The following is a 230,686-nucleotide window of genomic DNA, read 5'->3' as shown; positions in this document are numbered from 1 at the left end:
GAGACCGATGCCGACGGCAGGCTGACCTACGTCGAGCACCACCGCACCATCGGTGACCGTGTCCGTGAAATCCGTACGGCCGGATTCGTCCTCGACGACATCATCGAACCCGAATGGCCGGACGGTTTCGACCGGACATGGGGCCAGTGGAGTCCGTTGCGGGGCAGCTACTTTCCGGGAACAGCGATCTTCTGCAGCCACAAGGCCGGCTGACGGCTGTCACAGCAGTTTCGACAGGAACTCCCGGGTACGCTGTTCTTTCGGGTCGGAGAGGACCTCGCGGGGATCGCCCCGTTCCACGACGACGCCGCCGTCCATGAACACGAGTTGATCCGCGACCTCCCGGGCAAAGCCCATCTCGTGGGTGACGACCATCATCGTCATCCCCGAAGCGGCGAGCTCGCGCATCACCTTCAGCACGTCCCCGACGAGTTCGGGGTCGAGTGCCGAGGTGGGCTCGTCGAAGAGCATGAGCTTGGGGTCCATGGCAAGTGCGCGCGCGATCGCGACGCGTTGCTGCTGGCCGCCCGACAGCTGCGCCGGGTAGGCGTCGGCCCGTGTGGACAGCCCGACCCGATCCAGCAGATAGCGGGCCTTGTCGACCGCTTCCGAACGCGACTGCCGCTTCACCTGCATCGGCGCCTCGATCACGTTCTCGAGGGCCGTGCGGTGCGGGAACAGATTGAAATGCTGGAACACCATGCCGATGTCGCGGCGCTGGGTGGCCGCGTCCTTGGCGCTCATCTCGTAGAGCTTGCCGCTGCGTTCGCGATACCCGATCAGATCACCGTCGACGTAGAGCCGGCCGGCGTTGACGACCTCCAGGTGGTTCACACACCGCAAGAACGTGGACTTCCCCGAGCCCGACGGTCCGATGAGGCACAGCACCTCGCCGCGTGCGACCTCCAGCGAGATCCCCTTGAGGACCTGCACCGAGCCGAAACTCTTGCAGACACGGTCGGCCACCACCATCGGCGTCGGTGACCCGCCGGGGTTGGCCGGACCGGCCGTGTGCTCTCCCGGGCTCATGCCTTCTCTCCCCCTGCCGGGCCGGCGGCGCCGCCGGGGGCCGTGGCCGCCCCCTCGGCCATCGTCTTGAGCTGTCGCGCGGTCAGCGCCCGGGTCGCGCCCTTGGCGTAGTAGCGCTCGACGTAGTACTGACCCACCATCAGGACACTGGTGATGACGAGGTACCAGGTCGATGCGACCAGCAGCAACGGGATCGGCTCGAAGATCACACCGGAGATGTCGCGCTGGCGGCCGTAGAGGTCGAGTGTCAGCGGCACCGCTGCCACCAGGCTGGTGGTCTTGAGCATGCTGATCAGTTCGTTGCCGGTGGGTGGGATGATGACCCGCATGGCCTGCGGCAGGACCGTGCGTCGCATCGTCTGCGACCACGACATGCCCAACGCCACCGAGGCCTCCGTCTGCCCCTCACCGACCGATGACACACCGGCGCGGACTATCTCGGCCATGTACGCGGCCTCGTTGAGACCCAGACCGATCACCGCGAAGAGGAACGCGGCGTTGAGGGTCTGGATGTCGAGGGTCACGAACTGGTGCACGAATGGGATGCCGAGGTCGATCTGCTTGTAGATCGCCGGGAACAGGCCCCAGAACACCAGCTGGACGTACACGGGTGTGCCGCGGAAGATCCACAGGTAGACCCACGACGTCCCGCGCAACACCGGGTTCGGGCTCAGCCGCATGATCGCCAGGAGGACACCGAGCACGATGGCGATCGCCATCGACAGCAGGGTCAGGGCCAGGGTGTACCCGACACCCGACAGGATGCGCGAATCGAAGAGGTAGTTGCCGTACGTGCCCCAGCTGTAGGCCTCGTTGGTGGCGGCACCATAGATGAACAGTGCGGCCAGCACGACGATGATCACCGCGGCGATCCACTGCCCGGGTCGGCGCAGCGGAACCGCCTTGATCGGTTCCGGTTCGGTCGATGTGGCGGGGTCGGCGTGTGGTGACGTCACCTCAGTTCACCGCCCCGTTGATGACGGAGACATCGATCATCCCCTCCTCGAGGCCCCAGTTGGCCGCGATCTGTTCGTACTGTCCGTTGTCGATGAGGTACTGCACGGCGCGCTGCATCGCGACCGCGAGCGGCGAACCCTTCCGGATGGCCCAGCCGTAAGGCGCGGAGTCGAAGATGCCGCCGGCCGGCGTCAATCGGCCGTCCGTCCGCTTGATGGCGTAGGCGGTGACCGGCGAGTCGGCCGACATCGCGTCCACGCGCCCGAGGATCAGCGCATTGACCGCCTCGTCCTGGCTGTCGAACCTGACCTTGTCGATTGCCGGTTTCCCCGCAGCCACGCAGGCCGCGCTCTTGGCCGGGACCTCGTCGGTGTCCTCGTAGGTGGTCGTCTGGACTGCGACCCGGAGACCACAGGCGTTGTCCGGATCGATGTCGTCGTCGTTGTCGGTGGCCTGCGCCCACTGCACACCCGCGCTGTAGTAGGTCACGAAGTCGACCTGCTTCTCGCGTTCGAGTGTGTCGGTGAACGAGGACATGCCGACCTGGTAGGTGCCGGCCTGGATCGACGGGATGATCGTGTCGAACTGGGACTCCTTGTAGTCGGGTACGAGTCCGAGAACCTTGCCGACGGCGTTCATCAGGTCGACGTCGTAACCGACGATCTTTCCCGACGCGTCCTTGTACTCGTTCGGCTGGTACGGGATGTTGACCCCGACGATGAGGCGTCCGGTGCGGGCGATCTCGGGTGGGACGAGAGCCGAGATCTCCGGCACCTTCGCCACGTCGATGTCGATCGGGGTGACCTGGTTCGCACGCTCCCGCGCTTCGTTGTCCACGCATCCGGTCACCACGACCAGGACGGCGAGCACGACGCCGAGCCAACGAGCCACCCGCGTCACACCACTTCCCTCCGTCCGGCCGAGCGCATCAACTCACTGTAGTTTGCCTGCTGCACCCCGGCTCGATACCCGCGATTCACGCGTGTTCGTTCCCGGACTCCTGGTTCACGCGGGTGCGAGTGCGCGCGACTGCCGTCCAGGGAGCCGTAGGCGGTCGCTCGCGCTCCCGTCAGCCCTCCGCGATGCGCTGACCCACCGCGGCCGCGAACTCCGCGGTGGTGGCGTCGCCACCGAGGTCGCCCGTCGCGGTGTGCGCGAGTGTGTCGGCGACCGCGGCGTCGATCCGGGCCCCGGCCGCGACCAGCGCCGCGTCCTCGGTCATCTGGCCGAAGCGTCTGAATCCCATTGCCACCGAGGCGATCATGGCGACCGGGTTCGCGATGCCGCGCCCGGCGATATCGGGCGCCGCACCGTGCGATGCCTGCGCCATCACGCGGGTCTCCGAGCTGTTGACGGAACCGGCGATGCCCAGCGATCCGGCGAGCTCTCCAGCGAGGTCGGACAAGACGTCACCGAAGAGGTTCTCGGTCACGAGGACGTCGAAATCGGCGGGGCGCCGAACCAGCAGGGCCGCCATGGCATCGACGTGTTGCTCGGACACCTCGACCTCGGGGAAGTCGGCGGCGACGGCGCGGCACGCATCTCGGAACAGTCCGGTGGTCATCCGCAAGACATTGGCTTTGTGCACGATCGTCAGTCGCGGTTGCCGGTCGGAACCCGCACGCTCGATCGCGGCTGCGCATGCGACCCGCGCGATGCGCTCCGACGCCGCACGGGTGACGAGCCCGACCGCGAGGGCCACATCCGGAGTCGGCATGAACTCGCCGCTTCCGACCGCCATGTTGCGGTCGGCGTAGAAACCCTCGGAGTTCTCCCGCACGATCAGCACATCGATGTCCGGCCGCAGCGCCGGGACACCGGCAAAGGCCCGAGCGGGACGGAGATTCGCGAACAGTTCGTACCGGGTTCGGAGCGTTGCTCCCGGAGTGCGATCGCCGTGACCGGGCGGGTAGGCCGCCGAGTCGTGGGGTCCGACGATCCAGAATCCGAGGCCGTCGAGAGCCGTCAGCGTCTGCTCGGGCACCGGATCACCGTGCGAGGCGATGGCAGACAACCCGAAAGGCAATTCCTGCCAGTCGATCTCGATCGACTCCGCGGCGGCGGCCGCGTCCGCGACCGACACCGCGGCGGGGACGATCTCCGGCCCGATCCCGTCGCCGGTGAGGACGCCGAAAGTTCTCTCGCCCACGCCCATCAGTGCGCTGCGTCGTCCCAGGACCGCCCGAAACCGACCGACACCTCCAGGGGCACCGACAAGGTGATGGCGTTGCCCATCTCCTCGCGCACCACCGCTTCGACGGCGTCCCGCTCACCGGCGGCGACCTCGATCACGAGTTCGTCGTGGACCTGGAGAAGGGTCCGCGATGTGAGACCTTCGGCCGCAAGGCGCTTGTGGACGTTGATCATCGCGACCTTGATGATGTCCGCGGCGGTGCCCTGGATGGGCGCGTTGAGCGCCATGCGCTCGGCGGACTGCCGCCGCTGCCAGTTGTCGCTGTTCAGATCCGGCAGGTAGCGGCGCCTGCCGAACAGGGTCGCGGTGTACTCGTTGCGGCGGGCCTCGGCGACGACGTCGTGCAGGTAGTCGCGCACTCCGCCGAAGCGCGCGAAGTATGCCTCCATCTGCTCCTTGGCCTCGTCGCGGCTGATCTTCAGCTGCGCCGCGAGCCCGAACGCACTGAGGCCGTAAGCAAGTCCGTACGACATCGCCTTCACCCGGTGACGCATCTCGGTGGTGACCTCGTCGATCGGCACCCCGAAGGCGCGCGACCCGACGAAGTTGTGCAGGTCCTCGCCGGTGTTGAACGCCTCGATCAGACCCGCATCCTCCGACAGATGCGCCATGATCCGCATCTCGATCTGGCTGTAGTCGGCGGTCATGAGGCAGTCGTAGGGAACACCGGTCGCGGTGTCGGCGCCGACGACGAAGCCGCGCCGGATCTCCCGCCCGGCCTCGGTGCGTACCGGGATGTTCTGCAGGTTCGGCTCGGTGGACGAGAGGCGCCCGGTCGCGGCGATCGTCTGATTGAACGTCGTGTGGATGCGCCCGTCGTCGGCGACCGACTTCAGGAGTCCGTCGACGGTGACCTTCAGTCGTGTCGCATCGCGGTGCTCGAGAAGATGGGCCAGGAAGGGGTGTTCGGTCTTCTCGTAGAGCGACTGCAGCGCGTCGGCGTCGGTGGTGTAACCGGTCTTGGTCTTCTTCGTCTTCGGCATGTCCAGCTTGTCGAAGAGGACGGTCTGCAACTGCTTGGGTGAGCCGAGATTGATCTGCTCCCCGATGACCTCGTACGCCGCCTCGGCAGCGGCACGGATGCGGTCGGCGAACATCCGCTCGAGGGCGCCGAAGTGATCGACGTCGACCGCGATGCCCGCCGACTCGGCGTCGGCCAGCACGAACGACAGCGGCAACTCCATCTCGGTCAGCAGCGGCTTGGAGTCGATCCGGTCCAGCTCCGTGTCGAGCGTGTCGGCCAGTTCCTGGACAGCACGTGCCTCGAGCATGTGTTGTTCGGCGACGCGGCCGTCGGAATCGTCGTCGAGCAGCGACATCTGGCCATCGCCGGGCCCGCCGTCGGCACGGAGTTCGCGACGCAGGTAGCGCAGCGCGAGGTCGTCGAGATTGAAGGTGCGCTGCCCGGGCCGGACGAGGTAGGCCGCGAGCGAGGTGTCACTGGTGACACCGTCGAGCGTCCAACCGCGCGACCGGAGTGCGTGCACAGCCCACTTCGCCTCGTGGACCGCTTTGAGTGCCGACGGGTCGGCGAACCACTCCCCCAGTGCCGCTTCGTCTTCGGGGGTCAGTGCGGTCACGTCGACATAGGCCGACGACCCGTCGGCCGCTGCGATCGCCACACCCGACGGGTCCGACCCGACGACGACGTGCGGCGCGGTCACTGCAAGACCGACCCGGCCGGTCCGGGCGTGCGCGGTGAGCCACTCGCCGACCTCGCCGGCACCCAGGACCGCGCCGTCGAGATCGAAGCCCGCTTCCGCTTCGGGCTCAACGGAACTCAGCGTCGAGAAGAGCCGGTCCCGCAACACCCGGAACTCCAGGTCGTCGAACAGTTGGTGGATGCGATCGCGGTCCCACCCGACCATGGCCAGGTCGTCGGGGGACGCCGGCAGCTGCATGTCCCGGACGAGCTCGGTGAGCTGCCGATTGGTCTGCACCGACGCCAGATGCGCCCGCAACGCGTCGCCCACCTTGCCCTTGACCTCGTCGACGTGATCGACGAGCGCGGCGAGCGATCCGTACTCGCGGATCCACTTGGACGCGGTCTTCTCGCCGACTCCGGGTATGCCCGGGAGGTTGTCGCTGGGGTCGCCGCGCAGCGCCGCGTAGTCCGGGTACTGGGTGGGGGTGAGACCGTACTTCTTCTCGACCTCCTCGGGCGTGAAGCGGGTGAGGTCGGACACTCCCTTGCGCGGGTAGAGCACGGTTGTCGACGCGTCGACGAGCTGCAGTGAGTCGCGGTCACCGGTGACGATCAGGACCTTGTATCCGTCCTCACGGGCCCGGGTCGCCAGGGTCGCGATGATGTCGTCGGCCTCGTAGCCCTCGATGGCCAGCACCGAGACGCCCAGCGCATCGAGGACCTCCTTGGTGAGGTCGACCTGGCCGTTGAACTCGTCGGGCGACTTCGACCGCTGCGCCTTGTACTCGGGGTACATCTCCGACCGGAAGGTCTTCCGTGAGACGTCGAAGGCGGCGGCGATGTGCGTGGGCTCCTCGTCGCGCAACAGGTTGATCAGCATCGAGGTGAAGCCGTAGACGGCGTTGGTCGTCTGGCCGGAATGCGTCTTGAAGTTCTCCGCGGGAAGCGCGAAGAACGCCCGGTAGGCCAGGGAGTGTCCGTCGAGCAGCATCAACACCGGCTGCTTGGTCTTGCCCTTGGCGCGGGGTGCCGCTGTGCCCGTCGATCCGGGTGCCTTGGCGGGGGTCGTTGCCGGGGAACTCTGCGCTGGACTCACAGTCGCCGAGTCTAGTGACCCTGTCCGACACGCCTGGGGCGACTCCTCACAGTCGGCCTCTCATCGGAGGGGCCGGTACATGGCCCACACCGTGGGACCGTCGAGCGGGAGCGCGAACTCCTCGGTCACCGTGAATCCGAAACGCTCGTAGAGCGGCACGTTGCGGACGTTCGAGCATTCGAGGTACGCGGGGCCGTCGATCTGGTCGAGCCGATGTCCCAGGAGCGAGGTGCCCACCCCGACTCCGTGCACCGGCGCCCCGATCTGGCCCAGGTACCAATGCGGCTCCTTGGGTCGACGCTTGCCGAATTCTTCCTCGAGTTTCATCCCGCGACTCATCCGCGACCCCATCGCACGGAAGAACCCGACCATCGACACGACCTGTGCCGTCGCCGACACCTTGTGTCCCGGGGGATCCCACGCGGCCGCACCGACCGGTTGGCCGTCGCGCATCGCGAGGTCGAGCGTCGACTTCGGGCCGTGGCTGTACTTCAACAGTGTGCGGAACATGACGAGGTGACGCGAGGTGTCCGGTTGCATCCACACCGTCACCGGGTCGTCGGCGAAGGCCTGCGCCAGGAGCGCTGCGGCGAGTTCGACGTCTGTGGTTGTGGACACGCTGACCGGGACCATCGGACCAGCGTACGACCCGGATCGGGTCTCCGACAGCACATCGCGACTTCTCGGTGCGGTCGGTCGGCGCGAGAAGTTACCTCTGGGAAACGTCGTTGTCGCCACGTGGTGACGACGCTGGCGCTAATGTCCCGCAGGATGACATCGCAACGCGCCGGCACCTCGCCGCAGACGCCGCCACGATGTGCTCTCGGCGAGGATTCCGATCTCGAGAGCCATCCCCCTGCTCCCCCGCCATCGGTACGACGCCCGGCGATCGCGATGCTGCTCCTGCTCGCCGCGTCGATCCTGTGTGGACTGTTCGTCGCCTCGCCCGCGGTGGCCGCACCGGAGGACTCGGTACGCGTCTTCGGGGTGTTGCGCAACGGTGCGGACAAGGTCGAGGGCGTCGAGCTCGAGGCGAAGGACGCGTCGGGGACCGTCGTCGGCACGGCGACGTCGTCGGCGACCGGGGCCTGGTCGATCAACGTGCCCCCGGGCCAGTACACGATCGTCGTCGACACCGAATCGCTCCCCGACGGCGTCGAGGTCCAGAAGTCGGAGTTGCCCGTCGACGTCAGCGGCGGAACGGCACGTCCGGTCATCTTCTCCTTCGGGGACGTCCGGACCGGCACCGAGGTGTCCGCGGTCGCCGAGCTGACGAGGCTGGCCATCGACGGGATCCGGTTCGGTCTGATCATCGCCATCACCGGGGTCGGTCTGAGCCTCATCTTCGGCACCACCGGACTGACGAACTTCGCCCATGGCGAGCTGGTGACACTCGGCGCGGTGATCGCGTGGGTGATCAACGTCAAACTCGGTGTGCAACTCATCCCGGCGACGATCCTGGCGGTCATCGTCGGCGTCGGCATCGGGATCCTGAACGAACTCGGTCTGTGGAGACCGTTGCGAAGACGACGAACCGGGCTGATCGCCATGCTCGTCGTGTCGATCGGCCTGTCGCTGGTGCTCCGCTACCTGATCCTGATCTTCTTCTCCGACCGGGCCGAACCGTTCGACGACTATCAGGCGCAGACCCAGATCGGCTCCGGTCCGTTCGCGATCACACCGGTGAACCTGGCCTGCATCGTCATCAGCATCGTGGTGTTGCTCGGCGTCGCGGTGTTGTTGCAGCGCACCAGGATCGGCAAGGCGATGCGCGCGGTCGCCGACAACAAGGATCTCGCCGAGTCGTCGGGTATCGACGTCGACCGCGTCATCCTGTTCGTGTGGGCACTGGCCGGCGGCCTGGCCACACTCGGCGGCGTGATGTTCGCGCTCTCCGAACTCGGCGGCCGGGTCCAATGGGAGATGGGCTTCAAGCTCCTGCTGCTCATGTTCGCGGGCATCACACTCGGCGGACTCGGCACGGCCTACGGCGCACTGCTGGGCTGTCTCATCGTCGGTCTGCTCGTCCAGTTGTCCACCTACATCCTCAGCCCCGACCTGAAGTACATCGGCGGCCTGCTGATCCTCATCATCATCCTGACCATCCGGCCCCAGGGCATTCTCGGATCTCGAGCGAGGATCGGCTGACCCATGGACATCATCTCAGCGCTTCAGATAGCCATCGCGCAGCTCATCGGTCCATCGGCGATCTTCTACGCCCTGCTGGCCATCGGCCTGAACCTGCACTTCGGCTACGCCGGACTGCTCAACTTCGGCCAGATCGCCTTCGCCCTGCTCGGCGGTTACGGCGTGGGCATCATGGCCGTCAACTACGACCAGCCGCTCTGGCTGGGCGGGATCATCGGCATCGCCGCCGCCGGGATGCTGGCGGTCGTTCTCGGTCTTCCCACCCTGCGCCTGCGGGCGGACTACCTGGCGATCGTCACCATCGCGGCGTCGGAGATCCTGCGCCTGGTCTTCCGGTCGACCTCCGCCGACGACTTCACCCGCTCCACCAACGGCATCTACGGCTACGCCGGCAGTTTCTTCTCCATCAGCCCGTTCGACAACGGCAAGCAGTACTCGTTTTTCGGCGTCAAGTTCCTCGGTGGCGACCTGTGGTCGATGGTGGTCGGCTGGATCGTCGTCGCGCTCTTGTGTCTGATGGTCTATCTCCTCGTCCGCAGTCCGTGGGGACGCGTGCTCAAGGCGGTCCGGGAGGACGAGGACGCCGCGCGGTCGCTCGGCAAGAACGCCTACTTCTACAAGATGCAGGCCCTGGTGCTCGGCGGCTGTATCGGTGGGCTGGCGGGAGTGTTCAACGCATTCGCCACCCAATCGATCAATCCCGACTTCTACTCGACGGCACAGACGTTCTTCGCCTACGGCGCACTGATCCTGGGTGGGGCCGCGACGGTGTTCGGCCCGGTTCTCGGCGCCATGCTGTTCTGGTTCCTGCTCGCGATTCCCGACGCGCTGTTGCGTCAGGCCACATCCGGCGACGACCCACTGCTGAATCTGTCGGCGCAGCAGGTCGGCGCATTCCGCTACGTGCTGCTCGGTCTGGCGATCATCCTGATGATGGTGTTCAGACCCCAGGGACTGCTCGGCAACAAGAGGGAGGTGCAGCTCGATGCCTGACGACCCCACACCGCGCCGAGACCACGAAGCCGCTCCTGTCCGGGCGACCCGCCGGGACCTCTCCGCGCTCTCGGCCGCCGAGCGCTCACGGTTGTTCGCCGGGGTCACCGCCGAGCCGGGATCGCCCAAACCCGATCCGATCATCGTGGTGGACAACATTTCTCGAACCTTCGGCGGCATCAAGGCCGTGCAGGTCGATCATCTGGAGGTGCAGCGCGGCGCCATCACCGGTCTCATCGGCCCCAACGGCGCGGGCAAGACCACCTTCTTCAACCTGATCACCGGATTCGACAAGCCCGACTCGGGCACATGGTCGCTGAACGGCGACTCCCTGGGCCGGATGGTTCCCCACCAGGTGGCCCGTCGCGGCATGGTGCGCACCTTCCAGCTCACCAAGGCGCTCGCGAAACTCACCGTGCTCGACAACGTCCGGCTCGGGGCCGCCGGGCAGCGGGGCGAGCACTTCCTCGCCGCGCTCGCGCCCTGGGTGTGGCGCAAGCAGGAAGCCGAGATCACCGACCGCGCACACGAACTGCTCCGGCGCTTCAAGCTCGACGCCAAGGCCGGCGACTTCGCCGGCTCGCTGTCGGGCGGACAGCGCAAGCTGCTGGAGATGGCACGCGCGTTGATGACCGACCCCGAGATCGTGATGCTCGACGAGCCGATGGCCGGCGTCAACCCGGCGCTGACCCAGAGCCTGCTCGAACACATCAAATCGCTGCGGGACGAAGGGGTCACGGTCGTCTTCGTCGAACACGACATGGACGTCATCCGCGACATCAGCGACTGGGTTGTCGTGATGGCCCAGGGCCAGGTCATCGCCGAATCCCTCCCCGACCGACTGGGCGACAACGAGGCCGTCGTCGACGCGTACCTCGGGGGTCATCACGATCAGGCACTGGAGTTCGACGACCAGGGTCGTCCGGTCGGGGCCACCGCGGTGCTCGCGGAGAAGGTCGAGGCAGCCATCGAGGCGACGCTGGAGGAGGGCGGGGACCTCTCGGAGGTCACCGAACTGCCGCCGTCGGCGCCGGAGACGAAGGAGGGCGGACGATGAGCACCGAGCCCGAACCCGGGCAGTTGACGCCGGCGCAGCTCGCGGCCACTGCCGAGGAGCATCGCAAACTCGCGGGAAACGCACTGATGCGAGCCGACGACATCACCGCCGGTTATCTCCCCGGCATCAACATCCTCGAGGAGTGCAACTTCTACCTCGGTGACGGTGAGATCGTCGGTATCATCGGCCCCAACGGCGCCGGCAAGTCGACTCTGCTGAAGACGCTGTTCGGACTGATTCCCGTGCGCGAGGGTTCGGTCACGCTCCGTGGCGACGACATCACCTCGGCGAAGGCGCACGTCCTCGTCGACAAGGGTGTCGGCTACGTTCCGCAGACACAGAACGTCTTCCCCGCCTTGACGATCGAAGAAAATCTGGAGATGGGCGTCTATCTGCGGCCCAAGACCTTCGCCACGAGGTTCGAGTTCGTCTCGCAGCTCTTCCCGCTGCTCTCCGAGAGGCGAAAGGTGAAGGCGGGCGCACTCTCCGGTGGTGAGCGGCAGATGGTCGCCATGGGACGCGCGCTGATGATGGACCCCGCGGTGCTACTACTCGACGAGCCGTCGGCGGGCCTGTCCCCGATGTTCCAGGACGAGGTGTTCATCCGCTGCAAGGCGATCAACGCCACCGGTGTCTCGATCATCATGGTCGAGCAGAACGCCCGCCGCTGCCTGCAGATCTGCGACCGCGGCTATGTGCTCGATCAGGGCCGCAACGCCTACACCGACACGGGCCGCAACCTCGCCAACGACCCCAAGATCATCGAGCTCTACCTCGGCACGCTCGCGGGCAGTTCGGAGAAGAAGCCGTGAGCCGTCCGCCTGTGCCGCGACCGCTGCCGCCGACGCGTTGGGCGACAACGGGATACGAGATCAGAACCGCTGACACGACGAGACCCCCGGCCGGAACCGGGGGTCTCAGCGTGTGCGGGGGTTCTACTGCGCTGCGACCGAGACGTATTTGCGCGTCGGGGTGAGCAGGGCGTTGTTGTCGTCGAACTCGAGTACACCGTAGGAGCCGACGCTCGGCTCTCCGGCGGCGTTGAAGGCCAGGTTGCCGGTCTTGCCGACGTAGGCGATCGTCTTGCCGCCGTTCAGCAGTTCCAGGCAGGCCTGGTACGAGTCGCAGTTCTCGTCACCGTTCGTCACGCCGATGATGTTGGCTGCGATCGTCCGACCGTCGGTCGACTTGGCTGCGGTAGCCGCGAGTGCGCTCACCACGGCGGCGTCGTAGCTCTCGCCCGAGTAGTTGAAGTCGATGAGTTCGCTGTCGAGCTCCTTCAGGGCCGCCTGGAACTCCCCGCTGGTCTGGGTCAGCGGGGTGGTTCCCTTCATGCCCTTGAGCAGACCCGGTCCCACCGATTCACCCAACGCGTTGCCCATGTTGCCGTCGACGCCGTAGACGAGCTTGCCGTCGCTCGGACCGATTCCGACCTCGTGCATGCGCGTGATGATCTTGGCGCTCTCCTCGAATCCGATGACCGCTATGCCGTCCGGGTCGAAGTTCTTCACCTGATCGACCTCGGCGTTGAACGACTGCGCGTTCGGGTCGTAGATGATCTTCTGGATCTGGTCGGCCGGGACGCCGGCCGCCTCGAGATCCCGAACGGTGTTGTCGGCCAGTCCCGTTCCGTACGGATCGTTGAGCGCGAGGATCGACACGCGCTGCACGCCGTCCTCGGCCATGGTCTGCGAGAGCGCCTGCGCCTGGAGGACATCCGCGGGTGCGGTGCGGAAGTATTGACCCTTGTCCTGGTAACAGGTGAACTCGTCGGAGGTGTTCGCCGGCGAGAACATGACCGCGCCCGCGTTGGCGACCTTGTCGATGACCTTCAGCGACACCGAGGACGACGCGGCGCCGATGATGACCTGGGTGCCGGCACTGAGTTCGCGGTCCACGGTGGCGTTGGCGGTGTCGGTGGTGGTGTCCCCCGAGTCACCGGTGACGAGCTCGACCGGCTGGTCGAGGACTCCGCCGGCGGCGTTGATGTCCTTGACCGCGAGGTTCACACCCGCTTCCATGGGCGGCCCCAGGAAGGCCAGCGATCCGGTCGCCGGGAGCAGGGTGCCGATCTTCAGCGCGGCGGTGCTGGCCGGGCCTGGGGTGGCCTTCGGCGGGTTGCACGCCAGCTTCTGCGCGAGGCCAAGACCCGGGGGTGCGGGCGTGGACTCCACTGCGGCGCTCGACGACGCCTCGGAACCTCCGTCAGAACCCGAATCAGAGCTGCTGCAGCCGGCGACCACCAGCGCTGCCGCCGCGGTCACGACCACTGCCCCGCTCCTCAAAAAGCGTAAGGACATCGATGCTCTCCTTGCGTCTGGCCTGCGCGTTCGGCGTTCGGCCTGTGCGTTCGGCATTTGTGACGAGGACGGCACGTCTGAGTGCAGCGGACCGCGCCTCGCTGGAGAAAAGCTAGCGCGATCTTGTTGCGGCTGCGTAAAGACAGTGAAACTGGCTTGCGCACAGACGAATTGCGTCGGCGAGGCGCTCGTGGTCAGTCGCTCCCGAGGGTCTCCACGACAACCTGCGCAACGGCTTTCATCGTGGTCCTGCGGTCCATCGCCGCGCGCTGGATCCATTTGAACGCGTCGGGCTCGGAGAGGGCCTGCTTCTCCATTAGCAACCCCTTCGCCCGCTCCACGAGCTTGCGGGTCTCCAGCCGCTCGTTCATGGTCGCGACCTCGCGCTCGAGCTGTTTGAGCTCCTGGTAACGGCTCACCGCCACCTCGATGGCCGGGACCAGGTCGGCCTTCGTGAACGGTTTGACCAGGTAGGCCATCGCGCCTGCGTCACGCGCCTTGTCGATGAAGTCCCGCTGACTGAACGCGGTCAGCATGACAACCGGCGCGAGACGCTTCTCGGCGATCTCGGTTGCCGCATCGATGCCGTCACGAACGGGCATCTTGATGTCCATGATGACGAGGTCGGGCGACAGTGACTCGGTCAGCTCCACCGCGACCTGCCCGTTCGGCGCCTCCCCGACGACGTCGTACCCCTCTTCGCGGAGCATCTCGATCAGGTCCATCCGGATCAAGGAATCGTCCTCGGCCACCAGAACCCGATGAGTTGTCGTGGTCTCACCGGCTGCTGTCGTCGCACTGTCGGTCACCGTCAACATTCCCTCCTCCACGTCGCTCACGCCGCGTCCGTGTGCACGCAGAGTACCGGTTGGCAGGCCGCTCGGCCGATCATCTAGAGTTGGTCTCCGGCGCGGGGCGACCCGTGTACTGGCCCCCGTAGCCCAATTGGCAGAGGCAACGGATTCAAAACCCGTCCAGTGTCAGTTCGAGTCTGACCGGGGGCACCAGAAACCACCTGCCTGACGGTGACCACGGGATCACCAACTGCCGGGGGCGCGATCACTCACCACGACAACGACGGCTCACCATCGGCGACGCTGATCCCGACACGGTCGCCATGCACCGTCCGAACGCCGAACAACCGGTCGAGGAGCTCATCCATATTCAGGTCGGTGTGCGACGACCACCGTCGAGCCCGATGCCGTGCTCGCGACGACGCGACCGTCACCGACGCCGCCGGCGCCCCGTCGAAGTCCACCGTCACCTGGCCACACTCCCCCGGCGCGACCTCGCCGGTGAGCCGCGCGAGCGAGTCGCCCGAGAAGATCACGGGCCCGGTGACCTCGAGGACGAATCTGCACCGCGACAGCGTCGACGCGTCCGGGCTGCCGGTCCGGATTCGCGAATCGTGCACGCCCAGTTGGGCGAGCAGAGTGTCGGCACGTGCGCCGACGAGCCAGATGGCCGCATCCACGCTGCGACCGTCCGCCCCACGCAGCACGCTGCCGACCGTTCGCATCAGCGATGCCGCGGTGTGTCCCTCGACCGACAGCGCCACGACGATGTCGGGGATGCAATACAAGAGCCCGGCGGTCCGGGCCGCCGGATCGGTGACGAGTGGCGCGAGCGCCAGGGCTTCGGCGTTCTTCTCCGAGATCCGTTCTGACACCGGACGCTCGGCCCAGTCGGGACCGTCGTGCCACGCCACCGCTTCGGGTTCGTGCGCGAACACCGCGCCCATCATGAAGGCCCGGTTCGCGAACTCCCAGTCCTCTCCCCCGTATTGGACGAACGACGGATCGAATCCCCCCACGTCGTCGAACAGCTCACGGCTGCAACTCATCACGGCGCTGATGAGGTACTTGTAGCCGTCCCAGCCAGGGTCCAGGAGATCGGCCGTGCGGTCGTATGCGTCGACCAGCCACTCGGGTTCACACTCGTGCGAACGCTCGAGATGCTGCCGGTCGGCGAGCCATCGGACCACCGAATCCGGAGCGACCTCACTCAGGTCCGCATGCTTACGCCGTCCGACCACGAGGGTGTCGGGCGCTGAAGCGGGCAACCTCGTCGCGCGCCGGATGTAGTCCTGCGTCGGAACCGTGTCCGCGTCGAGGAAACACAGGACCGAGCCGCTCGACGCCGCGACGCCCAGATTGCGGGCGGCCGCCGCCCGAAAGCCCTTGTCCTCCTGCGACACCACCGTGATCGTCAACCGGGACGTCCACGCGCTGACGTCCGGCGAACAGGACGAACCGTCGTCGGCCACGACCACCTCCAGGCGATCAGCCGGGTAGGTCTGGGCCGTCAACGCCTCCAGGACCAGCGCCAGTTGACGACGTTGGTTGTAGTACGGGATGACGACACTCACCAGCGGCGTCGGCGCGGCATCACCGATCAGGTCCCACCGGTTGTCGGGCACGACGGTCCGACCATCACCGAGCCCGACGACCATCACGCGCTCCACCGCCGCAGCAGCCGCTCGTGCTCCAGCCCGACATCGACAGCCGTGGGCGACGGAACCACCGATGGATCGATCCAGGTGTCCGCAGGATGCGCGAACGCATGCTCGATGGCGGCCTGCAGCGCATCGTCGTCGTTCGCGTGCATCGTCAGCACGCCCGGGGACCGCGCGGCGAGTTCCTCGGTGTAGGTGGTGCGCGGGACCAGTGGCCTGCGCCCGGCGGAGATCCAGGAGTTGATCGAGCCGGATGCCGACATGTGCCGGTGATAGGCGACGGGGACCGTGACCTCGGCCGACGCCCGCCGGAGTTCGTCGTCGGTCAGGTAGCCGGTGATCTCACACCGCCTACCCATGTCCGCCGCCAGCTTGGCCAGGTCGTCGGCCAGATCCTCGTGTCCGGGCGACGGGGTGCCGAGTGCGACGAAGCCGATTGACGGATCGAGACCGGACATCGCCCGGAGGGTCTCGAGATGTCCCTTCCCGGGATACAGGTAGCCGAGCACGCCGACCGTCGATTCCGCTGTCGCCGAGGGCTTGTCGACGCGTCGGGAGTCGATCATCAGCGGAACGACCTCGACATCGATCGTCGGGTCGACGAATTCGGAGAACAACGACGCCTCGTGACGGCTCGACACGATCACGCCGGTCGCCGATCGGGCCACCGACCGGAAGAACTCGATGCGTGCCTGCATCGACCGCCCGTCCGATGGCTGGGGCAGGTCGTGCAGCGTCACCGAGACCGGTCGGCGCAGACCCGCGATCATCGCGAGTAGATTGTCGCGCGCTTGCAGGGGCGTGCGCCCGAACAGACGATCTGTCACATGCAGGTGCACGAGCGCGCAGTCGGCCAGTCCCGCCGGCAGGCCGGCGCAGAGTGTGCGCATGTGCGCCAACCGATGATGGCCGCCCTCGGCGGTCACCGCGTCGTATACCGACTGCGCATACCGCACCACACCGTGCGACCGGGGCCCGACGAGGAGGTGTCCCAGGGGTCTCGTCATGCCAACCCCAGGATGTCGATGAGCTCGACGTAGCGGTCCAGCACGGCATCGATGAACTCGGGATGGTCTGCGTACCAATGTATCTGACTGCGGTGGACGACCTCCTCGGTCATCACCGCACCGTCGACATCCCAGGCGATCCGCGCGGATGCGTCGATACCGAGCGCATCGATCACGCGTTGTTCCAGCGGCGCGCGAATGTTGCCGAGCAGCTCCCGCGTCGGTGGGATCGGCGCCGACGCCCCGAGTGCATCGAGGATTCGACGACCGAGCGTCAGCAGCACCCGGTTGCCGGGATGGTTGATCGTGTGGGCGGCGTCCGCCCCGGCGTCGAGCAGGATGTCGGAAATCGCGATGTCGCACTGGCGGCGTTCGCGCATCGCGAGCTGTTCCACACTCCAGCGCGCTGCTTCTCGGAGGTGTTCGCCCGGGACGCGGACATCCCACTCGTCGAACGATCGACGGCCGTCCCGCGCGGCCAGGACCGTTCGGAGGTCGTGGTACGGCACAGCAGCGGGTACCGCGGACGGCTGCGCGGGATGTCGCGCGATGACCTGGAACGGATACAACCCGCCATAGCGGATGACCGGCCACACGATGACCCTCGCCGACGGCGCCAGGTCGACCAGGTCCGGTCCACCGATCGGGAGTCCCCGGTAACCGGCGCGCACCGGTTGGGAGACGATCACCGCGGCTCGACGGACGAGGCGTTCGACGTGGTCGACGTCGGAGGACTCGAGTTCGTGGACCGGTGGGACGCGGACGGTACGAAACGAGAGGTCGGGCGAACCGGACAGGACGATCCGCAACGCCTCGGCCTGGCAGTTTCCCCAGACCAGCAGTAGCTGCCTGTCGTCGGCCAGCGGGGTCTCGGTGACGCCGTAGAAGTCGCCGTAGTGCCTGGTTCGACCGTCGACCGGCACGTCGTCATGCGGAGTCACGGTTGCTCTGCAGTGGTCGAGAGACGCGATGGTCGCTGTGACATCGTCAGTTCTGGCTCCCCTCTGGAAACGCTTCGGCCGTACCCCCGACTCCCCGTATAACCGTTCAGCCCGCTAATGAATCATCGACTTGATCACTCCGGGGACAACCGGACGGCGACGGCCCCGGTGAGCGGGTCACCGGGGCCGTCGCCGAGTCGGGAGTCGTCACATCGTCACAGTGTCCGCGCGATGATCTCCTTCATGATCTCGTTGGTGCCGGCGTAGATCTTCTGCACACGATTGTCGGCCCACAGGCGAGCGATCGGGTATTCGTTCATGTAGCCGTAGCCGCCGAACAACTGGAGGCATTCGTCGGCGACCACCATGGCGCGGTCGCTGGTCCACCACTTGGCCATCGCGACGGTCGGGATGTCGAGCTCGCCCTTGATGTGCTTGGTGATGCAGTCGTCGACGAAGACCCGGCCGATCCGGGTCTCGGTGGCTGCCTCCGCGAGTTTGAACTTGGTGTTCTGGAAGCTGAAGATCGGCCGGCCGAAGGCCGTGCGGTCCTTGGTGTAGGCGATGGTCTCCGAAACTGCCTTCTCCATTCCCGCCACCGACGCCACGGCGATGATCAGACGTTCCTGCGGGAGCTGCTGCATCAGCTGGATGAAGCCCTGCCCCTCCTCGGTGCCGAGCAGATTCGAGGTGGGAACGCGCACACCGTCGAAGAACAGCTCCGAGGTGTCCTGCCCGCGCTGGCCGACCTTGTCGAGCACCCGGCCACGACGGAAGCCCTCGCGGTCCGCCTCGACGAGGATGAGCGAGATGCCCTTGGCGCCCTCGGACACGTCGGTCTTGGCGACGACGATGATGATGTCGGCCTGACTTCCGTTGGTGATGAACGTCTTCGAGCCGTCGATGACGTACTCGTCACCCTGCTTGATGGCCTTGGTCTTGACGCTCTGCAGGTCCGATCCCGTACCGGGCTCGGTCATCGCGATGGCGCCGACGGCCTCGCCGCTGGCCATCTTGGGCAGCCACGTGGTCTTCTGCTCCTCGGAGCCGTACTCCAGGATGTAATGCGCAACGATGCCGTTGTGCAGGCTGACGCCCCACGAGCTGTCGGCGACGCGCGCCTGCTCCTCGATCAAGACGGCCTCGTGCGCAAAGTTGCCGCCCCCGCCCCCGTACTCCTCCGGGATCGACATGCAGAGAAGACCCAGCTCGCCGGCCTTGTTCCACAGGTCGCGGTCGACGTGGTGCTGCTCGATGAACTTATCGGCGTTCGGCTTGATCTCCTTCTCGCAGAAGCTGCGAGCCAGATCGCGCAGGGCGCTGAGATCGTCGTTTTCCCAAGAGGACCGTTCGGCCATGGTGCGAGTACCTATCCACGATTGACAGTGTCAATGGCGAGCGTAACAGTGCTTGTTGGCAACGTTACGTTGGGATGACCGGAACGCTTTGTGTCAGCTGGACGCCCCACCACCGCGGAGCACGTTTTTCTGGATCTTGCCCGTCGACGTCTTCGGCAGTTCCGCGAACACGATTTCTTTCGGCACCTTGAACCGGGCGAGCGTCTTGCGCGCGAACTCGACGAGACCCTCAGCGGTCAGGCTCGCTCCGGCGCGCACGCTGACATAGGCGATCGGCACCTCGCCCCATCGTTCATCCGGACGGCCGACGACCGCCGATTCGACGACGTCGGGATGGCTGTCGAGCACCCGCTCCACCTCGACCGACGCGATGTTCTCGCCACCGGAGATGATGACGTCCTTGCTGCGGTCCCGGATCTCGACGTACCCGTCCGGATGCATCACCGCGAGATCACCGGTCCGCAGCCAACCGTCCAGGGTTGCCGCGGCAGTGGCCTCGGGATCGCGGTAGTAGCCGAGCATGACGTTGTTGCCGCGCACCACCAACTCGCCGATGGTCTCGCCATCGGCCGCGACATCGCCTCCTTCGTCGGACACGACTCGGACACGCCCTGCCACGATGTTTCCGATCCCCTGTCGCGCCTTGCGTACGGCGCGCACCTCGTCCGTGGCGTCATCCCACTCCGGCTGCCACTGGTTCACGACGATCGGGCCGAAGGTCTCGGTCATCCCGTAGAGGTGGGTGATCTCGATGCCCAACCCGGCCATCCGGGCGAGGAGAGCAGGCGATGGCGGTGCACCTCCCGTCGCGGCCTGGACGACTCGATCGAGCCGAGCCGCCGACGGGTCTTCGGCGATCATGGTGAGGACCGTGGGTGCCGCGCTGAAATGAGTCACGTCGTCGTCGACGAGGTGACGCCAGATGAGTCCGGTGTCGATGCTGCGCAGGCAGACACTCGTGCCACCGGCGGCGACGACGGCCCAGGTGAAACACCAACCGTCGCAGTGGAACATCGGCAGCGTCCAGAGATACTTCGACCCCGGACCGAGCCCGGAGTGGTGGGCCATCGCCACGGACTGCAGATACGCGCCCCGATGGTGGTACATCACGCCTTTCGGGCGTCCCGTCGTCCCGGAGGTGTAGTTGATCGCGAGCAGACCCCGTTCGTCGGTGTCCCGACGAACCGGCGCGCCCGCGTCTGCGAGCAGACGCTCGTACTCGTCCGAGCCGTCGGCCGACCCACCGATCACCACCCGGATCCCGACTGCTTCGCCGACTGCTTGTGCGCGATCGGCGAACTCGACCGTCGAGACGAGAACCGACGCGCCACTGTGTTCCAGGATGTAGGTCAGCTCCGGTTCGGAGAGCCGGACGTTCAACGGCACCAGGACAGATCCGTGAGCGGGCGCAGCACTGTGCAGTTCGAGCATCACGTGCGAGTTCGCACACAACGCGGCGACACGGTCACCGGGACCTACACCGAGCTGTTCGATCACCGCGGTCAACCGCTGCACCCGATCGTGGAACTCGGTGTAGGTGAAGGAACGTGACCCGTCGATCACCGCGATTCGTCCGGCGAATACCGCAGCGGCTCGATCCAGGAACGTGGCCGGACTGAGTGCGGAGAAGGTGAACTCGGCCGCGGGCGGCACCGGACTCCGGGCGCTGTCGATGTCCGGGTCCGGGCCGTGGTCAGTCACCATCGATCGCCGCCTCTTTCTCCACCTGTTCGATGGCCGCGATGATACTGGGGACCGATGCGTCGACCCAGGTGTTCGCGACGTGCGGCGCCGACGCCGCGGCGACGGCCAGAGCCTCGATCTCGGCGTTCGACGGTTCGCCCATGTCCAGATCGGCCAGCGAGGTCGGGAGACCGAGGGCACGGAGGAAGCGGCGGATCTCGTCGCGGTCGACCTCGGGATCGTCCTCGAGCGCCAGATGAACGAGCAACCCGTAGGCGACGTGGTAGCCGTGCAGGTGCGCCGACGACCCACGACCGACCTGCAGTCCTCGCGTCATACAGTGCGCGATCGACAGGCCGCCGTTCTCGTAACCGATGCCCGACAACAGGATCACCGCCTCGACGACCGCCTCGAGTTCGGGGGTGACCTGGTGCGCGAGTGCATCGCGCACCGCGACCTCGCCATCGCGCAACAGGACTCGTGAACATCCGTCGGCGACCACCTCGCCGATGATCAGCGGACGGGTGCCCTGCGTGGTGACACCGCGCCCCCGCGCACACGAGCGGGCCTCGTACTTCTTGGCCAGCGCGTCCCCGATGCCCGATACCAGAAATCGGATCGGGGCCTTCGCGATCACCTCTGTGTCGACGACGACCGCGGCCGGATTCGCGGGTAGGCGACCGAGTTCCGACAGCCGTCCGAACTCGTCGTAGAGCGCGAACACACTGGCGGTGGGGCCGTCATTCGACGCGACCGTGGGGACCGAGACCATCGGCCGTCCGACGGTCTCGGCCACGCCCTTGGCGATGTCGAGCGCCTTGCCTCCCCCGATGCCGACCACCACGTCGCCCTGCCCGGCTGACACACGCGTCAGGGTGTCGGCGATGACGCCGCGCGTCACCGGTCCGGCCACCGGGATCACCTGGGCCCGTAGTTCGGCAGCGGCGAGCGACGCCTCGATACGCGCCCCGAACAGTCCCGAGATGTCGGCGTCGATGACGACGATCGGCGCTCCCCCGATCTCGGCCACCACCCCACCGACGTCGTCGAGAACCCCTGGGCCCTGCAGATACTGTTGCGGTGCCGCGAACCGACGGGCGGCGCGGGCGACACCGATCCCGTCCAGCAGAGCGCTCATGCGTGCGGCCAGTTCCCGGTGATCACCGCGTGCGTGATCGCCGTCTCGTCGAGACCGAACAGGGCCTCGTTGTAACCCTGGGAACCGCAGGGGTGGAAGCGATCTCCCAGCCCGATCCTGGTCACCGGAACCGCGATCCCCCGGTCGGCCAGTGTCTCGACGACCGCGCTGCCCAGACCGCCCGAGCGCAAGCCGTTCTCGACTGTCACGATCCGGCCGACGTCCGCGGCCACCGCGGCGATTGCGTCGGTGTCGAGGGGCTTGATGGTCGGCACGTGCAGAACGGCCGTCGACACCCCGGCCGCTTCCGCCGACACCGCGGCTTTCAGCGCACGCGCGGTCATGAATCCGGTTCCGATGACCGCGACATCACGGCCCGGCCGCAGCATCCGTGCGCGGCCGATCTCGAACTCGAAGTCGTCCTCGTCGAACACGACGGGGACCTTGCCGCGCAAGTTGCGGATGTAGAAGGTACCCGGCGTGGCCGCGGCAGCGCGGATGACGTGACGGAGTTCCACCGCGTCGCACGGATCGATCACCGTCAGATCGGGGATGGACCGCATCACGACCAGGTCCTCGAGGGACTGGTGTGTTGCGCCATAGGGATTTACGAGCCCCGGCGAACCGGCGACGATCTTCACGTCGGCCTTGCTGTGGGCGCATGACACGGCGATGAAGTCGAGGGCCCGGCGGGTGAGGAATGCCGCGTAGGTCGCGCAGAAAGCGATCTTGCCGACCTTCGCCAATCCCGCGGCCATCATCACCGCGTTCTGCTCGGCCATGCCGGCGTTGAAGTAGCGCTCCGGGAAGCGATCCCGGAACGGGATGATGTCGGAATACTTCGACATGTCGGCACTCAGTCCGACGATTCGCTCGTCGCGGGCACCGAGTTCGGCGAGTTCGGTACCGAAAGGCGCCCGCTCGTAGGGTCCCTCGACGTCGGCGATCTCACCCATGCCGCCGGCACGGTTTTTGAGCTCAGCCACGATTCTCCTCCAGTTCGGCGATGAGTCCGGTCCACTCGGTGTCGTGGACGCGGACGAAATGTGCCCGTTCCCGGGCGACCAGCGTGGGCACGCCGGTCCCGGGAGTCGTCCGGGCGATCAGCACGCGCGGGACGTCTGCCGGCGCGGCTGCCAGCGCATCGAACGCCCGGACGAGAGCCTCGATGTCGTTGCCGTCGACCTCCTCGACCGCCCACCCGAAGGCGGCCCATTTGGCCGCGATCGGTTCCATGTCGAGCACGATCGGACCGTCGGCCTGGATTCCGTTGCAGTCCACCACGGCGGTGAGAGAGCCGAGACCGAAGCTGGCGGCCGACATCGCCGACTCCCAGGTCGACCCCTCCTGCAGCTCACCGTCAGAGAGTTCCACGATGATCTTCTGATCCCCACCGTCGAGGCGGAGCCCGAGCGCCATCCCGACACCCTGCCCGAGACCGTGTCCCAGTGAGCCACCGGTGATCTCGACTCCGGGCGTCTCGTCGAAAGTACTCATCGGCAGTTCGCTGCCGTTGAGTCCGTAGTCCGCGATCTGCTCCTCGGTCAGGATGCCCAGTTCGGCGAGCACCGCATAGAGCGCGATCGAGTAGTGCCCGGTGGACATCAGGAACCGGTCCCGGGAGGGCGAGTCCGGATCAGTGGCGTCGAAACGCAACTGCCGGAAGTAGATGACCGCGAGCAGGTCGGCGATCCCGAGCCCCTGAGCGATGTATCCCTCGCCTTTGTCCGCTGCCATTCGCATCATCGCCGACCTCAGCCGGAACGCGGTGTCGGCCAGTTGCGCGGTCGACGAGCGATCGATGTCGTTGTCTACGAGCATGTGTCAGGTGCCCTCTCTGGTCATCTCGGCGTCGGCCGAGTGGAATGTGCCGTCGATGGTGATCCCGCCGTCGACCCGGAGCACGGTGCCGGTGACGAACGACGCGTCCGTCGACGCGAGGAAGGAGGTGGCTGCAGCCACCTCGTCGGGAGAACCGAACCGGCGCATCGGTGTTCGATCTATCAGTCGCTTCTCATCGAGGGTTCCGGTGTCGAGACCCGTCCGCATCATCCCGGTGTCGATGTATCCGGGGGCCACCGCGTTGACCCGGATCCCGTGCGGTCCCCATTCGGCCGCGAGTGTGCGTGTGACACCCAGGACGCCGGACTTCGCGGCGGTGTACGCCAATCGTCCGGGTAGACCGAATGTCGAACCCACCGAGGCGAGATTGATGATCGACGCGTTGGGCGCCTCGCGGAGGAGGACGAAGGCCTCCCGGCTGCACCGCATGGTGCCGCCGAGGTGGACGTCGAGTTCGGCCTGCCACCGGCCGGAATCGATTGCCTCGGCCTGGGTCCGCGAAATGATACCCGCATTGTTGATCAGGACGTCGAGCCGTCCGAACCGCTGTCGCACGGCCTCGACCGCGCGGCGGACGGACTCGTCGTCGGTGACGTCGACGACCAGCGCGGACCCGCTGACGTCGGCGGCCGCCTGATCAGCACGTCCGGCGTCGATGTCGGCGATCACCACCTGGTGTCCGTCGGCCCGCAACCGTCGCGCCATGGCGAGGCCCAGACCCTGTCCGCCACCGGTGATCAGCGCCACCGAGCCGGGGATCGTCACACGTGCCCCGGTCATCGTCCGTACACCTCCCGTACCGTCATGTCGCCCTCGGCGGCGGCGATCTCGTTGGCGTCGTGAGTCGTGTCGAACGGCTCCCAGCGGATCAGCATGCAGATGGCCGCACCGATCAACGGCACCGCGACGAAGATCGTGATGGTGGTCGAGAGCCCGAGCGCCTCCGACATCCGCGGGAACGCATACAGACCGACGATGCCGCCGATGCTCTGCGAAATGGTGGCCAGCTGTCCGCCGCGACCGCGCAGATCCGACGGGTACGCCATCGCCGCCATGGTCAGACCGGATGCGCCGGGTCCGGCGGAGTGGAAGAAGATGAACATGGCCGGGACGATGAACGCCAGGAGGATCGGGAGCGAGTCGAAGAAGACGCCGAGGACCAGGATCATCGCGGCGACCGCCAGGAATCCGTACTTCGCAGCGCCGTTCGCACCGAGTTTGGATGCCACCCAGATCGAGGCGACACCGCCGACGATGCCGAAGACGTTGAACACGATGGAGCCGAAGGTCGCCTCGCCGAAGTTCTCACCGAACAGGCTCAGCGCGATGACCGGCAGGTAGTAGGCCACGGCGTAGTACTGCAGGGCCTGCATCATGGTGACGACGTTGGCCAGGATGGTCCGCGCACGGAAGCGGACGCTGAAGAGTTCGGTGAAACGGCGCTCTTTCCGTGGTTCCTCGATGGCCGCGTCGAGATGCCCGGTGGGATATGTGGCGTCGATTCCGTACATGGCCTTCAGCGACTTGGTCAGCTCGGGGAGCCTGTCCTTCTTGGCGAGCCAGCGCGGGCTGTCGGGCATCAGGGCCCACTGTGCGACGGCGACGACGAAGGCGAAGATCGCGGCGGTGACGAGGCCCCAGCGCCAGATGCTCAGTCCCACGTCGAGGTGGTAGAGACCCAGGACGATCGCCAGGGCGACGACCGTGGAGATGTACCACTGTGCCTGCCAGAAGTTGAGCAGGTACTGGCGCTTCTTCGGCAGGTTCTCCGACAGGTATGCCATCGCAACGCCGAGGTCGACGCCGTAGGCCGCGCCCGCGATGCACCGGGCCAAGACGAGCATCGCGAAACTCGGTGCGGCGGCCATCATCAGGGCGGCGATCACCGCCACGATCTTGGCGACGACCATGATCTTCACCCGACCGTATCGGTCGGCGAGCAGGCCGCAGGTCGCCGCGGCTATCAGGGTGGCGACGTAGCCGTATGCGCTGACCAGCCCGACGCCGTTCGCGTCGAGGTTGAGCTGTTCGCTCATCGGGGCCGTGCCCGAACTCAAGACCGCCAGGAAGTACGCCTCGAAGGCGATGCCGGCGAGACCGAGAACAAGCATGAGCTTGTGCCTGCGGGTCCTTATGTCCTCGGAGTCGACGAGGTCATCGACCTCGGCGACAGTGGTCAGCGCCCGATTTCGGGCAGGGAGTAGTTGGGTCATGACGACATCCGTTCGTGAGAGTGCCCACTCTCCGGGGGTGGGCGGATCGATGAAGGGTTCTGCGCCGGAGGGATTTCGGGGCAGCGAGCGGTACCGCGCCACCGGGTGTGGTGCGGGACCGTATGTGTGGTCGGTTCGCTAGATGTGGTGCAGGAGTTCGCTCAGCGTGTCGAGGAGATGGTCGGGTCGGTGACCGGCGAGGGTGTCGGTTCCGTAGTAGCCGTAGGCGGCGCCCATCGTGCGGGTGCCGGCGGCGGCGCCGGAGCGGATGTCCTGCGGGCCGTCCCCGACGTACCAGGTGTGCGCCGGGTCGAGTCCGGCCCGCTCGAGTCCGAGCAGCACCGGGGCGGGGTGCGGTTTGCGTTCGGTGGTGTCGTCGGCGGTCACGATGGTCGCGAACGACTTCTCGTCGATGCCGAGATGGTGGAAGTCCCTGTGCACGCGGCTCATTCGCTTGTTGGTGACGATGCCCACGGTGATGCCGCGCTCGGCGAGAGCGGCGAGGGTCTCACGCAGCTCCGGGTAGGCCGCCACGCGCCGGAAGGCGCCCGAGGTGTAATGCGTGCCGTACGCGCGTTCGAGTTCCAGCGGATCGCGGTCAGAGAATCGCGCGAAGATCTCGGGGGGCCGGGGGGCCATGATGGCGCTCGGATCCTCGAGTTCGTCGGGCAGCGGTTGTCCGAGTTCGTTCTCGAATGTTGCGCGGTAGGCCTCGATGATCGCGTACCGGGAGTCGATGAGGGTCCCGTCCAGGTCGAAGAGCACGCCGTGTGTCGTCACCGGGGCTCCGACGCCGCCCGCGGAAGCCGGTGCGGTGGAGATCATGCCACCCCCTCGCGCGGTGTGAACGCGAAGAACGTCCGCGGGTTCTGCACGAAGACACGCTCGGCGATGTCGGCGGGAAGCCGGTCGCGAATCTGCTTGAGCAGTCCCGCGAAGCCCGGCGTGCCGCCATGGTGGGGTTGATACGACGGCCGGCCCAGATCACCGGACACCATGATCTTGGTGAAGCCCTCGTCGGCCAGACGCCGGATGTGGTCGACCCGGAGGTCGTCGGACGGGTATTTGGGTTTGGTCCAATGGTCGAATCCGAGCCACACCCCGGTCTTCGCGACCTTGCGGAGGTAGTCGTAGTCGAGGTTGCGGTCGAGGTGACCGATCAGGACGTGATCGGGATCGACGCCGAGGTCGGCGAAACCGTTCGCCTGCAGGTCACCCAGCGTTCCGGCCTGACAGTGGGTGGAAATCGGCGCGCCTGTCTCGAGGTGTGCTCGCGCAACGGCCTTCTGGACCTTGCGCTCGTCCGCGCGGATCTCATCGGTGCGACAGGTCCCGAACTTGATCACGCCGGCCCGCGCCGATGTGCCGTCGACACCGGCCGTCACGTCGGCCGCGAACCGGGCGGCGATCTCCTCCACCGACTCGGTGGCGACCGACTCGGGATAGTAGATGCCCTTCTGATAGCCGCTGGCGCTGATGATGTGGACGGGCGTGGCCCGGGCGACGGCCAGCAGGCCGTCGCCGCGTCGTCCGTAGTCTGCGGTGGTCATCTCGACGAGTGCGCCCCCGCCCAGGCTGTCGAAGTCGGTCACCTCACCGATCGCCGCGTCGACACGGTCGAGCACCATGTCGGGGTCCTTGTCCTGCGCCCACTTCGGCGGGTTGGTGAAGAGGTGCTCATGACACAGGGTCACTCCCAGGCTTTCGGGGGCGATGTCGCCGAGCACGGTTCTGATGACGGGCACGAGTTCTCCGTTTCGCGTGTGTCGTGCGGTGGGTCGGCCGGTCAGGCCGGGATGAGGCGGTCGGTCGCGGCCGTCGCGGCCCAGACGTCACGCAGCGGTGCGAGGACGGCCCGGTAGATGGCGAAGGCCTCGTCGTAGGTACTCGCTGTCTCGGGGTCGGGTTCGTGGACGCGCCCCGGCCGTACCAGTTGCGCGGTTGCGGCGTCGAGGTCGGCGTACTGCCCGGTGGCAACCGCGGCGAGCATCGCCGCCCCCAGCGCCCCCGACTCGGGGACATCGGGTGCCACGATGGTCTTCTGCAGCACATCGGCGATGATCTGGCTCCACTCGACACTGCGGGCCCCACCGCCGGTCAGGCGGATCTCGTCGATGCGTACGGGCATGGCGTCGTAACAGTCCCGCACCGAGAGAGCCGTGCCCTCCATGACGGCCCGGACGAGTTCTGCCGACGACGTGTCCGGGCGGAAGTCGACAAAGCTGCCGCGCGCGTTGACATCGAGGAACGGAGCTGTCGCGCCCGCGGTGTTGAGATACGGATGAAACACGAGCCCACGACTTCCCGGCTCGGTCTGGCGGGCGAAGTCGCGCACCACATCGCCGAGCGTGGTGGCGCCGCGCGCCATGCGCTCCACCTCTGCCGGGCAGAAGGTGTTGATCACCCAGTCGAGGCACAGGGTGCCGCCTCCGGAATTGGTGATCTGGCGTTGCCATCGATTCTCCGGCATGAGGAAGCCGAAACCGATTCCGGCGGGTTCGAGCAGCGGATGATCCGTGGAGGTGCCGTTCATGAGGCTCGTACCGATGGTGGTGACAGCCTGGCCGTCGTCGGCGGCGCCGATCCCGATCATGTTGGCCGTGGCATCTCCGGTGCCCGCAGACACCGGGGTCCCCACCGGGAGCCCGGTCTCGGCCGACGCCGCGGCGGTCACGGTCCCCAGGAGGTCGGTGCTGACGCCGACCTCGGGCAGTCGCGGAGACATCTCCTCGATGCCGAAGGCGGTGAAGAACTCCTCCGCCTTGCGGCGATTGCGGAAGTCGCAGGGTGCGAACGACAGGTCGGACTCCTCGGTCGCCACGACTCCGGTGAGCCGGTAGTTCACGTAGTCCTTGGCCATGAAGAAGTGCCGGATCCTCGCGTACCGCTCCGGCTCGGCGCGCTTCATCCACGCCAGCAAGGGATACGGGGTTCCCGGAATGAGAGCGTTCCCGCTGATCTCGAACAAGGCGTCGAGGTGGCCGCGGTCGCGTACTGCGTCGAGAACGCCGGTCGCGCGGGCGTCGGGCCAGCAGATCGCGTGGCCGACGGGCGCGCCGTCAGGGCCGACGGTCCACAGTCCACCCATGTGACCGGTCACCCCGACGCCTGCGATGGACGTCCCCGCGCCGAGCGCGTCGACGACCGCCCGGATCGTGCCGGCGACTGTCGCCCAGGTCCGTTCGGGGTCCTCCTCGTGCCGGCCCGCGGTCGGGTAGACACTCGGGGTCCGAGCACCGCATTCGGCGACGAGCTCTCCGGTGGCGAGATCGACGGCGATCGTCTTGAGCGAACTGGTGCCTTTGTCGATACCGATCACGACCGAACGGGTCACCGGGACACCTCCTGTGCGGTATCGGCAACCGCGCGGACGAGCGCGTCGATGCCCAACCGGTGTTCCGCGTCGACGGGTGTGTGGACGCCCTGGACACGGATACCCAAGCGACTCAATCGATCGGCCAGTGCGTCGGCGCCCGGATGACCCGACTCGAGCCGGACCGGTCCGTCGACACCGTTGTCCCGCAGCGCACGGGCAAGCGACACACACAATCCGCGCCAGACAGCGGCGAGCACTTCTTCCGGCGAGGTCTGATAGGACAGCCCCACCAAGACGTCTCGGTCCCCGACGACGCCGTAGGTGACCCTGGTGGGGTTGGCTTCCCACTCGGCAATTGTCGCGGCGAACCGGGTGGACAGGTCGACCGCGACATCAGGGGCGAATCGATCGACAAAAGTCCGTAGGACGTCCCACCCCGGGATCTCGTACGTCGACTCAGAGCCGCCTTCTCCACACAGGACTCGGGCGGGGCCGTCGATCGGCATGACCACCCGTGTGACCGAGGAAGCGGAGCCGATGCTCGCGGGTTTCGGGGCTTGACCCGGTGTCCGGAATCCGGATAACGTGTGCGCCATACGGAACAATTTCATGTCCGGTGGTCTGTGTCAACCATCACACCATGGCCTCGGTGTGTTCGGCCACGCAGATCGAAGACATGCACCGGGTCGGCGTGAACCGTTCGGCGGACATGTCGTCCTGGAGTGAGATCCCAAGGCCCGCTTCGCATCACAGAAGGAGACAGCAGCCATGACACCCGCGCGATCGATAGAACTCGACCCGAAGAACCACATCGCGTCGATCGTGAAGGCGATCGATGTCCTCGAAGCCTTCAAAGGCGATCGCGCCGAGCTGTCCCTGGCGGAGCTGATGACGAAGTGCGGGCACAGTCGCACGACGATGTACCGGATTCTCAACACCCTCGAGGTCGCCGGCTGGGTCGAGCGCACCCGCTCCGCCGACTACCGACTCACGTTGCGCGTCTTCGAGCTCGCTTCCGCCGTGCTGGGCAGCTTCGACCTGCGCACCGAGGCCAGTCACGTGATGTCCGAACTCGCAGCCAGATTCGATGAGCACGTGTACCTACTGGTCCCCGACGGCGCGCGGGCGGTGTGCCTCGACATGATCGAGAGCAGCCAGCCCATCCGGGTGATGGTTCTCTCGGTCGGGCGGTCGTTACCGCTCTACCTCGGCGGAGCACCGGTGGCCCTGTTGGCCGAACTCGAGGAGACCGCCCTCCCCCAGGTTCTCGAGTCGCGACCGATGCTCACCCCGGCCGGCGACGAGATCACCGAAGAGGAGTTGCGGGCGACGCTCGCCGAAACACGCAGACGCGGCTACTCCATCAGTGTCGGCGACGTGACACCCGGTGTCGCCGCACTGGGCGCGTGCATCCGAGACCGCAAGGGAACCGTGGTGGCGGCGTTGAGCATCGGCGGGTTGTCTGCGGATCTGTCCGATGAACGCCAGGACGAGATGGCCGCCGCGCTGGTGGATGGCGCGCTCACCGTATCCCGTCGCCTGGGGTACGCCGGCTGAGGCGCACAACGTCCCGACGCACAGTCAGTGCCGTCGAAACAGCTTGTTACCCAACCACACCAGCGGATCATAGTGCCGGTCGGCGACGCGTTCCTTCATCGGGATCAGCGCGTTGTCGGTGATCTTGATCTGCTCGGGACAGACATCGGTGCAGCATTTGGTGATGTTGCAGAGGCCCAGTCCGTGCTCGGTTCGGGCCGTGTCGCGGCGCTCGGCGACGTCGAGGGGATGCATGTCGAGTTCGGCGACGCGCATGAGGAAGCGCGGACCGGCGAAGTTCTGCTTGTTCTCCTCGTGATCGCGCACGACGTGGCAGGTGTCCTGACACAGGAAGCACTCGATGCACTTGCGGAACTCCTGCGAGCGCTGCACGTCAACCTGCTTCATCCGATACTCCCCCGGCCCGAGACCCTCAGGGGGCGTGAACGACTGGATCTCCCGCGCTTTCGCGTAGTTGAACGAGACATCGGTGACCAGGTCGCGGATGACGGGGAAGGTACGCATCGGGGTCACCGTGACGACCTCGTCTTCGGTGAAGGTGGACATCCGGGTCATACACAGCAACTTCGGGCGACCGTTGACCTCGGCCGAGCACGAACCGCATTTGCCCGCTTTGCAGTTCCACCGCACCGCCAGGTCGGGTGCCTGCGTCGCCTGCAGTCGATGGATGATGTCGAGCACCACCTCACCCTCGTTGACAGCCACCGTGTAGTCCTCGAGGCCGCCGGCGTCGGTGTCCCCGCGCCAGATCCGGAACTTCGCGTCGTATCCCATGTCAGTCCTCCGAGTGCCCTTCGGCTCGCTCGCCCCCGGCGCCGGGGTGCCCGGCGATCTCGGCTGCGGTGTAGTATTTCTCTATCTCCGGGAATTCGAACAGCTCCAACAGGTCCGGACGCATGGGGGTCTGTTCCGTCCGCACGACGCTGACCTCCGGAACCGGGCCGTCCCCGTCGAGCTCGGCGGTGCAGACCAACAGAGCGTTCCGCCAGTTCGAGTCCATCGACGGGTGATCGTCGCGGGTGTGCCCGCCACGGCTCTCCGTGCGCATGAGCGCGGCCTTAGCGACGCATTCACAGACCAGCAGCATGTTGCGCAGGTCGATGGCGAGATGCCAGCCCGGATTGAACTGCCGGTGCCCTTCGACCTGCATGCCGCCCAATCGGTTTCGCAGATCTGCCAGGACGTCGAGCGCCTCCTGCATCTCGGCCTCCTTCCGGATGATCCCGACCAGATCGTTCATGGCCTGTTGGAGGTCGGTGTGCAGGGTGTACGGGTTCTCCGGTTTGCCCTCGGCCGGCGGATCGAACGGCGCCAGAGCCGATGCCGCCGCCCGCTCGATGTCGGCAGCGGAGACGGTGGGCCGCGTCGTCAGTGATTCGACGTACGCCGCCGCACCGAGTCCGGCCCGTCGCCCGAAGACCAGCAGGTCGGACAGCGAGTTGCCACCCAATCGGTTGGAGCCGTGCATACCTCCCGAGCACTCACCCGCCGCGAACAGCCCCGGGACCCGCGAGGCGGCCGTGTCCGGGTCGACCTCGATTCCGCCCATCACGTAGTGACACGTGGGCCCGACCTCCATCGGTTCGGCCGTGATGTCGACGTCGGCGAGTTCTTTGAACTGATGATGCATCGACGGCAGCCGGCGCATGATCTCCTCGGCGGGCATCCGCGACGCGATGTCGAGGTAGACACCGCCGTGTTCGGTGCCGCGTCCGGCCTTGACCTCCTCGTTGATCGCCCGGGCGACCTCGTCGCGGGGCAACAGGTCCGGGGTCCGACGCGCACTGTCGTTGTCGGCCAGCCACTCGTCGGCCTCCTCCTCGGTCTCGGCGTACTGACCTTTGAAAACCGGTGGGATGTAGTCGAACATGAACCGCTTGCCGTCGGTGTTCTTGAGCACACCGCCGTCGCCGCGGACACCCTCGGTCACCAGGATGCCCTTGACGCTGGGCGGCCAGACCATCCCGGTCGGATGGAACTGGACGAACTCCATGTTGATCAGGCTCGCTCCGGCCCGGAGGGCGAGCGCGTGGCCGTCGCCGGTGTACTCCCACGAATTGGAGGTCACCTTGAACGATTTGCCGATACCTCCCGTCGCCACGACCACCGCAGGCGCCTCGAACAGGATGAAGCGACCGGACTCACGCCAGTACCCGAACGCGCCGGCGATGGCGTCGCCGTCCTTCAGGAGATCGGTGATGGTGCATTCGGCGAATACCTTGATGCGCGATTCGTAGTCGCCGGTGGCCGCGAAGTCCTCCTGCTGAAGCGAGACGATCTTCTGTTGCATCGTCCGGATCAGTTCCAACCCGGTGCGGTCGCCGACATGCGCGAGCCGCGGATAGGTGTGACCGCCGAAGTTTCGCTGCGATATCCGGCCGTCCTCGGTGCGATCGAACAGGGCGCCGTAGGTTTCGAGTTCCCAGACCCGATCCGGAGCCTCCTTCGCGTGCAACTCGGCCATACGCCAGTTGTTCAGGAACTTGCCGCCACGCATGGTGTCCTGAAAATGCGTCTGCCAGTTGTCCTTCGAGTTGGCGTTGCCCATCGACGCGGCGCACCCACCCTCCGCCATGACCGTGTGGGCCTTGCCGAAGAGTGACTTGCACACCACGGCGACCGAGTAACCCCGTTCGCGGGCCTCGATGACCGCACGCAACCCGGCACCGCCCGCACCGATGACAACGACGTCGTACTCGTAGCGTTCCGGCTCGGTCATCTAGCGCGACTCCCAACGTTGAAAACGGCTGCACAACAGACGTTGTGCCGTCAAACGGTCAACCCACGAATCTCAGGTCCGAGATGGTGTTGCTGGCAACGAGCATGATGTAGAAGTCGGTGAGCACCAACGTACCGAGCGTGATCCAGGCGAACTGCATGTGCCGGGTGTTCAGCTTCGAGACCCGGGTCCAGATCCAGTACCGCACCGGGTGTTTCGAAAAGTGCTTGAGACGGCCGCCGGTCACGTGGCGACACGAGTGGCACGACACCGTGTACGTCCAGAGCAGCAGCACGTTCACGACGAGGATGACATTGCCCAGGCCGAAGCCGAAACCACCGTCGGCGCCGTGGAACGCGATGACGGCGTCGTAGGTGTTGATCACCGAGATGATCACGGCTGCATAGAAGAAGTACCGGTGCGAATTCTGGATGATCAGCGGCAGCCGCGTCTCGCCGGTGTACCTGCTGTGCGGTTCGGCGACAGCGCACGCCGGCGGCGACAACCACACCGACCGGTAGTAGGCCTTGCGGTAGTAGTAGCAGGTCAACCGGAACCCGAGCAGAAACGGTAGCGACAAGAACGCCAGCGGAATCCACATCGGGAGTTCGGGGAAGGGCGTACCGAAGTGACTCGCACCGGGCACACACGACTCACTGAGACACGGCGAATAGAACGGCGACAGGTAGTGATACTCGGTCGAGTAATAGGCGGTCCGTACAAAGGACCGCACGGTCGCATAGATGACGAAGGCCGCGAGACCGATGACGGTCAGCAGGGGCGACAGCCACCACCTGTCCCGACGGAGTGTGCGCGCCAGGATCCGCGCGCGACCGGGAGAGAAGACCCCGACTGCGTCCCGCTCAGTCGCGGGGGCGCTCACTTCGTGCGCTCACGCGAATGAAAGCCCAGCCCTTCGTCTTGCGCGCCCAGCCAGGCAGATTCGTCTGACTTGCTGTCGGGCACATAGATCACCTGGTCTCGTCCGAGCTTCGCCTGCAGAAGCGGCGGCGGCGCGTGCTCGAAGTCATGGAGGTCGATCTCCAGACGGTCCAGGTCGTTGGACATCCGCCGAACGGCGTCGACATCGCCGTACTGTGTCTGCAGCGTCGTCATGTGATGGCGTAAGGCCCCGATGCTGCGATGCAGATCCCTGATCTCGGTCGGTATCATGGCACATCCCTTCCTGCCTATGTGATGAAGAACACAGTACCGGCCGGGCACGCCGAGTCAACGGTCTTGACCGAACGTGTCGGGGCCCCGGACCGGAGGAGGCCGCCGGATGAACGACGACGACCACCGCCGGGGAGAGAACCTGCCCCGCGCCGAGCAGCGATGGACCGCATCGGCGTTCGTGCTGGTCGCGATGGCGATCCCGTTCCTACTCCCGGCGCGTTACGCCGCCGGGACCGCATGGTTGCTGCCCGCGATCGAGGGGATGGTGCTGCTGACGCTCGTCGTCGTGGATCCCGGCCGGATCGACCGCCCCGGCCGGTGGGTCCGCGCCCTCTCCGTGTGTCTCGTCGTCGCCATCGCGGCCGGAGCAGCATGGGGTGCGGGACGACTCGTATGGGATCTTCTCCATGGCAATCCGCAGACCGAGGCGGCGAACCAGTTGCTGGTCGCCGGCGCCCTCGTCTGGCTACAGACCGTCATCGCCTTCGCGTTTCTCTACTGGGAACTCGACGGCGGCGGGCCGGTGAACCGGCACCTGCACCCCGCCGAGCACCCGGATCTCGCGTTTCCCCAGCAACTCGAGCCGCGGTTGGCAGCCTCCGGTTGGCGACCGGTGTTCTTCGACTACCTCTACCTGGCCCTGACCAATGCGACGGCCTTCAGTCCGACCGATGTGATGCCGCTGGCGCGGCGCGCGAAACTCGCGATGGCCTCGCAGTCATTGCTGTCGATCGTCATCCTGAGCCTGGTGGTGGCCAACGCGGTGAACCTGCTGGACTAGCGAGGCGCCGCCACGGACCGGAATAGCGCCTGTGCGGCGACGGTTGAGTCGGCCGAGTTCCCGGACCAGATCGGAGTCGACGATGAGCGAAGCACGAGCCGCGGCCGTCACCACACGGCAGGTCATCCGAGCCGCCGGCCGACATGGCTTCCGGAGCGAGTGGCTCGATTCCCGCCAGTCCTTCCCGGTCACCGGCAACTTCGATCTGACCGCGAACGCCCACGGGGTCCTGCTCGTGCACAACGATGATCGCGTCGACGCGGGCGAAGGCTTCGACGCACATTTTCACCGCGACGCCGAGATCATCACGTGGGTGCTCGAAGGCGCTGTCGCTCATCGTGATTCGTTCGGCAACACGGGCGTGATCACCCCCGGCGTCGCGCAGCGGATGAGCGCGGGCCGCGGTATCACCCATACCGAGGCGAATGCTTCTCGACGGAGCGAGGACCGGGACCTTCGCGTCATCCAGATGTGGGTTGCGCCCGAACACGCCGGAGGTGAACCCGGCTATGCCGAGCGCGATTTCACCACCGACCTCGCAGCCGGCGGCCTGGTCACCGTCGCCTCCGGAATGCCCGAGCACACCGACACCACGGCGATCTCGATCAAGAATCCCCATGCGGCACTGCATGTCGCGCGTCTCGGGTCCGGGCAGTCGGTCATTCTCCCCCCGGCGCCCTTCGGACACCTGTACGTGGCGCGGGGCGGTGTCGAGTTGGACGACGGCATACAGCTCGCCGAGGGTGATGCCCTGCGCACCACCGATCACGGCGACGTCACCGTATCCGCGACGATGGACACCGAGATTCTGTTCTGGGAGATGCACTCGACGTTTCGCCGTTGATCCCAAGGGACAACTCTCGTCCACCCCATCTTCACTGACGTGTACAGGATTTGCCGTAACGCTGCCGATTCACGGTGGCACCGCTACTGTGTGAGCCATTCGAAGGATGAGGCACTTCGCGCGCCTCGACGGTCAGGTCACCGAGCGAAAGGACGTCCATGCCTTCCCCGTCACCCGCAGCACGACTCGCCGCTGAGTTCTTCGGCACATTCTGGTTGGTCTTCGGCGGATGCGGCAGCGCGATCTACGCCGCCAAGCAGATAGCGCAATCCGACGACGGTCAGGACACCTTCCAGGTGGGGATCGGATTCCTCGGCGTCTCGCTGGCTTTCGGCCTCACCGTGGTGACCATGGCCTACGCGGTCGGACACGTCTCGGGAGCACACTTCAATCCCGCGATCACGTTGGGCGCCGCCATCAGCGGACGGATGTCCTGGAAGGAGCTGCCCACCTACTGGATCGCACAGGTCGTGGGTGGCCTGCTGGCCGGCCTGATGCTCTTCCTCATCGCGAAGGGTCGACCCGGGTTCGTGGCGGAGGGCAACATGGCTGCCAACGGATACGGCGAACACTCCCCCGGCAACTACTCCCTCACCGCGGTTCTCATCGCAGAGGTCCTGTTGACGGCGTTCTTCCTCATCGTGGTCCTGGGTGCGACCGACGGGCGCGCCCCCGTGGGCTTCGGGCCGCTGGCGATCGGTTTGTGCCTCACCCTCATCCATCTGATCTCGATCCCGATCAGCAACACCTCGGTCAACCCGGCCCGCTCGACCGCGGTCGCCTTCTTCAACGGCAACGGCGCGCCCGGTCAGCTGTGGGTCTTCTGGCTCGCCCCGTTGATCGGCGGTCTCATCGGCGGTCTCCTCTACCCGTTGCTGTTCCAGAACGGGAAGCGTGCAGCGCCCGAGCCGGCCCGAACCGAGACCGCCGACGCCTGAGCGGGTCCGCTTCAAGCGTGTGCCGAATCCTCTGGTCCCTAATCCGAAAGGAGCGCCCCCATTGCTCCCTGAGGAGCGCCCGGAGCTTGCGGAGGGTGCGTCACGAAGGGTCCGCCACGCATCTCACCAGGACCCTTCGTGACGCTCGCAAGCTCGCTCCTCAGGGAGCAGAGGGGACGCTCGCAAGCTCGCTCCTCAGGGAGCAGCGGGGGGCGCCTGTTTCGGATCACGGAGCAGTGGGGGTTGTTTCTTTCGAGGTGAGGAGCGGGACGTTGGTCGCGCATCGAGATCAGGTCGGTGTGACGACGCGCAGTATGTCTTCTCCGGCGAGGAGCCGGGAGATGTTGTCGGTGATGTCGCGCACCCGGCCGACGAAGGTGTCGCGGGTGACCCCCGAGATGTGCGGGGTCATCAGGACATTGGGCAGCTCGGCGAACGGCAGATCCGACGGAGCCGCCTCGTCACCGGCCGTCGGATAGCGATACCAGACATCGACCGCGGCCCCGCCGATCACCCCGTCCTGCAACGCCTCGAACAGATCCTGCTCGACCACGAGCGGACCGCGGCCCACGTTCACCAGCACACCCGAGGGCCCGAGCCGGCGGAGATGCGCGGCATCGATCATCCCGGTGGTACTCGAGGTCAGCGGTGCGGAGACGACCACGACGTCGGACTCCGTCATCAGCCGGCCGAGATCGGTGGTGTCGCCGTGCCATTCGAGTCCGGAATCGTCGGCGACCCGGCCGGACCCCGTCACCGCGCAGGCCCGCGCGCCGAAAGCACCCAGCAGATCCGCGGTTCTCCGCCCGATGTGGCCGAAGCCGACGTAACCGACCATGGCCCCGCGGAGGGTCTGCGGTTGCGGCACACCGTCTCGATAGACCGCCGACGCCCAGACACCCCGCCGGAGGGCCGCATCCTGGACGAGCAGGTCTCGGCGCACGGTCACCGCCGCGGCGGCGATGTATTCGGCGATCGAGTCCTCGTGGTGAAACGTGTTGGCCACCAGAGTGTGCGCGGGGAGGTCGTCGAAACTCACCTTGTCGGTGCCGGCACCGCCGGTGAGCACCAGCCGCAGCCGCGAACCCGCGCGAGCCATCGACGGAGTCACCCGACCGCCGATGTAGACATCGGCATCGGCCAGATCCGTCACGAGCGCCGCCTCGTCGAAGACCGCGTGCCAGGAGGTGTCCACCCCGACGGGCAGCAAACTCTCGAACAGGTCGCGGTGTGGCGCGAAGTTCCGTTCGCCCACCACGACTTTCAGACCACCACCACCACTGTGCGATTCCGCCACGACGTCAGCTCCGCACGAGAGCGGGCCGTTTGCTGTCGAAGGTCCAGTCCGGGATCAGGAACTGCATCCCGATCGAGTCGTCCCGGGCGCCGAGCCCTTCGGTGAGATACAGCTGGTGGGCGGCGTCCACCTGTTCCATGTCGAGTTCGACACCGAGTCCCGGGCGGTCGGGAACCGTGAGGTGACCGTCGACGATCTCGTACGGCTCGGTGGTGAGGCGCTGTCCGTCCTGCCAGATCCAATGCGTGTCGATCGCGGTGATCTCACCGGGTGCGGCGGCGGCCACATGCGTGAACATGGCCAGCGACACGTCGAAGTGATTGTTGGAGTGCGAACCCCAGGTCAGCCCCCACGCATCACACAGTTGCGCGACGCGGACCGAGCCGGCCATGGTCCAGAAATGCGGGTCCGCCAGCGGGATGTCGACCGCATTCGTCCGGATCGTGTGCCCCAACTCGCGCCAGTCGGTGGCGATCATGTTGGTCGCCGTCGGCAGGCCGGTCGCGCGTTTGAACTCGGCCATCACCTCACGGCCGGAGAACCGGCCCTCCGGCCCCACCGGGTCCTCGGCGTAGGCGACCACGTCGCGCAGACGACCACCGATACGGATCGCCTCCTCGAGCAGCCAGCCACCGTTGGGATCGAGGGTCACCCGCGCCGCCGGGAAGCGTTCGGCGAGTGCGGTGACGACATCGGCCTCCTCCTCGGGCGACAGGACCCCGCCCTTCAACTTGAAATCGGCGAAGCCGTAGCGCTTCTGGGCTGCCTCGGCGAGGGCGACCACACCGTCGGCGTCGAGAGCCTCCTGATGGCGCAGGCGCATCCACTCGTCGGTCTCGTCGGCACCGTCGGCATAGTCCAGCGTTGTCTTGGTGCGGTCCCCCACGAAGAACAGGTAGCCGAGCGCCGCGACCCGATCGCGTTGCTGTCCCTCGCCGAGCAGCGCCGCCACCGGAACACGGAGGTGCTGGCCGAGGAGATCCAACAGAGCTGATTCGACGGCGGTCACCGCGTGGATCGTGATGCGCTGGTCGAAGGTCTGATCTCCCCGGCCGCCCCGGTCGCGGTCGGCGAAAGTTCGCCGGATGTCCTGCAGGACGGCGTTGTACTCCCCGATCCCGCGCCCTTCGACGATCGGCCGGGCGTCGTCGAGCGTGGTGCGGATCGGTTCGCCACCCGGGACCTCGCCGACACCTTGGTTGCCCTCGGAGTCGGTGAGGACCACCAGATTGCGCGTGAAGAACGGAGCGTGCGCGCCGGAGAGGTTGAGCAGCATGCTGTCCCGGCCGGCGACGGGGATCACCCGCATCTCGGTGACGACCGGGGTCGTCGTGGCGGCCGGCGTCGGAGTCGCTGTCGTCATGGTTGGTCCTTTCGAGAATTCAGAAGAAGAGCTGCTGGCCGATGAGCAGGGCCGCGCCGATGCCCGACACCGTGATCGACACCATGCGCAACCGGTTCCGGTCGAGCAGCCGGTTGACGAGACGGGACGCGACGAAGCCGAGGACGACGACCGGTGTCAGTGCGACGAATGCCCAGAGGATCTCTGCGCGCAGGCTGCCGGTCGCGGCCAGGGCGGCCAGCGACATCAGACTGCCGACGAGGAAGAACGCACTCATGTTGCTGCGAACATGTGCGCTCTCCTTGCCGGAGTACACCAGTGCCATGGGTGGGCCGCCGATCGACGTTGCCGTGCCCAGCAGTCCGGAGGCGGCTCCCGCGGTCGCCAGGTTGCGGCGCCCGGGGGCGGGCCGCCACCCGACCGATGCGACCGCCACCCCGCCGAGGACGACCGCGGCCAGCAGCAGCGACAGCCCGCGGGTCGGTAACCACACCAGCAGCAGGGCGCCGGCGATGGTTCCGGGCACTCGACCGATCAGCGCCCACCCGGTACCGCGCAGGTCCAGGCTCCCCCGCTCGCGGATCACGACCAGCAACGTCACGGTCGTCGCGGACGCGATCAGCATGCCGGGGAGCAGCGTCGGCGCCACCAGGGCGACCACCGGAGCGGCGAGCATGCCCATCCCGAACCCGATCGACGCCTGCATGCAGGACGCCAGGAACACGGCGACGGCGATGATCACGCATGCCACGACACTCACGTGGGCTGGACATTCGTGCTGTCCGGCGCGGTCATGCTGCCGGAGCGGGCATACCCAGTCCGACCCGCCCGCGGGGGTGGTAGCACTCGGCGACGTGCCCGATCTCGCCGTGATCGGTGACGGCCGGCGGGAGCGCGGTCGCACAGATGTCGGTGGCATGGGCACAGCGCGTGCGGAACCGGCACCCCGACGGCGGGTTGAGCGGCGAGGGCACCTCACCGCTGAGAAGGATTCGCTCACGACGGTTCTCGGCGTCGAGCGTGGGTGCCGCAGACATCAGCGCCTCGGTGTATGGATGCGCGGGATGGTCGAACACGGCCTCGGTGCTGCCCGTCTCGACGATCCGACCGAGGTACATCACCGCGACCCGGTCGGCCACGTGGCGGACCACGGACAGATCGTGCGAGATGAAGATGTAGGAGATGTCGAGTTCCTGCTGGAGTTCGTTGAGCAGATTCAACACCTGCGCCTGGACCGAGAGATCCAACGCGGAGACCGGTTCATCACAGATGATCACCTCGGGATCGAGAGCGAGCGCCCGGGCGATCCCCAGCCGCTGGCGCTGGCCGCCGGAGAACTCCTGCGGACTGCGGTGTTCGTCGCTCGGTCGCAGCCCGACGAGGTGCAGCAACTCGCGCACCCGAGCGGCCCGATCTCGCTTGCGCGGGTACAGATCCCGGTGGGTGCGCCACGGTTCGCCGATGATCTCGGCCGCCGTCATGCGGTTGTTCAGCGAGGCGTAGGGATCCTGGAACACCATCTGCACCTTACGACGCAGAGCGAGCAGGTCCTTCCCCTTGAGCCGGTAGGGATCGGTACCGTCCCAGCGCACGGTGCCGGTGTCCGGGCGCTCGAGCATCATCAGCGTGCGCGCGAGAGTGGATTTGCCACAACCGGATTCGCCGACGAGTCCGAGCGTCTCACCGCGACGGAGCTCGAGGTCGATACCGTCGAGCGCCCGCAGTTGCTTGCGGCCGCCCTTCCCGGACACGGCGAACGTCTTGCCGACGTCGCGCACCTCGAGGACCCGGCTGGTGCCGTGTGACGTCTCGCCGCGCGGTGCACCGCCGTCCGCGGTCGAGGCCTTGGCGAACCTCGTCGTCGTCTCAGACATTGTCGATCTCCTCCGAGAAGTGGCAGGCGGCGGCACGGTTGATGCCGGTTGCGGTCAGCGTCGGACGTTCCTGGACGCACTGCGCCCGAGCCAGCGGGCACCGCGCCTGGTACACGCACCCCGTCGGGATGGAGTGCAGGTCGGGCGGGGTTCCACCGATCGACTTGAGGTCGGCGCCGCGTTCGGCACTGACGGGTACCGAATCGAGAAGTCCCTTGGTGTACGGGTGTTTCGGACTTCCGAAGACCTCGGCCACCGGTCCGGTCTCGACGACGTTGCCGGCGTACATGATCGCGACACGGTCGGCTTGTTCGGCGACGAGCGCGAGATCGTGGGTGATCAGGACGACCGCCATGTCGTGCTCGGCACGAAGCCGGCCCAGCAGGGCCATGATCTGGGCCTGCACGGTCACGTCGAGCGCGGTGGTCGGCTCATCGGCGAGCAGCACCTTGGGGCTCAGCGCGACCGCCATCGCGATCAGCAGACGCTGGCGCATGCCGCCCGAGAACTGGTGGGGGTAGGAGTCGACCCGGGACTCCGGTTCCGGGATGCCCACGTGACGCATCAGCTCGATCGCCTCGAGACGGGCCTTCTTCTTCGACATCCGACGATGGATCCGGAACGGTTCGGCGAGTTGGGTGCCGACCGGATACACGGGGTTGAGGGCGGTCAGCGCGTCCTGGAACACGATGGCGAGCTCGGTGCCGGCCACGTCACGCCGCTTCGACGGCGACGCGGAGACGAGATCGACGGAATCGAGCGTGATCGACCCGTCGGAGACCGAGGCGATCGGGTCGAGCAGGCCGACGAGCGCCTGAGCGGTCATCGACTTGCCGCACCCCGATTCGCCGAGAAGCGCCAGGGTCTCGCCGCGACGGGCACGGAAGGAGACGTGATCGACGGCGCGGACAGTGCCGGTGGGGGTCCGCAGATCGACGGTCAGGTCGACGACGTCGAGTGCGACCCGGTCGTCGGTGCCGGCATCGGGCCGGTCGAGGGCGGGAGCACTCATCGCAGCGCCTTTCGTGAGGAGAAGAACCGCTTGCGCGCGTTCGGGGTGGTCAGTCGCCACCGCTGGCCGGGGTCGGTCGCGATGCGCGCCCATGCGGCCAGCATCGTGGCCGACACGGTCGTGATGACGATCGCCAGACCCGGGAAGAACGACAGCCACCACGCCGTCTGCAGATAGGTCCGGCCCTGCGACACCATCAATCCCCAGCTGATGTCGGGCGGCTGGATGCCGATGCCGAGGAACGACAGCGACGACTCGGCGAGCATCACGTAACAGAAGTCGAGCGTGGCGACGGTGAGCAGCGTCGGCAGCAGGATCGGCAACACGTGACCGCGGAGGATCGCACCGCTGCTCGCACCGAAAGTCCGTGCCGCGTCGACGAACACACGGCTCTGCAGTTCGGCGGATTCGGCGCGTGCCGTACGCAGGTAGATCGGGATGCGGGTGATCGCGAGCACCGCGATGATGTTGGCGGCGCTCGGCGAGAACACATACAGGATCACGACGGCGAGCAGCAGGGACGGGAAGCTCATGATGACATCGGCGATGCGCATCGCGGTGGTCTCCCGCCAGCCGCGGTGGTAACCCGCCCACATGCCGATCGCCGATCCGACGACGCACGAGATGATCACGGCAGGCAGGGAGACCATCAGTGTGGTCTGACACGCGACGATGAGCCGGGCGAGCATGCTGCGGCCGAGCGGGTCGGTGCCCAGGATGTTCATCCAGCCCGTGTCCAGGTTGAACGGCGGGAGATTCGACTCGTCGAGGTTCTGGTCGGTGGCGGCGTCGCCGACGAGCCACGGACCGAAGATCGCGGTGAGCAGGACGAGGGTCAGGATGCCTGCCGCCACGGTCGCGAACTTGTCGCGGAACAGCAACCGCCACAACGGCAACTGCCCGGCGGGCACCTTCTTGGTGGCGACGGAGTCGCCGGTGATGTCGGTCGAGGCGACGGGACTCGTCGAGTCGACGGGATCGGTGACGATGGACATGGTGTCAGTACTCCTCGATGGTCGCCGGCGACTAGACCGTGGCCTTGTCACGAACGCGTGGGTCCAGCAGCGCGAGGCCCGCGTCGATGACGATGTTCAGGATGAAGATGCTGATGGCGGTGAGGAGCACCGCTGCCTGCAGGACCGCGAAGTCACGCTGCAGGATCGAGTCGATCATCAGCTTGCCGATGCCGGGCCATCCGAAGATGGCCTCGACGATGACCGCACCGTTGATGAGGCCGACCGCGAGATCGCCTGCCACGGTGAGGGCGGGGGCAGCCGCATTGCGGAGGGCATGGTGGGTGACGATCCGCAGATCCCCGGCCCCCTTGCTCCGCGCCACCTTGACGTAGGGAGCCGACAGCGCGGAGACCATGGCGCCGCGCACGACCTGGGTGAGCACGCCGAGTGGCCGGATCATCAGGGTCGCGATGGGTAGGACCCAGGCCAGCATCCCGCCGGTGCCCGACGTCGGCAGCCAGCCGGCGACGACCGCGAAGATCCAGATCCCGGTGATCGCGAACCAGAAGTCGGGGACGCTGGCCGCGGTCATCGACAGCAGGCTGGAGAACCGGTCGGCCAGCGAGTTCGGGCGGTAGGCCGCCCAGCAGCCGATGATGATCGAGCCGAGGATCGACAGCACCAATGTGACGAAGGCGAGCTGCAGCGTGGCCGGGAAAGCCCGCAGGGCCATGCCTGCCGCCTCCTGGCCCGTCTTGAGTGATTCACCGAAATCGAGGTGGACGACACCGGCGAGGTAGTCGGTCATCTGTTGCCAGACCGGCTTGTCGAGACCGTTCGCCGCCGCGAACTCGGCACGCTGGTCGGGGGTCGCGGAGACGGGCAGGTAGAGATTGGTGGGGTCGCCGGTCAGCCGAGCCATGAAGAACACGCCGAACAAGACGATGATCAGCGGGATCAGGCTGGTGAACATCCGGCGCCGGAGGAAGGTGAGCATCGGTCATCGCCTCTGTTTCAGTCGTTCTGGGCTGGCGCGTGGGTCATCTCGGCGAGACGCATTTCGTCGCCGGTGGCCGAATTGGGCTGGTAGGCAACACGGCTCGACTTCGCGAGGACAGCCTGCATGTGTGCGATGTAGGCGTATTGGCGGATCTCGCGTGGCTCGGCGGCCAGGACGTCGGCGAGCGCGTTCTGGCGTGCGGCTCCGGTCAGCGCCTCGGCCGCGCGGATCTGCTCGTCGTAGGCCGGAGTGCCGTATGTGCTCTGGTAACCGTCGGACAGCATGTACTGGTCCAGGGTGAACTGGGTGTCACCAGCCTGATTGCCGTGCATGATCATCAGCAGCACCGGACCGGAACCGGGAACGAAAGGCCTTGTCTGATACTGCATCTGACCGGAGGTGTCCATCATCTCGATCTTGACGTCCAGGCCGATCTCGCTGAGCGTGAACTGGAGGTTCTCGATGGTCTCGTTGATCTTGGGGAACTGGCCGGTGCGTCCGATGAGCCGGATGGTCCGGTCCACCGGCACCCCGTCCGCACGAGCTTCGTCGACCAGTTCTCGCGCCCGGTCGAGGTCGTAGGGCGTCGGGGTGAGCCGATCGTTGTATCCGACGATGCCCTTGCCGACCAGCTGGGCCGCGGGGATGCCCAGGCCCTGGAACAGCGCGTCGACGATGCCGTCGCGATTGATGGAGAGGTCGATGGCCTCGCGCACCCGGTAGTCGTTCAGCGGCGCGTCGGTGGCTTGCACACGCAGGGCCGTCGTCTCGTTGTTGGTGTAGGCGATACCGAGATCACCGGCTCCGTCTTCGGGGCCGAGCGATGTGGCGACATCGGCCTCGTCGTTGGTGACCATCGCGGCACGGACGCTGCCCTCGCTGCGCCACTGATACACCGCGCGGGTGAACTCGGGCGCCTCGCCGTGGTAGTTCGGGTTCGCCTTGAGCGCGACCCGCTGACCGGAGTCCCAGAAGTCGACCATGTAGGGACCGGTCCCGATCGGGACCCGCACCTTGTCATCGGCGACGGTGGTGCGCGGGACGATCTCGATGAAGGACAGGCGCAACGGGAGGATCGGGTCGGGGGTCGCCGTGCGGACCTCGACGGTGTTCGGGTCGACCACGGTCACCTCACGGGTGCTGTCGTCGAAGACGTAGCCGTTGACGTCGCAGCCGATCGCCCCGTTGAACGTGCGGCGGATGGAGAATGCGGCATCCTCGGCGTCGAACGGTTGCCCGTTGCTGAATCGGATGCCCGACGCTGTGGTGAAGCGCCAGACATTCGGTTCCACCTGGGTCCACTCGGTCGCGAGACTCGGCTCGAGCGCACCGCTGTTCGGGTCTCGTTCGATCAGCGGCTCGGTGATGTTGGATCGGACGACGACGCCGGTCGCCGTGAGCGAGGCGTCGCAGGGCTCCAGGGTGGGCGGCTCCTGGGGCAGGACGATGCGCAGGGTGTCCGGGGAAGCGCTCTCGCCGGCGGTCGTGTTGGCGACGCTGCAGCCGGTGGCCGCGAGCACGGCCACCGCGGACAGGGCCAGCAGACACCCGGCGGGGCGCTTCCGGGATCGCAGGACTGCGATCTGCATGGGGACCTCCATTGAAAGAAAGACTGCGAGTGATCTCGCGGTGGGCTCGACCGCGTTTGTGACGGTAGACACACGCTATGAGCGTCGGATTGACGGCGTCAACAGCACAAAAGCCCAGGAAACGGCCGTTTCAGTGGGTTTTGGCCGCCCCCGGAAAGCGCCCGAGCCGACGTCCGGATCGCCAGAAAAGGCCGCTGACCTGACAGTTCTCCGCTCCGGCGTTCCGCCTTCCGAATCGACGGCGTCACATCTATACAGTTTCAGTATCGATCCATGTTATTTGCGTGTTGGACAGGTATCCGTGAGCGCTTCTAGCGTGGAACGCATCCACCGAAGGACCGGTCTGTGTCCTGCACTCCTGGAGGTCGATCATGACGAGCAGTTCAGCCGGCACCGCGACAGCACCGGAACCCGTTGCATCAGAGGAGTTTTCGCCTCAGATCGGTTCCGTGCTGCGTGTCGGACCCCTCAAGCCGTCGCTCGAGGAGCGCCTGGCCGACACGTACGGCGCCGAGCGATTGCCTGACGACGAGAGCCGGGCCTCTTTCCTCGACCGCAATGCCGACGCGGTGACCGCGGTAGTGACCTCAGGCCGGACCGGGGTCGACGCCGACCTGATGGCCGCACTGCCCAACCTCGGCGCCATCGTCCACTTCGGCGTCGGCTACGACACCACCGACGTCGCGCGGGCCACCGAACTCGGTATCGGCGTCAGCAACACCCCGGACGTCCTCACCGACTGCGTCGCCGACACCGCGGTCGGGCTGCTACTTGACACGATGCGCGGACTCTCGGCCGCCGATCGTTTCGTCCGCGCCGGGCGCTGGCCCCTGGAGGGCAACGTTCCGCTCACCCGGAAGGTCTCCGGCACCGACGTCGGCATCCTCGGACTCGGCCGCATCGGCTCCGCCATCGCTCACCGTCTCGATGCCTTCGGCTGCCGCATCGCCTATCACAATCGCCACCGCATGGCCGACTCCCCGTACCGCTACGCGGCCTCACCGGCCGAGCTCGCCGCGCAGGTAGACGTGCTGATCGTGGCCGCCGCCGGTGGCGCGAACACACGTCATCTCGTCGACCGGGACGTCCTCGAGGCGCTGGGCCCCGACGGTTTCCTGATCAACGTGGCCCGCGGCAGCGTCGTCGACGAGACCGCGCTCGTCGACCTGCTGCAGCACGGACGACTGGCGGGCGCCGGCCTGGACGTGTTCGCGCACGAGCCGGAGGTGCCCGAAGCGTTGCTCTCCATGGACAACGTCGTGCTGCTCCCCCATCTCGCGAGCGGCACCGTCGAGACACGCGCCGCCATGGAAGAACTCACCCTTGCCAACCTCGACTCGTTCCTGCGGACCGGCGACCTGTCGACCCCGGTTGTCGCACCGAATCCCGCACTGCGAAAGGACATCTGATGTCTGTCGTGCTCAGCTATCTTCCGACACCCGAAGGTCGCGGCGCCCTTCCGTTCGGCTTCGCCGAGGCTCGCATGCGCGGTACCGACGTCGTGGTCGTGGCGGATGGCGACAACGCCTCGTCGCCGGAGTTCCTGGTCGACCTCGAGAACGCGCGTGACCTGGCCCAGGCCGGCGAGGTGGATTACCGTGTCGCCGAGAACGATCCCGGTCTGTCGCATGCCGATCAGCTCATCGACGCGTCGTACGACGACGCGGCCGAACTCCTGGTGATCGGCCAGCGCAGGCGTTCGCCGGTCGGCAAACTGCTGACCGGCAGTGTGGTCCAGCGCGTCCTGCTCGACGCGCAGTGTCCGGTGGTCGCGGTCAAGCCACCCGTACGCGCCGCAGTCTGACCGGGTTCTCCCCCGCGCCTACTGCTGGTCGAGCAGCGTCGAACGAGGGAAGCGAATCCGCCGCGTCCGTCGAGGCCGCCGTCAGATCCACTCTCGTTCGGGGAGAACGTCTCTCATCAACCGGGCGAGAGCCGGGTTGGAGTTGTCGGCCCGCCACGCGATGTTCATCTGTACCGGACGATCGCGGATCGCGGTCACCTCTTTGAACACCACCCCATCGGGGTGCATGGTCATCGCCGATTCGGGCACCAGGGCCATCCCCAGCCCGGAATGCACCAATACGAGCATCGTGTGCACCTGGGTGACGTATTGGACATAGCGGGGTGAGGCCCCCACCGCCGTGAAGGTGCTGATCAACAGCTCGTTGAAGTACCGCGCGTCCGTGGGCGAGTACATGATGACCGCCTGACCGTCGAAGTCCTCGATCGCCAGGTGCTCGACATCGGCGAACTCGTGGTCGGCGGGGAGCGCGGCGACCAGCCGTTCATGGTGCAGCGGACGAGAATTCACACCCGGTCGAGAGATCGGCGGACGGACGATGCCGAGGTCGAGATCCCCGCGGACCAGGGCCTCGACCTGCGCGACGGTCACCATCTCGCGCAGCACCAACCGCACATCCGGCAGCTTCTCGCGCGCGGTCTGCATGAGCCGGGGCAACACCGCCCGTGCCGAGGCCCCGGTGAACCCGATGTTCACGGTCCCCAGATCGCCGGCCGGCACCCGTCGGACGGTCAGGGCCGCACCCTCGGCGAGCGCGACGATCCGCCGCGCGTCGGGCAGGAAGGCCGCGCCGGCCGCGGTGAGCGACACGGCCCGGCTGCTGCGTTCGATCAACTGGACGCCGAGTTCGTGCTCCAGCTGTTGGATCTGCCTGCTGAGCGGGGGCTGCGTCATGTGCAACCGCTCGGCCGCCCGGCCGAAATGCAGCTCCTCGGCGACCGCGATGAAGCAGGACAGGCGCGACAGAGAGAACATCGATCCACTTTCGGCATCGTCAGCCCGCAATCTGCGGGCCGGTGTGGATGACGCTAGCCTACCGCGGCGACGCTCGTGGGCGCGTTCACCACCGCGGGCTGGAGTTCACGCAACCACCGCGGCGACGCTCGTGGGCGCGTTCACCACCGCGGGCTGGAGTTCACGCAACCACCGCGGCGACGCTCGTGGGCGCGTTCACCACCGCGGGCTCGAGTTGACGAAGCCCGGATCGATGGACTGCATGTAACCGGTGTCGTCCCGATCCCGGATCCCGCAGTCGAGGTACTGCTGGTGCAGCGCCTCCAGCGACTCCTCGTCGAGTTCGACACCCAGCCCCGGACCGGTCGGGACGGGCACCGCGCCGTCGACGATGCGGAGGGCACCCGGTTTGACCACGTCCTCGGTCTTCCACGGCCAGTGGGTGTCACAGGCGTAGGTGAGGTTGGGCGTCGCAGACGCGAGATGCACCATCGCGGCCAGGCTGATGCCCAGGTGCGAGTTCGAGTGCATCGACAGACCGAGTCCGAAGGTCTCGCAGATACCGCCGAGGAGGCGTGACCGCTGTAGACCGCCCCAGTAGTGATGGTCGGACAGCACGACGGACACCGACCTCTTGCGCACCGCGGGTTCGAGGTGATCGAAGGCGGCGACGCACATGTTGGTCGCGAGCGGCATGGTCGCCTGCTCGGCGACCCGGGCCATCCCCTCGAGTCCGGGAGTCGGATCCTCCAGATACTCGACGATGCCGGCCAGCTCGGCCGCGACGCGCAACGAGGTCTCCACGGTCCACGCCGCATTGGGGTCCAGGCGCAGGGGCACACCGGGGAACTCGGCGTGCAGCGCCTTGATCGCGGCGATCTCCTCGTCGGGGTCGAACACCCCGCCCTTGAGTTTGATCGCGGTGAACCCGTAGCGGTCGATCATCCGGTGCGCCTGCCGGATCAGGCCGCTCGGGTCGATCGCCTCGCCCCATTCGTCCGGGAGACCGTTGGTCCCGGCGGCACCGGGATGCGCCGCCCACTTGTAGAACAGATACGCGCTGAACGGCACCTGGTCCCGGACACGCCCACCCAGCAAGTCGCTCACCGGACGTCCGAGGGTCTTGCCCTGGATGTCCAGACAGGCGACCTCGAACGGCGAGAAGACACGGTCGGTGGTGCTGGCCGTGGTGATCATCCCGGCCACCCCGTCGCCACCGGTGACCGCCAGCGTCGAGATCCGGGCGTCGATCGCGTCCCGGAGACGGTGCAGCGCGAAGGCGTCGAGGCCGGTGATCGCGTCGGCAGCGGCCTCCATCCGGGTGAGATGTGCGGTGTCCGCGTATGTCTCGCCGAGTCCGCGCACGCCGCCCGCCGTCTCGATCACGATGATCGCCCGGAGTGCGTAGGGCTGGTGGACACCCACCGTGTTGAGCAACGGCGGGTCGACGAAGGCGACCGGGGTGACGGTCACCTTCGTGATCGTGGTGTCGGTCCGCGGACCGGTGAGGGGGCTCAGCGCGACCGCCGCCGCGTCGATCGTGTTCGTCGACATGGCTTCCTAGACCGCGGCCGGGGTGGCGAGAGCGGTCGCCAGCACCGCCCGGCCGGCGGCGGTGATCCGCTCGAGCTCGGCCTTGTGCTCGGGAGTCGGCTGGACCAGCGGCGCACGGACGGGACCCGCCTCGATACCTTCCATCGTCACGCCGTGCTTCACGAGTGCGACGGCGTACCCGGGGACGGTGTTGCGCAGCCGGACCAGGGGGTGGAAGAACTCGCGCAGCAACGCCTCGGTCAACTCGACGTCGCCGGTCTCCAGCGAGTTGTAGAAGGCCAGGGCGAGCTCCGGCGCGAAGGCAAACGTCGCCGACGAGTACAGGGTGACCCCGATCGCGCGGTAGGCCTGCTGCGTGATCTCGGCGGTGGGCAAGCCGTTGAAGAACAGGAACTCCTTCGTGTCGCCCAACGCCTCCTTGACCGCGATCACGATGCGCGACACATTGTCGAGATCACCCGTGCCGTCCTTGAACCCGATGACCGTGGGCAGCTGGGCGACCTCGATCGCCGACGCCTCGTCGAACACGGCGTTGCCGCGGTTGTAGACGATCAGCGGCAGATCGGTGGCCGCGGCGACAGCTCGCGTGTACTCCGCGAGGCCGGCGGGCGGCATCGTCACCAGGTACGGCGGAAGCAGCAGGATGCCGTCGGCGCCATTGACTTTCGCACTCACCGCGAACTCCTTGGCCTGGACGAGCGAGCCGCCGGCGCCGGCGAACACCGGGACGCGCCCGGCGACGGTCTCGACCGCGCACCGGACGATCCGGCCGAACTCCTCGAGACCGAGCGCGTGGAACTCGCCGGTGCCGCAGGCGACGAACACGCCCCCGGGGCCGGCCGCCACTCCGCGGTCGATGTGTTCGGCGAGGCGGCGGTAGTCCACCTCACCACTGCTGTCGAAGGGTGTGACGGGAAAGAACAGGACGCCGTTGAGCATTGGGACTCCTTGGATGGGTGTGGTTCAGTCGCGGATGAGTTCGCCGTCGACACGGCGCCAGATGTGTTCGGGGTTGCCGTCGGCGATCGGCCGCGGCAGCAGTGACGCCGGCACGTCCTGATAGGCCACCGGTCGCAGGAATCGCTCGATGGCGAGCGATCCGACGCTGGTGGTTCGGCTGTCGGAGGTGGATGGATACGGTCCGCCGTGCACCATCGCGTGTCCGACCTCGACACCGGTCGGCCATCCGTTGAACAGGATCCGGCCGGCCTTGAGTTCCAGCGCCTCGAGCAGGTCGCGGGCATCCTCGTGGTCGGAGTCCGCGGCGTGGACGGTCGCGGTGAGCTGACCTTCGAGCTCCGCGGCCACCTCCCGCACCTGCTGCAGGTCTCGACAGCGCACGACGAGGCTCGACGACCCGAAGATCTCCTGCTGCAACGTCGTCGACGCGAGGAAGGTCTCGGCGTCGGTGCCGAAGAGCGCGGCCCGACAGGTGTTCGGCCCGGTCGACTCCTCGGACCGGGCGAGAACGTCTGCGGCGGAGACGAACTCGTCAACTCCGGACGCATAGCTCGCGGCGATGCCCGGGGTCAGCATCGGCGTCGGCGTCGACGACGAGATCGCTTCGGCGGCCCCGGCGACGAAGGCGTCGAGGCCGGGGCCGTCCACGGCGATCACGAGACCGGGGTTGGTGCAGAACTGTCCCGATCCCATCGTCAGCGAGGCCACGAACGCACGGCCCAGGCCCGCCGCGTCGTCGCGCAATGCACCGTCGAGCGGGAAGACGGGGTTGATCGAACTCATCTCCGCATACACCGGGATTGGTTCGGGACGCGAGGCGGCAGCGGCGACGAGAGCTGTTCCGCCCGAACGTGACCCGGTGAATCCCACCGCCTTGATGTGCGGGTCGGTGACGAGTGCGATACCGAGTTCACGGCCGGTGCCGTACAGCAGCGAGAACGTGCCCGCGGGCATACCGGTGGCGGCAACCGCATCGGCGATCAACCGTCCGACCAGTTCCGAGGTACCGGGGTGGGCATCGTGCGCCTTGACCACGACCGGACATCCGGCCGCGAGCGCCGACGCGGTGTCGCCGCCGGCGACCGAGAACGCCAGCGGGAAGTTGCTGGCGCCGAACACCGCCACGGGACCGAGCGGGATCTTGCGCTGCCGGATGTCCGCACGCGGCAGCGGCGTCCGGTCCGGTCGCGCGGGATCGATGCGCGCTCCGTGCCAGCTGCCCTCGCGCAGCACCGAGGCGAAGAGGCGAAGCTGACCGGACGTGCGGCCGACCTCACCGGTGATCCGGGCGGCCGGGAGCCCGGTCTCGGCGACAGCACGCTCCACGAGGACGTCCGTTGCGGCGTCCAGATTGTCGGCGATCGTCGAGAGGAACTGCGCACGATGCTCGGAGGCGGTCGCGCGATAGGGACCGAAGGCGGCCGCGGCGGCGGCGGTGGCACGAGCGACGTCTGCTTCGTCGCCGTGTGCGTACGCGGGCAACAGGCGCCCACCGGTGGTCGGGTCGATGCCGTGTACGGCACTCCCCGAACCGGTCACCCGCTCACCGGCGATGATGAGCTGACCGGTCAGGTCGTGCGTGGTCAGCGGTGCGGGTCGGTGCGCAATGGTCATCGTGGTCCCATCCCTTGTGAGTTGGCGTCTGCCGAGATCGCCGCGCCGTGGTCACGCCCCGAGCGATGTCGTCTGCTCTCGATCGGCGGCCGCGGTCGGCGTCGGCCTCGCCCTGAGTTCGGCCTTGTCACGACCGTAGGTCCGGCCATTCATTCATGTCCAAGTCAATTACTGACGCCATCAATGCGGGTGGTGCATCGATCCAGGTGAGTGATTCACGAGGGGACGAGACGATGCGCATCTTCGGTGTCATCCGGCCGGCCCACGCCGGGGCTCAAGCCCGCCCTGCGACGACGGGCAATGAGACAATCACAGCGCCGAACCCGACATAACGCACATGCGCCGAGCCACGGCGGATGTGCCGATCGTCGGACCGGGCACACCACCCACTCGACGAAAGCGGAATCCAGAACCGATGAAGCGCATTCGCCTCCTCGCCATCATGGCCCTGGCCATCTCGGCACTGACCATCTCCTTCGGCACCGCCAACGGCGCCCCCGCGCCTGCCGCGCCGTCCCACCACTCGAGCGCCTCCGCCGACGGAACCTCCATCATTTCCCAGCTGCGCAACGCGACGTTCGTCGCGGGCGAGCAGGAACTCCGGGTCGTCGACGCCCGCGGACAGACCATCGAACGGATCGGACTCGTGCTGCCGTTCGACGGGGCCGCGGTCCCGATGCGCGCGCAGGTCTCCGCCGATCGCACCCAGGCGACGTTCACGCCGATCCTCTCCCCCGAGGCGCGTGCGGCCATCGCGGCCGGCGTCCACCCGGCATCCGCCAAGAAGGACCGGGCCTACCAGCAGATGATCTGGCACATCACCAACGGCTGGAATCGCGGCGGCAACGTCACCACCGCGATCGGCGCGCTCGCCGGACTCGTCATCGGCTGCATCGTCATCGTCGGCTGCGTCTGGGGCGCGGGCGTCGGCGCTGCCATCGGCGCGGTCATCGGCATCAACAACGGCGACCCGCGTGCGGGACAGTCGATCCTGAACTGGATCAACACCCCGTAGCAGCACCGAAGCCCGACACGCGTGGGCATCGACACGAATCCCCGACCCTGATCTCCAGGGTCGGGGATTTCTGTTGTGACCCGGCCCCGCCGGCAGCGATCCGCGCACAGTCAACGCATATCAACGCACAGTCGACGGAAGCCGCGAAAGCCGCGACTCCGGAACCCTCCCGGCGCTCGCTTTACAAATTGCCCCGATTGTCTAGACAACGGACATTGCCTCGGTTAATGTCCAGTGCTGTACATCACAGCCCCGTCCAGACAGGAGTGCGCATGAGTACCGCACCGACCCCGCCCGCCGCGGACGACTCGCCCGTCGAGTGGAAAGACCGGAAGCGCCATCTGTGGCTTCTCGGCCTGATCCCACCAACATCGGTCTTTCTCGCGATGCTTCTCGTCGCCGGGTTCAATGCCATCGGCCACGGCCTCGATGTCGTGTCACCGGTGTGGTGGTGGATCGGGCCGATACTGGTCTACGTCCTGCTCCCCATCCTCGACGTGTTCTTCGGGCCCGACGGTTCGAACCCGCCCGAGGAGCTGATGGAGCAGCTGGAGAACGACAAGTACTACCGCTACTGCACCTACATCTACATCCCGTTCCAGATCGCGAGCCTCGTGATGGCCTGCTACCTGTGGACGGCCGACGACCTCGGCTGGCTCGGCATCGACGGCGGATTGGGCCTGGCGTCGAAGATCGGGTTGGCCCTGTCGATCGGCGCGATGGGCGGGATCGGGATCAACACCGCCCACGAACTGGGCCACAAGAAGGACGACCTCGAGCGCTGGCTGTCGAAGATCACGCTCGCCCAGACCTTTTACGGTCACTTCTTCATCGAGCACAACCGCGGCCACCACGTGCGGGTCGCGACGCCCGAGGACCCGGCCAGCTCGCGGTTCGGAGAATCGTTCTGGCGCTTCCTTCCCCGCAGCGTCTGGGGAAGTCTGAAGTCCTCGGTCGAACTCGAACGCAAGCGACTCGAGCGTGCGGACAAGCCGTTCTGGCACCCGAGCAACGACGTCCTCAACGCCTGGGCGATGTCGATCGTGTTGTGGGGTGCGCTCACGGCGATCTTCGGCTGGGAGATCCTGCCGTTCCTGGTGATCCAGTCCGTGTACGGCTTCTCGCTGCTGGAGACCGTGAACTATCTCGAGCACTACGGTCTGCTCCGCCAGAAGACCACGACCGGTCGCTACGAACGATGCACTCCGGAGCACAGCTGGAATTCCGATCACATCTGCACGAACATCTTCCTGTACCACCTCCAGCGGCACAGCGATCATCACGCGAATCCCACCCGGCGGTACCAGACCCTGCGCAGCTTCGACGGTGCCCCGAACCTGCCGAGCGGGTACGCGAGCATGATCACGCTCGCCTACTTCCCCCCGGTCTGGCGGCGCGTGATGGATCGGCGGGTGCTCGACCATTACGACGGTGACGTCGAACGCGTCAACATCGCACCGCACCGCCGCGAACGCGTCCTCGCCGAGCACGGGGTGTCGCCGCGATGAGCACATTCCGTTGTCCGGTCTGCGATTACGTCTACGACGAGGCCGCCGGCGCGCCCCGTGAGGGCTTCCCGCCCGGCACCGCGTGGGCCACCATCCCCGACGACTGGCCCTGCCCCGACTGCGGGGTTCGCGAGAAGATCGACTTCGAAGGAGTGGCAGTACGATGAATTTCAAGCTTTTCCGTTGCGAGGTATGCGGTTTCGAGTACGACGAGGAACTCGGCTGGCCGGAGGACGGCATCGAACCCGGCACACGCTGGGCCGACATCCCCGACGACTGGAGCTGCCCGGACTGCGGGGCGGCGAAGACCGACTTCGAGATGGTCGAAGTGGCGCGTCCATGAGCGCCGTTCGCGTCGGTGACTCCGGGAGAGACGTGTCGGTGGTGATCGTCGGCACCGGTGTCGCCGGCATCACCGCCGCGGAGACACTGCGTGGCAACGGTTTCGACGGGACGATCACCGTCTTCGGGGAGGAGCCACATCTCCCCTATCGTCGAACGGCGTTGAGCAAGAACCTCGTCGTCGGCGACCTGTCGGACGCCAAGATCACGCTTCGTCCGCCCGGGTACTGGTCGGAGCGGGGCATCGACATCGTGACCTCGACGCGAGTCGTCGACGTCGACACCTCGTCCCGCCTGGTCCGCCTCGCCGACGCCACCGAGGCCGGTTATGACGCGCTGGTCCTGGCCACCGGCGGACGTGCCCGGCAATTGCCCGGCGGGTCGTCGTCCCCATCCTCGTTGCGCACCCGGCGCGACGCGGAGGGACTGCGGGAGGCGATCGCGGACGGACCGGTGGTCATCGTCGGCGGCGGACTGATCGGTCTGGAGATCGCCGCGGCCGTGGCGACCGCGGGTGAGGGATCGCAGGTGACCGTGGTCGAGCGCGGATCGTCGTTGCTGTCCCGGGTCGTCCCGGCGTCGGTGGCCGAGGCGGTGGCGACCCTGCACCGTGAACGCGGTGTCCGGATCCTCACCGGCGCGGAGCCCATCGCACTCGGCGCGCAGACGGTGACACTCGCCGACGGGCAGACGATGACGGGGACGGTGATCAGTGCCGTCGGAATGGAACCCGAGCTCGACTTGGCGCGCAGTGCCGGACTCTTCGTCGATTCGGCCGGTGTCGTCGTCGACGATGCGCTCCGCACGGGGGTGCCCGGTGTCTATGCGGCCGGAGATGTCGCGGCGCGTCCGCATCCGTTGACGGGGGCACCCATGCGTGCCGAGCAGTGGCTCACGGCGACCGAGCACGGCAGACTGGTCGCCATGACGATCGCCGCCGACCTCGGATCGGACGCCGACACCTCGGTTCCGGTGCCGCGAGTGCCACTGGCCTGGACGATGCAGTACTCCACGAACATCCAGGTCGTCGGGTGGCCGACCTCCGGGGACCGAGTCGACGTCGAACTCGTCGACTCCAGCTCGGTCGTCCGGACCTTCGCGGGTGATCGACTGGTCGGGGCGGTCTGTATCGGACGGGGTGCGTCCGGGCGCGCCCTGCGCGCCGAGATCGAGTCCTCGCTCCAGCCGGCCGGCGTCGGATGACGACACGCAACTTCGCCCAGGACAGCAGGGCCCTCCTCCGCAACTCCCTGCTCGACGGGCTACACGACCTGCTGCTGGACCGGGATTGGGCGGCGGTGCGCATGTCCGACGTCGCCGCCGCCACCGGAGTCAGTCGTCAGACCGTCTACAACGAGTTCGGGTCACGCTATGGCCTCGCCCAGGGCTACGCGGTCCGGTTGGCCGGTCGTTTCGCCGGCCACGTCGCGGACTCGCTGGCCGGTTCCGTCGACGACGTCACCGAAGCCCTGCACAAGGGTTTCGGTGAGTTCTTCGCCGGGGTCGCCACCGATCCGCTGATCGCGTCGCTGCTGTCCGGCGAGGCCAAACCCGATCTGATGAAGCTGATCACCACCGATGCCGCACCGATCATCACCACCGCGGCCGACCGGCTGGCCGATGCCTTCCGCCAGTCCACCTGGCTGACGATGGCGGAGTCCGACGTCGTGCGTATCTCACGCGCGATCACCAGGATGGCCCTGAGCTACATCGCCATGCCGCCGGAGGGCGATCGGGATGTCGCCGCCGACCTCGCCGCCATCATCGCCCCGGCCATCGAGGTGGCCCGCGAACGGGTCTGACGGTCAGCCGCGCAGGAGGCTCCGCGTGCCGCGCCGGATGACCGCGCGATAGATCCGGTCGATGGTGCCGACCCGTGCGTCCTCGGGGTCCACGAGTTCGTTTTCCGCGATGACCGATTCTTCGCCGTCGATCGTCTCGCGATCGAAGGCCTCGAGTGTCCGGCCGGGGCCGGTCAGCCCGTCGATCGCCCTCACGAGCGAATCCGCCTGAGCCACGGCCTCGTCGAATACCCGGTGCTCGACGCCCAGATGCTCGGATAGCAAGCGCGTACGCATGGACAGGATCGTCGACCGCAGGGTCCGGTCCGCCGGATCACGCGGATCGGCTTCGATCGCGACGTCACATTCACTGTCGAATCCCAACGACCGGTTGTTGAGGTTCGACGACCCGATGCGCAGGAGGACGTCGTCGACGATCAGCACCTTGGCGTGCACGTAGATCGGGTCGCCGTCGGCGGTGACCGGATAGTAGGCGCGGAATCGGTCGTACTTGTCGGCGCGCCACAGCAGTTGCAGGAGTTTGTGCCGCGCACCATCCATCGCGAGTCGCTCGACCGGGCTGTCCGCATGCCGAGGCAGCACCACGACGATCTCGGGACCGTCGGGCTCGGCGAGGCGTTCGGCCAGCGCATCCGCGACCTCCCGGGCCGCCAGGTACTGACTCTCCACGTAGATGGTCCGTTGCGCCGCAGCGAAGGCCGCGCGATAGAGGCGACGGATCTCCTCGACCTGGGGCCGGGCGTCGTACTGCGGAATCGTCCGCGCCACCGCAACGTCGCAGTCGGTGAACGTGACGTCGAGATCCGCCGGCCAGATGTCGGGGCCGTCCGTGTCGACCAGGGGCTTGAGACACTCGCCGGTGGCTGCTTCCCAGCGGTCGAGGGCGACGGACGCGACCACACGCGCGGCGTCGCCGTCGAGCGCAACGGTGACGTCGTGCCACGGCCCATGCGGCCGGCCGTCGGGATCTCGACGAAAGTCGTTCTGCGACAGATGCTCCGAGGTATCCCAGCGGTCCACGGTCATGTCGATGCCGCCACAGAAGGCGAACTGGTCGTCGATCACCGCGATCTTCTGGTGGTGGGCGGCCGAGACCGGGTGCGCGGCGTCGATCCGATAGTGCAGACGGCGACCGGTGAGCAGATCCTGGACGAACGGCGGTGCGACCCCGCGCAGGATGCCGGTGAATGCTCCGGTGCTCCAGCGCAGGACGTGGATCTCCAGCTCCGGACGGGTGTCGATCAGCCACCGTAGGAAGTCGCCGAGCACATCGGGGACCTCATCGTCGGTGGTCGTCGGGTCGAGTCTGATGCGGGTGTCCACATCCCACCCGATGAGCACGATTCGTCGCCGTGCCTGCAACAACGACGACTTCGCATGCAGAAAGTAGTCCGCCGCATCGACGATGCAGGCCACGCGGTCCGCGGTCGCGATCTCGCGGCACGTGTCCCCGGCACGCAGGATCGGCTCGTGAGCTGACTCGTCCACCGCGTTCACTCCTCGCATCGCCTCGGGCCCCGACCGGCGTCCATTGTGCCAAGGCACCGTGGCGCCCGCGCGGGCGAGGCGGGTCGCCGCCGGGCTGCGCGCCGGATGCCTACACTCGTCGAGGTGACCGCCGACCCGACTGCCGATCGACCAGAGGACGCTGCCGAGCACGCGCGCCCGACGCGTCGGGGCGGCCGGCGCATGGCGATCGCGGCGGCGCTGGTCGTGGTCGTTCTCGCCGGCGTCGGCCTCGTCGCCTGGCGGACCGTGCCCGAGCGGTGGTTGCCCTGGGACACCGCCGAGTTCCCCGAGGTCGACGCATCCGAGCTCACGCCGGGGCAGGTGCGGGTCGTCGAAGCGGTGCGGCGCGAACACGCCGCGCAGCGCCCGGGGACGTTCTTCTCCGAGGGCGCCGACGAGCCGTGGTGCGCGAACTTCGTCAGCTGGATCATGCGGGCGGCGGGCAGTCCGCTGGCCAACCCGCATTCCGGCCACTGGCGCATCCCCGGCGTGTACACGCTCCAGGAGTACTACGAGGCCGAGAACCGGTTCGAGGCCGTCGGCGACCACGCACCCCGGGTCGGGGACGTCGTGCTCTACGACCGGTCGTCGGGATTCGGTCAGCACACCAACATCGTCGTGGCGGTCGACGGTGAGACCGCCGTCACGGTGGGCGGCAACGAGATGGGGCGCATCCGGATTCACTCGCTGGACTGGCGGTCCGACGGTGGTGTCGTCGGTTTCGGTCGTGGCCTCCCCGGATGACGGCGATGGACTTCACCGGTTTCCCCGAGGCCGCACTCGACTTCTACGACGACCTGGAGATCGACAACTCCAAGGTGTTCTGGGAGGACCACAAGGACGTCTACCGCTCGGCGGTCGCCGAGCCCATGAGGGCCCTGACCGACGCGTTGGCCGACGAGTTCGGTCCGGCCAAGATCTTCCGGCCACATCGCGATGTCCGGTTTTCGAAGGACAAGACGCCGTTCAAGACCCATCAGGGCGCGTTCGTCGCCGTGGCCCCGGCCACCGGGTACTACGTCCAGATCGGCGCTCCGGGTGTCCGGGTCGGCGCCGGCTTCTACGAGGCGTCGCCGGCCCGGCTCGCCGAGCTGCGGAAGTCCATCGACCACGACCGCAGCGGACCGGAGCTCGAGAGAATTCTCCGGCGGCTCACGAAGGACGGCTGGGAGATCGCCGGGGACCGGCTCAAGACCGCGCCACGTGGATACGACGTCTCCCATCCGCGGATCGAACTGCTCCGCCACCGGTCGTTGTCGGTCGGCCGGGACTACGGATTCGACGAGATCATCCACTCGCCGGAACTCGTGGATCGCATACGCCATGACTGGCGGGTGACGGTCCCCTTCGTCGAGTGGACAGCGGTCCGCATGAACAGCTGACGCCGGACCGCTCGGGCGGTTCGTGCTGGTCCACCCGGACCAATTCACGACGAGTTCTCCGGTTTGGCGCGCGCATGCGGATGCGGCGGGGTGATACTTGCGCCGACCGCGTCCGAGATCACACCCAGCGTCTCGGACGATCACGAGTACCGGGGCGGACGGCCGATGACGACCCTTTCCGACGGCATCGCCGCCGAGCTCGACGCCGCGCTGGCGGGGCGCGTGCATCGACCCGGGTCCGCCGGATATCGAGAGTCACTGTCGCGCATCTTCTTTCCCGACGCGTCCCGACGCACTCCGCCATGTGTGGTGCACCCCCGGGACACCTCGGACGTGGCCACGGCCATGCGGATCGTCTCGGCCGGCGGTGGTCGCGTCACCGCCCGTGGGGGCGGACTCAGCTCCACCTGCGTCGACGACTCCGCCGTGCTGATGGACCTGTCGGTTCATCTCACCCGGATCGACGCCCACGACGACCGCGTCCGGGTCCAGGGCGGCGCCACCGTCGGCGCGGTGCTCGAGGCACTGACCGGGTCCGGGCGGGTCATCCCGGTGGGCATCGTCGGTCTGGCCGGGTTCGGCCTCGCCACGCGCGGCGGCGTCGGATACCTCACGCGGAGCGCCGGACTCACCGTCGACCATCTCGTCGAGGTCGAACTCGTCCGGCCCGACGGCGAGGTGGTCCGGCTCGACGCGGACAGCACGGGCACCGAGGCCGACCTGTGGCGGGCGGTGCGCGGATGTGCCCCGAGCTTCGGCGTGGTCACCGCGGCGGAACTGCGCACGGTGGCGCAGGGCCTGGTGCACATCGACCGTGCGGTGGTCGAACTCGATGCGCTGGCCGACTACTTCGCGGTCGCGCCCACACTCCCCCGACACTCGACGATGGGCGCGGTCCTCGGGTACGGCACCGATGACGACGAGCCCGCGCTTCTGGTCTACACCGCGTGCCGTGGTTCCCGGGCGACCGACCTCGCCGAGGCACGCGAAGCCACCGACGCCGTCGTGGCCGGTTCCGCCCGTCCGCCCCGCTTCCGGTCGCAGACCACGGGTCGCTATCTGAGCGGGTTGCCCGAATTCGCGCACCCCGGTCCGGGCGGCACCGACCCGCCGCCCATCCGGGCAGCCGACCCTGACACGTCGTCGGAACGCGGGCATTTCTTCGGGAAGTCGGTGTTCGTCGGTCCGACGCTCGGGGACGACGTCGCCGACGGATTGCGGAACGCGATCACCGCCGCCCCGACCCGGGCGTGCCGTATCGATTTCCAGCACACCGGCGGCGCCCTCGCCGACGTCGACGACGCGAGCACCGCCTTCTGGGGCCGTGGCGCGGAGTGGAACGTCCCGCTGAACGCCATCTGGTCCGACGACGCCGCCACCGATCGGTGTGAGGCCTGGGCCCGCGCCGCCCTCGACGTGCTGGCCGCGGACACCATCGGCGTCTACAGCGTCGAACTCCGTCCCGGATTCGCCGAGACCGAGCGGGAGACCGAAGCGGCATTCGGCGGCAATCTCGCGCGACTTCGACGACTGCGGGACCACATCGACCCCGGTCGGGCACTGGGGGTTCTGCCGCTCCGATCGCCCACCCGCCCGAGACCACGCCGGAGGACCCATGACCAACGAGATCTCCCGCCCCGAGACGGGGCGGAAGTCCGGAGCCCCCGAGGGCGCCGCGACCCTCATCATCGGCCAACGCGTCCATCCGGGTATGGACGATCGCTACCGGGAGTGGTTCGGGAAGATCGAGACCGCGGCGGCCCGGTTTCCCGGCTTCGTCGGCTCGAAGCTGCGGGCGCCGGATCCCAGCCAACCGGACTGGACGGCGATCTACGGATTCGACTCGGTCGGCCACCTCCAGGACTGGCTCAACAGCGCCGCCCGGCTCGACCTCGTCGACGAGGGCAAACCGCTCTTCGACGGTCCGGCCACCGCCCAGGTCCTGGCGCCGGGCACCGCCGAGCCGGAGACCCTCGTCACCGTCGTGGTGTCGCACCGGGTCGCCGAGTCCAAGGTCGACGACTTCCTGGCGTGGCAGCGACAGGTCGACGCCGCCGAGCACCGTTTCCCCGGCTTCCGCGGCACGGAATTGTTCCGGCCGGTCCCCGGCGTCCAGGAGGACTGGACGATCTCGTACCGCTTCGACACCGCCGAGCACCTCGACGCCTGGCTGACATCCGGTGAGCGTGCCCAACTCCTCGCCGAGGCCGAGGACTTCGGCGACTTCACCCTTCGCCGGATCGACCACTCCTTCGGCAACTGGTTCTCCCACGGCGGGGATGACGCGCCACCTCCGTCGAATGTCAAGACCTCCGTGGCGGTCTGGGTCGGCCTCTACCCCACGGTGGTGTTCCTCACCCTGATGACGGCGCCGCTGGGAATGCCGTTATGGCTGGGCATGCTGATCGGAAACCTGTTGTCCAGCTTCGCGATGAGTTATCTCACGATGCCGTACTACGTGAACCGGGTGCTCGGCTGGTGGCTGCAACCGAAGTCGACAGCGCCTCAACCCCGGACCAACCTCCGGGGCGCGCTGCTCATCATCGCGCTGAACGCGGCCTGGGTCGCGATCTTCTACCTGATCACGGTCCAGTTCTGGACACTCCCGTGAGTGCGTCGCCGTGACAACCGGTGTCGCCGGGCCTCGCCCCGGTCGGATCGTGGGCATCCTCCTGTGCGTTGTCCCGCTCAGCCAGATCCCCCTCGACATCTACACGCCGGCGATGCCCGACATGATGACCGACCTGTCCTCCACCTCGACGGCCGTCCAGGCCACCGTCACCGCCTACATGGTCGGTCTCGCAGTGGGTTTCGTACCCGTCGGGGTGCTGGCCGACGCGTGGGGGCGGAAGCGGGTTCTGACAGCCTGCATGGGCGTGACGATTGTCGCCAGCCTCGCCTGTGCGGCGGCGACGACAGTGCCGATGCTGCTCGGTGCCCGCTTCGTCCAAGGACTGGGCGCATGCGCGTGCATGGTCCTGAGTTACGCCGTTGCCGCCGACTGTTTCCGCGGCAGGAAACTGACCTCGGTCGCCGGATTGCTGGGTGCCGCCTGGGGTCTCGCACCGGTCATCGCGCCGGCCGTCGGCGGTGTGCTGGCCCAGTTCCTGATCTGGCGGCTCATCTTCGTCCTGATCGCGGCGATGACCCTCCTGGTCGGCATCGTGGTCGTGATGGCCCTGCCCGAGACGCTCGCCCCGGGCGACCGTGTCCCCGTCGATGTGCGCGCCACGTCCCGGACCTCCGTCTCGATCATCACCCACCCCGTCTTCGCCTGCTTCGTCGTCGTTTTCGGGTTGATGGCGGCGGCTCAACTCGCCTTCGGCGTCGCGGGCCCGTTCCTCTATCAGTCCGAGCTCGGATTCACGCCGGCCGCATACGGTCTGATCGCCCTGTGTGTGGGCGCGGCGAATCTCGTCGGCGAACTGGCGTGCAGCTACTTCGCCACCAAGACGTCGACGCGTCGGCTCGCGTACGGCGCCTTCGTCCTGTTCGGCGCCGGCACCGCGGTGATCCTGACATCGGCACTCACCGTCGGTTCCGATGCGTGGGCCCTGACGATCGGTGCCGCGCTCGCCCTGGCCGGATGCGGCATACTGTGCCCGCAGATGTACGGCCTCGCTCTGGGACTGTTCACCAGGAACCTGGGGCTGGTCGGCGGGATCGCCACCGCCGCCTCGTATCTGATCGTCTCGGCGGCGTTGACCCTCGTGGGCGTCCTCCCCGAGACCTCTCCCGCTCCGCTGGGCTGGTTGTACGCCGGCTGCGGACTGGCCGGGGTCCTCCTCCTCGGGTGGGCGACGTCGGCCCGACACCGAACCGAACACCCGACCATCCCTCAGACGCCGAGACTCACCGACCCACAACGCCTCTGACCTCCCGAACGCAACGACCGCACCACATCAACCGAGGAGCACCGATGACCGACACCGTCCACTACGGGCACATCTTCCATCTGGCCGGCAGTCCGGCCGTCACCGAGGCGGTCGACGCACTCGTCTCGATACCCGACGGGGCGCTGGTCGTCGGCGACGACGGCACGGTCAAGTTCGCCGGCGAGAAAGCCGATGTCCCGGACGAATTCGCATCGGCGGAGTCCCACGACCACCCCGGCGGGTACCTCATCCCGGGTTTCGTCGACACCCACATCCACTTCCCGCAGACCTACGCCGGCGACTCCTACGGCGGCGGGCAGCTGCTCGAATGGCTCAATCTCTGCATCTTCCCGTCCGAATCCAAGTTCGCCGACCCCGAATTCGCCCAGGCCGCCGCGGTCGAGTTCACCAGGCGTCGGGTCGCCGCGGGGACGACCGCCATGATGGTGTTCGGTTCCGCCTTCCCCCACGCCCAGGACTCCCTGTTCACCGAGACCCAGAAGGCCGGACTGCGTATCGTGGCCGGCCGCGGAATCCAGACCGTCGGTGGTGACACCGCCAAGCCGCTGCTGACCTCGGAGGAAGAGGCGATCCGCCTCACCAGGGCCGAGATCGACAAGTGGCACGCCGCCGACACCGGCGACCACCGCACCGCGTTGCTGCACGTCGCGATCGTGCCGCGGTTCTCCCTGTCGGTGACCACCGAGACGCTGAAGAACCTCGGCGACCTGTACGACGAATACCGGGACCGAGGCGTCTACGTCCACAGCCACCTCAACGAGAACAACCGACCCGGAACCGGGGAGGTCGACACCACCAAGGAGGTCTACCAGGTCGACTCCTACCTCGACACCTACGACGGCAAGTTCCTGCCCGGCTCGCAGGTCGGCGGCAAGAGCCTGCTCGGTCCACGGACCATCCTCGCGCACTGCGTGCACTGCCAGGATGCGGAGCTGGCGCGCATGGCCGAGACCGGCACCTCGATCTCGCACTGTCCGGTGTCCCAGTTGTTCCTCGGGTCGGGCACGATGCCGTGGAAGCGCACGGTTGCGGCGGGTGTGAACATCTCCGCCGGAACCGATTTCGGCGGCGGCGACGAATGGCTGATCCCGCGCGTCCTCGGCGACGCGTTCAAGCAGCACATCACCGAACCCGGAGACGCCGGGGTGTCGATGCACCCGGCCGAGATGCTGTTCATCGGAACCGTCGGGGGCGCCCGCGCGCTCGACATGGAGGACCGCTTCGGCAACTTCGATCAGGGCAAGGAGGCCGATTTCCTCGTCATCGAACCCGTGGACGCCCTGAAGTCGACGCTGGACAACGCCGTCCGTTCCGACGACGCCGATCTCGCTCGCGACCAGACTCTGTTCGGCCTGTTGATGGGCCTCCGCGAATCATCCATCGCCGAGGTCTACGTCCAGGGGCGTCGGGTCACCGTCTGACCGGCCACCGGAACTCTCCCCGGCAGGAGACGACGATCGTCACCACACACGACGCCACCGACACCGCAGGCACCACCGCGATCATCGCGGTGTCGGTCTTCCACGCCGGCACCAGCGGCGATTTCGCGGAGTGGGCCGCGACGCTGGCCGCCTCGGCCACCGATTCCGCCGGCTGCCTGGGCGTCGCGATATCGGCGGTGACCGACGGACATTTCGATCCGGCGGTCGCGACCACGTTCGTCGACGAGGACGCCCTGGACCGGTGGCTCGCCGGTCCGGGACACCGGTCTGCGCTCGAGGCCGGACGAGCGCGCGGTTGGCTACCGGCGACGCCCGTCCTCGAGCTCGTCGACGGACAGTCGCCGCCGCCCGGAGTCGGCGCGTTCCGGCACGACATCGTCGCCGGCGCGGTCGGCGACTTCGTCGCGGCGCAACACGTGTTGACCGATGCGGCAAGCGGCTTCGGCGGCTACGAGGGCACCGCCCTGTTCGTCGACGACGAGCGCGAGACGTCGCTGTCGGTGTTGCGGTTTCGCACGGACCGTCAGCTGGCGGCCTGGGTGTCGTCGAGCCGACGCAGCGAAGCCCTCGCCGGGCTGCGTTCGAGTCTCACCCACGATTTCGAGACGATGGCCAGCACGACGGCCTTCGGCACCACCGTGCGCACCGACCGCGGCCGGATACTGCAGACGCCGAACTGGAAGTCGGCGATGATGGTGCTGCTGGTGCTGTACCCGACGGTGATGACACTGTCGAGGTTCCTCGGCCCGACCCTCGATCGCCTCGGCGCGGAACCGTGGCTGGCGCTGTGGCTGAGTCAGGTGGTCAGCGTCTCGCTCATGCAGTGGTGGCTGATGCCGTGGGCGTCCCGCCCCTTCCGGCGGTTCCTCGATCCGGTCGACGGGAACAACTGGCGCAGCAACATCGCCGGAGCGGGCACGATCCTGGTGCTCTACCTGATATGCCTGACGGTCTTCGCCAGCGTGACGTGGCTGCAGTTCTGGGATTTCGCCGACGCCTGAGTGTTTGTCAGTCGACGATCCCGTCCAGGTAGACCCATCGACCATCGAGTCGCGTGAAACGACTGCGCTCGTGCAGCGATCCCGGTTCCGGTCCTCGTCGGTAGTACGCGGTGAAGGTCACCTCGCCCTCGACGTCGAAGGGTGATCCGGCAGCTGTCGACTCGATGTCGAGGCGATACCAGCGCATCGACTCGTCCAGATCCAGCGTGTCGGGGCGGGTGTCGGGATGCCAGCTGACCAGCAGATGGTTCCGATCTCCGAGCGCGAAAGCGGTGAAACGCGAACGCATCAAGGCCTCGGCGGTCGGTGCGGGGCGCTCACCGGCGAGAACGGGTCCGCAACAGTCGCCGAGGACGAGACCCGACAGACACGGGCACCTCGCGGAGACGTTCCGGTTTACCGATTCACTGGTCACCTCTCGATCTTAGGGGTAGACAGGAGGAGCGGCCGTCCGCGCTGCGGACCCAGCACCCCACGCCCGAAGGTTCTCATGATTGGAGCGGTTCCCTTGTCGGACAACGTGTATCGAGTCATCGAAGTCGTCGGGTCCTCGGCCTCCGGCACCGATGACGCCATCCGGAATGCGATCACCCGCGCCTCGTCGACCGTCAACCATCTCGATTGGTTCGAGGTCACCGAGACCCGCGGCCACATCGAAGACGGTCAGATCGCCCACTTCCAGGTGACGCTGAAGGTCGGCTTCAAGATCGAAGGCTCCGGCGACGCGACACCGTGATCGCCACGGCGCGTTCCACACGGCGGATCTCACCGCGTGAGGAACGCGCCGGGCCCGGAGGCCCACCGGTCCGTCACCGCCGTCCCCGACCCGCTGCGGCGGTCGAGGCGCGCCGACGGCCCCGTCCGCGTTCGGCGTGCGCCTCTTCGACACCGAACCTAGACTTCGGGGACCATGATGCGCGACCACGTCCCTGGGGGCCGGAGTATTCGATGAGGTACCACCAGACCATCGCCGGCACCACCCATGAGTTCGACGGCCTCGTCGAGCTGATGGCGAAGGCGACGCCGCGCCGGTCGGGAGACGAGCTCGCCGGTTGCGCCGCGGAGTCCGATGCCGAACGAGCAGCTGCCGCATGGCAACTCGCTGACGTACCGCTGAGCCGGTTCCTTGACGAACCCCTGGTGCCGTATGAATCCGACGAGGTGACCCGACTCATCGTGGACACCCATGACCGGGCCGCGTTCGCCGAGATCGCCCACCTGACTGTCGGCGGGTTCCGGGACTGGCTGTTGGAGATCGCCCCACGCGCCGACGCCGCCGATCGGCTCTCCCGGATCGCCCCCGGACTGACGCCGGAGATGGTCGCAGCAGCGTCGAAGATCATGCGGAACCAGGACCTGATCCTGGTGGCCGCCGCGGCGAGGGTGACGTCGGCCTTCCGCACCACCATCGGGCTGCCCGGCCGGATCGCCACGCGCCTGCAACCCAACCACCCCACCGACGATCCCCGGGGTATCGCCGCGGCCACCCTCGACGGGCTCTTGATGGGATGTGGCGACGCGGTCATCGGGATCAACCCGGCGTCGGACTCACCGCGAGCGACCGCGGACCTGCTCCACATGCTCGACGACATCCGGCAGCGTTTCGAGATCCCGATGCAATCGTGCGTGTTGTCGCACGTCACGACCACCGTCGACCTCATCGAGCAGGGTGTACCCGTCGACCTCGTGTTCCAGTCGATCGCGGGTACCGAGGGCGCCAACAAGGGATTCGGGGTGACGCTGGACATCCTGCGCGACGCCGACGAGGCGGCACGGTCACTGCGTCGCGGAACCGTGGGCGACAACGTGATGTACCTGGAAACCGGTCAGGGATCGGCACTCTCGGCCGGCGCGCACCTCGGCGTCGGCGGCAAACCGGTCGACCAGCAGACCCTGGAGAGCCGCGCGTACGCGGTGGCGCGCGTGCTGAAACCACTGCTGATCAACACCGTCGTCGGGTTCATCGGTCCCGAATACCTCTACGACGGCAAACAGATCATCCGTGCCGGACTCGAAGATCACTTCTGCGGCAAGCTGCTCGGGCTCCCGATGGGCGTCGACGTCTGCTACACCAACCATGCCGAAGCCGACCAGGACGACATGGACACGCTCCTCACGTTGCTCGGCGTCGCCGGGGCCGCGTTCGTCATCGCCGTGCCCGGGGCGGATGATGTGATGCTCGGCTATCAGAGCCTGTCGTTTCACGACGCGCTCTACGTGCGTGAGGCACTGCACCTTCGGCCCGCTCCCGAGTTCGAGTCGTGGCTGGCCCGACTCGGCATGACCGATGGCGACGGTCGGGTTCTACCGGTGGAACCCGGCGAGTCTCCCCTGCTACCGCTGACGGCCGGGCGATGACCGCGGACCGGCCCGCATCCGCCGACAAGGCGCAGCACCCCGACCCGTGGGCCGAGCTGCGCCGGACGACCCAAGCTCGTATCGGACTCGGCCGCGCGGGCAATTCGCTTCCGTCGCGGCGGGTCCTCGAATTCCAGGCCGCCCATGCACTTGCGCGCGACGCCGTGCACGAACCGCTCGACGTCGACGAGTTCGCCCGTGGCATCGGCGAACTCGATCTCGATGCCCCGATCGTGGTCACCAGTCGGGCGGCGACACGCAGCGAGTACCTGCGCCGGCCGGATCTGGGCCGGTTACCCGACGACCTCTCGCAGGTGCCGCGCGCCGACACCGAGATCGGGATCGTGCTGGCCGACGGACTGTCGCCGCGGGCTCTCGCCGACCACGGCCACGGCCTCGTCGCGGCCCTGCTGCGACAGTTCGACGGCCGCTACTCCATCGCGCCGCCGGTCATCGCGACCGAGGCACGCGTCGCCCTCGGCGACCACATCGGCGAGGCCCTCGGCGTCACCACCCTCATCGTGATCATCGGCGAACGTCCCGGCCTGTCGGTCGCCGACAGCCTGGGGATCTACCTCACCCATCTCCCCCGGCCGGGGCGGGCCGACTCGGATCGCAACTGCATCTCCAACATCCACCCACCCGACGGCCTGCAGTACGACGTCGCGGCGCGGACGACTGCTGCACTCATCGACGGCGCCCGCCGACTCGGACGATCCGGGGTCGCACTGAAAGACATGTCGCGCACGGACGCCCTCGAGCAGATCGACGACGCGGAGGCACTCACGCACGAGTCGTGAGTGCCCCTGGGGTGGCCGCGAACCTGCTTCCCACTGGGCAGCGGCGAACTTCAGGTCCCCAGGATCTTCGCCTTCTGCGCGGCGAACTCGGCCTCGGTGAGGATGCCCTTCTGGTAGAGCGCGCCGAGCTCCTTGAGCGCCGAGATCGTGTCCGTCGGGCTCGGCGTGGGCTCTTGCTGGGGCGGTTGTTGCGGCGGCTGGGAGTACTGGGGCTGGGCATACTGCTGCTGCGGGTCCTGTGCGGCACCTTGTTGTGCCCACCGGCTGGCCTGGCGACGGGACACCCGGTTGCTCACCGCTGTCGCGGTGCCGGAAATGACCGCGGTGCGGGCGACACCGCGAAGAAGTCCTGGCATGTTCTGTCCTCTCGAGATTCAGGTCGGTTGTCGAGGTGGCGGTTACGCGGTCGGCGCGGCCGGGGTCGCCGCGTCGGCGGCATCGAGTTGGGCGAGCAAGGCGTTCACCGGTATCCGTCCCGAAGCGACGAGCTGTCCACCCCCTTTTCGGACGGCCGTGGCGAACGGAGCAGCCCATGCGTTCTCCCACACGAGGACCGCCGCGCTCGACCCCGGATCGATCACCGTGGCCGCCTCCGCGAGGTCGGAATCGTCGAGCAAGGAGGTCGCCGCGCCGTCGAAGATCGCGAAATCCGCGCCGAGGGAGTTGATCTCGAGCCGGGCAACCGTTCCGTCGGCGTCCTTGGTGATGAAGACGATGTCGATCAGCCGCACGATCCCGCGGTCGATCAGATCGATCAGATGTGGAAGTGCCTCACCAGTCGGCTGCTTGCCCGTCCACTCGACCACGATGTAGTCGATGGGTCCGAGTTCGCGATCGGCCGTCTGGTCGACACCTGCTTGGTCGTCCAATTCCTTCTCCCTGTCTCATGCCGGCGATGTGACCTCATCGAGGCCCCGATCACGACCGCAGGTCGACCACCGACCGTCCGGGTTGCGCCTGATACAGCTCACCGATCTCATTCGCGTACTTTGTCGCAATCGGCTTGCGGCGCAACTTCATCGTCGGGGTGAGCTCGTCGCCGCCGGGGTCCCAGGCGGTCGGCACGATGGTAAATCGCTTGACCTGCTCCACGCGGGACAGTGACTGATTTCCGGCACGAATTGCCACCGCAACCTCGTCCACCACCTCCGGATGTGAGGACAACTCGGTCAGATCGGCGCCGGAGAGATCGAGCTTCTTGGCACGCGCGGCGGCGGCATCCGGATCGAGCACCACGAGCGCCGACACATAGGGCCGGGCGTCGCCGATCGCGGCCACCTGACCGATGAGCGACGACGCCGCCTTCATCGCGTTCTCGATGTTCGTGGGCGACATGTTCTTTCCCGACTCATTGATCATGAGTTCTTTCTTGCGGTCCACGATGGTGACATTCCCGTCGTCGTCGATCGTCGCGATGTCACCCGTCGACAGCCATCCGTCGGCATCGATGGTCTCGGCGGTCTTGTCGGGCTGTTTGCGATAACCGCGCATCACCACCGGCCCCCGGACGAGGAGTTCACCGTCGTCGGCGAGTTTCACCTCCATGCCGCGTACCGGAGTGCCGACGGTACCTATCCGGAGATTGTCGCTGGTCGTCATCGTCGAGACGCCGGTTGTCTCCGACATCCCCCAGACCTCGAGCACCGGGATACCGAGTCCCAGGAAGAATGTCAGGACCTCGGGCGGAATCGCGGCGGCACCCGAGCCGGCGAAGGAGACCTGATCCAGCCCCAGTGCGGTGCGGACCTTGTGCAACACCAGACGGTCCGCGAGGCCGTGCGCGAGGCCACCCGATCTCTTGCCCTCGACCCGAGCCTGCGCCGTCGACGCCCCGACCCCGAACGCCCAGCCCGCGAGCGCCTTCTTCACCGGACTGGACTCCTCGGCCAGCTTGGCCTCGATGCCCGCGCGGATCTTCTGCCACACCCTCGGCACGCCGAAGAAGAAGGTCGGGTGCACGTCGGGAAGTGCGGCGGCGATCTCGCGGGGATCGGGCACAGTGGTGATCTGGATACCGCGCATCATGTTGGCCGCGTGCGACGACACCCGGTCGGCGATGTGCGCCGCGGGCAGGTACGAGATGGCACGGTCGTCGAAACCCGCCTGCACGATCTCGGCGAGCGCAGCCATCTCGGCGACGATGTTGCGATGGGTGATCTCGACACCCTTGGGCGGACCTGTGGTTCCCGAGGTGTAGATCAGGGTGGCCAGGTCGTCGGGCTGCACCGCCTGCCACGACGCGGTGAAGTCGAAACCCTCCGGTGCCGGCGTCTGTTCGACGTCGGCGAGTGAGACGGCACCCGTGGCCACTCCGTCGACGACGACCGTCGTGGACACCGCGGTGTTCGCTGCGGTGAGCACCGGGAGGAACACCTGCTCGGTGACGACGACGGAGTTCTCCGCGTTCCCGAAGAGATACTCGATCTGTTCCGGCGAACTCGTGTTGTAGATCGAGAACGGAATCGCGCCGAGGTGGAGCGCGGCGGCGTCCACCAGATGGAACTCCGGACGGTTGGTCAGCATGATCCCGACGGTGTCGCCGCGCTTGACGCCCAACGCCGCGAGACCCCCGGCGATGGCCTCCACCCGGCGCGCGTACTCGGCCCAGGTGATCTCCTGCAACCCGCCGACGGTGCGGAGCGCGATGGCGTCGGGGCGCACGGTGATCGTCTGCTGGAACGCGGCGGGAAGCGTCGCGACGGCGACGCCGGTCTGGTGGGGAAACGTGATGGTCTCTGCAGCGGTCATGACAGTCCTCGACTTGCCGGAGTGATGTGTCGTACGTCACAGTAGCGAGTGAGGACGGGTGTCACGACCGGTTCCGCCGAACGGTAACCGGTTGGCAAAAAACCCAGATCAGGACTGTTTGTCGAGCGAAGGACCGTCTGTCAGCGACTCCAGGTTCCAGCCTCCGCCGCCGGTCAGTTCGAGCAGGTCGGTGTGATGCTGATCGGTCGTGCTCCGGTGACTGACCGAGACCAGGATCGTCTCCGGCAACTCCGTGCGGATCAGCGAGTACAGCGAGAACTCCAGACCCTCGTCGACCGCCGAGGTCGCCTCGTCCATGAACACGGCCTGCGGACGGGTGAGCAGGATACGAGCGAACGCGACGCGCTGCTGCTCGCCCGGCGAGAGCACCTTGACCCAGTCCTCCTCGTCGTGGAGCCGGCCGACGAGGTGCGGGAGGAACACCTTCTCCAGCGCCGCCTTGATGGCCTCGTCCCCGACGTCGTCGGGTAGCGCCGGGTAGGCGACCGCGGTCCGCAGGTCCCCCAGCGGGATGTAGGGCATCTGCGACAGGAACAGAGTGTGTTCGCCTGGCGGGCGGGCGAACTCGCCATCGATGAACGGCCACAATCCGGCCAGGCCGCGAAGCAACGTGGTCTTGCCCGACCCCGACCGTCCCTTGACGACGAGGGCTGCGCCGGGGGCCAGCGAGAGGCTGAGCGCGCTGATGAGTTCGTCGCCGCTCGGGGTCTTGATGTCGATGTCCGACAGCGCAACGGCGCGTTCCCGATCCACGGTCGTCACCTCGGGCAGGTCACGCGAGCGCGAATCGGCGTCGGCGAGACCGTCGAGACGGATGATCGATGCACGCAGCGCCGTGAAGTCGTCGTAGGCGTTCCGGAAGAACGAGAGGGCATCGTGCATCTCTCCGAAAGCGGATGCGGTCTGCGTCATGTCGCCGAGTTTGATCTGACCGTCGAAGAAGCGAGGCGCCTGGACCAGATAGGGGAACACCGCTGCCAGTTGCGACGCGCTGAAGTTCCAGCCGACGAAGGCCAACTGCACATGGATGATCTGCCAGAAGTTCTTGACGACCGCACGGAATCTGGTCATCAGATTGTTGTGTTCGACGCGCTCGCCGCTGTAGAAGGCGACGTTCTCGGCACCGTCACGGATGCGGACCAGGGCGTAGCGGAAGTTCGCGGTGAGGCGCTCGCGCCAGAAGTTCAGGCGGATCAGCGGACGTCCGATGGCGAACGCGACAACGCTGGCGACGAGGACGTAGACCAGCACCAGCCACATCATCATCCGCGGGATCTCGACACCGAGCAGGGTGACCGGACCGGACAGGTCCCACAGGACGATCGAGAACGACACGATCGAGGCGCACGCGGGCAGCACACCGTTGGTCGACACACCACCACCGCCCCAGAACAGCGACGAGCCGACGGATGCCAGATTCGTGATGTCCGCCTCGATACGTTGATCGGGGTTGTCGACGCCGGGGTGGATGTCGGCGGCCCGGCGCCGCGGTTCGGCTTTGCCGCGTCCGAAACGTCTGCGCCGCAACAACCCTGCGCTGAGGTCCACGAAACGGTTGCGGTAGAAGGCGCGGCCGGCCATCCAGTCGGCGGTGGCGCCCTCGGTCAGCCAGTAGCGCAGGCGGATGTCGAACGCCGCGCCCACGTAGATCTCGACCATCGTGCGGACGACGTGGACCGCGGCGAGGATGCCGAAGATCGCCATCGAATGCCAGAACGCATCCTCGCCGATCCGGAGCATCTCGGCACCCTGCGGCCCGCCCGCGGCGATCCCCTCCGCCGCGGTCTGCAGGGACGTGTACAGATCGTTGCTCCAGTAGCTGAACAGCACGCTGAGGCGCACCCCCAGCAGCGACAAGAGCGTGAGCGCGACGACGAGCCCCCACGCCTTCAACCGGGTCGCCCGGCCGGTGAAGAACCCGCCGATCACCCGCCACAGGGGCGCACCCCACCGGCTGAACCGGGAGAGCAGATATCCGATCACGAGGACCGCCACGGCGGAGATCGCGAACGCGATGGCCAACCATTTCAGACTGGCCCACACCTCGTTGCCCCAGTCGATGCTGTACTCCACGCACTCTCCTCGCTACGGACGCCACGACGGGCATCCCGGTTCACCATCGCCGATCGGTGTCATCGAGGTTCCGGCCGCCGCAACGGGTTCGGGAACTCCGATGATGATCCGGCGCAGTTTAACCCGCCGTTCACCCGGTGTCCGGACAACCGCACGGGCGTCTCGCGGAGCGGTGTCGGCGGACGCGCGGATTGTCGGGTTTCGTCCGCGATCCGGTGTCTCAGCCGAGTGGCCGGAGGACCGCGCCCTGCTGGAGGGCGGCGGTCGAGATCGATTCCGAGAAACGATCGTCGGCGTCCCCGACGGTCACCACATAACCGGCGTCGGTGTACTCGACACCGCTCACCTCGAAGGTGAGCCGGCAACCGTCGTCGGCCCGGAGGAACACCGACAGCGTGGTCGTGGCCACCTGGCCGCCGGCGGCGTCGTAGAGGAGGACCGGCGCGCCGCGGGCCAGCGTGCCCCCACCCGGCACCGCGGCGACCTCGGTCGAACAGTCCGCGACCACCCCGCCCTTGGCCGTGAACACCGGCGTCGTCAGGAGGCCGGCGATGACTGCGACTCCCACGATGACCGCGAAGACGATCATCGCGATCGAGGTCGTGACGATGACCGGAACCCGCGTGCGCCGCTGCCACGTCCGCCGCGGCAGCGCCGGACCGGGGTCGAGCCACATCTCGTGGGCGGCTCGGTGTGGCGGTTCGGCGGTGGTTCTCCCCTGGTCCATCAGCTCCCCCTCAGACCTGCAGGGTCACTTCTTGGGCGGGAAGTACTTGATGAGCGCCTCCTGCACGACCGATGTCGCGAGAGTGCCGTCGCGCATCCAGAATCGACCCGAGCCCATTCCGCGTGACCCGGTGGCGACCGGCGACCGGGTCGCGTAGAGCAGCCAGTCGTCGAACCGGAACTCGCGGTGGAACCACATCGAGTGATTGACGGTCGCGGCGAACAACCGATCCATGCCCCAGGAGAGGCCGTGAGTGGTGATGATCGAGTCGAGCACCGTGGTGTCCGAGGCGTAACACATTGCGGCGACGTGCATCACGGAGTCGTCGGGCATCGTGCCGTCGGCCTTCATCCACACCCGGTTGTCGGTCAGCTTCTCCCCCGCGTCCTTCGCCTTCCAGCTCGGATCGTTGGCGAAGCGGATGTCGATGGGGTGCAACGCATTCACAAAGGTGGCGATGCGGTCTTCGTAACCCTTGAAATGCTCACCGAGAGTGGGCAATTCCTCCGGATACGGCACGTTCGGGATCTCCACCGCGTGTTCGAGCCCGGACGTGTTGTCCTGGAACGCGACCAGCATCGTGAAGATCTCTTCGCCGTCCTGCTTCGCCGTCACCTGGCGATTGGCGAACGACCTCCCGTCGCGGAACCGATCGACGTGATACTCCATCGGTTTGGTGACGTCACCGCCGCGGATGAAGTGCGCGTGCAGGGCGTGGATGGGCGGGTTGCCGCGGCTCAGGCTGCGCGCCGCCGCGACAACCCCCTGTCCGAGCAACTGCCCGCCGAACGTCCTGGCGGTGACCTGTTCGGGATGGTGCCCGATGAACAGGTCGTCGCCCTGACGTTCGACGTCGAGCAACGCGAGCAGTTTGCCGAGATCGCCAGCCTGTTCCACGGTCATGCCTCACACCCTAATGGTGTGTCTCGAACTCGGCCGCGACGGCGTCGTGCACCGCCCCGAGCCGGAGCGGACGACCTCAGTGGTCCTGCTCGCCGATCCGGTGCACGTGGATGAGGTTGGTCGAACCGACCGTCCCGGGCGGTGCGCCGGCGACGATCACCACGACATCGCCCTCGCTGAGGCGGCCGATCCGGAGCAACTGATGGTCGACCTGGTCGATCATGTGATCGGTCGTGTCGACGTGGTCGACGATGAACGTCTCGGTGCCCCAGCTCAGCGCGAGCTGACTGCGTACCGCCTGCGTGGGGGTGAATGCCAGCAACGGCAGACGCGAGTGCAGACGTGCCAGCCGACGCACTGTGTCACCGGACTGGGTGAACGCCACCAGCGCCTTGACCTCGAGGCGCTCGCCGATGTCGCGCGCCGCGTAGGAGATGACGCCGCGCTTGGTGCGCGGCACATGGGACAGCGGCGGAACGTCGCGGGGGCCGGACTCGACCGCGCGGCAGATGCGGTCCATGGTGCGGACCGTTTCCAGCGGGTACTTGCCCACCGACGTCTCCCCCGACAGCATGACCGCGTCGGCGCCGTCGAGGACCGCGTTGGCCACGTCGGATGCCTCGGCGCGGGTCGGACGCGAGTTCTCGATCATCGAGTCGAGCATCTGCGTTGCGACGATGACCGGCTTGGCGTTCTCGCGAGCCATCTGGATGGCCCGCTTCTGCACCAGTGGTACCTGCTCGAGCGGCAGCTCGACGCCCAGGTCGCCACGGGCGACCATGATCGCGTCGAAGGCGAGGACGATCGCCTCGAGGTTCTCGATGGCCTCGGGCTTCTCGAGTTTCGCGATGACCGGGACCCGGCGGCCCACGCGATCCATCACCTCGTGGACCAGTTCGATGTCGGACGGACTGCGCACGAAGGACAGCGCGACCATGTCCACGCCGAGCCCCAGCGCGAATTCGAGATCGGCGATGTCCTTCTCCGACATCGCGGGCACCGAGACACTCATCCCGGGAAGCGAGAGTCCCTTGTTGTTGCTGACCGGTCCACCCTCGGTCACGGTGCACACGACATCGTTGCCCTCGACCGCGGACACCGCGAGACCGACCTTGCCGTCGTCGACGAGCAGCCGATCTCCGGGGCTCGCGTCCTCGGCGAGCTGCTTGTAGGTGGTCGAGACCCGATCATGGTCGCCCACCACGTCCTCGACGGTGATGCGCACCTGTTCGCCGGTCTCCCAGACGGTCGAGCCGTCGCAGCCGTCGAAACGGCCGAGCCGGATCTTGGGTCCCTGGAGATCGGCCAGGACGCCGACGGCCTTCTCGGTCGTGTCCGACGCCTTGCGGACGCGCGCATAGACGGCCGCATGGTCCTCATGCGTACCGTGGCTGAAATTCATCCGGGCCACGTCCATGCCGCTTTCGACGAGCTCTTTCAGACGCTCGTCGCTCGCGGTGGCCGGGCCCAGGGTGCAAACGATCTTGGTTCGGCGTGTCACAAGAACACCTTAGTCCTCCTCGAGGGTGCATCTCCATGTCGCCGTCGACTCGTCATCGGCCCGCCACCAACTGTTACCGCTGGTGGCGGGCCGCTACCGCCGAGTATGAAATTTACTTAACTTGTTGCGGCCGCGCGTGTTCGGCGGAGACCGCGGGGCGCCAGGGCGATCAGCGGACGGACAGCGGCAGGGATGCCGGCCGGACCGGTGAGGGCAGATCCGATTCGCCGACGAGGAACTCGTCCACCGCACGCGCGGTCGACCGGCCCTCCGCGATCGCCCACACCACCAGCGAGGCGCCGCGGTGGGCGTCACCGCAGACGAAGACGCCCGGTGCGTCGGTCTGCCAGTCACTCCCGCACGAGATGACGCCGCGCCGGTTCGGTTCGATCTCCAGTCCGGTCAGCAGCGGGCCGCCGCGCACGCCGGCGAAGCCGATCGCGAACAACGCCAGCTCACAAGGGATCTCGAATTCCTCACTCACCGGCGTGATCTCCCGGCGACCGTCGGCGTCCCGGATCACCTCCACCTCGGCGAGCACCATGGTCGTGACGTTGCCTGCGTCGTCACCCTCGAACCGTTGCACCGCGACCTGGTGCAACCGATCTCCGCCCTCGTCGTGCGCGCTGGAGGTCCGCATGATGAGCGGCCAGGTCGGCCACGGCGACCGTTCGTCGTCGCGCTCCCCGGGCAGTTCTGGGTTGTAATCGAGTTGCACGACCGAGGCCGCACCCTGGCGGTGCGCCGTACCCAGACAGTCGGCTCCGGTGTCGCCGCCGCCGATGATCACGACGTGCTTGCCCGCCGCGGTGATGGCCGCCGGGCCGTCGCCCTCGCACTCCTTGTTGGCGGGCACGAGATGCTCCATGGCGAGGTGGATGCCGTTCAGTTCCCGACCCGGCACCGGGTTGTCGCGCGCCTCCATCGCACCGATGGCCAGGACCACCGCGTCGTGGGTCGCGCGCAGGTCGGCGACCGACAGGTCCGTCCCCACGTCGCAGTTGGTCACGAACGTCGTTCCCTCCGCGCGCATCTGGGCGATGCGCCGGTCGATGTCGGACTTCTGCAGCTTGTACTCCGGGATGCCGTACCGCAGCAACCCACCGAGACGGTCGTCGCGCTCGTAGACGGTGACATCGTGGCCGGCCCGGGTGAGCTGTTGTGCCGCAGCGAGTCCCGCCGGGCCGGACCCGACGACCCCCACCGACTTGCCGGTGGTGGACTCGGGACGCTCGGGCCCGATGATGCCCTCGGCCCACGATTCGTAGGCGATCGTCTTCTCGATGCGCTTGATGGTCACGCTGCCGCCGGTGGCCGGTTCGGAGATCGACAGCACGCATGCGGCCTCGCACGGCGCGGGGCACACCATCCCGGTGAACTCCGGGAAGTTGTTGGTCGCGTGGAGCCTGCTGCTCGCCGCATCCCACCGGCCGCGACGGACCAGGTCATTCCACTCCGGGATGAGGTTGCCGAGCGGGCACCCGGCGGTTCCGGAGTGGCAGAACGGGATACCGCAGTCCATACAGCGGCGGGCCTGCCCGCTGACCTCCTCGAGAACCTTGATCGGGTTGTCGGCGTGCTCGTAGACGTCGTCCCAGTCGTGGACCCGTTCGGCGACGGGCCGGTACTTCGCTTCTTTCTTCGGGACTTCCAGGAATCCGCGCGGATCAGCCACGTGCCGCCTCCATGATCGCTGAATCGACGTCGCGTCCTTCGGCTTCGGCCATCCGGGCCGCGTCGAGGACACGCTTGTAATCGGTGGGCATCACCTTGGTGAACGCGAGGCAGCGTCGGGGCCAGTCGGCCAGGATCGACGCGCCGATCGCGGAACCGGTCAGTTCGGTGTGCGTCGCGACGGTGCGCTTGAGCCAGGCCAGGTCCTCCGGGTCGGGACGCAGGAGTTCGACCATGGCCATGTTCACCTTCGCCTGATCGAGATCGTGCACGAACGCGATACCACCGGACATGCCCGCCGCGAGGTTCCGTCCGGTCGGCCCGAGGACCACCACCCGGCCGCCGGTCATGTACTCGCAGGCGTGATCGCCCACCCCTTCGACGACGGCCGTCGCACCGGAGTTGCGTACCGAGAACCGTTCACCCACACGGCCTCTGAGGTACACCTCACCCGATGTCGCACCGTAGAGGATCGTGTTGCCGGCGATGACCTGGTCTTCGGCGACGAACAGCGCATCGGGGTTCGGGGCGACGATGATCTTGCCGCCGCACAGCCCCTTCCCGACGTAGTCGTTGGTGTCACCGGTCAACCGGATCGTGACGCCGGGCGGCAGGAATGCACCCAGCGACTGTCCGGCCGAGCCCTGGAGCCGAACCGTGATCGTGTCATCGGCGAGGCCGTCGGCCCCGTACCGACGCGTGACCTCCGAACCGAGAAGCGTGCCGACCGTCCGGTTCACGTTGCGCACCGGTAGTTCCAGGGTCACCGGGTGCGCGTCCTCGAGTGCGCCCTCGGCGAGCTGGATCAGGGTCTGGTCGAGCGCACGGTCGAGGCCGTGTTCCTGGCCCCGCACCCGACGGCTCGGACCCTTGTCCGCCACCTTGCGGAAGATCGGGCTCAAGTCGAGGCCCGCGGACTTCCAATGCGCCACCGCGGTGTCGGTATGCAGTCGCTGTGACTGCCCGATCGCATCGTCGAGAGTGCGATAGCCCAACCGCGCCAGGTACTCCCGGACGTCTTCGGCGATGAACCGGAAAAAGTTCACCAGGTGGTCCACCTGTCCGGTGAACCGCGACCGGAGCTGCGGATTCTGTGTCGCGACGCCGACGGGGCACGTGTCCAGGTGGCACACACGCATCATGATGCACCCCGCGACGATCAGGGGCGCGGTGGAGAAGCCGTACTCCTCGGCTCCGAGCAGGGCCGCGGTGATGACGTCGCGGCCGGTGCGCAGCGCACCGTCGCACTGCACCGTGATGCGGTCGCGCAGGCCGTTGAGCATCAACGTCTGCTGGGCGTCGGCGAGGCCGATCTCCCACGGCGTACCGGCGTGCTTCAGGGAGGTGAGGGGCGATGCGCCGGTCCCGCCGTCGTGCCCGGAGATCAGGACCACATCGGCGTGCGCCTTCGACACCCCGGTCGCGACCGTCCCCACACCGACCGCGCTGACGAGCTTCACGTGGATGCGCGCCTGCGAGTTCGCGTTCTTCAGGTCGTGGATCAGTTGTGCGAGATCCTCGATCGAGTAGATGTCGTGGTGCGGCGGTGGCGAGATCAACGCCACACCCGGCGTCGAGTGCCGGGTCTTGGCGATCCACGGATACACCTTGTAGGCCGGGAGTTGTCCGCCTTCACCGGGTTTGGCTCCCTGCGCCATCTTGATCTGGATGTCGGTGGCGTTGATCAGATAGTCACTCGTCACGCCGAACCGGCCGGATGCGACCTGTTTGACCGCACTGCGTCGTTCGGGATCGTAGAGACGATCCACGTCCTCGCCGCCCTCCCCCGAGTTCGAGCGGCCGCCGATCCTGTTCATCGCCATCGCGATGGTCTCGTGCGCCTCCGCGGAAATCGACCCGTAGCTCATCGCGCCGGTGTTGAAGCGCTTCATGATCTCCTCGACCGGTTCCACCTCGTCGAGCGGGATCGGTTCGCGCGCATCGAGATCGAACTCGAACAGTCCGCGGAGGGTGCCACCCTCGCGCGAAAGCCGATCGACCTCGTCGGAGTACTTCCGGAAGATCTCGGCCCGGCCGGTCTTGGTGGCGTGCTGCAGCAGGAAGATGGTCTCGGGCGAGAAGAGGTGGAGCTCGCCCTCACGGCGGTACTGGTATTCGCCGCCGACCTCCAGCCGACGGTAGACCTGCTCGGTGGGATTCTCCGGGAAGGCCCGGTGGTGGCGGATACGCACCTCCTCGGCCAGTTCGTCGAGTCCGACGCCCTCGATGCGCGAGACCGTCCGGGTGAAGTACTCCCGCACCACCTCCGACGACAATCCCACGGCCTCGAAAGCCTGTGCGGCGGTGTAGGAGCTGATGGTCGAGATGCCCATCTTGCTCATCACCTTCAGCACTCCCTTGCCGAGCGCCTCGAGATAGTTGCCGATCGCCTTGGCGCGTGTCACGCCGGTCAGCTCGCCCTCGGCGATCAGGTCCTCGATCGTCTCCAGCGCGAGGTAGGGGTTGACCGCGGCCGCACCGAACCCGATGAGGGTGGCGATGTGGTGGACCTCGCGGGCGTCGCCCGACTCCACCACCAGCGCGACCCTGGTGCGCTCCTTGGTACGCACCAGGTGGTGGTGCACGGCCGAGGTGGCCAGCAGCGACGGGATGGGGGCGTGCTCGGAGTCGGTCAGCCGATCCGAGATCACCAGGGTCGTGTGTCCCTCGGCGATCGCCTGACTGGCCCGCCGGCGCAGATCCTCGAGGGCCGCCGCGAGACCCGCGCCTCCTTCGGACACCTCGTACAGTGCACGGAGCACCTTCGCCGACAGACCGGGATTGTCGCCGTCGTCGTCGATGTGCACGAGCTTGGCCAGTTCGGCGTTGTCCAGCACCGGCCAGTGCACCATGATCTGGCGGCACGACGCCGCGGTCGGCCGGAGCAGGTTCTGCTCCGGACCCATCACGCGACTCATCGACGTGACGATCTCCTCGCGGATCGCATCCAGCGGCGGGTTGGTGACCTGGGCGAACAGCTCGACGAAGTAGTCGTAGAGCAGCCGGGACCGCTGCGACAGGACCGCGACCGGGGTGTCGGTGCCCATCGACCCGAGCGGTTCGTAACCCGACGCCGCCATCGGGGTCAGGAGCACGCGCAGGTCTTCCTCGGTGTAGCCGAAGGAGATCTGACGGCGGACGACGGTGTCGTGGTTGGGCTGGAAGACGGGCCGATCGGGCAGCGTCGCGATGTCGAGGAGCCCGGCGTGCAACCACTCGTCGTAGGCCTCGGCGTTCATCAGCTCACTCTTGAGCTCCTCATCGGGGATGATCCGACCCTGTGCGGTGTCGACGAGGAACATGCGACCGGGTTCGAGGCGGCCCTTGCTGATCACCTCGTCCACCGGGACGTCCAGGACACCGGATTCGGACGCGAGGATGACGCGGCCGTCGCGTGTCTGCCACCACCGGCCGGGGCGCAGGCCGTTGCGGTCGAGCACCGCGCCGACGACCGTGCCGTCGGTGAAGGTGACGCACGCCGGTCCGTCCCACGCCTCCATCAGCGATGCGTTGAACTGCAGGAACGCCCGACGACGGGGGTCCATGTCCGGCACGTTCTCCCACGCTTCGGGAACCATCATCATCACCGCGTGGTGGACGTCGCGGCCACCGAGGTGCAGCAGTTCCAGGACCTCGTCCAACGATGCCGAGTCGGAGGCCTCGGGGGTGCAGATCGGGAACGCGCGCTTGAGATCTCCCGGGATCAGGTCGGTCTCGAGGAGGGCCTCGCGGGCCCGCATCCGATTCCGGTTGCCGCGCACGGTGTTGATCTCGCCGTTGTGCGCCACGAACCGGAAGGGATGCGCGAGCGGCCACGACGGGAAGGTGTTGGTGGAGAAACGCGAGTGGACGATGGCGATCGCGCTGAGGCAGCGGTCATCTCGCAGATCCTCGTAATACAGCGGCAGCTGCATCGTGGTGAGCATGCCCTTGTAGACCATCGTGCGACTCGACAGCGACGGGAAGTACAGGCCGGTACCCGCCTCCTCGATGTCCGCGGTCACCCGTTCGGCCTGCTTGCGGAACGGGTAGATGTATCGATCGAGGGCCAGCCCGGCGATCCGTTCGGCACCGGGGGCCGGGTCGACGGTGACGAACAGCTGCATCATGTACGGCATGCATGCGACGGCGGTCCCGCCGACGTCGGCGTGTTCGTGGTCCACGGGGAGATCACGCCAGCCCAGGACGGTGATGCCCTCGTCGGCGGCGAGGGTCTCGACCCGATCGATCGCGGCCCGGCGGAGGTCGGGGTCCATCGGCAGGAAACACGTGCCCGCGGCGTAGCTGTTCGAGCCGTCCGCGGCGGCGTCCGGAAGGTCGAAGTCGACGGTGTCACGCAGCAACTCGTCGGGCAGCTGGATCAGGATCCCCGCGCCGTCGCCGCTGTTGGTCTCCGCGCCGGCCGCACCGCGGTGCTCGAGGTTCTCCAGGGCGAGCAGACCATCGGCCACGATCGAATGCGAACGGCGGCCGTGGATGTCGGTGACCATGGCCACGCCGCAGGAGTCGATCTCGGTCTCCGGGTCGTACAGACCCTGCTTGACCGGGAGCGCAGAAAACAGCATCACTACCTCCACTCGAACCGGCGACCGGTTCGCTGCTGAGTGTCCATTGGGACAGCACTGGCCCGTGGAGCATTGCGCGGTGGACGAGTGACCGTGCCGAGATCGGTACCGGGCTGAGTCAGAACCGTTGAGCTGATCGCGTGCTCTGGGACGGTCGGTACCGGGCGGAGGGATCGCGCACCGTGAGATTCCGATCCTAGCCGAACACCCCGGGAAGAGTCGTCGGCCGAGACCTGTGACGAAGGCGACCACGGCCACGAGGTCCCCGGATCGGACCGTGGCAGGGTCGAGGGTTCAGGACCTGGCCCCGCCGGAGGTGCCGGGATCCGCGTCGTTCGGGGTGTCCACCGGGTCGACGGAATCCGTCTTGTCCGGCGCGTTCGTCGCCGAGTCGGCGCCGGCCTCGTCGACGATGCCGGGCTCCGCGGCCGGCTCGTCATCGCCGACCGGGTCGTCATCGCCGGCCGGGTCATCGTCGCTTGCCGGCTCGTCATCGCTTGACGGGTCGTCGGCCACGGCGGCGTCGGTGGCGTCGTCGTCGGTGGCGGTGTTGTCGGGTGCGTCGGCGTTGTCGGTGGCGGCATCGTCGGGGGTGGTGGCCTCGGCAGCGTCGGATCCATCGGTATCCGATTCGTCCACCGCGGTATCCGGCGAGGCCGCTGCCTCCGACACCTCGGTCTCCGGCTCCGCTGCGTCCGACACCTCGGACTCCGGCTCCGCGGTGTCCGCAGCCGGTGCGGATTCCTCGGGCTCCGACTCGGTCGCGTCCGGCCCTGCCGCATCGGACGCGGCTTCAGCGGACACCGTGTCATCGCTGTCGTCGGCGGTGCCGCCCGCGACGACCTCGTCGTCGGCCACCGGGGTTCCGGCGGATCGGTCCGGACCGTCGGCCTCGAACAGCGACGACCCCGACGCACTCGCTGCGGCCCCGCCGGCAACGACGGCCGGCGTGGTCTCCGGTTCGGCGTCCTCGTCGTACCAGTCGTCGACGTACCCGGCCACGCCCTGCTCCGCGAGTTCGGCGGCACGGTCGTCGTGGTACATCTCCAGTCCCTGTTCGCGTCCCTTGGGCGCGACCACGAAGTAGATGACGGCGGCGAGGAACACCAGCGCCGCGGTGAACAGGTTCGGCCGGATGCCCGCGATGTCGTTGGCGACAGCGGCTCGGTCGTCGCGGAGCAGTTCCACGAAGAACCGGCCGAGGCAGTAGCCCGCGACGTACAGCGCGAACAGCCGGCCGTGTCCGATGCGGAAGTACCGGTCGACGACCACGAGGAGGACGACGATGAGAACGTTCCACAGCAGCTCGTAGAGGAAGGTCGGGTGGACGACGGCGACCACGACCCCGTTGGAGACGCCGTCGATCAGCCCGGGGTCGGAGTACCCGGCGGCGTTCTGACGTTCGTAGATCTCGAGACCCCACGGCAGGGTGGTCTCGCGACCGTAGAGCTCCTGGTTGAAGTAGTTGCCGACTCGACCGATGGCCTGCGCCAACAGGATCGGCGGTGCGATGGCGTCGCCGAAGGCGGGCAGGCGGATTCCGCGGCGACGAGCGCCGATCCACGCACCGACCGCACCGAGCGCGACCGCACCCCAGATACCGAGACCGCCGTCCCAGATCTTCAGGGCGTCGATCGGTTCCTTGAGGGCGTCGGCGCCGAAATACGTCTTCCAGTCGGTGATGAGGTGATAGAGCCGGCCACCGACGAGACCGAACGGCACGGCCCAGATCGCGACGTCGAGAACCTCGCCGTCCTGGCCACCGCGCGCCATCCACCGGCGGTTGCCCCACCAGACCGCGACGATGATGCCGACGATGATGCAGAGCGCATACGCGCGGAGCGGAAAGGGGCCGATGTCCCACACGCCCTGGGGCGGACTGGGGAGGTAGGCCAGCATCGTCGAGGTCGGCGCGATCACGCTGCCACCCTAACCGACCGGCCGCACCGCTCCCCTCGTCGACCGCACCCGCCGGGCCGATCAGGAGCGAGAGCTCGGATCAGACCGTCGCGCGACGCGAGCGGACGCCCTCGGCCAGTTCGGCGACCAGGGAGGCCAGCCGGTCCTGGCCGGCGTTCGCCGCGGTCACCAACGCCGACCCGACGATCACACCGTCGGCGTAGGAAGCGATCTGCGCCGCCTGCTCACGGTTGCGCACGCCGAGTCCGACACCGATCGGGATGTCGGAGTACTCGCGAACCCGGCCACACAGCTCGGGGGCCATGTCCGACACCGCATCCCGCGCGCCGGTCACGCCCATCGTGGACGCCGCGTAGACGAAACCGCGAGATGCGTCGACGGTGAGGGCGATGCGCTCGGTCGTCGACGACGGCGCGACCAGATAGATGCGATCGAGACCGTGCCGATCGGCGGCCTCGTGCCACTGCGCACCCTCTTCGGGGATCAGGTTCGGGGTGATCAGCCCCGCGCCGCCGGCCGCTGCCAGATCGCGGGCGAAGTTCTCGACGCCGTACTTGAGGACCGGGTTCCAGTAGCTCATCACCACTGCGTTGCCACCGGCGGAGGTGATGGCCTCGACCGCGGTGAACACGTCGCGGACGCGCACGCCGTTGGTCAGCGCCTGGTCGGCGGCATCCTGGATGGTCGGGCCGTCCATCACCGGGTCGGAGTAGGGCACCCCGACCTCGATGATGTCGCAACCGGCGTCGACCATGGTCCGGAACGAGGTCAGCGACTCCTCGACCGTCGGGAAACCGACGGGGAGATAGCCGATCAGCGCACTGCGACCCTCCTCGCGGCATCGGTCGAACACGGGGCCGAGCTTCGACGGGATCGACTGGGTGCTCATGCCTGCTCTCCGGGTTTCTGGACGTCCGACGACTCCGACAGGGTGGCCTCGTCCTGCGACGGCGGGGCGTCGAACAATCCGAACCAGCGTGCGGCGGTGTCCACGTCCTTGTCGCCGCGGCCGGAGAGGCTGACGACGATGATCGCGCCCTCCCCCAGCTCCTGCCCGAGTTTCAGTGCGCCGGCGACCGCATGGGCCGATTCCACCGCGGGGATGATGCCCTCGCGGCGGCTGAGCAGCGCGAGCGCGTCCATCGCCTCGGTGTCGGTGATCGGCCGGTACTCCGCGCGTCCGGTGTCCTTGAGGTAGGCGTGCTCCGGACCGACGCCCGGATAGTCCAGACCCGCCGAGATCGAATGGGATTCGATGGTCTGTCCGTCCTCGTCCTGCAACAGATACGAGTAGGCGCCCTGGAAAGCGCCGGGAGTTCCGCCGGTGAATGTCGCAGCGTGACGGCCGGTCTCGACGCCGTCGCCGGCCGCCTCGAAACCGACGAGCCGGACACTCTCGTCGTCGATGAACGGATGGAAGATGCCGATCGCGTTGGAACCGCCACCGACACAAGCGGTCACCGCGTCGGGCAGGCGTCCGGCCTTCTCCAGGATCTGAACACGGGCCTCGAGCCCGACGATGCGCTGCAGATCGCGCACCATGACCGGGAACGGGTGCGGCCCGGCTGCGGTGCCGAAGCAGTAATACGTGTTGTGCGCGTTGGTGACCCAGTCACGCATGGCCTCGTTGATCGCGTCCTTCAGGGTCGCCGAGCCGTTGTCGACGGCGATCACCTCGGCGCCGAGGAGACGCATGCGGGCGACGTTGAGCGCCTGCCGGTCCGTGTCGACCCGGCCCATGTAGATCACGCACTCGAGGCCGAGGAGCGCGCACGCGGTGGCGGTGGCGACCCCGTGCTGGCCCGCACCGGTCTCGGCGATGATGCGGTGTTTGCCCATCCGCTGGGCCAGGAGTGCTTGTCCGAGAACGTTGTTGATCTTGTGTGAACCGGTGTGGTTCAGGTCCTCGCGCTTGAGGAAGATGCGCGCCCCGCCCGCGAACTCGGACAACCGCTGCGCCTCGTACAGCGGAGACGGACGTCCGGCGTAATCGCGCTGCAAACGGTCGAGTTCGGCGAGGAAATCGTCGTCGGCACGGACCTTCTGGAACGTGGTGGTGACCTCGTCGATGACGGCCATCAACGCCTCGGGGACATGGCGACCGCCGTACACGCCGAAGTGCCCGTGCTCGTCGGGTTCGATGGACGTCCGGGTCGTCAGTCCCACGCTCGCGGTGGGCAGCGGCGCGGCCCCGGCGGCATCGGTACGGGCGGAATCAGGATGAGCGGTCACTTCAACTCACAGACGATCGGGCCGACAGATCACGCGGACCGACTTCGGCCCGGACGCATTGTCAGCGAACAGGTTTCGGGCACGAGGGGTGAGTGCCCGCGGTGACGAGCTCACGGACCGCGGCACGCGGGTCACCACTCGTGACGAGACCTTCACCGACGAGTACCGCATCCGCCCCGGCACCGGCGTACGCCAGCAGATCGGCGGTGCCGCGCACACCCGACTCGGCGATGCGGATGGTCTCGGTCGGCAGACCGGGCGCGATGCGCGAGAACGTGTCGCGCTCGACCTGCAGGGTCTTGAGATTGCGGGCATTGACGCCGACGACCGAGGCCCCGGCTTCGAGAGCACGGCTGGCCTCTTCCTCGGTGTGCACCTCGACGAGTGCGGTCATACCCAGGCTCTCGGTGCGGTCGAGGAGCGAGGCGAGCACGTTCTGCTCGAGGGCGGCGACGATCAGCAGGATGACATCGGCTCCGTGGGCGCGGGCCTCGTGGATCTGATAGGTGCCGACGATGAAGTCCTTGCGCAGGACCGGGATGTCCACGGCCGCGCGAACAGCGTCGAGGTCGGCGAGCGAACCGCGGAACCGGCGCTCCTCGGTGAGCACGCTGATGATGCGTGCACCACCCTCTTCGTATGCGCGGGCGAGTTCGGCTGGGTCGCCGATGCTGGCGAGCTCGCCCTTCGACGGGCTCGCGCGCTTGACCTCGGCGATGACGCCGATACCGGGCTGGCGCAGCGCCGCCAGCGCATCCTTGGGTGCGGGAGCCTTGGCCGAGGCCGCCTTGACCGACGCGAAGTCGACCACGGCCTCACGAGCCGCGACGTCGGCTTTCACTCCCTCGATGATCGATTCGAGAACGTTGGGCACGCTCACAGCGACTTGCTCCCTTCTCTCTCGACGTGTGATCTCAGGGTAGACGGGCGGTCCGGGCCGGGTGCGGCCGGGTTGGCCGATCTGTGACCTCGCCCCGCCGGTGGGTACTCCGCCGGCCCCGGTGTCGGAGGAGTGATCTCGCGCACCCGGTCTCCGGGCACGGGTCAGCGACGGTCGGGATCGGTGGGGTCGGTCGGATCGATTCCGGTGTCGAGCGCGTCCCACATCATGCGTTCGTTGGCGCCCGGCGGAGTCGGATCCGTCGTCGGTTCCGCCGGGTCGGCGTCGTCCCCGGACCCCGGTTTCCCGGACCCGGCGGCTCCGGTTCCGGCCGTCCCGGTCGGCGTCGTCCCGGAGTGTGCCTCGGTGGCCTTGCGACGCTCGTAGTCGGCGAAGATCTCGGTCTCGATCTCCTCGCGCCGCGCGGCCGGGGTGGTGTACTTCGACGATCGGGTGGCGCCCTTCGCGACACGCATCAGGGCCACGGCCGCGCCGACGGCACAGAGGGTGCCGGCGAGGACGAGGAGGGCCGCCAGGGTGTTGGTGTCGACGTAGAGCACCACGTAGCGATCGGGAATGCTGCCCGCGTCCGCCGCATAGTCCGAGTCGGCGCCGCCGGTGATTAGCGAGATCGCCGGGAAGGCGGCCAGGACGCCGCCCACCGCGACCAGGATCGCGACGACTCGAAGGGCCCACCCGCGCACCGACAGCGCCGCGAGGATGCCCGCCAGGTAGACCAGTGCCAGCGGGGTGAGCCAGGGACTCCAGTCCCCGCCGTTGACCTCGAACGCGCGCTGCGGGGACAACCCGTCCTCGGCCGAGACGGTGGCCCAGGTCATCCGGCTCGCCCCCCAGAAGGCGGCCGCGGCGGCCGCCATCAGCAGCGCCGCGATGACCTGCAGGCGGCGGACGGACCTGCGGCGCGTCGTCTCGGCGTCGGGCCCGGTTCCTGGTTCGGCAGAGGTCATGAGGTCTCACCCACCCGTCGCATCGTCGAGGCGGCGGCGACGGCGTTGAGCACCGCGGTCGCCTTGTTACGCGCCTCGTTGTATTCGTACTCGGGCTCACTGTCGGCGACCACGCCGCCGCCGGCCTGCACGAACGCCTTGCCGCGTGCGAGCAGCGCGGTGCGGATCGCGATGGCGGTGTCGGCGTTGCCGGCGAAGTCGATATAGCCCACGATCCCGCCGTACAGACCCCGGCGGGTCATCTCGTGTTCGTCGATGAGTTCCATCGCCCGCACCTTCGGGGCCCCGGTGAGCGTTCCGGCCGGGAAACAGGCCGTCACGGCGTCGAGGGCGTGCTTGTCGTCGCGGAGGGTCCCCGACACGGTCGAGACGAGATGCATGACGTGGCTGTAGCGCTCGATGTGCCGGTAGTCGCTGACCTTGACCGTGCCGGGCACGCACACGCGGCCGAGGTCGTTGCGGCCGAGGTCGACCAGCATCAGGTGTTCGGCGTTCTCCTTCTCGTCCTCGATCAGCCCCTTGCCGAGCAGCTGGTCTTCTTCCTCGGTCGCGCCGCGCCAGCGTGTACCCGCGATCGGATGTGTGGTCGCGACCCCGTCGGCCACGGTGACGAGTGCCTCGGGGCTGCTGCCGACGATGGTGAACGGCTTGCGCGCGATCGCGTCGGGCGAGCCGGTGTCGCTGTGCTCCTCGGTGCCGGGCATCCGCAGCAGATACATGTACGGACTCGGGTTCGAGGCGCGCAGTACCCGGTACACGTCGAGGGGGTCGGCGTCGGAGTCCATCTCGAAGCGCATCGACGGCACGACCTGGAAGGCCTCGCCCGCCTCGATCTCACCGACCAGATCGGTGACGATCTCGCTGTACTCCGCGAGAGAGCGTTGCGCGGTGAACTCGGGCCGCGGGCGGTCGAAGGTCGACACCGTCGACGGCGCTGGTGCGGCGAGCGCCTCGGTCATCCGATCGAGCCGGGCGAGGGCGTCGGCGTAGGCGTGCTCCACCCGGTCGTCGGAGCCGTCCCAGTTCACCGCGTTCGCGATGAGCGTGATCGTGCCCTCGTGATGGTCGACCGCGGCGAGGTCGGTGGCCAGGACCATCATCATATCGGGGAGGCCGAGGTCGTCGACCGTGGTCTCGGGCAGACGTTCCAGCCTGCGGACCATGTCGTAGGCCATGAAGCCGACGAATCCTCCGGTCAGCGGCGGCATCCCGGGCAGCGGGTCGGTCTGCAGGACGCGCAGCGACTCCGCCAGCACCTCGAGCGCGTCACCGCCCTCGGGTGCGCCGACCGGCACCGACCCCCACCAGTGCGCCTGCCCGTCGACGACGGTCAGGGCCGACGGCGCACCGGCGCCGATGAACGACCACCGGGACCAGGATCGCCCGTTCTCGGCGGATTCCAGCAGGAAGGTCCCCGGACGGTCACCCGCGAGCTTCCGGTACGCCGACAGCGGCGTCTCGGAGTCGGCGAGGACCTTGCGCGTCACCGGCACCACGCGGTGATCGCGCGCGAGATCGAGGAACTCCGCGAGAGTCGTCGTGGCGGCCGCTGCGCCGGTACCGGACGTCATCCGAGCGGCTCGCCGCCGACGCCCCACTGATTACGCGGAACCTCCGTGATCGTCACCCAGACCGAATCGGGGTTCTTGCCGGTCGCCTTGGCGTAGGCCTCGGTGACCGCGGCGATCGTCTCGCGTTTCACGCGATCGGACAGTCCCGGCGTCTGCGAGATCTGGATGAGGGGCATGGACGCACCGCCTTTCGAAGGTCTCGAGTTGTGACGAGTTCCCGGGCGGTCTGTCCCGGGACTCGTGTCTGGGGCTCTATTCTGCTGGGTCCGGCGAGTCCGGCCCGGCGTCGGCCCCGGAATCGGGTCCCGCGTCGATCCCGAACGTCAGCGACTCGGTGTCGAAGCAACTGTGATTGCCGGTGTGGCAGGCCGCGCCGACCTGGTCGACCACCAGCAGCACGGTGTCCCCGTCGCAGTCGATCCGGGCGTCGTGCACGTACTGCGTGTGCCCGCTGGTCTCCCCCTTGACCCAGTACTCCTGGCGCGACCGCGAGTAGTAGGTGCCCTTCCGCGTGGCCAGCGTGCGCTCGAGCGCGACGTCGTCCATCCAGGCGACCATCAGCACCGTCCCGGTGCTGCGTTCCTGGGCCACCGCGGTGAACAGGCCGTCGGAGTTTCGTTTCAGGCGTGCGGCGAGATCGGGATCGAGGGCCATCAGCGTCCTTCCTGGTCAGTCCGGGAGCACGAGGGACTCCTCATCGGACGGTGATCCCGGCGTCGCGCATGGCCGTCTTCACCTCGGCCACGGTGAGTTCACCGAAGTGGAAGACCGAGGCCGCGAGAACGGCGTCGGCGCCCGCCTCCACGGCCGGTGCGAAGTCCTCGATGCGGCCGGCGCCGCCGCTGGCGATGACCGGTACCGACACCGCGGCGCGCACGGCCGTCAGCATGCGGAGATCGAAGCCCTGCTTGGTGCCGTCGGCGTCCATCGAGTTCAGCAGGATCTCCCCCACGCCGAGATCTTGGCCGCGGCGTGCCCATTCGACGGCGTCGATTCCGGTGCCCTTGCGGCCGCCGTGGGTCGTGACCTCCCAGCCCGACGGCGTGGGCTCCGACCCCGTCGGCACGGTCCGCGCATCCACCGACAACACGATGCACTGCGAGCCGAAACGACGGCTCATCTCGGCGAGCACGTCGGGCCGGGCGATGGCCGCGGTGTTGACGCTGACCTTGTCGGCCCCGGCGCGCAGCATGGTGTCGACGTCGTCGACGGTCCGGATGCCGCCGCCGACGGTGAGCGGGATGAAGACCTGATCGGCGGTGCGCTTGACGACGTCGATCATCGTCGACCGTCCCGAGCTCGACGCGGTGACGTCGAGGAAGGTCAGTTCGTCCGCGCCCTCGCGGTCGTAGCGCTCGGCCAGTTCGACCGGGTCGCCTGCGTCGCGCAGGTTGGCGAAGTTGACGCCCTTGACCACACGGCCGTCGTCGACGTCGAGGCACGGGATGACCCGGGTCGCCAGCGTCATCGTCGGGTCTCCTTCGGGGTGGTGGATTCTGGGGTGATGGATTCTGGGGTGATGGAGTCTGGGGTGATGGAGTCTGGGGCCCATTCCGGGACCGTCTCGGCGATGACACCCATCAGCTCGGCGTGCACGGTCGGTGTGCCCGCGACCAGGGACGGCGAGGCCACCGTCCACGGCCGGCCGGCGATGTCGGTCGCCACGCCGCCTGCGGCACGGACCAGTGCCGCGCCCGCGGCGTTGTCCCAGGGGTGCCGGCCGAAGGCGATCGCCCCGCCGAACACGCCGGCTGCGGTGAAGGCCATGTCGACACCCGTCGACCCGGTCATGCGGATCCGGGCGGCACGCGTACTCAGTTCGCGCAGGAGGTCGGCGCGGCGCGAGCCGGGGTACCTGCCGCCACCGCGGGCATCGAAGGGTCCGAAGGCGATGGCCGCCTCGGCGAGGACGGGGTCGGGGGCCGGCGGAGCGGGCTCGCCGTCGATGAGCAGCGGGCCGTCGACGTGTGCGGCATACCGGCGCCCCACGAGCGGGAGCCAGGTCATCCCGAGGGTGGCCTCACCGTCGACCACGAGGCCGAGCAGGATTCCGGTGAGCGGCAGCCCCGCCGAGTAGTTGAACGTGCCGTCGATCGGGTCGAGCACCCACACCGGCCCGTCGACGACGTCGGCACCGCCGAACTCCTCACCGTGGACCGGGATCTGCGTGCGATCGGCGAGCTCGGCCCCGATGTGCCGTTCGAGGTCCAGGTCGATCTGCGTGGCGAAGTCGGTGCCGCCCTTGTTGATCGCGCTCGGTGCACCCTGCCCGTCGACGAATCGGTCGACCGCGGCGTCGAGGATCGACCCGGCGGTGTCGAGCAACCGGGGCAGGTCGAGAGAGGTGTCGGAAGAGCTCATCAGACCCCGGCGACCGCGGTCAGCGCCTCCGGCAACGTGAAGCGGCCCGCGTAGAGCGCCTTGCCGACGATGGCGCCCTCGACACCCTGTCCGGTGAGGCCGGCGATCGCGACCAGATCCTCGATGGCCGAGACTCCGCCCGAGGCCACGATCGGGGCGTCGGTGGCCGCCGCGACCTCGGCGAGCAGGTCGAGGTTCGGACCCTGCAGGGTGCCGTCCTTCGACACGTCGGTGACCACGTAGCGGGCGCATCCGTCGCGGTTGAGCCGCTCGAGGACCTCCCACAGATCGCCGCCGTCGGTCACCCAGCCACGACCGCGAAGGCGGTAGGAGTCACCGTCACGGATCACGTCGAGACCGACCGCGATGCGGTCGCCGTGTTCGGCGATCGCGCGGGCACACCATTCCGGGTTCTCCAGCGCGGCGGTGCCGAGGTTCACGCGGGTGCAGCCGGTCGCGAGGGCGGCCGCCAGCGAATCGTCGTCGCGTATTCCGCCGGACAACTCGACCTTCACGTCGAGTTCGCCGACGACGCCGGCCAGCAGGTCGCGGTTGTCGCCTCGGCCGAAGGCCGCGTCGAGGTCGACGAGGTGGATCCACTCCGCGCCGTCCCGCTGCCACGCCAGCGCGGCATCGCGCGGCGAGCCGTAGGAGGTCTCGGTGCCGGCCGCGCCCTGGACGAGGCGGACCGCCTGCCCGTCGGCGACGTCGACGGCGGGAAGGAGTTCGAGGGTGCTACCCATGGGTGAATCTGTCCTGTCTGTTCTGGATCGAGCGATTCGGCTGTCGGGACGTGCTCGGGTGTCGGGTCAGGCCGGGTGGTGACCGTCGCGCGCCGCGATCAGGTCCGCCCGGGCGCGGTCGACCATGCGGTTGGCAACGGTACCGATCGCGGCGATCATCGCCGCCACCGCCACCAGCGCGGCGACGAGTCCGGCGACCGGCGACCAGCGCGCACAGAGCGCGATGATCGGGATGGAGACGATCAGGACCAGCACACCCGCACCGAGAGCGTAGAAGGCGAGTTTCGCGATCGAGAAACCGGCGGGCGCCGATGCGGCGTCGGCCTGCCCGGACTCGACCGGTGAGCCGCGGTGTCCGTCGCCGTGCCCGGGGTCGTCGTCCGGGCGCGGCGTGCCGCCGGTCACGAGAGTCCCCGAACCCAGTTCTCCAGCAGGTGGGCGCCGGCGTCACCGGATTTCTCGGGGTGGAACTGGGTGGCCGACAGCGGCCCGTTCTCGACCGCGGCGAGGAAGCGCCCGCCGTGTTCGGCCCAGGTCAGTCTGGGTGCGCGCAGCCGAGAGCCGTCGCTGTCCATCTCCCACACCTGTGCGGCGTAGGAGTGCACGAAGTAGAAGCGGGTGTCGGCGTCGAGCCCGTCGAACAAGACCGACCCCTCGGGCGCGTCGACCGTGTTCCACCCCATGTGCGGCAACACCGGCGCGGGCAGCTGCGTCACGCTGCCCGGCCACTCCCCGCACCCGTCCGCCTCGACGCCGAACTCGACGCCGCGTTCGAAGAGGATCTGCATGCCGACGCAGATGCCCAGGACCGGCCGGCCCCCGGCGAGCCGGCGACCGACGATCCGGTCGCCCTTCACGGCACGCAGACCTTCCATGCAGGCGGCGAAGGCGCCGACGCCGGGCACGACGAGGCCGGTGGCGTTCAGGGCGGTGTCGAAGTCGGAGGTGACGGTCACCTGTGCCCCGGTGCGTTCCAGCGCGCGCTGCGCCGACCGCAGGTTGCCCGACCCGTAGTCGAGGATGGTGACATCGACGGCGCTCACAGCGCACCCTTCGTCGAGGGCACACCCGTGACGCGCGCGTCGTATTCGGTGGCGGCGCGCAGCGCACGGGCCACGGCCTTGAACTCGGCTTCGGTGATGTGGTGCTGGTCGCGGCCGTAGAGCACACGGACGTGCAGGGCGATCCGAGCGTTGAGAGCGATCGATTCGAAGACGTGCCGGTTGATGACCGTCGAATACGGCACGCCGGGGTAGCCGCCGATCACCGCGGTCAGCATGTGCTCGGGCTCCCCGGTGTGCACGCAGTACGGACGGCCGGAGACGTCGACCACCGCCTGGGCGAGGGTCTCGTCCATCGGAATCCACGAGTCGCCGAAGCGGCGGATGCCCTTCTTGTCGCCCAGCGCCTGACCCAGCGCCTGGCCCAGCACGATTGCGGTGTCCTCGATGGTGTGGTGGCCTTCGACCTCGACGTCGCCCTTCGCCTCGACGGTCAGGTCGAAGCTGCCGTGCTGACCGAACGCGGTCAGCATGTGGTCGAAGAACGCGATGCCCGTCGAGATGTTCGTCACGCCGGTGCCGTCGAGGTTCAGTTCGACGGCGATCGACGACTCCCGGGTGGTCCGTTCGACCTTCGCGATGCGGGGTGCCCGGCTCTCGGATGCGGGGTTGGTCACTGGGTGTTCTCCAGATCTGTGGTGGCAAGGGTGCGGCTGACGTCGAGGAAGGCGTCGTTCTCGTGGGCGAGTCCGACAGTCACCCGCAGGTGGCCGGCGATCCCGACGTCGCGGATGAGGACGCCCTGGTCGAGGTAACGCTGCCACGACGCCGCTGCATCCCGGAAACCGCCGAACAGCACGAAGTTCGAGTCGGAGTCGACGACGCGGTACCCGGCCTCGGTGAGCGCCGCGACCACACGGTCGCGTTCGGCGATGATCGCCGCGACACCGGCGAGGGTGTCGTCGCTGTGCCGAAGGGCCGCGCGCGCCGCAGCCTGGGTCAGCACGGACAGGTGGTACGGCAGCCGGACGAGCTGGATCGCGTCGACGACGGCCGGTGCCGCCGCGAGATACCCGAGGCGCCCGCCGGCGAAGGCGAACGCCTTGCTCATGGTGCGGCTGACGACGACCTTCGCCGGGAACTCGTCGATGAGCTCGACAGCGCTCGGCGCCGCGGAGAACTCCGCGTACGCCTCGTCGACGATCACGATGCCCGGTGCGGCCTCGACGATCCGGCGGAGATCGGCAAGCGGGATGGAACCGCCGGTCGGGTTGTTGGGCGAGGTCACGAAGACGACGTCGGGTTCGCGGTTGGCGACTTCGGCGACCGCGTACTCGGTGTCGAGGGAGAAGTCGCCTGCGCGCGCGGCGACCAGCCAGGTGGTGTCCGTGCCGTCGGCGATGATCGGGTGCATCGAGTACGACGGGACGAAGCCCAGCGCGCTGCGGCCCGGTCCGCCGAAGGCCTGCAGCAGCTGCTGCAGGACCTCGTTCGAACCGTTTGCCGCCCAGAGGTTCTCGACGCCCAGCCGGACACCGGTGGCCCGGGTCAGGTAAGCGGCGAGGTCGGTACGAAGGGCGACGGCATCGCGGTCGGGATAGCGGTGCAGCTCGGCGGCCGCCTCGCGCACCGACGCGGTGACGTCGTCGATCAGGGCCGCTGACGGCGCGTGCGGGTTCTCGTTGGTGTTCAGGATCACCGGCACTCTGAGTTGCGGTGCGCCGTAGGCACTCTTGCCGCGGAGGTTGGCGCGCAGCGGCAGGTCGTCGACGCTGATCGAGCCACCCGGCACGACTGCACCCACCACCGCATCCGACGCGGTCACCGGGCGGCACTCTTCACGAAGCGCTGCTTGACCGCGTCGCCGTGACCGGGCAGGTCCTCGGCATCGGCCAGGGTCACCACCTTGTCGGCGACCTCACGCAGCGCGGCTTCGTCGTAGTCGATGACGTGGACGCCCTTGAGGAACGTCTGCACCGAGAGACCCGAGGCGAAGCGCGCCGAACCCGACGTCGGCAGAACATGATTGGAGCCGGCGCAGTAGTCACCGAGACTCACCGGGGCATACGGGCCGACGAAGATCGCGCCCGCGTTGTGCACGCGGTCGGCGACCGCGGCGGCATCGCGCGTCTGGATCTCGAGGTGTTCGGCCGCGTAGGCGTCCACGACCGCGAGTCCGGCGTCGAGATCATCGACGAGAACGACGCCCGACTGCTCCCCCGACAACGCGGTGAGCACACGCTCGCGGTGCTTGGTGGCCGCGACCTGGGTGTCGAGCGCGGCGTCGACGGCGTCAGCGAGTTCGGCGCTGTCGGTGACGAGCACCGAGGCCGCCAGCACGTCGTGTTCGGCCTGGCTGATGAGGTCCGAGGCCAGGATGCCGGGATCGGCCGAGTCGTCGGCGAGGATCGCGATCTCGGTCGGTCCGGCTTCGGAGTCGATGCCCACCACGCTGCGGCACACTCGCTTGGCCGCGGTGACGTAGATGTTGCCCGGGCCGGTGATGAGGTCGACCGGGTCGAGGACGGAGTTCGGCGCGTCGGCGGCGTGCGTGTCGTGACCGCCGTAGGCGAGCAGGGCCACCCCCTGGGCACCACCGACGGCCCACACCTCGTCGACGTCGAGGAGCGCGCAGGCGGCGAGGATCGTCGGGTGCGGCCAGCCGCCGAAGTCCTTCTGCGGCGGCGAGGCGACGACCAGCGAGCCGACCCCGGCCTCCTGGGCGGGCACGACGTTCATGATGACCGACGACGGGTACACGGCGTTGCCGCCGGGAACGTACAGACCGACGCGACGGACCGGGATCCACTTCTCGCTCACGACGCCGCCGTCGACGACCTGCGTGCGCGTGGTCTCGCGGCGCTGGTCGGCGTGGACCGTGCGTGCCCGTCGGATGGATTCGCGCAACGCGTCGGCGATCTGCGGGTCGAGTTCGGCGAGGGCGTCGGCGATGACCTGGGCGGGCACCCGGACGGATGCGGGGCGGACGCCGTCGAACTTCTCGCCGAAGTCGAGTGCGGACTCGGTGCCGTTCTCGGCCACCGCATGCACCACCGGCGTCACCGTGTCGAGGACGGCATTGACATCGGTACCCCCGCGGGGCAGCGCACGACGCAACTCGGCGAGTGTCGGCGTGCTACCGCGCAGGTCAATTCGGGCGAGCATGATCTCTCCTGGTGGCTGCGGATTTACCCGACAAGGATACGTGTCGGATGCCAGTGGGTTTCTGGTGCGGGTGGTGCGACGGTTCTTCTACGGTGGACAACGGAATCGCCCACGACCGTGAGGACGCGAAAGTGTGCCAATACTGCGGGTGCCGGGACATGCCGTTGCTCCGCGACTACACCGCCGAACACGAACGGGCCGTGAACCTCGGCGGCGACGCGGTGCGGGCGCTCGATGCCGACGACCGCGACACCGCCCGCCGGCTCGCGGACCGGCTCGTGATCGAACTGCGGTCACACTGGCGCGGCGAGGAAGACGGATTGTTCGCCCAGTTGCTCGACACCGACCGGGACCTCTTCGCCGGGTACATCGACCCGCTCATCGCCGAGCACCGGGAACTCGATGCGTTCCTGACGTCGATGGACCTGTCCGATCCCGCCGACCGCGACCGGTTCCGACGCGAGGTCGACGGGCTGCACCGGCACATCGCGAAAGAGGAGGACGCACTGTTCCCCGCGTCGGTGACGACTCTCGACGGCGATCAGTGGGATGCCGCGATCGCCGCCTGGGAGCACGCGCATCCCGGGGAGAAGCTGCTCGACCACGGCGTGTAGGCGTCGGGAGCCCACACGCCTGCCTGAGCTGGGTCGCCGGGCTGACCAGATGGCGCCTACCACACGACACCGACAGTTCCCACCGCCCGCAGATTGCATCAATAGGATTGCGCGACAACATATCTCGAATCCTTCGCTGCCCGATTCTCGTGTACACTCGAACATACATTCGCAGCAACGGTTCTCGGGGGGAGGTGGCCGTCATGGCCGACACCACGCACGTCGACGACGATTCGGCTGCGCCCCAACCGCGTGCCGTCGAGCTGGTGGCCGAGCTGCATGCGATCCTCGACGAACTGCAGACCGTCAATCTGTCTCCGTGCACCGACGAAGAATTGATCGAGGTCGCCGCCGCGACCGAACGCGCCATCGCCCGAACCACGTACGCCGGTGACCGGCAAGTCGCCGAAGTCGAGGGTCGTGACCTGCCACGCAAGACCGGGTACCGCACCCTCATCCAGTTCATGAACCACCGACTCCGGGTCACCAACCCGGTTCGGCGACGCAAGCACCTCAACGCCACCGCCACGCTCACGTGCCTCAGCGGCGACCGCCTCGAACCGGAACACCCCACCCTGGCCGCAGCATTCGCCGCAGGAACGGTCGGGACCGCCCACGTCCAGGCCGCCCTCGATGTCCTCGACCAGATCCCCCACGCCGTCGAGCATGATGTGAAAGTCGCTGCGGAACGGCAGATGGCCGAAATCGCCGCCGATCACACACCCGCCGACATCATCCAACTCGGCGCGCGGCTTCTCGCTCACCTCGACCCCGACGGCACACCGTCCGACGGCACCGACCAGAAACGACGCCGCAACCTGTGGATCGGACGCCAACGAGCCGACGGCACCGCCACCATCTCCGGCACCCTGACCCCCGAACTCGCCGCCCGGCTCACGATGATGTTCGCCGTCTGGGGCAAACCCGGACTCAACAACCCCGACGACCCCGCCTCACCCCTGGGTCCGGCCGGCACCGCCGACCCCGACGCGCTGGCCACCGCAGCCGACCGTGACCAACGCACCCCCGCCCAGACAAATCACGACGCCCTCGACGCCGCACTGGCCGCTGGCTTGTCAGACGGGATTATCGGAACGTCGCATCGCGGGCTGCCCGTGCAACTGATCATCAAAGCCGATCTGGGCGACCTGATCCGTGAAGCCGGGCTCGCGACCACCGCCACCGGCACCCTGCTGCCCATCCCCGACCTGGTCGCGATGGCCGGCGACGTGCAGCCGTGGTTGGCAGTATTCAAGGACGCCACCGCGGTGCCGCTGTACTTCGGTAGGGGGAAGCGTCTGGCCACCCGCGAACAACGCCTCGTCTCCTTCGCGCGCCCCGACGGCGAGGTGTGCTCGACTCCCGGCTGCGATCAACCCGCCACCCAGGTCGAACTCCATCACGCCCACAAGGATTGGGCCAAGGGCGGTCTCACCAATATCGACGACCTCGCACCCGCCTGCCCCCGCCACAACCGCATGGTCGGCGACCAGCCCGGCCAGTACACCACCCGCATCGAACGGTCCGGACCCGACGAAGGCCGCTGCCTCTGGCGGTTGAACGCCGAACCCGGAGCACCACCCAACCCCGAACACATCAACCGCCGACCCGACATACCCCGGCGGTTCACCGCACACCTGAAAACAGTGCGCAACGAGATCCTCGGACCACCAACCCGGCCCGGCGATCAAGCACGCCCCGAGGCGCCACACTTCCACGACGTGCGCCGGTCATGGTTGAACATCAGCCACGTCATCGACGTCCGACCACCCCGACCCGGACCGCTCCCACCCCGGCCCTCCCTCGTCGAAGCACACCTCGTGGAGCTCCTCGCCACCCACTGACCGCGCCCGAGAGGTCGCAAACCTGCTGGCAGAGGATTCCCGACGCTCTCGGGTTCGTCGACCACAGGGTCCGGGACCGGTCAGGTGGCACGATCAACAGCGCCATGGGAACAGTTCCTGACGTTGCCGCCGACTTCTTCTCGGGCTCGCCGACGGGCCTGGCGATCTTCCTCGCCACCGAGCGGGCGGCCCGGACCCTTGGTGATGACGTGACCATTCGAGTCACGAAGAGCCAGATCACTTTCCGGCGAAGGTCCGGATTCGCGTATGTCTGGCGTCCAGGCCGCTACGTGCGATCCGAGCCCGCCTCGATATCCTCCGGTCGTGCCCAACCCGCGATCGCCGCTACACCTCTGCTGCCTGCTCTGGGCGCACGACGACGCGGCCGGTGACCTCACCCGATACGAGGACACCGTCCTCGATCTGCTCCCCGAGCACGGCGGTGCGGTGCTCACCCGGGTGATCGGCGACGGACAGGGCGGTACGCCGCATGAGGTGCAGATCCTGCGGCTCGCCGACCGCAGTGCACTCGACGCCTATCTCGCCGATCCGCGCCGCACGGCGCTCGCCGACGAACGGGACCGGGTCATCGCCCGTACCGAGGTGTTCGAGGTCGATGTCCGGACCGGCGATCCGGGCAGCTGATCTCTCAGGGCGCGGGGATGTCCAACCCGAGGTCGAGCACGGTGACCGAATGGGTCAGCGCACCGACGGCGAGATAGTCGACGCCGGTGCGGGCGTAGTCGATGGCGACGTCGAGCGACAGACCACCGGAGCTCTCCAGTTTCGTCTCCGGCGAGCGCGTGTTGCGTCGCTGGACGGCCATCTGCGTTTCCCACGGCTCGAAATTGTCCAGCAGGACGAGCTGCGGCCTCAGTTCGAGGACCTCGTCGAGCTGCGCCAGCGAGTCCACCTCCACCTCGACCGGCAGCCCGGGAGCCGCGTCCCGCACCGCTCGCAGTGCGGCCGCGACCGAACCGGCTGCGGCGACGTGGTTGTCCTTGATGAGTGCCGCATCGCCGAGACCCATGCGATGGTTGACTCCCCCGCCGGCCCGCACCGCGTACTTCTGCAGGTGGCGCATTCCGGGCAGAGTCTTGCGGGAATCCCGGATCTTCGCGCCCGTCTCCTCGACGGCCGAGACCCAGGCCGCGGTGGCCGTCGCGATCCCCGACATGTGCGAGATCAGGTTCAGCGCAGTGCGTTCCGCGGTCAGCAGCGCGCGCGTCGGGGCGTGCACCGACAATACGACGGTGCCCGGTTCGACGCGGCTGCCGTCCTCGACCCGGGTTCCTATCGTGTACTCGCCCGCGCCGATCACCTCGTCGAAGACCACCTCGACCACGGGCACACCGGCGATGACGCCGTGCGCGCGACTGACGATCGCCGCGTCGACGACCGCGTCGGCGGGCACGGTGGACGCGGTCGTGACGTCGGGTCCGTACCGCAGATCCTCGTCGAGGGCGGTCCGGATCAACGCGCGGACCTCGTCGGTGACCGCGACGCCGAGTTCGCCGCCCGCGGCCTGACCGACGAAATCGTCGCTCACGCCAGCGCTCATTCGCCCGATCCGGGGTTGCCGATCGCGATCATCCGCTCGACACTCTTGCGCGCCTTCTCGGCGACATCGGCGTCGACGAACACCTCGTCGCGACCCTCCCGCAGGCACCGGAGCATGGCGGCGGGCGTGATCATCTTCATGTAGGGGCACGAGGCGCGGTCGTTGACGGCCTGGAAGTCGACACCCGGCGCGGCCTTGCGCAGCTGGTGCAGCATCCCGACCTCGGTGGCGACCAGGACCTGCTTCGCACCCGTCTCGCGGGCCGCGTCGAGCATCCCTCCGGTCGAGAGGATTTTCACCTTCTCCTCGGGCACGAAGCCCTCGCCCGCCAGGTACAGCGCCGACGTCGCGCACCCGCATTCGGGGTGGATGAACAGGTCGGCATCGGGGTGCGCGTTCGCCTGCGCGGTCAGCTCGTCACCGTTGATGCCGGCGTGGACGTGGCATTCGCCCGCCCAGATGTGGATGTTGTCGCGGCCGGTCTCACGCTTGACGTGTGCGCCGAGGAACTGGTCGGGCAGGAACAGCACGTCCCGGTCGGGATCGATCGAGGCCACCACGTCGACGGCGTTCGACGACGTGCAGCAGATGTCGGTCAGACCCTTCACCTCGGCGGTCGTGTTGACGTAGGACACCACGAGCGCGTCGGGGAACTCGGCCTTCCAGGCGCGCAGTTCGTCGGCGGTGATCGAGTCGGCCAGCGAACATCCGGCGCGCTCGTCGGGGATCAGGACCCGCTTCTCCGGACTCAGGATCTTGGCCGTCTCGGCCATGAAGTGGACGCCGCAGAAGATGATCTCGTCGGAGTCGACCTCGGCGGCGATCCGCGACAGGGCCAGCGAGTCGCCGACGTGGTCGGCGACGTCCTGGATGGCCGGGAGCTGGTAATTGTGTGCGAGCAGGGTCGCGTTGCGCGCCTTGGCGAGACGGCGGACCTCGTCTGCCCATTCCTGGGTCGGCTCGATACCGGTGTATCCGCCGGGCGCGTCGTACCACTGCGCATCGATGAGCGCCGACACTGCAGGCGCGGTCACGGCCGCGGGGCGATCGCTGGTGATGCTCATTGCCACTCCTCTGGCTGCCCGGCGACGAGTTCCGTCTCCGGGACGCTGGTTCCCCAGATCACGGGCCGTGTGTCCGAGGCAGGTTTTCGACTCATGGTCGAAAACGCTATGCATCGTAACATTCGCCACACCCGGAGCATTCCCGCGACCTGGCCGGGCCGTGGCGCCGGCCCCGGCCCCGGCCCCGGCCCCGGCCACGATCCGGTTCAGCTCATCGGCACATCAGAGCATCGAGATAGCGCTCGCTGATTCGCGACTGGGCGAGGCGCCCGACCGGCCCGCCCAGCCGGGTGAACCACCGCCCCGGGCGCGAGAAGGCGACGACATGCCCGACCACCGTGTCGTCGGCGAGCCATTCCACCCAGAAGCGTTCCTCGCCGACCTCTGGATGCCCGGGGAGCGTTCCATAGGCGAAACCCTGTTCACGAGGGGCGTCGAGCACCTCGACGACCCGGCACCGCGCGACGATCCCGAGTGGACCGACCCCGACCCGCAGGTCGACGTCAGCGCCGACCGTCGCCGCGGGGGTGGACGCGTCGACGCCGAAGCCGGCATGACGATGCATGTCCCAGTTCAGAATTCGCTGACCCGCCGTGGCGAAGCACGCAGCCCCCGAACCGATGACCCGCGACCGGCGCAAGTGGTGATAACCGGGCGGCAGCGTGCCCGATGTCGCGCCGACCTCCGGATAGGTGAGTGCCGATCGGTCGCCGCTCACCCCGCCCGCGCCACCTCGGCGTCGAGGACGAGAGCCAGATCGTCGAGCGAGGCGCCGAGCGCGCGGGCGAGCGCCGCGATGGTCGCGAAGGCGGGCGTCGGCATGCGTCCGGTCTCGATCTTGCGCAGGGTCTCCGGCGAGATGCCCGCGCCGAGCGCGACGTCGCCGAGCGGGCGGTCGCCGCGCAGCTCGCGGATACGAGCACCGAGACGACGACCTGCCGCGATCTGTTCCGGGGTCAGCGGGTTACGCACCATGAGGCGATAGTAGCGGCTCCGGTATACAAATACCGACGATGGTGGTATTTCTATACCGCACATCGAATTCGAAAGGACGAGAATGGTCGAGCTGAAGTCACCCGCCGAGGTGGCCGCCATGGGGGTGACGGGCGCCTTCATCGCAGATCTGCTGGACGACGTCGCCGGCCGCGCCGACGTCGGGGTCAACCTCCTCGACCTCGAGGAGCGTGCGCGGGAACTCATCGCCGCGCGCGGCGCCCAGTCGTGCTACTGGGACTACTCGCCGTCGTTCGGCCGCGGGCCCTTCCGCAACGTGATCTGCCTGTCGGTGAACGATGCTGTGCTGCACGGCCTCCCGCATGACTACGTCCTCGCCGACGGCGACCTGCTGTCGATGGACATCGCCGTCGCGATCGACGGCTGGGTGGCCGACTCCGCGCGCAGTGTCATCGTCGGAACCCCGCGGGCCGAGGACCAGCGCCTCGTCGCGGCCACCGAAGAGGCACTGACAGCGGCCATCGACGCGGCACGCCCGGGCGGACGGATCGGTGACATCTCGGCGGCGATCGGCGCGGTCGCCGCCGCGCACGGATATCGGGTCAACACCGAGTTCGGCGGACACGGCCTCGGTCGAACCATGCACGAGGACCCGCACGTCGCGAACGTGGGCCGGGCCGGTCGGGGCATGAAGCTGCGCCCGGGACTCACCCTCGCGCTAGAGCCCTGGTTCACCCTCGGTTCCGAACGCATCAAGTTCGACGCCGACGGCTGGACCATCAGGTCTTTCGACGGTTCCCGCGGCGCCCACAGCGAGCACACCATCGCCGTCACCGAGGGCGAGGCGCTGATCCTGACCACGAACCGGGGCGGGTAGTCGAGGTCACCCAGTGGCTCGACACCGCGCCTCGCTCGCGCTCGGAGCCGGCTCAACCAGCAGCGGTCACCGGCGGAGGGTACGCACCCTACAATCGTGCGCATGCCAGCCGCCGGGTCCGAGCCACCCATCGCCGACGGTACGACCCTCCGGGTGGAAGTCCTGACCGTGGTGTTCCAGATCCGGGTCGCGCCGGATTCCGGATCCGGTTCGGACATCGACAGCCCGTCGCTGTGCGTCCTGCTATCGCGGTCGGTCGACGACGTCTGGACCCTCCCGGGCGGCGGGGTCGGTGCCGCGGAGACACTGTCGGCGAGCGCACGTCGACTCGTCGCGGATTCTCTCGACGTCCGGGAGATCGCACACCTGGAACAGCTGTCGGTCTTCTCCGATCCGCGCCGGGTGCCCGCGGTCCGCACCATCGCGTCGACCTACATGGGCCTCGTGCCCTCCGACGCGGCCGCGACGCCGCCCGAGGCCGCGGGTTGGTTCGCCGTCGACGCGCTCCCCCCGCTGGCGTTCGACCACACCGAGATCATCGACGCCGCCCGGCATCGGCTCGCCGCGAAACTCTCGTACACCAACATCGCCTTCGCGCTGGCGCCGGCGCGGTTCCCGATGTCGGCGTTGTCGGAGATCTACTGCGCCGCACTGGGTTATCCAGTGGACACGACCAACCTGCTCCGCATCCTGAGCCGGCGCGCCGTGGTGGTCGCCACCGGCACCGTCGGCAAGACCGGCCGGAGCGGCGGACGCCCGCCCGCCCTCTACGCCTTCGCCGAGAAGGCGTTACGCGTCACGGATGAGTTCGCGACGCTGCGCCCGCCCATGTGAGCACCTCCGCTGACGAGGCGTCGTCCGCGAGGTCGCCGACGCCGAGATCAGCGGTCCGCGAGGACAACACGCACACCAGGTAGACGACGGCGAACGCGAACGGAGCGCAGATGAGGAGTGTCCACGGCTCGCTCGACCCCGACCGTGTGGCGCCGTCGAGCCAGAGCTCCGGCGCGATCCGGTAGGTCGCGTCGACCGGCAGCGCGGTCGGATCGTCGTCGAATCGCAGTCCCGCGACCCACATCCCGACCGTCGCCGCGAGCGCCGAGCCGGCCGTGGCCGCCAGTGCCGGCCACACGAAACCGCTGACACCCCGCCACGAACGGGCCGCGAACCACACCACGAGGGCGGCGACGGCGCCGTAGCCGAACATCGTCACGGCGAAGGCCCCCACCCCGCCGAAATCGGCGGGGATGTCGTCGCGGCGGAGTCCGTCGAACACGACCCCGGTGGTGGGCGGGGTGAGAAGGGCCCAGATCACCCCGGCGACCGCACCCAGCAGCGCCACACCGACGGAGACGACGGCCAACCGGGGGACGGTGCGGACCGGCGGGTTCACCGGCGCCCCAGCTCCGTCGAGTCGACGGTGCCGTGCCGCGAGCAGCGCGCATCCCACCCGTCGGGTCGCACCTGGACCACCATCCGGCGTCCGCACTGCCCACAGAAGCGAGGGGGTTCGAGACCCAACCGAGCGGCGGGCGGAACGGCGTCGGGGGCCTGCAGTTCCACTTCGAGTCCGGTGAAGACGCCGAACCGGCACGGTTCGGCGAGTGGACCCGGGACGGTGTCGATCATGAGAACACGCTACCCATCGCTGCGGACTTACCCGTCAGATCGTGTCGTTCAGCGACTTGATCGGCATCGACAGGTCGCTGAGGAGGTCGAGGTCGTCCTCGGCGGGCCGACCGAGGGTCGTCAGGTAGTTACCGACGATGACGGCGTTGATGCCGCCGAGGATGCCCTGCTTGGCGCCGAGATCGCCGAGGGTGATCTCGCGCCCACCCGCGAAGCGCAGGATGGTGCGCGGCAGCGCGAGGCGGAAAGCGGCCACCGACTTCAGGGCCTCTGCGGCGGGCAGCACGTCGAGGTCGCCGAACGGGGTGCCGGGCCGCGGGTTCAGGAAGTTCAGCGGCACCTCGTCGGGCTCGAGGGTGGCCAGCTCGGCGGCGAACTCGGCCCGCTGTTCCAGGGACTCGCCCATGCCGAGGATGCCACCGCAGCAGACCTCCATACCCGCCTCGCGGACCATGCGCAGGGTGTCCCACCGCTCCTCCCAGGTGTGCGTCGTCACCACGTTCGGGAAGTGGCTCCGCGCGGTCTCGAGGTTGTGGTTGTAGCGGTGCACGCCCATGTCGCACAGCTGGTCGACCTGGTCCTGGGTGAGCATGCCCAGGCTGCAAGCGATCTGGATGTCGACCTCGTTGCGGATCGCCTCGATACCCGCCGCGACCTGACTGAGCAGGCGTTTGTCGGGACCGCGGACCGCGGCGACGATGCAGAACTCGGTCGCGCCGGTCTTGGCGGTCTGCTTGGCCGCCTCGACCAGCGAGGGGATGTCGATCCAGGCGCTGCGCACCGGCGAGGCGAAAAGGCCGGACTGCGAACAGAAGTGGCAATCCTCCGGACACCCGCCGGTCTTCAGCGAGATGATCCCCTCGACCTCGACCTCCGGTCCGCACCAGCGCATCCGCACGTCGTGGGCGAGCTGCAGCAGTTCGGTGAGCCGATCGTCCGGCAGTCGCAGAACCTGCAGGACCTGCTCCTGATCGAGGGGCTCGCCGCGGTCGAGCACCTGCGTGCGGGCGATGGCGAGGATGTCGTCCGACGCCGGGGCCGAGGTGGCGGCGTCGACTGTTGCCTGGGTCACTGGTGATACTCCTTGGATGGATGTTCCGCTGCGGGAACGGTTCAGGGCGTCCGGACGAGCTGTTCCGGGCACGTGGGTGACAGAGTCGTGAGCCACTCGTCGTCGAACCAGGACGATGCGCGGCTCCGGAAGTCGGCGGGTGCGAGACTCGCCGCGCCCGCGGGCAGTACGCCGACCACCGGTACCCCGGTCACCCGCGGGAGATCGGTGCGGTTGCAGCGCATCGCGAGGTCGGGATCGTCCGGCCACCAACCGATCACGAGACCGGCCGGGCGCAGGCCGCGCGCCCGCACCGCGCCCACGGTGAGCTCGGCGTGATTGAGCGCGCCGAGTCCGGGCGCCACGACGATCAGAAGACCGTCGGCGGTGTCGGGAGCGAGTGTGGCCGCGGCGATGTCGAGGATCGTGGCCGACTCCCCCAGTCGCACGAGCACACCGCCCGCCCCTTCGACGAGGGTGAGGTCGTGTGACACCGCCAGATCGTCCACCCCCCGGACGATGACCGTCGGATCGGCCATTGGCATCCCGGCGCGTCGCGCGGCGGTGTCGGGGGCGAGGGGCTCGGGATAGCGGAACAACTCGACGGCCGTGACGTCGCCCGCGAGGCGTCGTACCTCGGCGAGGTCGCCGGGCTCGTCGTGGCCGATCCCGGTCTGGACCGGTTTGCAGACGGCCGTCGAACCGCGTGCAGCCGCGGCGAGTGCCGCTGTCGCGACGGTCTTCCCGACGTCGGTCGACGTCCCGGTGACGGCGAGGACGGTGCCTCGTGTTCTGGTGCTCACCGTGCACCGACTTCGCGCAGGGCCGCGTCGACGACGGCGGCCACCCGGTCGAGGGTGTCGGTGTCGAGATCCGCGCGCACGGTGATCCGTAGCCTCGAGGTCCCGACCGGAACCGAGGGCGGGCGAAAGCATCCGACGAGCACGCCGCGGTCGCGGCAGGCGGTCGCGGCCGCCACCGCACGCTGCGGATCCCCGACGACGATCGAGATCACGGCGGCGGCCGGTTCGTCGACGCCGCAGGCGGACGCCAGCCGACGGGCGTTGGCGCGCAACCGGTCCGGCAGACCGGGTTCGGCGCGCAGGATCGTCAGGGCGGCATGCGCGGCACCCACCGCGGCCGGATTGAGGCCGGTGTCGAAGATGAAGGTGCGTGCGCAGTCGATCAGGTGCGACCGCAGCACCGCCGATCCGAGGACCACACCGCCCTGCGCGCCGAGCGACTTCGACAGCACGGTCGTGACGACGAGGTCGGGCGCCCCCGAAAGGCCCTGCTCGGCAACGAGTCCCCGTCCGCCCGGACCGCGCACACCGAGGGCGTGGGCCTCGTCGACGAGCAGGGCTGCGCCGTGCGCGCGGGCCGCGGCATACAGATCCGCGACCGGCGCCGGCTGACCGTCGATGCTGTACACCGAATCGGTGACCACCAGCGCGCGGCTCTCGGTACGCTCGGCCAGCACCCGCCGCACGGCCTCGTGGTCGCCGCGATCGACGACCACGACTCGGGCGCGCGACAACCGGCAACCGTCGATCAGTGATGCATGGGTACCGGTGTCACTGACGATGAGGTCGCCGCGCGTCGCGAGCGCGGTGACGGCGCCGACATTGGCGAGGTAGCCCGACGAGAAGGTCAGCGCGGCCGAAAAGCCGAGGAAGTCGGCGAGATCGTCTTCGAGGTCGATGTGCGCCTGGGTGGTGCCGACCACCAGACGGGAGGCCGTCGATCCCCCGCCCCACCGATCCGCGGCGGCACGGGCCCCGGCGACGACCGCGGGGTGCGTCGACAACCCGAGGTAGTCGTTGGAGCCGAGGTTGATCTCCCCGGCACCGGCACGCCGGACATGCGGACGGCGATGCAATCCGGCGGCGGCGCGCCGCCGCGCGGCGCCGGCGAGCCACGCCAGCCCGACCTCCGCGCCGGTGACGACCGGGGAGTCCCGTTGTGCCTGAGCCGAGGTCATGACCGGACCCCGACCAGAGCGCGATCGCCCACCGTCGCGTGGACGGCCGCGGAGATCCCGCGGACGATCACCGCGATGTCCTCGGACGTGCTGATGAACGGTGGCATCGCGTAGACGAGGGTGCGGAACGGCCGCAGCCAGGCGCCCGCGTCGACCGCGGCGTCGGTCGCCGCGACCATGTCGACCGGTCGATCGAGTTCGACGACGCCGATCGCGCCGAGGACCCGCACATCGACGACGCCGTCGAGTTCCCGGAGCGGTTCCAACCCCTCGGCGAGTCCGCGCTCGATCGCCGACACCCGCTCGGCCCACGGCGTTTCCAGCAGGAGCTCGATCGCCGCGACCGCCACCGCACACGCCAGCGGGTTGGCCATGAAGGTCGGACCGTGTGCGAGGCCGCCCGCCTCCCCTGCGCTGATCACCTCGGCGATCTCCGTCGTACACAGGGTCGCGGCGAGGGTCAGGTAGCCGCCCGTCAGCGCCTTGCCGACACACATGATGTCCGGCGACACACCAATCCCGCCGTCGGCAGCGGGAGCGGCATCGGCCGCGAACAGCGTTCCGGTACGGCCGAATCCGGTGGCGATCTCGTCGAACACGAGCAGGACGTCGTGGCGGTCGCAGATCTCGCGGAGTGCACGTAGATACGCCGCGTCGTGGAATCGCATTCCGCCTGCGCCCTGGACGACGGGTTCGACGATGATCGCGGCGAGCTCGTCGCGGTGCGTGAGCACGGTCCGCTCCAGTTCGGCGACATAGTCGGCCCGGAAGTCGGCCGGCGGCGCGTCGACGAAGATCTGCCGCGCGAGCACGCCCGACCACATCGCGTGCATGCCGCCGTCGGGATCACACACGCTCATCGGGGCGAAGGTGTCGCCGTGGTAGCCGCCGCGCCAGGTGAGCAGACGGGTACGCCCCGTCTGCCCGCGGCTGCGCCAGTACTGCAGCGCCATCTTGACCGCCACCTCCACCGACACCGATCCCGAGTCACAGAAGAACACCTTCTGCAGCCCGGCGGGAGTGATGTCGACGAGAAGCTGCGCCAGCCGCGCGGCCGGCTCATGGGTGAGCCCGCCGAACATGACATGCGACATCCGCCCCAGCTGAGCGGCTGCGGCCGCGTCGAGCCGCGGGTGGCGATACCCGTGGATCGCGGCCCACCACGAGCTCATGCCGTCGACGACCGTCCGCCCGTCGGCGAGTTCGAGGCGGACACCGGAGGCCGAGGTCACGACCCGCGGCCGCGTCGTCGCGGGCAGCGCACCGTATGGATGCCAGATGTGGCGTGCGTCGATGCGGCTGACGTCCTCGTGATCCACCTCTGCACCTCCTGGTCGCCAACGGTCGCCCTGGACACCGTCCAGGATTCCTGAACACCGTACAGGCAGTCCTGAACGGTGTACAGGGGCGGGTCGGATGCCCGATTCGGGAGATCACTACGCTGACGCGGGTGAGCAACAGTCGCACCGACGTCCTGCGCGCCGCCCGCGACATCCTGGGCGAGCACAGCCTGGCCGACCTGTCGATGCGACGGCTCGCCACCGAGCTCGGCGTGCGCCCCAACGCGCTCTACTGGCATTTCCCCAACAAACAGACTCTGCTGGCCGCGCTCGCCGACGACATCCTGGACGCGGTAGAGATCCCCGACACCGGGCTGGCATGGGACGAACGCCTCGATCGGCTCGCGTCCGGGATGCGCGGCGCACTGCTCGCGGTGCCCGACAGCGCGGAGGTGGTGTCGTCGAGCTGGGCCAGCGGGCTGTCGTCGAAAGCGATCACCGCCGACATCATCGCCGCCGGGTCGGCCGGCGGATTGTCGCTGCGCGACGCCGAGGCGGTCAGCACGGCTCTGTGCCAGCTCGTGATCGGCCTCACCATCGAAGAACAGACGCGCGCACAGATGGAGCGCCTCGGCGTCACCGGACCATCGGGACGGGACTTCGCCGGCGAGTTCCGCGACGGGCTGGCCATCATCCTCGACGGGGCCCGGACACGCGGCTCCCGGTGATCCCACCGCGTCGGCCGATGCCCGGTTCCGCGCGAGTGTCACAGTTGCCGGAATCGGTATTTCACAGCTTCGGCGAGTACATTGCTAGCCGGTCATCGCGGCCCGGCCCTCGAGACCGATCTGTCCCCCACCGGAAAGAACACGCCCTGTGGCATCGACGACGCGAGTAGTGGCGCCGGAGTCGTCCCCCTCGACGCCGACGACGCCCGCATACCGCACCGACCTCGACGGCCTGCGCGGCATCGCGATCGCCCTCGTCGCCTGTTTCCACGTGTGGTTCGGCAAGGTCTCCGGCGGCGTCGACGTCTTCCTCACGCTCTCGGGGTACTTCTTCGTCGGGTCGCTGCTGCGCCACGCGATCTCCAGTCAGGCACCGCATGTCACCTTCCGCGACACGCTGAACCCGTGGCCACGGCTCAAGCGGCTCCTCAAACGCCTGCTGCCGGCACTGTTCACGGTGCTCATCGCGGTCACCGTGCTGACGCTGCTGATCCTGCCGCAGACCCGCTGGGCCAACGTCGGGCGTGAGGTCATCGCGAGCGCGCTGTATCACCAGAACTGGTATCTGGCACAGAACTCGCAGGACTATCTCGCCGCCAGCTCGGCGAACAGCCCGCTGCAGCACATCTGGTCGATGTCCGTGCAGGGCCAGTTCTTCGTCGTGACACTGCTCGTCGCCCTCGCGTTCGCGGCGCTTCTCAAACTCGGCGCCCGGGTCGCGCGGCCGTTCGCCGATCCCCGGGTCATCAGGTTCCTGGTCGGCGGCGCGGTCTTCGCCGTCGCCCTCGTCTCCTTCTACTGGGCCCACCGCGGCCTGGCGATCAACCAGCCGTACAACTACTACGACACGCTGTCGCGGCTGTGGGAGCCGCTCGCCGGCGGCCTGCTGGCGATCTGGTTGCCGTCGCTGCGAGTCCCCAACTGGCTTCGCAACGTCGCGACCGTCGCCGCGTTGGCACTGATCGTCAGCTGCGGATTCTGGATCGACGGCGTGAACGCCTACCCCGGTCCGATGGCGCTCGTGCCGGTCGGTGCGACGCTGCTGATCATCTGGGCGGGCGCGACCGCCCTGCAGAAGCCGCCGCGCGGCACCCATGCCGCCGCCACCGAGATGCCTGTCACCAACCGATGGCTGGCGAGCCGGTGGCCGGTGTGGCTCGGGACCATCGCGTACTCGCTCTATCTGTGGCACTGGCCGCTGCTGATCTTCTACCTGACCTGGCGGGACAAGAACCACGCGAACTTCTTCGAGGGTGTGGTCATCCTCGGGGTGTCGGTCGGCCTCGCATGGCTCACCAAGCGCTACATCGAGGACCCACTGCGCGGAGGCGACCGGTCGGCACTGACCCGCGGCACCCGCGACGGACGTTCGCGGTGGCTGTCGTACACGTCGGTCGTGACGTCGATCCTGGTGGTGGGCACCCTCGTCACCGGCGTCGGCATCACCGTGTGGGAACGGCACGTCGCCAACATCGTCGTCGACACGAAGAATCTCGATCCGAGGTCGTATCCGGGCGCCCGCGCGCTGCTCGACGGCTGGCCGGTTCCCGCACTCGACCCGCAGCCGTCGGCCCTGGAGGTCATCAAGGACTTCCCCGAGACCTCGACCGACGGGTACATGAGCGACTTCAGCGACAACGAGATCCACGTCGGCGTCTACGGTGACCCCACCGCGACGCGCACCATCGCGCTCGCGGGCGGTTCACACGCCGAGATGTGGATCTCGGCACTCGACACCCTCGGCAAGCGCGGCGGCTTCAAGGTGAAGACCTACCTCAAGATGGGGTGCCCGCTGTCGACGAACAAGATCCCCAAGCAGCGCGGCGTGCCCTACCCGGAGTGCTACGACTGGGGGCAGCGCGTCATCGACCGCGTCATCGCGGACAAACCGGATGCCGTCCTGACGAATTCGACCCGACCGCGGGACTACGAACCCGGCGACTGGGTCCCGCCGGATTACGTGCCCATCTTCGATCGCTTCCTCGACGCGGGGGTACCGGTGCTCGGCATGCGCGACACCCCGTGGCCGAAGAACGCGAAGGGGACCATCGACACGCCGATCTGCCTCGCCGACGGCGGCGACGCGGAGAGCTGCGGATCGAATCGCGCCGCCGTGCTCGAGCCCGAGGATCCCGCCGCAGCGTTGGCCTCGACGCGACCGGACTTCCACCCGCTCGACATGTCCGACGGCATCTGCACCCCCGACCGCTGCCCGGCCATCGTCGGCAACATCACGGTCTACAAGGATCCCCATCACCTGAGTGCGACCTACGTCCGCAGCCTGACCGACGAACTCGGCCGACAGATGGCGGAACAGCTGCCGTGGACCGGCCCCGGGGTCCCGTGACGACGCCGGCCGGCGCCGTCTGATCGCCCGCTGCCCGGGGTCGGCGACCGCCCACCGGTGGGACATCCCACATCCGGGCCGACCGACCGCGTCCGGAGATGACCACCCGCGACAACGCGACTAGGGTCGACCCATGACGTCGCCGAAGGCGGGTAAGACCGAACCGCCAGCCCCCGGTGCCCAGCCGGGCGATCCCGGCTCCACCGCCGATCCTCACTCTTCTGCCGATCCCAGCTCTTCCGGTGAGCCCCGCGAACCAGGTCTCGACACCACCTCGACGACAGCAGCGCCACCGAGCGGCGACATCACCTCCGAGCCGGTTCCGATGCCGTCCGACCCTATCCAGGCCGAGGCGCTCGTCCACCCCGAGCCGGCGCCGATCCCGGTGTGGCCCGGTACCCCGTACCCCCTCGGCGCCACGTACGACGGTGTGGGAACGAACTTCTCGCTGTTCTCGGAGGTCGCCGAAGCCGTCGAGCTGTGCCTGATCGACCGCGAGGGCCACGAACGCCGCATCCGGCTCGAAGAGGTCGACGGATACTGCTGGCACTGCTATCTGCCCAACGTCGGCCCGGGACAGTTCTACGGCTTCCGCGTCTACGGACCCTATGACCCGTCGCAGGGACTGCGTTGCGACCCGAGCAAGTTGCTGCTCGACCCGTACGGCAAGGCGTTCCACGGCGACTTCGACGGCGACGCATCGCTGTTCTCCTACCCGCTCCCGTCGCCTCCCGAGGCCGACGACGAACCCGCGGCCGACGGCAGCGGCGACGAGGCTTCCGCCACCGTGACCGACGCGGCCGGTGACACCGGGCCCGAGGCGGACGGCGCCGGCGACGCGGACACATCCGCGCCCGACGATGCGGCCGACCCCGACGCCGACAACACCGACGAGGTCCCACCCGCCGAGACCGGGCAGGACGACAACGGAGCCACACCGAGCGCGGAGGACAACGCCCGGACCGCCGGCGACGAACCGGTCAACGAGATGCCGCAACTGGACTCGCTCGGGCACACCATGGTCTCGGTGGTGATCAACCCCTACTTCGACTGGCAGAACGATCGGTCGCCCAATCGCCCGTATCACCAGACGGTGATCTACGAGGCGCACGTCAAGGGTATGACGGCGACCCACCCCGACATCCCGGAATACCTTCGCGGCACCTATGCGGGGCTGTGCCATCCGGTGATCATCGATCATCTCAAGGAACTGGGGATCACGGCCATCGAGCTGATGCCCGTCCACCAGTTCATGCAGGACTTCGTGCTGCGCGATCAGGGTCTCCGGAACTACTGGGGCTACAACACCTTCGGCTTCCTGGCGCCGCACATCGAGTACTCGTCGAACCCCGACCAACCGGCCAGCGCGGTGACCGAGTTCAAGGCGATGGTCCGCGAATTCCACAACGCGGGCATCGAGGTCATCCTCGACGTCGTCTACAACCACACCGCCGAGGGCAATCATCTCGGTCCGACCGTGTCGTTCCGCGGCATCGACAACGCCGCCTACTACCGGCTCGTCGACGGCGAGCCCGAGATGTACATGGACTACACCGGAACCGGCAACAGTCTCAACGGCCGTCATCCGCACACGCTGCAGCTCATCATGGACTCGCTGCGCTACTGGATCCTCGAGATGCACGTCGACGGTTTCCGTTTCGACCTCGCGTCCACGCTGGCCCGCGAACTCCACGACGTGGACCGCCTGTCGGCGTTCTTCGACCTCGTACAGCAGGACCCGGTCGTCAGCCAGGTGAAGCTCATCGCCGAACCCTGGGACATCGGCGAGGGCGGCTACCAGGTGGGCAACTTCCCACCGCTGTGGACCGAATGGAACGGCAAGTACCGCGACACCGTGCGCGACTACTGGCGCGGCGAGCCATCCACCCTGGGCGAGTTCGCCTCCCGGTTGACCGGGTCCTCGGATCTGTACGAGGCGACCGGCCGACGCCCGCTGGCGAGCATCAACTTCGTCATCGCCCACGACGGTTTCACGCTGCGGGACCTGGTGTCCTACAACGAGAAACACAACATGGCCAACGGTGAGGACAACCGCGACGGCGAGAGCCACAACCGATCGTGGAACTGCGGCGTCGAAGGTCCGACCGACGATCCCGAGATCAACGCACTGCGCGCACGGCAGCAGCGGAACATCCTGGCCACGCTGTTCCTGTCGCAGGGCACGCCGATGCTCGCGCACGGCGACGAGATCGGACGCACCCAGCAGGGCAACAACAACGTCTACTGCCAGGACTCCGAATTGTCCTGGATGGACTGGACACTCGCCGAGGAGAACGCCGACCTGCTGGAGTTCACCCGCAAGGCCATCGCCTTGCGCACCCGACATCCGGTGTTCCGGCGTCGGAAGTTCTTCGGCGGGAAGCCGATCCGATGGGGTGACCAGGCGCTCGACATCGCCTGGCTCACACCCGCCGGCCAGGAGATGACCGCCGAGGACTGGGACAGCGGGTTCGGCAAGAGCCTTGCCGTGTTCCTCAACGGAAACGGCCTGGGCGAGAAGGACGAACGCGGCGAGCTGGTGGTCGACGACTCGTTCTTCATCTGCTTCAACGCACACTACGAGGACCTGGACTTCACTCTTCCGCCGAACTGGTACGGCAACGAGTGGGTCGGCGAGCTGGACACCACCCACCCCGTCGGGGAGACCGAACTGACGGCCGCCTCCGGCGAGTCGGTGACGGTCGGCGCCCGCTCGGTCCTGGTCCTGCGAAAGACCGCCTGAATCCATGAGCAATCGTCCGACGCCGCACGCGACGTATCGGCTCCAGCTGCACGGCGACTTCGGGTTCGCCGACGCCGCAGGCATCCTCGACCACCTCGTCGGGTTGGGGATCAGTCACGTCTACCTCTCCCCGATCGGCACGGCGTCGGCCGGCTCGACGCACGGCTACGACTGGCTACCGCCACCGGCGGTGGCGGATGTGCTCGGCGGTCTCGATGGTCTGCGCGAATTACGTTCGACGGCAGCCGAACGCGGGCTGGGTCTGATCATCGACATCGTCCCGAACCACACCGGGGTGGCCGACGCGCTCGCCAATCCATGGTTCGCCGACCTGCTCCGCCACGGGTCGGGGTCGGCGTACGCGAGCTATTTCGATGCCGACTTCGGAGTCGACAACGGGGCCGACGGGAAGCTGGCGCTGCCGATCGTCGCCGCCGACGGCGACCTGAGTCCACTCGAGATCGACGAGCACGGGCATCTGCGGTACTACGACCATGCGTTCCCGATCGCCCCCGGCACCGGCGACGGAACACCGGGTGAGGTCCACGACCGCCAGCATTATCGGCTCGTCCCCTGGAACAGCGGGCTCATCGGGTACCGGCGGTTCTTCACCGTCAACGAGCTCGCCGGTCTCCGCCAGGAGGAGCCAGAGGTCTACGACGCCACGCACCAGTGGCTGCGTGAGTTGCTGGACGCCGACCTCATCGACGGTGTGCGCGTGGATCATCCCGACGGCCTGTGGGATCCGCAGGACTACCTGCGTCGCCTCCGCGCCGACGTGGGCGACGATCGGTTGCTCTACATCGAGAAGATCCTGGCTCCCGACGAGCCGCTCGAGCCGACCCTGCCGGTCGAGGGCACCACCGGGTACGACCACATGCGCGTCATCGACGCGGTGTTCGTGGCACCGGCCGGGGTCGCCCAGCTCACCGAAGTGCACGAACGGATCACCGGCGAGACGGGAGACGCACGGTGGGTGGAGACCGCCGAGCACGATCGGAAGCTCCGCACGTTGCGCGAGTCCTTCCCGGCCGAGCTGCGACGCCTCGTGCGCGCGATCAACGCCGTCGGCGGCGGTGCGCCCGCCGCCGACACGGACCTCATCGCCGCGGCCTGTGCCGAACTCATCGCCGCTCTCGGGGTCTATCGGGCCGACTACCCGTCGCTGCGTCCACGCCTCCTCGCGGTGGCCGCCGGCATCGGCGACGCGAAGCCGGAACTGCGTCCGGCACTCGAGGTCATCGTGCGCGAGACGGCGGAGCCCGGCGAGGTGACGTCGCGGCTGGCCCAGACCTGCGGCGCGGTGACCGCGAAGAGTGTCGAGGACAGCCTGTTCTACCGCACGGCCAGGCTCGTGTCCGCCCAGGAGGTCGGCGGTGACCCCGCGAATCCGGTGTTGTCGCTCACCGAGTTCCACCGGCACAACGCCGAGCGTGCGGCGACCTGGCCGCTGGCGATGACGGCGACATCGACGCACGACACCAAACGCGGCGAGGACGTGCGCGCACGCATCGCGGTGCTCGCCCAGGTCCCCGCCCGATGGTCCCAGCTGGTCGACAGAGTCTGGCGTGACACCGACGTGCCGGATGACCTGACCGGATACTTCCTGCTGCAGAACATCTTCGGAGTCTGGCCGATCGACGGCCGGGTCACCGACGAGCTACGCGAGCGACTGATCGAGTACGCCCGGAAGGCGACTCGGGAGGCTGGACTCCGCACCACGTGGACGGAGATCGACGAGGAGTTCGAGGCGGCAGTCGAGGCCTGGATCGGCCAGGTCACCTCCGGTGACATCGCGGCCGCGATCACCGAACTCGTCGCCCGGATCGCATCGGCGTGGAAGCAGGAAGCGCTGGCTCGCAAGGCGATTGCGATCCTCGGCCCCGGAGTGCCCGACATCTATCAGGGCACCGAATGGTGGGAGGACTCGCTAGTCGACCCCGACAACCGGCGACCTGTCGACTTCAGGCGCTCGACCGAGCATCCCAAGACCGAACTCGTACGGGATGCCCTGCGGGCCCGGGCCCGTCACGCCGATGCGTTCGGTGCGTCCGGTACCTACCAGCGGTTGACCGCCGACGGGCCGGCCGCCGATCACACCATCGCGTTCGCGCGCGGTACCGACGACGGCCCCTCGGTCGTCGTAGTCACCGCGCGGTTCACCCACAGCCTCGACGACGAGGCGGCGGCCGCCACGTCGATCACATTGCCCCCGGGGTCGCGATGGCGTGACGAGCGGACGGGCACCGTGCACGACGGGGCGGTCGATCTCCGCACCGCGCGCAGCCGGCACCCGGTGGCGATTCTCGTGCGGGACTGACCGCTTCGGGTCAGCCTGCGGGCGCGGGAGCCGGGGCCGCCGGTTGCGGGGATGGCTGCGGTGCCGGTGCTCCGCCCGCGCCCGGCAGCGACTGCGACGGGTCGATCTGGCCGCTCGGGCTGCCCGGCGGGCCGTCGACCTTCGACACCAGCCACTTACCGTCTTCCTTGCTCAGATCGAGACGGAAGACCATCAGGCTGGTGCCGCCGTTGGGCAGCTTCACGCTTCGGCCGGTCACCTCCGCCATCACCACCGTCTGCGCGGAGTCGGCGTCGACGGTCTCGACGGCCACCACGTTGATCGTGGAGGACACCTCGATGTTCAGCGACTCCACGTTCGCCTCGGTGTCGGCGCGCTCCTGCTCGAGGCGGGTGCGCAGCTCACCGGTCGACAGCGGACCGAGCAGTTCCTTCGAATTGCCGGCATTGGCCGCGTTGAGGGTGGTGACGAGCTTGGTCACGAAGTCCGCCGAGGCCGTCTTGGAGTCGGCGAACGCGTCGGCCTCCCGCTGGAGGTCGTAGGCACGCCAGCCCAGGAACGCGACGAGTGCGACGAGGGCGACCGCCACGACGGCGGCGAGGACCTTCTTGATCCCACCGCCCGTCACCGTGAAGGAGATCTCCCGCCGGTCCGACGAGCCCTTCGCGGACTCGGCCGGTTCGGTCGTCGGGGTCGCTGCCGTGCCCGGCTTCGGCGGGGTCGCCGACGAGCCGCCGCGGCGGGCGGACTTCCCTCGCGGCGCCGACGCCGTGGCGGGCGTCGTCGTCTCGGTCGTCGTCTCGGTCGTCGTCTCGGTCGCCGACTCCTCGTCGTGCGTCACCGCATCGGTGCCGGCGGGTTCGACCGCGTCGACCTCTGGTGAGGCGGCGCCCGCCTCGTTCTCGGTCTCCGGGGTCACGTCGGGGTCATTCCGGTCAGTCATCTACAGGTCACGCAACTTGTCTGTCGTCGTCGAGTGGCCGTCAGTCGTCGAGCGGCCCATCACTTGTCGAGCGGAACGGTACGGGCGTTCGGGTCGTAACCCGGCGGCGGTCCCGCGGTGTCATCGCCCGGCGGCCGCGGCGCGTTGGCCGAGCCTCGGATCTGCTGACGCGGATCCTCGGTCACACAGTACAGATTGGTCGGGATGGTCAGCTCGAGGATCTGCGTCGGCCGACGTGGGGTCACCGGGTAGTTGCAACTCGGGCGCGGATAGACCGAGCCGAAGGCCCACCAGGCTCCGTCGTGGAACATGGTGAGGCTCTTGACACTGGCGTCCCGGATGGCGGGGAACAGCGTCGCCAGAGCCGGCGCACGCAGCGCACCCTGTTCGGCGATGTCGACGAACTGCTTCGTCACGTCCGTGATCGGATCGGTCAGCTGATTGATCGAACCGGCCAGACTCGTGAACTGCGATGGACCCCGATCGAGGAGCTCACGGAGTTCCTTGTCGGACGACGCCGCCGCGTTCACCAGCGAACTGAGTCCGGCCACCGTCGTGCCGAAGTCGGGCTGGATCTGCGCGGTCGTCTTGAAGATGGTGCCCGCGTTCTGGATGAACTTGGTCGTCTCCGGCAACGCCGTGTACAGCTTCGCGAAGATGGTGCCGCCCGAGTCGAAGATCACCGACAGGTCGTTCGGGCCGTCCTCGTCGTACAGCGCGATCTTCAGATTGTCCACGGCGGAACGGAGTTTCGCGGGGTCGATCTGGTTGATCAGTTCCAGCGAGGACTCGAGCAGCTGCGAGAACGGAACGGTGACCTCGGTCTGGTCTGCCCGGATGACGTCGCCGTCCTCGAGATAGGGACCGTCGGAGGTGGCCGGCTGGAAGTCGACGTACTGCTCACCCGCCGCCGACAGTCCCAGCGCCGCGACCTTGGAATCGCGGTTGATCTTGTACCGGTCGTCCACCGTGACCACGACCTCGACCGAATCCGGTTGCACCCGAACGGTGTCCACATCACCGATGCTGGCACCTCGCAGCGTGACCCCCGACGTCTCCTGCAGACCGCCGGAGATGGGGAACTCGATCGTGAGCGAGTACTTGTCGGCGAGGGGTTGCCACCGCAGGACCCCCAGGGTGAGGTAGCCGAGTCCGACGACCATCACGAGCACCAGGGCGATGTTGCCCACGAGTACCGAATTCCTGCGCAGGACTCCGAACACGCCGCTCATCCGCAACACCCCTTGGTCCCGGTGATCCGCGCCAGCAGGCGGGTCAGTGTCTGCTGCAGCGCAGCCGAACCCTCGTCGACGTCCTCGATCTCGGGCAGCCTGCTCGCCGAGTCGAATCCGACACCGGGGCTGAGCCAGTAGACCTTCGACGACACCGCGGCCGCGCTGCCCGGCGTGGACTTGACCCACTTCGGAGTCAGCGTGTGCAGGTTGTCGGCCAGCGATCCGAGCGGGCCGGCGGCCTGCCGGAGGCCGGCCAGCACCGTCGACAGATGGCCGAGCATCTCGACGAGGTTGTCCTGGTCGGTGTCGAGGAAGTCGTTGGTCGCCGCGGTGACCTGCTGGGTCTTGTCCAGCGTGGTCAGGATCGTGGCGATCTGCCCGTTCAGCGACTCGAGCGCCGGACCCAGCTTGTTGATCGACGCCATGATCTGTGCGCGCCCGTCCGCGAGTTGCCCGGTCAGGACGCGTGTGGTGGCCAGCGACCGGTCGACCGCCGCGGAACTCTGGTTCAGCTTCCGGATACCGGTCGTCAGGCCGCGGATGGCGCCGTTGAGGTCCGTCGGGTTCGTCGCGACGGCGCTGCTCAGTTCGGTGAGGATGACGGTCAGCGAGTTGAGGGACCCGCTGTCCACGACCCCGCTCATGCCGATCAGGAGATCCTCGACCGTCGCCGCGGCCGACGTCGGACCGGTGAGGGTGTCCCCGTCGACCATCAGGCCGTCACGCGCCTCGATCGGCGGCAGCAGCGCGACGAACACGTCGCCCAGCGGCGTGGCCTGGCGCAGCTCGGCGCCGGTGCCCACCGGGAGTTTGGTCTTCTTGCTGACCTCCATGGTCACCAGGGCGGTGTAGTCCTTGGCGACGAGGTCGGTGACTTGCCCGACGTCGGTTCCGTTGAGCTTCACCTTCGCCCGCGTCGGCAGGTTCAGCGCGTTGTCGAACTTCGCGTTCAGCGTGATCGAGTCCCCGATACCACCCGGTGCCGGCAGCGGGATCTGCTCGACCGTGAGACTCGGGAGCAGACCGCACCCGGTCAGTCCCATCAGCGCGGCGAGCAACACCGCGAGCACGCCACCTCGGCGAAGCCCGTTCCGGCGATCGGGCCCGCGGCGTGACCGCGCCGGTGACGGACGTCCGCCCGGCCCCGGACGGTCCAGCGAGTCCATTGTCGCCGTTCTCATTTCGTCAGCTCCAGCATCGCCGAGTAGATACCGAGATCGGGACCGAAGTCCTTGAGCTTGCCCGTCCGGCAACCGTCCTTCTGCAGGTTGATCGCCTCACAGAACTTGGCGAGCAGTTCGTTGTCGACGAGGGACTTGTCGAGGAGCACCTGTGTGCGCCACGCGCCCTGTTCGGCCGAGATGGAGTTGCTCAGATTCTGGAAGAGCAGCGGTCCGACGTCGATGGTCTCCACCACCTGCCGCGAGTAGTCGCTGAGGTTGGCGGTCAACGCGGCGAGCCGGTCGAACGACACCGACATCGTGTTGGTGTTGTTCTGCAGGAACACGGTCGTGTTCTGCAAGGTCTGGTTCAGGTTCCCGAGCGTCGCGAGCAGACCCGGCGCCTGGTCGCCCAACAGCTCCGACACTTCGTTGACCGACTTCGAGAAGGCCGTCATCTTCGGATAGTTCTGTACCAGGGTGGTGGTCAGTCCCTCGATGGTCTCGATGATGTCGACGAGGGCATCGCTGTTGCCCGCCACCACATCTGACGCCCCGCCGAGTTCGTCGAGTGCCGCGCGGATCTCCTCGCCGTTGCCGGTCGCGATGCCGGAGGTGATGTCGATCATCTCCGCGAGCGGCCCGGGGCCTCGACCTTCGCCCTTGAGTGCGACGACCAGACCGTCGATGGCGTCGAACAATTCGCCGACCGAGACCGGCGCCTTCGTCTCCTTCAGGGCCGATCCGTCCTGGAGCTTCGGTCCGCCGTCGTAGGCCGGTGAGAGCTCGACGTGCCGGGTGGTGACGATCGAGGTGTTGACGATCGCCGCGGTCGCGTCGGCGGGGACCGGGACGTCGTTGTCGATCGTCATGGTCACCTTCACCCGGTCACCCTGTGGCTCGACCGCGGTGACCTGACCGACCGGCATGCCGAGGACGGCGACGTCGTTGCTGACGTACAGCCCGGCGACGTTGTCGAAGTAGGCGGTGACCTCGATGGCCTGTCCGACCGCCGCTTTCCAGCTCCCGGGGATCATCGAGCAGCCCGAGAGCCCGAGGATGCCCAGCAGCGCGATCCCGATCAGCAGGATCGGGCGGCGGGATCGGTTGGCGTGCATCGTCGTACCTGTCGTCCTGTCCGTGGTCAGCATCCGTCCACCACCCGCGCCAGGCACAGCCAGTTGTCCGGGAAGATGCCCCACGGCAGGTAGCCGTTGGCGTATGGCCCGTCACCGATGACGTTGTTGGTCAGGCGCGCGGTGACCGGCAGGATCTCCAGCAGCTTGCGGAGGTTGTTGCGGTTCTTCTCCAGCCCCTGCGTGATCGTGTTCAGGTTCGCCATGATCGGCGCGAACTGGTTGGCGTTCTCGCCGGCCACCGCGGTCGCCTGCTCGGTGAGTTCGGCGATGCCGTCGAGCATGCGGGTGACCAGTTCTTCACGCGCGACGATCTTCTGGGTGAGATCGCGTCCCTGCCCGACGATCACGGCGAGCTGGGCCTGATTGTCGTTGACGATGGTCGTGATCGTCTTGGTGTCGGCGATCAGCTGATTGATCTGGTCCTTGCGGTTGGTGATGACCTTCGACATCTGGGTGAGCGCCTCGAAGGTCGGCTCGGTGATCGCCGGCACGCCGGCGAGCTGCCGGTTGAGGGTCCGGATGCTCTCGGAGAGCGTCTTGTCGTCGATACCGGTCAGGATCGGCGCCCCCGCCTCGATGGTGCGCTGCAGGTCGTAGGGCACCGCGGTCTTCGCGATGTGTCCATCGGGCGCGTCCTCGGGCGAATCCCCCAGCGACACATCGATGTAGCGCTGTCCGAGCAGCGTCGACATCTTGATCTCCGCCGAGCCGTTGGACGTCACCCGGACGTCGTTGTCGACCTTCATGGTGATCGCCACGTGCTGCCCGGCGAGTTCGGTCTCGGTGACCTCGCCGACGTCGATGCCTGCGACGCGGACCTTGTCCCCCGGCCGGATACCGCCGGCCTGGGCGAAGTCGCCGGTGAGCGTCTGCTTGCCCAGATGCGCGGTGGCGAGGGCCGTCACGCCCAGCAGGAGGGCGACGATGACCACGGCACCGATCACACCGGCCCACACCCGCCGGTTGTTGCGGAAACTCTTACGGAACCAGCTCATCGGCACACCACCGAGTGATTCGTGCCGCCGATCTTGTTGAAGATGCCGGGCGGCAGCAGGACGTCACCGATCGCGACGTCGAGATCGCACGCATAGATGTTCAAGTAGGCGCCCTCACCGAGCACGAGCGGGAAATGACCGAGGAAGACCGGGGCGTCGACCGCCATCCGATCGAGTTTGGCGCCGTTGCTGATCAGCGTGTTGGTCGCGATTCGACCGTCCGTCGCGGCGTTCGCCAGACTCTGCCGGCTCTCGCTCAGCACGTCGGCGAAACCGCTTGCGGTACGGCCGATGTCGGTGACCGCGCTGCCGAAGGCCGCCGAGTTGGAGTTGAGATTGGCGATCAGCGCCGACATCGACTCGATGACGGTGCCCAGCTGGCCGCCCTGCCGCGACAGGTCACGCATCACCACGCTCAGGTTGTTGATGATCGCCCCGAGCACGACGTCGCGGTTGGCGGTGTCCTCCGCGAGCCGACCGACCTCGGCGACCGTGTAGCTCAGCGACACCGAATTGCCCTGGAACGCTTGGATCAACCCTTCGGACAGGGCATTGACCTGCTCCGGGGTGAGGGTTTCGAAGACCGGCTGGAACCCGGCCAGCAGCGTGGTGACGTCGAACGAGTCCTCGGAGGGCAGCTCGAGCGTCGACCCCGGGTCGAGTGGCCGGCTGTCCCGATCGGGGACGAGGGTCAGGTTCAGATACCGCTGGCCGATGAGGTTCTGGTAGCGGATCGCCGCACGGGTGTTGGTGTACACCTGCTGGTTGTTCTGCACCTCGAAGGTGACCCGCGCGCGGCCGTCGGCGAGTTCGATCTGGTCCACCCGGCCGACGCGGACGCCGGCCATGCGGACGTCGTCGCCCGTGGCGAGACCCGACGCGTCCTTGAAGTAGGTGGTGTAACTGTTGGTCGTGCCCGGCACCGAACGTTCCAGCGTCGAGAAGATCACGTAGGTGACCAGCAACGCGGCGATGCCGAAGATCGTGAACCCGATCAGCGGTTTGCGGATCGACTCCGAGGCCGCGCTCATCGTCCTCCTCCTTGGCCGTCGCCGCCCGCGGGACCGGTGGCGTTCCGCACGTCGAGCGACTGGACCAGTGGTCCGAGCATGATCGTGTCGGCCGCCGACGGGGTGCGGCGCAACACGGTGCCGAGGGTCTTGTTGTCGGCGTCGGTGGTCACGTTGCCCACCGGCTTGTTCCGGCGCATGCCGTCGGAGGGGTAGATCGACAGCGGACCGGACATGGTCGGCCCCGTCCCCGTTCCGGGCCCGACACAACCCGGGCCGCGCAGGGTGCCGTACGGACCGCCGTCGTAGACCGGACAGTTCTGCCGGGTGTAGCGCTGGAAGGCACCGAAGCTGACGCCGATGTTGAGCTGGACGTGCCCGTTCGTGCCGGTGAACACCGTCAACACCCGGGCGGCGAGATTGTTCAGTGCGATCACGCCCTGGGGCAACGAGTTCGGTTCCAGGACCAGCGCCCCCAGCATCCGGTTCAGATCGGTCACGAGGCGCTGACCGCCGTCGCCGTTGCGCGCGAACAGCAACTGGGTCTGATCGAGCAGCCCCTGGCTGGCCGTCAGCACCGCGGTCAGATCGCGCTGCTTCTCCGCGATCGTCACCGCCGGGATCACGCTGCGTCCCAGGGTGTCGAGAAGCTGCGGCGCCGACTGCGACAGTCCGGTGAGCGCGGCGTCGAAGTTGTCGAAACCGGGCGGGGCTCCCGGCGGGAACTGGGCGTTGATCGAGTCGAAGTAGGTCCGCAGCACGCCGACGAACGACCCGAACACCGATCCGCCGCCCTTGAGGGCGTCGGCGATGGTGCCGAGCACCTGCGCGAGTTCCTCGGGCGGCACGGCGTCGAGGATCTGCTTCAGCTCGTTCTGGGCGTCCTGCAGTTTGATCGTCTCGAGTGACTTGTCGGCCGGGATCACGGCACCGGCGGCCAGCCGGTCGCCGCCCACCTCGGCGGGCGGGACCAACTCGACGGAGTTGACGCCGAAGAGGTTCGACGGAACCGTCCGCGCGGTCACCGACGCCGGGATCCCCTCGGCCTGGGCCGGCTCGATGTCGATGCCGACGTTCTTGATCAGCCGGGCGGCATCGGTCTGCGAGTCGTCGACGACGGCGATGGACTTGACCGTGCCGACGATCAGCCCGTTGTACCGGACGTCGGCGCCGTTGGAGAGGCCGTCACCGACATCGACGAGGTCGGCGGTCACGGCCACCGTCTTGCTGAACGTCCCCTGGTAGCGCATGAAGAGCAGCACGAAGATGACCAGCAGGACGAGCAGGAAGGCGACGCCGCGCAGTACGTACTGCAGCAGGGAGGGATTGCGCCCGTCGGTCGCGATGTTCACGGTCTCCCCCTCAACCCGAGATCTTGATTCCGGGCGAGGTGCCCCAGAACACGAGTGTCATGACCAGGTTCGCGAACACGATGACGATGATCGCGAGGCGGATGGCATGTCCGGCAGCAACTCCCACTCCTTCGGGTCCCCCTGAGGCGAAGTAGCCGTAGTAGCACTGGATGAAGGTCGTCAGCAGGACGAAGACGATCACCTTGATGAACGAGAACAACATGTCCCACGAGACGAGGAACTGGTTGAAGTAGTACAGGTAGGTGCCCCCGCCCTGACCGCTCTGCACCATGAACATGAACTGGCAGGCGAGGTAGTTCGCGGCCAGCGACACCGAGTAGAGCGGGACGATCGCGAGGACCGCCGCACACATCCGGGTGGTGACGAGGTACGGCAGCGGCCGGATCGCGATCGCCTCGAGGGCGTCGATCTCCTCCGCGATGCGCATCGAACCCAGCTGTGCGGTGAACCGGCAGCCCGACTGGGCGGTGAACGCGGTCGCGGCGAGCAGGGGCGCGATCTCACGGGTGGTCGCGAAGGCGGACAGACCGCCGGTCACCGGCGACATGCCGAGCAGATTGAGGGCGGTGTAGCCCTCGATCCCGACCGTCGCACCGCCCATGACCCCGAGGATCACCATGACGCCCACGGTTCCACCGCCGACCACGATGGCACCGTTGCCCCACGCCACATCGGCCAGGAGGCGCCACACCTCTTTGCTGTAGTGGCGGAACGCCAGTGGGACCGCACCGATGGACCGGACCAGGAACGTGATCAGGTGGCCCATGGCGGCGAGCGCATCGCGCGGACCGCGATACACCGCCTTGGCGGCCTCGAGCGGCCGCAGGGCCGGTGGCACGTACCGTGACGCGGTCATCTCACACCACCTTCGCCGGGAACAGGATCGTGAACAGCTGCGTCAGGATCACGTTCACCGTGAACAGCAGCAGGACCGAGTTGACGACGGCGGCGTTGACCGAGTTGGCCACGCCGGCGGGTCCGCCCTTCGTCGAGAGGCCGCGATCGCAGGCGACGATCGCCACGATCGCGCCGAATATGACGGCTTTGGCCAGGGCGAACATCAGGTCCGCGGTGGTCGCGAAGGACGCGAAGGTCCCGGTGTAGCTGCCCGGTGTGCCGCCCTGGAAGTAGACATTGAAGACGTAACCCGTGATGAACCCGACGAAGCAGACGAACCCGCAGAGCAGGAAGCTGACCACCATGGTCGCGAGGAGTCGCGGTGAGATGAGCCGTTCGATCGGGTTGACACCCATGACGCGCATGGCGTCGATCTCGTCGCGGATCGTGCGCGAGCCGAGGTCGGCGGCGATGGCCGAGCCGACCGCGCCGGCCAGGAGCAACGACGTGACCAGCGGGGCGCCCTGCCGGATCACGCCCAGGCCCGTCGCGGCACCGGAGAACGAGGTCGCACCGACCTGACCGGCGATGTTGGACACCTGGATCGACACGATGACGCCGATCGGGATCGCGACCAGGAGCGTCGGGAAGACCGAGGTGCTGGCCATGAAGGCGCACTGTCGGACGAACTCGCCGAACGGGAACCGCCGCTTGAAGAGGTCGACGAAGAGGGTACGGAACACCTCGACGAACATGCCGAGCTGACGTCCGAAGGTGTCGAACGAGGCGACGATGTGGCCGTCGTACCACGACCGAACCGCCCCCGGCCTCTTGCGGCCCACCTCCTCGTCATCCGAGGTGACTGCGTTAGTGCTCAATCCCTACCCTTGCGTCTCGGCTTACCCGTTCACCGGCCGTCAGGTCGCGATCGCGCGTGTCGTCGCCGACGCGCGTCCTCGTTTCCGCAGAACCCCTCCGCGTGCCCCCCGTGGGCAGAAGCGCCGCGGGTAACATACCCCATTCTCGTGGTCCAAATGTGTCCGGCCTCACAGTAGCCCGCGACTGCACCTGTCCGGGGTCCGACATACCTTGCATGATGTGACGAATCCCCCGACCGTTCCTGCTGTTGCCCAGAGCACAATAACTTGGTCGGCCGACCAACGGGAACAAAACCTACCACTTCGTTCCATTGGGGGCCCGTTCCGATCACCGAGGTCGCTGGACGAGATCCGTGTCTGGGCGCCGAACGCGCAGGTCGTCGACCTCGTGACGACGAGCGCGACCGGTTCGACGCAGGTGCGCACGCCCATGTCGACCGCGGCGGACGGTTGGTGGCAGGTCGACGCCGTCCCGGCCGGCGGCACCGATGGCGATCTCCGCTACGGATTCTCGATCGACGGCGGACCACCGCGTCCGGACCCGCGCGCCGTCCGTCTGCCGGGCGGGGTGCACGAACTCTCCGCGCTGTTCACCGTCGACCCCGACGCCTGGACCGACGACGCGTGGGCCGGCCGGGACATCCGGGGTGCGGTGGTCTACGAGCTACATCTGGGGACGTTCACAGCCGAGGGCACGCTCGACTCGGCGATCGACCGACTCGATCATCTCGTCGAGTTGGGAGTCGACTTCGTCGAGCTGATGCCGGTCAACGCGTTCAACGGTGAGCACAACTGGGGTTACGACGGCGTCGGCTGGTACGCGGTCCAGGAGAGTTATGGCGGGCCCGCGGCGCTGGCCCGGTTCGTGGACGCCTGTCACGCGGCGGGACTGGGCGTCGTCCTCGACGTCGTGTACAACCACCTCGGCCCCTCCGGCAACTACCTACCCGACTTCGGGCCCTACCTCAGCGCGGGGACCACATCGTGGGGGTCGTCGGTCAATCTGTCCGATCCGGACTCCGACGAGGTGCGGGCGTTCATCCTCGGCACCGCGCTGCGGTGGTTCAGCGAGTTCCACGTGGACGCACTGCGCCTCGACGCCGTGCACGCGCTGACCGATCACCGCGCCGTTCACCTCCTGGAGGAGCTCGCCGCCGCCACCGACGACCTCGCCGCCCGACTCGGGCGCCCCCTGTCGCTGATCGCCGAGAGCGATCTCAACGATCCCCGGATGATCCTGCCGCGCACGGTCAACGGACTCGGGCTCGCGGCACAGTGGGACGACGACATCCACCACGCGATCCACACGCTGGTGTCCGGCGAACGGCAGGGCTACTACGGCGACTTCGGCAGCTACGAGTGCCTGGCGAAGGTCCTCACCGGCGGCTTCTTCCACGACGGCACCTATTCGTCGTTCCGCAGGCGGCACCACGGACGGCCGATCCCGACCGATACCGTGCCCGCGTCGGCGCTGCTCGCCTACACCTGCAACCACGACCAGATCGGCAACCGGGCGATCGGCGACCGTCCGAGCGCCTATCTCGACGGCGGTCAACTCGCGATCAAGGCGGCGTTGGTCCTGCTGTCCCCTTTCACCCCGATGCTGTTCATGGGTGAGGAATGGGCTGCCGCGACGCCATTCCAGTTCTTCACCTCCCACCCGGAACCGGAACTGGGCCGAGCCACCGCCAAGGGGCGTAAGGCGGAGTTCGCCGAACACGGCTGGGACAGCGACGATGTGCCGGACCCGCAGGATCCGGCGACGTTCGAGCGGTCGAAGCTGGATTGGACCGAACTCGACGATCCCGACCACGCCCGCATGCTCGACTTCTACCGAACGCTGATCGCGTTACGGAAAGCCGAAGCGGCGCTGCACGATCCGTCCTTCGCGTCGGTGTCCGTCGACTTCGACGAGGCGTCCGGATGGTTCGCGATGCACCGCGGGAACTGGTCCGTGGTGTGCGTGCCCGGGGACGAACCGGTCACCGTGCCCCTCGTACTCGACGTCGAGATGGCGTGGGAGCCGGCCCGTTCCGACGGCGCCGGGTTCACCTCGCCGGGCCACAACGTGATCATCGGCCGCCGCGGCAACGTCTCCTAGCCCGAAGCCGCGTGTACCGCGGCTTCGGGCCATGGATCGGAAGGTGGGGTCAGACGGCGTCGCCGCCGTCGATGCTGCCGAAGTCGCCGACCTCGACGTTGCCCTCGTCGTCGACGGCGGTGTCGAAGGTGCCGTCACCGTCGGTGTCGGCCACCGCGATGTCGGTGAGACCGTCGGCGTCGGTGTCGGCTTCGATGACGTCGATCTCGCCGTCGGCGTCGGTGTCGTAGGCGATGGAGTCGGCCTGGCCGTCGCCGTCGGTGTCGAGGATGGCGTCGGTGGTGCCGTCACCGTCGACATCGGTGAGTGCGGCGTCGACGGCCCCATCGCCGTCGGTGTCGATCAGAACGGCGTCGGCGGGGATCTCGGTGCTCATGGTGGGTCCTTCCAAGTGGTGGAGCGCTGGTGTGCAGTGCTTCTGGGCGGTTCATGTACTTGGAGGCGACCCAGGTCGGGAATGTTCCCGGATTGTCGGGAGTCGTTCGCGTGTCGGACATCGGGGCTCCGGGAATGCGCATCGGCCCACGAAGCACCCGACGTCCTAGGTGAGATAGGCGTACGCCGGGGAACCCGGTTCGAGCCGCTCACAGTGCAACCGCGAGCGGTCCATCCGGTCCATGAGGCCGCCGAGTCCGTCGCGGTGTCCGAGCTCGATGCCCACGAGCGCGGCACCGGTCTCGCGGTTGTTGCGCTTGACGTATTCGAACATCGTGACGTCGTCGTCGGGTCCGAGGACCTCGTCGAGAAAGCGGCGCAACGCACCGGGCTCCTGCGGGAAGTCGACCAAAAAGTAGTGCTTGAGCCCCCGGTGGACCAGCGAGCGTTCGATGATCTCGCCGTATCGGGACACGTCGTTGTTGCCGCCGGACACGAGGCACACCACGGCGGCGTCCGCCGGCAGCTGCAATTTGTCGAGGATCGCGACCGCGAGCGCCCCCGCGGGTTCGGCGATGATGCCCTCGTTCTGGTAGAGCTCGAGCATCGCCGAACAGATGGCACCCTCATCGACATGAGTGATGTGCGCGGTTCCCGGCGCAGGCGCGAAACGCTGGTCGGGCATCACCCGCACGGCCGGCGTCGCGGTGATCTGGGCGAGCACCGGATGATCGGTGACCGTCGCGCCGAGCTCCGACAGCACCCGGTGCCCGATGGCGCCGATGCGTTTGACCGCCGCGCCGTCGACGAACGGATCGATCTCGGCGAGCGTCACCGGTCCCCCGTTGACGAGGGCGGCACTCAACGACACCGCACCGGTCGGCTCGACGCCGACGATCGTCACGTCATCGGACAGACCCCGGAAGTACGTCGCCATCCCGGCCAGACATCCCCCGCCGCCGACCGGTGCGATGACGACGTCGGGTACACGACCGAGCTGCTCGACGATCTCGTGGGCGATGGTCCCCTGCCCCGCGGCGGTCCGCGGGTCGTCGAACGCGTGGATCCACGCCGACCCGGTGCGCATCACATCGTCCTGGGCGGCCGCCGCAGCGGCGTCGTAGGTTTCCCCGACGGCTCGGAGTTCGACGAAGTCACCACCGTGCCAACGGATTCGGTCCCGCTTCTGTTTGGGCGTGGTGGTCGGGACGTAGATCCGACCGGGCACCCCCATGCTGCGGCACGCGAACGCCACACCCTGGGCGTGGTTGCCGGCACTGGCCGCGACGACACCGCGTGACAGCTCGTCGGCCGACAACTGCGCCATCACGTTGTAGGCGCCGCGCAACTTGTAGGAGCGAACGGCCTGTAGGTCCTCCCGCTTGAGGTAGATCTCGGCCCCGGCGTCGGCCGACAGGCGCGGACAGGTCTCGAGCGGGGTACGCGCCACCGCGTCGGCGATGCGAATCGACGCGGCTTCGATCGCGTCTACCGACAAAGCCTGCTGATGGACCGGGACGTGGTGCGTACTCACGACAGCCATGTTCTCACTGTCGGCCGGTGATCCGGTCCTGCGGGTTCGAGTCTTGCCGGTGGCGACATCTCGCCGCGAGGCCCGCCCGAATCGCGATCACGGCACATTCACCCGCACGGTGGCGTAACACTGGACGGTGGGTTTGAGAGCCGGCCGGGCGGGAACCTCCCCCACGACCGCCTCATTCGCGACCACCGACGGCGACCCAGCCCCACCCATCAGGGAGCAGCCATGACCTCTCGTCGAACCTTTCCATCCCGCGCGCGCCGACTGTCGCGGCTGGCCGCGCTCGGTGCTGCTGCCGCGCTGGCCGTCGGACTCGGCGCAGCGGTCGAACCGGCGCAAGCTGTCGCCGCGCCGGTGTGCGCCGGAGCCGGCCAGCCTGCTCGACTCGTCGGCTCGGTACCGGGCGCGGCGCTCGAGGGCCTGACCGTCGACGCCGGCGGTCGCCTCTACACCACCGACCTGATCACGGGTCGCGTGTATCGCCTCGCCGGACCGGGCGCACCGGCTGTTCCGATCGCACGCGTGCCGGGCGGGAGCGGCGCGGGCGCACTGGCCTGGACCCCCGATGGCACCTTGCTGGTCGGATACGGCGCCGATCCTCGTGTGTTCGTCGGCGACGCGCTGCGACATGCGTCCATCGCGCGCCTCGATGTCACCACCCGCGCGCTGCGCCCCTGGGTGTCGGGACTCTCGGCGGCCAACGGGATGGACGTGTCCGCGCGCGGAAATGTGTACGCCACCAACGATTTCGGCAATCTCATCGGCCGGGTGGGTCCCACCGGTGCCGTGCAGGCGGCCTGGGGGGCGCTGCCGAGCGCCAACGGGGCGGTACTCGGACGCGGCGACGGGTGGCTCTACGTGTCGCGGACGTTCGTCAACCCGGGCGTCAGCCGGATCTCCACCGCGAATCCGCGAGTTGTACAGAATCTGCTCAACGTGGGCGCGCCGTCGACTCCCGACGGATTGACGCTGGATTCGCGCGACCGACCGATCGTGCCGTTCAACGCCACCGGTGAGATCGTGCGGGTCACCTCGCCGGGCAGCTACTGCGTGCTGGCGACCGGACTCCCGACCTCGAGTGTCCTCTCGTACGGACGCGGAAACCGCGGATTCTCGGCCGGACGTCTGTTCCGCGCCGGCTTCGACGGTCGGATCTACGAGATCCCGGGCGGGTTCGACGCGGGAGCGACAGCTGCCGTACCGGGCAGGTAGCGCTCGCCCCACCACACGGCGAGCAGGACGAGCCCGCTCGCCCACGCGGTGATCTCGAGCGACCCGACGAGCAGGAGGCTCACCAGCGCGACCGCCGCGGCTGCCACGACTGCATGGATCTTGTGCGCAGGCCACTGCACACCGAAGACGTCGACGGTGCGGGCCGCCCGCGGCTCTCGATGGCTCGGGTCGACATCGATCAGGGTCGTCATCTCGAATCACTCCCTCGCAAGCCGCGTGTGCCGGACGTGACGACGAGTGTAGCGGATGACGAAGGAAAATGTTCGGGGGCCCGAAACCTCGGTCACGGCTCGCCTGTGAGGGGTGCGTCGGGTGGTTTCGACACGGCTCGTCGCTGATATGTAGTGTTGCTCTGTCAAGTCCCATGGCGAAGTTGGCCTCCTTCTCAGGGGCTGTAGTGGGGGTTGGCCGCCCGCCGCGGTGTGTGGTGGTCGTTACTCGCGACGGTGTTGTCGGACTGATATACGCGGGTTGGTTACCGCTCAACGGTGTTCGACAGGAGATGAAAACGCTGACCGACGGGTCTATGTAAACGTGCGTACCGTGCACTCAAAAGTGCTGGCGCACATAGCGACGCCGTGGATTCGTTCCCTGTTCACCACAGCGGGAGTCCCGCGACGGGCGGCCAAGATTGTGTCAGTGCTGGCTACTCGTCGAGCACCGCCAGCGACCAGCACCAGCCGGCAAGCTCACGAGCGATCGCGGTGTTGGCGACGCAGGGATGTTTGCTGCGGCGGTCGAACTGTTGCCAACGCTTGTGCAACCGACGATTGCCGGCATGGCCACGGGCGCGGGCAGCCGGCGAGGCAGCCTCCCACCGACGGCGCATGGTCTGCCCGGGTGTGGCGTAAGGGCGCCGGTGTTGCCAGGCCGCCTCGACCAGCAACCGACGCACGTGGGCGTTACCGGCCTTGGTGATCGAGCCCTGACTGCGGGTCCCGCCGGTCGAGTACTCCGAGGGCACCAACCCGGCGTAGGAGCCGATCGTGGCGCCACTGAACCTCGACCAGTCGCCGATCTCGACCGCGAGAGCGAACGCGGTCAGCGTCGACACACCCCGCAGACACGACAGACGGGTGACCACCGCCCGCCACGGATCGGTCGTCGCGGTCTGTTCGATCAGCTCATCGAGGCGGTCACGGCGTGCGGTCACGCTCAACACCGCGTCCAGGTCGTTGTCGAAGGCGGCCTGCAGCAGCGGCAGCTCGAAACGTTGACGCTGCAGCCACCGCTGATGAACACCGGTCCAGGGTTTGCCGCCGGAGTAGACGATTCCCTGGCGCAGAAGCAGTTTGGACAGTCGATGCCGAGCGCGCATCAGGTCGCTGCGGGCGTCCTCGCGGGCGCGGACCAGATCACGGGCGGCTTCGGTGCCCACCTCAGGCACACTGACCGCTACCACCTCGCCCAGGCGCAGCAACTTCGCCAGATGTGCAGCGTCTCGGGCATCGGTCTTGACGCGGTCCCCGGCTGGTCGTTGCAGTTTTGAGGGAGCGGCAACCACACACTCCATCCCGGCCGCAGCGATCGCCCGAGCCAAACCGAAGCCCGTCGGACCGGCCTCATAGGCCAACCGCACGGGCGGTGCCAAGCCCTGTAGCCAGCTCACGATGGTCGCCGCATCGGGGACCAACGTCTCCCGAATCACCATCCCGGAGTCTTCATCGATGGCATGAGCGACCACCGAGCATGCGTGAACATCCAATCCGACACTTGTACCCTGAACAATCACCGGAGGCCTCCTGATCTGCAATGTGGTGCTACCGCCGAGTGTGAACTCAGCAGCAGCAACCCACGATGTGTTTGCAGCTTGAGGCCTTCGGCCCCAAGGCCCTCATACCGTCTATCGCTCCTCGCCTGCTCAACCAGCGGGAATGCCGCAGGAGGTCAGCTCAGACAGCTGGGCCCGAGTAGTGCCTTGAGGTCCCCCATCAACGCCGAACTGGGTGCCACCCGGAGCGACTCGGTCAGCTTCAGTTGGGTCTGGCGCTTGTCGCTGACCAGGGTGACGTGCACGTCGGCCATTCCCGGATGCCGGGTGAGCACCTGCTTGAGCGCGGCGACGCGGTCGGGGGTGCACAACCGGGCCGAGAGCGTCAACGCAACGGGTTTCGTCGCGCCGGCTGTCTCCAGGTCCGGTACTGCGAGGTCGTTCGCGCTGATCATCATGCTGTCGTCGCGCAGGTTCACCCGCGCCTTGATCAGGACGATGTTGTCGGCGACGATGTCCATCCCGTACGCGACATAGGCCCGCGGGAAGAAGTAGACCTCGACGCCACCGACCATGTCCTCGAGCGTGACCGCGGCCCAGGGCTCACCCTTCTTGTTCACGCGCCGGGTCACCGAGGAGATGATGCCGCCGATCGTGATCTGGGCGCCGTCGGCGACGTTCCCCTCGAGCAGCGTCGTGATGGAGGTGTCGGTGTGCGCGGCGATCGCGTGTTCGACACCGCTCAGCGGGTGGCCGGACACATAGAGCCCCAGCATCTCTCGTTCGATGGCGAGCTTGTGCTTGGTGTCCCACTCTTCTTCGGGCACCTTGACCGCGAACACCTCGGCCATCGAGTCGTCGGCACCGCCGGCGTCGCCGAAGAGGTCGAACTGGCCGATCGCCTCGGCCTTCTTGGTACCGATGACCGATTCGACGGCCTCCCCGTGCACGAGGAACAGGCCCTTGCGCGGGTGACCCAGTGAGTCGAACGCCCCGGCCTTGATCAGTGACTCGGTCACCTTCTTGCTACATGCGGTGACGTCGATCTTGCCGAGATAGTCGGAGAAGTTGGTGAACTTCCCCTTCTCCTCACGCGCCGAGATGATCGACCCGACGACCCCGGATCCGACGTTGCGGATCGCGGCCAGGCCGAACCGGATGTCCTTGCCGACCGCGGCGAAGTTCCGCTGGGATTCGTTGACATCGGGCGGCAGCACGGTGATGCCGAGCTTGCGACAGTCGGCCAGGTAGATCGCGGCCTTGTCCTTGTCGTCGCCGACCGAGGTCAGCAGACCGGCCATGTACTCGGCGGGATAGTTCGCTTTGAGGTAGGCGGTCCAGAACGACACCAGTCCGTAGCCCGCGGCGTGCGATTTGTTGAACGCGTACCCGGCGAACGGCAGGACGGTGTCCCACAGTGCGGTGATCGCGGCCTGGGAGAAACCGTTGTTGCGCATGCCCTCCGCGAAGCCGTCATAGGCCTCGTCGAGGATCTCCTTCTTCTTCTTGCCCATCGCGCGTCGGAGCAGGTCGGCCTGTCCGAGCGAATACCCGGCGACCTTCTGCGCGATCTGCATGATCTGCTCTTGGTAGACGATCAGGCCGTAGGTCTCCGACAGGATCTCCTTGAGCGGCTCCTCCAGCTCCGGATGGATCGGCCGGATGTCCTGCAGACCGTTCTTTCGCTTGGCGTAGTCGGTGTGCGCATTCACACCCATGGGACCCGGCCGGTACAGCGCGAGGACGGCGACGATGTCCTCGAACCCGGTGGGCTGCATCATCTTCAGGAGTTCGCGCATCGCCGCGCCGTCGAGCTGGAACACGCCGAGGGTGTCGCCGCGGGCGAGGAGCTCGTAGGTCTTGGGGTCTTCGAGGGGCAGCGCGTCGAGGTCGAGGTCGATGCCCCGGTTCAGCTTGATGTTCTCGAGGGCGTCACCGATGACGGTGAGGTTGCGCAGCCCGAGGAAGTCCATCTTCAGCAGGCCGATGGCCTCACATGACGGATAGTCCCATCCGGTGATGATCGCGCCGTCCTGTGCGCGCTTCCACACCGGGATGGCATCGGTCAGCGGCTCCGACGACATGATGACCGCGCAGGCGTGCACGCCCGCGTTGCGGATCAGGCCTTCCAGACCGATGGCGGTGTCGTAGATCTTCTTGACGTCCGGATCGGTCTCGATGAGCGTGCGGACCTCGGTGGCCTCGTTGTACCGCTCGTGCTCGGGGTTGGTGATGCCCCAGACCGGGATGTCCTTGGCCATGATGGGCGGCGGCAGCGCCTTGGTGATGCGGTCGGCGATGGCGAAACCCGGCTGACCGAACTGGACGCGCGCCGAGTCCTTGATCGCGGCCTTCGTCTTGATGGTGCCGAAGGTGATGACCTGGGCCACCTTGTCGCTGCCCCACCGGTCGGTCGCGTACCGCACCATCTCGCCTCGACGACGGTCGTCGAAGTCGATGTCGATATCGGGCATCGACACACGCTCGGGGTTGAGGAATCGCTCGAAGAGCAGTCCGTGCGGGATGGGGTCGATGTTGGTGATGCCCAGGGCCCAGGCCACCAGGGAGCCGGCCGCCGAGCCACGACCCGGACCCACCCGGATGCCGACCTCGAGAGCGTGCCGGATGAGGTCGCCGACGACCAGGAAGTACGCCGGGAACCCCATCTGGATGATGACGTCGAGTTCGTAGTTGGCGCGCTGCAGGTACTCCTCGGGCACCTCGGTGCCGGCGAACCGACGCTCGGCGAGTCCCTTGGCGACCTCCTTGCGGAGGAAGGTCTGCTGCGTCTCGCCGTCGGGCACCGGGAAGACCGGCATGCGGTCGCGGTGGGTGAAGACCTCTTTGTAGGACTCGACGCGTTCGCCGATCTCGAGGGTGTTGTCGCAGGCGCCCGGGACGATCGAATCCCATTGCTCGCGCATCTCGGCCGCGGACTTCAGGTAGTACCCGTCGCCGTCGAACTTGAACCGGGTCGGATCGGAGAGGGTCTTGCCGGTCTGCACACAGAGCAGCGCCTCGTGCGCCGCGGCGTGCTCCTTGGTGACGTAGTGGCAGTCGTTGGTGACGATGGGCTTGATGCCGAGCTTGCGACCGATCTCGAGCAGACCGTCGCGCACGCGCCGCTCGATCTCGAGGCCGTGCTCCATCAACTCGAGGTAGAAGTTGTCCTTGCCGAAGATCTCCTGCCACTTCGCCGCGGCCTCGAGAGCCTCGCGATCGTGACCGAGCCGGAGCCGCGTCTGCACCTCACCGGACGGGCAGCCCGTGGTGGCGATGATCCCCTCGGCGTGCGCGGCGATCAGATCCTCGTCCATCCGCGACCACTTGCCGAGCTGTCCCTCGATGGATGCCAGCGACGACAGCTTGAACAGGTTGCGCAGGCCGGCCGCGTTCTCGGCGACCATGGTCATGTGCGTGTACGCACCCGAGCCGGAGACGTCGTCGCTCTTCTGCTCGCGGGTGCCCCACTGGATGCGTTTGGTGTCGAACCGCGATCCGGGGGCGATGTAGGCCTCGATGCCGATGATCGGCTTGATGTCGTTCTTGACCGCGGTGTTGTAGAACTCGCTGGCGCCGAACATGTTTCCGTGGTCGGTCATACCGATCGCGGTCATCCCCAGCCGTTTGGCCTCGGCGAACAACGGGGACACCTTCGCCGCACCGTCGAGCATGGAGTACTCGGTGTGGTTGTGCAGGTGTACAAACGAGTCCGTCACGGCGCCTCTTCTGTCCAGATCGGTCGGTAGATGTCGGTTCAGTCGTCAGATGTCGGTTCGATCGGCGTGTGTCGGCGCCCGAGAGTGCCCCCGATGGCGCTCGGTGTGCCGGGTCCGATTCCGGGTCCACTCTAGGCGCGTGTACCGACACCTCCGGGGTGCCACTCCGGGTCGTGACGCATGGGACAACTGTGGTACCACGGCGGCGCCGGCCACCGGGTAGACGACGCTCCTGCCCCTCACAGGGCCAGGAACACCACGACGATCGCGATCAGCAGCAGACCGGCGACGATCGCGAGGACGACGGGCAGCCGGTTGGGCCCGGCGGGCCGTACCGATCCGGACGGCACGGCAGGATTCCGCGGCGCCGGGCCACGTCCGACACCCGGCGGGCCGGCACGGAGCGGATCATGCGGCGGACCGGCGTGGTCGGGCCGCGAGCCGTCGGGTCGTAGGTGGTCGTTGCTCTGGCGGAAGGGGTTCGACGGCGGGTGCTGCCACACCGCCGGATCGGCGCCGGTCGTCGGCCTCGAACCCTCTCCCGGACGGGCCACCGGGCGCGGCCCGTCAACCGGTCGAGGCCCCGCATCCCGTCGCGGTCCCGCATCCGGGCGATGCGTACGGGCCGGCCCCCGCTCGGGCGGCCGGTTGGCTTCGCGTGCCGCGCCCGCCCGCTGCGTCGCCTCCAGGGCCGGGTCCGGAGGCGCGGGGTGTCCGGGCCGGGGCGGGCGACGATCCGTGGGCATCCGGTCGGTGGCCGGGGGACGCCCGGCAGGCGGCGGTGTCGGTCGCCCGGGGCGTACCGGCATCTCCGGCGGCGGGGCGGCCGCGGCGCGGCCGACCGGGTGAACGCCGGGGACCCCGCGGATCGTTTCCGCATCGAGGTCGGCGACAGATCTCGGCCGGACATTCCGCAGGCTCGTGGCCAGGGCGTCGGCGAACTCCCGGCAACTGGCGAATCGGTCGCCGGGCGTCTTCGCCATCGCCCGGGCGAGGACGGTGTCTGCCTCGGGCGTGAGGCCGGGTACGAGTTCGGACACCCGCGGCACCGGCTCTTTCAGATGCGCTCCGATGACCGCGCCGTTGTCGCGATCGTCGAAGGGCACGCGTCCGGTGAGCAGGTGGAAGGTGGTGGCCGCCAGCGAGTACTGATCGGTCCGGCCGTCGAGTCGGCCGCCCGTCAACTGTTCGGGTGAGGCATAGGACAGGGTGGCCAGGACCGTGCCGACCGAGGTGAGCGCCTCGGTCTCGTCGGACAGTTTGGCGACCCCGAAGTCCGTCAGCAGGACCCGCTGCTCGTCGAACGACGAGTCCTCGTCGACCTCGGCGAGCAGGATGTTGGCGGGTTTCACGTCGCGATGGAGCAGCCCGCGCCGGTTGGCGTGATCGATCCCCCGGGCCACCTCCGAGACGATGTGCACCACGCGCCGCGGGGCGAACCGGCCGCGGGCGGCGAGTTCCCGCGCACAGTCGGTTCCGGGAACGTACTGCATGGCGATCCACAGCAAGTCGGCCTCGGCCGATCTGTCCGGTCTCGACGCCACCGGCACACTCGCGCGTCCGCGGTTGAAGACGGTGACGATGTTGGGGTGGTCGAGCGTGGCCGCGACCTCGGCCTCGCGTAGGAACCGGCGTCGGAAATTGCTGTCGGTGAGTCCGGCCGAGTCCTTGAGTACCTTCAGGGCGTCGTATCGCGGCAGTTCAGGATGCCGGGCGAGGAAGACCGCACCCATGCCTCCGCTCCCGAGTACCCGGTCGACGCGGTACCCGGCGACGAGGGTTCCCGGCTCGAGCACCCCCTCAATCTAGCCGTGCCAGGCGGGGATGTCGCCCACAAGCCGTCGATCGAACGCCCCCGGTCAGGTCGCCCGCAGGACGTCGAGCGCGTGCTGCAGGTCGTTCGGATACGACGAGGTGAACTCCACCTGCCGACCGTCGGCGGGATGGGCGAATCCCAACGACCGCGCGTGCAGCCATTGGCGTTCGAGACCCAGCTTCTTTGCCAGGACCGGGTCGGCGCCGTAGGTCGGATCACCGCAACACGGATGATGCAGGGCCGAGAAGTGAACGCGGATCTGATGTGTACGACCGGTTTCGAGGTGCACGTCGAGCAGCGACGCCGCTGCGAACATCTCCAGGGTGTCGTAGTGGGTGACGCTCGGTTTGCCGTTCGCGGTGACCGCGAATTTCCAGTCGTTGCCCCGATGACGACCGATGGGAGCATCGATGGTCCCCGAGGGCGGATCCAGGTGGCCCTGGACGAGGGCGTGGTACCCCTTGTGCACGGTCCGCTGCTTGAAGGCCCGTTTCAGCAGCGTGTACGCGCGCTCGGAGACGGCGACCACCATGACCCCGGAAGTGCCGACGTCGAGACGGTGGACGATTCCCTGACGCTCGTGCGCGCCCGAGGTCGAGATCCGGAAACCAGCGGCGGCCAGCGCCCCGATGACCGTCGGACCGCTCCAGCCGACGGACGGATGCGCGGCCACCCCCACCGGCTTGTCGACGACCACGATGTCGGAATCGTGATAGATGACCTCGAGGTCCTCGACCGGCGTCGGTTCGACGCGCAGCGGTTCCTCGGGTTCGGGCAGGGTCACGTGCAGCATGGTGCCGGCAGCGAGTTTGTGGGACTTCCCCACCGCCACCCCGTCGACGACCACGTCGCCGTCTTCGGCGAGGGTGGCGACAACGGTGCGCGAGAGCCCGAGCATCCGCGAGACGCCGGCGTCCACGCGCATCCCGTCCAGGCCGTCGGGCACCGGCAGGAATCGCGACTCACGCATGGGCGCCGCCCTTGGTACCCGCGGTGTCCTGCTCCTCGCGCCGGTCTCGCCGCGCCGCCCAGCCTGTGCGGGTGCCGTCGTAGTCGAAGCCGAGAGCCGAGAGGATGACCAGCAGGATCGCGCCGCACACGACGGCGGAGTCGGCGACGTTGAACACCGGCCACCATCCCACCGACACGAAGTCGACCACGTGACCCTGAAGTGGTTGCGGTGAGCGGAAGATCCGGTCCATCAGGTTCCCGATGGCCCCACCGAGCACGAGCGCCAGACCGGCCACCCACCACCACGACCGCAGACGGCTGCTGTAGCGGATGATCACCAGGACGACCACCAGGGCGATGATCGAGAGCACCCAGGTGTATCCGGTCGCGAGCGAGAAGGCCGCCCCGCTGTTGCGGATGAGACGAAGGGTCACGAAGTCGCCGATGATCTCCACCGGGCGTGCCGGATCCAAGGTGGCGACCGCGATCGTCTTCGTCAGCTGGTCGAGGCCGAGGATGACCAGTGCGACACCGAGCACCGCGAGGGTGACCTTCGGGAGCCGGCGGCCGCGCTCGGTCACGGACGTGTCGGTGTCGTCGGGTCCGCGGTCGGCCCCGGGTTCGACACTTCCGTGCGGGTCCACGTGCTCTCGATCCGTCAGGGGTTGGTCATCCACAGCATCATTGTCCACGACCCGTCGAATACCCTGGCTACCCGTGTCCCCGCATCCCCGTCGCCTCCGGTCCGTCGTCTCGTCGATCGCAGCGGCGACCGCGCTGTCGGTCCTGGTCGCGGGATGCTCGTCGGATGCCGACGAGACGTCCGGCGATGCGCGGCCGAGCACGTCGGCGGGCTGCAGCGCGGACTCACCGTCCCGTGCCGCCGGTGCGGCACCGGTGCCGATCGCACCGGCGACGGTGACGATCGTCGACCCGGGCAACGGCGAGCGCCGCGTGCCCACCACCGCACCGGATGTCGCGACCGCCCAGTCGGTGACCCTCGTGACGACGTCGGAGGTCGCGTCGCCGGGCAGCGCGGACGCCCAGACCGTCGAGATGCCCCTCACGGCACGCTTCGGCTGTGCCGATCTCGCCGACCTCGAACTCGACCTCGGCTCGGTCACGTCCCCCGACACCACGTTGAACGACGCGATGGCGGCGATGGCCGGTGCGACGGCCGGGCTCACCCTCGGTCCGGGATACGCGCCGGTGTCGCTGCGTATCGCGCCGCCGGAGCAGGCGGGCGGCGAGGCACGGCTCGCGGTCGAGCAGGCGCTGGTCTCGGCGTTCAACACCGCCGTGGTACTGCCGACCGAACCCGTCGCGGTCGGCGCGACGTGGCGCAGCGAACGGGTGATCGCGGCGGCCGCGACCGTCACCCAGACCATCGAGGCGCGACTCACCTCCTGGGACGGCAACCGGCTGACCATCGACTACACGGCCGACGAGACCCCGGTGAACTCGGTGTTCGCGATCCCCGGCGGTGGTGACAGCCTCACCATCAGCCGCTACAGCTACGCCGGCGAGGGCACGGTCACCGTCGATCTGACACGCGGGCTCCCGGTCTCCGGTGAGGCCACCTATCGCGGGGCCCGAGAGCTGGTCGGCGCGGACCCGGGCCGCCCGCTGCTCCAGCAGACCGGCCTGTCCGTCACCTGGCGCTGAATGCCGACGGCCCCGGCTCGCCGACATCGGTCGGCGATCCGGGGCCGCGGATCATTATCGGCGAGAGACGCGCCGGAAGGCACCGTCGGGGACGCCACCCCACTCGGTGGCGAGGCGGACGGAAGTCAGCTCGCGGGGGCGCACATAGCGCTCTCGACCTGATAGAGGCCGAGGAGGTTGCACACGGTCTCGTTCGAGAGCTTCCAGCGTCCGTCGTCGAAGACGATGGTCGACTCGGCGTTGGTCGGCGGGTTGCCTGCGGTCTCGATCCGAACCTTGACGCGGGCCTTGTTGGGGCCGGCGCTGATCACGGGGTTGACGAGCACCCAGTCGACGTCGGAGTTCTCGGCACGCGCCTTGACCAGCTCGTCGAAGATCGCCGGGTCCTTCTCCGATCCCTCGACGAGCTCGACCTTCTCGGCGCGCGGGACGTCCGGGTCGACCGCCTTGTCGACCAGCTCGTTGAGGGCCGCGATCGACGGCGGGTTGCTGCCGTCGGTGATCTCGGAGCCATCGCCGCCGGCGGCTGCGGTGTCGGTGCTGGTGAGCGTCGGTGCTGGTGGTGCGTCGGCGTCGTCACTCCCGCAGGCCGCGACGGTGGTCATCAACGCTGCCGCGATCATGGTCGCGCCCAGAAATTTCCGATACTTCAACGATCTCCCTCACTGTTCTCGGGCATGGGGTGCGCCGGTGGGCGCTACTCGTACCGCGATGCCGGACGTGTCTGCCGGGTACGACCCGGCGACGGCCCACACCACTATGCCAAACGACGAGCACTGTGGGTCCCCGGTACCGACGACACCCCCGACGGTCCGGCAGTCCGGGGCGGCGCCGAGCAGGCAACGCTTGACGGGCCGGTCGGGTTCCGGTGACCCTTGGGCACCATGACAGGCACCCCTCCCACCGGCACCCCCGCGATCGTGCTGATCAGCACCGGAGGCACCATCGCCGCCCACCGCACCGCCGACGGCGCGGTCCCCGCACTCGGTTCCGCCGAACTCCTGTCCGTCACCGGCACAACCGACACGGGACCCGCGATCCGCACCGTCGATCTGATGTCGGTGGACAGCTCGGCGATGACGGTCGCCGACCAGTTCGCGGTGGTCCGCGCGATCGCCGACGCGCTCACCGACCCGGCGGTCCGCGGTGTGGTGGTCACACACGGAACCGACACGATGGAGGAGACGGCGTTCCTCGCCGACCTGTATGCCGCCGACGACCGGCCGGTCGTGTTCACCGGCGCGATGCTGCCGTCCGACTCCCCGGAGGCCGACGGTCCGGCGAACCTCGGCGCCGCGCTGGCCGCGGTCGTCGATCCGGCCGCGCGCGGTCGGGGCGTCCTCGTGGCCCTGGGCGGTCGGCTGCTACCCGCACGCGGTCTGTTCAAGGTGTCCACCACCGCCCTCGCTGCCTTCGACACCGTGCAGGCCGCCGGTCCAGCGAACGACCCGCCGCTCCCGCGACGGGTCCTGACGGGACCGGTGCCGGTCGGGCGGACGGCACGGGTCGACGCCTTCACCCTCTACCCGGGCGTGTCGCCGGGTCTGATCGCCGCGTCCGTCGCCCAGAACGCCGCGGGGCTGGTCCTGGCGGCCACCGGGGCGGGCAACACCCACCCGGACATCACCGCGGAGGTGGCCCTCGCCGTGCAGCGCGGCGTGATCGTCGTCGTGACGAGCCGGGTCCCCTACGGCGAGGTGTCGGCGACCTACGGCGGGGGCGGCGGTGCCGTCGATCTGTGTCGGGCCGGCGCGATCGTGTCGCCATGGTTGCGCGCCCCGCAGGCTCGCATGGCCCTGATCGCCCTGGTGACCGCGGGCCACGATCGCGATGCGATCACGGATTTCTTCGTCGGCCGACACCCCTGAGGAGCGCCGCCGGCATCGGTTGACAGCGGGTGCCACCCGTCGCCCGTACGCGCGGGTCAGTCGTCGTGCGGGAGATCCCACTCGAGGCTGTCGAGTGGGTTCGCCGGACGGAGCTCGGGGTCGTCGACGCCGAAGGTGCGGGTGCGTCCCGGCCCGCTCGTCCGCGTCTCGAACCGCACGGTGACGACTCCGTGTCCGCTGCCCTGGACCCAGCCGTGTCCATGATCGGGATGGGTCACATCGGCGCCCGGCCCGAATCGTCCGACCGGCATCGAATTGCCACCCGGCGCGAATCGTGGGGGTGCGGACAGCGAGTCCGTCACCGGTGCGGCGAGCGCCGCGCCGACACCGTCGACCACCGGGTCGGCCGTCTCGGCGCCGACCTCCGGCAGAGGCACTGCAATCCGGTCCGCATCCGCGGCGTCGCCCTCGGCCGTGTCGTGGTGGGTGGTCTCGACACCGCCCGCCCCCTCCGCGAACACATCGTCGAACAAGGCGTACTGCTGGACCGCGGTGAGGCCCGAGAAGCTCACGCCGACAAGACGAATGGCGCCGACCGACCGGGGGTCGAGGGCGAGTCGCTGCGCCGTGCGCTCGAGATCGTCGAAGTCGGTGGTGGCCGTGGCTGTGGTCGCCGAGCGCGTCAGTATCGACATGTCGGATCTCTTGAGCTTCAGCACCACGGTGCGCGCGCCCCGTCCGTCGGCGCGCAATCGGCGGTGTGCGTCGACGGCGGCCTTGCGGATGGCGGGACGGAGCGCATCCAGTTCGACGATGTCCTCGGCGAAGGTCGACTCGGCGCTGATCTGTTTCGCGGACGCACGTTCGGCGACGGGCCGGTCGTCGATGCCGTGCGCGAGACGATGCAGGGCGGGCCCGACGGTACCGCCGAGGACGGAGGCGACCTCGACCGGCGACATCGCCGCGAGGTCCCCGATGGTCACGATGCCCAGACGCGCCAGGCGATCACCCGACACCGGCCCGATGCCCCACAACTTGCGCACCGGGAGCGAATGCAGGAAGTCGAGCTGCCCCGACGGCGGGATCACCATCACCCCATCGGGTTTGGCCATACCCGAGGCGATCTTCGCCAGCTGCTTGCCACTTCCGAGTCCGACCGACGCGGCGAGTCCCACCTCGGACCGGATCCGGGCCCGGAGCAACTCGGCGAAATCGCGGGCCTCGTCGACCGTCGCCCCCACGAGCTCGGCCGGCTCGCCGAACGCCTCGTCGAACGACAGTGTCTCGATGATCGGAACCGCTTCGCGCACAATGCCGAAGACCCGTTTGCTGACCGTGCTGTACACCGAGCCGCGTGGCGGGATGACCACACCGGTCGGACCGATGAGCCGACGCGCCTGGTGCATCGGCATCGCCGACCCGGCACCGAACACGCGGGCCTCGTAGCTGGCCCCGGCGACCACCCCGCGTCCGCCGGACCCGCCGACGAGGACCGGCCGGCCGCGCAGAGTCGGCCGGGTGAGCTGTTCGACGGAGGCGAAGAACGCGTCCATGTCGAGGTGCATCACCCAGCGCGAGCTGCGTTCGGGCCCCTGTCCGCCCGCCGAGGTCCCGGGGTGCTCCGACACCACACCGCGACGTTGCGGCGGTTCGGACTCGGGACGTGACACCTCACCGAGTCTAGTGAGCAGCGGTGACGGTGAAGACGGGGATCAGTTCGGCGTGCGCAGCCAGTTCGTCGTCCGACGACGAGACCTCGAGACCCGCGGGCAGGAAGCGCGCGACCTCCCACCCCCAGCGCCGCAGATAGTCACGGATGACCGGCGGACGGAGCGCGGGGTCGACTTCGGTGAGGGCCACGACGGTCCGCTGCCGGCCGCGGCGCAGTTCGGCCGTCCCGGCCGCCCGCGCATTCCGCACCCACTGCGTGTCGCCGCGGACGGCGACGAGGTAGTCCGCTCCCTCGAGCCGCAGCACGTTGACGGGCACGCGCTGTGGCTTGCCCGTCCGCCGACCGGCGACGGTGAGCGTTTGCGCCCCGGCGAGATCGACACCGCGGTCTGCGAGCCAGCGGACGGCGCGATTGACGACGGCGTCGAATCCACTCGGGGCCTTGTAGTGGGCAGTCGCGGTCATGATCAGCCTTTCGTCGAGGTGTCCAGCATTCGAGAGCGGTGCTCTCGTTTCAAGTATGCAGACTCGCCTCCGGAAGATCAAGAGCACCGCTCTCGATTTGTGGCAGGATCGTCGCCATGGCCACCGGACGCAGCCGCGCGGAGAACCGCGCGATGATGACCGACGAGATCCGTCGGCTGGGACGCGAACACCTGACCACCTACGGGGCCGCCGGGCTCTCGCTGCGCGCCATCGCCCGCGACATGGGCGTCGTCTCCTCCGCGGTGTACCGGTACGTACCGAGCCGCGACGAGTTGCTGACCATGCTCCTGGTGGAGGCCTACACCGACGTCGCCGACGCGGTCGATGCCGCGGCCGACTCCATCGACGCCGCCGACCGGCGCGAACGACTCGCGGCCGCGGCCGGGGCGGCGAGAAGGTGGGCGCTCGCCGACCCCGCCCGATGGGCACTGATCTACGGAAGTCCGGTGCCCGGTTACTCCGCACCGGGCGAACGGACCATCGGTCCCGGCACACGCATCCCCGTCCGGCTTCTCCGCGAGTGCGTCGCCGCCCATCACGAAGGCCGGTTACGCCCCGATCTCCCCTCTCCGACAACAGATGTCGCCGCGGACATGGACGCGATCCGCGATGAGTTCGACCTCGACACCCCGGCCGCGGTCCTGGCCGCGGCCACCACGCTGTGGGCGGTGCTCGTGGGCGCGATCAGCCTGGAGACCTTCGGCCAGTACGGGGCCGACACCTTCGCACACCCCCAGCAGTTGTTCCGGCTCCAGATCGAACAGACGCTGTCGGGACTGTTCGCCTGAGGTCCCACAGGTGCGGCACCGGGTCGGCGGGAAGCCGCGATCAGTACCGCCCGGACCTCGCGACCGAGACCGCATCGTGGCACCCCGCGACCGCGCTCGATATCACCGGTATGCCGAAGCGATCCTCGAGCACGTCTGTCATCTCCAGCGTCCGGAGCCCGCCGCATGACACCAGGACCGCGTCACACCGGGGCGCGGACTCGATCAGCCGCGTACCGAAATCCACCAGCGTGCCGGTGTCAGTGCTCAGCACTCGGTCGACCTCACTGAGGTCGAGGCCGCCGCTACCGACCACCTCGAAGCCCGCCTCGGCGAGGAACACCACGAGCCGGTCCAGCAGGTCGTCGGTGTAGGCAGCACCTACGACGACGCGCTGTGCATCGACCGACCGCAGTCCGTCGATCACGGCCGTGGCCATCGTCGTGATGGGAATGTCGCCGGCGAGCTCGCGCAGACGATCTCGCAGGTGGCGGTGGCCCTCGTGCCCCTTGTAGAAGCTGATCGACGTCCCCATGAGGCTGATCACGTCCACGCCCTCCGAACGCAGCGAATGCACTGCACCCGGAAGCCGGTTCAAGGCCTCGTCGAATCCGTCGACACTCACACCACTGATGCCGAGTCCACGGGCGATGAACTCCACGTCCTGTGGGTACAGCGTCTCGGCCTCGGGAGGGACCTGGTCAGCCGCTGGTGGAACGATCATCCCGACGCGGAGTGGCGATGGTTGTGTCATGTGACTCTCACTCTGAACCTGTTGTGTCACAGGGATGTAGGCAGCAGGAGGAAGATCGTGAACAGCACCGGCCCGACCACCACCATCGCCGCTCCCCAGGCGAACAATCGCGTGTGGATCGCCTTGCCGGGCCACGGCGGAGCCGTGGACACCATTGTGGCGCCGACCGTCGAGAACGGAGCGACGTCTGCCAGCGCCGAACACAAGGCGAGTGAGGCGATCACAGCCCACCCGGCGAGTTCACCGGTTGCTGCAAGTGGAACCGCCAACGGGACGATGGCGGCCAGCGTGCCGGTGGTCGAAGCGAACGCCGAGACCAGTCCACCGACCACACACAGGATGAACGCCGACAGCAACGGCCAACCGACCTCCGCTGCCGCATCACTCAACAGGTCGGTTGCTCCGATGGTTTGCAAGACACTGACGAAGGTGATGATTCCGCCGACCAGCAAGATGGTGGACCAGTCGATCTTCGCGAGTGCCTCACGATTCGGCGTCGGATCGATCGTTAGCAGCAATACGGCGAATGCGAAGCACGTCAAGCCGATGTCGACCGTCATGTCGAGCGCCTCGATGACGATGACGGATACCGCGAACACACAGATCGCGCCGAGGGTCAGCTTCTGCATCGCGGTGAACGGGGCCCGCTCCTCGCGTACGCCGGACGCTCCGGTGCGCACTTCGCGGACCGGTTGCTCGTTGCCGACAGCGGTTGTGCGTGCCGCCGCACCCACCAGGCTCGGTTCACCGTCGTCGTCAGAGACGCTCGCGCGCTCACGGTACAGCGCGCGGCCGCCGAAGAGGATGTAAGCAGCTACGACCAGAACACTGTTTACCGCTACCGCGATCGCGAACAGCACGAGTCCGTTCAACCCGATTCCGGCCTCCTCCGCCACGCCGGCCGTGATCAAGCCGAAGAGCCCGAACGGCGCGAACATTCCCACCGTCAGACCTGCTCCGACCGACACGCTCATCAGCATCGGATCGATTCGGTATCGGCGCGCAATCTGCATGGCAATGGGAATGATCGCGATGGCGGCTGTCGCCGCCATCGCGGAGATCATCGCCGACAGCGCGACGAAAACCAGGGGCATCAGATATGCCTTGCCGTGGTATCGGGAGACCGACCGATCGATGATGGCGTCGATCGTTCCATTGACCTGAGCCAATCCGAACAGGAACGTGACCCCCGCCAGCAGGATCAACAGGTTCACCGGAAATCCCTGCAGGACCTCCTTCGCCGACATGCCCGCGACGAAGATGCCCGCTATGGATGCGCCCACCAACGCAACCGCCCCGGCATGGATCTTCCGCCACCCGGCCAGTATGAACACCGCCACGAAAAGCAGCAGCGCAGTGAGTTGCACAGTCATCGAAAACCCATTTCCAATCGTTCCGTCGGTGAAAAAGCCGCCATTCGCGAAGATTCCGAACAACGCCCCGCTGATACGTCGTCGCCGTACCCGCGGAATGTGGAACGGTTCAGAGAATGCCGCCTTCGGAAAATGCCGTCTTCGAAGAGTGTCGCCCCACTCTCACAACGCCTCGATGCGTTCGACCACGGGTACGGCGATCACGACATTTCCGACAATAAGGCAGTTGCCGACGTATATGCCATCGGTAGATCGCCTAGCCGCACTAGGGATTTCTTTACCCGGTTGCCCGCTGCCTCAGATCGAGCGGGTGACGAGCCTGGAGCACTCCACCCCACCGAGCTTGTCGGGGTTGCGCATCACGTAGATGTCGGCGATCAGACCGTCGACGACGCGGAGGGTCAGGACGGTCTGCAACCGGCCGTCGAAGTGCAGGATCATTCCCGGCTGACTGTTGAACATCGCGAACTCGGCGCGATAGTCGTCGAGCACCGCACCGATCCGGGCGAATCCGGACAGGACCTGCATGACCGCGGGCGCACCACACATGGGCCGGCGGACCGCCGTGGTCTTGCCGTCGCTGTCCGAGGTGAGCACCACGTCGGGTGTCATGAGGGTCAACAGGGTTCCGGCGTCACCAGATTCGGCCGCCGACAGGAATGCATCGACGATCTCCGCGGCGCGGGCACGGTCCACCGGATCGAACCGGGGGCGCCGACGTTCGACGAGGGATCGGGCCCGTTCCGCGATCCGCTCCACGTCCCCCGACGTCGGCGACAGGATCGTGGCGATCGCGTCGGCGCCGAATCCGAACACCTCGCCCAGGACGTACACCGCGCGGGCCTCGGGCTCGAGTTCTTCGAGGACCACGAGCAGCGCGGTCGACACCGCCTCGGCGAGGACCCCATCGGCCATGGCGTCATCGTCCAACCGGATGGGCTCGGGCAGCCACGGCCCGACGTAACCGTCCGCGGCGCGTCGACGGACAGCCAGCGCATCCACCGCTCGCGGCACGACCAGCGCGGTGACATGCGTCCGGGCGTCCCCGGGCCCGACCTCCCCCGGGCCGGGCGGGCTCTGACACAAGCATTGCCGCACAACGTGTTCCGCATCGACGGCCGAGCCGAGGATCTCGTAGGCCACGGTGAACAGCAGCGGTCCGAGCGCAGCGTGGTGTGTCGTGCGGGGATCCACATCTGTGCCGGTCATCGAGTCGGCCCTCCTGCATGGGTCGGGCGGTGACGTCGGAAGGAGGTTCCGATGCCGCCGGGTCCGCGCCTTCCCCGGTCGCGGAAGTGACCACACGGTACGTGACGTTGCACCCCCTCGAAGGAAGTGCAGCAATCCCGTCCCGGATCACTCCGGCCGCCGGACCGAATCCAGCGGGCGCGGTTCACCCGGCTCGCATCAACCCGCCTTCGCCACGTCGGCGGTCACGCCGTCACCGAGCTCGAGGCTGCCGGCGTCGCCGTCGCCCGTGACGTCGAACCGCACCGCGAGCACTTCGCCCGCGATCAGATCGGCATGCGTCCGCGCCCAGTCCAGTCGCTCGGCGGGCACGACGAGCCGCACGGTGATCCGGTCGGAGACGTCGAGACCCAGGGTGCGCCGGGCATCCTGCAACTCGCGGACGCGGTCCTTCGCCCATCCCTCGGCCTCGAGTTCGGGCGTGACGGCGGTGTCCAGGACGACCAGACCGTTCCCGCCCGGCAGCTCCGCGGTCGAATCGGGCTCGACGGCCACGAGCCGGCGGCTGAACTCGCCCTCGCGCAGTTCGATGCCGTCGGCGACGACCACCTCGGAGCCGTCGGCACCCTCACTCACCGTCCAGTTGCCCGACTTCACCGCTTTGATCGCACGTTGGACGTCCTTGCCCAGACGCGGACCCGCGGCCCGGGCGTTCACCGCGATCTCGTACCGGCCGTATGCGCTGGCATCGGTGGCGAGCGTGACCGCCTTGACGTTCATCTCGTCCTTGATCAGGTCGACGAACGGTTCGAGTGCTTCCGCGGTGGACGAGGCCACCGTGAGTCCCGACAGCGGCAGGCGGACGCGCAGTTTGTTGGCCTTGCGCACACTCGACGCCGTCGAACACACCGCCTGGACCTGATCCATCGCCGTCACCAGGTCGGCGTCGGCCGGGAGTTCGTCGCCCGTCGGCCAGTCCGTCAGGTGTACCGACCGCTCGCCGGTGAGACCCCGCCAGATCGCCTCGGTGGCCAGCGGGAGCAGCGGTGAGGCGAGCCGGCAGGCCACCTCGAGCACGGTGTAGAGCGTGTCGAAGGCGTCGGTGTCCTCGTCCTGGCCCGCCCAGAAGCGCGCGCGGGACCGCCGCACGTACCAGTTGGTGAGCGACTCGACGAACTCGCGGAACGCATCACACGCCCCCGCGATGTCGTAGATGTCGAGGGCCTCGGTCATCGAGTCGCGGGTCGTCGCCAGCTTCGCGAGGATGTAGCGGTCCAGAACATGCTGTGAGTCCGTGCGCCACACCGCGGGTCGCTCGGCATAGAGCTGCAGGAAGCTGTAGGCGTTCCACAGTGGCAGCAGAGCCTGCCGGACGCCCTCGCGGATTCCCCGCTCCGTGACGACGAGGTTGCCGCCGCGCAGGATGGGTGAGGCCATCAGGAACCACCGCATCGCATCCGAGCCGTCGCGGTCGAAGACCTCGTTCACGTCGGGATAGTTGCGCTTCGACTTCGACATCTTCTGGCCGTCGTCCCCGAGCACGATCCCGTGCGCGGCAACCGTCTTGAACGCTGGGCGATCGAACAGCGCGGTGGCCAGCACGTGCAGCGTGTAGAACCAGCCGCGTGTCTGCCCGTTGTACTCGACGATGAAGTCGCCCGGGTTGTGTGCCGGCGCATTCGCGGAGTCACCACCGTCGAACCAGTCCCGGTTCTCGAACGGGTAGTGCACCTGCGCGAAGGGCATCGAGCCCGACTCGAACCAGCAGTCGAGGACCTCGGGCACCCGCCGCATCGTCGACTTCCCGCTCGGGTCATCGGGATTCGGGCGCGTGAGGTCGTCGATGAACGGACGGTGCAGATTGTCCGGCCGCACCCCGAAGTCGCGTTCGAGGTCGTCGAGCGAACCGTAGACGTCGATCCGCGGGAACTCGGCGTCGTCGGACACCCAGACCGGTAGTGGCGCACCCCAATACCGGTTGCGGCTGATGTTCCAGTCGCGAGCACCCTCGAGCCACTTGCCGAACTGGCCGTCTCGGATGTGTTCGGGCACCCAGGTGATCTGCTTGTTCAGCTCCACCATTCGGTCGCGGAACTGCGTGACCGCCACGAACCACGAGGGCACCGCCATGTAGATGAGCGGCTGCCCCGACCGCCACGAGTGCGGGTAGGAGTGCTCGATGGTCTCGTGCCGCAGGATCCGCCCGGTGGACTTGAGGTCCTTGATGATCACCGGGTTGGCGTCGAACACCATGAGGCCCTCGTACGGCGGGACCTGCGAGGTGAAACGCCCACCTGGGTCGAGAGGCTGGACCACCTCGATGCCGTTGGCCGTCGCGAGGTCCATGTCCTCCTCACCGAAAGCCGGGGCGAGATGCACGACGCCGGTACCGCTCTCGGTGGTGACGTAGTCGCCGAGCAACACCCGATGCGCATTCGGATGCCCGGCGAAGAAGTCGAACGGCGGTGTGTACGACAGGTTCTCGAGTTCGGCCCCCCGATGCGTACCGACCACCTCGGGATCGGCCAGCTCTTTCCCGTACGCACCGAGCAACGCCTCGGCGAGCAGGTACTCCTGACCATCCGCGGCCCGGACGTGCACATAGGTGACATCGGGATTGACCGCGATCGCCAGGTTCGACGGCAGCGTCCACGGCGTCGTCGTCCAGATCAGCGCATTGACACCGTCGAGCGACGCGAGCGGACCGTCGGGTACCGAGAGCGGCATCGTGACGGTGACCGCCGGGTCCTGCCGCATCCGGTAGGCGTCGTCGAGCTTGGACTCCTGGTTCGACAGCGGCGTCTGCTCGTACCAGCTGTACGGCAGCACGCGGTAGCCCTGGTAGATGAGCCCCTTGTCGTAGAGGGCCTTGAATGCCCACATCACCGACTCCATGAAGTCGAGATCGAGGGTCTTGTAGTCGTTGTCGAAGTCGACCCAGCGCGCCTGGCGGGTCACGTAGTCCCGCCACTCCCCCGTGTAGCGCAGCACCGAGTCGCGGCAGTACTCGTTGAACTTGGCCATGCCCATCTTCTCGATCTCCGACTTGTCGGTGATCCCGAGCTGGCGTTCGGCTTCGAGTTCGGCGGGCAGACCGTGTGTGTCCCAGCCGAATCGGCGGTCCACCTTCTTGCCGCGCATGGTCTGGTACCGCGGTACCAGATCCTTGACGTAACCCGTCAACAGGTGGCCGTAGTGAGGCAGCCCGTTGGCGAAGGGCGGACCGTCGTAGAAGACGAACTCCTCGGCGTCGGCTCGATTGTCGATCGACGCGGCGAAGGTGGAATCGGTGTCCCAGTACTGCAGCACCCGCTCTTCCACGAACGGGAAGTCCGGGGCGCTGCGCCCGGTGCCCCCGGTCATGTCGACCTTCGGGTACACCCGAGCGTTCTGGGCGGGGTCGGTCGCGTCGCTCACGGCTGGTCTCCTCGTGCCTGGTGATGTCTCATCGGCACGGGGACGCATTCCGGAGGTCTGCGCGGTACCACCCCGCTTGCACCGGGGACCCGGCGCCACTCGTCGAACCGCCACGGCGAGTAGCCGGGGTGATCCTGCGGCTGTGACGGGCCACACCCGCCCGGTTCTACTGAGGACCCGAGGGTCCTGTTCTTCCGGGTGCTCCCCGGTGATGGCCGGATCGACGCGTGACCCAGTGTAGCGACGACCTGTCCGGTCGGGCCAACGGGTTCGACGGCACCCGCCACGCGCCCGCCAGCGGGTCAGTCAGCAGGCGGATGCCAGTTCGGATCGAGCGGGTCGAAATCCGGGCGCCGACGGCGAGACCCGGAATCGTCGGGGCGTTCGGGAGGCGTCGACCAGTCGTCCGGTCCGGCGGTGTCGCCGCCCGGCACGTCCTGGGGGACCCACCCCGACTGCGCCGGCTCGAACGGGCGCCGGCCCGATGGAGGTGACGTCGGGGGGCGCCCCCATCCCTGCGGCTGCCCGGGCTGAGGAGGCGATTGCGGTGGCGCGGACGGCGGCGGTCCGAACCGACCGGACTGCTGGGCAGGCGGGACCGTGCCCGGAGGCGGCGATGCGTAGCGCGGCGGAGTCGGCGGCGGCTGGAGGCCAGGAGATCCCCCCGGGGCGCGCACGTCGTCGGGTGCTGCGCTCGGTACGGGATCGTCCGCGCTCGGCGCGTCGGCGCCGACCGACCGCAGGTAATCCGCCAGATTTCCCTCGCGACGTTCCGGCGCGGGGCGACCGGGGGGCACGGAACCCTCCGGAGCGGCCATCCCGGGTTCGAACGACCCCGGCCGGTAGGCGTCCGGACCGTCATCGACCGAATCCACGGCACCGGGCCCGGGATACCGACGGGTGGGCGCATCCGCGGCCACATCGTCTGTCGGCTCGCGCTCGGCATCGGAGTCGGCCGGGTCGCGACCAGCACCCGGGACCATGTCCTCGAGCGACCGACCCGCCTCGCCCTTGCTGCCGGCGAACACATCCACCAGCAGGAATCCGAGGCCGACGAGACAGACCACGATGCAGGCCACGGCCAGCCACACGGTCCCGGTGATGAGGCCGAGGATGAGCAGCACGAACCCGAGAAGGGTCGCGGCCAGGGCCAAGGTCAGCACATCACCAGCCTAGTGCGCACCGAATGGTCCAGATCAGCTGGGCGAGTAGCTGCTGAATCCACCGTTACCCGGATCGTTCGAGAACGACTGATCGGGCCGGCCACCCTCGACGGGAGCCGCACTGCCACGCTGCTGGAGTTCCTCGAGCTGCGATTCCAGGTAGGTCTTGAGACGCGTCCGGTACTCGCGCTCGAAGGTCTTGAGCTGTTCGATCCGACCCTCGAGAACACCGCGTTGCTGGTTGATCGTGCCCATGATCTCGCTGTGCTTGCGCTCGGCATCGCTCTGCAGCGCGTCCGCACGCTCCTGCGCCTGGCGCAGCTGCGCCTCCGATCGCGTCTGCGCGTCGGCCAGGATGGCCTCCGACCGCTGGCGGGCGTCGGCGAGCATGGCGTCGGACTTCGTCTGCGCCTCGGACACCATTGTGTCGGCCCGTGTCTGAGCGTCGGACAGCATCGCATCGGCATCCGCGCGAGCGCTTCCGGTCAGACGGTCCGCGGTGTCCTGGGCCAGTGCGAGCACGCGGGCGGCGCGCACGTTGGCGTCGTCGTTGGTCGCCTGCGGGGCCGGCGTCGGCGCCGGGGCGGGAGGTTCGGGAGCCGCAGCGGGCTTGGCGAACATCTGGGTCCGGTCGTCTGCCGAGGAGCCGGCACCGGAGCGGGCATCGGCGAGCTCTCCCTCGAGCTCCTCGACGCGCTGCTTCAGGTCGGTGTTCTCCTCGATCAGCCGGGCGAGCTCGGCTTCGACGAAGTCGAGAAACTGATCGACCTCATCCTCGTTGTAACCGCGCTTACCGATGGGCGGTTTGCTGAACGCGACGTTGTGCACATCAGCTGGAGTCAGCCGCATGTCGGTTCCCCTCGTGTCTGGTGGTGAACTTGTGTTCAGTTGGCGGGCCGTCCAACCCGGGTCGCGCGACGATGGGTCGTTCGACCAATCCAGGTTGTCACTAACTATTCATACCAGTCAAAAATCGTAACTGGCGTCCAATCCTGTCACACGCGAACCGTTGGTCGCATCTCTTCGATGCACTGTCGAAATGAAACAGTCATCCGAAGATGACTTACAACGGTAGACCATTCCCCTATCGCGGGGTACCCGCGCGTCGCGGCGCGCGTGTCGACGAATGACGCTCCGCCGGGTGCGCGCCCGTTCGCGGGCGGGGCGGAGATCACGGACGGACGAGATGAGCGGCGATCGCCAGCGAGTCGGCCAGGGCGTCGGCACGCAGACCGTTCACGATGTTCATTCCGATGATCACGACGAGCATGACGATCATGAGCGACAGGTCGAGCCGGATGGGGCCGAGCGGGATCGGCGGGAGGACACGTCGCAGGGCCTTGATCGGGGGGTCGGTCACGGTGAAGACCATCTCGATCACGACCACCGCGACGCCGGTCGGACGCCACTCGCGGGCGAAGGTTCGGACCAGTTCGACGACCAGGCGGCCCAAGAGGAGCAACCAGAAGATCAGCAGGATGTAATACAAGACGCTCAACAGAATCGCAGCCACGCGTCAAGAGTGCCTGAACATGGCGCGCGGCGACGAACCGAGGTCCCCGACGCCGGTCAGGAGTGGTTGTAGAAACCCGTCTCGGCGATCTTGCGGCGGTCCTCCGGCGACACGTCGACGTCGGCGGGCGACAGCAGGAACACCTTCGTCGCGACCTTGTCGAACGACCCGCGGAGGGCGAACGCGAGGCCCGCGGCGAAATCGACGAGTCGCTTGGCGTCGTCGTTGCTCATGTCGACGAGATCCATGATGACCGGGTTGCCGTCACGGAACCGCTCACCGATGGTGCGCGCCTCGCTGTAGTCCGACGGCCGCAGGGTGGTGATCTTCTGCAGCGGGCTGTCGGCGAAGACGCGTTCCAGTTCGACGCGCGGGTCCGCGCCCCTCGACCGCGGTGCGGCGGCGGCGCGCAGCGCGGCGCTCGACGAGCGCTGGAGGGGTTCGAGGCGCGCCGGCGCCCGCATCGGGCCGTCGCCGGATGCGCGGGGCGCGGCGTAGGCGAACTCCGCCGCATATTCCGGGGCGAGTTCGTAGCCGGCGTCGTAGTGGCGGTCGGCCAGTTCATCCCGGTAGGCCATCTCCTCGCGGTAACCCGCATCGCGGAACGAGGGCTCGTATCCGGGGTCGAAGGACGAGTCGCCGTAGTAGTCGTCACGGTAGGCACGCTCACGCGACCGCTCACGCAGCGGCGGGGCCGACTCCTCGAGGTAGTCGTCCTCGTACTCGCTGGGCGGCACCATGCCGAAGTAAGCCTTGAACTTCTGCATCGTGGTCATTGACGGCCTCTCTGGTAGTGCGACGCCGGTTGCTGCCGTGCCGGGTGGTGCATCTGTTGTCAGTGAGTTCTTTGCGCTTCTTGTGTCACTTGGTTCTGGTGTTACCAATGTGATTACTGAGAGACTAGCGGCCGCTCGCCCATGATCGCGGTTCCGACACGCACGCATGTCGAGCCCGCGGCAACCGCCGCTTCCATGTCTCCGGACATGCCTGCCGACAGTTCCGCGGCGTCGTCGAACCGCACCCGGAACGCCTCGTGGACACGTGCCGTCTCGGCCATCCAGTGCGCGGGGTCGCCATGCAGCGGAGCGATGACCATCAGCCCGCGCAAGCGCAGCGAGTGCGCGGCGACGACCTGCTCGGCCAGACTCGTCAGGTCGGCTTCGACGACACCGCCGCGCTGCGGATCGCCGTCGAGGCTGACCTGGAGCAGGATGCCGAGTCGGTCGGCGCGTTCGCCGTCGTCGAGCGCCGCGGCAGCGGCACGTTCGAGTGCGTCGACGACCTTCGGACGGTCGACGGAGTGCACCGCGCGCGCCCACCGTGCGACCGAGCGCGCCTTCTTGGACTGCACCGAGCCGATCATGTCGAACACCGGGACGTCGTCGAGGTCGGGCGACTCCCAGTCGCCCAGCTCCCAGTCCCGGAGCACACTGGCGACCTTCCGTCCGGCTTCGGGTTCGCGCGACTCCCCGAACGCACGCTCGCCCAGCTGCAACAACCTGCGGACGTCGTCCGCCGGAAAGAACTTCGTCACCACGAGCAGTTCGCACGAGCCCGCCGGGCGACCGGCGGACTCCACCGCCGCGTCGAGGCGACGACGCACTGCCGCCAGCCGGTCCCCCAGTTCGACGGTGCGCGCATCAGATGACCCGGTCATGTCCCCATCCTTCTCGCCACCGGGGTCATTCCCCGAGCGGCCCGCCGGCTCCGCTCCCGGGAGTCTCGGGGGTCTCGTGGGTCTCGTCGGTGTCCGGGTCCATCCAGATGACCGAGGCGAGCCGTCCTGTGGGCGCCCCGCGTCGGTGGCTGAACAGGCTCGGATCGGAGATCGTGCATCGCGGATCGACCGCGACACCGGCCACTCCCGCGTCCAACAACTGCCGCCGGAGACCGGCGCGCAGATCGAGGCCCGCGGTGCCCTTCTTGGTGCGCACGGCGCTGCCCGGCAGGTGCTTCTCGACATCGGCCTGCATCGCGGCGGGCACCTCGTAGTGGTCGCCGCTCGCGGCCGGACCGAGAAAAGCACCGATCGACCCGATCCGGGCCCCGAGGTCGACCATGGCACGCAGCGTGGCCGGCACGATGCCGATCCGGGCGCCGACACGTCCCGCATGGACCCCCGCGATCACACCGGCCTCGTCGTCGCTCAGGAGTACCGGGACGCAGTCGGCGGACAGCACCGCGAGGGCGAGCCCGGGTGTGGTGGTGACCAGCGCGTCGGTGACCGGCACCGGCTCGGTGACCGGTCCGTCGACCACGGTGACGTTGCGGCTGTGGATCTGCTCCATCCACACCACCGACCCGGCCGGGACGCCGATCTGCTCGGCCAGCCGGATCCTGTTGGCCGCCACCGCTTCCGAATCGTCCCCTACGTGATCACCGAGATTGAACGAATCGTACGGAGACACCGAGACCCCGCCGGCACGGGTGGTGATGACACGACGCACCCGCATCCGGGGGCTCAGCGCTTCATGAACGACGGCACATCGACGTCGTCGTCATCGAGCCGCACGGTGTTCCGACGAGGCGGTTCCTGCTCCTGCTCGAACGGATCACCCGCACCCTTCGGCATGTCGCCGAACAGCGGATCGTTCTTCGGCGGCGAGTTCACGGCACCGGCCTGGCCCTGACCGACCGCGGAGCGTCCCGCGGCGGCGGGCACGTCGGCCCGCTTCTTCGGCGAACCGCCGTCGAAGCCGGCCGCGATGACCGTGACCCGCACCTCGTCGCCGAGGTTGTCGTCGATCACCGTGCCGAAGATGATGTTGGCGTCCTCGTGCGCAGCCTCCTGCACCTGGGTCGCGGCGTTGTGGATCTCGAACAGACCCAGGTCGCTGCCACCGGCGATCGAGATCAGCACACCACGGGCGCCCTCCATCGAGGCCTCGAGCAGCGGTGAGTTGATCGCGGACTCCGCGGCCTTGCGCGCCCGCTCCTCGCCACGAGCCGAACCGATGCCCATCAGTGCACTGCCGGCATCGCTCATGACGCCCTTGACGTCGGCGAAGTCGACGTTGATCAGGCCCGGCGTCGTGATGAGGTCGGTGATGCCCTGCACACCGTTGAGGAGCACCTCGTCGGCGCTGCGGAACGCGTCCATCAGGCTGACCTGCGCGTCGCCGAGCTGCAGCAGACGGTCGTTCGGGATGACGATGAGGGTGTCGCAGGACTCGCGCAGGGCGGTGATACCCGCCTCGGCCTGTCCGCCGCGACGCTTGCCCTCGAAGGCGAACGGACGGGTGACCACACCGACGGTGAGCGCGCCGAGCTTGCGCGCGATCGATGCGACCACGGGTGCGCCACCGGTACCGGTACCGCCTCCCTCGCCCGCGGTCACGAAGACCATGTCGGCGCCCTTGAGGAGTTCCTCGATCTCGTCGCGTGCATCCTCGGCGGCGCGGCGACCGACCTCGGGGTCGGCGCCCGCGCCGAGACCCCGGGTCGAGTCACGCCCGACGTCGAGCTTGACGTCGGCGTCGCTCATCAACAGCGCCTGGGCGTCGGTGTTGATCGCGATGAACTCGACTCCCTTGAGTCCCTGCTCGATCATCCGGTTGACGGCATTCACGCCGCCACCGCCGATGCCGACGACCTTGATGACGGCCAGGTAGTTGTGCGGTGGCGTCATGCGCTCGCCTTCCTTGTGTGGATCGACCTCGTGGTGAGTCGCGATCTCGTCGTGATGTGTCTGTGTGGACCGGCCGGTCCGCGTCCCGCTGGCGACAAACCCTAAACCTGAACCATAGATTTAGAGTTATGTCAAGTAACTCGTTGTGGTCATGACGCTAGGCATCGAGGGCGCCGGTATCCAGATCCGCCCTCGGCGTGTCGGGAAGTCGCACCCGAATTGCCCCGGAATCCGCGGCTTTTCACTCGTACTCGGGGGTGACCGCGCCGTCAGCGGCGGGTTCGCACGGCCACGCCGGCGAACCCGGGAACGCCCGGACCCGCCGGGCGGTCACCGATAGGCCGGGAATTCGGGGCTCGACACGTTGTACATCGTCGCCTTGCGGGTGAGCAGGTGCGTGAGCGTGCGGGCCTTCTCGGCGCCCCGGTCGCTGTCACCCCACACGACGGTGCGCTTCTCGGACAGGGTGAACTCGATGTCGACGGGCGAGGTCGCGGTCACCCGGATGACCTGCCGCGCCAGCGATTCGGGCAGTCCCGCCACCGCCGCGATGGTCTCCCGGGTGGTCGGGTCCGCCGGTCCCGGATTGGGGGTGACGAGTACCGGGAGCTTGAGCACCTCGGGCGGGACCCCCTGCGTGCGGTCGTAGTCGAGGAACGCGACACCGGATTTGTCGAGGACGTGGACGTCGTCGCCGTTGTTCACGATCACGACCGGCACCCGCTCGACGACGGTGATGGTCAGCGACGACGGATAGCTCCGTTGCACCCGCGCCGACTCGACCGACGGGATCGTGGCAACGCGCTGCGCCACCGCCCGGGTGTCGACCTGCAGCAGCGGGGTGCCCGACGGCACCGCGGCGACGCGCAGGATCTCGTCCGCGGGAATCGATCCGTTGTCCCGGACATCGGTGCCGCGCACCGACATCAGCGGGGTGAGATAGGCGATCAAGACCAGGCCGACCCCCATCGCGACGACCATGAGCGTGCCGAGCAGCACGCGGGACCGGCGGCGCTCCGGCCACCGGATCACGACACCCGCCCCGTCCGGTCGCCGGACTCCCCCGGTGCGTCGGCCGGAGATCTGGCCGGATCCGCGCCGTCGGCGGCGTCGCCGGTCGTCGACGCCGAGGCGAGCGCGGCGAGGATCTCCGGCCCCTGCATGGTGATGTCGCCCGCTCCCAGGGTGAGGACGACGTCGCCGGACCGCGCCAGCCGGGCGACCTGCGCGGCCAGCCGAGAGAGGTCCGGGGCGAAGATGCCCGGCACCGTCAGCTTGTCCGAGATCGTGCGCCCGCTGACCCCGGGGATCGGGGCCTCGCGGGCCCCGTACACGTCGGCGACCACGACCGTGTCGGCGAGGTCCAGGGCGGCGGCGAAGTCGTCGGCGAATTCGACGGTGCGCGAATAGAGATGCGGCTGGAACACGGCGATGACCCGACCGCGCTCCGCGCCCGGCCCGCCGCGTGCGGAGACCATGTCCTGCGCCGCCGACAGCACGGCACGCACCTCGGTCGGATGATGGGCGTAGTCGTCGATGACCTCGACGCCGCCGCGCTGTCCCCGGAACTCGAAGCGCCGGTGGACGCCACCGAACGAACCGATCCCGGCCACGATGCCGTCGAACCGGTCCGAGATGTCGGTGGCCACCGCGCCGGCCGGCGTGCCGGTCCGAGCCGCACCGATGACCGCGGCGATCGCGTTGAGCGCCATGTGCTCTCCGGGGAGCGGAAGGGTCAGCTGACGGTCCTCCACGTCCGGGCACAACGGTGCGGTGAACCGGACCGTGGCCGCTCCGCCGACGCCGCGCGGCTCCCACGACAGCATGGTGGCGACGTTCGGGACGGTCGGCGCCAGCGCGGCGTGCGTCCCGCGTCCGTAACCGAGGACCTCGACCCCCCGCGCGGTGAGCGGCTCGGCGACGCGGCCGGCCAGCGCTGCCGACCCCGGGTCGTCGAGACACACGACGAGTGACCCGCCGGTCGTGATCCGCGCGGCGAACCGGTCGAACACCTCGACATAGGCCTCGATAGAACCGAAGAAGTCGAGATGGTCGGCGTCGATGTTGGTGACCACGACGACGTCGGGTGTGTACTCCAGCAACGAGCCGTCACTCTCGTCGGCCTCGGCGACGAAGATGGGGTCGCCGCCGTGGTGGGCGTTCGTCCCCGACTCGTTCAGCTCGCCGCCGATCGCGAACGACGGGTCGGTTCCGGCATGTTGCAGTGCGACGACGGCCATCGAGGTCGTCGACGTCTTGCCGTGGGTCCCCGCGATCAGCAGGCTGCGATAGCCCGCCATCAGCTGGGCCAGCACACGAGGGCGCAGGAGCACGGGGATGCCGCGTGAGCGTGCCGCGACGAGTTCGGGGTTGGTCTTGGGAATGGCGGCGTGGGTGGTCACCACGACCGACGGGCCGCCGGGGATCTGGTCGAGTGCCGACGGATCATGCCCGACCTGGACGCGGGCGCCACGGGTGCGGAGTTCGAGGATGCCACGGCTGTTCTTGGCGTCCGACCCGGAGACCTGACCACCGCGGGCCAGCAGGATCCGGGCGAGTCCCGACATCCCGGCGCCGCCGATTCCGACCATGTGCACGCGACTCAACTGGTCGGGCAGCGCCCCCTGGGCCGACGCCGACACGTCGCTCTCCGTCGTGTGGTCCACCGTCTCGTCGCTCACCGTCTCGTGGCTCACCGTCTCATCGCTCACGCCGTGACCTCCCGCTCCGGCGCCCGGCACGGAAATCCTGCGCGAGTTCGATTGCCGCGGTGGCCACCGCCGAGGCGGCGTCCCGGTGTCCGGTGCCCGCTGCGGCGACCGACATCTCGTTCAGCCGCACCGAATCCGTCAGCAATGCCGGCACTTCGCGGGCAACCCACTCGGCGTCGACCGTCGAATCATCGACGAGCAGTCCCCCGCCCGCCTCCACGACGGGCAAGGCGTTCAACCGCTGCTCGCCGTTTCCGTGCGGCAACGGGACGTAGATCGCGGGTAGTCCGGTCGCCGACACCTCGGCGACGGTCATCGCACCCGAGCGGCACATCACCAGATCGGCGGCCGCGTATGCGAGATCCATCCGCTTGAGGTATCCGACCGCACGGTACGGCGGCGCGCCGTCGACGACGGCGGGATCGATCGAGTTCTTGGGGCCGTAGGCATGCAACACGCCGATACCGGACCTGCCCAACGTCTCCGCCGCGCCCGACACCGCGTCGTTGAGTCGCTGCGCACCCTGCGAGCCGCCGAAGACGAGCAGCGTCGGCGCGTCGTCGTCGAGTCCGAAGTAGTGTCGCGCCTTGGCTCGCAGGGCCGGACGGTCGAGTTCGGCGAGCACACCGCGGACGGGGATGCCGACGACCGTCGCGTCGAGCCCGGAGCCGTCGACGGCCGCCAGGACGCGGTCGGCGAACCGGGCACCGACCTTGTTGGCGATGCCCGCCGAGGCATTGGCCTCGTGGATGACGATCGGGATCCTGTTGCGCCGCCGCAGGTGCATCTGTGCCGCCAGGTATGCGGGCACCGACACGTACCCACCGAAGCCGATGACCACGTCGGCATCCACGTCGTCGAGCACCCTGCGGGTGGCGGCCACCGAACCGAGCAGACGACCGGGGGTACGCGCCAGATCGAGGCCGGGTTTTCGCGGCAACGGCACCGGCGGGATCAGCTGCAGGTCGTATCCACGTTCCGGGACCAGATCGACCTCGAGGCCCCGCCTGGTGCCCAGGGCGGTGATGCGGGCGGTCGGATCGATGCGGCTGACCGCGTCGGCGACGGCGAGGGCGGGCTCGATGTGACCGGCCGTACCGCCACCGGCGACGACCACCGACAACGGACGGCCCGTCGGCCGCCCGGTCGAATCAGCGTGTACTGCACCCGAACTCACCGGCGTCGTCACTCCATTTCAGCCTCTGGTCATGTCAGCCGGGCACCCATGCCCGACGGGTCGGGGCGGTCGCACTCCGGCACCCGCGGGGACCCCACCGGTCACCGGCGACCCGCGCCACGGGCATTCGCTCCGCTCCCGGCGCCGCGCACATACGGCCCGCTCGCTCCGCTCCCGGCGCCGCGCGGATGTGGCCCGCTCGCTCCGCTCCCGGCGCCGCGGACATACGGCCCGCTCGCTCCGCTCCCGGCGCCGCGCGCACTCCGCCCGCTCCCCCGATACCCGACACCGTAGTCGACGCCGCCGCGCGGAGTCGGCCCAGGTCGGGCCCGCCCCGTCGGACCGCCGGCACGGCCGGTGGCCGTCGATCGGGCGCCCCAGGTCGTCGTGCCGCCTCGAGGAGCCGACCGGCGCGCTCGCCCATCGTCATGCGGGGCCTGCTGCGTCGTCGCGGCGCGCTTCCACGGCAGCGGGAACCGCCGGCGGGCGCGACCCGCGTCGGCCGACGGCGCGCGTCCACTCGGTGGCCGGCGACGCGACGCCGGTCCTCGACCACCGTGGGCCGCGGCGGCCACGCGCGGCCCCCCGGCGCGACGCTGGTCCAGTCGGTCGCGCAGCGACTCCGCCCGCGTCTGCCGGTAGGCCACCGGCGTCGGGAGACGCAACCACCGCGCGACGCGGCTCGGCGATCCGCCGGTGAGCGTCGCCACCGCTTCGGGTTCGTGTCTGGCCGCGTTGGCGAGCAACCCCAGCATCGCGAGCACGGTCAGTGTCGACGTGCCGCCCGCCGAGACCAGCGGCAACTGGATTCCGGTCACCGGCAGCAGTCCGATGACGTAGCCGATGTTGATGAAGGCCTGCGCGATGATCAGCACCGTGATGGTCGCCGACATCAGGCGCAGGAACGGATCGGTCGAACGGTGCGCGATCCGGAACCCGATGTAGGCGAGGACGACGAAGAGGAACACGACCATGAGGCCGCCGAGAAGCCCGAGCTCTTCGCCGATGATCGCGAAGATGAAGTCGTTGTGCGCGTTCGGCAGATAGTTCCACTTGGCGCTCGACTGGCCGAGACCCACGCCGAAGACCCCGCCGTTAGCCAGTGCGTAGGTCGCCTGGCGGGCCTGATAGCCGGCGCCCTGCGGGTCGTCGACGTTGCCGAGGAAGCTCATCACACGCTGGGACCGGTACCCCTCGGCGAGGGCGAGGATCACGGCCAGAACGATGCCGGACACCGCGAACGAGGCGAAGACCTTGATCGGCAGACCCGCGAACCACAGCAGCGCACCGACGATGATCGCGATGGTGATGGTCGTCGAGAGGTTCGGTTCGAGGATGATCAGCAGGCAGACGAGCATGGCCACCGGGACGAGTGGCACCAGCAACTCGCGCAGCGAGGCGTTGTCGCGCCGGCGCGAGGCGAGCAGATGCGCACCCCAGATACACAGCGCGACCTTCACCAGCTCGGACGGCTGCACCGACAGGCCGTAGATGACGAACCAGCGGCGTGCGCCCTGACTGAGCGTGCCGACGCCGGGAATGAGGACCAGCGCCAGCAGCACGACCGCGACGAACATCGCGGGGGCGGCGAACCGGCGGAGCAGCCGTACCGGCACGCGCAGCATCAGATAGAACACCACGAGGCCGAGCAGGGCAAAGATCACCTGGGTGGTGAACAGTCCATACGCCGATCCCTCTTTGGAGTAGCCCTCGACCGACGATGCCGAGAGAACCATCACCAGTCCGAATGCGGTGAGCAGGAACGACATCGTGAGGATGAGCTGATACGACGCAAGAGGCCGGGCCAGCAGGTTGCGGATCGCGTCGAGGACGATCGCCGGGACCGACGCGGCGGTCGCGGCCGCCGCACCCGTGGACCGGCCCAGCGCCCCGCTCGTCGGCGAACTGCTGCCCGCCGCGCGCCCGGTACCCGGTCGATCGGCCTTGTCACCCGTGCCGGCGTCGACGTCCTCGACGCCGGCGGCACCGGATGTGTCGTCGGCGGGTTCGTCGTCCGGGGCCGGGGTCCGGCTGCCCATCGGACTCACCGTCCGGCGCGGGGCGAGCCGGCGATCCGGCGTGCGGCAGCGGCGAAGGCGTCCCCGCGCGCACCGTAACCGGCGAACATGTCCAACGAGGCCGCCGCGGGGGCGAGCAGCACGGCGTCGGGGGCGGGTGAGCTCGCGACGGCGAACGCCCAGGCCTCCTCGACGGCCCGGTCCATGACCGCGACCGACGCCGAGGAGCCCGAACCCGGGCGATCGGATGCTGAGGCTTGGGGACCAGCCTGTCCCGGACGATGCACGTTCACCGTGTCATCGTCTCCTGTGAATACTGTGACTGTTGGGACTTCTGGGGCGTGTCGCGCGATCGCCTCGATCACAAGGTCGCGGTCGCGCCCGATCGCGACCACGCCGACGAGCCGAGCTCGGACCGCGGTCAGCATCTCGTCCATCGACGCGCCCTTGAGCAGACCGCCCGCGATCAGCACGACCCGCTCGAAGGCAGCCACCGCGGCCTGCGCGGCATGCGGATTGGTGGCCTTCGAGTCGTCGACGAAGACCACCCCGTCCCGGGACGCGACGACCTCACCACGATGACCGGCCGGACGGAACGCCGCCAGCCCGGCCCGGATCGCGTCGGCTCCGATGCCGGCCGCGAGCGCCAGGGCCGAGGCGGCCAGGGCGTCGGCAACACCCGACGGCCCGGCCGGTCGCACCGCGTCGGCGTCGAACAGCCGGCCGGCGTCGAAGGCGCGATCGGTCAACCGGCCGTTCTCGACACCGAGCTGCCCGGGCTGCGGCTCGGACAGGGTGAAGCCGATGCGCCGGCCCGCGGCGGGCAGCCCGGACGCGACCGGATCGTCGAGGCCGACGACACCCACCGCACCGCGCAGGGCTCCCGCCTTCGCGAGCGCGTACGCGTCGAATGTTCCGTGCCAGTCGAGGTGGTCATCGGCGACGTTGAGCACCACCCCGGCATCCGGACGGACCGAGGGCGCCCAGTGCAGCTGGAACGACGACAACTCGGCGCAGAGCACATCCACTCGCGGATCGGCCTGCATCGCATCGAGCACCGGGAGACCGATGTTGCCGCAGGCAGCGCCTGCGCGACCCGCGGCCTCGACGATCCCGGCGAGCATCGAGGTGGTCGTCGTCTTGCCGTTGGTGCCGGTCACCACGAGCCAGGTGCGAGGTTCGCCGAGGAGTCCTGCTGCGTCGACGCGCCAGGCGAGTTCGACCTCGCCCCAGACCGGTACGCCGCTGTCGGTCGCCGCCCGCACCAGATGGTGTGTGGGCGCGAAGCCGGGCGAGACGATGACCACCGCGGCGGTCGCCATCCGTGCGGGGTCGGCGAGCAGATCCGCGACGGCAATCGGCTCGACCCCCCGCGAGGCCAGTTCCGCGACCCCGGGGACCGCACCGGCCGCGGTCTCTCGATCGGCCGGGGACGCATCGCGGCCGGCGAAGCGATCGTCGGCCAGAAGCACATCGGCGCCGAGCGTGACGAGGAATCGGGTGGCGGACAGACCGGCGGTCCCGGCGCCGCCGACCACCACGATCCGGCCGGCCAGCTCGCGCGGGTCGGGCCCCGAAGGCTCCGACCTCATCGGTTCCGGATCCCGCACCGGGCGATCAGCCATTGGTGGTGAGGAACTCGCCGTAGAACAGCGACAGACCGAGGGCGCACGCGATCGCGGTGAGCAACCAGAACCTGATGATCACGGTGGTCTCGGCCCAGCCGCCGAGTTCGAAGTGATGGTGGAAGGGCGCCATCCGGAACACGCGTCGTCCGGTCGTCCGGAAGAAGGCGATCTGGATCACCACCGACATGATCTCGGCGACGAACAGTGCGCCGATGACGACCGCGAGCAGCTCGGTCCGCGTGGTGATGGACAGGCCGGCGAGCATTCCGCCGAGGGCCAGCGAGCCGGTGTCCCCCATGAAGATCTTGGCCGGAGCCGCGTTCCACCAGAGGAAGCCCAGGCATGCGCCGCCGCCGGCCACCGCGATCAGCGCGAGGTCCAGCGGGTCGCGCACCTGGTAGCACCCCGTGGGGATCTCGCTGGGCGGCTTGGCGCCACCCGCACAGGCATTGACGAACTGGAAAAACGTGACCAGGACGTAGGAGCCCAGGACCATCGCCATCGAGCCGGCCGCCAGGCCGTCGAGTCCGTCGGTGAAGTTCACCGCGTTCGACCACGCTGCGACGACGAGCCAGCAGAAGACCACGAACACCACCGAACCGAGCGTGATCGCGTCGATGTCGCGGACGTAGGACAGGTTCGTGCTCGCCGGCGTGTACCCGTAGTCGTTGCGGAACTGCAGCACCAGGATGCCGAAGAGGATGGCGGCGATGAACTGGCCGATCGACTTCGCGGTCTTGTTCAGACCGAGGTTGCGATGCTTGCGGATCTTGATGATGTCGTCGAGGAACCCGACGACGCCCAGCGCGGTCGCCAGGCCGAGGACGAGCAGGCCGGACGCGGTGGGCCCGTTCCCGGCGTCGGTGAACACCCCGATGAGATGGGCACCGAAGTAACCCGCCCACAGCGCGGCGAGGATCGCGACTCCACCCATCGACGGGGTACCGCGTTTGGTCTGGTGACTCTGCGGACCCTCGACCCGGATCTCCTGCCCGAATCCCTGCCGGGAGAAGACCTTGATCAGGATCGGCGTCAACAGGATCGACACCGCGATCGCGATCGCGCCCGCGAGGAGTATCTGTGTCACCGCGTTGCCCCCGCATCCTCTCCGTACCCGACCGGAATTCTGTCCTCGACCACGATCGTTCCCCCGAACCCGTCCTGTGCCCCGCGCCGGTACGGCATCGCCGTCCCGATGGTTGTCCCGCCGTTCATGGCGCCGACTCCTCGCCGGTCGCCGCAACGACGACCTGCCATCCCCCGTGCTCCGACCACGCGGAGACCACCGCGTCGAGATCGGCGGTGGCCGTCGCCAGCAGGATCACGTCGCCGGCGGCGGGACGCCAGTCCGGGTCGGTGTCGGCAAGACCGGCGGCCTCGTCGGCCGATGCGACGATGCGGGCCTCGTCGCCCCAGGAACCCTCCATGACAGCGCCCTGATGCAGTGCGTGCACGGACCGCGAGTCGCCTACGCAGAGAGTCTTGTCGACGGCCAGCCGGACCGCCAGACGACCCAGCAGATCGTGTTCGACGACGCGCTGGTTCTCGGTCAGCCCCGCCGGCGAGGCGAGTTCGGCGATCACCGCCCAGGTGCGGCCCGCCCCGGCGGATTCGGCGAGGCGCCGGAGCAGCAGACGGGCGTCGTCGACCGACACCGGCGGGTTCCCACGGATCACCGTGACCGACGGCGTCGTCATGACCGGTCCCCGGTTGCCGAATCCGGGGTCCCGGGGGTCGACTCCTGTGCCCGGGACTCCTGCACACGGGACTCCAACGCACGGGCGACGACCTCGCGGTCGTCGAAGGGATGCTTCACGCCGTCGATCTCCTGACCTGCCTCGTGTCCCTTGCCCGCGACCAGCACGATGTCACCGGGCTTCGCCCAGCCGATCGCCGCCTCGATCGCCGCGGCCCGGTCGCCGATCTCCCGGATCGGTTCGGCACCCCGGGGGCGTTGCGTCTCCGGCACCGCGCGGGCCCCGGCGAGCACCTCGGCGCGGATCGCACCGGGGTCCTCGGTACGCGGGTTGTCGTCGGTGACGACGACGAGCTCGGCGCCGCGCGCGGCGGCCTCCCCCATCAGCGGACGCTTCCCGGTGTCGCGGTCGCCGCCGGCGCCGATGACGATGGCGACCCGTCCGGGCGACTGGCCGCGCAGGGTCGTCAGCACGGCATCGACCGCGCCCGGTTTGTGGGCATAGTCGACGAGCGCCAGGAAGGGCTGCCCGCGGTCGATGCGCTGCAGGCGTCCCGGCACGCTCACCGACGCGACCGCCTCGAGCGCGGTCGGCACCGGCACCCCCGCGGCGTGCGCGACGGCGACGGCGAGGAGCCCGTTGGCCACGTTGTACCGGCCGGGCAGCGGGATGCGGAGCTCGTGGTCGCCGTCCGGCTCGGCGAACGGTGTACGCGACGAACCGTCGGCCTCGAGCGACGACTCACCCGCGTGCCAGTGGGCCGGCGTCGGCCCGGTGGACACCAGGACCGGCTGCAGATGGGCGGCCTCGCCCGGCCGCCGGGCGAGCTCGGCCATCCGCCGACCCCACTCGTCGTCGACGCACACGACCGCCCGGACCGCATGGGTCGGGGCGGACGGGACGAACAGCTGCGCCTTCGCATCGAAGTAGGCGCGCATCGTCTGGTGGAAATCGAGGTGGTCCTGCGAGAGGTTGGTGAAGGCGCCGATCGCGAAATGCGCACCGTCGACGCGACCGAGGGCCAGCGCGTGACTCGACACCTCCATCACCACGATGTCGACGCCGTCCTCGAGCATCGCCGCGAGCAGGGCCTGGAGGGTCGGTGCCTCCGGCGTGGTCAGCGAACTCGGTTGTGCGATGCCGTTCACCCGCGTCTCGACGGTGCCGATCAGGCCGACGGAGTGGCCGGCGGCCAGCAGGGCGGCTTCGATCAGGTAGGACGTCGTGGTCTTGCCCGACGTGCCGGTGATGCCGATCAGCTTGAGCCGTTGTGACGGGTTGCCGTAGACGCGCGCACTGACATTGCCGAGGACCGTGCGCGGAGTGGGATGGATGAGGACCGCCACGGCGGTCTCCGGCGGCAGCACGCGGGCGAGTTCGGCCCGGCCGGCCGGATCGGTGAGGATCGCCGACGCACCGGCCGCCACGGCCTGGTCGGCGAACCGGGCGCCGTGGGTGCTCGACCCGGGCAGCGCGGCGAACAGATCACCGGGCCGCACCTCCTGTGCACGCAGGGTGACGCCGGTGACGTCCGTCTCGGCGTCTGCGCCACCGACGAGGTCGAGTCTGGCGCCGGTGGCGGTGGACAGCACCGACACGGGTGTCGGTGTGACCTGCCGGGGACGGATCGGTCCACCACTGCGGTCCGGTGATCGTCGACGAGACGCCATCGGTGCTCCTCGCCTCCTCGGTTTTCTCTCGGGTTGCTGGTCTCGGGGTTTCTGGTCTCGGGCGGGCGGTCCGCCTGCGCGGGCAAGTACTGGTCGTGCGGGGCGGATCCGTGCGGGGTCGGATCGGACGTCGGATCGGGGCGGGCCGCTGGGCGCGTCGACCCCTCTCCGGGCGGCGCAGAATCGCACTCACGATACCGGCCCGCCCGGACAGGTCCGGCACACGGTGCGCCACGGCGACACCTGCCGGATCGAGCGACCGGCCGGCGGGCGACGCCGTACGGCCTACCGCGCGGTCAGGGTCAGTCGCGGCGTCGGAGCCGACAGCGGCACCTGGGCGCGCTGGAGCATCCACGAGGTGATGGTCGAGAACAGCGGTGCCGCCGACTGACCGCCCGATCCGTCAGAACTGCGACGCGGGTTGTCGAGCATGATCCCGACGACGTAGCGCGGGTTGTCGGCGGGCGCGATCCCCGCGAAGGTGATGTTGTACCGCGAGTTCGAGTAGCACCCACACGCCGGATCGACCTGCTGGGCGGTGCCGGTCTTCCCGCTCACCTGATAGCCGTCGACCGCCGCCTTGGTCCCGGTGCCCTGCTGTTCACCCGTCGGATCGTCCTGGACCACCGACCGGAACATGTCCCGGACGGTGCGGGCGGTCGACTCGCTCACGACGCGGACCGGCTGGGGTCGCGCCCGGTCGTCGGGTGCCGACCCGTCGCGCTGTTCGGAGGACAGAATCCGTGGCGGGATGCGCAGTCCGTCGTTGGCGATCGCCTGGTACATCGCGGTCATCTGCAACAAGGACATCGAAAGCCCCTGTCCGATGGGCAGGTTGGCGAACGAGCCACCCGACCACTGGCTCAGCGCGGGCACCTCGCCCGCGCTCTCCGCGGGCAGGCCCACCCCGGTTCGCTGACCGAGACCGAACTTCTTCACCATGTCGGCGAAGCGCTCCTCGCCGATGCGCTGCGCGAGCATCAGGGTGCCGACGTTCGAGGACTTACCGAAGATGCCGGTCGTGGTGTACGGCTCGACACCGTGTGGCCACGCATCACGCACGGTCACGCCGGCCATCCGGATGCTCCCGGGAACCTGGTGGACGGTGTCGGGCTTGGTGATCCCATACTCGACGGCGGCCGCGGCCGCGATGAGCTTGTTGACCGAACCCGGCTCGAACGGCGAGGTGACGGCCGGGTTGCCCAGGTCGGCGTCCGGCTGCTCGGACAGCGGGACCGACGCGTTGAAGGTCCCGTCGTTCGCCATCGCCAGCACCTCGCCGGTCCGCGCGTCCAGCACGACCGCGGAGGCCCCCTGCGCGCCGGAAGCCTGCTTGGCCTTCATGATCTGGCTCTGGACGAACCACTGGATGTCGGAGTCGAGGGTGAGGCGCACCGTGGCGCCGTTGAGCGCCGGGTGCACGTTGCGCATGCTGCCGGGGATGACCGCGCCGTCCGACCCGCGGTCATAGGTCCGCGAACCGTCGGTTCCGGACAGGATCGAGTCCAGCGACGCCTCCAGTCCGATGAGGCCGTTGCCGTCGTAGTTGACGTCGCCGACCACGTTCGCGGCCAGCGACCCGCCCGGGTAGAGGCGGATGCTCTGCGGGTCGGCGCCGACCTCGGGGAACTCCTCGGTGATCCGCGACGCGACGTCGGGGCTCACCGACCGGGCGAGGTACACGAAGGTGTCCTCGCCGGTGACCTTGGCGAGCAGATCCTCTTCGCTGATCGAACCGCCGAGGGCCACCGACACGCCCTTGGCGATCTCCTTCAGCCTCGTGTCGACGTCTGGCAGGGCCGGATTCTTGCGATGCTCCTCGTCGATCGTCTTGCGAACGGCCTTGGGCAAGAACGTCAACGACCTGGCTTCGTCGGTGTAGGCGAGCGGGCGCCCGTTGCGATCGAGGATCGCTCCGCGCTTGGCGGTCAGGACCTGGGTGTACTCGCGCTGCTGCGCGGCCTCGGCGGAGATCGACCCCGCCTGCACCGTGTGCACGACGATCATCTTGACCGCGACGGCGAGAACGACGAGCAGCACCAGCACGCCGGCCGCGCGCGCACGGAAGACGAAGCTCTGCGGGCCCCGGCCGTTCCGCTTGCCGGTCCCCGGCCGCTTCGGCCCTCCCGACCCCGCGGCCGGCCCTCCACCGGGGCGACGTCCCGGTCGTGACGGCCCGGCGCCGAGCCGCTCGAAGGTCGCACGTGTCATGGTCGTCAATTGTTCACCGCTTCAACGTCGTTACACCGGATTTGATCCCGGCGGGTTGGAGATGACGCCGGAGACCCAGCCCACGTTGCGGGCCGGGACACCGATGACTCACGGGCTCGGCACCACATTCGGCGCCGGGGTCGGTGTCGACGGTGCGGCCGGCGGAACCGCACTCGTTCCGGACGGCACCGGATTCGTCCCGGACGGCAGCGGATTCGCACCGGGCGGGGCGGTCTGCGACGGGGCGGATTGCGAGGGTGCGGATTGCGAGGGTGTGGTCGGTTGACCGGCAGCCGATGGCGACGGAGTGGGCTGGGGGGTGGTCGTGCGGCCCGCCTCGGAACCCGCCGACCCCGACCGCCCACCCAGCCCGATCGAGTCGTCGACCTGGCTCGGGTCGACCGAGTCCGCGGGATCCGGTGCGGTGTCCGGATTCAGACTCCCCATCGGACGGCCGGAGGCAGGCTCCGGCTTGCCCACCACTCGGGGACGACGCGGGTCGTCGACGATCATGCGAGCCGGGTTGTCGGCCGGGATCATCCCGAGACGTGCTGCCTTGTCGGACAATTCGGGCGCCGAGTTCCCCGATTCGTAGGTGCGCTTGAGTGCGTCCCGCTGATCGATGAGGGACTGGTTCTGTGTCCGCTCGATGCCCAGCTTGTAGGAGTCCTGTGCCGCTTTGGTCGACAGCCACAGGCTGAGCCCCAGCCCGAGTACCAGCAGCGCGATGACCGGCACGACGAACGGGGTGTGCTGCAGTCGTTCTCGCAGGGACACCCCGGTCATCGACAGTCCACCGCCGGTGCGACGCGTCGGCGCGGCACGACCTGCTGCGGTCCGGCGATGGCGCCGGTCGAGTGCGCGCTGGGCGGCGCGCGACCGTGTCGCCCGTTCGGACTCGATGCGGGTCCGGCGGGACCGTCGAGAGTCGCGGTCGTCGTCGGCGGCACGCGACGGGGCCTCGTGCAGGATGGTCATGCTCAGCCCTTCTTCTCGACTCGTTCGATCGCGCGGACACGAACCGGTGCCGAGCGCGGATTGGTGGCCAGTTCGGTGTCGTCCGGACGCTCGGCCCCGCGGGTGATGAGACGGAAATCCGGTGCAGTGCCGGGCAATTCGACGGGAAGCCCGGGAGGCGAGGTCGACGTCGTGCGCGTGGCGAACTCGCGCTTGACGATCCGGTCCTCCAACGATTGATAACTCATCACCGCGACCCGGCCACCGACCACGAGTGAGTCCAGCGCCGCGGGCAATGCCTCACGCAGGACGTCCAATTCGTGATTGACCTCGATGCGCAGTGCCTGAAAGGTCCGCTTGGCCGGGTGCCCGCCGGTCCGCCTGGTGGCCGCGGGGATCGCGTCGTAGAGCAGTTCGACGAGACGTGCGCTGGTAGTGAACGGCTGCTTGTCCCGCTCGCGGAGAACCGCCGACGCGATCCGCCCGGCGAATCGTTCCTCGCCGTAATCGGAGAGCACGCGGGCCAATTCACCGTGCGAATACGTGTTGAGCACGTCAGCGGCGGTGAGCGGGTCGTCGGCATTCATCCGCATGTCCAGCGGTGCGTCCACCGCGTAGGCGAACCCGCGCCCCGCTTGATCCAGCTGCATCGAGGACACACCGAGATCGAACAGCGCGGCGTCGAGCGCCGATTCGCCCGCCGCGTCCATCACCTCACGGATCTGGTGAAACGTGGCCTGGTGCAGGGAGATCCGGTCGGCGTACGAAGCCAGGCGTGCGCGGGCGATCTCGAGGGCGGACGCATCTCGATCGATGCCGACCACCCTGGCGTTCGGGAACGACTCGAGGATGAGTTGGCTGTGCCCGCCGGCGCCGAGCGTGGCGTCGAGGAAGACCCGTGGTTCATCGGAATCCAGTGCGGGGGCGAGTAGTTCGACGATCCGAGCACCCATCACCGGTACGTGTCCGTACTCGCCGGAACGGCGAGGTTCGTCACCTGCATCGACCATGATGAAGACCCCCCATCGGCATGTGTGCGGTATCGGCGGTGGGCGGTTGCTTCGGGTCGGCGAGAGCAGGCGGTCGGATGGAGCGGGGTCCCGACCCGATCACGCACCTGGCGTTGGGGAAGTACGCCAGGGTCGCGACCGGGCCGAGGCCTCGTGCCACCCGAAGCCTCTGGGCACCGAACTCGCCCATCGGTTGCTGTCTCTTCGGTCTGTCTCTTGGTCGGTCGCCGGGCCTGGGTGGCCCGGCTACAGCACCGCGTTCAGGGCCGCGGAGTTGGCGGCCGAGAAGTTCTCCTCGTGGCTGGTCTGGTACTCGTTCCACGCGGCCGAGTCCCAGATCTCGAGGTGGTCGAAACTGCCGAACACCACGCACTCCTTCGTCAGCCCCGCGTAGACACGATGGTCGGCGGACAGGCTGATCCTGCCCTGACCATCTGGTCGTTGTTCTTCCGAACCGGCGAAGAAGGTTCGCTGGAAGGCACGCAGATCGGGATCGTTTCGAGATGCCTCGACGATCCGAGCGGCGATCGCATCGAACTCCTCGGTCCGGTACACCGACAAGCTGTGATCTTGGCCTTTGGTGACCACTACCCCTCCTGCCAGTGCGTCGCGGAACTTGGCGGGCAGCGTGAGCCGCCCCTTGTCGTCCAACTTGGGCGTGTAGGTACCGACGAATCGCACGGACACGTCGACACCTCCTGCCCACCGGATTCTGCGCCGTCCTGCGCCTCACCCGGTGATGCCACAGTACCCCACTTTCCACCACTTTCCACCCCACACGGCCCCCTGATTCACCCCACCTCAGCAAATATGCAGTTCAGAGACATTGATTCGAGTGTGGCGAAGCCTGCCTCGGCGCGTCGCGAGAAGGAATCTCGACGCGAGCGGCGTGACAAGAGGTGTTTGTGATGCGAGAGAGGCTTGAATGACGAGGCGAAACCGATGGGTGGGGCATAGTGGGGCGCCCCGGTGGGGGGAAGTGGGGATCGCCGGTGGGGTGAAGTGGGGACACCGTCGACTGGGCGTCCGATCCCGTCGACCGTGCGTCCGATCCCTTCGACCGTGCGTCGCGCAGTGTTTCGGAACTCACAGGAGGCGAACGGCAGCACGAAAAGAGCCGCGTGCCCGAAGGCACGCGGCTCTCTCTATGCAGTTGTGTCGCGGGGTCGGTCAGCCGATCGACGAACGCGGAGTCGCGATCAGCGGATCACTCTTGCTCGAACCGGCGATTGAATCGCTCCTCCATACGTTCGGACAGCTTGCGCTTGCCGCCGGACGACCCGGATTGCTTCTTGCCGGCCCTGGGCGCCGACGAACCGGACTCGGCGGTGCCGCTGCTGTCTCCCCAGAGAGCGAAGAGACCGGCCCCGAACATCACCAGGAAGCCCAGCAGGCTCACTATCGGGAATCCGCCGATGCTGATGTCGACGATGAGTCCGCCGACCAGCATCACCAGGCCGACGACGAAGATCGCCGCCGCCTGCAAGCGACGACGACCGCTCGACCTCCCCAGACGTCGACGCTTGACACTGGACGCAAACTTGGGGTCTTCCGCGTACAGCGCGCTCTCGATTTGTTCGAGCATGCGTTGCTCGTGCTCCGAAAGTGGCACCGACCCTCCTTCTCACTGATCCGCGACGCCGACGAAGGTCACCCGCGACCGGAAAGGCGTCTGCGCCTATATCGTCCCATGATACGAGGTGAAACCGACCGCGACCACCATTACTCGCCGTTGCGGATGACCGGCCGGTGCGAGATACGGCAAAGTGTGGCCCGATTCACGCTGTCGCGCCGATCTGCGGGGCCTCGAAACCGAGTTTTCCTTGCTCGTAGGCGATGACCATCGTCTCGACCTGGCGCAGGAAGTCGAGGACGAGCAGACGCATTCCGGCCACGCTGTCGGGGTCGACCGTGCGGATGATGCCGGACTCGATCTTCATCCGCACCGGCGAGAGCGCCGCGAACCGGGCTGCGATCGGCGCCAGCTCAGGTGCGACCATGCCGATGCGCGTCCACGCGTTCGAGGTCGACGTCCTGCGCCGGACCGTGCCGATCGGCTCGTGGACGGCCAGGGCCGCACCCGACGCGCGGAGGGCGACCAGATACAGCTGTCGAAAACGTTCGGCACCGTCGTCGACACCGTCAGCATTGTCGAGGAGCAGGTGTGCGCGCTCGAGGAGATCGCGGGCGCGGCCGACCATCACCGGATCGACGGGTGCCCCGTGGGTGAGAGCTGTGGCGCTGCGACTCCTGGCCATGCCGTCCTCCTCCTCGTGCGTGTGGTCGTTGTGTCCGGCGGCAGACGCTTCCCTCGTCCGCCGCCGGACCGTGTCGTGGATGAACGCGAACAGCTTGCGGAGGCACATTCATCGAACATCCGTTCGACACGTTCAATATAGCTAGCCCGGCGTCGGTGTTCAAGACATCTGTGACCCGAAACCACCGCCGGCCTGTACAACGCCACCACCCGCGACCCGATTCCTGCCGAGTGTGCATCATCGATAGGACAATTCCCGGAAGTGTCCGGCGCCGGTATCCACCCCAGAGGGCGGTGCGCCGGCGGTGATGCCGGGCGACTCATACGCGGTGACGACAACACAGAGCCGACGACATAAAGAACGACGACGAGGAGAACGGGAGTCCGTTGACGATCCGCCTGGTGAGCCTGACCGGCCAGGACGCCCGGGCCTGGCTCGAGCCCGCACTGGAGATCTACGTGACCGCGATGAACTATCCGCGCGGTACCGAGATCCACCGCGCCGGGCTCTGGCGTGAGCACATCGGTCGGCCCGGATGGCGCGCGGTGGGAGCGGTCGAGACCGTGAGTCCCCACGAGGCGCGGACCATGCCTGCCGCGCGCCGTCGGGTGGGTCCGCCGGTCGGCATCGGGCCCGACGACCTGCTGGTCGGCATCGCCTATGGATACACGGGCGCGACCGGCCAATGGTGGAACCAGCAGCTGCGACTCGGACTCCGTCAGACCGGCCGGCCGCCCGAGACGATCGAGGCGATCGCTCGCGACTACTTCGAACTCACCGAATTGCACGTGCACCCCACCGCCCAGGGACGAGGAATCGGCCAGTGGCTGCTCGCGCGGCTTCTCGCCGACCGGCCCGAACGTCACGTACTCCTCTCGACCCCGGAGATCCCTGCCGAGGACAACCGGGCGTGGTCGCTGTACCGGCGGATGGGCTTCACCGACGTCCTGCGTCATTTCACCTTCACCGGCGACCCCCGTCCGTTCGCCTTCCTCGGACGGCCGCTCCCCCTCGAACTACAACCGCCGACCGCGGCCCGCCGCGCCGAAGCCGGGAGCTGACATGCACGGAACCCGGCGCGACGCCGTCATCATCGGCGGGGGCCACAACGGGCTGATCGCCGCGGCCTATCTGGCTCAGGCCGGACGGGAGGTGGAGGTCCTCGAGCGGGACGAGATCCCCGGCGGCGCCGTCTCGACCGTCGAACGGTTCCCCGGGCACCGGGTCGACCGCGGGTCGTCGTCGCACCTGATGATCCGTCACTCCCCCGTCCTCGACGACCTCGAGCTGGCCGCACACGGTCTGCGGTACGTCGACTGCGATCCGTGGGCGTTCGTCCCGGCGACCGAGACGGCCCCGCCGATCGTCTTCCGCACCGACCTCGCCGCGACCTGCACGTCGATCGAAAATGCCTGTGGTGCAGCCGATGCCGCCGCCTACCGCCGATTCGTCGCCACGTGGACACCACGTGCCCGCGCGGTCATGGACGCGTTCTACCAACCCGCGACGATGGGTCGGTTCGGTCGGGCCTTCGGCGGGCTCGGCGACACCGCGACCACGGCGCGCACCGGATTCCTCGGCCGGCGGGGCGGCCGGGTGCTGAACCTCACCGCCGAGTTGATGGCCTCGGGCGACTCGCTTCTCGACGAGTACTTCGACTCCGAACAGCTCAAGGCCGGACTCGCGTGGTTCGGCGCGCAGTCCGGGCCGCCGATGAGTGCACCGGGGACCGCACCGATGATCGGCTTCGCCGCACTCATGCACCGGATTCCACCCGGCCGCGCGATCGGGGGCAGCGGTGCCCTCACCGACGCACTCGTACACCGGATCGACCACGACGGCGGCATCGTCTCGTGCGGCGACCCCGCGGTCTCCATCGCGCGCTGCGGCGACCACTGGCAAGTACTCACCCGCAGCGGCGAAACCCGCTGTGCCGGCACCATCATCAGCGCCTGCCACGTGCTGACGACGCTGGATCTCCTCGCCGCCGGCGGCTACGACGCCGGCACCATCGACCGGTGGCGACGCGCCATCGTCGTCGGCAGCGGGATCGGTATGGCGGTACGGCTGGGGACGACGAGTCTGCCCGCCTACCGGGATCTGCCGGACGACCTGCCCGAGCACGGTGTCCATTCGGCTCTGGGACTGCTCGTCACCGACCGCGCCCACCTCACCCGGGCCCACGCCGCGGCGTCGGTGGGCGAGCTCCCGCCGCGTCCCGCCGTGGTCGCGATGAGCTACTCGGCGATCGATCCGACACTCGCTCCGCCGGGCCGTTCCGTCATCAACCTGTGGGCGCAGTGGCATCCGTACCGGCTGGCCGAGGGCGACTGGCCCGCCGCGGCCGACCGGGCCGCGAAGGCCGTCTGCGACGAGGTCGACCGCCATGCACCCGGATTCGCCGAGTCGATCGCACACCGGTACATCCAGACACCGCGGGATCTCGCCGACGAGCTGGGCCTGATCGGCGGCAACATCATGCACGTCGAGATGTCCATCGACCAGATGTTCATGTGGCGCCCGACCCCCGACCTCGCGGGTCACCGGGTGCCCGGCGCCGACGGGCTGCTCCTCGCCGGCGCGTCGACACACCCCGGTGGGGGTGTCACCGGCGCCAGCGGGTACATCGCCGCCCAGTCGGCTCTGCGGCGCGGGCGCCGGGGGTTCGGCCGCCGATCCTGACTCGCCGACCGTCCGACCCGAGAAGCGCCCTGGACAAGAACCCTCGAGCGACCGCCGCCCGCGATCTGCCGCGTGGGCCGCGGTGGGCGGTGTCCGGGCCGGGTGGTTCGACATCGGGGTGGCCGGGAGACCCGACGCGGCGCGGCACGATGGGTGCCCCGCGCTTCCGTCGAGGTCTGGCACGATGAGCACCGTGCGTTCGTCGAATCCCGTACCGGGTGCGCCCGAGTCCCGCCGAGCCCGGCGCCTGCTGCCGTCCGCGGTGGCCGTCGCCCTCGTCGCCCTGTCCCCGTTGATGGCCGGTTGTCTCGAGCGGTCGACGACGGTCGGTGATCGCTACTCGGGGAGCGTGGTCGTAGCGACCACCCCGGACAATCCGCGCGGGACACCGCAGTTCGATCTCCCCGAGTCGATGGCCGGGCAGGTCTCGGTGACCGACTACCGACAGGTGCCCGAGCGACCCGACGCGCCGTCGTCGACTCCCGGCGCCGGACCCGAGAGCCCGGCCGAATCCGAATCCTCCTCCCCCTCCGAGACCGCCGGTAACGATGACGCGGGTGCGGACGGGAGTCCCGACGAGGACGATCCCGCCACCCGGGTGGGCTCGCGAGCGACGTTCAGTGATCTGACGGCAGGTCAGTTCGCCCAACTCGGCGACATCGTGGCCGACGCCTACGGCGACACCTCGCTGACGATGGACCTCACCGCCAAGCGCAGCGGCGAGGTCGTGCGATTCCGCGGTGACACCGACCTGACCGAGCTCGTCCCGGAACGCGACTACGTCCAGCTGACCGTCACCTTCGGCGGTCCGGTGACGGCGACGAACGGTGAACAGGTCGGGGAATCGACCGTGACCTGGACGCCCGCACCCGGTGAACCATCGGACTTCAGCGCCGACGCCACCTACCCGGACCCGGCGACCGCCGCGGTCAGCAGCTGGTCGTGGTTCGTCGCCCTGCTGTGCGTCGTGGTGGTCCTGGTGATCGTCCGGATCGCCTACAGCAAGCGATACCGCGGACCACGCCCCGGACGGCCGGTACCGACGAAGTCCGCACCGTCGACGATCTCGGGCGAGGGACTCGCCGCAGCCGCCGATCCCGCGGCAGGTGCGTCACCGGCACCGCCCGCCACGGACCGGAAGCCCTCCGCCGGGACGTGATTCAGCACGCCGGTCCGGCGTCGACACCGGTCCGGCGTGCCGGGTCTCCCCGCTCAGGCCGGAACGTGCAGCGCGGCGTCGACGTCCACGCCGAGACGGCCCAGGACCTCGGTCGTGGCCTTGGCGAAGTTGAGGCTGCAGAAATGCAGGCACGGCGCGCCCTCGGCGACGAGGCGCTGCGCCATCTCGGTGGCGAAGTCGATGCCGACGGCGCGGACCGACGCGCGATCCTCCTCGGCACCGTTCCCGGCCGCCTTGGCGAAGCGTTCCTCGACGTCGGGCGGGATCACCGAACCCGACAGCTCGACCATCCGCCGCGCGGTGGCCAGTGAGGTCACCGGCATGATGCCCGGGATGATCGGTTTGAGTCCCTGCTCGGGGTCGGCGGCGGCGACCCGATCGCGCAGCCGCAGGTAGTGCTCGACGTCGAAGAACATCTGGGTGATGGAGTACTCGGCACCGGCGCGCAACTTGTCGACCAGCGTGCGGGTGTCGTGATCGATGTCGGGCGACCGGTGATGGGTCTCCGGGAACGACGCCACTCCCACGTGGAAGTCGCCCAGGGTGTCGATGAGCCGGACCAGTTGTTCGGCGTACTCGACCCCGTCGGGATGGGCGACCCACTCGCCGAGCGGATCGCCCGGCGGATCGCCGCGCAGCGCGAGGATGTTGGTGATGCCCTGGTCGGCGTAGGCGCCGACCAGTGCCCGCAGTTCCGCGACGCTGTGGTTGACCGCGGTCAGGTGGGCCACCGGCAGCAGTGTGGTCTGTGCGGCCAGCTCGCCGGTGATGCGCACGGTGCGGTCCCGGGTGGAACCGCCGGCGCCGTAGGTCATCGAGACGAATGCCGGGGACAACCGCTCGAAGATGCGCACCGCCCGCCAGAGCCGGGACTCGGCCTCGGCGTCACGCGGTGGGAAGAACTCGACGGAGAACGGGACCGGGCCGCGGTGCGGAGCGGCCAGACGTTCGACGATCGAGGGTGCGGGAGCGGTTGGGGTCACTCGCACAGTGTACGGAGCTGGTCGCATAGCCTGGCAGGGTGACCTCCACGATCCCCACGCCCACCTCGCTCGATGCGGTCCCGGGCGCCGTCGAGGCCGAGTTGCGGGCCTTCTTCGCCGACGCGGTGCCCGCCACCGCCGCGATCGCGCCGGTGGTCGGCGAGGCCGCCGAACTGATCCGGGATTTCGTCCTGCGGGGCGGCAAGCGCATCCGGCCGGTCTTCGCCTTTGCCGGCTGGCGCTGCGGGACATCGTCGTCGGACCGCACGGTCGCCGGACACGATGCACCCGGCCCGCGGGACGCGCTGCGGGTCTGCGCCGCACTCGAGCTCGTGCAGGCCTGCGCCCTCATCCACGACGACATCATCGATCGGTCCGACACCCGTCGCGGGTTTCCGACGGTGCACCGCGAATTCGAGTCGCGCCACGAGAGCGCGAAGTGGGCCGGCGACCCCGGCGCGCACGGTGTCGCCGCTGCGATCCTCGCCGGCGACTTCGCGCTCGCCTGGGCGGACGACCTGGTTCACGGTCATCGGCCGGGGGTTTCGACAAGCTCAACCGGCAGCAGGGTCGGCTCAACCGGCAGCAGGGTCGGCGCGACCGGCAGCAAGGTCGGCGCGACCGGCAGGGACGGATCGACCGTCGAGGACGGCGGCCGCCCATTGCCCGCCGCGGTGGGCGCGACATGGGCGGCGATGCGGACCGAGGTCCTCGGCGGGCAGTTCCTCGACATCGTCAACGAGGCCGGCGGCGACGACTCGACCGAGGCCGCCTACCGCGTGATGGAGTTCAAGACCGCCGCCTACACCGTGGCGCGGCCCCTCGAACTGGGCGCGCGGCTGGCCGGTGCGTCCGACGATCTCGTGTCGGGCCTGCGGTCCATCGGCCACGATCTCGGCGTCGCATTCCAGCTCCGCGATGACCTGCTCGGTGTGTTCGGCGATCCGGAACGGACCGGGAAGCCGTCGGGCGACGATCTGGTCTCCGGTAAACGCACGGCACTGCTCGCGATCGCCCTGCAACGAGCCGACGCGGCCGACCCGGCGCTCGGCGCCCGTCTGCGCTCCCACCTCGGGCGCGCCCTGGACGATGACGAGTTGAACTCCGCGCGTGGCATTTTCGTCGAGGTGGGCGCGGTGGCCGAAGTCGAGAACTCGATCGACGAGCTGCTGGGGTCGGCGCTGTCCGCACTCGACGCCGCCGACATCGGCGCCGACATCCGCACCGAGCTGATCGCGGTCGCACATCGCGTCGCGCACCGCGAGGCGTGAACGCTCCCGTGACACGGGCCGAGCGCGGCTCGACCGGCCGGTTCGATCTGATCCTCGGCGCCGTCGGTTCCGTGCTCGTCTGCCTCGGCAGCTTCGGGGTCGGCGACCCGCCGCGGAACTCGACCGTCCTGTCCGATCTGGGTCTGAGCTGGATCACCTACGGACACGGGAAGAACGTCTTCGGCACCCTGTTCTGGCTGGGCGTCTTCCTCATGGTGTTCGGCTGGGTCCGACTGGGGCGTCGGATCTTCTCCCGCTCTGCTCACACCCCATCGACCCGGACGTTGAGTCGGTGGGTACTGGTGTGGGCCGCCCCACTCCTCGTGGCGGTGCCGGTGTACTCCCGCGACGTCTACGCCTACCTGGCGCAGGGCGCCGTGTTCGGCGCAGGTTTCGATCCGTACGCGGACGGTCCCGCCCACCTACCGGGCCCACTCGTGGACAGCATGGCGCAGGTGTGGGCGACCACGACGGCTCCCTACGGCCCCTTCTTCATGGGCATGCTGCGCGTGGTCACCGAGATCACCGGCGATCACGCGATCATCGGCGTGCTGGCCATCCGGCTCGTGCTGTTGCCCGGACTGTTTCTGGCGCTCTGGGCGATCCCGCGGTTGGCCGAACGGTTCGGGGCCTCACCCCAGGCCGGGCTGTGGCTGGCCCTGTTCAATCCGATGGTCCTGATCCACCTCGTGGCGGGCCCGCACGTCGAGTTGCTCATGATGGGCGTGCTCGTGACCGGGATCGTCCTGGTGGTCGACGGCCGGCATGTGTGGGGTACGTCGGTCCTGGCGCTTGCCGTGTCGATCAAGATCACCGCCGGGATCGCGCTGCCGTTCGTCTTGTGGATCTGGTTGTCGCACATCCGCTCTCGTCGACCGGTGACATCCCGCGACGTGGTGACGGTGTTCACGTCGATCGTCGGCATCGCGGTCGCGGTGTTCGGGGTGTGGACCCTGGCGATCGGTCTGGGACTCGGTTGGCTCACCGGTCTGGGGTGGGCCGACGTCATCATCAACTGGTTCACCATCCCCACCCTCGCCGCCCATCTCGTCACCCTGATCGCGGCGCCCTTCGTCGCACTCAACCTGCAACCGGTTCTGGAGGTCACCCGGGCGATCGGTTCGGTCGTTCTCGCGGTGACCCTCGTCGCGGTGTGGTGGCGACATCGACACGACGCACGGGATGCGGTGGCCGGGATGGCCTGGGCGATGCTGGCCGTGCTGCTGCTCGAACCGTCGACGCTGCCCTGGTACTACACCTGGGTGCTGGTGATCGCGGTCGCCTTCGACCTGCCGATGTGGGTGCGGGCGACGGTCGTCGGCGCGTCGACCTTCCTGCTGATCGTCTTCCAGCCCGACGACGCGATCGTCTTCTACAAGCCCGTCGAGGTGGCGCTGGCCGCGGCACTCGCGGGCCTCGCGGCGTGGTCGCTGTCCCATCGGGACCCGTTGCGGCTGGGCCGGTTCGGGAGGTGGGCCTGGGGTGCGACCCCGGCCGGCGAGAGCGCTGCTGCGTCGGATGCCATCGCGGAGTCCGGGGTCGAGAAGTCGGCGCGCGCCGACGCCGAACCCGGGGAATTCGAGGCCGGGGAATTCGGGACCGGGGCGCCGGTCAGAAAGCCTGGGCCTGCGCCCGGCGGATGATCTCGCGGGCGAAATCCGTGTGCAACGCAGCTGCCGGGTGGAGACCGAGATCTTGCTGCTCGGTGAACAGCCACTCCATCACTTCGTCGCGCGTGTAACCGCCGTCGATCAGGACCGCCACGAGTCCGTAGAAATGCTTGGCGACGCCGTCCTCGTCCACGAACAGTGCCGGAATCGCCGGGTGGCCATCGTGGCTGACCGCGAGCAGATGATGGTCACGGATGAGTGTGCGCACTCGGTTGGTCGACACCCCGAGACGGTCGGCGACATCGTCGATCGACAGGAACTCGGTGTCGGACGGCAGAGTGTCAGGCGACAACGGTAGGGAACCCACGTCGAAAGGGTAACCGGTCGTCGGAAGCGGGAGAAACCGTCGGGTCGAGACAACCGGCCGAACGAGACCCGCGAAGGCCCGGCGGCAACGCAGTCGGTCTCGGCATCGTGCCGATGCTCTCGACCGGCCCGGGCGGCAGGTAGATTCGGCAGCGTGAACTCCCCCGTCGACACGATGCTCGGGACCGTCCTGGAGGACCGGTACCGGATCGACGCGCCCATCGCGCGCGGCGGGATGTCGGCGGTGTATCTCGCGGTCGACCTGCGGCTGGGGCGCGACGTCGCGGTGAAGGTGATGGACTCCCGCTATTCCGGTGACCCACAGTTCCTGCGCCGCTTCGAGTTCGAGGCGCGTGCGGTCGCCGGCCTGAAGCACCCCGGGCTGGTCGCCGTCTACGACCAGGGCATCGACAACGGCATCGCCTTCCTGGTGATGGAACTGGTCGACGGGGGCAGTCTGCGAGAACTGTTGCGCGAACGCGGCCCGATGCCGCCCCATGCCGTCGTCGCGGTGGCCGCGCCGGTACTGGGCGGACTCGGCACCGCACATGCCGCGGGCCTGGTCCATCGCGATGTGAAACCCGAGAACGTGCTCATCTCGGACGAGGGCGAGGTCAAGGTTGCCGACTTCGGGCTCGTGCGCGCCGTCGCCGAGGCGGGGGTGACCTCGGCGAGCGTGATCCTCGGGACCGCCGCCTACCTCTCCCCCGAGCAGGTCGAGTCCACCCACGCCGATGCGCGCAGCGACGTCTATTCCATGGGTGTGATGATGTTCGAACTCCTCACGGGCAGAACACCTTTCTCCGGCGACTCGCCCCTCGCGCTCGCCTATCAGCGACTCAGCTTCGATGTGCCGGCGCCCGGTGACGTGATCGCGGGGGTGCCCGAGGAGTTCGACGAGATCGTGCTGCGCGCGACCGAACGCAACCCCGCCGACCGGTATGTGGACGGCTTCGACATGCAGCGGGCGCTCCTCGGCGTCGCCGACGAACTCGATCTCCCGCCGTTCACGGTGCCGGCGCCCCGCCGGTCGGCCGAGCGACAGACGGTGTCCCGCTACCGGGGTCCGGATCCCGTCGGGCACGGCACGCGGGTGCAGTCGGTGCCGGGTCCGCACACCCCGGCGTCCGAGCCGGTACGGCAGGCGAACGACACCCCGGTCGAGCAACCGGCGGCCGAACGCGAGGACCTCGCACCGTCGCCGCGGCCCGTGACCCGCCGCACCGCTCGGCCCGAGGCCGTGGAGCCCGAACTCATCGGCGGCAGCCGCCTGGGCGCCCTGATGTGGATCGTCGTCGTGCTGCTGCTCACCGCGGGACTCGGCGCCCTCGGCTTCTGGGTCGGCAGCACGTTCCTCGCGATCGGCTGACTCGCTGCCCCCGAAGGTGCGAGCGCAGCACCTCCGGGGGCAGGGAGCAGAGTGTCAGCCGCGCAGCATCTCCGCGACGAGAAAGGCGAGCTCGAGCGACTGCTGGGTGTTGAGACGAGGATCGCAGGCGGTCTCGTAGCGCCCGCCGAGATCGAGGTCCGAGATCTCCTGTGCGCCACCGAGACACTCGGTGACGTCCTCACCGGTCAGTTCGACGTGGACGCCGCCGGGATGGCTGCCCAGCGCGCGATGGACCTCGAAGAAGCCCTGCACCTCGTCGACGATGCGATCGAAGTGCCGGGTCTTGAAACCGGTCGACGCCTCGTGGGTGTTGCCGTGCATCGGATCGCACTGCCAGATGACCTTGTGTCCGGTCGCCTCGACGGCGCCGACGATCGCCGGCAGCACGTCGCGGACCTTGCCGTTGCCCATCCGCGCGACGAGCGTGAGCCGCCCCGGCACGTTGTGCGGATCGAGCCGCTCGACGTATTCGACGGCCTGCTCCGGGGTCGTCGTGGGCCCGATCTTCACCCCGATCGGGTTGTTCACGAGTTCGGCGAAGGCGATGTGCGCACCGTCGAGCTGGCGGGTCCGCTCGCCGATCCACAGGAAGTGGGCCGACAGGTCGTAGAGGACCTTGCCCGGCCCGTCGGGGTCGTCGGCCAGACGCAGCATGGCGCGCTCGTAGTCGAGGACGAGCGCTTCGTGCGACGCGAAGATGGAGGCGGAGTTCAGATTCGAGTCGGTGACGCCACATGCGTCCATGAACCGCAGACCGCGGTCGATCTCCGACGCGAGCGCCTCGTAGCGCGCGCCGGCCGGTGACGTGCGCACGAACTCACGGTTCCAGTCGTGCACCCGCGTCAGGTCCGCCTCGGCCTGCGTGAGCGCCCGGACGAGGTTCATCGCGGCGGCCGCGTTCGCGTACGCCCGCACCAGACGGGACGGATCGTGTGCCCGCACCGCCGCGTCGGCAGGGAACCCGTTGACCATGTCGCCGCGGTAGGAGGGCAGACCCAGGGCGTCGGTGTCGGACGATCGCGGTTTGGCGTACTGGCCCGCGATCCGCGCGACCTTCACGACCGGCATGCTGGCGCCGTAGGTCAGCACGACGGCCATCTGCAGCAGCGTGCGGATGTTGCCCTTGATGTGCGGTTCGGTGTTGTCGGCGAAGGTCTCCGCGCAGTCGCCGCCCTGAAGCAGGAACGCGCGCCCCTCGGCGACGTCGGCCAGTTGCGCGGCGAGCGTCTGGACCTCGGCGGGCATGCAGATCGGTGGCACCGACTCGAGGACGGTACGCATCTTGCGCGCCTCGTCGGCCGGCCAGCTCGGCTGTTGCACGGCCGGGCGGCTGAGCGCGTCGTCGAAACGCGTCTGGAGATCACCCGGTAGCGGAGGGAGCTCGGGGAGCTCGTCGATCGGCACGTCTACGGTCCAGTTCACCACCCGTCCAGGGTAAAGGAGACGCGGCCGACGACCCGTCCGCGGGTCAGACGCGAGCCTTCTCGATGGCCTCCCAGCGGCGCAGGTTGTGGCGGGCGTCGCTCAGCGCGTCGTGCGCATCCGACGGTGTGGGCGGAAGCGCCGGACGACCAGCGGCCTCCCAGTGCTGTCGCAACTCGCGGGTGAAGCGCGGGATCTCCCGCGGCAGCGCGGTCATCGGACCCCACAGCTGGCAGAGCACCACGTGGTCGTAGGCACCCACCCAGGCCCACAGCTCGATGTCGGTGCCGTCCGCGGTGAGGAACTCGAGCAGATCCTCGCGGATGCGGCGGCGGTCCCGCCATGCGGAGGACGACGGCGACGGCAGCTTCGGCAACACGTTGGCCCGCACCCAGTCCCCCGCCCGGCCGGGATCGAAATCGGTCGACACCGCATAGAACTCGCGGCCGTCCTCACCGACGACCCCGATCGAGACCAACTCGATGGTGGTGCCGTCCTCGATGAACTCCGAGTCATAGAAGAAGCGCATGGGTCAAGTATTCACACACCCGCGCACCGACCCGCGCACCGCGCACCGTTTCGCCATACCGCCCTCTGCCTGTCTACCCTGGTATTTCGTGCGCTCCAGGTCTGTGCTGGCGACCGCTCTCCTGGCGGCGTCGATCATCGCGCGGCTCGTCTGGGACACGCTGACCGTGAACGGCAGGAACTTCGTGGACCTGCACGTTTACCGCGACGGTTCGGCGGGTCTCGCCGACGGGTCGCTCTATGTCTTCACCTACGCCGGTGAGACCGACTTCGCGCTGCCCTTCACCTATCCGCCGTTCGCGGCCGTCGTGCTGTACCCGCTGTCCCTCGTACCGTGGGATCTGGTGGCGATCGGCTGGCAGCTGGCGACCTTCGGCGCGTTGTATGCGTGCGTGGTCCTCGCCCTGCGCCTGTGCGGGTCGACCACCGACGTCTACGCCGTGGCCGCCCTGTGGACCGCGCCCGCGATCTGGTGTGAGCCCGTGCGGGTCACCCTCGACTACGGCCAGATCAACGTCTTCCTGATGCTGGGCACCCTGCTGGCGGTGACCTGGGCGCGCAGCGACCGGGGGGTACTGGCCGGCGGTGCGCTCATCGGTCTGATGGCGGGTATCAAGCTGACCCCGGCCATCTCGGGTCTCTGGTATCTGGCAGCCCGCAAGCCGCTGGGTGCGGTGGCCGCCGCGGCTGCGTTCGTGTTCACGGTCCTCGGCTGCCTGCTGCTCTTCCCGGACGTCACCCGGACCTACTACGGCACCCTGTTCGGCGACGCCGAGCGCATCGGCCCGGTCGAGGCGGTGATCAACCAGAGCCTGCGTGGCACCCTGTCCCGCTTCGTCGGCTTCGACGTCGGGACGGGCTGGATCTGGATGATCGGCGTCCTGGTCGCGGTCCTGGTGGCCGTGTTCGCCTGGCGGGCGGTCTCCGACGCACTGGGCATCCTCCTCGTGGTGCAGTTCTTCGGGCTCCTGATCTCGCCGATCTCGTGGGTCCATCACTGGGTGTGGGTCATCCCGCTGGCGATCTGGCTCGTCCACGGCGCCGGGTCACGGCGTCGGGGCGCACGAGTCGTACTCGCGATGTGGGTGGCGGTCGCCGGGCTCGGCATCCCGTGGCTTCTGCGGATCACCATCGAGTACGGTCCCGAGCCCCCGGCGGCACTCGAGGCGATCTTCGGAGCCGCGTGGCCGGTCGCCACCTTCGTCACCTTCGCCTGGATGATCGCGACCCGCGCCGCACGCGACGACCCCCGCGACTCCCGACCGCCCGATGTGGTCGCCGCCGCGATCATCGTCGACGGTCGGTTGCTTCTCGCCCAGCGGTCACGTCCGGCCGAACTCGCCGGCCGGTGGGAACTGCCCGGTGGCCGCGTCGAATCCGGGGAAACGCATGCGGCCGCGCTGGTCCGGGAGATCCGCGAGGAACTCGGCGCCGAGGTCGAACCGCTGGGGGCCGTGGGCTCCCCCGTCGCGCTGCCCGGTGGATTGACCCTGCACGCCTACCTCGCGCGCCTGCGGTCCGGGACCCCGACCGCACTCGAGCACCTGGACGTGCGCTGGTTCTCCGCCGACGAACTACGGCTCTTCGACACCGCCGAGATCGTGCCGGCGGATCGCGACTGGATTCCCGACCTGTGCGCCGTCCTCGACGGCACCCGGGTGGGCGACGCCGGCTGAGCAGTCAGGCGGCGTCGGCAGCGGGCGGCTCGACCGGCGGCGCCTGGTTCTTGAGACTCGCGGCGTAGACGTCGACGTACTGCTGACCCGAGAGCTGCATCAGCTCGTACATGATCTCGTCGGTGACCGCGCGTTCGATGTAGCGGTTGCCCTCCATGCCCTCGTAGCGCGAGAAGTCCAGGGGCTTGCCGATGCGCACCGCGACCCGGGTCGGCCGCGGGAGAATGCTGCCGGGCGGGTTGAACTTGTGGGTGTCGATCATCGCGACGGGGATCACCGGCACCCCGGTGTCCATGGCCAGCCGGGCCAGGCCGGTCTTTCCCTTGTAGAGGCGTCCATCCGGCGACCGGGTGCCCTCGGGGTACATCCCCATCAGCTTGCCCTTGTCGAGCTGGCGGCGCGCGGCGGTGAGTGCGCCCTCCGCCGCCTGGGCGCCGGACCGGTCGATGGGGATCTGACCGACGGCGGTGAAGAACCAGCGCTGGAATCCGCCCTTGAGGCCGGTGCCGGTGAAGTACTCGCTCTTGGCGAGGAAGTAGATCCGGCGGTCCACCATCAGTGGCAGGAAGAAGCTGTCCATCACCGCGAGGTGGTTGCTGGCCAGGATCGCCGGGCCGTCGGTCGGGATGTTCTCGTGCCCTTCGATGGTCGGCCGACCGAGGACCCGCAGGATCGGGCCGAGAAAGATGTACTTGAACGCCCAGTACCACATGAGATTCTCCTCGCCGCGCACACCGACCCGATGATTTCCCGCCGGCCGATCGCCCCGCGGAGACCGCGGAACGCACCGGGTGCCCCGACGCCAAGACCTTACCCGCGTCGAACTCTACCGTCCGGCCAGGATCGGCAGGCCGTGCGAAGCGCTCAGAGTCCGGAGGCCGGACGCGACTCGGGCCCGGGTTCGGTCAGGGCGCGGTCGGTCGACCGGATCGCCTGGCGCGCAACCTCTGCCGCGCCGACGACGCCGGCGGTCTCGCCGAGTTGGGTACCGCGGATGCGAGCGAGCTGGCGGTGTCCGGCGCCGGTGACCTGCCGGGCATAGTGTTCTCGGGCCTCGTCGAGGAACAGGCCCGACGCCGCGCCGACGCCGCCGGCCAGCACGATGAGGTCGGGGTCGAAGATGTCGGCGATCATCGCGAGCCCCTGGCCCAGCGACGTCGCGAACCGCCCGAACGCCGCCAACGCCACAGCGTCACCGTCCGCGGCGGCGCGGGCGACGCGACGGCCGGTCAACGACCCGGGATCGGCCGCGACGTCGGCCGCCAGTTGGCTTCGTCCCCAATCGCCGTCGGCGAGCAACTCCACCACGGTGTCCACCAGGGCGGTTCCGCTGCAGTACCGCTCCCAGCAGCCGCGCTTGCCGCAGGCGCAGGCACGCCCGTCCGGGACGATCGTGAGATGTCCGAGTTCCGGTGCGACACCGTAACTTCCGCGGTAGATCTCCCCATCGATGACGAATCCCGCGCCGATTCCGGTACCGATCGCCAGCACGACGGTGTTGTGTCCGCGCGCGGCGGCCCCGAACCGCCATTCGGCCACCGCCGCGGCGTTGGCGTCGTGTTCGGCGAAGACCGGGATGCCGACGCGCCTGGTCATCTCCTCGGCCACCGGCGCCTCACGCCAGGGCAGGTGCGGCGCGAACCGGACGATCCGGCGGTCGGTGGTGAGGAAACCGGCGATCGCGAGCCCGACGGCCTTGGCGTCCCACCGCGACGTCAACTCGCCGACGAGCCGGTCCAGGCAGTGCTCGAGCGCGTCCGCGGTGGGCGGGGTCTGCGCGCGGAGCGTGTCGAGCATCGTCCCCCGGTCGTCGACGACCGACGCACGCACGCTGGTGCCGCCGATGTCGATGCCGATCGTCAAGTCGCCCATCAGTTCTCCTGCCCGGGGCCGGATGCGGGGGGCGGTGCGGTCGGGCGCGGTGCGGTCGGGCGCGGTGCGGTCGGGCGCGGTGCGGTCGGGCGCGGCGACCCGGCGTCGCGATCGGTTGCCGCCACGTTGACCCGCACCGCGATCGGCTCGTACTGGCGCGGGGTCGCGGATGAGGTCGGCGAGGAGCGCAGCGCCTCGGCGATGGCCTCGAGCACGGCGATGACGGCCGCTATCAGCCGGGCGACGAGGTCACCGATCTCCGCGAGCAGCGAGGTGATCTCCCCCGATGCCCCGGAGAGCGCATTTCCGAGCGGACCACCGTCGACGAGGGCCGCGAACCCCGGCCGGGCGCCTCCCACATCCCCACCATCGGGAGTGGCCGACTGCGGAGCCGGCGCGAAGAGAGCGGCCAGGTGGTCGATCTGGGCGGCCAGCCCGAGCAGCAGGTCACGGACCGGGTCGGCGGGCCCGTCTCGACGCTCGTGCGCGGACCCGTCACCGGCCTGCCGGAACGTCTCGTCGTCCGTGCCCATCGCGAACTCACCCCTTCTCCTGGCCCCGCGCGTACACCCACCCGCGTGTCTGTCGTCGGGGTCATCGGCACCGTACCCTGCCGGGTCGAACAGTGCGGTCTCCGAACGTACCCCGACCGGGTCGGATCATTCCACCATCGCCGTTCCCGCTGGTCGTCGGAGCGACTCGCGGTGTCGACGATGCATGCGGGCTGATCGGATCGGTTCTACGACCGGGGCCAGACCGACGGATCGGGGACGAACCCGATCCCCAGCCTCGCTCCGTCCCAGTCGGCGTCGACCACCGTGCATCGCCGCAGGACCGAGGGCAACCGCACCGGATGACGGAATCCCGCGATCGTCACCAGCAGGTCGTCTCCGCTGCGCCCCAGGGCCAGCGAGTCCGGATCCGGCAGGCGCTGCGGCCAGGACAACCGGTACACCGGGCCCGCCGGCCTCCCGTCCACGCGGCCCTGACCCGCCTCGACCTCGGCCGCGGCCGACCCCCGCGGGACGCCGTGCGGCTCGGGCAACGTCACCGACAGCTTGCGCAGCCGGGCCATGCGATCGATCGTGTCGGCCGATTTCTCGACCACCTGGACGTGCACGGATCGGGAGCCGACGGCGTCCGCGAGTTCGGCCTGCACCATGTCGGCGATCTCGGCCGCCGACTCGGCACCGACACCCGCGTTGACCTGGACCGAGGCCAGCGGCAATCCCATGAGGTCGGCGGCGGCGAGGTGATACCCGGTCAGCCGCCGGCTCCGGTCGTCTGCGGCGAGCACGAGATGTACCGCGACCACGTGTGGGTCGGCGAACAGCTCGGCGATGTCGAGGCAGTCCCGGTCGATGGCGTCGACCGCGGCCGTCAGCTGGGCGACCATCGGACGTTCGGCGGCCATCGCGAGACGCCGGTGCCGAGGCCAGAACCGGTTGAGCGCCTGGCTGAGAACCGCTCCGCCACGCAGGAATTGGAGCGGGTCACCACACCCGGAGCAGTCGACGACGATCCGCTGCCACCGGCCGCTGACCGCCTCGTCGCGGATACGCCGCAGGAGGAGGAAGTCGTCGATCCCGGGCAGTGCGGTGAGCTCGGCGGCATCGATGCCCGCGAGTACGCCGACCCCGGGAAGCATCGTCTTGCTGCGGCTCACCGTCTGCTCGAGCACCTCCGCGAACGCCGACCACGTGCGTTCGGTGAGGTCCAGCCGATCGAGGCTCAGCAGGTGCAGGTATTTGGACACCACGATGGGCTCACCCGGCCGGCGATACACCCGCGCCCAGTCATGCACCGGCGACCAGCGGTCGACGGTGATGAGAAGCGTGTCGGGTTCGGCGACGGCGAGGCCCGATCGGGGCGTCGCGCGGGTCGCCCGGTTGGCGGCGGGACGCCGGGTCGCGCCGGCGGCTGCGATCGCGGAGACACCAGAACCCCCCGGACCGAGCACCACGTGGATGGGTGTGAGATCGATCAGCCTTCGACCCTCTTCTTGAGGTCGTTCAGTGCGGCGTCGGTGATGGCCTTCTCGGCGCGTCGCTTCAGTTGTCCGATCATCGGCACCTGGAGATCGACCATGAGTTCATAGGTCACCTTCGTCGATCCCGGAACCTGCTGGGTGAGTATGTAGCGGCCGCGTTGATCCTTCTGCAGATCACTCGACACGAGGCGCCAGGAGACCGATGTGGTGTTCGGATCCCATTCGTAGGCAAGCACATACGTGTCCTGCAGGACACCGGCGTCGAGGACGAAGCGAACCTCCAGGGCGCGGCCGGACTCATCGGCGCGCAGCACCTCGACCTCGCGGGCGGCGGTCACCCACTCGGGGTAGTGCTCGAAGTCGGCGATGACGGCGAGGATGGCGTCGGCATCGGCGCCGATCACGATGTCGCGTTCGGTGTGGTCGGCCATCACGGCGCCCCGGTCGCGGTCGTGTGCGGTCCGGGAGCCCGGTCGTGGCCCGCAGCGGGGCCGCCGACGACACGGCCGTCCTCGAGCAGTCGTTTGACCTCGAAGGAGACCTCTTTGCCCGTCACCCGACGCTGCTTGTTGGCCTCGGCCAGCACGTCGGCCCGGGCTCGCGGGTCCTCGGGCAGGGGGGCGGTGGGCTCGGCATGGAGGAAGTAGTGCAGCACGAAGCCGTCGAGCACCGCCTCGTTCCAGATCTCCATCGTCCCCGACACCGGACCCTCGACCCGCCAGCGCACGCCCTGCTCGCCCCGGTCCTCGGTGACCGCCAGCCGGAGGTCCGGCCACCACTTGCGCCAGTTGGCGGGGTCGCCGATCACGGCGGCTGCCGACGGCGGTGCCGCGGCGACGAAGACCTCGTCGGCCACCTGGATGCTCGTCACGCCCACTAGCTTCACATACTCGCGTCGGCGCAGGGTAGTGCACCCGAAACCGACGTCGCGATCAGTCCGATTCAGCAGCGGGGATACGATTCGGTGACTGATGTCTACTGGAGGGTAACCACGATGGGTGAGTACAGCGTGCCCGCGAAGTTCTCGATCGCCGACGACGAGAACTGCACGAACATCATCTTCGGCCTGGCGGAGCGATCACCGCAGCACATCGTGTTCCGCCACAAGCAGGGCGACCGGTGGGAGCCGGTCACCGCCGCCGACGCCGCGTCCCGGATCTCCGCGATCGCCAAGGGCCTGATCGCCTCCGGCGTCAATCCCGGCGACCGCGTGGCACTGCTGTCGCGCACCCGCCTCGAATGGAACCTCTTCGACTTCGCGATCTGGTCGGCCGGCGCGATCACCGTCCCGATCTACGATTCGTCCTCCGCAGGTCAGATCGAGTGGATCATGCAGGATTCCGGCGCGGTGGCGATCGTCCTCGAAGACGACGGACATCGCGCCGAGTTCGAGTCCATCGACTCCCTCGCCACGCCCGTCACCGTCTTCCAGATCGACCGCACCGACGCGCCGGGTGCCGTCGACGAACTCGTCGCGGCGGGCGCCGACGTCCACGACGACGAGGTCGCAGCCCGCCGGGCCACCGTCAAGGCCGCCGATCCGGCGACCCTGATCTACACCTCGGGGACCACCGGACGCCCGAAGGGTTGTGAACTGACCCACGCCAACATGCTCTCCGAGGTGCGGGCGGTCCTCGCCGGCGACCTCCTCGACAAGGTCATCGCGCGCGACGAGAAGCGTCTGCTGATGTTCCTCCCCCTCGCCCACGTGCTCGCCCGCGCCATCACGCTCGTCGCCATCGAGGCCGGCGCCGAGGTCGGACACACCAGCGACATCCCGAACCTGGTGGACGAATTCGCCGTCTTCAAACCGTCACTCATCCTGTCGGTGCCGCGCGTGTTCGAAAAGGTCTACAACACCGCCCGGCAGAAGGCGCACGACGGCGGCAAGGGCAAGATCTTCGACGCCGCGTCCGACACCGCGATCGCCTACTCGCAGGCGACGGAGAAGGGGCAGGTCGGTCTGGCGCTGAAGATCAAGCACGGCGTCTTCGACGCCCTCGTCTACAAGAAGCTCCGCGCCGCTCTCGGCGGTGAGTGTCAGATGGCGATCTCCGGCGGCGCTCCGCTCGGCGCCCGCCTGGGACACTTCTTCTCCGGCGTCGGCGTGCCCGTCTTCGAGGGGTACGGCCTCACCGAGACCACCGCCGCCTTCAGCGTGAACACCCCGTCGGCGTCGAAGATCGGCAGTGTCGGGAAGCCGTTGTCGGGCAACGCTGTCCGAATCGGCGACGACGGTGAGGTGCTGCTGCGCGGCGGTGTCGTCTTCACCGAGTACTGGCAGAACCCGGAAGCCACCGCGTCCGCGGTGGTGGACGGCTGGTTCCACACCGGCGACCTCGGCACCGTGGATGCCGACGGATTCATCACGATCACCGGGCGCAAGAAGGAACTGATCGTGACCGCCGGCGGCAAGAACGTCTCCCCCGCCGGACTCGAGGACGTCATCCGCGCGAACGCCCTGATCTCGCAGGCAACCGTCGTCGGTGACGCGAAACCTTTTGTGGCCGCACTGATCACGATCGATCCCGAGGCGTTCCCGGCGTGGAAGGAACGCACCGGGAAGCCCGCGTCCGCGACGGTCGCCGATCTCGCCGACGACGCCGACCTGCGCGCCGAGGTCCAGTCGGCCGTCGACCTCGCCAACAAGACGGTGTCGCATTCCGAGGCCATCAAGAAGTTCCGGATCCTGCCGACCGATTTCACCGAGGAGACCGGTGAGATGACACCGACCCTCAAGGTCAAGCGCAATGTCGTCGTGGAGAAGTTCGCCGGCGACATCGAGGCGATCTACCAGCGGTGAGCTCGCCGCCGGCGTGGTCCGCCGGCGCCGGTTGCCCTCAGAGCAACTGGCGCAGGCGGGCCGCCATCTGGCTCCACTGCCAATTCTCGACGACGTAACGCCGCCCGGCCCGGCCCATCTCGGCCGCCGCCGCACGATCGGAGAGGATCGACAGGATGGCCAGGGCGACGGCGTCGACGTCGGTGCCGTCGACGGCGGTCCCGGTGACCCCCTCGTCGATGGTCTCCGGCGCACCACCGGACAGACCCGCGACCACGGGCACGCCGGACGCCGACGCCTCCAGGTAGACGATGCCCAGCCCCTCGACGTCCAGTCCACCACCCCGCGTCCGGGACGGCATCGCGAACACATCGGCGATGTTGTGGTAGGCCGCGAGTTCGTCGGCGGGCACCGAACCGGTGAAGACGACATCACCCGCCACCCCCGTGTCGGCGGCGAGGTCGCGCAGGGTCTTCGCGTAGGGACCTCCACCGACGATGACAAGCGCGGCGTCGGGAATCGTGCGCCGGATCAGCGGCAACGCACGGATCAGGACGTCCTGTCCCTTGCGTGGCACGAGACGCGACAGACAGAGGATCGTCGGTCGCTCCCCCAGATCGAGACGGTCGCGAAACTGCTGACGCAGCACCGGGTCCGGGGCAAAGCGCTCGGTGTCGACACCCGGGGGCAGATGTTCCAGCGCCGCCCGCGCGCCGAAGGCCGACGCGAACCGGCCGCGGGTGTAGCGGCTGACGAAGGTGATCACGTCGGAGTGGCGACCGATGTGACCGAGAACCTGGCGCGCGCCCGGGAGCATCGACCACCCGACCTCGTGGCCGTGCGTGCTCGCGATGATCCGCTGCGCGCCCGCACGACGCATCGCCGGCGCCAGCACGGCCAGCGGCGCGGCCGCCCCGAACCACACCGTCGAGATCTGTTCCCGGCGCACGATCTCGGCGGCGCGGCGGGCGACGAACGGCGTGGGCAACATGAGGGTCGTCGGGTGCCGGTACACCCGGTAGGCCGCGGCTGCATCGAACTTCTCGTGCGAGTCGCCCCGCCAGCGAGGCGCATAGACGACGACGTCCTCCGGCGGCAGCAGATCCACCAGGTTCTGCAGGTAGGACTGGATACCACCGGGCCGGGGCGGAAAATCGTTGGTGAGCAACAACGTCCGGGTCATCAGCCGACCTGCCGGACGAGCCAGCGCTGCCAGCCGGTGATCAGTTCGGCGCGCGTCAGCCCGAGGGTCGAGGTGATCGCCGCGTCTTGGGCCGCGGGCACGGCCGACGCCGCGACACCCATGTACATCTTCTTCAGGTGGGCCTCGTCGAATCGATCGGCGACGTAGGCGGCCAACGACCACGCACTCTGATAAGCCACCAGTGAAGTCTGCCCGTCCATCGCGAAGTCGGGATCGGCGGGTGGGCCCGCCGGGAGCGCACCGGTGCGCACGGCCGCAGTCAGATCGGGCGCGGCGTCGGCGAACCGCGTGTATGTGCCCTTGCGGCCGACATATTCGGCGACGCCCTCGGTGATCCACAACGGCGCGTCGAGAGCGGTGGAGGTGCGGGCGGCGACGTGCGTCAGCTCGTGCCGGAGCACGACGGCGAGAGTGGGAGGCGCGAGCTCCCGCGCCGTCGGGGTCAGGATGATCCGCTGACCGGTCGCGGTGCGCTGCACCAGGTCCACGGTGCTGTGCACCGTGGCGGCGGCTGCCGCGCCGGTGGCCGCGCGCCCGCCGGGCACCAGTGCGGTGAACTGGTCGTCGGTCGCGGTCGCCACGACGACGGCACGACGATCCCAGGACCCACCCCAGAACGCGGTGACGGCGTCGACCGCCCCGGGCAGTTCACGTCGCAGCGTCGCCACCGTCGGCGCTGTCCGGAGGTACGACGCGACCACCGATGTACCGCCGGCCGTGGCGGTGTCGGCGACCTGGAGTCCGGGCAGCTCCCACATCTGCGTCGGGGGCGGCTCGCGCCCCAGGGCCTCGGCGTCGCCGACGAGGCGCCACTCGTCGCCGTGACGGGCGACCACGAACTGCGTACCGACGACCACCTCGGACTCCGCGATACCCGGGGCGGTCTCGCCGCCGAGCGCGTAGCGCAGCTCCACCGGCGCCACCCAGGAGTCCGAACTGCCCCCGGCGTCGAGGAGCTCCTGGAGGTCGCCGGGGACGAGCACCTCCGCCTCTTCGGTGGGCGCGAGCTGATACGTGAACGTCGCGAACCGCAGGATCCCGGAACGACCGTCCCGCGGCGTGAACCGGCGGGGCGCGAATGTGCCGGTCGCGGTGACGAATCTGTTTCGGAACGCCGGCGTCGCGGCGGTGTCGAACAGGGCGCCGATCGCCCGGACATCGCCGGAGCGCACGGTCTCGGTGAGCGAGTCGAGCAGTCGGGTCACCCCCGCGGCACGATCACGCTCGTAGACGTTGACCTCGGTGGTCGACGACGCGGGTGCGGTGGACGAGCCCCCGCCCGGAATTCCGACCGTGCCGCATCCGGTGGCCACGACAACGGTCAGGGCGACAGCGGCCAAGGCCGGGCCGGCACGTCTGCGCCGTGGGGTCACCGGGGACTAGAACCGGCGGGCGGAGTTGTACGGGCCGGCCTCGTCGATCGGCACCACCTTCACCGGGACGCCGAAGGTCGACGCATGGATGACATAGCCGTCGCCGACGTACATGCCGACGTGGTGCGCGTCGGGGTAGTAGATGATCAGGTCACCCGGCTTCAGATCGTCGCGGCCGACGGATTGCCCGCCACCCATCTGCGCCTCGCTCGAGCGCGGGATGGTCTTGCCCGCCTGCTTGAACGCCCAGACCATGAGACCCGAGCAGTCGAACGAGTTGGGTCCGGTGGCGCCCCACACGTACGGATCACCGATCCGGGTCAGGGCGGCCTGAACCGCGACGAGTCCGGCAGCGGTGCCCCTGGGCACCAGGCGCGGATCGAAGTCGAAGGTGGGTCCGCGGAGCGCGGCGAGCTGCTTGCCGGTCATGGACTTGTAGATCGCCCGGATCTGGATCGCCTGGAGCTGCAGGTCGGCCTGCTTCGTCTGCAGATCACCGCGCACGCGCTCGGCGCGGGAGACCGCCTCGGAGGCCGCCACTGCCGTCTGCTCGGCGTCTTTCTTCGCGACCGCCGTCTGAGCACGGACCTTCTTGATGGCGGTGAGATCCGCCGACGCCTGACGGGAGATCATGTCCAGGCCCGACATCTGGTCGAGCAATGCCTGGGGGGAGTCGCTGATCATCACCGCGTAGAGGCCGCTCACGCGGGCACCCTGGTAGCTGGCGCGCACGATCGCGTCGACCCGGTTCTGATGCACCGCGAGCTGGGCACGGCTCGTGTCGAGCTTCTGCTGCGCCTCGGCCGCCGCTGTCTTGGCCGCCGTCACGATGCCGCGCTGCTTGTCGTATTCGATCTTCGCGTTGTGCATCGCCTCGGTGGTCTTCTCCGCGTCGACGCCGAGCTGCTTGTAACGGTCGAGCAGTTGATCCGCCGAACGCGCGGGCACCGCGCGGGCGGCACCGACCCCGCCACCGACCGTCGGTACGAGCACGGCGAGCGCCGACAGGACGCAGACCGCAAGCATCAGCGGACCCGAACGCATACGTGGCCGCGTTGCGCGAGCCCGTCCCTCCCCGATCAGCACGGTCCTACTCACTCCCTCGTGTGTGCTCGTCGCTCCCTGAGCAACCCGGGTCGTCGTCACCCGTGCCCCACGTCCCGTCGACCACCCTAGGCCGCCGACAGGCCCCCGGGACTGGTTCGGGCGGATCGCGATCCACGCGACCCGCCCGTCCAGAGACCCTCGTGCTCAGTCTGTTCGTGTTCGGTTGTGGTCAGTACCGACGGATGCCCGTCAGCGTCCACTCCTTGACGGCGTCGCGCTTGACCGGCGTGCCGTAGTTGGACGAGTGGACGAACTGGCCGTTGCCGACGTAGATGCCGGCGTGGCCGCCACCGTTGAAGATCATCACGTCGCCGGGCTTGGCGTCGGAGTAGGACACCGCGCGTCCGCCACCGAGCTGGCCGTAGCTGTCACGCGGGATGTTCTTGCCGGCCTGCTTGTAGGACCAGTAGACGAGACCCGAGCAGTCGAAGGCGTTGGGGCCGGCGGAGCCGTAGGAGTACGGGGAGCCGATCTTGCTCTCCGCGGCCTTGACGGCCTTCTCACCTGCGGTCAGCTGCGGCTGGCCGAGCGGGGCGCCGCCCTGCGGGCGGAACTGCTGCGGAATCTGGTCCGGCGCGATACCCGGCACGGTGAACTGTCCCAGGTTGGGGATCTCGACCGTGGCCGCGGGCGACTTCTTCACGGGTGTGGCCTGAGGTGCGGGCTTGGCCTCCGGGGCCTTCGCACCGGGCAGTGCCGGGATCTCGAAAGTGCCCAGCGGGGTGTGGACCGGGGCGGCGAGAGCAGGGCCTGCGGCGGCGGCGAGCGAACCGAGCGTGATCGATCCGGCGATCACCGCCTTCCTGGCGACCGTGCTGCCACGATTGGGCTGTTCCAAACGATGTTTGGCCACGAAGCGAGTTCTCCTTCAGATCTTCCTGTACCGCCGACCGAGTTAGCTGTCGGGTTCGGGCCGGAAGAGTGGCCCTACGCGTGTTTCGCGCATGAGGTATCCACTGGACACTCATGCGTGGCAACGCGATTCACCCCGATTCGGAACGGTTTCGCGAGAAGCGCATCGATGGTGATGCGCTCCGACGAGCCCGCCCGAAGGTTGTGGTTCCCCGGTTCGCCGCGAGGGCGATTGAGCGGTGACTACTGCGGACCACTTCTGTTGAAGCGGGACGCTCCGCAAGGTCTCAGAAAGGTTACGAAATCGGATGCGCCCTGTCCACTAGGCGACGGACAGCCAAACCTGGGCCGATTCTCAGCCCGCCCTGAGGACCGTCACAGAGGCCTGCCGATCTGGCCCCTGAACTGCTTCTTTGGCGGATCTTGCAGATCGTGCAGCACTACTCGTCACCATTGCAGCAGCCTGCAGAACGTCGATGGCGAGGTCGATCTCGGCGTCCGCCTCGACCGTTGCCGCCGTTACCGAAACTCCACCTTGGTCCGCCATATCGTCCCAGCTCGGACCGCCAAACAGCACCGTCATCATGCACCCGTCACAGGCGACGGGACGGGCGGGGCAGCGCGCGCAGTCGACGTACATAGTGTGATCTCCATCTCATCTGGTGAGGCGGGGCCGTGTGGGCCCTCGTAGGGGTCGTGGTCACCGTGAGAACACCGCATTTCTCACGTCCAGGTGGAGAGTAGGAGCGACCACCGACAAGTCCGTCGAACAGCGATCGACACAGCAGTCACAGCAGTCACATGAGCGACGCTCGGTGCGCCGCCGTCGCGCTGTCGGTGGATCGAACTAGTGTTCGCCGGGTGACGCAGACCAGCGTGGCCGGCTCCCCCGCCGGGCAGCTCACCTTCGCCGACCTGGAGGCCGCCGATCAGGTGGCCACGGGTGACTCGTCGAACGAGTTCAGCGACCGCTCCCTCTTCGACACGACTCTCGTCGTGGTCGACCTGGAGACCACCGGCTCCGATCCGGCACGCGACCGGATCACCGAGATCGGCGCGGTCAAGATCCGCGGCGGCGAGATCATCGGCGAGTTCGCCACCCTCGTCGATCCCGGCCGGCCCATCCCTCCGCAGATCGTCACCCTGACCGGCATCACCACGGCCATGCTGACCGACGCACCGCGGATCGAGTCGGTCCTGCCCTCGTTCTTCGAGTTCGCCCGCGGCTCCATCCTGGTGGCGCACAACGCTCGATTCGACATGGGCTTCCTGCGCCAGAACGCGATCCGGCTCCAGCTCCCGTGGACGTTCGGCCTGACCCTGTGCACGGTGACCATGGCCCGGCGCATCCTCACCCGCGACGAGGCACCGACCGTCAAGCTCAGCGCCCTCGCCGACCTGTTCGACGTCGCGGTGCGACCCACCCACCGGGCACTCGACGACGCGCGCGCCACGGTGGAGGTCTTCCACCGACTCCTCGAACGCGTCGGCAACCAGGGCATCGCGACCGTCGGTGACCTGACGTCCTACCTTCCACGGACCGACCCGCGGCTACGGGCCAAGCGCACGCTGGCCGACCACGTTCCCTCCCGTCCCGGTGTCTACCTCTTCCGCGGACCGTCGGACGAGGTCCTCTATGTGGGTACCGCGGTGGACCTCCGCCGTCGGGTCCGGTCGTATTTCAGCGGGAGCGACCCGCGTCGCCGCATCGCCGAGATGGTGCTCCTCGCCCAACGGGTCGACTTCGTGGAGTGCTCCCATCCCCTGGAGGCCGCGGTTCGCGAACTACGGCTGCTGGGCGCACACGCACCGGCGTACAACCGTCGTTCGACGCAGCCGCACAAGGGATGGTGGGTGACCCTGACCGAAGAGCGCTTCCCGCGCCTGAAGGTCGGTCGCACGCCCACCGACGAATCCGTCGGCCCGGTCGGCAACCGCACCAACGCGGCGACCGTCGCCGATGTGATCTCGGCGGCCGCCGGCCTGCGGACGTGCACCAAGCGGCTCGGCGCCAACGGCTACCACTGGTGCCCCGACGCCGACGGACGCCGACGCCCGGGCTCGTGCCGGGCCGCCACCGCGCAACCACAGACGGTCCCCGACTACTCCCCGCGCGTCACCGCGGCTCGACGCCTCATGCGGGGTGAGGCCGACGAACTCCTCGACGGCCTCACCGCACGCCTCGCCGACCTCGCGCAGGCCCACATGTTCGAGACGGCGGCGCGACACCGGGACCGGCTCGCGCTGACAATAGACACCCTCGCCCGCTGTCAGCGGCTGGCGGCGCTCTGCGCGATCGCCGAGATCGTCGTCGCGCGACCCGACGGCGAACGGGGATGGCAGTTCGCGGTGATCCGGCACGGACGCCTCGCGGCAGCCGGACGGGCACGACGCGGCGTCTCCCCCATGCCCGTCGTCGACGCACTGGTCGCCGCGGCCGAGACCGTGCTGGCCGGCGACGGACCGCTGCGCGGCGCGCCGGCCGAGGAGGTCGGTCTCGTCTACCGCTGGATGACCGAGCCGGGCGCGCGCATCGTCTCGACGAGCGAGCCGGTCGCACTACCGGCCGGCTCCGCCGAACGCCGGCTCGGCTGGTCGCAGTCGGCGCACGACGCACGTGCGGCCAGGCCCGGCACCCACCCTCGCGTGCGACAGGCGAGCTGACCCGGACACACCACTAGGCTGACGGCATGATCACTGCCATCGTCCTCATCCAGGCCGACATCCACCGCATCCCGGAGACGGCACAGGCCGTCGCCGACATCCCCGGGGTCGAAGAGGTGTACTCCTGCGCGGGCGACGTCGACCTGATCGCGAAGATCCGGGTGCGCGACCACGAGCAGATCGCGACGGTCGTCACCGGCGAGATCAACCGGCTCCCGGGCGTGCTCAAGAGCGCCACCCACATCGCCTTCCGCAGCTACTCCAGCTCCGACGTCGAGGGCGGATTCTCCATCGGCGAGAACTGACTCACCAGCACGTCAGGTGATGAGGGCCCTGCAGTCGTCAGGCGTGTGCCGCGAGCTGACCGCTGAGATCGGCCCACCGCTGCAGCAGGTCCGCGGCGGCACCGTTGTCGATCGCCTCCGCGGCGCGGCCCTTCGCCGCGCCCAGCGCGTCGGTCAGTTCCGCCGAGGTCATGGGTGCGTCTTGTTCGAAGGCGACGATGGCCCCGGCCGAATTCAGCAGCACCGCGTCGCGGACCGGACCGGTGGTCCCGGCCAGGAGCTCGCGCGCGATCGCGGCATTGACCGTCGCGTCACCGCCCTGCAGAGACGACAGTTCAACGCGCGCGATGCCCAGATCGGTGGGATCCACGCTGAGTTCGTTGACCTCCCCCGCGATGACCTGCCACACCGTCGACGTGGTGGTGGTCGTCAGTTCGTCGAGACCGTCGTCGCCGCGGACCACCAGCGCGGAGCCGCCGCGCTCGGCGAAGGCCCGGGCCAGGACCGGGGCCAGGTCGGCGAATGCGCAGCCGATCAGCCCGCGCGACGGTGTCGCGGGGTTGGTCAGCGGCCCCAGCACGTTGAATACGGTCGGGATGCCGATCTCCTTGCGCGGGGGGCCGGTGAACCGGAACGCGGGATGGAACACGGGCGCGAAGCAGAACCCGATCCCCAGTTCGTCGACACATCGGGCGACCGCCGCGGCGTCGAGGGAGATGTTCACGCCCAGCGCCTCGAGCACGTCGGCACCGCCGCTCTTCGACGACGCCGCCCGGTTGCCGTGCTTGACCACCGCGACCCCCGAGGCGGCGATGACGATCGACGTCATCGTCGAGATGTTCACCGTGTGCGACCGGTCACCGCCGGTGCCGACCACGTCGACCGCCGGCCGGCTGACGTCCACGAGCGTCGCGTGATCGAGCATCGCCCGCGACAATCCGAGGAGCTCCGCGGGCGCCGCCCCCTTCATCTTCACGCCGACGCCGAAGGCGGCGACCTGAGCGCCGGTCGCGCTGTCGGTCATGATCTCGTTCATCGCCCACGCGGCCTCGTCCGCGCTCAGGTCGAGGCGATCGACGATCTTGCCGAGGATCTGCGGCCAGCTGAAGTCGGACTGTGCGGTACTCACGAGGAGAAAGCCTAGTGTCTGCTCAGCCGGACGGACGCTGGAGGACGGCCCACTCGCGCACGAATCCGCCGTGCCGCGAGCCGAGGCTGGCCATGCGGGATCGTTCTTGCGACAGATGCATGGCGTCGAGCAATTGGACCCGCGCCAGGACCAGGACCACCAGTCCGTCCTCGCGCGCCGCCGGTCTCGGACCCCAGCGCTCGTCCTCGACCGACTCGTAGCCGTCGAGGGCGGCGACGGCCGCCGCCTCGGACCGCCGCTCGGGCGGCACCTCGACGTGATGGCGCAGGATGACCTCCTCGGCCGCCCGCCACGACGACGCGTCGAGGGCGACCGAACTCGCGATCGCATCGTCATCGGAACTCGCCACCACCTCCACCCGTTGGTCCAGTGTCAGCGGTCCCGCCTCGGCACGCGGGCGAAGGCGCGCACGGAGACGGGCCAAGCGGCTCTGCTCGACCACACGGCCGTTGAGATCGCGGGGGCCGGGTGAGGTCGAACTCGACATGAACACACGGTAGCGAGCCGGGCCCGCGCCAGGCGCCTCCAGGACACGCCGACGGCTGGCCGATACCGGCGCGGACCTGCACCGGGAGAATTACTCGGAGGCAATTTCCGACCCGGGTGGCCACCGCTTACTACGAACCGTCATACTTCACTTGTGACAAGCGCTGTAGGTACCTCAGGAACAGCCATCACCTCGCGCGTGCACTCGCTGAACCGGCCCAACATGGTCAGCGTCGGCACGATTGTGTGGCTGTCCAGTGAGCTCATGTTCTTCGCTGGCCTCTTCGCGATGTATTTCGTCGCCCGTGCCAACTCGGCGGTCGGCTGGCCGCCGCCGCCGACCGAGCTGAATCTCGCCCTCGCCATCCCGGTGACGACGGTGCTGATCCTCTCCTCGGTGACCTGCCAGATGGGCGTCTTCGCTGCCGAACGCGGTGACGTCTTCGGCCTCCGCCGCTGGTACGTCATCACCCTGGCAATGGGCACGTTCTTCGTCTGCGGTCAGGCGTACGAGTACTACCACCTGGTCGAGCACGGCACGACCCTCGCGTCAGACGCCTATGGCTCGGTCTTCTACATGACGACCGGCTTCCACGGCCTCCACGTCATCGGTGGTCTGATCGCGTTCGTCTACCTGCTCATCCGGACCAAGCTGTCGAAGTTCACGCCGGCGCAGGCAACCGCCGCAATCGTTGTCTCTTACTACTGGCACTTCGTCGACATCGTGTGGATCGGACTCTTCGTCACGATCTACTTCATCCGATGACATCGGCGACCTCGCTCTAGAACAACAGCCCGTCCCGCTTAGTAGAGAGTCACAGATGAGTTCATCTCCACCGCGTCCGTCGGATAGCGGCACCGAGGTCGGACCCGATGCCTCGGCCCGACGCTCCTCTGCACGCGACGCCGGCCGCCGCGCCAAGACACGACGCAAGCTCCGTCGGCGCGCCACCGGCACCATCGTGCTGCTGGCCGGTCTCGTCATGGCAGGCGTCCTCGCCTCGGTCCTGACCCCCGACCCCCAGGTCGCGGTCGCCGACGAGAGCAACGCCGCGATGATCGACGACGGTCAGAAGCTCTACGAGACCTCGTGCATCACCTGCCACGGCGCCAACCTCCAGGGTGTGCCCGATCGTGGTCCCGCGCTGCTCGGTGTCGGTGACGCCGCCGTCTACTTCCAGGTCTCGACCGGACGTATGCCCGCGGCTCGCGGCGAGGCGCAGGCCCAGCGCAAGCCCGCGAAGTTCACGACCGAGCAGATCGACCAGCTCGGCGCCTTCATCCAGGCCGAGGGCGGCGGACCGCAGGTCCCGCGCAACGCCGACGGCTCGGTCGCGCAGGAGTCCCTGCGCGGCGACAGCATCGGCCGGGGCAGCGAACTGTTCCGCCTGAACTGCGCGTCGTGCCACAACTTCACCGGGCGCGGCGGAGCGTTGTCCTCGGGCAAGTTCGCGCCGAACCTCGACGGGGTCAACGAGGCACAGATCTACACCGCGATGCTGACCGGTCCGCAGAACATGCCCAAGTTCTCGAACCGCCAGTTGGATCCGGAAGAGAAAAGGGACGTGATCGCCTACGTCAAGTACGCGACCGAGGCGAAGCCCAGCGGCGGACTCGGACTCGGCGGTTTCGGCCCGGTCAGTGAAGGCATGGTCATGTGGTTCGTCGGCGTCATCGCCATCGTCGCAGGCGCCATGTGGATGGGATCTCGAGCATGAGCGCGAACGACAAGGATGTCCCGTCGCGGGACGAACTCGACCAGATGAGCACCGACGAGCTCGTCAAACTCGGTACCAATCTCGACGGCGTCGAGATCATCCACCGGTCCGAGCGTTACACCGTGCCCGGTACCCGGGTCGAGAAGCGCGCCGAGCGTCAGGTGGCCATCTGGTTCACCATCGCCGGCGTCTCCGCCCTGGCCTGCCTCGGCATCTTCCTCTTCAACCACTGGGAGTTCGCGCTCCCCGATGACCCGAACTACTGGTGGTACACGTTCAACACGCCGCTCCTCGGTGTGACGTTCGGCCTCTCGGTGTTCGCCATCGGCGTCGCGATGATCCTCATCACCAAGAAGTTCATCCCGGCGGAGATCTCGGTCCAGGACCGTCACGACGGTGGATCGGCCGAGGTCGACAAGAAGACGATCGTCGGCCTGCTGCAGGACACCGGCACCACCTCGACCCTCGGTCGCCGCAAGATGATCATCGGCTCGGCCGGGTTCGGTCTCGGTGCGTTCGCGCTCACCGGACTCGTCGCCTTCCTCGGCGGTTTCATCAAGAACCCGTGGGCCGAGGGTGCCGACTCGCCGCTGTGGCACTCGGGATGGTCGCCGATCTACAACCCGCCGGAAGCTCCCAACGAGACCATCTACCTGCGGCGCGACACCGGCAATCCGTTCCAGGTCGCCCTGGTCCGGCCGGAAGATCTCGACGCAGGCGGTATGGAGACCGTGTTCCCCTGGCGTCGTTCGGACGGGTTCGGCGAGTCCGAGCACTCCCGCCACCTGCTGGAGGAGGGCCTGCACCAGGTCCGCAACCCCGTCATGCTCATCCGTCTGCGTCCGGAGGACGCGGCCCGTGCCGTCAAGCGCAAGGGTCAGGAGAGCTTCAACTACGGTGACTACTTCGCCTACACCAAGGTGTGCAGCCACCTCGGCTGCCCCGCCTCGCTCTACGAGCAGCGGAGCAACCGCATCCTGTGTCCCTGCCATCAGTCGCAGTTCGACGCACTCGAGTACGCCAAGCCCATCTTCGGACCGGCCGCCCGTGCCCTGGCACAGCTGCCGATCACGGTGAACAATGAGGGTTACCTCGTTGCCGCTGGCGACTTCATCGAGCCCGTAGGACCGGCATTCTGGGAGCGTAAGTCATGAGCATCGCCGAACGCCTCGGCACTCAAGCCGAAGAAGTCGACTCGCGGTATCACCTGGCCGCGGGTATGCGTCGCCAGATCAACAAGGTCTTCCCCACCCACTGGTCGTTCATGCTGGGTGAGATCGCGCTGTACAGCTTCATCATCCTGCTGGTCTCCGGTGTCTACCTGTCGCTGTTCTTCGATCCGTCGATGACGCGCGTGGTCTACGACGGCGCCTACCAGCCGCTCAACGGCGTGATGATGACCAAGGCGTACGAGACCACGCTGAACATCTCGTTCGAGGTGCGCGGTGGCCTGTTCGTCCGTCAGATCCACCACTGGGCCGCACTGCTGTTCGCGGCGTCGATCATCGTGCACATGCTGCGCATCTTCTTCACCGGTGCGTTCCGCCGTCCGCGCGAGGCCAACTGGATCATCGGCTGCCTCCTGCTGATCCTGGCGATGTTCGAGGGCTTCTTCGGCTACTCGCTCCCCGACGACCTGCTCTCGGGCACCGGCGTCCGCGCCGCGATGAGTGGCATCGTCCTCGGTATCCCGGTGGTCGGCACCTGGATTCACTGGGCGCTGTTCGGCGGCGACTTCCCCGGCGTGATCATCATCCCGCGCCTCTACGTGCTGCACATCCTGCTCTTCCCGGGCATCATCCTGGCGCTGATCGGTGCGCACCTCGCGCTCGTCTGGTACCAGAAGCACACGCAGTTCCCCGGTCCCGGCCGCACCGAGAAGAACGTCGTCGGTGTCCGCATCATGCCGGTGTTCGCGGCCAAGGCCGGCGCGATGTTCGCCTTCGTCACCGGCGTGCTCGCGATCATGTCGGGCATCTTCCAGATCAACCCGGTCTGGAACATCGGTCCGTACAACCCGGCACAGGTCTCCGCGGGTTCGCAGCCCGACATCTACATGATGTGGACCGACGGCCTGATACGTCTGTTCCCGGCGTGGGAGCTCTACCTGGGCAATTACACGGTGCCGATGTCGAACTGGGTCGTGCTGATCATGACGATCATCTTCGGCCTGATGTTCGCCTACCCGTGGATCGAGAAGAAGCTCACCGGCGACGATGCGCACCACAACCTGCTGCAGCGTCCTCGTGACGCACCGGTGCGGACTGCGATCGGCGCCATGGCGGTCTCGTTCTACATCCTGCTGACGATCGCGTGTATGAACGACATCATCGCGTTCAAGTTCCACATCTCGCTCAACGCGACGACCTGGATCGGACGCATCGGCCTGATCATCCTGCCGCCGCTGGTGTACTTCATCACCTACCGTTGGGCGCTCTCGTTGCAGCGCAGCGACCGCGAGGTCCTGGCACACGGCATCGAGACCGGCATCATCAAGCGTCTCCCGCAGGGTGAGTACATCGAGGTCCACCAGCCGCTCGGCCCGGTCGACAGCCACGGCCACCCGATCCCGCTCCCCTACGAGGGTGCGGCGCTGCCGAAGCGGATGAACAAGCTCGGTTCCGCGGGCGCGCCGGGTACCGGTTCGATCCTCACGGCCGATCCGCTGGAGGAGCAGCTGCGCAACGTCGAACTCGAGCACGAGATCGAGGCAGGCGAACGCAAGGCTCTCCGCGAGCTACAGGCCAAGGGCGGCAACCCCTTCGGCGAGTAGCCACGCGAGAAGTCCCACCGCACGACCCACCGCGGGCCGTCGAGCACCATCGGGTGCACGACGGCCCGCGGTGCGTTTCCGGGTCGAACCACTCCCCTCCCCCGCGTCAGGGCCCGGCACCGTTCGCCGGTGTGGCACGGTGGACCCCATGCACCGACCGCCCCGAAGTTCCGGTCTGTCCCAGATCACCCGTGGGATGGGCACTCTCGACGCCGAGATCTACGATTCGATCGCCCGCTCACCGAGCCCGCTTCTCGACGTGACGATGCCGGCGCTCACCCGGGCGGCCGACCACTCCAAGCTGTGGATGGCCATCGCGGCCGGGCTCGCCGTGTCCGGACGTCCGTCGCTGCAGCGCGGTGCCGCGCGCGGCATCGTCTCGCTCGCCGTGACGAGCCTGGTGACCAACCAGGGCGCCAAACGTGTGCGTCGCCGCTCGCGTCCGGCCCACGGGCTCATCCCGGTGCCACGACGCGGCCGCCGGCGCCCGACGTCGAATTCCCTGCCCTCGGGTCACTCGGCCAGCGCTGCGGCGTTCGCCGTCGGTGTTGCCGTCGAGAACCCGCCGGCGGGTCTCCTGCTGTCCGCACTGGCCGGGCTGGTCGGCTTGTCCCGGGTGGCCACCGGCGCCCACTACCCCGGTGATGTGGTCGCCGGGCTCGGCATCGGCGCCGCGATCGCGACCATCGGTGCGCGCGTCGTACCGCCCATCACCGAACCGTCGCTGTCCCTGGCCGCCCCGTCGGTCGTCGACGCGGACCGCAACCCGGACGGCGTGGGTCTGGTCGTCGTCGTGAATCCGGGTTCCGCGGATGGCCGTGGGCGTCGGGTCCTCGAGGAGATCCGCCGCCGACTGCCGGCCGCCGAGATCATCGAGCTCGACGAGACCGACGACATGGCGGCCGTGTTCGCCGACGTCGCGACGCGCGCCACGATCCTCGGGGTGGCGGGTGGCGACGGTACCGTGGCGTGCGCCGCCGGGCCGGCACTCGCCGCCGACATCCCGCTCGCGGTGTTCCCCGCGGGCACCTTCAACCACTTCGCCCGCGACATCGGTTGCGGCACGGTGGAGGCCACCATCGAGGCGGTCCGTTCGGGGTCGGCGTCACGTGTCGATGCGGTGTGGCTCAACGATTCCCGACTGATCCTGAACACGGCGAGCATCGGCGCGCACCCCGACTTCGTCCGGGTCCGCCGGCGCCTACAGCGTCGGATCAGCCGTCCTCTCGCGACCGCGGCCGCCGTACTCCATGTCCTCCGCAAGGATCCGCACGTACGCATCGAGGTGGAGGGACGGGTGCTCGACGCGTCCCTGTTCCTCGTCGGCAACTCCATCTACCAGCCGACCGGATTCCTGCCGACCCGTCGTGTCCGACTCGACGACGGTCTCCTCGACGTGCGCATCCTCGAGACCGGTCACCGCTGGGCGACCCTACGGCTGCTCGGCTCACTCGCCGTCGGACGCCTCGAACGTTCTCACCTCTACCACGAGATGCAGGTGCCCGAGTTCCGGTTCACCGCGGTCGACGGTCCCGTCGCCGTGTCGCATGACGGCGAGGTCGAGGATTCGTACTCCCACGCCGACTTCCGGGTCGACTACCGCGCCCTCAAGGTGTTCCGGCCCGTCGCCCCCAGGCGGCCCTGAGCTCCGATCCGGGTGGCCCGCCCGAGCGTTGCGGGCGGGCCACACCGGCGACACGAGAGCGCCCCACCGGAATCCGGTGGGGCGCTTCGTATGTGTTCGTCGACCGCGTATACCGCGGCGGCTCAGTGCTTCTCGGGACCGACGTGGTACTCGAAGACGAGTCCGGCAGCCGTACCCATGATGACCACCGCCGCGAAGATCGACAGCCAGAAGTTGCCGGTGGCGAAGCCGACCGCGAAGGTCGAGGCGCCGAGCGCGATCAGGATGGGCCACCACGAGTGCGGGCTGAAGAAGCCCAGCTCGCCGGCGCCGTCCTCGATCTCGGCGTCTTCGTAGTCCTCCGGGCGGATCTCGACGCGTCGGGCGACGAAGCGGAAGAAGGTGCCCGCGATGAGCGTCAGGCCGGCCGCGAAGAACAGGCCGACGACGCCGACCCACTCGATGCCCTTGCTTGTGAAAGCGGTGAACAGGGTGTACGCGACGCCCGTCAGAAAGAAGAAGGCGGTCAGCATCTCGAAGAGGCGTGCCTCGATCTTCATCGTCAGCTCACTTTCTTGGTGCAGTTGGCGAGGGTCGGGTTGTCCGGGTCACCGGTTGCGCCGACGGTTCCGTCGGTGGCCCGGCGGGTGTCGAACGGCACCGTGGTGACCGATTCCGGGGCCTGGCAGATCGCCGCGAGAGCCTCGGCGTTGGTGGCACCGGGATTTGCCTCACGGAAGCGGATGTAGCTGTCGAAGTCCTCGGGGGCGACCGCGCGGACCTCGAAGTTCATCATCGAGTGGTACGTGCCGCACATCTCGGCGCAGCGGCCGACGAAGGCGCCGGTCCGGTCGATCGACTTGATCTGGAAGACCGGGTCGGTCGCGTTCTGCTCCGGGAACGGGAAGACGTCGCGCTTGAACAGGAACTCCGGCACCCAGAACGAGTGGATGACGTCGGCCGAGGCGATGTTGAACTCGATGCGCTTACCGGTCGGCAGGACCAGCACCGGGATCTCCGACGACGAGCCGACCGTCTCGATCTTGTCGAACTTCAGGTAATCGCGGATGTCGTCGTCACGGCCACCGGCGGGACCCGGGAGCTCGCCGTGCTCGCCACCCTCGTCGCTGCCGGCGTGTTCGGTCTCGGCGCCACTACCGGTCTGGGCCTGGACCTCGAACGGGTTGCCGTTCTGCTCGAAACCGTTGTAGGTCGTGCCGTCGGAGAACTCGACCTGGTTGTAGCCGAACTTCCAGTTCCACTGGAACGCGGTCACATCGACGACGACCTTCGAGTCGTCGTTCTTGCTCTCGACGTTGTTCTGCACGATGACCGTGAAGTAGAAGAGCACCGCGATGATGACGAACGGGATCGCCGTGTAGGTGAGCTCGAGCGGCACGTTGTATGCGGTCTGGCGCGGGAACACGCCCTTCTTCGCGTCGTTCGCACGGTGGAAGGTGATCGTCCAGAAGATCAGCGCCCACACCAGGATGCCCATGACGAGCGCTGCGATGACCGACCAGGTCCACAGATCGACCATCTCTTTGCCGTCGGGCGTGACGCCCTCGGGCCAACCGAAACGCATCGCCTCACTGGCGTCGCAACCCGACATCAGCAGTGCGCCGAGGCCGAGAGTGGCGACGAATGCCAGTCGCTTCATCGTCCGCGACGCTGATGAGACACGCCTCGCTCGGGGCCGTCCACCGTGTGCCAATTTCACGCCTTCCTGCTCGCTCACCGGCGCCCTCGCGCCGAGGTGAGTGCATGCCACATGACCTGCACGGGGCAAGGTCTTGCCGTGGACACACAGCAATTCTTGCACCTAGTACTACGCAGCGTAGACCAACCCGCGGAAGCTGTCGGAATCGGGGCGCGATCCGGTCGTGTCCCCGTCGTTTCCGCCTCGTACCGATGTCGGCGACCGGTGGCGACGTCCCCGCCGCGCGGCACCCGACCCCGCCGTGTCGGAACACGACCGGCCGCTTCAGGCATACTCGGACGCGGTCCGACGCCGCGTCGGAACCTGCGCCTGGACTGGCTACCGAATGGAGAGAACGAGACGTGTGTGGTCTGCTCGGCCTGCTGACATCCGACGGAACGGCCGCCGAGGTCGTCGATCCGGTGGCGGTGGCCTCGCACTGCATGCGGCATCGCGGACCCGACGAACCCGGCACCTGGCACGACGACGACATCGTGTTCGGCTTCAACCGGCTCTCGATCATCGACATCGAGCACTCGCATCAGCCCCTGCGCTGGGGTCCGCCGGAGAATCCCGATCGGTATGCGCTGGTGTTCAACGGGGAGATCTACAACTACCTCGAGATCCGGGCCGAGCTCGCCCGGGACGAGGGCGCGCTGTTCCGCACCGAGGGCGACAGCGAGGCGATCGTCGCGGCCTTCCATCACTGGGGACCCGACGCGGTCCGGCGACTGCGCGGCATGTTCGCGTTCGCGATCTGGGACACCGAGAACCGCTCGCTCTTCCTCGCCCGTGACCCGTTCGGCATCAAGCCTCTGTTCGTGGCATCGGGCCCCGGCGGGCTTGTCTTCGGCAGCGAGAAGAAGAGTCTGCTCGAACTGATCGAACGCATCGGGTTGTCGACGGAACTCGATCCCCGCGCGATCGAGCACTACACGGTGCTGCAGTACGTCCCGGAACCCGAGACGATCCACGCCTCGATCCGGCGACTGGAGTCGGGCTGCCATGCCACCGCGACACCGGGCAGTCCCCTGTCGATCCGGCGCTATTTCACTCCCCAGTTCGGCGTCCGCCCGGTCACCGACGCCACCCGGCAGAAGCGCTACGACGAGATCGCCGACGTACTCGCCGACTCGGTCGCCAAGCACATGCGGGCAGATGTGACGGTCGGGTCGTTCCTGTCCGGCGGTATCGACTCGACGGCGATCGCCGCGCTGGCGATCCGGCACAACCCGGACCTCATCACCTTCACCACCGGCTTCGAGCGCGAGGGTTATTCGGAGGTCGACGTCGCCGCCGAGTCGGCGGCGGCGATCGGCGCTCGCCACGTGGTGAAGGTCGTCGGACCGTCGGAGTTCATCGAGGCGATCCCCTCGATCGTCTGGTACCTCGACGACCCGGTCGCCGACCCCGCGCTCGTCCCGCTGTACTTCGTGGCAGCCGAGGCACGTAAGCACGTCAAGGTCGTGCTCTCCGGCGAGGGCGCCGACGAATTGTTCGGCGGATACACGATCTACAAGGAGCCGTTGTCCCTGGCCGCCTTCGATCGGCTGCCGCGGCCGCTGCGTCGCGCGGCGGGGAAGATCTCCGACCGGATCCCGGAGGGAACGCGCGGCAAGAGCCTGCTGCACCGCGGTTCGCTCACACTCGAGGAGCGCTATTACGGCAACGCCCGCAGCTTCGACGACGCGCGACTACGCGCGGTCCTGCGCGACTACCGCCCCGAATGGACCCACACCGACGTCACCGCCCCGATCTACGCGATGAGCGAGGGGTGGGATCCGGTGGCCCGGATGCAGCATCTGGATCTGTTCACCTGGCTGCGCGGCGACATCCTCGTCAAGGCGGACAAGATCACGATGGCCAACTCCCTCGAGTTGCGGGTGCCGTTCCTCGACCCGGAGGTGTTCGCGATCGCCGAGGGCCTGCCCCATGACGAGAAGATCGCCCACGGCACAACGAAATACGCGCTGCGCAAGGCACTGGAGCAGATCGTCCCGGCGCACGTCCTGCACCGCAAGAAGCTCGGCTTCCCGGTTCCGATCCGGCATTGGCTTGCCGGCACCGAGATGTACGACTGGGCGCACGAGACCATCACGCACTCCCAGACCGATCACATCTTCGCCAAGGACGCGGTGGTCGCGATGCTCGACGAGCATCGAGAAGGCGTGGTGGACAACAGCCGCCGGCTCTGGACGGTCCTGATGTTCATGGTCTGGCACGGCATCTTCGTCGAGGGCACGATCGTCCCGGAGATCATCGACCACACCTATCCGGTGCGGGTCTAGTCCGAGAGTCGTTCTCCGGCAACACAACCCGCCCCGGAAATCGCCGGCCACAGCGCAGCCGACCACGATACGTCACCGACTTCGCCACGCAGGGCCCATTTCCGGGGCGGCTTCGACGGTCGTGCACTCAGTTCGCGAGCTTCAGACCGATGACCCCGCCGACGATCATCAGCAGGAAGAACACCCGCAACACCGACACCGGCTGCCCACCGGTGAGCATGGCGTAGACCACGGTGAGTGAAGCCCCGATGCCCACCCACACGGCGTAGGCGGTGCCCACGGGCAAGTCGCGCATCGCATAGGCCAGTCCGGCCATGCTGATGGCGAGCGCGACGAGGAACAAGCCCGTCGGCCCCGGTTTCGTGAAGCCCTCCGACCGACCCAACGCGGTGGCCCACACCGCTTCGAACACACCCGACACGACGAGAACGAGCCATGACATGACGACCTCCCACGGGCCGTCTTGTCGCACACCGGGTACAGCACCCCTCGTCCGGGAGTCCTCGATCGGGACTCCGTTCCAACGTCTCACGCCGGGGCGGGGGTGGCAACGTCAGACGCGTCACCACCCCGGGCAGACCGGACTTCAGCCGGTGAACGCCGCCTTGATCGCCGCGGCGGCCTCGGCGCCGTACGCGCCTTCGATCCGGGCGAGAGCCGAGTCCGAGTCCCAGGCCCAGTCCTGTGTCGAGACGGTCTCGAGCACGAGCACCGCGACCATCGACCCGACCTGCGCGGCGCGCTCGAAACCGAGTCCCTTGGACAGCGCGGACAGGAACCCGGCCCGGAATCCGTCGCCGACGCCGGTCGGGTCGACCTTCGCGGTCTCCGGCACGACGGACACATGGATGCGGGTGCCGTCGCGGTCGACGATCTCCACGCCGTCCTTGCCGAGCGTCGTGACCCGGACCCCGACCATCTCGGCGACCTGCGCCTCGGACAACCCGGCCTTCTGACGGAGGAGACCCCACTCGTATTCGTTGGTGAACAGGTAGGCGGCGCCGTCGATGAGGGTGCGCGTCTGCTCGCCGTCGAGGCGGGCCAGCTGCTGCGACGGGTCCGCGGCGAACGGGATACCCGCTGTTCGGCACTCCTCGGTGTGGCGGATCATCCCGGCCGGGTCGTCGGCACCGATGAGGACGAGGTCGGGCGTGCCGACCTCGGCGATCACCTCGGCGAGGGCGATGTCGCGGCTCTCGCTCATCGCACCGGCGTAGAAGGTGGCCAGCTGGGCCATCGTCTCGTCGGTCGTGCACATGAACCGCGCGGTGTGATGGGACTCCGACACGCGGACACCGCGGCAGTCGACTCCGTTGGACTCGAGCCACTGGCGATACTCGGTGAAGTCGGACCCGACGGCCCCGACCAGGACCGGGGCGCCGCCGAGCTGACCCATCGCGTAGCAGATGTTGCCGCCGACCCCACCGCGCCGGACGACGAGGTCCTCCACGAGGAAGCTGAGGGAGATGTGTTCGAGGTGGTCGCCGAGTAGCTGCTCGGAGAACTTGCCCGGGAACTTCATCAGATGATCGGTTGCGATGGAGCCGCACACAACGATTGCCACTGGAGATCTCAGCCCTTCATGTGGTTGCCCGACAGATAGTGCCCAGCAGGTGGTGACCGCCAGGTGATGACCCGAATGGGTGATGACCCGGGTAGGTGATGACACAGACAGGTGTCCACGCTACTCACCCCACGACATACGACACCGGCCGCACCCCCATGGGATGCGGCCGGTGCCGGAAAGCGTCTGACGTGTGCCGACGTGTCAGTTGAACGAGTCGCCGCAGGCACAGCTGCCGGTGGCGTTCGGGTTGTCGATGGTGAAACCCTGCTTCTCGATGGTGTCGACGAAGTCGATGGTCGCGCCCTGCACGTAGGGCGCGCTCATCCGGTCGACAGCCAGTGTGACGCCACCGAAGTCGGTGGTGATGTCACCGTCGAGGGTGCGATCGTCGAAGAAGAGCTGGTACCGCAGGCCCGCGCAACCACCCGGCTGGACGGCGATACGCAGCGCGAGGTCGTCGCGGCCCTCTTGGTCGAGCAGCGCCTTGGCCTTGGACGCGGCAGCGTCGCTGAGGACGACGCCGGTGCTCGTGGCTGTGCTCGTTTCGTTCTGCACGGTCATGGATGCTCCTGTAAGTGGTGTGGTCCCGGTGCAATGTGGCCCGATGCCGTCGTGATGGGTTGCGCCCCGCACGGCCGTTCGGGATTCACCCCGCTCGCCGGGAGGTCGACCGGTTGTGCCCGTGCGTACAACCGTACTCCTCCCCGTGGTATTCCCGTCCAGTCGGACGGGCGTTTCCCCGAGGTCCGGCCGGGTTCTCGGCTCGACACATCGGCGCGATCAGCGGTGCGCGTCATCGAGATCGGACGCCACCGTTTCGGCGAGCGCGACGAGCTGGTTCTCCGCATCGGCCATCGCGACCTCGACCGAGCCCGCGACGTCGACGATCGCGTGCGCCGCCGCCACACCGGCCTCGGCGATCTCGTCGGGGCTCAGGGCGACCTGTCCCGCGAGGACGATCGTCGCCGCTCCGGCACCGTGAGCGCCGAGCGACGAGGCAGCGGAGTGCAGTGCGGAGACGACCTTGCCGCGGAGCGTCTGCGCATCGAACCTGCCCTCCCCGGTGACGACGACGTCGGCCGCGGCGACCTCGGCAGCCAGGCCGGTCGCGTCGGCGACGACGGTGGCGCCGGAGACGCGGACGCCTCCGAGCGCGAGGAGCGCCGCACCCAGACCACCTGCGGCACCGGCACCCGGCTCGTCGGCGATGTCCCGACCTGCGAGGTCACCGAGGACGCGCGAGAAGTCGTCGAGCCGCCTGGCGAGCAGGGCGACGGTGTTCGGGTCGGCGCCCTTCTGCGGACCGAACACCGCCGCCGCGCCCAGCGGGCCCAGGAGCGGGTTCTCCACATCGGATGCCGCGATCAGCTCCACGCCGCGAAGTCGCCGCCGGGCGTGATCGCCGCCGCCCAGGGCCTCCAGCAGGCCGGCACCGCCGTCGGTCGTCGCACTGCCGCCGAGTCCGATCACGATCCGGTCCACCCCGCGCGCCAGTGCCGCCGCGACGAGCTCACCGACACCTCGGGTGTCGGCCGCCACCGCCGTGCGCGGCGTCGGCGTACCGCCCAGCTGATGTAGACCGCACGCCTGCGCGCACTCGATGTAGGCGGTCGACGGTTCGTCGAGAAGCCACCGGGCACGCACGCCCGCGCCGAGCGGGCCGGACACCGATTCGGTGATCACGGTCCCGAATCGCGACGCCAGGACGTCGACGAAGCCCGGTCCGCCGTCGGACTGCGGGGCCACGACGAGTTCGTCATCCGGCCGCGCGGCAGTCCACCCGCGCGCGATCGCGTGCGCGGCGACCACCGCGGACATGGTGTCGCCGAACGAGTCCGGCGCGATCAGGATGCGCACCGGAACCCCGTCGCCGGTCCCGTGGGTGCCGCACCGCGCGTCGCGTCGTTCCCGGTCATGAGCACGGAGTATAGGGAGCGGACCCGATCCCGGCAGTGCGACTCCGGACGCCGCGTCCGCGGTGGGCACGCCCCTCGGGGCGTCATCAGGCGGCGACCACCGAAAAGCGACGACCGCGCGTTTGTCTCGCAACACCGATCACCTAGGCTCTACAGGCGTGAAGCTGCCATGGAAGAAGGACGACACCCAGGCGGATTCCGGCGACAGCTCGGTCTCCACCTACACCGCCGACGACGAGTCCGGCACCGACGTCGCGCCCTCCGCCAAGGGCAGCAAGTACACCCCGGGCAAGGGGCGCCCGACGCCGTCTCGCCGCCAGGCCGAGAACCGGCGGCGCGGTCCCGTCGCGCCACCCCCGACGAACCGTTCCGAGGCACGCGCCCGCAAGAAGGAGCTCAAGTCCACGCTCTCCAAGGAGGAGAAGCGGGCACTCTCCACCGAGCGACGCGAGAAGCGGCTCCAGCAGCGGGAACGGATGATGGCCGGCGACGAGGCCTATCTGATGCCGCGCGACAAGGGCCCCGCACGGCGCTACACCCGCGACATCGTCGACGCCCGGCGCAATTTCGCCGGGCTGTTCATGCCGTTCGCCATCCTGCTGATCGTCCTGATGTTCCTGGTCCCACAGGCCGCCGCGCTGACGAACCTCATCCTTGTCGCGTTCGTCGTACTGATGGCCGTCGACGGTGTGATCCTCGGCCGCATGGTCAACCGCCGCGTCGCCGAACGTTTCCCGGAGTCCGGCGACGGGGGCTTCAAGCTCGGCTGGTACGCGTTCACCCGCGCGATGCAGCTGCGCAAGATGCGCGCCCCCAAGCCGATGGTCTCGCCGGGCGACGAAGTCTGATCGATGACCGATCGCGCAGTGCGCACCCTTGTCCTCGGAGGCGTGCGCTCGGGTAAGTCCGCGCACGGCGAGTCCCTGCTCGGCGAGCACCGGCAGATCCGATACCTGGCCACCGGCCCGCTCACGTCCTCCGACGGCGACTGGATGGACCGCGTGCGGATCCACCGCGAACGCCGCGACGCGCGGTACACGACGATCGAGACGACCGACCTCGGGCACGCCCTGCGCTCCGCACCGGACATCCCGGCCCTCGTCGACGATCTGGGCAACTGGCTCACCGCGCAGATCGACGCCGTCCACGGCTGGACCTCGGGGTCGGAGATCGACCTCGACGGCCCGATCGACGACCTCTGCGACGCGTTGGGCGCCATGACCGCCGATGTGGTGCTCATCAGCCCGGAAGCCGGGCTCTCGCTCGTACCTCCCACCCCCGCCGGACGGGTCTTCCAGGACCTGCTCGGAACCCTCAACGCCCGGGTGGCGCAGGTGTGCGAGCGTGTCGACCTCGTCGTCGCCGGGCGGGTCCTCAACCTTCCCGCCACGCCGGGATCGCCGATCACCCGGACGACGACCGGCAGTGCGGATTCGGCGTCGGACACCCCGCCGCCCTCGGCGCCGGCCTCCGATCACGACGAGCCTGCTCCGGGGACGTCGGTCGCCACCGCGACCCCCACGGCCGACTCCTCCGCGCCCGACTCCTCCGCGCCCGACTCCTCCGCGCCCGACTCCTCCGCGCCCGAACCGATTGCGGGCGTGGGATTCTCCACGGGCCCTCGGCCCGACCCCACCGACGCCGAGGTGTTCGCGCCGATCACGCCGCCCGACGAGGCGATCGCCCAGGACGCCCGCAAGCGGCAGGCGACCCTCACCAAGCCACCGGGGTCGCTGGGCCGCGTCGAGGAGATCGGCGTCTGGATCGCCGCCTGCCAGGGCCAGTGCCCGCCCGCACCTCTCACCTCCCCCACCGTCGTCGTCTTCGCCGGCGACCACGGCGTCGCCCGCGGTGGGGTCTCGGCGTTCCCGCCCGAGGTGACCGCGCAGATGGTCGCCAACATCTCCGCGGGCGGCGCGGCGGTGAACGTCATGGCGGGCCGCGTCGGCGCGACGGTGAAGGTCGTCGACATGTCCGTCGACGCCGACACCGCTCCGGAGCTGTCGCGGTACAAGGTCCGGCGCAGCAGCGACGATCTGCGCACCACCGACGCGATCACTCTCGCCGAGGCGCGCGAGGCGCTCGCCGCCGGCCGCGCCATCGCCGACGACCTCGTCGACTCGGGCACCGATCTGCTGATCGCCGGCGAGATGGGTATCGGCAACACCACCCCGGCCACCGTCCTCATCGGCGCGCTGACCCGGCGCGAACCGGTCGAGATCGTCGGCCGGGGAACCGGCGTCGACGACGCCGGGTGGATGCGCAAGACCGCCGCGATCCGCGACGGTATGCGCCGCGCGCGCAAGGTGATCCACGACCCGCTCGCGTTGCTCGCCGCCGTCGGCGGGGCCGACCTGGCCGCCACCGTCGGTTTCCTCGCCCAGGCGGCCCTGCGCCGGACGCCGGTCATCCTCGACGGCGTGGTGATCACCGCCGCGGCGATGGTCGCCAACGAGCTCGCGCCGGGGGCGATGCGCTGGTGGATCGCCGGTCACCGGTCGGTCGAACCCGCCCATCAGATCGCCCTCGAGCACCTCGACCTGGTTCCGGTTCTCGATCTCTCGATGCGGCTCGGCGAGGGCAGCGGAGCCGTCCTGGCCCTGCCGATCGTGCAGTCGGCCGCCGATCTGCTCGTGTCCATGGCCACCTTCGACGAGGCCGGGGTGACCGACAACAGCACCCCCGATGGGGACTCCGCAGACGGGACCATCGCCGCCGACGCCGAGACATCCTGACGCCGAACGGATTCGCCGTGATTCCGCCGACCCGGGCGCTCCGTACCGCGTTCAGTTGGACGACGATCGCGCCCGTCGGAGGTCACGAGGCGTCGGCCGCGCCGGATCGATCGCTGGGGGCGGCGGTGATGGCGTCGGTCCCGGTGGTGGGCGTGGTGCTGGGTGCCGGATCGGCGATCGCGGCCCTCGGACTCTCGCACACCGGACTCCCGACGCTGCTGATCGGTGTTCTCGTCGTCGTCCTGCTCGCCACGCTGACCCGTGGCATGCATCTCGACGGGCTCGCCGACACCGCCGACGGACTCGGGTGTTACGGCCCGCCCGAACGTGTCACCGAGGTGATGCGCAGCGGCACCGTCGGACCGTTCGGCGTGGCGACGCTGGTCTTGGTCCTGGCGGTGCAGTCGACCGGATTCGCCGCACTGGCCGATGAGTCCCGATGGTACGACCTCGCGTTCGCCATCGCGCTCGGCCGGCTCGGCGCGGTCATCGGCACCCGGCGGTCACTGGATCCGGCCCACCGCAACGGCTTCGGCGCGCTCGTCGCGGGCACCCAGCACACCTCCATCGCCGCCTGGCTGCTTGTCGCGCTCATTGCGACCGTCCCACTCGGATTGTCTGCCAACGGATTCGACGGCGGCCACCTCGAGGTGGCCGCCGTCGTCCAGGGATTCGCGGTCGTGCTCGGCGTCGCGGCCGTGGCCTGGTGGTTCACCCGGCACTGCGCGCGGCGGATGGGCGGGATGACCGGCGACGTGCTGGGCGCGACCATCGAACTCGGGGTCGCACTCGCCGTCGTCGGCCTGTTGCTCTGACCGCGGCGCCGGTCAGCGGCGGTAGAGCTCGGTCATCCAGCCGTGGGTGTCGGCGAACGTCCCGCGCTGGATGCCGGTGAGGGTGTCTCGCAACGCCTGGGTCACCTCGCCGGTCTCACCGTTGTTGATGGTGTAGTCCTCGCCCTCACCCTTGACCCGGCCGACCGGGGTGATGACGGCGGCGGTGCCGCAGGCGAACACCTCGGTGATGTCGCCCGACGCCACGCCCTTGCGCAGCTCCTCGGTGGTGATCTTGCGTTCCTCGACCTCGAAGCCGGCGTCGGTGGCCAGCGTCAGCAACGACGAACGGGTGATCCCCGGCAGCAGCGACCCGGACAGTTCGGGGGTCACCAGGCGGGCGTCGGCACCGGAGCCGAACACGAAGAACAGGTTCATGCCGCCCATCTCCTCGATGAAGCGGCGCTCGATCGCGTCGAGCCACACGACCTGGTCGCACCCCTGCTCGGTAGCCTGCCGTTGCGCGAGGAACGCGGCGGCATAGTTGCCACCGCACTTGGCGAATCCGGTACCGCCCGGTGCTGCGCGAACGTATTCGGTGGAGAGCCACACGCTCACCGGCTTGATGCCGCCGGCGAAGTAGGCGCCGGCCGGCGACGCGATGACCGAGTAGATGTACTTCGTGGACGGGGCGTTCACGCCGAGACTCGCCTGCGAGGCGAACATGAACGGACGGAGATAGAGCGACTCCTCGCCGCCGGCGGCGGGCACCCACTCGTTGTCCGCATCCAGCAGTGCCTTGAGAGAGGCGATGAAATCCTCGACCGGCAGTGCCGGCATGGCGAGTCGTTCGGCACTGCGCTGCAGCCGGGCCGCGTTGGCCTCGGGCCGGAACGCGGCGATCGAACCGTCGGGCTGGCGATAGGCCTTCAGCCCCTCGAACACCTCTTGGCCGTAGTGCAGAACCGTGGCCGCCGGGTCCAGCGCGATCGGACCGTACGGCTTCACCGTGGCGCTGTGCCAACCCACCTCGGCGTCGTAGTCGATCATCACCATGTTGTCGGTGAAATGGCGCCCGAATCCCGGGGCGGACAGGATCTCCGCGCGCCGGCCCTCAGACACCGGATGCGGGTGCTCGGTACGGTTGAACTCCAAGGTCATGGCGCCATCGTACCGCCGGGTCCAAAAGCATTTCCGCGCCCGGTGGGGTCACCCCCGGGCCCCGGTGCGGCCCCATGCGAGTGCTCGCAGGTCACACGTGCGACGGCACGAACGGCGGGATCACGACCTCACACGTCAGGTCGCGGCCGCGGACGTCGACGACGACCTCGTCACCTTTGCGCACCCCCGACGCCGTGTCCAGCAGGGCGAGTGCGATGCCCTGTTTGAGCGTGGGCGAGAACGTGCCCGACGTACAGGTCCCGATCTCCGCTCCGCCCGCTGCGTCGCCTGCCTGCCGAACCGCGCAGCCGGCCCGCGGGACTCCGCGTCCGGTCGCCCGCAACCCGTACAGGCGACGCGCAGGCCCGGCCTCCTTCTCGGCCAGCAGGGCGTCGCGCCCGAAGAACGACGGCTTGTCCCAACCGACCGCCCAGCTCGACCGCGCCTGCACCGGCGAGATGTCCGGGCCGAGTTCGTGTCCGTGCAGCGCATAGCCCATCTCGGTGCGCAGGGTGTCCCGCGCCCCCAGGCCGGCGGGCAGCCCGCCGGCCGCGGTGATCGCCTCGAGCAGGACGTCGAACACCGCACCGGCGTCGTCCCAGCGCGGCACGATCTCGTAACCCCGTTCGCCGGTGTATCCGGTCCGGCAGACCCGCACGCGAGCCGTCCCGCCCGCCGTCGGGAGCTCGGCGTCGGCGAAGGCCATGTACTCCATGTCGGCGGGGAGTCCGAGTCCGGTCAGGATGTCGGGAGACCTCGGCCCCTGCACCGCCAGGACGGCCAGGTCACGATGCTGGTCGATGATCGAGATGCCCTCCGGCGCAACCGCTTGCAGTCGGGCCACGACGTCCGCGGTGTTCGCCGCGTTGGGCACCAGGAAGACCTCGTCGTCACCGACGAGATAGGCGATCAGGTCATCGACGACACCGCCGGACTCATTGCAGCACAACGTGTACTGCGCCTTGCCGGGCACGATCTTGCCGAGGTCGTTGGTGAGCGTCGAGTTGACGAACGCCGCCGCGCCCGCCCCGGACACCAGCGCCTTGCCGAGGTGACTGACGTCGAAGATGCCCACGTTGTCCCGCACCGCGGCGTGCTCGGCCACCGTGCCCGAGTACGACACCGGCATGTTCCATCCGCCGAACTCGGCGAAGGTGGCCCCCAGTGCGGCGTGACGGTCGGCGATCGGCCCGGCGAGGAGTTCACTCATGCCGTCCACGCTATCGGGCGACCCGCGCCGCCGGGCGCACCCGTGGCGGCACGCCCGGCGGGATCGGCGTTCGCGGCAGCCCGCCGCGGCGCCGCTGTGGCAGAGTTGAGCGGGTGAGCAAGAACGACACCGTCGACCGCGCACGCGGCCCCGAACTCGAACTGTCCACCTCGATCGGCAAGGGTGATTCCGCCCTGGTCATCGGCCTGATCAGCGCGTCGTCGTCCGACGGCGATGCCGACGGCCCCGGCGCCGAGCCGACTCTCGCCATCGGTGACGGCATCCTCGACGACGCTCAGGCCGCCGCCATCAGCGCCGCCCTCACGGCACTCGGGGCCACCGGCTCGCACGGCGAGGTCACCCGGACCGCGGCTCCGGAGTCCCTGCCGGTCGGTGTCGTCGTCGCGGTCGGTCTCGGCGACGCCGACAACCTCGACGACGCCGACCAGGTCCGGCAGGCCGCCGGGATCGTCGCGCGCGAGCTCGACGGGCACGAGTCGGTGGCCACCACGCTCACCGCGATCGATCTCCTCGCCGCGGCCGAAGGGCTGTTCCTCGGCGCGTACCGGTTCGACGAGTTCCGCTCGTCCAGTTCGAAGCCGAAGAAGACTCCGCCGCAACGCATCACACTGCTCGTCGAATCGAAGTCCAAGGAGGCCAAGGCCGGCCTGGAGCGGGCTGTCGCGATCGCCGACTCCGTCGCCATCGCCCGTGACTTCGTCAACACCCCGCCGAGTCACCTCTATCCCGAGGAGTTCGCGGCCCGCGCCCGCACGCTCGGGAGCAAGGCCGGGCTCAAGGTCGAGATCCTCGACGACAAGCAGCTCGAGGCGCAGGGCTACGGCGGGATCATCGGCGTCGGCAAGGGTTCCTCGAGACTGCCGCGCCTCGTCCGGCTGACCCACACCGCGAAGAAGTCCCCCACGAAGGTCGCTCTCGTCGGCAAGGGCATCACCTTCGACACCGGCGGCATCTCCATCAAGCCCGCCGCGAACATGGACGCGATGACCTCGGACATGGGCGGCGCCGCCGCCGTCATCGCCGCGACCATCCTTGCCGCCCGCCTCGACATCGACGTCACGGTCACCGCGACCGTGCCGATGGCCGAGAACATGCCCTCGTCGACCGCCCAGCGCCCCGGCGACGTGCTCATTCAGTACGGCGGACGCACGGTCGAGGTCCTCAACACCGACGCCGAGGGCCGTCTCATCCTCGCCGATGCGATCGTGCGGGCCTGCGAGGACGATCCCGACTACCTCATCGACACCGCAACGCTGACCGGTGCGCAGATGGTGGCGCTCGGCACCCGCACACCCGGCGTCATGGGTACCGACGAGTTCCGCGACCGCGTTGCGGCCCGCTCGGCTGATGTCGGCGAGAACGCCTGGGCCATGCCGCTGCCCGCGGAACTCCGCGCCGACCTGAAGTCCCGCGTCGCGGACCTGGCGAACGTGACCCCGCACCGCTGGGGCGGGATGCTCGCCGCCGGCATCTTCCTGAAGGAGTTCGTACCGGAGGATGTGCAGTGGGCCCACATCGACATCGCCGGACCCGCCTTCAACACCGGCAGCCCGTGGGGTTACACCACGAAAGGCGGTACGGGCGTACCCGTCCGGACCATCGCCGCGGTGCTCGAGGACATCGCTGCGAACGGCTGAGAAGACAGCCGACCGACAGCCGCCGACACCCGCGTGCCGCACCGATGAGAATCGTTACCGACGAGTACGAGCCGAACCGAGTCGGCGGCGCACCGTGCGGGTAGGGTTGGCCGCGGGGATGAGCGGCTGATCCGCCACTCATCTGCGCGGTCGTCGTACCGCCCCCGACCCCGTGCCCACGGCGCACACACCATTGGGCATCACCTACAGACCACCACGTCGAGTTCAGGAGTTCACAACGATGGCCTTCTCCGTCCAGATGCCCGCCCTTGGTGAAAGTGTCACCGAGGGGACAGTCACCCGGTGGCTGAAGGAGGAGGGCGACACCGTCGAGGCCGACGAGCCCTTGCTCGAGGTGTCGACCGACAAGGTGGACACCGAGATCCCGGCGCCCACTTCGGGTGTGCTGACCAAGATCATCGCGCAGGAGGACGACGTCGTCGAGGTCGGCGGCGACCTCGC

205 protein-coding genes, 1 tRNA gene, 1 pseudogene and 2 riboswitches (2 of these 209 only partly in view) are annotated in these 230,686 nt (G+C 68.4%); of the genes and pseudogenes, 63 read left to right on the top strand and 144 right to left on the bottom strand.

From position 1 onward, the window contains the following. Positions 1-213 carry the final stretch of a class I SAM-dependent methyltransferase gene (locus AB4Z55_RS13130; RefSeq protein WP_369519855.1) on the top strand. Its footprint begins 651 nt before the window's first position, so the window shows 213 of its 864 coding nt (coding positions 652-864); the start codon falls outside the window, past its left edge; it ends in the stop codon at positions 211-213. Between the two features lie 6 nt (positions 214-219). Here the strand turns inward: AB4Z55_RS13130 and AB4Z55_RS13125 are convergent, their stop codons facing one another. The 6 genes from AB4Z55_RS13125 to AB4Z55_RS13100 all read right to left on the bottom strand — a co-directional run bounded on the left by AB4Z55_RS13125 (position 220) and on the right by AB4Z55_RS13100 (position 7,554). Then, positions 220-1,029, bottom strand: a complete 810-nt coding sequence (locus AB4Z55_RS13125; protein ID WP_275447533.1) for an amino acid ABC transporter ATP-binding protein — start codon at positions 1,027-1,029, stop codon at positions 220-222. Next, positions 1,026-1,985 (bottom strand): amino acid ABC transporter permease, encoded by a 960-nt coding sequence (locus AB4Z55_RS13120; protein ID WP_354563491.1) that lies wholly within the window; start codon positions 1,983-1,985, stop codon positions 1,026-1,028. The genes AB4Z55_RS13125 and AB4Z55_RS13120 overlap by 4 nt, the downstream gene beginning before the upstream one ends. Position 1,986: 1 nt before the next feature. Next, positions 1,987-2,886, bottom strand: a complete 900-nt coding sequence (locus AB4Z55_RS13115) for an ABC transporter substrate-binding protein (protein ID WP_064569801.1) — start codon at positions 2,884-2,886, stop codon at positions 1,987-1,989. A gap of 169 nt (positions 2,887-3,055) precedes the next feature. Next, positions 3,056-4,141, bottom strand: a complete 1,086-nt coding sequence (locus tag AB4Z55_RS13110; protein ID WP_248642866.1) for an isocitrate/isopropylmalate dehydrogenase family protein — start codon at positions 4,139-4,141, stop codon at positions 3,056-3,058. Beyond that, entirely contained in the window at positions 4,141-6,921 is a 2,781-nt protein-coding gene (polA, locus tag AB4Z55_RS13105; RefSeq protein ID WP_354563489.1) for a DNA polymerase I, read from the bottom strand. Before polA ends, AB4Z55_RS13110 begins: the two co-directional genes overlap by 1 nt. A gap of 60 nt (positions 6,922-6,981) precedes the next feature. Next, positions 6,982-7,554, bottom strand: coding sequence for a GNAT family N-acetyltransferase (locus AB4Z55_RS13100; protein WP_354563487.1), 573 nt, complete (start codon positions 7,552-7,554; stop codon positions 6,982-6,984). Between the two features lie 261 nt (positions 7,555-7,815). Here AB4Z55_RS13100 and AB4Z55_RS13095 point away from each other — a divergent pair, with 261 nt between their 5' ends. From AB4Z55_RS13095 to AB4Z55_RS13080, 4 genes are read left to right on the top strand one after another with little or no spacing between them, the layout of a single operon-like run. After that, positions 7,816-9,069: a branched-chain amino acid ABC transporter permease gene (locus AB4Z55_RS13095; RefSeq protein WP_248645613.1), complete on the top strand. Its 1,254-nt coding sequence runs from the start codon at positions 7,816-7,818 to the stop codon at positions 9,067-9,069. A gap of 3 nt (positions 9,070-9,072) precedes the next feature. Further along, complete coding sequence (locus tag AB4Z55_RS13090) at positions 9,073-10,062, top strand: branched-chain amino acid ABC transporter permease (protein ID WP_101821548.1); 990 nt, start codon at positions 9,073-9,075, stop codon at positions 10,060-10,062. Continuing rightward, positions 10,055-11,119 carry an ABC transporter ATP-binding protein gene (locus tag AB4Z55_RS13085; RefSeq protein ID WP_354563485.1) on the top strand — a complete coding sequence of 355 codons (1,065 nt, stop codon included), beginning with the start codon at positions 10,055-10,057 and terminating at the stop codon, positions 11,117-11,119. The genes AB4Z55_RS13090 and AB4Z55_RS13085 overlap by 8 nt, the downstream gene beginning before the upstream one ends. Then, positions 11,116-11,931 carry an ABC transporter ATP-binding protein gene (locus AB4Z55_RS13080; RefSeq protein ID WP_354563483.1) on the top strand — a complete coding sequence of 272 codons (816 nt, stop codon included), beginning with the start codon at positions 11,116-11,118 and terminating at the stop codon, positions 11,929-11,931. Before AB4Z55_RS13085 ends, AB4Z55_RS13080 begins: the two co-directional genes overlap by 4 nt. Positions 11,932-12,054: 123 nt before the next feature. On the opposite strand, the gene AB4Z55_RS13075 is transcribed toward AB4Z55_RS13080, so the two are convergent. Both AB4Z55_RS13075 and AB4Z55_RS13070 read right to left on the bottom strand, forming a co-directional pair. Next, positions 12,055-13,419, bottom strand: coding sequence for an ABC transporter substrate-binding protein (locus AB4Z55_RS13075; RefSeq protein ID WP_354563482.1), 1,365 nt, complete (start codon positions 13,417-13,419; stop codon positions 12,055-12,057). Between the two features lie 194 nt (positions 13,420-13,613). After that, positions 13,614-14,237 (bottom strand): response regulator, encoded by a 624-nt coding sequence (locus AB4Z55_RS13070; RefSeq protein ID WP_354563502.1) that lies wholly within the window; start codon positions 14,235-14,237, stop codon positions 13,614-13,616. 112 nt (positions 14,238-14,349) lie between these two features. Here AB4Z55_RS13070 and AB4Z55_RS13065 point away from each other — a divergent pair. Beyond that, positions 14,350-14,426 (top strand) — tRNA-Leu (locus AB4Z55_RS13065). Between the two features lie 56 nt (positions 14,427-14,482). Here AB4Z55_RS13065 and AB4Z55_RS13060 read toward each other — a convergent pair. The 14 genes from AB4Z55_RS13060 to AB4Z55_RS12995 all read right to left on the bottom strand — a co-directional run bounded on the left by AB4Z55_RS13060 (position 14,483) and on the right by AB4Z55_RS12995 (position 29,878). Next, positions 14,483-15,874 carry a glycosyltransferase gene (locus AB4Z55_RS13060; RefSeq protein WP_354563480.1) on the bottom strand — a complete coding sequence of 464 codons (1,392 nt, stop codon included), beginning with the start codon at positions 15,872-15,874 and terminating at the stop codon, positions 14,483-14,485. Next, entirely contained in the window at positions 15,871-16,881 is a 1,011-nt protein-coding gene (locus AB4Z55_RS13055; RefSeq protein WP_354563479.1) for a hypothetical protein, read from the bottom strand. The genes AB4Z55_RS13060 and AB4Z55_RS13055 overlap by 4 nt, the downstream gene beginning before the upstream one ends. Then, positions 16,878-17,822, bottom strand: coding sequence for a WcbI family polysaccharide biosynthesis putative acetyltransferase (locus AB4Z55_RS13050; RefSeq protein WP_354563477.1), 945 nt, complete (start codon positions 17,820-17,822; stop codon positions 16,878-16,880). The genes AB4Z55_RS13055 and AB4Z55_RS13050 overlap by 4 nt, the downstream gene beginning before the upstream one ends. A 215-nt stretch (positions 17,823-18,037) precedes the next feature. After that, complete coding sequence (locus tag AB4Z55_RS13045) at positions 18,038-19,180, bottom strand: acyl-CoA dehydrogenase family protein (protein ID WP_004019893.1); 1,143 nt, start codon at positions 19,178-19,180, stop codon at positions 18,038-18,040. Positions 19,181-19,273: 93 nt separating this feature from the next. Then, positions 19,274-20,884, bottom strand: a complete 1,611-nt coding sequence (locus AB4Z55_RS13040) for an AMP-binding protein (protein WP_354563559.1) — start codon at positions 20,882-20,884, stop codon at positions 19,274-19,276. Then, entirely contained in the window at positions 20,874-22,001 is a 1,128-nt protein-coding gene (locus AB4Z55_RS13035) for a glycerol dehydrogenase (RefSeq protein ID WP_239400891.1), read from the bottom strand. The genes AB4Z55_RS13040 and AB4Z55_RS13035 overlap by 11 nt, the downstream gene beginning before the upstream one ends. Then, the gene (locus AB4Z55_RS13030; protein ID WP_248642886.1) at positions 21,998-22,987 is read right to left on the bottom strand and encodes a transketolase family protein; all 990 of its coding nucleotides are present in this window, start codon (positions 22,985-22,987) and stop codon (positions 21,998-22,000) included. The genes AB4Z55_RS13035 and AB4Z55_RS13030 overlap by 4 nt, the downstream gene beginning before the upstream one ends. Next, positions 22,980-23,822 carry a transketolase gene (locus AB4Z55_RS13025; RefSeq protein WP_354563560.1) on the bottom strand — a complete coding sequence of 281 codons (843 nt, stop codon included), beginning with the start codon at positions 23,820-23,822 and terminating at the stop codon, positions 22,980-22,982. Before AB4Z55_RS13025 ends, AB4Z55_RS13030 begins: the two co-directional genes overlap by 8 nt. Positions 23,823-23,825: 3 nt before the next feature. Continuing rightward, positions 23,826-24,623: an SDR family NAD(P)-dependent oxidoreductase gene (locus tag AB4Z55_RS13020; RefSeq protein WP_058251820.1), complete on the bottom strand. Its 798-nt coding sequence runs from the start codon at positions 24,621-24,623 to the stop codon at positions 23,826-23,828. Then, positions 24,620-26,056, bottom strand: coding sequence for an MFS transporter (locus AB4Z55_RS13015; RefSeq protein ID WP_239400897.1), 1,437 nt, complete (start codon positions 26,054-26,056; stop codon positions 24,620-24,622). Before AB4Z55_RS13015 ends, AB4Z55_RS13020 begins: the two co-directional genes overlap by 4 nt. 138 nt (positions 26,057-26,194) lie before the next feature. Then, positions 26,195-26,881 carry an HAD hydrolase-like protein gene (locus AB4Z55_RS13010; protein ID WP_354563561.1) on the bottom strand — a complete coding sequence of 229 codons (687 nt, stop codon included), beginning with the start codon at positions 26,879-26,881 and terminating at the stop codon, positions 26,195-26,197. Then, entirely contained in the window at positions 26,878-27,801 is a 924-nt protein-coding gene (locus tag AB4Z55_RS13005) for a phosphotriesterase (RefSeq protein WP_004019885.1), read from the bottom strand. Before AB4Z55_RS13005 ends, AB4Z55_RS13010 begins: the two co-directional genes overlap by 4 nt. Positions 27,802-27,842: 41 nt before the next feature. Then, positions 27,843-29,390: an FGGY-family carbohydrate kinase gene (locus AB4Z55_RS13000; RefSeq protein ID WP_239400901.1), complete on the bottom strand. Its 1,548-nt coding sequence runs from the start codon at positions 29,388-29,390 to the stop codon at positions 27,843-27,845. Then, positions 29,387-29,878 (bottom strand): hypothetical protein, encoded by a 492-nt coding sequence (locus AB4Z55_RS12995; RefSeq protein WP_354563563.1) that lies wholly within the window; start codon positions 29,876-29,878, stop codon positions 29,387-29,389. Before AB4Z55_RS12995 ends, AB4Z55_RS13000 begins: the two co-directional genes overlap by 4 nt. A 262-nt stretch (positions 29,879-30,140) precedes the next feature. Between AB4Z55_RS12995 and AB4Z55_RS12990 the strand changes: the two genes are divergently transcribed. Further along, entirely contained in the window at positions 30,141-30,929 is a 789-nt protein-coding gene (locus AB4Z55_RS12990; RefSeq protein WP_248642892.1) for an IclR family transcriptional regulator, read from the top strand. 24 nt (positions 30,930-30,953) lie between these two features. On the opposite strand, the gene AB4Z55_RS12985 is transcribed toward AB4Z55_RS12990, so the two are convergent. Genes AB4Z55_RS12985 through AB4Z55_RS12970 form a run of 4 tightly spaced genes read right to left on the bottom strand, consistent with a single transcriptional unit; the run spans position 30,954 to position 34,821 of the window. After that, positions 30,954-31,703, bottom strand: a complete 750-nt coding sequence (locus AB4Z55_RS12985) for a succinate dehydrogenase/fumarate reductase iron-sulfur subunit (protein WP_248642893.1) — start codon at positions 31,701-31,703, stop codon at positions 30,954-30,956. 1 nt (position 31,704) lies between these two features. Further along, positions 31,705-33,648, bottom strand: coding sequence for a fumarate reductase/succinate dehydrogenase flavoprotein subunit (locus AB4Z55_RS12980; RefSeq protein WP_354563565.1), 1,944 nt, complete (start codon positions 33,646-33,648; stop codon positions 31,705-31,707). A 58-nt stretch (positions 33,649-33,706) separates the two neighbouring features. After that, the gene (locus tag AB4Z55_RS12975; RefSeq protein ID WP_354563567.1) at positions 33,707-34,531 is read right to left on the bottom strand and encodes a hypothetical protein; all 825 of its coding nucleotides are present in this window, start codon (positions 34,529-34,531) and stop codon (positions 33,707-33,709) included. After that, positions 34,528-34,821: a hypothetical protein gene (locus AB4Z55_RS12970; protein ID WP_004019878.1), complete on the bottom strand. Its 294-nt coding sequence runs from the start codon at positions 34,819-34,821 to the stop codon at positions 34,528-34,530. The genes AB4Z55_RS12975 and AB4Z55_RS12970 overlap by 4 nt, the downstream gene beginning before the upstream one ends. A 109-nt stretch (positions 34,822-34,930) precedes the next feature. Here AB4Z55_RS12970 and AB4Z55_RS12965 point away from each other — a divergent pair, with 109 nt between their 5' ends. From AB4Z55_RS12965 to aqpZ, 3 genes are all read left to right on the top strand, one after another. After that, the gene (locus tag AB4Z55_RS12965; protein ID WP_354563569.1) at positions 34,931-35,605 is read left to right on the top strand and encodes a hypothetical protein; all 675 of its coding nucleotides are present in this window, start codon (positions 34,931-34,933) and stop codon (positions 35,603-35,605) included. 82 nt (positions 35,606-35,687) lie between these two features. After that, positions 35,688-36,449, top strand: a complete 762-nt coding sequence (locus tag AB4Z55_RS12960; protein ID WP_004019876.1) for a pirin family protein — start codon at positions 35,688-35,690, stop codon at positions 36,447-36,449. A gap of 158 nt (positions 36,450-36,607) precedes the next feature. Further along, a complete protein-coding gene (gene aqpZ / locus AB4Z55_RS12955) occupies positions 36,608-37,387 on the top strand; it encodes an aquaporin Z (protein WP_354562736.1) in 780 nt (259 codons plus the stop codon). 289 nt (positions 37,388-37,676) lie between these two features. On the opposite strand, the gene AB4Z55_RS12950 is transcribed toward aqpZ, so the two are convergent. From AB4Z55_RS12950 to AB4Z55_RS12915, 8 genes are read right to left on the bottom strand one after another with little or no spacing between them, the layout of a single operon-like run. After that, positions 37,677-38,654 carry a 2-hydroxyacid dehydrogenase gene (locus tag AB4Z55_RS12950; protein WP_354562880.1) on the bottom strand — a complete coding sequence of 326 codons (978 nt, stop codon included), beginning with the start codon at positions 38,652-38,654 and terminating at the stop codon, positions 37,677-37,679. Between the two features lie 34 nt (positions 38,655-38,688). Next, positions 38,689-40,047, bottom strand: coding sequence for an enolase C-terminal domain-like protein (locus AB4Z55_RS12945; RefSeq protein WP_064569814.1), 1,359 nt, complete (start codon positions 40,045-40,047; stop codon positions 38,689-38,691). Positions 40,048-40,066: 19 nt separating this feature from the next. Next, entirely contained in the window at positions 40,067-40,786 is a 720-nt protein-coding gene (locus AB4Z55_RS12940) for a sulfite exporter TauE/SafE family protein (RefSeq protein ID WP_101819539.1), read from the bottom strand. 31 nt (positions 40,787-40,817) lie between these two features. Next, positions 40,818-41,900: an oligopeptide/dipeptide ABC transporter ATP-binding protein gene (locus AB4Z55_RS12935; protein ID WP_354562737.1), complete on the bottom strand. Its 1,083-nt coding sequence runs from the start codon at positions 41,898-41,900 to the stop codon at positions 40,818-40,820. Then, complete coding sequence (locus tag AB4Z55_RS12930; RefSeq protein WP_354562739.1) at positions 41,893-42,912, bottom strand: ABC transporter ATP-binding protein; 1,020 nt, start codon at positions 42,910-42,912, stop codon at positions 41,893-41,895. Before AB4Z55_RS12930 ends, AB4Z55_RS12935 begins: the two co-directional genes overlap by 8 nt. After that, positions 42,909-43,907: an ABC transporter permease gene (locus AB4Z55_RS12925; protein WP_248642900.1), complete on the bottom strand. Its 999-nt coding sequence runs from the start codon at positions 43,905-43,907 to the stop codon at positions 42,909-42,911. Before AB4Z55_RS12925 ends, AB4Z55_RS12930 begins: the two co-directional genes overlap by 4 nt. Before the next feature lie 31 nt (positions 43,908-43,938). Continuing rightward, on the bottom strand, positions 43,939-44,865 hold the full coding sequence (locus AB4Z55_RS12920) for an ABC transporter permease (RefSeq protein WP_004019867.1): 927 nt from the start codon (positions 44,863-44,865) through the stop codon (positions 43,939-43,941). A gap of 17 nt (positions 44,866-44,882) precedes the next feature. Further along, positions 44,883-46,457 carry an ABC transporter substrate-binding protein gene (locus AB4Z55_RS12915; RefSeq protein WP_354562740.1) on the bottom strand — a complete coding sequence of 525 codons (1,575 nt, stop codon included), beginning with the start codon at positions 46,455-46,457 and terminating at the stop codon, positions 44,883-44,885. 371 nt (positions 46,458-46,828) lie between these two features. Here AB4Z55_RS12915 and AB4Z55_RS12910 point away from each other — a divergent pair, with 371 nt between their 5' ends. Both AB4Z55_RS12910 and AB4Z55_RS12905 read left to right on the top strand, forming a co-directional pair. Beyond that, a complete protein-coding gene (locus AB4Z55_RS12910) occupies positions 46,829-47,866 on the top strand; it encodes a 2-hydroxyacid dehydrogenase (protein ID WP_354562742.1) in 1,038 nt (345 codons plus the stop codon). Further along, positions 47,866-48,261, top strand: a complete 396-nt coding sequence (locus AB4Z55_RS12905) for a universal stress protein (protein ID WP_004019862.1) — start codon at positions 47,866-47,868, stop codon at positions 48,259-48,261. The genes AB4Z55_RS12910 and AB4Z55_RS12905 overlap by 1 nt, the downstream gene beginning before the upstream one ends. Before the next feature lie 81 nt (positions 48,262-48,342). Here AB4Z55_RS12905 and AB4Z55_RS12900 read toward each other — a convergent pair whose 3' ends face one another. The 4 genes from AB4Z55_RS12900 to AB4Z55_RS12885 form a co-directional block, all read right to left on the bottom strand. After that, positions 48,343-49,236 carry a LysR substrate-binding domain-containing protein gene (locus tag AB4Z55_RS12900; RefSeq protein ID WP_004019861.1) on the bottom strand — a complete coding sequence of 298 codons (894 nt, stop codon included), beginning with the start codon at positions 49,234-49,236 and terminating at the stop codon, positions 48,343-48,345. A 195-nt stretch (positions 49,237-49,431) separates the two neighbouring features. Further along, positions 49,432-50,769 (bottom strand): glucarate dehydratase family protein, encoded by a 1,338-nt coding sequence (locus AB4Z55_RS12895; RefSeq protein WP_354562744.1) that lies wholly within the window; start codon positions 50,767-50,769, stop codon positions 49,432-49,434. Between the two features lie 6 nt (positions 50,770-50,775). Next, positions 50,776-51,708: a 5-dehydro-4-deoxyglucarate dehydratase gene (locus tag AB4Z55_RS12890; RefSeq protein ID WP_369519854.1), complete on the bottom strand. Its 933-nt coding sequence runs from the start codon at positions 51,706-51,708 to the stop codon at positions 50,776-50,778. Positions 51,709-51,732: 24 nt separating this feature from the next. Then, the gene (locus tag AB4Z55_RS12885; protein ID WP_354562747.1) at positions 51,733-53,343 is read right to left on the bottom strand and encodes an aldehyde dehydrogenase (NADP(+)); all 1,611 of its coding nucleotides are present in this window, start codon (positions 53,341-53,343) and stop codon (positions 51,733-51,735) included. Positions 53,344-53,758: 415 nt separating this feature from the next. On the opposite strand from AB4Z55_RS12885, the gene AB4Z55_RS12880 reads away from it, so the two are divergent. The 6 genes from AB4Z55_RS12880 (at position 53,759) to AB4Z55_RS12855 (ending at position 58,010) form a co-directional block, all read left to right on the top strand. Continuing rightward, on the top strand, positions 53,759-54,358 hold the full coding sequence (locus AB4Z55_RS12880; protein WP_101819530.1) for a hypothetical protein: 600 nt from the start codon (positions 53,759-53,761) through the stop codon (positions 54,356-54,358). A gap of 272 nt (positions 54,359-54,630) precedes the next feature. Continuing rightward, on the top strand, positions 54,631-55,866 hold the full coding sequence (locus AB4Z55_RS12875; protein ID WP_369519853.1) for an alkane 1-monooxygenase: 1,236 nt from the start codon (positions 54,631-54,633) through the stop codon (positions 55,864-55,866). Beyond that, complete coding sequence (locus AB4Z55_RS12870) at positions 55,863-56,033, top strand: rubredoxin (protein ID WP_064569808.1); 171 nt, start codon at positions 55,863-55,865, stop codon at positions 56,031-56,033. Before AB4Z55_RS12875 ends, AB4Z55_RS12870 begins: the two co-directional genes overlap by 4 nt. After that, positions 56,030-56,209: a rubredoxin gene (locus tag AB4Z55_RS12865; RefSeq protein ID WP_004019853.1), complete on the top strand. Its 180-nt coding sequence runs from the start codon at positions 56,030-56,032 to the stop codon at positions 56,207-56,209. Before AB4Z55_RS12870 ends, AB4Z55_RS12865 begins: the two co-directional genes overlap by 4 nt. Next, positions 56,206-57,411 (top strand): NAD(P)/FAD-dependent oxidoreductase, encoded by a 1,206-nt coding sequence (locus tag AB4Z55_RS12860; RefSeq protein ID WP_369519852.1) that lies wholly within the window; start codon positions 56,206-56,208, stop codon positions 57,409-57,411. The genes AB4Z55_RS12865 and AB4Z55_RS12860 overlap by 4 nt, the downstream gene beginning before the upstream one ends. Beyond that, entirely contained in the window at positions 57,408-58,010 is a 603-nt protein-coding gene (locus AB4Z55_RS12855) for a TetR family transcriptional regulator (protein ID WP_369519851.1), read from the top strand. The genes AB4Z55_RS12860 and AB4Z55_RS12855 overlap by 4 nt, the downstream gene beginning before the upstream one ends. Positions 58,011-58,013: 3 nt before the next feature. On the opposite strand, the gene AB4Z55_RS12850 is transcribed toward AB4Z55_RS12855, so the two are convergent. Beyond that, entirely contained in the window at positions 58,014-59,498 is a 1,485-nt protein-coding gene (locus tag AB4Z55_RS12850; RefSeq protein ID WP_354562750.1) for a phospholipase D-like domain-containing protein, read from the bottom strand. A gap of 201 nt (positions 59,499-59,699) precedes the next feature. Between AB4Z55_RS12850 and AB4Z55_RS12845 the strand changes: the two genes are divergently transcribed. From AB4Z55_RS12845 to AB4Z55_RS12815, 7 genes and pseudogenes are all read left to right on the top strand, one after another. Further along, complete coding sequence (locus AB4Z55_RS12845; protein ID WP_239401212.1) at positions 59,700-60,263, top strand: CHAP domain-containing protein; 564 nt, start codon at positions 59,700-59,702, stop codon at positions 60,261-60,263. A 5-nt stretch (positions 60,264-60,268) separates the two neighbouring features. Then, complete coding sequence (locus AB4Z55_RS12840; RefSeq protein WP_354562881.1) at positions 60,269-60,901, top strand: DUF2461 domain-containing protein; 633 nt, start codon at positions 60,269-60,271, stop codon at positions 60,899-60,901. Between the two features lie 165 nt (positions 60,902-61,066). Then, positions 61,067-61,531: pseudogene (locus AB4Z55_RS12835) on the top strand (FAD-binding oxidoreductase); the annotation flags it as partial. A 985-nt stretch (positions 61,532-62,516) separates the two neighbouring features. Beyond that, on the top strand, positions 62,517-63,512 hold the full coding sequence (locus tag AB4Z55_RS12830; protein WP_354562753.1) for an antibiotic biosynthesis monooxygenase: 996 nt from the start codon (positions 62,517-62,519) through the stop codon (positions 63,510-63,512). 10 nt (positions 63,513-63,522) lie between these two features. Further along, positions 63,523-64,776, top strand: coding sequence for a multidrug effflux MFS transporter (locus AB4Z55_RS12825; protein ID WP_369519850.1), 1,254 nt, complete (start codon positions 63,523-63,525; stop codon positions 64,774-64,776). A gap of 44 nt (positions 64,777-64,820) precedes the next feature. Next, positions 64,821-66,218: an amidohydrolase family protein gene (locus tag AB4Z55_RS12820; protein WP_369519849.1), complete on the top strand. Its 1,398-nt coding sequence runs from the start codon at positions 64,821-64,823 to the stop codon at positions 66,216-66,218. 89 nt (positions 66,219-66,307) lie between these two features. Beyond that, positions 66,308-67,240, top strand: coding sequence for an antibiotic biosynthesis monooxygenase (locus AB4Z55_RS12815; RefSeq protein WP_354562758.1), 933 nt, complete (start codon positions 66,308-66,310; stop codon positions 67,238-67,240). A 7-nt stretch (positions 67,241-67,247) separates the two neighbouring features. Here AB4Z55_RS12815 and AB4Z55_RS12810 read toward each other — a convergent pair whose 3' ends face one another. Further along, positions 67,248-67,655 carry a YchJ family protein gene (locus AB4Z55_RS12810; RefSeq protein ID WP_369519848.1) on the bottom strand — a complete coding sequence of 136 codons (408 nt, stop codon included), beginning with the start codon at positions 67,653-67,655 and terminating at the stop codon, positions 67,248-67,250. Positions 67,656-67,748: 93 nt separating this feature from the next. Between AB4Z55_RS12810 and AB4Z55_RS12805 the strand changes: the two genes are divergently transcribed. The 3 genes from AB4Z55_RS12805 to eutC all read left to right on the top strand — a co-directional run bounded on the left by AB4Z55_RS12805 (position 67,749) and on the right by eutC (position 70,398). Then, positions 67,749-67,976 carry a dodecin gene (locus tag AB4Z55_RS12805; protein ID WP_033203881.1) on the top strand — a complete coding sequence of 76 codons (228 nt, stop codon included), beginning with the start codon at positions 67,749-67,751 and terminating at the stop codon, positions 67,974-67,976. Positions 67,977-68,188: 212 nt separating this feature from the next. Then, the gene (locus tag AB4Z55_RS12800) at positions 68,189-69,598 is read left to right on the top strand and encodes an ethanolamine ammonia-lyase subunit EutB (protein WP_239400948.1); all 1,410 of its coding nucleotides are present in this window, start codon (positions 68,189-68,191) and stop codon (positions 69,596-69,598) included. Next, positions 69,595-70,398, top strand: coding sequence for an ethanolamine ammonia-lyase subunit EutC (gene eutC, locus AB4Z55_RS12795; RefSeq protein ID WP_239400950.1), 804 nt, complete (start codon positions 69,595-69,597; stop codon positions 70,396-70,398). Before AB4Z55_RS12800 ends, eutC begins: the two co-directional genes overlap by 4 nt. Positions 70,399-70,448: 50 nt before the next feature. Here eutC and AB4Z55_RS12790 read toward each other — a convergent pair whose 3' ends face one another. The 25 genes from AB4Z55_RS12790 to hisD form a co-directional block, all read right to left on the bottom strand. After that, a complete protein-coding gene (locus AB4Z55_RS12790; RefSeq protein WP_369519847.1) occupies positions 70,449-70,754 on the bottom strand; it encodes an SHOCT domain-containing protein in 306 nt (101 codons plus the stop codon). Between the two features lie 42 nt (positions 70,755-70,796). Further along, positions 70,797-71,267: a DUF6325 family protein gene (locus AB4Z55_RS12785; protein ID WP_004019837.1), complete on the bottom strand. Its 471-nt coding sequence runs from the start codon at positions 71,265-71,267 to the stop codon at positions 70,797-70,799. 49 nt (positions 71,268-71,316) lie between these two features. Further along, positions 71,317-73,146, bottom strand: a complete 1,830-nt coding sequence (locus AB4Z55_RS12780) for a long-chain fatty acid--CoA ligase (protein ID WP_354562764.1) — start codon at positions 73,144-73,146, stop codon at positions 71,317-71,319. Between the two features lie 108 nt (positions 73,147-73,254). Continuing rightward, positions 73,255-75,240, bottom strand: a complete 1,986-nt coding sequence (locus AB4Z55_RS12775; protein WP_239400956.1) for an ABC transporter ATP-binding protein/permease — start codon at positions 75,238-75,240, stop codon at positions 73,255-73,257. A 220-nt stretch (positions 75,241-75,460) separates the two neighbouring features. Further along, positions 75,461-75,967: a hypothetical protein gene (locus AB4Z55_RS12770; protein WP_004019834.1), complete on the bottom strand. Its 507-nt coding sequence runs from the start codon at positions 75,965-75,967 to the stop codon at positions 75,461-75,463. 24 nt (positions 75,968-75,991) lie between these two features. Further along, positions 75,992-76,870: an acyl-CoA thioesterase gene (locus tag AB4Z55_RS12765; protein ID WP_369519846.1), complete on the bottom strand. Its 879-nt coding sequence runs from the start codon at positions 76,868-76,870 to the stop codon at positions 75,992-75,994. A gap of 76 nt (positions 76,871-76,946) precedes the next feature. Then, complete coding sequence (gene pyk / locus AB4Z55_RS12760; RefSeq protein ID WP_064571845.1) at positions 76,947-78,371, bottom strand: pyruvate kinase; 1,425 nt, start codon at positions 78,369-78,371, stop codon at positions 76,947-76,949. Positions 78,372-78,540: 169 nt separating this feature from the next. Further along, positions 78,541-80,046, bottom strand: a complete 1,506-nt coding sequence (locus AB4Z55_RS12755) for a glutamate synthase subunit beta (RefSeq protein ID WP_101819511.1) — start codon at positions 80,044-80,046, stop codon at positions 78,541-78,543. Next, entirely contained in the window at positions 80,039-84,610 is a 4,572-nt protein-coding gene (gene gltB, locus AB4Z55_RS12750; protein WP_369519845.1) for a glutamate synthase large subunit, read from the bottom strand. Before gltB ends, AB4Z55_RS12755 begins: the two co-directional genes overlap by 8 nt. A gap of 294 nt (positions 84,611-84,904) precedes the next feature. Further along, on the bottom strand, positions 84,905-86,530 hold the full coding sequence (gene lgt, locus AB4Z55_RS12745; protein WP_369519844.1) for a prolipoprotein diacylglyceryl transferase: 1,626 nt from the start codon (positions 86,528-86,530) through the stop codon (positions 84,905-84,907). Between the two features lie 79 nt (positions 86,531-86,609). Continuing rightward, on the bottom strand, positions 86,610-87,419 hold the full coding sequence (trpA, locus tag AB4Z55_RS12740; protein WP_239400962.1) for a tryptophan synthase subunit alpha: 810 nt from the start codon (positions 87,417-87,419) through the stop codon (positions 86,610-86,612). Next, positions 87,416-88,762 (bottom strand): tryptophan synthase subunit beta, encoded by a 1,347-nt coding sequence (gene trpB / locus AB4Z55_RS12735; RefSeq protein WP_369519843.1) that lies wholly within the window; start codon positions 88,760-88,762, stop codon positions 87,416-87,418. Before trpB ends, trpA begins: the two co-directional genes overlap by 4 nt. Positions 88,763-88,823: 61 nt before the next feature. Beyond that, positions 88,824-89,642 carry an indole-3-glycerol phosphate synthase TrpC gene (trpC, locus tag AB4Z55_RS12730; protein ID WP_004019826.1) on the bottom strand — a complete coding sequence of 273 codons (819 nt, stop codon included), beginning with the start codon at positions 89,640-89,642 and terminating at the stop codon, positions 88,824-88,826. 164 nt (positions 89,643-89,806) lie between these two features. Beyond that, positions 89,807-90,610, bottom strand: coding sequence for a TIGR02234 family membrane protein (locus AB4Z55_RS12725; protein ID WP_369519842.1), 804 nt, complete (start codon positions 90,608-90,610; stop codon positions 89,807-89,809). Continuing rightward, positions 90,607-92,181 carry an anthranilate synthase component I gene (locus tag AB4Z55_RS12720; RefSeq protein ID WP_101819506.1) on the bottom strand — a complete coding sequence of 525 codons (1,575 nt, stop codon included), beginning with the start codon at positions 92,179-92,181 and terminating at the stop codon, positions 90,607-90,609. Before AB4Z55_RS12720 ends, AB4Z55_RS12725 begins: the two co-directional genes overlap by 4 nt. Next, a complete protein-coding gene (locus AB4Z55_RS12715; protein WP_004021167.1) occupies positions 92,178-92,357 on the bottom strand; it encodes a tautomerase family protein in 180 nt (59 codons plus the stop codon). Before AB4Z55_RS12715 ends, AB4Z55_RS12720 begins: the two co-directional genes overlap by 4 nt. A 76-nt stretch (positions 92,358-92,433) precedes the next feature. Next, positions 92,434-92,835, bottom strand: a complete 402-nt coding sequence (gene hisI / locus AB4Z55_RS12710; RefSeq protein ID WP_369519841.1) for a phosphoribosyl-AMP cyclohydrolase — start codon at positions 92,833-92,835, stop codon at positions 92,434-92,436. Between the two features lie 40 nt (positions 92,836-92,875). Beyond that, complete coding sequence (hisF, locus tag AB4Z55_RS12705; protein ID WP_369519840.1) at positions 92,876-93,649, bottom strand: imidazole glycerol phosphate synthase subunit HisF; 774 nt, start codon at positions 93,647-93,649, stop codon at positions 92,876-92,878. Next, the gene (locus AB4Z55_RS12700; protein ID WP_369519839.1) at positions 93,646-94,542 is read right to left on the bottom strand and encodes an inositol monophosphatase; all 897 of its coding nucleotides are present in this window, start codon (positions 94,540-94,542) and stop codon (positions 93,646-93,648) included. Before AB4Z55_RS12700 ends, hisF begins: the two co-directional genes overlap by 4 nt. Further along, positions 94,542-95,285 (bottom strand): bifunctional 1-(5-phosphoribosyl)-5-((5-phosphoribosylamino)methylideneamino)imidazole-4-carboxamide isomerase/phosphoribosylanthranilate isomerase PriA, encoded by a 744-nt coding sequence (gene priA / locus AB4Z55_RS12695; RefSeq protein ID WP_239400970.1) that lies wholly within the window; start codon positions 95,283-95,285, stop codon positions 94,542-94,544. Before priA ends, AB4Z55_RS12700 begins: the two co-directional genes overlap by 1 nt. 66 nt (positions 95,286-95,351) lie before the next feature. Beyond that, complete coding sequence (locus tag AB4Z55_RS12690; RefSeq protein ID WP_369519838.1) at positions 95,352-95,690, bottom strand: hypothetical protein; 339 nt, start codon at positions 95,688-95,690, stop codon at positions 95,352-95,354. Continuing rightward, the gene (gene hisH, locus AB4Z55_RS12685; protein WP_369519837.1) at positions 95,687-96,328 is read right to left on the bottom strand and encodes an imidazole glycerol phosphate synthase subunit HisH; all 642 of its coding nucleotides are present in this window, start codon (positions 96,326-96,328) and stop codon (positions 95,687-95,689) included. Before hisH ends, AB4Z55_RS12690 begins: the two co-directional genes overlap by 4 nt. Next, positions 96,325-96,963, bottom strand: coding sequence for an imidazoleglycerol-phosphate dehydratase HisB (hisB, locus tag AB4Z55_RS12680; RefSeq protein WP_101819501.1), 639 nt, complete (start codon positions 96,961-96,963; stop codon positions 96,325-96,327). Before hisB ends, hisH begins: the two co-directional genes overlap by 4 nt. Beyond that, positions 96,960-98,111 carry a histidinol-phosphate transaminase gene (locus AB4Z55_RS12675; RefSeq protein ID WP_369519836.1) on the bottom strand — a complete coding sequence of 384 codons (1,152 nt, stop codon included), beginning with the start codon at positions 98,109-98,111 and terminating at the stop codon, positions 96,960-96,962. Before AB4Z55_RS12675 ends, hisB begins: the two co-directional genes overlap by 4 nt. Continuing rightward, positions 98,108-99,451 (bottom strand): histidinol dehydrogenase, encoded by a 1,344-nt coding sequence (gene hisD, locus AB4Z55_RS12670; RefSeq protein ID WP_369519835.1) that lies wholly within the window; start codon positions 99,449-99,451, stop codon positions 98,108-98,110. Before hisD ends, AB4Z55_RS12675 begins: the two co-directional genes overlap by 4 nt. A 158-nt stretch (positions 99,452-99,609) precedes the next feature. Here hisD and AB4Z55_RS12665 point away from each other — a divergent pair, with 158 nt between their 5' ends. The 3 genes from AB4Z55_RS12665 (at position 99,610) to AB4Z55_RS12655 (ending at position 102,554) form a co-directional block, all read left to right on the top strand. Further along, entirely contained in the window at positions 99,610-100,065 is a 456-nt protein-coding gene (locus AB4Z55_RS12665) for a hemerythrin domain-containing protein (protein WP_101819578.1), read from the top strand. A gap of 203 nt (positions 100,066-100,268) precedes the next feature. After that, positions 100,269-101,909, top strand: coding sequence for a DUF222 domain-containing protein (locus AB4Z55_RS12660; protein WP_369519834.1), 1,641 nt, complete (start codon positions 100,269-100,271; stop codon positions 101,907-101,909). Positions 101,910-102,233: 324 nt separating this feature from the next. Then, positions 102,234-102,554, top strand: a complete 321-nt coding sequence (locus AB4Z55_RS12655) for a hypothetical protein (RefSeq protein ID WP_369519833.1) — start codon at positions 102,234-102,236, stop codon at positions 102,552-102,554. A 4-nt stretch (positions 102,555-102,558) separates the two neighbouring features. Here AB4Z55_RS12655 and nadC read toward each other — a convergent pair whose 3' ends face one another. The 4 genes from nadC to AB4Z55_RS12635 form a co-directional block, all read right to left on the bottom strand. Further along, positions 102,559-103,458, bottom strand: a complete 900-nt coding sequence (gene nadC / locus AB4Z55_RS12650; protein ID WP_369519832.1) for a carboxylating nicotinate-nucleotide diphosphorylase — start codon at positions 103,456-103,458, stop codon at positions 102,559-102,561. An 8-nt stretch (positions 103,459-103,466) separates the two neighbouring features. Continuing rightward, positions 103,467-104,534, bottom strand: a complete 1,068-nt coding sequence (gene nadA, locus AB4Z55_RS12645) for a quinolinate synthase NadA (RefSeq protein ID WP_004021181.1) — start codon at positions 104,532-104,534, stop codon at positions 103,467-103,469. 211 nt (positions 104,535-104,745) lie between these two features. After that, on the bottom strand, positions 104,746-105,252 hold the full coding sequence (locus AB4Z55_RS12640; RefSeq protein ID WP_004021182.1) for a DUF1990 family protein: 507 nt from the start codon (positions 105,250-105,252) through the stop codon (positions 104,746-104,748). Further along, on the bottom strand, positions 105,249-105,509 hold the full coding sequence (locus AB4Z55_RS12635; protein ID WP_004021183.1) for a helix-turn-helix domain-containing protein: 261 nt from the start codon (positions 105,507-105,509) through the stop codon (positions 105,249-105,251). The genes AB4Z55_RS12640 and AB4Z55_RS12635 overlap by 4 nt, the downstream gene beginning before the upstream one ends. Positions 105,510-105,591: 82 nt before the next feature. Here AB4Z55_RS12635 and map point away from each other — a divergent pair, with 82 nt between their 5' ends. After that, complete coding sequence (map, locus tag AB4Z55_RS12630; protein WP_369519831.1) at positions 105,592-106,365, top strand: type I methionyl aminopeptidase; 774 nt, start codon at positions 105,592-105,594, stop codon at positions 106,363-106,365. 102 nt (positions 106,366-106,467) lie between these two features. Next, a complete protein-coding gene (locus tag AB4Z55_RS12625; protein ID WP_369519830.1) occupies positions 106,468-107,199 on the top strand; it encodes an NUDIX domain-containing protein in 732 nt (243 codons plus the stop codon). On the opposite strand, the gene AB4Z55_RS12620 is transcribed toward AB4Z55_RS12625, so the two are convergent. From AB4Z55_RS12620 to AB4Z55_RS12595, 6 genes are read right to left on the bottom strand one after another with little or no spacing between them, the layout of a single operon-like run. Then, positions 107,162-107,758, bottom strand: a complete 597-nt coding sequence (locus tag AB4Z55_RS12620; RefSeq protein WP_101819493.1) for a DUF2567 domain-containing protein — start codon at positions 107,756-107,758, stop codon at positions 107,162-107,164. The two genes, AB4Z55_RS12625 and AB4Z55_RS12620, sit on opposite strands and share 38 nt — an antisense overlap. Further along, positions 107,755-107,994: a hypothetical protein gene (locus AB4Z55_RS12615; RefSeq protein ID WP_004021187.1), complete on the bottom strand. Its 240-nt coding sequence runs from the start codon at positions 107,992-107,994 to the stop codon at positions 107,755-107,757. Before AB4Z55_RS12615 ends, AB4Z55_RS12620 begins: the two co-directional genes overlap by 4 nt. Positions 107,995-108,028: 34 nt before the next feature. Then, positions 108,029-109,066, bottom strand: coding sequence for a biotin synthase BioB (bioB, locus tag AB4Z55_RS12610; protein ID WP_369519829.1), 1,038 nt, complete (start codon positions 109,064-109,066; stop codon positions 108,029-108,031). Between the two features lie 41 nt (positions 109,067-109,107). Then, positions 109,108-109,848, bottom strand: a complete 741-nt coding sequence (bioD, locus tag AB4Z55_RS12605; RefSeq protein WP_101819492.1) for a dethiobiotin synthase — start codon at positions 109,846-109,848, stop codon at positions 109,108-109,110. Then, a complete protein-coding gene (locus AB4Z55_RS12600) occupies positions 109,845-111,026 on the bottom strand; it encodes an 8-amino-7-oxononanoate synthase (protein ID WP_369519828.1) in 1,182 nt (393 codons plus the stop codon). The genes bioD and AB4Z55_RS12600 overlap by 4 nt, the downstream gene beginning before the upstream one ends. Next, positions 111,023-112,345, bottom strand: a complete 1,323-nt coding sequence (locus tag AB4Z55_RS12595) for an adenosylmethionine--8-amino-7-oxononanoate transaminase (protein WP_369519827.1) — start codon at positions 112,343-112,345, stop codon at positions 111,023-111,025. Before AB4Z55_RS12595 ends, AB4Z55_RS12600 begins: the two co-directional genes overlap by 4 nt. Before the next feature lie 131 nt (positions 112,346-112,476). On the opposite strand from AB4Z55_RS12595, the gene AB4Z55_RS12590 reads away from it, so the two are divergent. From AB4Z55_RS12590 to treY, 4 genes are all read left to right on the top strand, one after another. Next, positions 112,477-113,034: a TetR family transcriptional regulator gene (locus AB4Z55_RS12590; protein ID WP_369519826.1), complete on the top strand. Its 558-nt coding sequence runs from the start codon at positions 112,477-112,479 to the stop codon at positions 113,032-113,034. 169 nt (positions 113,035-113,203) lie between these two features. Continuing rightward, positions 113,204-115,381, top strand: a complete 2,178-nt coding sequence (locus AB4Z55_RS12585) for an acyltransferase family protein (RefSeq protein WP_369521014.1) — start codon at positions 113,204-113,206, stop codon at positions 115,379-115,381. 325 nt (positions 115,382-115,706) lie between these two features. Then, on the top strand, positions 115,707-118,124 hold the full coding sequence (gene glgX, locus AB4Z55_RS12580; protein ID WP_369521013.1) for a glycogen debranching protein GlgX: 2,418 nt from the start codon (positions 115,707-115,709) through the stop codon (positions 118,122-118,124). Positions 118,125-118,128: 4 nt separating this feature from the next. Beyond that, positions 118,129-120,444 carry a malto-oligosyltrehalose synthase gene (gene treY / locus AB4Z55_RS12575; RefSeq protein WP_369519825.1) on the top strand — a complete coding sequence of 772 codons (2,316 nt, stop codon included), beginning with the start codon at positions 118,129-118,131 and terminating at the stop codon, positions 120,442-120,444. 10 nt (positions 120,445-120,454) lie between these two features. Here the strand turns inward: treY and AB4Z55_RS12570 are convergent, their stop codons facing one another. The 9 genes from AB4Z55_RS12570 to AB4Z55_RS12530 form a co-directional block, all read right to left on the bottom strand. Continuing rightward, on the bottom strand, positions 120,455-121,366 hold the full coding sequence (locus AB4Z55_RS12570) for a hypothetical protein (RefSeq protein WP_369519824.1): 912 nt from the start codon (positions 121,364-121,366) through the stop codon (positions 120,455-120,457). 59 nt (positions 121,367-121,425) lie between these two features. Beyond that, positions 121,426-122,598: an MlaD family protein gene (locus AB4Z55_RS12565; RefSeq protein WP_004021197.1), complete on the bottom strand. Its 1,173-nt coding sequence runs from the start codon at positions 122,596-122,598 to the stop codon at positions 121,426-121,428. Further along, positions 122,595-123,644 carry an MlaD family protein gene (locus AB4Z55_RS12560; protein WP_369521012.1) on the bottom strand — a complete coding sequence of 350 codons (1,050 nt, stop codon included), beginning with the start codon at positions 123,642-123,644 and terminating at the stop codon, positions 122,595-122,597. The genes AB4Z55_RS12565 and AB4Z55_RS12560 overlap by 4 nt, the downstream gene beginning before the upstream one ends. A gap of 134 nt (positions 123,645-123,778) precedes the next feature. Continuing rightward, positions 123,779-124,879 (bottom strand): MCE family protein, encoded by a 1,101-nt coding sequence (locus AB4Z55_RS12555; RefSeq protein ID WP_369519823.1) that lies wholly within the window; start codon positions 124,877-124,879, stop codon positions 123,779-123,781. A 26-nt stretch (positions 124,880-124,905) separates the two neighbouring features. Then, positions 124,906-125,895, bottom strand: coding sequence for an MCE family protein (locus AB4Z55_RS12550; protein WP_004021200.1), 990 nt, complete (start codon positions 125,893-125,895; stop codon positions 124,906-124,908). Continuing rightward, positions 125,892-126,926 carry an MCE family protein gene (locus tag AB4Z55_RS12545; protein ID WP_004021201.1) on the bottom strand — a complete coding sequence of 345 codons (1,035 nt, stop codon included), beginning with the start codon at positions 126,924-126,926 and terminating at the stop codon, positions 125,892-125,894. The genes AB4Z55_RS12550 and AB4Z55_RS12545 overlap by 4 nt, the downstream gene beginning before the upstream one ends. Continuing rightward, positions 126,923-128,257, bottom strand: coding sequence for an MCE family protein (locus AB4Z55_RS12540; protein WP_354562804.1), 1,335 nt, complete (start codon positions 128,255-128,257; stop codon positions 126,923-126,925). Before AB4Z55_RS12540 ends, AB4Z55_RS12545 begins: the two co-directional genes overlap by 4 nt. Positions 128,258-128,267: 10 nt before the next feature. Further along, positions 128,268-129,134, bottom strand: a complete 867-nt coding sequence (locus AB4Z55_RS12535) for an ABC transporter permease (RefSeq protein WP_004021203.1) — start codon at positions 129,132-129,134, stop codon at positions 128,268-128,270. A gap of 1 nt (position 129,135) precedes the next feature. Continuing rightward, positions 129,136-129,993 (bottom strand): ABC transporter permease, encoded by an 858-nt coding sequence (locus AB4Z55_RS12530; RefSeq protein ID WP_004021204.1) that lies wholly within the window; start codon positions 129,991-129,993, stop codon positions 129,136-129,138. Positions 129,994-130,333: 340 nt separating this feature from the next. Here AB4Z55_RS12530 and treZ point away from each other — a divergent pair, with 340 nt between their 5' ends. Further along, positions 130,334-132,094, top strand: a complete 1,761-nt coding sequence (gene treZ, locus AB4Z55_RS12525; RefSeq protein ID WP_369521011.1) for a malto-oligosyltrehalose trehalohydrolase — start codon at positions 130,334-130,336, stop codon at positions 132,092-132,094. Between the two features lie 49 nt (positions 132,095-132,143). Here the strand turns inward: treZ and AB4Z55_RS12520 are convergent, their stop codons facing one another. Further along, positions 132,144-132,470: a hypothetical protein gene (locus AB4Z55_RS12520; RefSeq protein ID WP_004021206.1), complete on the bottom strand. Its 327-nt coding sequence runs from the start codon at positions 132,468-132,470 to the stop codon at positions 132,144-132,146. 165 nt (positions 132,471-132,635) lie between these two features. Next, on the bottom strand, positions 132,636-134,012 hold the full coding sequence (ilvA, locus tag AB4Z55_RS12515; RefSeq protein WP_248642945.1) for a threonine ammonia-lyase IlvA: 1,377 nt from the start codon (positions 134,010-134,012) through the stop codon (positions 132,636-132,638). A 222-nt stretch (positions 134,013-134,234) separates the two neighbouring features. On the opposite strand from ilvA, the gene AB4Z55_RS12510 reads away from it, so the two are divergent. Further along, positions 134,235-135,221 (top strand): SMP-30/gluconolactonase/LRE family protein, encoded by a 987-nt coding sequence (locus tag AB4Z55_RS12510; protein WP_165629911.1) that lies wholly within the window; start codon positions 134,235-134,237, stop codon positions 135,219-135,221. On the opposite strand, the gene AB4Z55_RS12505 is transcribed toward AB4Z55_RS12510, so the two are convergent. From AB4Z55_RS12505 to lspA, 6 genes are all read right to left on the bottom strand, one after another. Next, positions 135,164-135,433 carry a hypothetical protein gene (locus AB4Z55_RS12505; RefSeq protein ID WP_101819481.1) on the bottom strand — a complete coding sequence of 90 codons (270 nt, stop codon included), beginning with the start codon at positions 135,431-135,433 and terminating at the stop codon, positions 135,164-135,166. The genes AB4Z55_RS12510 and AB4Z55_RS12505 overlap by 58 nt on opposite strands. Before the next feature lie 455 nt (positions 135,434-135,888). Further along, positions 135,889-136,974 (bottom strand): IS110 family transposase, encoded by a 1,086-nt coding sequence (locus tag AB4Z55_RS12500; protein WP_369519483.1) that lies wholly within the window; start codon positions 136,972-136,974, stop codon positions 135,889-135,891. A 155-nt stretch (positions 136,975-137,129) separates the two neighbouring features. Then, positions 137,130-140,672 (bottom strand): DNA polymerase III subunit alpha, encoded by a 3,543-nt coding sequence (gene dnaE, locus AB4Z55_RS12495; protein WP_004021210.1) that lies wholly within the window; start codon positions 140,670-140,672, stop codon positions 137,130-137,132. 239 nt (positions 140,673-140,911) lie between these two features. Further along, a complete protein-coding gene (locus AB4Z55_RS12490) occupies positions 140,912-142,468 on the bottom strand; it encodes a protein kinase (protein WP_369519822.1) in 1,557 nt (518 codons plus the stop codon). 63 nt (positions 142,469-142,531) lie between these two features. After that, the gene (locus AB4Z55_RS12485) at positions 142,532-143,458 is read right to left on the bottom strand and encodes an RluA family pseudouridine synthase (protein WP_101819478.1); all 927 of its coding nucleotides are present in this window, start codon (positions 143,456-143,458) and stop codon (positions 142,532-142,534) included. Beyond that, positions 143,451-144,116: a signal peptidase II gene (gene lspA, locus AB4Z55_RS12480; RefSeq protein ID WP_369519821.1), complete on the bottom strand. Its 666-nt coding sequence runs from the start codon at positions 144,114-144,116 to the stop codon at positions 143,451-143,453. Before lspA ends, AB4Z55_RS12485 begins: the two co-directional genes overlap by 8 nt. A 40-nt stretch (positions 144,117-144,156) precedes the next feature. Between lspA and AB4Z55_RS12475 the strand changes: the two genes are divergently transcribed. Further along, positions 144,157-145,104, top strand: a complete 948-nt coding sequence (locus AB4Z55_RS12475) for a hypothetical protein (RefSeq protein ID WP_239401026.1) — start codon at positions 144,157-144,159, stop codon at positions 145,102-145,104. A gap of 125 nt (positions 145,105-145,229) precedes the next feature. Here the strand turns inward: AB4Z55_RS12475 and AB4Z55_RS12470 are convergent, their stop codons facing one another. After that, positions 145,230-145,709 carry a hypothetical protein gene (locus tag AB4Z55_RS12470; RefSeq protein ID WP_369521010.1) on the bottom strand — a complete coding sequence of 160 codons (480 nt, stop codon included), beginning with the start codon at positions 145,707-145,709 and terminating at the stop codon, positions 145,230-145,232. Positions 145,710-145,988: 279 nt separating this feature from the next. Between AB4Z55_RS12470 and AB4Z55_RS12465 the strand changes: the two genes are divergently transcribed. Continuing rightward, positions 145,989-146,972: an asparaginase gene (locus tag AB4Z55_RS12465; RefSeq protein ID WP_369519820.1), complete on the top strand. Its 984-nt coding sequence runs from the start codon at positions 145,989-145,991 to the stop codon at positions 146,970-146,972. 56 nt (positions 146,973-147,028) lie between these two features. Here AB4Z55_RS12465 and AB4Z55_RS12460 read toward each other — a convergent pair whose 3' ends face one another. Both AB4Z55_RS12460 and AB4Z55_RS12455 read right to left on the bottom strand, forming a co-directional pair. Then, positions 147,029-148,564 (bottom strand): DNA polymerase IV, encoded by a 1,536-nt coding sequence (locus tag AB4Z55_RS12460; RefSeq protein WP_369521009.1) that lies wholly within the window; start codon positions 148,562-148,564, stop codon positions 147,029-147,031. Between the two features lie 49 nt (positions 148,565-148,613). Further along, positions 148,614-149,069: a nitroreductase/quinone reductase family protein gene (locus tag AB4Z55_RS12455; RefSeq protein WP_369519819.1), complete on the bottom strand. Its 456-nt coding sequence runs from the start codon at positions 149,067-149,069 to the stop codon at positions 148,614-148,616. Positions 149,070-149,185: 116 nt separating this feature from the next. Between AB4Z55_RS12455 and AB4Z55_RS12450 the strand changes: the two genes are divergently transcribed. Next, entirely contained in the window at positions 149,186-149,878 is a 693-nt protein-coding gene (locus AB4Z55_RS12450) for a TetR/AcrR family transcriptional regulator (RefSeq protein WP_369519818.1), read from the top strand. Positions 149,879-149,918: 40 nt separating this feature from the next. On the opposite strand, the gene AB4Z55_RS12445 is transcribed toward AB4Z55_RS12450, so the two are convergent. From AB4Z55_RS12445 to AB4Z55_RS12325, 25 genes are all read right to left on the bottom strand, one after another. Next, on the bottom strand, positions 149,919-150,611 hold the full coding sequence (locus AB4Z55_RS12445; RefSeq protein WP_369519817.1) for an aspartate/glutamate racemase family protein: 693 nt from the start codon (positions 150,609-150,611) through the stop codon (positions 149,919-149,921). A 26-nt stretch (positions 150,612-150,637) separates the two neighbouring features. Then, a complete protein-coding gene (locus AB4Z55_RS12440) occupies positions 150,638-152,047 on the bottom strand; it encodes an SLC13 family permease (protein ID WP_369519816.1) in 1,410 nt (469 codons plus the stop codon). 234 nt (positions 152,048-152,281) lie between these two features. Next, positions 152,282-153,193: an RNA polymerase subunit sigma-24 gene (locus AB4Z55_RS12435; RefSeq protein WP_369519815.1), complete on the bottom strand. Its 912-nt coding sequence runs from the start codon at positions 153,191-153,193 to the stop codon at positions 152,282-152,284. Between the two features lie 198 nt (positions 153,194-153,391). Next, the gene (gene ileS / locus AB4Z55_RS12430; RefSeq protein ID WP_369521008.1) at positions 153,392-156,535 is read right to left on the bottom strand and encodes an isoleucine--tRNA ligase; all 3,144 of its coding nucleotides are present in this window, start codon (positions 156,533-156,535) and stop codon (positions 153,392-153,394) included. A gap of 356 nt (positions 156,536-156,891) precedes the next feature. Beyond that, a complete protein-coding gene (locus AB4Z55_RS12425; RefSeq protein WP_369519814.1) occupies positions 156,892-157,752 on the bottom strand; it encodes a hypothetical protein in 861 nt (286 codons plus the stop codon). Positions 157,753-157,785: 33 nt separating this feature from the next. Next, positions 157,786-158,601, bottom strand: a complete 816-nt coding sequence (locus AB4Z55_RS12420; RefSeq protein WP_004021224.1) for a DivIVA domain-containing protein — start codon at positions 158,599-158,601, stop codon at positions 157,786-157,788. 322 nt (positions 158,602-158,923) lie between these two features. Further along, on the bottom strand, positions 158,924-159,265 hold the full coding sequence (locus AB4Z55_RS12415; protein WP_004021225.1) for a YggT family protein: 342 nt from the start codon (positions 159,263-159,265) through the stop codon (positions 158,924-158,926). A 56-nt stretch (positions 159,266-159,321) separates the two neighbouring features. Beyond that, the gene (locus tag AB4Z55_RS12410; protein ID WP_369519813.1) at positions 159,322-160,041 is read right to left on the bottom strand and encodes a cell division protein SepF; all 720 of its coding nucleotides are present in this window, start codon (positions 160,039-160,041) and stop codon (positions 159,322-159,324) included. Between the two features lie 113 nt (positions 160,042-160,154). Next, the gene (locus AB4Z55_RS12405; protein WP_369519812.1) at positions 160,155-160,922 is read right to left on the bottom strand and encodes a YggS family pyridoxal phosphate-dependent enzyme; all 768 of its coding nucleotides are present in this window, start codon (positions 160,920-160,922) and stop codon (positions 160,155-160,157) included. A gap of 25 nt (positions 160,923-160,947) precedes the next feature. After that, positions 160,948-161,718 carry a peptidoglycan editing factor PgeF gene (pgeF, locus tag AB4Z55_RS12400; protein WP_369519811.1) on the bottom strand — a complete coding sequence of 257 codons (771 nt, stop codon included), beginning with the start codon at positions 161,716-161,718 and terminating at the stop codon, positions 160,948-160,950. A gap of 8 nt (positions 161,719-161,726) precedes the next feature. After that, positions 161,727-162,893 carry a cell division protein FtsZ gene (ftsZ, locus tag AB4Z55_RS12395; RefSeq protein WP_004021229.1) on the bottom strand — a complete coding sequence of 389 codons (1,167 nt, stop codon included), beginning with the start codon at positions 162,891-162,893 and terminating at the stop codon, positions 161,727-161,729. A gap of 330 nt (positions 162,894-163,223) precedes the next feature. Beyond that, positions 163,224-163,925: a cell division protein FtsQ/DivIB gene (locus AB4Z55_RS12390; protein WP_064571809.1), complete on the bottom strand. Its 702-nt coding sequence runs from the start codon at positions 163,923-163,925 to the stop codon at positions 163,224-163,226. Then, the gene (gene murC, locus AB4Z55_RS12385) at positions 163,922-165,484 is read right to left on the bottom strand and encodes a UDP-N-acetylmuramate--L-alanine ligase (protein WP_369521007.1); all 1,563 of its coding nucleotides are present in this window, start codon (positions 165,482-165,484) and stop codon (positions 163,922-163,924) included. The genes AB4Z55_RS12390 and murC overlap by 4 nt, the downstream gene beginning before the upstream one ends. A 109-nt stretch (positions 165,485-165,593) precedes the next feature. Then, positions 165,594-166,781 carry an undecaprenyldiphospho-muramoylpentapeptide beta-N-acetylglucosaminyltransferase gene (murG, locus tag AB4Z55_RS12380; RefSeq protein ID WP_369519810.1) on the bottom strand — a complete coding sequence of 396 codons (1,188 nt, stop codon included), beginning with the start codon at positions 166,779-166,781 and terminating at the stop codon, positions 165,594-165,596. A gap of 101 nt (positions 166,782-166,882) precedes the next feature. Further along, positions 166,883-168,820, bottom strand: a complete 1,938-nt coding sequence (gene ftsW / locus AB4Z55_RS12375) for a putative lipid II flippase FtsW (RefSeq protein WP_369519809.1) — start codon at positions 168,818-168,820, stop codon at positions 166,883-166,885. Positions 168,821-168,825: 5 nt separating this feature from the next. Then, complete coding sequence (gene murD / locus AB4Z55_RS12370) at positions 168,826-170,391, bottom strand: UDP-N-acetylmuramoyl-L-alanine--D-glutamate ligase (RefSeq protein ID WP_239401046.1); 1,566 nt, start codon at positions 170,389-170,391, stop codon at positions 168,826-168,828. Positions 170,392-170,416: 25 nt separating this feature from the next. After that, on the bottom strand, positions 170,417-171,514 hold the full coding sequence (gene mraY / locus AB4Z55_RS12365; RefSeq protein WP_004022875.1) for a phospho-N-acetylmuramoyl-pentapeptide-transferase: 1,098 nt from the start codon (positions 171,512-171,514) through the stop codon (positions 170,417-170,419). Positions 171,515-171,638: 124 nt separating this feature from the next. Next, complete coding sequence (locus tag AB4Z55_RS12360) at positions 171,639-172,124, bottom strand: hypothetical protein (protein WP_004022876.1); 486 nt, start codon at positions 172,122-172,124, stop codon at positions 171,639-171,641. Continuing rightward, positions 172,121-173,794 (bottom strand): UDP-N-acetylmuramoyl-L-alanyl-D-glutamate--2,6-diaminopimelate ligase, encoded by a 1,674-nt coding sequence (locus AB4Z55_RS12355; RefSeq protein ID WP_369519808.1) that lies wholly within the window; start codon positions 173,792-173,794, stop codon positions 172,121-172,123. The genes AB4Z55_RS12360 and AB4Z55_RS12355 overlap by 4 nt, the downstream gene beginning before the upstream one ends. A gap of 285 nt (positions 173,795-174,079) precedes the next feature. Further along, positions 174,080-176,005: a penicillin-binding protein 2 gene (locus tag AB4Z55_RS12350; protein ID WP_004022878.1), complete on the bottom strand. Its 1,926-nt coding sequence runs from the start codon at positions 176,003-176,005 to the stop codon at positions 174,080-174,082. A gap of 108 nt (positions 176,006-176,113) precedes the next feature. Further along, a complete protein-coding gene (locus AB4Z55_RS12345) occupies positions 176,114-176,983 on the bottom strand; it encodes a hypothetical protein (RefSeq protein WP_239401054.1) in 870 nt (289 codons plus the stop codon). A gap of 2 nt (positions 176,984-176,985) precedes the next feature. Then, positions 176,986-177,972, bottom strand: a complete 987-nt coding sequence (rsmH, locus tag AB4Z55_RS12340) for a 16S rRNA (cytosine(1402)-N(4))-methyltransferase RsmH (RefSeq protein WP_248642958.1) — start codon at positions 177,970-177,972, stop codon at positions 176,986-176,988. Positions 177,973-178,218: 246 nt separating this feature from the next. Continuing rightward, complete coding sequence (mraZ, locus tag AB4Z55_RS12335; protein WP_064570559.1) at positions 178,219-178,659, bottom strand: division/cell wall cluster transcriptional repressor MraZ; 441 nt, start codon at positions 178,657-178,659, stop codon at positions 178,219-178,221. 520 nt (positions 178,660-179,179) lie between these two features. Further along, a complete protein-coding gene (locus tag AB4Z55_RS12330; RefSeq protein ID WP_004022882.1) occupies positions 179,180-179,584 on the bottom strand; it encodes a DUF3040 domain-containing protein in 405 nt (134 codons plus the stop codon). Between the two features lie 166 nt (positions 179,585-179,750). Next, positions 179,751-180,230: an SAV_6107 family HEPN domain-containing protein gene (locus tag AB4Z55_RS12325; protein ID WP_033204021.1), complete on the bottom strand. Its 480-nt coding sequence runs from the start codon at positions 180,228-180,230 to the stop codon at positions 179,751-179,753. Positions 180,231-180,616: 386 nt separating this feature from the next. Between AB4Z55_RS12325 and AB4Z55_RS12320 the strand changes: the two genes are divergently transcribed. From AB4Z55_RS12320 to AB4Z55_RS12310, 3 genes are all read left to right on the top strand, one after another. Beyond that, on the top strand, positions 180,617-181,291 hold the full coding sequence (locus tag AB4Z55_RS12320; protein ID WP_369519807.1) for a GNAT family N-acetyltransferase: 675 nt from the start codon (positions 180,617-180,619) through the stop codon (positions 181,289-181,291). A 1-nt stretch (position 181,292) separates the two neighbouring features. Next, positions 181,293-182,912, top strand: a complete 1,620-nt coding sequence (locus AB4Z55_RS12315) for a phytoene desaturase family protein (RefSeq protein WP_369519806.1) — start codon at positions 181,293-181,295, stop codon at positions 182,910-182,912. Positions 182,913-183,096: 184 nt separating this feature from the next. Further along, positions 183,097-184,071: a DUF3153 domain-containing protein gene (locus AB4Z55_RS12310; RefSeq protein ID WP_369519805.1), complete on the top strand. Its 975-nt coding sequence runs from the start codon at positions 183,097-183,099 to the stop codon at positions 184,069-184,071. Between the two features lie 53 nt (positions 184,072-184,124). Here the strand turns inward: AB4Z55_RS12310 and AB4Z55_RS12305 are convergent, their stop codons facing one another. Beyond that, positions 184,125-185,102 carry a methylenetetrahydrofolate reductase gene (locus AB4Z55_RS12305; RefSeq protein WP_033203915.1) on the bottom strand — a complete coding sequence of 326 codons (978 nt, stop codon included), beginning with the start codon at positions 185,100-185,102 and terminating at the stop codon, positions 184,125-184,127. Positions 185,103-185,113: 11 nt separating this feature from the next. Here AB4Z55_RS12305 and AB4Z55_RS12300 point away from each other — a divergent pair, with 11 nt between their 5' ends. Both AB4Z55_RS12300 and AB4Z55_RS12295 read left to right on the top strand, forming a co-directional pair. Next, a complete protein-coding gene (locus tag AB4Z55_RS12300; RefSeq protein WP_369519804.1) occupies positions 185,114-186,346 on the top strand; it encodes a polyprenyl synthetase family protein in 1,233 nt (410 codons plus the stop codon). Between the two features lie 8 nt (positions 186,347-186,354). Further along, positions 186,355-187,989, top strand: coding sequence for an alpha-(1->6)-mannopyranosyltransferase A (locus AB4Z55_RS12295; protein ID WP_369519803.1), 1,635 nt, complete (start codon positions 186,355-186,357; stop codon positions 187,987-187,989). On the opposite strand, the gene AB4Z55_RS12290 is transcribed toward AB4Z55_RS12295, so the two are convergent. Then, entirely contained in the window at positions 187,958-188,323 is a 366-nt protein-coding gene (locus AB4Z55_RS12290) for an Rv2175c family DNA-binding protein (RefSeq protein WP_369519802.1), read from the bottom strand. The genes AB4Z55_RS12295 and AB4Z55_RS12290 overlap by 32 nt on opposite strands. Positions 188,324-188,476: 153 nt before the next feature. On the opposite strand from AB4Z55_RS12290, the gene AB4Z55_RS12285 reads away from it, so the two are divergent. Continuing rightward, entirely contained in the window at positions 188,477-189,691 is a 1,215-nt protein-coding gene (locus tag AB4Z55_RS12285; RefSeq protein WP_369519801.1) for a protein kinase, read from the top strand. 54 nt (positions 189,692-189,745) lie between these two features. Here the strand turns inward: AB4Z55_RS12285 and AB4Z55_RS12280 are convergent, their stop codons facing one another. Further along, positions 189,746-191,137 (bottom strand): class II 3-deoxy-7-phosphoheptulonate synthase, encoded by a 1,392-nt coding sequence (locus AB4Z55_RS12280; protein WP_033203917.1) that lies wholly within the window; start codon positions 191,135-191,137, stop codon positions 189,746-189,748. A 43-nt stretch (positions 191,138-191,180) separates the two neighbouring features. Continuing rightward, the gene (locus AB4Z55_RS12275; RefSeq protein ID WP_004022893.1) at positions 191,181-191,663 is read right to left on the bottom strand and encodes a polyadenylate-specific 3'-exoribonuclease AS; all 483 of its coding nucleotides are present in this window, start codon (positions 191,661-191,663) and stop codon (positions 191,181-191,183) included. Positions 191,664-191,766: 103 nt separating this feature from the next. On the opposite strand from AB4Z55_RS12275, the gene AB4Z55_RS12270 reads away from it, so the two are divergent. After that, complete coding sequence (locus AB4Z55_RS12270; RefSeq protein WP_354562889.1) at positions 191,767-193,338, top strand: mannosyltransferase; 1,572 nt, start codon at positions 191,767-191,769, stop codon at positions 193,336-193,338. Between the two features lie 4 nt (positions 193,339-193,342). Here AB4Z55_RS12270 and AB4Z55_RS12265 read toward each other — a convergent pair whose 3' ends face one another. From AB4Z55_RS12265 to AB4Z55_RS12240, 6 genes are all read right to left on the bottom strand, one after another. After that, positions 193,343-194,050 (bottom strand): 1-acyl-sn-glycerol-3-phosphate acyltransferase, encoded by a 708-nt coding sequence (locus AB4Z55_RS12265; RefSeq protein WP_101819571.1) that lies wholly within the window; start codon positions 194,048-194,050, stop codon positions 193,343-193,345. 152 nt (positions 194,051-194,202) lie between these two features. Then, positions 194,203-195,210 carry an ROK family protein gene (locus AB4Z55_RS12260; RefSeq protein WP_369519800.1) on the bottom strand — a complete coding sequence of 336 codons (1,008 nt, stop codon included), beginning with the start codon at positions 195,208-195,210 and terminating at the stop codon, positions 194,203-194,205. Next, positions 195,210-195,743, bottom strand: coding sequence for a hypothetical protein (locus AB4Z55_RS12255; protein WP_369519799.1), 534 nt, complete (start codon positions 195,741-195,743; stop codon positions 195,210-195,212). Before AB4Z55_RS12255 ends, AB4Z55_RS12260 begins: the two co-directional genes overlap by 1 nt. Positions 195,744-195,949: 206 nt before the next feature. Then, a complete protein-coding gene (locus AB4Z55_RS12250; RefSeq protein WP_369519798.1) occupies positions 195,950-197,173 on the bottom strand; it encodes an ArsA-related P-loop ATPase in 1,224 nt (407 codons plus the stop codon). A 20-nt stretch (positions 197,174-197,193) separates the two neighbouring features. Continuing rightward, positions 197,194-197,631 (bottom strand): SRPBCC family protein, encoded by a 438-nt coding sequence (locus tag AB4Z55_RS12245; protein ID WP_004022899.1) that lies wholly within the window; start codon positions 197,629-197,631, stop codon positions 197,194-197,196. Continuing rightward, positions 197,631-198,086, bottom strand: a complete 456-nt coding sequence (locus tag AB4Z55_RS12240) for a hypothetical protein (RefSeq protein WP_239401073.1) — start codon at positions 198,084-198,086, stop codon at positions 197,631-197,633. Before AB4Z55_RS12240 ends, AB4Z55_RS12245 begins: the two co-directional genes overlap by 1 nt. Before the next feature lie 108 nt (positions 198,087-198,194). Here AB4Z55_RS12240 and AB4Z55_RS12235 point away from each other — a divergent pair, with 108 nt between their 5' ends. Next, positions 198,195-200,003 (top strand): long-chain fatty acid--CoA ligase, encoded by a 1,809-nt coding sequence (locus AB4Z55_RS12235; RefSeq protein WP_369519797.1) that lies wholly within the window; start codon positions 198,195-198,197, stop codon positions 200,001-200,003. A 37-nt stretch (positions 200,004-200,040) separates the two neighbouring features. On the opposite strand, the gene AB4Z55_RS12230 is transcribed toward AB4Z55_RS12235, so the two are convergent. From AB4Z55_RS12230 to AB4Z55_RS12215, 4 genes are all read right to left on the bottom strand, one after another. After that, the gene (locus AB4Z55_RS12230; RefSeq protein ID WP_369519796.1) at positions 200,041-201,165 is read right to left on the bottom strand and encodes a glycosyltransferase family 4 protein; all 1,125 of its coding nucleotides are present in this window, start codon (positions 201,163-201,165) and stop codon (positions 200,041-200,043) included. Then, positions 201,165-202,559, bottom strand: coding sequence for a hypothetical protein (locus tag AB4Z55_RS12225; protein WP_239401077.1), 1,395 nt, complete (start codon positions 202,557-202,559; stop codon positions 201,165-201,167). The genes AB4Z55_RS12230 and AB4Z55_RS12225 overlap by 1 nt, the downstream gene beginning before the upstream one ends. 6 nt (positions 202,560-202,565) lie before the next feature. Beyond that, the gene (locus AB4Z55_RS12220; RefSeq protein ID WP_239401222.1) at positions 202,566-203,603 is read right to left on the bottom strand and encodes an NlpC/P60 family protein; all 1,038 of its coding nucleotides are present in this window, start codon (positions 203,601-203,603) and stop codon (positions 202,566-202,568) included. Positions 203,604-203,835: 232 nt separating this feature from the next. Continuing rightward, a complete protein-coding gene (locus tag AB4Z55_RS12215; protein ID WP_369519795.1) occupies positions 203,836-204,519 on the bottom strand; it encodes a C40 family peptidase in 684 nt (227 codons plus the stop codon). Positions 204,520-204,535: 16 nt separating this feature from the next. Continuing rightward, a riboswitch (cyclic di-AMP (ydaO/yuaA leader) is annotated at positions 204,536-204,767 on the bottom strand. Between the two features lie 612 nt (positions 204,768-205,379). Here AB4Z55_RS12215 and AB4Z55_RS12210 point away from each other — a divergent pair. Continuing rightward, positions 205,380-207,182 carry a DEDD exonuclease domain-containing protein gene (locus tag AB4Z55_RS12210; protein WP_369519794.1) on the top strand — a complete coding sequence of 601 codons (1,803 nt, stop codon included), beginning with the start codon at positions 205,380-205,382 and terminating at the stop codon, positions 207,180-207,182. 26 nt (positions 207,183-207,208) lie between these two features. Beyond that, complete coding sequence (locus AB4Z55_RS12205; protein WP_004022908.1) at positions 207,209-207,487, top strand: Lrp/AsnC family transcriptional regulator; 279 nt, start codon at positions 207,209-207,211, stop codon at positions 207,485-207,487. Positions 207,488-207,524: 37 nt separating this feature from the next. Here AB4Z55_RS12205 and trpD read toward each other — a convergent pair whose 3' ends face one another. Both trpD and AB4Z55_RS12195 read right to left on the bottom strand, forming a co-directional pair. Further along, positions 207,525-208,595, bottom strand: coding sequence for an anthranilate phosphoribosyltransferase (gene trpD / locus AB4Z55_RS12200; RefSeq protein WP_239401083.1), 1,071 nt, complete (start codon positions 208,593-208,595; stop codon positions 207,525-207,527). A gap of 22 nt (positions 208,596-208,617) precedes the next feature. Beyond that, positions 208,618-209,103, bottom strand: a complete 486-nt coding sequence (locus AB4Z55_RS12195; RefSeq protein WP_239401085.1) for a hypothetical protein — start codon at positions 209,101-209,103, stop codon at positions 208,618-208,620. A gap of 153 nt (positions 209,104-209,256) precedes the next feature. On the opposite strand from AB4Z55_RS12195, the gene AB4Z55_RS12190 reads away from it, so the two are divergent. The 5 genes from AB4Z55_RS12190 (at position 209,257) to AB4Z55_RS12170 (ending at position 215,238) form a co-directional block, all read left to right on the top strand. Continuing rightward, positions 209,257-209,868, top strand: coding sequence for a heme-copper oxidase subunit III (locus tag AB4Z55_RS12190; protein WP_081487040.1), 612 nt, complete (start codon positions 209,257-209,259; stop codon positions 209,866-209,868). Between the two features lie 55 nt (positions 209,869-209,923). Then, positions 209,924-210,820, top strand: coding sequence for a cytochrome c (locus tag AB4Z55_RS12185; RefSeq protein WP_004022912.1), 897 nt, complete (start codon positions 209,924-209,926; stop codon positions 210,818-210,820). Beyond that, positions 210,817-211,974 (top strand): ubiquinol-cytochrome c reductase iron-sulfur subunit, encoded by a 1,158-nt coding sequence (locus AB4Z55_RS12180; protein ID WP_004022913.1) that lies wholly within the window; start codon positions 210,817-210,819, stop codon positions 211,972-211,974. Before AB4Z55_RS12185 ends, AB4Z55_RS12180 begins: the two co-directional genes overlap by 4 nt. Next, the gene (locus AB4Z55_RS12175; protein WP_004022914.1) at positions 211,971-213,593 is read left to right on the top strand and encodes a cytochrome bc complex cytochrome b subunit; all 1,623 of its coding nucleotides are present in this window, start codon (positions 211,971-211,973) and stop codon (positions 213,591-213,593) included. The genes AB4Z55_RS12180 and AB4Z55_RS12175 overlap by 4 nt, the downstream gene beginning before the upstream one ends. Positions 213,594-213,789: 196 nt before the next feature. After that, positions 213,790-215,238, top strand: coding sequence for a bifunctional phosphatase PAP2/diacylglycerol kinase family protein (locus AB4Z55_RS12170; RefSeq protein ID WP_239401224.1), 1,449 nt, complete (start codon positions 213,790-213,792; stop codon positions 215,236-215,238). A gap of 122 nt (positions 215,239-215,360) precedes the next feature. Here the strand turns inward: AB4Z55_RS12170 and AB4Z55_RS12165 are convergent, their stop codons facing one another. After that, positions 215,361-215,777: a cytochrome c oxidase subunit 4 gene (locus AB4Z55_RS12165; RefSeq protein ID WP_004022916.1), complete on the bottom strand. Its 417-nt coding sequence runs from the start codon at positions 215,775-215,777 to the stop codon at positions 215,361-215,363. Positions 215,778-215,779: 2 nt separating this feature from the next. Continuing rightward, on the bottom strand, positions 215,780-216,877 hold the full coding sequence (locus AB4Z55_RS12160) for a cytochrome c oxidase subunit II (RefSeq protein WP_004022917.1): 1,098 nt from the start codon (positions 216,875-216,877) through the stop codon (positions 215,780-215,782). Between the two features lie 401 nt (positions 216,878-217,278). Between AB4Z55_RS12160 and asnB the strand changes: the two genes are divergently transcribed. Then, entirely contained in the window at positions 217,279-219,204 is a 1,926-nt protein-coding gene (gene asnB / locus AB4Z55_RS12155; RefSeq protein ID WP_354562852.1) for an asparagine synthase (glutamine-hydrolyzing), read from the top strand. A gap of 127 nt (positions 219,205-219,331) precedes the next feature. On the opposite strand, the gene AB4Z55_RS12150 is transcribed toward asnB, so the two are convergent. The 4 genes from AB4Z55_RS12150 to AB4Z55_RS12135 all read right to left on the bottom strand — a co-directional run bounded on the left by AB4Z55_RS12150 (position 219,332) and on the right by AB4Z55_RS12135 (position 222,628). Continuing rightward, a complete protein-coding gene (locus AB4Z55_RS12150; protein ID WP_004022919.1) occupies positions 219,332-219,646 on the bottom strand; it encodes a multidrug efflux SMR transporter in 315 nt (104 codons plus the stop codon). A 10-nt stretch (positions 219,647-219,656) separates the two neighbouring features. After that, positions 219,657-219,723, bottom strand: a riboswitch (guanidine-III (ykkC-III) riboswitch). Positions 219,724-219,790: 67 nt separating this feature from the next. Next, positions 219,791-220,768, bottom strand: a complete 978-nt coding sequence (locus AB4Z55_RS12145) for a carbohydrate kinase family protein (protein ID WP_369519793.1) — start codon at positions 220,766-220,768, stop codon at positions 219,791-219,793. A 204-nt stretch (positions 220,769-220,972) separates the two neighbouring features. Further along, positions 220,973-221,332 carry an iron-sulfur cluster assembly accessory protein gene (locus AB4Z55_RS12140; protein ID WP_004022921.1) on the bottom strand — a complete coding sequence of 120 codons (360 nt, stop codon included), beginning with the start codon at positions 221,330-221,332 and terminating at the stop codon, positions 220,973-220,975. 219 nt (positions 221,333-221,551) lie between these two features. Further along, positions 221,552-222,628 (bottom strand): glycerate kinase, encoded by a 1,077-nt coding sequence (locus AB4Z55_RS12135; RefSeq protein WP_369521006.1) that lies wholly within the window; start codon positions 222,626-222,628, stop codon positions 221,552-221,554. A gap of 217 nt (positions 222,629-222,845) precedes the next feature. Here AB4Z55_RS12135 and AB4Z55_RS12130 point away from each other — a divergent pair, with 217 nt between their 5' ends. From AB4Z55_RS12130 to AB4Z55_RS12120, 3 genes are read left to right on the top strand one after another with little or no spacing between them, the layout of a single operon-like run. Further along, complete coding sequence (locus AB4Z55_RS12130; RefSeq protein WP_004022923.1) at positions 222,846-223,535, top strand: DUF3043 domain-containing protein; 690 nt, start codon at positions 222,846-222,848, stop codon at positions 223,533-223,535. A 3-nt stretch (positions 223,536-223,538) separates the two neighbouring features. Continuing rightward, positions 223,539-225,422, top strand: a complete 1,884-nt coding sequence (gene cobT, locus AB4Z55_RS12125) for a nicotinate-nucleotide--dimethylbenzimidazole phosphoribosyltransferase (protein ID WP_239401093.1) — start codon at positions 223,539-223,541, stop codon at positions 225,420-225,422. A gap of 17 nt (positions 225,423-225,439) precedes the next feature. Beyond that, a complete protein-coding gene (locus AB4Z55_RS12120) occupies positions 225,440-226,237 on the top strand; it encodes an adenosylcobinamide-GDP ribazoletransferase (protein WP_369519792.1) in 798 nt (265 codons plus the stop codon). 12 nt (positions 226,238-226,249) lie between these two features. On the opposite strand, the gene AB4Z55_RS12115 is transcribed toward AB4Z55_RS12120, so the two are convergent. Together AB4Z55_RS12115 and gcvT are read right to left on the bottom strand one after the other, a co-directional pair. Next, positions 226,250-227,356 carry a branched-chain amino acid aminotransferase gene (locus tag AB4Z55_RS12115; RefSeq protein ID WP_004022926.1) on the bottom strand — a complete coding sequence of 369 codons (1,107 nt, stop codon included), beginning with the start codon at positions 227,354-227,356 and terminating at the stop codon, positions 226,250-226,252. Positions 227,357-227,447: 91 nt separating this feature from the next. Continuing rightward, positions 227,448-228,566, bottom strand: a complete 1,119-nt coding sequence (gene gcvT, locus AB4Z55_RS12110) for a glycine cleavage system aminomethyltransferase GcvT (protein ID WP_101819566.1) — start codon at positions 228,564-228,566, stop codon at positions 227,448-227,450. A 113-nt stretch (positions 228,567-228,679) separates the two neighbouring features. Here gcvT and AB4Z55_RS12105 point away from each other — a divergent pair, with 113 nt between their 5' ends. Continuing rightward, positions 228,680-230,224 (top strand): leucyl aminopeptidase, encoded by a 1,545-nt coding sequence (locus AB4Z55_RS12105; protein WP_369519791.1) that lies wholly within the window; start codon positions 228,680-228,682, stop codon positions 230,222-230,224. A 241-nt stretch (positions 230,225-230,465) separates the two neighbouring features. Continuing rightward, positions 230,466-230,686, top strand: the 5' portion of a protein-coding gene (gene sucB, locus AB4Z55_RS12100; protein ID WP_369519790.1) for a 2-oxoglutarate dehydrogenase, E2 component, dihydrolipoamide succinyltransferase. The gene runs 1,555 nt beyond the window's last position; the window shows 221 of its 1,776 coding nt (coding positions 1-221); the start codon lies at positions 230,466-230,468; its stop codon lies beyond the right edge, outside the window.

Origin of the sequence: Gordonia sp. ABKF26 (assembly GCF_041103195.1) — a bacterium.
GTDB classification, from domain to species: domain Bacteria; phylum Actinomycetota; class Actinomycetes; order Mycobacteriales; family Mycobacteriaceae; genus Gordonia; species Gordonia terrae.
The sequence above is the reverse complement of the archived record's forward strand: the minus strand, read 5'-3'. Positions and strand labels throughout refer to the sequence as shown.

Excerpts from the sequence above, each read along its gene's own strand:
- AB4Z55_RS13125 (WP_275447533.1), bottom strand. The coding sequence starts at position 1,029 with ATGAGCCCGGGAGAGCACACGGCCGGTCCGGCCAACCCCGGCGGGTCA.
- AB4Z55_RS13110 (WP_248642866.1), bottom strand. The coding sequence starts at position 4,141 with ATGGGCGTGGGCGAGAGAACTTTCGGCGTCCTCACCGGCGACGGGATC.
- AB4Z55_RS13100 (WP_354563487.1), bottom strand. The coding sequence starts at position 7,554 with ATGGTCCCGGTCAGCGTGTCCACAACCACAGACGTCGAACTCGCCGCA.
- AB4Z55_RS13095 (WP_248645613.1), top strand. The coding sequence starts at position 7,816 with ATGCTGCTCCTGCTCGCCGCGTCGATCCTGTGTGGACTGTTCGTCGCC.
- AB4Z55_RS13090 (WP_101821548.1), top strand. The coding sequence starts at position 9,073 with ATGGACATCATCTCAGCGCTTCAGATAGCCATCGCGCAGCTCATCGGT.
- AB4Z55_RS13085 (WP_354563485.1), top strand. The coding sequence starts at position 10,055 with ATGCCTGACGACCCCACACCGCGCCGAGACCACGAAGCCGCTCCTGTC.
- AB4Z55_RS13080 (WP_354563483.1), top strand. The coding sequence starts at position 11,116 with ATGAGCACCGAGCCCGAACCCGGGCAGTTGACGCCGGCGCAGCTCGCG.
- AB4Z55_RS13075 (WP_354563482.1), bottom strand. The coding sequence starts at position 13,419 with ATGTCCTTACGCTTTTTGAGGAGCGGGGCAGTGGTCGTGACCGCGGCG.
- AB4Z55_RS13070 (WP_354563502.1), bottom strand. The coding sequence starts at position 14,237 with ATGTTGACGGTGACCGACAGTGCGACGACAGCAGCCGGTGAGACCACG.
- AB4Z55_RS13055 (WP_354563479.1), bottom strand. The coding sequence starts at position 16,881 with ATGACGAGACCCCTGGGACACCTCCTCGTCGGGCCCCGGTCGCACGGT.
- AB4Z55_RS13045 (WP_004019893.1), bottom strand. The coding sequence starts at position 19,180 with ATGGCCGAACGGTCCTCTTGGGAAAACGACGATCTCAGCGCCCTGCGC.
- AB4Z55_RS13040 (WP_354563559.1), bottom strand. The coding sequence starts at position 20,884 with ATGGTGACTGACCACGGCCCGGACCCGGACATCGACAGCGCCCGGAGT.
- AB4Z55_RS13035 (WP_239400891.1), bottom strand. The coding sequence starts at position 22,001 with ATGAGCGCTCTGCTGGACGGGATCGGTGTCGCCCGCGCCGCCCGTCGG.
- AB4Z55_RS13025 (WP_354563560.1), bottom strand. The coding sequence starts at position 23,822 with ATGCTCGTAGACAACGACATCGATCGCTCGTCGACCGCGCAACTGGCC.
- AB4Z55_RS13020 (WP_058251820.1), bottom strand. The coding sequence starts at position 24,623 with ATGACCGGGGCACGTGTGACGATCCCCGGCTCGGTGGCGCTGATCACC.
- AB4Z55_RS13015 (WP_239400897.1), bottom strand. The coding sequence starts at position 26,056 with ATGACCCAACTACTCCCTGCCCGAAATCGGGCGCTGACCACTGTCGCC.
- AB4Z55_RS13010 (WP_354563561.1), bottom strand. The coding sequence starts at position 26,881 with ATGATCTCCACCGCACCGGCTTCCGCGGGCGGCGTCGGAGCCCCGGTG.
- AB4Z55_RS12995 (WP_354563563.1), bottom strand. The coding sequence starts at position 29,878 with ATGCCGATCGACGGCCCCGCCCGAGTCCTGTGTGGAGAAGGCGGCTCT.
- AB4Z55_RS12990 (WP_248642892.1), top strand. The coding sequence starts at position 30,141 with ATGACACCCGCGCGATCGATAGAACTCGACCCGAAGAACCACATCGCG.
- AB4Z55_RS12985 (WP_248642893.1), bottom strand. The coding sequence starts at position 31,703 with ATGGGATACGACGCGAAGTTCCGGATCTGGCGCGGGGACACCGACGCC.
- AB4Z55_RS12980 (WP_354563565.1), bottom strand. The coding sequence starts at position 33,648 with ATGACCGAGCCGGAACGCTACGAGTACGACGTCGTTGTCATCGGTGCG.
- AB4Z55_RS12970 (WP_004019878.1), bottom strand. The coding sequence starts at position 34,821 with ATGATACCGACCGAGATCAGGGATCTGCATCGCAGCATCGGGGCCTTA.
- AB4Z55_RS12965 (WP_354563569.1), top strand. The coding sequence starts at position 34,931 with ATGAACGACGACGACCACCGCCGGGGAGAGAACCTGCCCCGCGCCGAG.
- AB4Z55_RS12960 (WP_004019876.1), top strand. The coding sequence starts at position 35,688 with ATGAGCGAAGCACGAGCCGCGGCCGTCACCACACGGCAGGTCATCCGA.
- aqpZ (WP_354562736.1), top strand. The coding sequence starts at position 36,608 with ATGCCTTCCCCGTCACCCGCAGCACGACTCGCCGCTGAGTTCTTCGGC.
- AB4Z55_RS12945 (WP_064569814.1), bottom strand. The coding sequence starts at position 40,047 with ATGACGACAGCGACTCCGACGCCGGCCGCCACGACGACCCCGGTCGTC.
- AB4Z55_RS12935 (WP_354562737.1), bottom strand. The coding sequence starts at position 41,900 with ATGTCTGAGACGACGACGAGGTTCGCCAAGGCCTCGACCGCGGACGGC.
- AB4Z55_RS12930 (WP_354562739.1), bottom strand. The coding sequence starts at position 42,912 with ATGAGTGCTCCCGCCCTCGACCGGCCCGATGCCGGCACCGACGACCGG.
- AB4Z55_RS12925 (WP_248642900.1), bottom strand. The coding sequence starts at position 43,907 with ATGTCCATCGTCACCGATCCCGTCGACTCGACGAGTCCCGTCGCCTCG.
- AB4Z55_RS12920 (WP_004019867.1), bottom strand. The coding sequence starts at position 44,865 with ATGCTCACCTTCCTCCGGCGCCGGATGTTCACCAGCCTGATCCCGCTG.
- AB4Z55_RS12915 (WP_354562740.1), bottom strand. The coding sequence starts at position 46,457 with ATGCAGATCGCAGTCCTGCGATCCCGGAAGCGCCCCGCCGGGTGTCTG.
- AB4Z55_RS12910 (WP_354562742.1), top strand. The coding sequence starts at position 46,829 with ATGACGAGCAGTTCAGCCGGCACCGCGACAGCACCGGAACCCGTTGCA.
- AB4Z55_RS12905 (WP_004019862.1), top strand. The coding sequence starts at position 47,866 with ATGTCTGTCGTGCTCAGCTATCTTCCGACACCCGAAGGTCGCGGCGCC.
- AB4Z55_RS12900 (WP_004019861.1), bottom strand. The coding sequence starts at position 49,236 with ATGTTCTCTCTGTCGCGCCTGTCCTGCTTCATCGCGGTCGCCGAGGAG.
- AB4Z55_RS12895 (WP_354562744.1), bottom strand. The coding sequence starts at position 50,769 with ATGTCGACGAACACGATCGACGCGGCGGCGGTCGCGCTGAGCCCCCTC.
- AB4Z55_RS12890 (WP_369519854.1), bottom strand. The coding sequence starts at position 51,708 with ATGCTCAACGGCGTCCTGTTCTTTCCCGTCACACCCTTCGACAGCAGT.
- AB4Z55_RS12885 (WP_354562747.1), bottom strand. The coding sequence starts at position 53,343 with ATGACCATTGCGCACCGACCCGCACCGCTGACCACGCACGACCTGACC.
- AB4Z55_RS12880 (WP_101819530.1), top strand. The coding sequence starts at position 53,759 with ATGAAGCGCATTCGCCTCCTCGCCATCATGGCCCTGGCCATCTCGGCA.
- AB4Z55_RS12875 (WP_369519853.1), top strand. The coding sequence starts at position 54,631 with ATGAGTACCGCACCGACCCCGCCCGCCGCGGACGACTCGCCCGTCGAG.
- AB4Z55_RS12870 (WP_064569808.1), top strand. The coding sequence starts at position 55,863 with ATGAGCACATTCCGTTGTCCGGTCTGCGATTACGTCTACGACGAGGCC.
- AB4Z55_RS12865 (WP_004019853.1), top strand. The coding sequence starts at position 56,030 with ATGAATTTCAAGCTTTTCCGTTGCGAGGTATGCGGTTTCGAGTACGAC.
- AB4Z55_RS12860 (WP_369519852.1), top strand. The coding sequence starts at position 56,206 with ATGAGCGCCGTTCGCGTCGGTGACTCCGGGAGAGACGTGTCGGTGGTG.
- AB4Z55_RS12855 (WP_369519851.1), top strand. The coding sequence starts at position 57,408 with ATGACGACACGCAACTTCGCCCAGGACAGCAGGGCCCTCCTCCGCAAC.
- AB4Z55_RS12845 (WP_239401212.1), top strand. The coding sequence starts at position 59,700 with ATGGCGATCGCGGCGGCGCTGGTCGTGGTCGTTCTCGCCGGCGTCGGC.
- AB4Z55_RS12840 (WP_354562881.1), top strand. The coding sequence starts at position 60,269 with ATGGACTTCACCGGTTTCCCCGAGGCCGCACTCGACTTCTACGACGAC.
- AB4Z55_RS12830 (WP_354562753.1), top strand. The coding sequence starts at position 62,517 with ATGACCAACGAGATCTCCCGCCCCGAGACGGGGCGGAAGTCCGGAGCC.
- AB4Z55_RS12820 (WP_369519849.1), top strand. The coding sequence starts at position 64,821 with ATGACCGACACCGTCCACTACGGGCACATCTTCCATCTGGCCGGCAGT.
- AB4Z55_RS12800 (WP_239400948.1), top strand. The coding sequence starts at position 68,189 with ATGAGGTACCACCAGACCATCGCCGGCACCACCCATGAGTTCGACGGC.
- eutC (WP_239400950.1), top strand. The coding sequence starts at position 69,595 with ATGACCGCGGACCGGCCCGCATCCGCCGACAAGGCGCAGCACCCCGAC.
- AB4Z55_RS12790 (WP_369519847.1), bottom strand. The coding sequence starts at position 70,754 with ATGCCAGGACTTCTTCGCGGTGTCGCCCGCACCGCGGTCATTTCCGGC.
- AB4Z55_RS12780 (WP_354562764.1), bottom strand. The coding sequence starts at position 73,146 with ATGACCGCTGCAGAGACCATCACGTTTCCCCACCAGACCGGCGTCGCC.
- AB4Z55_RS12770 (WP_004019834.1), bottom strand. The coding sequence starts at position 75,967 with ATGGACCAGGGGAGAACCACCGCCGAACCGCCACACCGAGCCGCCCAC.
- AB4Z55_RS12765 (WP_369519846.1), bottom strand. The coding sequence starts at position 76,870 with ATGACCGTGGAACAGGCTGGCGATCTCGGCAAACTGCTCGCGTTGCTC.
- gltB (WP_369519845.1), bottom strand. The coding sequence starts at position 84,610 with ATGCTGTTTTCTGCGCTCCCGGTCAAGCAGGGTCTGTACGACCCGGAG.
- trpA (WP_239400962.1), bottom strand. The coding sequence starts at position 87,419 with ATGAGCACCCAGTCGATCCCGTCGAAGCTCGGCCCCGTGTTCGACCGA.
- AB4Z55_RS12725 (WP_369519842.1), bottom strand. The coding sequence starts at position 90,610 with ATGACCTCTGCCGAACCAGGAACCGGGCCCGACGCCGAGACGACGCGC.
- AB4Z55_RS12720 (WP_101819506.1), bottom strand. The coding sequence starts at position 92,181 with ATGACGTCCGGTACCGGCGCAGCGGCCGCCACGACGACTCTCGCGGAG.
- AB4Z55_RS12715 (WP_004021167.1), bottom strand. The coding sequence starts at position 92,357 with ATGCCCCTCATCCAGATCTCGCAGACGCCGGGACTGTCCGATCGCGTG.
- hisI (WP_369519841.1), bottom strand. The coding sequence starts at position 92,835 with ATGGCCCTCGATCCCGATCTCGCCGCACGCCTGAAACGAAACTCCGAC.
- hisF (WP_369519840.1), bottom strand. The coding sequence starts at position 93,649 with ATGACGCTGGCGACCCGGGTCATCCCGTGCCTCGACGTCGACGACGGC.
- AB4Z55_RS12700 (WP_369519839.1), bottom strand. The coding sequence starts at position 94,542 with ATGAGCTCTTCCGACACCTCTCTCGACCTGCCCCGGTTGCTCGACACC.
- priA (WP_239400970.1), bottom strand. The coding sequence starts at position 95,285 with ATGGGTAGCACCCTCGAACTCCTTCCCGCCGTCGACGTCGCCGACGGG.
- hisD (WP_369519835.1), bottom strand. The coding sequence starts at position 99,451 with ATGCTCGCCCGAATTGACCTGCGCGGTAGCACGCCGACACTCGCCGAG.
- AB4Z55_RS12665 (WP_101819578.1), top strand. The coding sequence starts at position 99,610 with ATGCCGTTGCTCCGCGACTACACCGCCGAACACGAACGGGCCGTGAAC.
- AB4Z55_RS12660 (WP_369519834.1), top strand. The coding sequence starts at position 100,269 with ATGGCCGACACCACGCACGTCGACGACGATTCGGCTGCGCCCCAACCG.
- nadA (WP_004021181.1), bottom strand. The coding sequence starts at position 104,534 with ATGAGCATCACCAGCGATCGCCCCGCGGCCGTGACCGCGCCTGCAGTG.
- AB4Z55_RS12635 (WP_004021183.1), bottom strand. The coding sequence starts at position 105,509 with ATGGTGCGTAACCCGCTGACCCCGGAACAGATCGCGGCAGGTCGTCGT.
- map (WP_369519831.1), top strand. The coding sequence starts at position 105,592 with ATGGTCGAGCTGAAGTCACCCGCCGAGGTGGCCGCCATGGGGGTGACG.
- AB4Z55_RS12625 (WP_369519830.1), top strand. The coding sequence starts at position 106,468 with ATGCCAGCCGCCGGGTCCGAGCCACCCATCGCCGACGGTACGACCCTC.
- AB4Z55_RS12615 (WP_004021187.1), bottom strand. The coding sequence starts at position 107,994 with ATGATCGACACCGTCCCGGGTCCACTCGCCGAACCGTGCCGGTTCGGC.
- AB4Z55_RS12600 (WP_369519828.1), bottom strand. The coding sequence starts at position 111,026 with ATGACCTCGGCTCAGGCACAACGGGACTCCCCGGTCGTCACCGGCGCG.
- glgX (WP_369521013.1), top strand. The coding sequence starts at position 115,707 with ATGCCGTCCGACCCTATCCAGGCCGAGGCGCTCGTCCACCCCGAGCCG.
- treY (WP_369519825.1), top strand. The coding sequence starts at position 118,129 with ATGAGCAATCGTCCGACGCCGCACGCGACGTATCGGCTCCAGCTGCAC.
- AB4Z55_RS12570 (WP_369519824.1), bottom strand. The coding sequence starts at position 121,366 with ATGACTGACCGGAATGACCCCGACGTGACCCCGGAGACCGAGAACGAG.
- AB4Z55_RS12565 (WP_004021197.1), bottom strand. The coding sequence starts at position 122,598 with ATGAGCGGCGTGTTCGGAGTCCTGCGCAGGAATTCGGTACTCGTGGGC.
- AB4Z55_RS12560 (WP_369521012.1), bottom strand. The coding sequence starts at position 123,644 with ATGGGACTGACCGGGTGCGGTCTGCTCCCGAGTCTCACGGTCGAGCAG.
- AB4Z55_RS12555 (WP_369519823.1), bottom strand. The coding sequence starts at position 124,879 with ATGCACGCCAACCGATCCCGCCGCCCGATCCTGCTGATCGGGATCGCG.
- AB4Z55_RS12550 (WP_004021200.1), bottom strand. The coding sequence starts at position 125,895 with ATGAGCTGGTTCCGTAAGAGTTTCCGCAACAACCGGCGGGTGTGGGCC.
- AB4Z55_RS12545 (WP_004021201.1), bottom strand. The coding sequence starts at position 126,926 with ATGAGCGCGGCCTCGGAGTCGATCCGCAAACCGCTGATCGGGTTCACG.
- AB4Z55_RS12535 (WP_004021203.1), bottom strand. The coding sequence starts at position 129,134 with ATGACCGCGTCACGGTACGTGCCACCGGCCCTGCGGCCGCTCGAGGCC.
- AB4Z55_RS12520 (WP_004021206.1), bottom strand. The coding sequence starts at position 132,470 with ATGAGCACCGAGATCCCCGCCGACGCCGTTCTGATCGACACCGACGGC.
- ilvA (WP_248642945.1), bottom strand. The coding sequence starts at position 134,012 with ATGGCTGTCGTGAGTACGCACCACGTCCCGGTCCATCAGCAGGCTTTG.
- AB4Z55_RS12510 (WP_165629911.1), top strand. The coding sequence starts at position 134,235 with ATGACCTCTCGTCGAACCTTTCCATCCCGCGCGCGCCGACTGTCGCGG.
- AB4Z55_RS12505 (WP_101819481.1), bottom strand. The coding sequence starts at position 135,433 with ATGACGACCCTGATCGATGTCGACCCGAGCCATCGAGAGCCGCGGGCG.
- AB4Z55_RS12485 (WP_101819478.1), bottom strand. The coding sequence starts at position 143,458 with ATGCGTGAGTCGCGATTCCTGCCGGTGCCCGACGGCCTGGACGGGATG.
- AB4Z55_RS12470 (WP_369521010.1), bottom strand. The coding sequence starts at position 145,709 with ATGACCACCGTCGCGGCCTGCGGGAGTGACGACGCCGACGCACCACCA.
- AB4Z55_RS12465 (WP_369519820.1), top strand. The coding sequence starts at position 145,989 with ATGACAGGCACCCCTCCCACCGGCACCCCCGCGATCGTGCTGATCAGC.
- AB4Z55_RS12455 (WP_369519819.1), bottom strand. The coding sequence starts at position 149,069 with ATGACCGCGACTGCCCACTACAAGGCCCCGAGTGGATTCGACGCCGTC.
- AB4Z55_RS12450 (WP_369519818.1), top strand. The coding sequence starts at position 149,186 with ATGGCCACCGGACGCAGCCGCGCGGAGAACCGCGCGATGATGACCGAC.
- AB4Z55_RS12445 (WP_369519817.1), bottom strand. The coding sequence starts at position 150,611 with ATGACACAACCATCGCCACTCCGCGTCGGGATGATCGTTCCACCAGCG.
- AB4Z55_RS12435 (WP_369519815.1), bottom strand. The coding sequence starts at position 153,193 with ATGACCGGCACAGATGTGGATCCCCGCACGACACACCACGCTGCGCTC.
- ileS (WP_369521008.1), bottom strand. The coding sequence starts at position 156,535 with ATGACCGGGGGCACCGGGCGCAGCGCCCCGGACTTCCCGTTCGTGGAA.
- AB4Z55_RS12420 (WP_004021224.1), bottom strand. The coding sequence starts at position 158,601 with ATGCGGCTGACTCCAGCTGATGTGCACAACGTCGCGTTCAGCAAACCG.
- AB4Z55_RS12410 (WP_369519813.1), bottom strand. The coding sequence starts at position 160,041 with ATGACCACGATGCAGAAGTTCAAGGCTTACTTCGGCATGGTGCCGCCC.
- AB4Z55_RS12405 (WP_369519812.1), bottom strand. The coding sequence starts at position 160,922 with ATGACCGGGTCATCTGATGCGCGCACCGTCGAACTGGGGGACCGGCTG.
- pgeF (WP_369519811.1), bottom strand. The coding sequence starts at position 161,718 with ATGCGGGTGCGTCGTGTCATCACCACCCGTGCCGGCGGGGTCTCGGTG.
- ftsZ (WP_004021229.1), bottom strand. The coding sequence starts at position 162,893 with ATGACGCCACCGCACAACTACCTGGCCGTCATCAAGGTCGTCGGCATC.
- murC (WP_369521007.1), bottom strand. The coding sequence starts at position 165,484 with ATGGTCGGAATCGGCGGCGCCGGGATGTCGGGACTCGCCCGGATCCTG.
- ftsW (WP_369519809.1), bottom strand. The coding sequence starts at position 168,820 with ATGGGCAGCCGGACCCCGGCCCCGGACGACGAACCCGCCGACGACACA.
- murD (WP_239401046.1), bottom strand. The coding sequence starts at position 170,391 with ATGAGGTCGGAGCCTTCGGGGCCCGACCCGCGCGAGCTGGCCGGCCGG.
- AB4Z55_RS12360 (WP_004022876.1), bottom strand. The coding sequence starts at position 172,124 with ATGACGACGCCGTCGGTCACGGTGATCCGTGGGAACCCGCCGGTGTCG.
- AB4Z55_RS12355 (WP_369519808.1), bottom strand. The coding sequence starts at position 173,794 with ATGGCGTCTCGTCGACGATCACCGGACCGCAGTGGTGGACCGATCCGT.
- AB4Z55_RS12350 (WP_004022878.1), bottom strand. The coding sequence starts at position 176,005 with ATGACACGTGCGACCTTCGAGCGGCTCGGCGCCGGGCCGTCACGACCG.
- AB4Z55_RS12345 (WP_239401054.1), bottom strand. The coding sequence starts at position 176,983 with ATGACCATCCTGCACGAGGCCCCGTCGCGTGCCGCCGACGACGACCGC.
- rsmH (WP_248642958.1), bottom strand. The coding sequence starts at position 177,972 with ATGGTCGATGCAGGTGACGAACCTCGCCGTTCCGGCGAGTACGGACAC.
- AB4Z55_RS12325 (WP_033204021.1), bottom strand. The coding sequence starts at position 180,230 with ATGGCCAGGAGTCGCAGCGCCACAGCTCTCACCCACGGGGCACCCGTC.
- AB4Z55_RS12315 (WP_369519806.1), top strand. The coding sequence starts at position 181,293 with ATGCACGGAACCCGGCGCGACGCCGTCATCATCGGCGGGGGCCACAAC.
- AB4Z55_RS12310 (WP_369519805.1), top strand. The coding sequence starts at position 183,097 with ATGAGCACCGTGCGTTCGTCGAATCCCGTACCGGGTGCGCCCGAGTCC.
- AB4Z55_RS12305 (WP_033203915.1), bottom strand. The coding sequence starts at position 185,102 with ATGCGACCAGCTCCGTACACTGTGCGAGTGACCCCAACCGCTCCCGCA.
- AB4Z55_RS12275 (WP_004022893.1), bottom strand. The coding sequence starts at position 191,663 with ATGCGCTTCTTCTATGACTCGGAGTTCATCGAGGACGGCACCACCATC.
- AB4Z55_RS12265 (WP_101819571.1), bottom strand. The coding sequence starts at position 194,050 with ATGTGGTACTGGGCGTTCAAGTACATCTTTCTCGGCCCGATCCTGCGG.
- AB4Z55_RS12260 (WP_369519800.1), bottom strand. The coding sequence starts at position 195,210 with ATGGGCGACTTGACGATCGGCATCGACATCGGCGGCACCAGCGTGCGT.
- AB4Z55_RS12255 (WP_369519799.1), bottom strand. The coding sequence starts at position 195,743 with ATGGGCACGGACGACGAGACGTTCCGGCAGGCCGGTGACGGGTCCGCG.
- AB4Z55_RS12245 (WP_004022899.1), bottom strand. The coding sequence starts at position 197,631 with ATGGCCGACCACACCGAACGCGACATCGTGATCGGCGCCGATGCCGAC.
- AB4Z55_RS12235 (WP_369519797.1), top strand. The coding sequence starts at position 198,195 with ATGGGTGAGTACAGCGTGCCCGCGAAGTTCTCGATCGCCGACGACGAG.
- AB4Z55_RS12230 (WP_369519796.1), bottom strand. The coding sequence starts at position 201,165 with ATGACCCGGACGTTGTTGCTCACCAACGATTTTCCGCCCCGGCCCGGT.
- AB4Z55_RS12220 (WP_239401222.1), bottom strand. The coding sequence starts at position 203,603 with ATGCGTTCGGGTCCGCTGATGCTTGCGGTCTGCGTCCTGTCGGCGCTC.
- AB4Z55_RS12205 (WP_004022908.1), top strand. The coding sequence starts at position 207,209 with ATGATCACTGCCATCGTCCTCATCCAGGCCGACATCCACCGCATCCCG.
- AB4Z55_RS12195 (WP_239401085.1), bottom strand. The coding sequence starts at position 209,103 with ATGTCGAGTTCGACCTCACCCGGCCCCCGCGATCTCAACGGCCGTGTG.
- AB4Z55_RS12185 (WP_004022912.1), top strand. The coding sequence starts at position 209,924 with ATGAGTTCATCTCCACCGCGTCCGTCGGATAGCGGCACCGAGGTCGGA.
- AB4Z55_RS12180 (WP_004022913.1), top strand. The coding sequence starts at position 210,817 with ATGAGCGCGAACGACAAGGATGTCCCGTCGCGGGACGAACTCGACCAG.
- AB4Z55_RS12175 (WP_004022914.1), top strand. The coding sequence starts at position 211,971 with ATGAGCATCGCCGAACGCCTCGGCACTCAAGCCGAAGAAGTCGACTCG.
- AB4Z55_RS12170 (WP_239401224.1), top strand. The coding sequence starts at position 213,790 with ATGGGCACTCTCGACGCCGAGATCTACGATTCGATCGCCCGCTCACCG.
- AB4Z55_RS12165 (WP_004022916.1), bottom strand. The coding sequence starts at position 215,777 with ATGAAGATCGAGGCACGCCTCTTCGAGATGCTGACCGCCTTCTTCTTT.
- AB4Z55_RS12160 (WP_004022917.1), bottom strand. The coding sequence starts at position 216,877 with ATGAAGCGACTGGCATTCGTCGCCACTCTCGGCCTCGGCGCACTGCTG.
- AB4Z55_RS12150 (WP_004022919.1), bottom strand. The coding sequence starts at position 219,646 with ATGTCATGGCTCGTTCTCGTCGTGTCGGGTGTGTTCGAAGCGGTGTGG.
- AB4Z55_RS12140 (WP_004022921.1), bottom strand. The coding sequence starts at position 221,332 with ATGACCGTGCAGAACGAAACGAGCACAGCCACGAGCACCGGCGTCGTC.
- cobT (WP_239401093.1), top strand. The coding sequence starts at position 223,539 with ATGACCGATCGCGCAGTGCGCACCCTTGTCCTCGGAGGCGTGCGCTCG.
- AB4Z55_RS12115 (WP_004022926.1), bottom strand. The coding sequence starts at position 227,356 with ATGACCTTGGAGTTCAACCGTACCGAGCACCCGCATCCGGTGTCTGAG.
- gcvT (WP_101819566.1), bottom strand. The coding sequence starts at position 228,566 with ATGAGTGAACTCCTCGCCGGGCCGATCGCCGACCGTCACGCCGCACTG.